Raw genomic sequence first — 230,686 nt, forward strand, 5'->3', positions numbered from 1 at the left:
TGGTGCCGCCCAGGCCCAGGCCCAGGTCTACGTCGGCTACGACGTCGGTGGTGGGGATGGTGGTGCCGGTGCCGTTGGTGCCGCCCAGGCCCAGGCCCAGGTCTACGTCGGCTACGACGTCGGTGGTGGGGATGGTGGTGCCGGTGCCGTTGGTGCCGCCCAGGCCCAGGCCGAGGTCTACGTCGGCTACGACGTCGGTGGTGGGGATGGTGGTGCCGGTGCCGTTGGTGCCGCCCAGGCCGAGGCCGAGGTCTACATCGGCTACGACATCGGCGGTCGGGACGAGGGTTCCAGCGCCATCCGTACCCGATTCGTTGCCGAGAACAAGCGCCGCGTCTGCGGCAACCGCAGCGTCAGCGAGGGCACCATCGGTGCCCGTCACGTTCCCCAGGCCAAGATTGACGTCAGCCGCGGCGGCCGCGTCGAGGACATTACCGGAAGTCCCGGTAGCCGTTTCATTGCCGAGAACAACTGCTGCGTCTGCGGCAACCGCAGCGTCAGCGAGGGCACCATCGGTGCCCGTCACGTTCCCCAGGCCAAGATTGACGTCAGCCGCGGCGGCCGCGTCAAGGAGATTACCGGAAGTCCCGGTAGCCGTTTCATTGCCGAGAACAACTGCTGCGTCTGCGGCAACCGCAGCGTCAGCGAGGGCACCATTGGTGCCCGTGACGTTGCCGAGAGCCAGGGCCGCATCTGCGGCAATGGCGGCGTCAGCCCCGGTGGCAGGACTGGCTGTGCCTGCATGGTTCCCGAGGCCGAGATTAAGGGCTACGTCGGCTGCTACAGCAGCGTCAGCGATGGTTCCGTTGCTGCTGCCAGTTTCGGTGAGGTGGCCCAGGCCGAGGTTTACGTCTGCGGCGACTGCGAGGCCGGTGTGCGTGGTTTCCGGGGCGCTGGGGGTATCTGCAGCGTTTGCCGCCGTGCAGCTAAGGGCAAGAAGCCCGCCGGCAAAGAGGGTGCCGAGCAACCCTCTGCGAAGGTTGGAATTCATGGTGGTGTCTCCTGAAGAAGTTGAGTTTGGGGCGCTGGATCAGCAACCCGGTGGCCGTGTTCTGCCACAGACGGGCAGAAGGGCCCTCAACTAGTCAGGAGAGGAACCGGGGTCAAAAGACACCGGTGAAGGAGCATGTTCGGAGTAATCACCCAGCGGGATGGTGCCCGTCAGGGGAAGCTGAAGACTAAAGGAATCCACCCAGGCCGCCGGACCGGGACCTGCCGCGGATGCTGAGCTGCCGCCACTGCCTGAGGCAGGGGGCGTAGGAGCCTGGGCCGGATAAGGGAGCCTGTCCGAAGGCAGGGAAAGATCACTGCTCAGCGGTTGCAAACCCGTGCCCGCAACGGCAGAAAGCGAAAAGTTAGATGCCCCGGAAGTGGGAGAAACCGCGCTGACAACGGACTTGTCTGTTTCCATTGCGTAGTCCGTGGCGTTGTCGGCAGATTCAACCTGCGCTGAGGCGTCCTCGATCGCGGCTGAAGTTAGGTCATCGGCACTGGCAGTACTGGCTTCTCCAGCTGTTTCGTCTACAGGTGCGATTGGAAGCTGCGGAAGCGCTTCAGGCAACTGAGCGTCACCTGCCACCAGGTCAGTGACGGGTTCAACGACGGGCTCCAGGACGGGAACAGCATCCACCAAGGGCGGAACGACAGTGCCGACTGCACCGGCGACCACGTCATCGGCAACCGCTGTGACCGGGGCCGTAACGACGGAAACGGTGCCAGCCGGCACCACATGGTTCACCAGGGGTATTGAAGTGATGAGGTCATCTACGGCCCCGGACACGGGCACCACTGCCGGCTGCAGCAGACCGTTGTGAGGAGCTGCGGGAGCAGGGTCGTGTTCTGCAATCCGCGATAGGGCAGGCAGGGTTTCGTTCAGCGTCCCCGTCAGTGAGGACGCCGAGGACGTCGCGCTGCCCAACAGCGAGGAAGAATCCGAAAGAGTGTCTGCACTGGCGGCTGGAGAGGAAAAGGTCAGCCACGTGAGCGTGGCGGCGCCTGCCAGGAGAACGGGCCGGAGGGCACGCCAGCCAGAACGAGCTCCAGTCATGTGCACCACCCCCCGGTAATGTCTGCGTAGACAACGGTCTCAGAATAAAACTAATCCCTTGATTATGTCCAACTTCTCCCGAGAACAATTTGTGAACGAACCGTTTTCGCCTTTTGGAAGTGGGGCTCGAACTGCCGGGACAGGTGAATTCCTGACGGCCACCCAGAGCAGTACCTACGGGAATACGAGGCCCCTCTGAGGTGATAAGGGCCTACGACGGGGGATTGACCCTGTTCACGGAGGGCTCCCGTTTCCGCCGCTGGCCCGGCTGCTGCCGCTCTTTTCGGGGTGGAGATTACAAATGAGCCCCCTACTACGTGGGATTAAACCGGCTCCTGCTTCCGCTGTCATCGGAAGGTGCTACCTGATCCCTCAAGCGCACTGACAGGCCATGCCCCACTTCATGCGCTGTCGTTTCGGTTGAATGACCGTGCGATAGCCTGCACGGGGTACGCGGTCAACCAGATAATCCCGGCACAAATTAGAAGGATTCCAGCCGCGGCCATATGCCCGAGAAACATTAGCAACGCCACGATCAACGTTCCGCCATAGGTGAGGGTAAAACTCAGCGTGTCGTGTCAAAGAGCATCAGTAGTCACCTGGTCCGGGGTGGGGGAGCGGGGTGGCAGATGCCGGTACAGCGTGGTGCGTTTGAGCCCGGTCTTGGCAGTATTCTCCTTCATGGAGAAGCCCTTGTCCCGCAGCAGGGCGGCGTGTTCGATTTTACCGGCGCCGATCACTGAAGGCCGTCCCGCGCGGCGCCCGTTGGCGGACGCCACCGCCCGGGCATGCGAGGCCCGCTCGGCGGCGTAGGTACGTTCCATCTCCGCGAAGAGAGCAAGCATGACAACCGCCAGCTGCGCCATCGAGCTGTCCGGGTTGGACGTGTCGATGGGCAGGGGATCAGCAAGCGTCCGGACACCCACACCGCGTTCCTTGAGCAAGTACACCAGGTTCAGTGTGTCCCGCACCGTCCGTCCCGGCCGGTCAAGCGTGGGAATACAAGCACGTCACCGGCTCTGGCATGACGCAAAGCGTCCTGGAACCCCCGCGCGGTCCCGGGTCGCCCCTAACTTCTTATCTGAAAAGACTGTCTCAATGCCGGCGTCCGTAAGGGCATCCAACTGCCGGGTAAGATCCTGCTCTACCGTTGATACACGCGCCTACCCAATGTCCACGCTAAAACCGTACCGAAAGTTGTCTCTGTGACGGGCCATTGTGGCGGGGGTTTTGGAACAACATACGGGACAGTTGGGTTACGCAGGACCTGGCTGATCGAGAGGCGTCCGGGAATGTCCCATCACAGGTGTCCCAGTTTTAAGGACGTGGGACGTGACGTTAGCGGCGGTTGGAGAGCTGGGCATACACGCTCACCGTTGATTGGTGGGAGATATTCTTCGCTTGGCCCGATGAGCGCCTAGCGGCAGTTGAGGTGTCAGCAGCAGACATGAGCGAACTCTTGAAAGTTCTGGTCCAGTTGTAGTTGTGTTTCTAAGGACTAAGCGGCAAAGGAGGATGTTGAATGTCTGAATTCCTCACATCACATGACCGTACCCGCATCGCCTATGAACGGTTGGGTGAGGGCCCGGTTGTGATCCTGGTTGCCGCAGCCATGCAATTCCGGGGTTTCGATCCCGCCACTGTGGAAATGGCACGGCTTCTTGCCGATGAGGGATTCACGATTGTGAATTACGACCGGCGTGGAAGGGGAGAGAGCGCCAACGCGACCTCGTTGACCCTTCGGAACGAGATCGAGGATCTTTCGGCGCTCACTGCAGCTAATGGCGGCCAAGCGGCGCTGTTTGGCAGTTCATCCGGTGGGGCAATCTGCCTTGCGGCCGCGGCCGCTGGACTTGCAGTGACAAAGCTAGCTCTGTGGGAAGTGCCGCTCGGAACGGAGAACGGAACGGACGGGGCTGAGTTTTTCGCTGGGCTCCGTGAGCGGATCGAGGCAGGCGACTGCACCGGCACGATCGAGTACTACATGAAGGACATGCCCCCGGAGTGGATTGAGGGCGCTCGGAACAGTCCCGCCTGGCCGGTGATGCTGGAGCTGGGCCCGAGCCTCTCAGCAGACGCCGAAGCACTGGCCTGGGCACAATCGGCCCCACGCGCCCAGCTTTGGTCAGCAATAAACCAGCCCACCGTCGCCCTTGTGGGCGAGCAGACTTTACCGGTCATGCACACGGCCGCCGACTCGATTGTGGATAACCGGGCCAACGCCCACAAGCGAGTCATTCGTGCTGCTAATCACGGCTGGGAACCCAAGGTGATGGCCGAAACACTTGCAGACTTTTTCCACAGCTCATTCGATACCGCACGCGGGATGACAGTTTTGTCGGCATCCGGCACAGTCACGCCCCCGGCTCAGGATCAGCGGCAGTGACGCGCCCGCGGGTGCCGTCAACAACGACTGGTTGGCCGTCGTACAGGGTACGGGTGCCCGCTGCTGTGCCCATGACTGCTGGGATGCCATATTCCCGGGCGACGATGGCGGCGTGGGAACCGATGCCACCGGCGTCCACGATGACGGCGGCGGCGCGCTGGAACAGGGGAGTCCAGGAGGGGTTGGTATAGGGGCATACAAGGATTTCTCCGCTGCGGAGCAACCCGAATTCGTGTGGTGCCCGGATGATTCTTACCCTTCCGGTGGCCTGCCCGCGACTGGCCGGAACACCGGAAACCAGGGCGTCCTGGCTGCGAGGGTTTGGTGGGAACAGTGTGGCCGTATCCAGCAACGGTATAGATTCTAGATCGCGGCGCTTCGCGGCCCTGGCCGATACCAGGCGGCGGTATCGTTCCCGCTCTGCTGCGGGAAGCGCGGCGCCGTCGTCCATTCCGGCCAGCTCTTCAAAGCGCAGATGATGCACGTCGGCTGGATCATCAAGCACCCCGGCCTCGCACAGTCGCCTGCCCAGTTCCGATAGTGCGCGGCGGAGCGGCGGCAGCACCATGGTGGCGTAGAAGTGGCTGTCTTCGCGGAAGCCGACCCCGGTCTTCGCGGCGTTGACCGCGGGCAGTAGCTGCTGGCGGACGGCCGGGATCTTGAGGGCGGGATGCCGCTTGAGTTCGGCAAGTGCCTGGCCGGTTTGGTCCGCGGCCGGGGGTCGCTCGCCCAACATGGATGTGATCAGGCTAAGGACCACTTCGGGGGCATCAGACCAGGTCGGTGAGCTGCTCAGCACTATGCTGACGGTTTCGCGGTGCCCGTACTCGGTGAGGAAAGCCTGGAAACCTGCGTGGAATTCTTCATATTCCGGGTCGTGCTCCAGTCGGGGGAGCAGGTCAGCTGGTGCCAGTTCCGTGAAGGCCTTGGCCAGCCCGGCGCAGGACCGGACCTGATCGGCCAGTTCCTCCAGGGCCCGGTTGGCTTGGCTGGTGCGTGTTTCCGCGCCGGCGATGAGTGCAGGGCCAAGGCCCTTCTTGCCCAAGAAGATGAGCATCAGGCGCATCTTCAACTGGGGAACGAAGGCGCCTGGCAGGTAGGAGATTCGAAGCTCGGTGATCCCGTGCATCGTGGTGAAGGCGTCCTCCGCGAGCCCAACGACCTCCTGCCATGACAGGGGTCGCGGGTCCTGTCCCGCGAGGTGCCGGATGTTTTCCCGGAATGTCGTGAACCTGATGTCCTCGGTCCAGTGGGCAGGGTTGTATCGGCGGGCGCGCCGTGCCACGGAAACCGGGCCGGCGAAGGTGCGCAGAGTGGGGCGAGGCACGGGCGGAACCAGCCGGATCACCACCCCATCTTCCTCAGGTAACAGGTCGTTGACCGATGGGAAGATGACTCCGACGCTTCCTGCCATCCCATGGAGCATGGGCAGGATTCCGCGCCGTATCCAGCCGGAGACATCCAGCGGATAGGGGCGGACCTGGAACAACTCCAGAAAGACCGGACCTGTGAGGCGTTGGAACCTGTTCAGGAGTAAGGGGCCAGGCGGCAGACCTGTCATCGGGCGTGCCTGAAGCAAGTACACGCGGCCCCCAGCTACTGCCCATTCAATGTCCTGCGGGTGGCCGAACAGGTCCTGTGCCCGCAGAGCCAGCCGCGCGAGTTCCGCCAATTGCTCTTTACTCAGGGTCGGGCGCGGGTCGCTTGTGCCTGCGATTTCCTGGGTTCCCCCGGCTGAATGTGGGCTGATGATGACTTCGTGCCCGCCCGGGGTAAAGGATCGCGTCCGGCCGGTTCTGTCCAGAACGTAATGCTCCGGCGTGACGCGTCCGGAAACCACGGCCTCACCCAGCCCGGGGCTGGCATCAACCACGATTTCACCCCGTTGTCCTGTCACAGGGTTCGCGCTGAACAACACACCGGCAGTATCGGCGGGGACCATGTCCTGCACAACGACGGCGATCGAGACCTGATGCGGGTCGATGCCCTGGCGCTGCCGGTAAGCGATGGCCCGGTCCGTCCACAACGAGGTCCAACATTCCACTACTGCATGGATCACGGCCTGCTCACCAACAACGTTCAGGAACGTGTCCTGCTGCCCGGCAAACGCGGCACCTGGCAGATCCTCGGCGGTGGCACTGGAACGCACAGCCACCAGCCCGGCGCCCAAAGCTGCGTAGGCAGCAGCGATGTCCTCAGAGACCCTCCGCGGAACGCGCGCTTCAGTAAACAATGCCCGGATCCGCGCCCCGCCGTCCTCAGCATCTATCCACCTCTCCAGTTCGGCACGCAACCCGGATTCCGCCAACAGCGCCGTGTAAGCGGAGGTGGTGATGACAAACCCAGAAGGAACAGGGAAACTGTTGCGCACGAGTTCGCCGAGGTTCGCGCCCTTCCCTCCAGCAACCGCCAGATCCCCGGCGCCGAAGTCTGAAAGAGCACCCGTGAATTTTTCAGTCATCACGCTCCCTGATGTCGAGGTTTGGATCGGCCCGACCATTCCCTGAGCAACCCCCGCTCCTTGATGTCCACGCACCTCCAGAGGGGACTTTCCCCGGACACGGTCACGAGCGGCTCACTGCCGCTCGCTATTCCCGGATGGGTTACGTGTCGGCCCAGGTCGCGGCAGCTACCCCGTACTCCGGCCTGCCGGCGGGCCGGTACTTCTGGATGACGAGGCCGCGGGACGTAGCGTACGACTGGACCAGCTCGAGCCTGTAGTCCGGGCCGGAATCAGGGAACAGCCGATTGCCCTGCCCGATCACCACCGGGTAGACAACCAGGTCGAGTTGGTCCACTAGATCGTTGGCAAGCAACCAGCGGACCAGTGAGAGGCTGCCGGGCACAACGAGGTCGCCCTCGCCTTCCTCCTTCAACTTTCTAATTTGCGATGCAATGTCTCCGGTCAGGACGGTGGTCGGTTCCCATTGCGGGTCTGAGAGCTTGGTGGACACCACGTACTTCTGGCGGTCGTTCAGCGCCCCAGCGACGGGATCTTCCGTCGGGTCACCCATCCCCGAACCCCACGATCGGGCGAACACCTCATACGTCCACCTGCCGAACAGGAACGCCGCGGCGTTGCCGTATACCTCGTTGAGGTAGCCGCGGGACTCGGGGTCCAGCAGCGGACCGGCCCAACCACCGCGTTCGAAACCGCCCCGACGATCCTCATCGGGCCCGCCAAGGCCCTGCATAACGCCATCAACGGTGACGTTCATGGTGACTTTCAAGTCCATGTTCTGCTCACTTTCTCTGGCCATAGGTTTCAAGCGTGGGATGTAGACCACCCAGTTCCTGGGGCGTCGGCCCGCCCTGGTGCCTTGACTTGATCAGCTCGGGTCGAACGTGACTGCGCGGACCTTCCGGGATTGGGACGGCAGCAGCGGCCGCCAGGGCAGCCCGTTACTGGCGCTTTTCGTCTTTTTTGGCCCGGGTTTCGTACACCAGCTCGACCAGTCCCTGGTCATACGGTGTTGCGCTTTGAAGGTTCAGCACGTTCGGGTCCTGCCCGGGAGGAAAAACGCCCCGGCCGGCGCCTACGGCAATCGGCATCACCACCAGCCTCACCCAGTCCACGACACCCGCGGCCAAGAACGTCCCTGTGAGGGTAAGGCTGCCCCAGACAATAATGTCGCCGCCGGTCTCGTTTTTGATCCGCCTGATCGCTTCGACGGGGTCGCCGGATTCGATGGCCGCCTCGGGCATGTCTCCCCAGGGGGCTTTGGTTAGGCTGCGGGAGAAAACGATGCGGCGGAGCCCGTTCAGCGTTGGCGCGATGATTTCATCTTTGGATGCAGGTGTCGGCCAGTACTCGGCGAACATACGATAGGTGTTTGCCCCGAGGACCATGGTGTCCACTGTTTTCAGCCATTCCAGCTGGCTGCGGTCAAATTGGGCCGTGCCCCCGTCCAGATGCTCATAGAAGGTGAACTCGTTGTTGGCATCGGCCGCGAAACCGTCGGCGCTGACAAAGTCCTGAACGATCAGTTGCCCCATAACCTGCTCCTGCCTCCCGTGTCGTCGTGGACTCTACGCCGGGGCATCTGCGCCATCAAGCCCTAGACCGGAGAAGGCCGCGTAAGGAGCTGATACCTTTCCAGGGAAGTGCGACCGTTCCCGGAGCCTGCACCAGGAATGAAGGAGTTCAATAGGGGGACGACTCGGGGTAGCCTCTGAGAAGCGTGCACCCGCGGCAATGAAGAGGTTGATCACCACTTTGACCTATAGGACTGCAGGCGCCACCGCATGTCGATTTTTTGTGGGCCATAGCGCGCTGACCTGCGGCTTTACGTGAGCGGGTCCGATCACGAGAACATTGTCGCTGCGTTGACTGGGAGTTCATGTCTGCAGGAGGATTTGCGTGACGGGTGTTCGTCGACCTTTGGTGCGAGGCTGGCGAATGGGGGGAACACACGTCCGGGTAGCTGGCTTCCGGTTCAAACCGCTGGGAGTCAGCTTCCTGTCCCCCGGTGTGTCCGGATGTGGTGGAGTGGCACTGTTCTTCTTGTGCCCTGGGACGTACTCTTAGCGGGATTCCACGCTCCGGTTGCGGGCTCTTGGGGAAACGGGAAAGGGTGAAGGACGAGATGGCACTCAAAGACGAGTGGGACCGACTGGATTCAGAGACGCGTCAGTGGCTCTTGGATAATCCGGGATGTGTGGTGGTGCCGCGCACTGTCGCCGCCCTGATTCAGCAGAATTCCGCGGGGCACGTCGAAGTCGACGGGCACGGCCAGATCCTCCTTTCCCGTGAGGATCTGGATTTTATCCGTGAAAAGGGAACGGGCGTGGGCGCGAATGAAGCCAGCGGGGCCTTGCAGTTCTTCGATGCAACGCAGCCCGGAAAGCACGCCTAAGCCCTGGGGTTTGCTGCGAGGGTGTGGGCTTCGAAACCGCTGACAGAATCCGTCGCTCCTTTCGACGTGCGCTCAGGACCAGCCTGAGCGCACGATACGCGGATGGCGCTCACTTCGACCTTCTCATGCGTTGACCGGACCGTTCATGCGAGCCGGTCAACCGGTTCCAGTGGTCCACTAGCTCTGGTCGTGGTTCCTGGGAGAGCAGCATGTCCGCTTCCGTTCTCGTCTTCAAGAGGGCATGGGCCCATTCCCGCCGAATTTCCCTGTCCCGGTTAGCCTCTACCGCTGCCCAGTGAGTGGATCGAATGTCGGCGGCGATACTTCCCGCGGGCGTGCTGGCTATGGGCTGCCGCAGTTGCAGGTAGGCATCCAGCAGTTTCCGGGCCCTGTCAACGGAACCATAAACTTCCGCGGGAACGATAATTCCTGTCGAGCAAGTGGCACCGTGCGCCAGCGCCAGCGGAAGAGTGTCGTCATCCCAGCGCCGTTTCGAGGGGAGCCAGGACAACCGGGCGAGATCCAACCCCATGTCTACAGCCTCCAAGCACAACGCTGCGGCAAGGTCGATCCAAAGGGTCACCTTTTTTGGGCAGACGAGATACGTCATGGGCCGCGCCTTCCTCTAACCGCTATCAAGGTAAAACCTTCATGCTTTTTCAGCCAGCAACCGGCAAGCACCGCCTTTTACGCCGATATAACCCGCTAAGGTTATTGCCGACTGTTCCAACCGGCGTCGGCTGGTTCCGCCTTCTTCCTTCAGTCGTTACTGCCTTTGCCTTTACCTTTGCCCTCGTTGCTTTTCTCGTCTCTGGGTGCTGGTTCTTGCTCCGGCACGGGAGCTGGCTCCACAGGCAAAGCACCTTCCTGCGGGACTGTCACTGCCGGTTCCGCAGGCACGGGCGCTGTCGGTTGTTCAACGGCGGCCGCATCTGCTTCGGCCTTATCTGCCGCTTCTACAGCTGCTGCATCTTCGGCTGCTTTCGCCGCGGCCGCGGCCTCGGCGGCTTCAATCTCCACAGTCAACGCGGCCCGGACTGCAGTGATGATGGTCATGATGTTGCGGCGCCGTTCGTCAGTTACGTGGCCGTTGCCGGCGGCGGAGGAAAGCTCCGCTTCAAGGTTGTCCAAAGCCTCCAGAGCCCCGGCATGATCGCTGGTAGCCGCCGCCTCGCTTACGCTTAGCACCCGCGCCTGAAGCTGCCGATTCAGGACTTTCATCTCTGCCAAAGAGCACTGTCGCCAGGCACTAATCATGGATAAATTTCCACACACGCTACTCCGGCGCACTGCTTCCAGAAAGGAACCCTGATGTCGAAGAACAACGAGCCCGATCCCCGGGAACGTCACATCAGCACGCCGAATCCTGCTGTGGAAGGTGATAGCGGACAATACGTAACCGGTGACTACGGAGACGCCGGGTCGGTAGACGCCCGCGCTGACGCGCAGGGAAGTGGTGAATACGCCGAGGGTGACTATGGAGATGCCGGATTGGTAGACGCTGGCCCTGACGCGCGGGCAAGCGGTAAATACGCCGAGGGTAAGTATGGAGATGCCGGATCGGTAGACGCCGACGCTGACCTGCAGGAAAGTGGTGAATACGCCGAGGGGGACTACGGAGCTGCCGGAACAGCCCACCAGCGCGGCACCGCAGCCGACCAAGCCAATGGTTCCCCTAGGGACCAAGATGTCGTTCCGGCCCGCCCCGATGACGATTCGGAAAATGGAGCCCGCGACCAATAACCTGGCGCTCCACCACCGATCGTCCCATTACTCTTACTTTCTGAGTGGTTGCTTGTGGGCAAGTATCCGAAAGACGATGCCGCCAGGTCCGCCGCGCTGAACTTCGGTAATGGTGAAGCCCGCGCCCGTCAGGTACGGCACAGGATCACGGGTGATATGTTCGGCGCTGACGCGGATGCTTAGTGGTTCGATTGCCCTCATAATGCTGCGAGCCAGGGCGCGGGTGGAGCGCCCGTGTTCGGTCAGGACGAATACCCCGCCCGGACGGAGTACACGGTAGGCCTCACGGCTGGCGGCCAGGGGATCGGGGATGGTGCAGAACGTGAACGTGGAAATGAAGGTATCTGCGCTTTCCGAGGGCAGGTCCAGGGTCTGCGCGTCACCTTGATGTAACTCCACGCGGTTGATTCGCTTTTCCACTACGCGTCTGCACGCAAGGGCGAGCATCTTTTCGGAGAGGTCAAACCCGGTCACATGCTCCACCCCCGGGCCGTACAGCGGGAGGTTCAGGCCCGAACCCACCCCTATTTCGACTACCTCCCCGTGAGCCATCGACACGGCCCAGTCCCGGGCCCCATCGGCGATATAGCGCTCGAAGAAGTTCATCCACCGGTCATAAAAGCGGGCATTCTTGTTGAAGGCTCTCGTGATGTCCTCGTTGCTGGTTTGGGGCATATCAACCTCCCGGAGAAGCCAGGTTCTTCCGCTGCCGGCCCCGTTCCGAAGTCGCCCTTGTGACGGGGGATTAGGGGGCGAGATTTGAAAACACTACGAGACAGCAAGATTACGCGCCATTCACGGAGATCCGGCGCCCATTCCAAATACGTCTGCGCGGAACACCAGGAGTGTCCCAGTTCCAAGAAAGTGGGACACGGCCATTGGTTTGCCTGGGTGTGCGCGCTAGTAAAAAGTTGCATGACGCGGGTAAGCGCACGCAACAGAAATGAGTACTCACTACTGCTTTTTTCTCCCCCTGCAGGCACTAGTCTGCGGGGTACGGCAAAGTTATGGCTGCTGAGTTGCTGGGCCAGCGACCTGACCATATCCGTAGGAGCGCTGGTGTGGCGCTCCGGAGGGATGGAGTGTTTACTGGCCAATTTGATATCCATGCAATGAAGCAAATGGTGAGGCAGTTGTGTATCTTTATCCAGCTCCCAAGTTCGATGCCGGCCTGGCACTGATAAGCGCCCCCCGCTACTTGCCCCCCTGGGCCGGGTTCTTGCTTCATAACTACTGTGTGATGGCCAGGGGGTTAGCCCGTGCGCCCAGCGGCTAAAGTACTCTCTCTGGGCGGCAACACGATCTGGTTAACCGCAGCCCGTGTCGTGCCCATGGTCACGGGCCTTCTATTTTGGGCCCTGGCTGCAATTCATTTGGCCCCGGCTGAGCTCGGCTTAGCTTCCGCGGTCGTCGCGGCGGCGCTGCTGACAGTTCAAATAGGGATGCTTGGTGTTGGCCCGGCCATACTGACCCTCCTGCCCGCGGAAACCGAAGAGCGTCGGTTGATAACCACAAGCCTGCTCACTGTAGGGCTCTCATCCCTCATAGTCGCGACTGCGCTGCTCACAATAACTGGTGCCCTCGGTCCTGGGGTCGGCCAGGCCTGGGCTGATCCAACAGCAGCGGCGGCGTTTCTGGCTGCCGCTTTTTTCGCTACCACGGCTTACCAGCTTGACCATATCCATGCTGCTCAATGCCAAGCCCACTTGGCGTTGATGCGCAGCTTGCTCCAGAGTCTCGTCCAGTTGGCCGTTCTGGCTACTTGCCTGGCCGGCGGATACCGCAGCCTCATCACCGTCGTCGGCGCGGTCGCCGCTGGAGCCGCAGCCAGCGTACTTCTTGGACTGCTACAGGTATACCGTGCTGGCATTGGTCCCGGGGCCAAAAACGCCCTACGGCTTCGGGAAATCCTGAATTTACTCCGTCCCGCACTCCGGAACTATCCCCTCATGCTCGCTGACCGAGCGCCCGGCTACGTGTTGCCTCTCATCATCGCCGCTACACTCAGCACCTCAGCCACTGCGGCCTGGTACGTCGTCTGGATGCTGGCAACAGCAGTCTTTTTCGTTCCACAGTCCGCCGGCTTTTCCCTGCAGACTAAGCTCGCGGCCCCCGGCCATCATCCGGGCCTGGTTGTACGGGCGCTTCGAATCAGCCTCCTCCTCACCCTTGCAGCAGGAGGGGTCCTGCTTGGAGCAAGCCCCTTTATCCTGCAAATGCTCGGCTCTCAGTACGCCCCGCACTGGGTCTTACTTCCGTTACTGGTCCCGGCACTGGTCCTGAATTGTGTGACGCAGATTTACTATGGCGTTTGCCGGGCCGGAGAGCATCAGGCGGAAGCAACCGCTGTTGCAGTCCTGGCAGCAGCTATCGCAGTAGTGCCCGCCGCAGCCGCTGCCCAGCTCTACGCGCTACCAGGGGTGTCGGTGCTGTGGCTATCGGCCCAGTTCGCAGCAGCACTCGTTGCTGCTTGGCGCCTGGGGAATATTCATGCCCGTACCGGAAGTCCCAAACCAGACCACATCCCTGCGCATAAATCCAGCAACCCGGACGTATTGGACGCGCTCTGATGTCAAACGCCATGCCCATTCAGTTTCGGTACTTACGGTCAGTACAGTTGCTAGAAGCCTTCATGCAGGGGCCCGTGCTGACTCAATCTGCGCCGCTGCGGCAAGTGCGGATCTGGCCCTTCCGTGAGGCCGTCAACCGCTTCCAGTGTTCCACCAGGTCCGGTTGTGGTTCCCGAGCCAGCAACACGTCAGCCTCTGTTCTGGCCCTCGAAAGGGCGTCAGCCCAATCAAGTTGGATCCTTCTATCCAGGCTCCCCTCTACTGCTATCCACTGCGTGGAACGGATGTCGATTGCAGTCGTGGCCATAACTGGGCTGACCAGAGCCTGTCGCAGCTGCAGGTACGAGCCCTGCAGCTTTTTTACCCTATCGACGGAACCATGCACTTCAGCGGAAACGACGATCCCTGCCGAGCAAGCGGCCCCGTGCCCCAGCGCCAAGGGAAGAGTGTTTTTATCCCAGTGGCGCCTGGACGGCCGCCAAGACAAAGCCGCGAGGTCCAACCCCATCTCCACGGCCTCGAAGCACACAGCTGCCGGTAGGTCGATCCACCGGAGCACCATCTCAGGGCAGATCAGGTACATCATCGGCTGGGCCTTCCTCTAACCGCTATCAGCGTAAAACCTTGTGTGCTCATTGGCATAGCAATTCCGACAACGCTGAACTGGAGGGAGGCGCCCCCGTCCTCGACGTGTTCCTGAACCTGAAACCCGTCGTTTCAGAAGCCGCGGACTTGGCGTATTAGGACTCGACGTCATCGCGGGTATGTGTGTATTCCGTTGGACCCCATTGCCTCATGGCGCAATAGCGGGTGGGCCATATGTAGCGGCACATTGCTTTCACGGGCTGGATGGGCAGCAGGCAAGGTGCCTCCGCGGAGAGGTGTCCCCCCAAGGAAGGGGGACACTGCGGCGACGAAGAATCGGGAAACCTTCCGCCGGCCCGGTGCTCGGCCTTTGGGCAGGTACCTCGGATTTACGAAACGCGTACCAATTACTCGAGCGCATCCCAAGGTAAGGGCCGTATGGTGATGACCGGAGCCGGCGGCGTCGGCGTTCGCCTGAGACCACGAACGCCTCCCCCAGCCGTCGCCGGCTCCGCATCCGGTGGGTGATTGCCGGAAAGATCCCCGCGGCGGAGTGAAGCTCAAGATCGAGGCAATAAATCCCGAAGATCGACGTACGCGCTTCCGCCTAGTCCTCTGACTTCCTAGGGTTGGCTCTACAGGGCAGCAGAAACAACTACGTCAAGGGGGACGTATGGGTATGAATATTCAGCTCGCGGCAAAGGAAGCGCGGTCGGTGGAGCCGCCAACGGTCGCTCCTGTTCCCGCTCCACCTAAGAGCCGCTGGATAAAACCCCGCGCAGCGCAACAAACCCCGCGCTATAAGGGCCGGGAACATGAGGTCCAGCGGCTGATCCGCGACCTCGCCGCACTTGCAGCCAAACATCGTCCGTCAGTTTCCTAGGAAGATCCGCTATCCCAACCGGCGGGAGTCGTGCCGCATGGTCAGCGCGGCTGCCGCGAGGGCCGGGTAGTCTCATCGCGAACAGTTCATGTCTGCCATTTTCGGCCACCAGATCGTGCAGCCGATTGAAGGCATTCATGGTGTGAAATGGTTTCGGTACAGCCTATTCCTCTGGTGCTGCCCACCCTAAGCTATGGGCATCCACCGCAAACAGGAGGCACCCATGCGCACGACAGAACCAATGACTGAAACCGAACAGGTCCATCATCTCTTGGAGAACCTCACAGCCCGTCTGGCCAGGGGCAGGGAATGGGCCACACCCGGCGTGCAGGCTGCCCTGCAAAGAGCGGTAGCCGGGCTGGATACCGGCATCGAAACCGCCTCCCCGCGCCTGCAAACGGTTTTGCGCCGGCTCGCGGACGAGCTTGCGGGCGGTGTCGAGACACTGACGCCGCGGGTTCAGGAACAGTTGAAGCGGGTTGGGCCGAAAGCAGCTGCTGAAGTCACGGCTCCCGCGCCGGACGGAGCGGGGCGGTCGGCGGCCAGGAGATGGTGGTGGATCGGCGGGCTGCTGCTCACCGTGGCGGCCGGCGCGGGCGCGTGGCGCTCCTTGCAGGCATCCAGGGAAGAAACCTCGCCCTCGCTGGCCGAGCAGGAGACCGGCAGCAAGACTCGTGATGATGACCCGGACCTTGCCGCGGGCCGGATGTAAGGGCTACGTGCTGGGGATACACCAGGAAGGCTCCGGCGCCGCAAAGCCGGAACAGCAGGCGATGACCGATGCGCAACTCTTGAAGGTTCTTGGTGATCCAAGGGGGCCGGAGAAGGCCACGGCCGCCATGTCGCAGGAGGATCTAGCAGGACTCCTGGACGCCCTTTACCGGAACCTTGATACTCCTGCGCCGGAACCGTCTGCCATCTGTTGGTACGAAATTGCCGTCGATGAGAGCCGCCGCAGGGACCGCTGAGGAATATGCGGGCAGGCCAAGGGCCCGGGTAGTACCCGGGCCCTTGTTAGGAGTCTGGTTTAGCGGCGGTTGTCGTCGAGTCCGTCGGTCTCGATGTTTTCCTTGCGGACTTCCTCGTTGACGGTGACGTTCTCGGTCACGGTGTCCTTGTCCAGGCGGACCCGTTCGACCGGGACAGTTTCCTTCTCCACCACGGGGCGTTCTTCATGGAGGACGACTTCGTGTTCTTCTTCGCTGATCGCGGGGCCGTCCATGGCTGCACCGCGGTTCGCGTCGGTGATGGGTTCGCGTTCGATCCGGACCTCTTCGCGCTGCACGGGAACTGTCTTGGTGACGTTCTCGGTGGTGACGTACTTACGAAGCCGGGCCCGGCCGGCGGCCTGCTTTTCGGTCCCGACGTGGAGCTGCTCTTCAGAGCGGGTCATCGCATCATCGGTCGTGGGGCCTGATGTGTCGTGTCCGACTGTGCCGGCCCGTTCGCGGGTGTCGGCTGTGCGGGTTCCCGCCGTGGTGCCGGTGTATGAGGTGCCTCCGCCGAGGTTGTAGTGGGCGTACAGTCGGTCTTCCTCGCCCGGTTCGAGGTGGCCGTCTTCAGCGACGCGGGGCGCGTCCTTGACCTGGTCCTTGCTGTAGGGCACAACGATGTCGTTGCCCTCGGTGCGTGCTCCCTCAAGCGGGACGAACGATTCGGACGAGCCGAACAGCCCGGTTTTCACGGTGACGAAGGTGGGCTGACCGGTCTCATCATCTGCGTAGACCTGGCCGATGGAACCGATCTTGTCCCCATCACCGCTGAGGACGTTTCCGCCGGCGTTGAGCAGGGCGTCAATGTTTTCCTTGGCGAACATACCGTGTCTCCTTGGATTGGTGTTGAGGCTATTGCTTCCCCCTGCATCAATACTAAGCACACTTACTATTGGGCTGGCAAGCGCAGCGCCGAACCCGGGGAATCGTTTGATGCCGGGCCGTTCCTTGTGCCAGCAGGTTGCCGGGGTTGATCAGGCAGAATGGCCTCATGTGCGGCAGATACGTAATGGCCAAGGCCACCGGCGACCTTCTGAGTCACTTTGAGGCCAAAGAAGTGGAGGTCAACCCACCGCCGCCGAGCTGGAACGTGGCACCAACCCAGAACGTGCCGATCGTTGCCGAACGTCTGGATGCGGGTACGATTGACCGGCACCTGCTCATCGCCCGTTGGGGCCTGGTCCCGTCCTGGGCCAAAGACGTCAAAATCGGCTCCAAGCTCATTAACGCCCGCAGCGAATCGATCCTTGAAAAGCCGTCATTCCGGAAGGCCGCTGTGAAACGCCGTGCCATCGTCCCAGCCGAGGGCTATTACGAGTGGCAGAAGACCGAGGACGGGAAGAAGATCCCGAACTATCTGTACTCAGAGAAGGAGCCGTTGCTGGGCTTCGCTGGCCTGTACGAATGGTGGGCAGACCCATCTCTGCCTGAGGACGACCCGGAACGGTGGCTGCTCAGCTGCACGGTGCTCACTACGACGACGCAGGACGCGCTGGGGCACGTCCATGACCGTTCCCCGGTCATCATCCCGCGGGACCGGTTCGCTGAATGGTTGGACCCGGACCTGACCGACAAGGACGGCATCCAGCACCTGCTGGACTCTTTGCCGGAACCGACCCTGACACCTCGGATTGTCAGCCCTCGGGTCAACAGTGTGCGCAACAACGGACCGGAGCTCATCGAGCCCGCTGAGCCTGCAGCGAAATAGACTCGTGCAGTGATACTCACCGGCACCATTACCAACCCGGACGGCAGCCACAACCACATTGAGGCCGAGGGCGACACCTATGAGGATGCACGGGAAAACCTGTACGCGCTTCTGGAAGAGGGCCAAAACCTCATAGCCATCCGCAAGGACTAACCTGAGTCGAGACGGTCCGGGAGGACGACGTCGGCCGGGGTTAGCTCCGGCCTGGCCCGGAGTATCCGTAGGGGGTGCCGGAAGGACCTTCCGGAACATGCAGTGCCGGCGGAAACTTCAACAACCACGGGTTCCACGAGTGTCAGGGCCACGGGCTCCTTGTCCCTGTTGAACCTGTCCAGGGCCGTACCTTTCACTGTTGCCGGCCAAGGGTGCTCACCCTTTGGCGGGCGAAGCCATCGTGCCAGTTCCCGGCTTTCCCTTGTCTTTAGTGGTGTGGAGCGTCCGACGATGCGCAGTTCGCCGTCCAGGATGAGGCCGGCGACGACTTCTGAGGGTTGGGTGATCGGCCCGATCACTGCGCCGCAGATGATGTCCAGGGTCTCCCTGTGCTTGAGCTTCAACCAGGAACGGACGCCCGGCGTGTATGGCTGGTCAGTCCCCTTGATGACCAGCCCTTCGATCCCGGTATGCGGGAGCTCTTCGAGCCACTGCTCGGCAACACTCCGGTCCGTGGTGGTGGGGGAGAGGGACAGCGGCGGTTCCCAGCTGCTGGTGAGTTCTTCCAGGAGCGCCCGGCGGCCGCTCAGAGGCAGGTCCCTTGCGTCATGCCCTGCCACGGCCAGGACATCAAAAGCCGCGTAGCTGGCCGGCGTTGCGGAGATCAGCCCGGGGAGAGTCTTTGGCCCTGCGCCCAGGCGCTGCTGCAGGGCGTCGAAGTTCAGCCGTCCTTGGCTCCAAATTACGGCTTCGCCGTCGATCACGCATCCCGGCGGGACGGCCGCAGCGACCGCTGAGCAGAGTTCAGGGAAGTATCCAGAAAGTTCCTTTCCCTGACGGGACCATAGCGTGGCGCCGTGGTCGTCCCGAATGCAGATGCAGCGGTAGCCGTCCCACTTGGGTTCGTAGGAGAGGTTGCCGGGCAATGCGTCACCGCGTGGCATTTCTGGGATGGCTCGCGCCAAGGCGACTTTCACCGGCGGGGCGAGTCCGGCCGGTAGCCCGGCTACGTGGTCCATGGCCCTACGCTACGCATGGCCGGGCTTAGTTGTCAGTGATGGCTTCCAGCAGCCACTGCTCCGAGAGGGGATTGCGGCGCAGTTCAAAGGTCCGCAGCGGTGAGTCGGACCCTTGGCGGACCTGAACGCGCCAGTGTTCGATGTCTACGACGTTCCCGACGCCTACCGGGACGCTTCGGCGGGTCTCCCACCATGAGTCCCTGGCGAACCAGTGGACAGGTTCTTCGGTCACAGCCCAGATGCGTCCGTCGTAGCGGACGGCCAGGGGAGTGCCGGCAGTGGTGAACCGGACGTCCACCGAGGTATTGAGGGTAGGGGCTTCGTGGGTGATGGTCATGTGCTTGTTGTCTTTCTGGGTGGTGCAGAGAGCAGCCGTTAGGCGGCTTTGACGAGGGGGAGTTCGTCCCAGTGGGTGGTGTATCTGGGGGAGAGCATGTCGCGTTTCATGGTCCAGTCCGGCCCGCCCCGGATCCCGCCGTGACCCAGGCCGATGGACCCTCGGCCGTACCTACGGGTGACGTCTTCGAGCAGGGTTCCGATGTGGCGTTCCTCGTGTGGGTTCTCGAAGAGGGACAGCGGAGCTTGGTTGCCGGTGGGGCGCAGGTCGGTGACCATGATCCCTGCCCGTGCGTACCGGATGCCTTCGACGATCCGGGGCAGGAGGGCGTGGCCGGCTTTGGTCAGGATCACCGGGTCGGCGGTGGGCATCGGCAACGGCACGCACACGGAGGGGTAGGAGGTTTCGTTGGGGTTGAAGTGCGAGGTTCCGGCGAAAGCGGTGAGGACCTTGGCCTGCAGCCCGTGTTTGGCCAGCCTGGCTGAGGCCTGCTGCCCGTACACGCTCATGACCTGCCGGATCCCCGTGGCCGTGGTGATGGGTTTGGCGAAGGAGCGGGAGAAGATCAGCTGGTCCCGACCGATCCGTTCCTCCTCCATCGGGATGCAGGGGGTTCCCTGCAGTTCCAGGACGGTACGCATCATGACCACGTTGAACTTGTCCCGGATAGCGACCGGGTCGGCCCGGACCAGGTCGGCGATGGTGAAGATGCCCATCACGTTCAGCCGCCTGGTCAGCCGCCCGGCGATGCCCCACACTTCCTCCACGGACAGCCGCCCCAGCAAGGCCTCCCGCTCCGCGGCGGGGACGGAGTCCCAGTGGCACACCCCGGCGAAGGCCTTGTTGTTCTTCGCCCACTTGTTGGACAGCTTCGCCAGCGTCTTCGTCGGTGCGATCCCGACACAGACCGGCACTCCAACATTCCGCCGGACCGCTGCTTTCATGGACCGGCCCATCGCGGCCAGCTCGGCGGGGGTGCCTTTGACGCCGAGGAAGGCCTCGTCGATGCTGTAGACCTCCAGCCAGGCCGAGTACCGGCCCAGCAGCTCCATCACGCGGGCGCTGATGTCCCCGTACAGCTCGTAGTTGCTGGACAGTGCGACCAGGCCCCATTCCTTCGCCCGCGGGGCGAGCTTGAACCAGGGATCGCCCATGCCGATGCCGAGGGCTTTGGCCTCGGGGGAGCGGGTGACAGCGCAGCCGTCATTGTTTGACAGCACGATCACGGGCCTGCCCTCCAGGGAAGGGTCGAACGCCCGCTCCGCGGAGGCGTAGAAGCAGTTCACGTCCACGTGCGCGATCTGCGGCATGTGCCGCATTAGCGCCGGCTTAGACATGATGCAAACACCGGATAGCGGTGCCCCAAATGGTCAGGTCCGACAGTGCCGGGACCTGGATGTCAGGGTAGGCCGGGTTTTCCGCCTGCAGCACCACCCCTGTCGGGGTGATCCGCAGCCGCTTGATCGTCAGCTCCCCGTCCAGGACCGCGACGACCACTGCCCCGTCGCGCGGCTCCAGCGCTCGGTTCACGATTAGCTCATCGCCGTCACTGATCCCGGCACCTTCCATGGATTCCCCGGACACCCGCACCACATAGGTGCTTGTGATGTCCTTGATCAGGTGCGCGTTCAGATCGATCCGGCCATCGAAGTAGTCCTGGGCCGGCGACGGGAACCCCGCCGCGACCGGCACCGGGGACACCAGCACCGACAACAAGGAAACACCCGCGTCTATCACACGGGGACCGACAATAACGCGCACAACACACCTTTATTCGAATATATGTTCGAGTTAATCAGTGTACGCGCCAGGGCTGACAACGGGTGTTCTCCATCATGTTGCACTGGCCGCAGGATGCGCACGCGCGATGCCGCGGGCGGGCCGCTGCCCACAACCGGGGACAATTCTTTTCCGGGTTATCCACCGCTACGGCGGCCGAAGGGGAGCTGCCCCACTGGCTCCCCAGAATGCTGAACCGTGGATAACCCGAATTGCCCCCGATCATGGACAGCGGCCAGGGCAACTCGTGTGCGGGGCAGCGGGGGAGCCGACAGCTTAGGAACGGGCGGTGCAAACAACCGCAGAAGCGGGTGGACCAGCCACGCGCAGGGGATTCTGGACCTGCCTGGGGCAGGAGTGTGTGACAGGCACCATCACGGTGCTTCCCTTGTCTGTCGGCGGGCGCCGGTAGCGTGAATCTTCCCCGACCCACGCCTAGGGACCATGAAGATCACCCGCACTGCCGCCAAGACGCTGACTGCCCTGACCGCCCTGCTGCTGGCAGGATCCCTGGTTGGCTGCGACCCTGCAGCCCGTGCGCTTGAGGCCCTCGATTCCGCGCCCGGCACTGCGGCCGGGTCTCCGGCCCCGGGTGCTGCCGGTGACGTCGAAAACGCCATCGCTGTGCTGGGCAGTATCCCGGTCAAGGGTAGGGCGGCGAAGACCGGCTACAGTCGTGACGAGTTCGGGCCGGCCTGGTCCGACACGGACCACAACGGCTGTGACACCCGCAATGACATCCTCGCCCGGGATCTCACCAACGAGACCTTCAAGCCCGGCACCAACAACTGCGTCGTCGCCACCGGCACGCTGGCCGACAAGTACACCGGCACGACAATCGACTTCGTTCGCGGACAGGACACCAGCTCAGCGGTGCAAATTGACCACGTCGTTCCTCTGAGCGACGCCTGGCAAAAGGGCGCCCAGCAAATCAGCGACGATCAGCGCAAAGAACTCGCCAACGACCCCCTGAACCTGATGGCAGCTGACGGTGCGACGAACAGCGCCAAGGGGGATAAGGGTGCCGCCACATGGCTGCCCCCGAATAAGACGTTCCGCTGCGAATACGTCTCAAAACAAGTGGCCGTCAAGGCCAAGTACAGCCTCTGGTCACTCAAGCCGAGCACAATGCGATCGCGGGCATCCTGGCCACGTGCACGTGAGCACGCCCCGGTACTGAATGAAGCCGCCCCCGGGCAGCCCTGGTCTGGCGGCAGAATCAGGACACGCGCCGGAAGTGGCCCGGCTTCACCTGCACCAGGATCGGCAGTGCCAGCTGGACCGGGACGACGCCGACGGGCTCCTCGAGCAGCTCATTGATCGACGTCTGCCCTTTCAGCTCCCCTGATCCGTCCCTGTCCATGCCTCGACCCTAGACATCCGCGGGGACAGACGTTTCCTAGACACGCTGGGGGAGCAGCGGAGTGTCCGCGTTCAAAACGCGGACCCTCCCGGTGTAAACATCTGCTGCTTACGCCTTCGAGCATGTAACAGGCTGGACTGGCGTGGAAGTTTCAGGCCCTACCGCCACCGGCCGACTGGGGGGAGAGGCCGGTGACGGAGGACGCTCTCAGTTTACGCTCCCAACGACTGGTTTCCGCTGCGCTGCAACCAGTTGATGGGCGTCCGCTTCGCGGCCGGCTGTTGGGTCCAGGGGGTGCCGTCGCAGAGCTCCGGACCCCCTGAACCTGGTCTTGTCTACGACGTTTTTTGGCTGCTGTCCTTCGGATCGTACGTGCCCGCTCCACCCCCTCTAGCCCCTGTCGTCCCTCCCGGGGCCTGCGGCCCGGAAATTCTTCTTCGGCGCTCCTGCGTCGCTTATTTCCTTCGAAGATTTTCCGTGCCTTGCCCTGCCGGGTAGACGGGCCTCCGTCGGGCACAGCTCCGCAAGCTCCGCCAGCAGCCAAAAAACAACGGGGGAGGAGGGGAGCTGGCCGGTCAGCACGAGCCGCCCCACCCACCCCAACTTCTCGGCAAGAAGGAGCAACACCATGAACGCAGTAACCACCAAGAGCGTGACCCTCGCTGACAGTGGGGAAACCATTGACGGCGTGACCGTGCTGGGCGATTACCACATGAACGGCGGCTACGACTGGATGGAACTGATCGAACAGCACGGCTGGGCCGTGCTCTCCAGCTGGGGCTGTGATGGCTGGGACCTGGGCCAGTGGCCCTACGTCATGGTCGCCGTTACCCGCACCGCTGACAGCATCGGCAACCTGTTCGGCATCGCCACCTACTGCGAGGGTGACGTGACATGCACCTACTACCGGACGAAAGCCCGCCTGTGGGACGCCATCACGGAACAAGCGTTCTTCCACTGGAAGAACGGGCAGGCCCAAGGCCCGGCAGACCTGCCGGAGGCCGCCGCCGAACTTCCCAGCCGGTACCGGATGCCCTACGCCGTGCGGGATGCCGCCTAACCAGCACTACCAGCCGCTGTACTGCCCGGCGACGGGCCGGGCAGTACAGCACCCAAATGACTTCAAAGGAGACAATGCATGAGCAACGACACCACCGCCCCCAAGGGCATCACCGCCCTGATCTACCGCGACGCCCTGGGCACAGACTTCTCCAACCGGGGCATCTCCGCCCGCGTCATGGAAGTCACAGTTATCGGCGAAGGCATCGACCCGGTTTTCGAGGCCACCGAGGAACGGCCCGCCGTCCGCCTCGTCAAAAACGAGCACTTCCACCGTGAGTCCGTGGTCCACGCCGAGCCGCTCGCCCCGGCCGGTGCACCCGCCCCCTGGTACATGTTCGGCGGAACGTTCATCTTCAGCAGTGACGCCCGGTTCCGGCGTGCAGCCGGACATTACGGAGCCGTCCCGCTCCACGACCGCCACGAATAGGGGCGGAGGGTGGCCGGTCTTTCGGGGCCGGTCACCGCGGGCGGTCCGCCGCAGGTGGCCGGCTTGGGCTGGTGGTTACCGGCGGCGGACCGCCAAGTCCGCAGTAGCCAGGTGCGCGGCGGCGGCCGCCGGCGGCAGGCCTCGGGCTGTCCGCGTCGTCGGTTGTCCGTGGCCCGGGGGAAAGGGGGGTTCGCCAGGGCTCACACCCCATAAGGGCGTCCGCTGGCGCGGCCGGCTGTTGGGGCCAGGGGGTGCCGTCGCAGAGCTCCGGACCCCCTGAACCTGGTGTGTCTACGACGTTTTTTGGCTGCTGTCCTACGGATCGTACGTGCCCGCTCCACCCCCTCTAGCCCCTCCTCCGTCGGGGCCTGCAGGCCAGGAAATATCCTTCCGGCGCTCGTTCCTCACTTATTTCCTCCAGGAATTTCCCGTCCTTTGCCCTTACGGGTAGACGGGCCTGCGTCGGGCACAGCTCCGCAAGCTCCGCCAGCAGCCAAAAAACAACGGGGAGAGAGGGGAAGCTGGCCGGTCACCACGAGTCGCCCCACCCACCCCATTCCTCTGCAAAAGGAGCAACACCATGACTGAAAAACTGAACCTCAACGGTCCCGCTGACCTGCTCGCCACCGTCCCGCACCTGCTGGGAGTCAAGCCCGTGGAATCATTCGTCGTCCTCACCGCCCGGGCCGGGTCGCTGGGTGCAACGCTGCGGATGGACGCACCGGAACACGTCGAGCCGGGCAATTACGCAGAGACGATGACAAGCCACGCGGCCAACGATGAACTGGCCACCGCCTCCTACGTGATCGTCTACACCGACGAACACCTCAAGTACGGCTACCCCTACGCCGTGCACGTCGCGGCGCTGGTGAACGAGCTGGCTACCGCCAGGATGCCCGTGCGCAACGTCTGGCTGGTCACCTCCGGCTACTGGGCAGAGTTCGGCACCGACGAGAAGAACCCGCTGGCGCAGATCATCGACAGCCAGGCCAACGCAACCCTGACCTACTTCGGTTCCGCCACGGACGTCGATGTCTACAACCCGGCCCTGCTGGGCACCTGGGCACTGCGGGTCCAAGCGCCGGAAGGCAACGAAGAAGACATCGAGACGGCATGCGCGGCCTGGGCGGCCGTACTGGATGCCACCGAAAACCCCGACCAGGAGACGGCCCGGGAGATCGCGGCCGCTTTCCAGCACAAAATGGTCCGGGACTTCCTGTTCCGCGAGACCATCACCACCCACAACGGCAACTTCGCTGACGTGATGCTGGGCAAGTTCACCGCCCGGCCGGACTGGGACCGCGTGGACCGGGCCGAAGCCCTCGCGTTCGAGCTGATGAAAGTCGTCCCCGCCGGTCAGCGCGCACCAATGCTGACCCTGATGGGATGGCTGGAATGGCTCAAAGGCAACGGCACCCAGGCCGACCGATACCTCAAGCACGCGGCCGCGGACGTCCCCGGTTTCCGGCTGGCCGTCCTGCTGGGGGAACTGATCAGCCGCGGATCCATCGCCGAGGTCGCCCGGAACGCCGAAACCTCCTACAAGCGCCGCATCCTCTAACCGAAGGGGCCGGGTCGGGATCACCAAGAGATCCGGTCCGGCCCTTTTCGCGGTGGTGGGGCGGCCTCCTCCGCTTCGCTCCTCCGGCCGCCGTGACGCTGACGCGGGCGCAGCCACCAAACCCAGCGAACGCGCAGAAACCACGGTTACAGTGAAAGCCACGAACACTGCCATCGACCAGGGAGCGCGAGCATGGGAACCGAATACATCCTGACCGAGGACGACAAGCCCGGCCCCGACGCCAGCCTGGCCGAAGACATCATTGAGCTGAGCCTGCTTACCGCCGGCAAACAGAGCGCCCCCGTAGACATCGAATGGGCGCAGGAACACCACAACTTCTAAACACCACGCGGCGACGACGCCGCACAGATTTCCTTTGCAGAGGGAAAACAACGGAGGGGCCGGGCCACGTGCGAAGCGCACATGCCGGCCCTTCCTCACGCCCGCGCTTGCTCAGACAACCGGCGCCACAACACCACGGCAACAACGCTGTTCAGCACGGCGATGAAAACATCGCCCGCTGCGGGCCGGCCAACGATCAGGTCCACGGCCACCAGCACCAGCGATCCCACTGCGGCAACCGTGAACACGACAGCCAGGATCCGCAGCACGCGGGCAGGGTAGCCGGGACGCGGGGCCGGATCACTCATGCCCCCACCCTACCCAGGGACAAGTGCATGCTCGCTGGGCTCGCACTGGTTGCCGCTCCGCTGCAACCAGATGGCGGACGTCCGCTGGCGCGGCCAGCTGTTGGGTCCAGGGGGTGCCGTCGCAGAGCTCCGGACCCCCTGAACCTGGTGTGTCTAGGACGTTTTTTGGCTGCTGTCCTTCGGATCGTACGTGCCCGCTCCACCCCCTCTAGCCCCTCCTCCGTCGGGGCCTGCAGGCCAGGAAATATCCTTCCGGCGCTCGTTCCTCACTTATTTCCGCCAGGAATTTCCCGCCCTTTGCCCTTACGGGTAGACGGGCCTGCGTCGGGCACAGCTCCGCAAGCTCCGCCAGCAGCCAAAAAACAACGGGGGGAGAAGGGGAGCTGGCCGGTCAGCACGAGTCGCCCCACCCACCCCATTCCTCTGCAAAAGGAGCAACACCATGAACGACGAAAACCGCACCGCACGCGCCGCCCTTACCCGCCTCTTTGAACCCGGCGACCTTGTGGGCCGGGCCCTTGTGGCCAAACACGGCGCACACGCCGCGCTGCGAATCGCCATCGGCGCCCGACCCGCATTCCCGTTCTGGGATGTCACGGCGGACGAGCTGGCCGAAGGCCTGAGCCGGTGGGCACCACGCATCCACGACCTGGACCCGGAAAAAGACCTTGCCACCATCAACCGCCTCGGCGGCGGCTTCCTGGTCCCGGGCGACGAGCATTGGCCAACCGGCCTGGATGACCTTCCGGATGCCCCTTGGGGCCTCTGGTACCGGGGCAACCTCGGGAACGGGATCCCGGCACCGGCCCGGTGCGCGGCGCTGACCGGCTCCCGGGACAGCACCAGCTACGGCGCGGCAGTCACCGGCGACATCGCATATGGGCTGGCCCAGCGCGGAATCTGTGTCATCTCCGGCCTTGCCTACGGCATCGACGCCCACGCCCACCGCGCCGCGCTGGCCGGAAGCCAGGGAAACGGACCGGCGACCATCGCAGTGCTGGCCGGAGGCCTTGACCGGGACTACCCGTCCGGGAACGCGGACCTCGCGGCCGCGATCCGCGCCAACGGACTGACGCTCTCCGAGCTGCCCCCGGGAACCGCGCCGACCAGGCACAGGTTCCTGCAAAGGAACCGCATCATCGCCGCCCTGGCAGGGGTGACCTGTGTTGTGGAAGCCCGGTGGCGGTCCGGTGCGTTGAACACCGCCCACCACGCTGAGACCATCGCCCGGCACGTCGCGGCCGTCCCGGGCAGTGTCCACAGCGCCAATTCGGCAGGATGCCACCGGCTCCTGAAAGAAGGCGGCGCGGTGCTGGTGACCGACGCGGCCGAACTGACAGAACTGCTCGCCAGCTAGCCCAATAGGTGGCCGGCCTTCAACTGGCCGGTCACCGCTGGCGGTCCGCCGCAGGTGGCTGGCTCGGGTTGTGGTTGCCGGCGGCGGACCGCCGTTGGCGCCCAGGACGCGCACGGATCGCCTGCTGCTGGCGGCCCACCTGTCAGACGGGGCCGGGCCGGGCGGATCCGAGGAACTGGAGGAGGTGCATGCTCGCTGGGCTCGCACTGGTTTTCGCTTCGCTTCAACCAGTTGTTGGGCGTCCGCTGGCGCGGCCGGCTGTTGGTTCAGGGGGTGCCGTCGCAGAGCTCCGGACCCCCTGAACCTGTCTTGTCTACGACGTTTTTTGGCTGCTGTCCTTCGGATCGTACGTGCCCGCTCCACCCCCTCTAGCCCCTCCTTCGTCGGGGCCTGCGGCCCGCAAAATTCTTCTCCGGCGCTCCTGCGTCGCTGATTTCCTCCGAAAATTTTCCGTGCCTTGCCCTGACGGGTAGACGGGCCTGCGTCGGGCACAGCTCCGCAAGCTCCGCCAGCAGCCAAAAAACAACGGGGGAGAAGGGAAGCTGGCCGGTCACCACGAGCCGCCCCACCCACCCCAACTTCTCGGCAAGAAGGAGCAACACCATGAACGAAACACCCACGCTTGAAATGCTCGACCCGGCAACCCTGACCGTTGACATCAACGTCCGCAAGGACGCCGCCCTGACCGCTGACTTCATCGCCAGCATCAAGGAACACGGCGTGATGGAACCGGTGATCGCCCACCGCAAGGATGATGGCACCGTGCACGTCCTGATGGGCCAGCGCCGCACCCGCGCGGCTGTCGAAGCCGAACGGCCGCTCATCCCGGTCCTGATCATCGACTCACCCGAGGAAGCCGAGCGCATCGTGACGCAGGTCGTGGAGAACATCCAGCGCGCCGAACTGACCGAGGCCGACGAGGCCGATGCCTACCACCAGCTGTCCCTGATCGGTGTCTCGGCGGCCGCGATCGCGAAGAAGACCGGCCGGACCAGGGACAAGGTCGAAAACGCGCTCAAAGCCAAGGCCTCCACCACCGGGACCAAGGCCCTCGAGAGCGGCTACACCCTCGACATGGCCCTCGTGATGGCCGAGTTCGAAGGGGACCAGGACGCCATCGATGAACTCGAATCAGTCATCCGGGACGAACCGCAGTACTTTGACCACATCGCCCAGAAGATCCGGGACGACCGTGAATCCAAGGCCCAGCTCGCCGCACTGATCGAAGAACTCAGCGCCCAAGGCAAAGCCATCGTCGAAGACGCCGGACACTACGCCGACGAGGAGAACCTCTACGTCTCAGCGGCCAAGCGAGCCGACGGGGAACCGGCCACCGACGAGGACGCCAACGCCTACATCATCAGCACCAACTACCGCGGTGAACACAGGGCCGAGCCCGTCATCTGCGACTGGAAGGAACTAGGCTTCACCCCAAAGTACGAACGCTACAACGGGAGCGGGACCCAGGCACCGAAGGGCCCGATGACCGAGGAGCAGAAGGCCGAGCGGAAAACCCTGATCGCCAACAACAAGGCCATGGAATCAGCGACCAAGGTCCGCCGGGAGTTCGTCAAAACCCTGCTGGCCAGGAAGCAGGCACCGAAGGGCTGGCAGTACTTCACCGTTCACGCCATCACCCACCACTCCGAAACCGCCGGCGGCTACGACGGGAAGGTCGCGGCAGAAATGGTCGGTGCCAAGGTCGAAGAGACCAACCGGTGGGGATGGAACCCGCTCCGTGACCACGTCGCCAAAACCGAAGCGCGGCCCGAGTTCTCCCTGATCGCACTGGTGTGTGCAGGGTATGAAAAAACCATCGCCAAAGACTCGTGGCGGTCACCGAGCCAGACCCACCGGAACTACCTGAACCAGCTGGTCACGTGGGGATACACCCCCAGCGAGGTCGAGAACATCATCCTAGACGGCCAGAAGCCAGCCGAGGACGACGCCGCCTAAACTGGTACCGCCTTGCCGGGCGTCATCTGTCGCAACCGCCCGGCAAGGCCCCCGGCCACTCACCACGCAAAGGCCAGGAACCTTCCAGAAGTCGGGCGGTCCGCCGCCCAGGGCGAACCACAATGCCCACTCACCAGCGGCGGACCGCCATCAGCGCACCCATCAACCGCAGCACCCAGGTGCCGCGCTACCTGGGACAACGACGCTCGCTAGGCAGCTGCACCACCGACAACATTCAGCTAGGCTGAATCCGTAGATTTCCTTTGCCGAGGAGAACACCGAAGGGCCGGCCTAACAGCCGGCCCTTCGCTTGTTTCACCCGCCCTCAAAGCCGGTCCTTCTGATGCGACGCCTGCTCGCCGCTTCAGCTGTCAATTGGGGCTTTGGCGTAAGTTCGCCAAGCAGTAAGCCAGGGCCTCTTGAAACCCCTCTACTTCAATCAGCCTCGACCGGCCGCTCGGCCCGTGGGGGACGGATGCGACCGCAAAGATCTCGGGGGTGTCCGTAGCCATGATGAAGCCGACCTGCGACCCATTGCTGCGGTAAACGAGCCATTCGCCTTCACCCCTGGCGCTTCGCGTAGCCGGGGAACTTGGGGTTCGTTGACCATATCGATTCTTCTGGGCTTTCGTTCATATCTTCATGGTGATGCTGGCCGGCCCAACTTCTGTGAATGCAACACGCCGAGGTCACGGACCCGACAAAGGGCCGGCCTTTAAAGCCGGCCCTCCGCATTTGGGCTTAGCCCGGAACATTCCGAGGATCGTTGCCGTAACTGTTCTTGGAACCGATCTGGCCGTCCTGGTTCTTGATGACATGCTCGACCTTGTCGGACTGGGCCGCTTCCCGGCCTGCAGTTTCTGCTTCGTCCTTGGTGCTGTAGCCGGCACCGAACGCGCGGTCAGTGCCCTCGCGCTTGTTCTTCCACTGGCCGTCTTCGTAGTACGTCTCGATGTCGCCCTGAGCCACTGCACACTCCCTCTGCCGTTCCGATTCCTGCATTTGCTGCCCACATGTGGATAGCGAAAAAGCCCCGCAGCACGAGTCGTAAAGCGGGGCCTCCCTGGCAACCACTCCGCCTGATGGGGGACAGGCGGAGAAGCTGACACCAAACCTAATAGCAAGCATGCTTACCTTTCAAGTTGGCGCGCCGCTGGCCACCGTAGACTGTGCCCGGAAGGCAGGAATTTATTGGGGGAGAGCATGGCGCAGACGGTAGACGCTGCCAGAAGCAACAGTTGGCCGACTGGAACAAACGATGCGGGAAACTTTGGCTCAAGTACTTCGCCATAGTGCTCGTGCCACTGTTTATCCTGATGTTCCCGTTCATGCAGATGCTCTTCTACTTCCTGGACGTAACCGCCCGCTAGTTTCCGGGGAACTGGCCTACGGCCAGGCCGGATACTACGAGTACCAGGCCGCAAAGGATCAATCCCTGATCATCCTGACCGTCCTCCTTGTCCTCATCGTCGCCGTCTTCTACCTCAGTAACCGCTGGTACAAGAAAGCAATCCGCACCCTCGGCCCGCCGCCGGTCGGAGACACCAGCAGGTGGAACCGCTGGGTGCTCGGCAAGACGCAGGACTCCTAGAAACGCACGCGCGGGCACGTTCCCCATGGTCCAGATCATGCGCTGCCGGCGAACCGTCTGCTGTGGTTGATGTTCCTTCAGCAGGGACGACACCTATTCAGCAATGCCACTCCAGGCAGGTGCGCACATCACCCCGCCGGCCGGGGACTTCTCATGCACATGGGGGCTGAGGCTTCGGCGAACCTGCGGGGATGACCACAGTATCCGGCGGCGGGACACACCATCCGTAGCCGTGGTTCAGAACGCAGGAATCACACTCTTCTGAGGGAAATTGCGCGCCAAAAAAACGCTAGAATAAGCGGTAAAACTTCTATTCATTCAGTTGAATGACTGTTAGAATTGAAGTAGCAAGTCAGCCAGACGAACGAAACTCATTTGATACGAAACCAGGTGCTGAAAATGACTGCTTCACCCACCGCTTACACGGTCTACACCAAGCCTGACTGCCCCAACTGCGACAAGACGAAGGACTACTTCGACTCCAAGGGCATCACCTACACGGCCGTGGACATCACCGAAGTGCCGGCAGCGCTGGAGTACATCACCGCCGAACTCGGCTACTCCCAGGCGCCCGTCGTCGTGAACAACACCGATGACCAGGACCGCTGGTCCGGCCTGCGCCGCGACAAGCTCGTCCAGGCGGCCATGACTCACAAGGCAGCGTGAGGACCGTGGCCACCCCGCGCCCGGTCGTCGGGTTCAAGCTCAGCCCACGAATCCCGTTGGAGGTGGACCTCTTCCGGCAGGTCAACCCCAGCGGCAGGATTCCGCACAACGCTGCGGACCCCTACGTTGTGGAACCCGCCATTGTGGAACCCCTCGTTGAGGACCTGTACGACGGCTACCCCGTCCCAGATGAGGGAGGGGATGACCGGTACCTTGAGGCAATCAACCGCGCCCCGCTCGGGGAGGGCGGGCTCTGGGACGCACACACGGCGAACCAGTACCAACCCAACGACCTCACCCACGACGAACCGGGTGGGACCGAACCTCAGAACGAACCCACAACACACGCCGAAAACATCACCAGCACACGAGGAAAAGGAACCATCATGGCCGGCGAAACCACGCTTACTGTCATTGGAAACCTGACATCAGATCCAGAGCTGCGCTTCACTCCGAGCGGGTCGGCCGTCGCGAACTTCACCATCGCTTCAACGCCCAGGACCTTCGACCGTCAGTCCAACGAGTGGAAGGACGGGGAGACGCTTTTCCTCCGGGCCAGTGTGTGGCGGGAAGCGGCAGAAAACGTGGCCGAGTCCCTGACCAAGGGCATGCGCGTCATCGTTACGGGACGGCTGAAGTCCCGCTCCTACGAAACCAAAGAAGGCGAAAAGCGCACCGTCATCGAACTCGAAGTCGACGAGATCGGCCCCTCGCTGCGGTACGCGAACGCCAAGGTCAACCGCAGCCAGCGCAGCAACCAGGGCGGACAGGCCGGCGGTGGCTTCGGCGGCCAGGGGAGCAGCAATCAGAGCTCGCAGTCAGCCCCGCGGGATGACCCTTGGGGCATCCCCGCAACGAGCAACGCCGGCGGCGGCTGGGGCAACGGACCCGACTCCGAACCCCCGTTCTAAGCAGTACAACTGTCGGGGTCAGCAGATACGCTGGCCCCGGCGGGCACGGAAAGCAGGAACCTTGAAAAGGAACAATATGGCGGGGAGTAAGACCCGGAATGAGATCTGGTACTACTCCATTTTCGGGGCGGTTGTCCTGGTTGGAACCGTTGCGCTCATGCTGTTTGGCAAAAACTCCCGGGTGTCCGATGACATCGGCCCTCTGCTTGCCGGGCTGGTTCTGAGCACCTATGTGTTCCGCTTCGGCCTGCCTTGGAGGTGGCTGAACTTCGTGTTCCTCGCATCGTTCCTTGTCGTGGGCATGGTGCTGGGGCAGCCAGGGCTTATGTGGATGGGCGGATATATCGCAGGCGCTCAATTCGGTGTGGCTTGGCGGCTAGCGGTCGCTAAGTCCGAAGTGAAGTTCAAATGGGCTGTAAACGGTCAGGGCATGGACACCCTGACCAAGGCCCGTGAGGCAGCCAAGGAAGCCCTGCACTCACTGGACGGCAATAAGCATGGACGTGTCGTAGTGGAGCACGGCATGGCACGCTTTGAAGTCGCCGGGGCGCTGCCATCGAAATTGGTATGCCATCTGAATCCCGATGCCGACAGCGACTTTTCCTGGGCAGTCCTGTCCCAAGCCGGACATGGTTCCGATGAGTCAGTGGACGTTCCAATGGGTCGGATAAATGGCTTTATCCCTTCGCAGTACGTTCACAACCTTGATCCCGTCGAGGCGGCGCTGGAGGACTTCCTGCAGAATCCGAAATTTGATCCCCGCGGGCCGGAGTGGAACGCGGAGTCAATCGCTTTTGACCTGCGTCTCCACTCCTAGAGCCAACCAACCAGGAGGGGGTAGAACGTTGTTCAGACCACGAGCACGAGCAAAGGAAACACAGCCATGACGCACACAGATGACCTCCGCGCCTGGGCCAAAGGCATGTACACAATCGAGGCGGCCACAGAGTTGCTGATACGGGGCTTTGGTGGGAAGTTTGCCGGCCCCGGTAACCCATGGGTGCACACCAGCTCCGGGCCGCAAGGACCCGGCCAGATGAGTGCGTGGATCGACTTCGCAGCCATCGCGGAGGAGACGGGTGTCCTCTCCGGTGGGGAGCGTCGGTTCCTGCTCCTGGCGGCATCGTTGGCCGAGGATGTGCCGGTGGTTCTGGGTGACGTTGTGCCAGGCCTTGACCGGGAGAACCTTGACCTTGTCCTGGCCGCTATCGCCCATGCCGGCGGAAGCCACCAGCACTCAGACATCCGCACCAGTGCGGACGGTTCGATGACGCTGCACCCGGGCTACCTGGACAGTCTCCACCCGTGGCCGCAGGTGCTGCGTGCGGTCAAGTAGGCCAGAGGTGTGGTGATGGCGAAGCCCAAAAAGATTGCTGCGTTCACGCCCTATTACACTCAGGAGCAGGCCGAGGAGGTCCGTGCCGCTTTCGTGAATGCCGGCAAGACCGAAGAGGGTGACGCGAGCGTTTCGGACTTCATTGTCCGGGCCAGCATGCGTGAGGCGAAGCGACTGCAGCGCAAGTACAACGGCGGCAAGCCGTGGCCTCCGGTGCAGGCCGGCGAGCTGCGGCGAGGGCAGAGAACGATGGATGAAATGCAGCACCGAAGCGAGGAAACGTAGAGATGGGTCAGTGGACCGAAGACATGAACAAGACCGGCGCCCGGACGTCTCAGCCGTTCCCCAAGATGCTGACGATGGACGACGTCCAGGAAATTCTGAATCTCGGTAAACCAATGGTGTACGCACTGTTGAGAAGCGGCGAAATTAGGGCGGCGCAATTCGGGCCCAGGGGCATTTGGAGGGTTCGGGAGGATGACCTGGCCGCGTACATTAATGCCGCCTACGAGAAGACGGCAGAACGGATTGCTTCGGGCCAGGTCCCCGAGGGCGAGGCCCCCGCGGACGAGTAACTCGTGCCCGTATGAGACAAGTGAAGGCCGACACCCGCAATGGGGTGCCGGCCTTCACTTGTTGCTATGGCCAGCTTTTACGTGAACTCGCTAACCGCAGTGCCACTTTTTCGATATGGCGCCCGGCGGCCGCGGCGTCACCCCGGCGGGCAGTGTGGGGCTAGGCCCAGGACTGGTCCCGGTCGAGGCATGCCCCGCCGTTGTAAGCTACGTGGATTGAGCTGACCCTGTTTTTCATCGCGCCCAGGTTGAGACGTTCCCCCGGTTGGATGTACCAGGCGTAGCCTACGCAGCCGGGGCTGTCGTAGATCGTGATGTACGCGTACGTGTTGTTGATCAGGGATGCTGCGTTGTTGTTGACCTGGACGCCCCATCCGTTCCGTCCGACGGGGCCGTCGGTGAAGAGCTCGTTGCCCATGGTGGCGTCGCTGTTGGCGTAGTCGGCGCGTGCGCCCTGGAAGTCGGAGTTGAAGTAGAAGCACACCCGTGATGTCGGGCACGCGGTTCCTGTTCCTGACGCGTTGGCAGCGGGTGCGCCCGCCAAAATTGCGCTGGCGCTCAGAGCGAAGACGGCTCCGGCAGTAGCTGTTTTGTGCATCGCGAGTTTCATGATGTTCCCCAGTCATTTTTCACGGTATCCGGGCGTCCAAGACAGACGCCTTCCCTATTCTGTACCCTTCCCTGGCCGGGCAGCCATGGGGATATCTGCCCTAATGCTGGGTGGCTCGTTTGGGAAACGGTCTCGCTGCGGCTGGTGCCATTGTTCGAATCACGCGGGCCTGGGTGAGTTAGTGGTGACTAAGCGCCGTCCTGCAGCACGTGGTTGTCGCCGCCCGTTACCTTCCGGAAAGCCCCCCTGTGTCTTAGAACGCAAGCTCCCTGGAACGGTTCCGTTCTAACTCAAGGCCGCCACACTGTGTTGTCCCTGCTGGACAAAACCCAAGTAGCTCTTTAGGTGCCACGGCAGCGCTGGTCTTGGACCATGGGAGAGGCTGCCGCTGGTGCGTAGTTGCGGTCTAGGCTGTGCACATTCGCCGGTCCCGGCGGTGAGGTTCATGCGAGTAGTGAGCTGACGACTGTGTGCAGCCGGTCAGGTGGGTCCCGTCGTGCACATGGGTGCGGGAAAAGCCCGAAGGATTAAGCTTTTGCCGTGCCCATGTGGACGAGGGGCAAGCCTACTCAGCCCCGGTATCCCCACCGGCGGAGGATGGGGCGGCCTCGTCTGCGGTCCGGGAAGTGGCCGGCTTCCGGCGCCGCGTGGCGGCCCCGGACTCCAGGCCGAGCTTCTTTAGCTCCTCGGGGCTCCACCCGTCCTTTGTGGCGCGGACGTAGGCGCGTTTGTCTTCACGCTCGGCGTCGGCGAGCTGTTCGCGCAGGTCGGTAATGCGCTGCCTGGTCTTGACCAGGTTGGTGACGGACTCGATGCGCGAATCCAGCAGGGCGCGGGCCTGATTGCGGGTCTGTTCAATATCGATGGTTGGCATGCCCCCACCGTAACCACAGCGGAGTCCGGTTGTGTTGGAGCGACGCGCAGCGGCGGTCCAATTCGCAACCACGATCCCAGCCGGAGGCCTGAAAAGGCAGGTGAGCCGCTTCGACGGAGCAAGCTATACATTTCCACGGGTGTAAATGGCGTGTCGCTCACAGCCCTGTGGTTGTTCCCTTGGCACACTGGCTTGTGTGGTCCCCGGTTTCGGGGTCGCTGCGCTGGGCCGTTTGAGGGATTGGGGGAGTGCTTGTCTGACGAGAATGAAAAGCCACGTTCCCCGCTGTCCAGGCGGCGCCGTGCGAATGCTCCGGCGGGGACGAAGAAGCGCCGCGATGTGTGGGTGACGGCGGAGGAGGAAGCGGCCCTGATCGCGAAGGCTGCCCGGCAGAAGGTCACGGTCCCGAACCTGATGCTGAGCGCTGCGTTGTCGGAAGGCGCGGAGACGCCGACCGAGCGCAGGGCGGCGATGGCTGAACTGATGGCGATCCATACGTTGCTGGCGCGGGTGTCGAACAATGTGAACCAGATCGCCCGGCACGCGAACGCCGGCGATGAGTTCCCCCAGGACGCCAAGGCTGCACTGGCGTATGTGCGCGAGGTGGCGATGCGGATTGACAGGACGATTGAGGGGTTGATGTAGGGAATGATTCCTAACATCACCCGCGGCTCCCGGATGTCCGGGCTCATGCTGTACCTGGCCTCGACCGATGCTGATAAGACGAAGAACGCGCACTCCGATCCGCACCTGGTGGCCGGGGACGCGGCGATCATGGCCTGGTACGACGACGGCGTCCTGGACAAGGACGACGCGATTGCCGTCGCGAAGCATTTGGACCAGCCCCGCAAGGCCTTCGGCGTCGAGGTCTTGCAGAAGGATTTCCGCTGGGACCCGGTCAAGAAAGAACGCGTACCGAACGGGCACAAGCAGGCCGATGTGTGGCACTGTTCCCTGAGCCTTCGCGCCGAAGAAGGAGCGCTGACGGATCAGCAGTGGGGCGACATCGCGAACGACTTCGTCGACGCCATGGGGTTCACCGAGGCCAGCGGAAAAGCCCAGTGCCGGTGGGTAGCGATCAACCACGGCACGTCTGAGAACGGCAACCACCACATCCACATCGCGGTGTCCCTCGTCCGCGAAGACGGCACCAAAGCCTCCACCCACGGCGACTACAAACGCGCCCAGCAGACCTGCCGCGAACTTGAAACCAAGTACGGGCTCGAAGAACTCTCCAGTGTGCACGCCACCCGCGGCTACGACCGGGCCGAGAAGGCCACCGCCGTCAGGGACGAACGCGAAATGCACCGTGCCTCCCTGGCCCGGAAGGTGCGCGCCAGCGCCAGCGCGTCAGCAACCGAAGCGGAGTTCGTCCGCCGCGCCCGTGACACCGGACTGTTGCTCCGTCCGCGCTACGCGAAGAACACCACCGACGTCATCGTTGGCTACTCCGTCGCGGAGCGGCCAAGGCCGGGAGAGCGGCCTATTTGGTTCGGCGGCGGCACGCTCGCGTCGGACCTGAAGCTCGGTGCATTGCGTGAGGAATGGATGGACTCCCCGCACCTCGCTACCGAGGCCGCCGCGGAATGGAACGCGGCCGCGCGCAACAAACGCAAGGTCTCCAGGACCGGTCCCGAGAACGCCACCCCTTCAGCAGATGTGTGGGTGGAATACACCCGCAACGCCACAGCACTGGCCGACCAGCTGCGCACCATTCCGCGTGACGATCACGCAACCTGGGCGAAAGCAGCACGTGAAGTATCCGGTGCCTTCGCGGCATGGTCATACCGGCTCGAGGCTACGCCAGGGCCGCTGGCTGCCACAGCTGCCGAACTGTCCCGCACAGCCCAACTTCGGGCACCCCGGCAGCACGGCAAACCCGTCGCGCTGCCCTCCATTGCCGGCACGGCCATGTTGTTCATGGCAGCGTCGAGCAAGAACAAGACCGCTGCTCAAACGGCGCTCATGGTGCAGCTAATCAACACCGCCTTCGCAGTGTACGAAATGCACGCCCAGTCCGGCCGTGCCCGCGAAGCCCAACGCATCCGATCAGTGGTCGAAAACCAGCTCGCCCCATTCACCGCGACGATGCCCAAGGCCGCCCTTGTAGGAGCAGAACAACAGCCGGCCGAAGCGGCTGCAGTGCCGCCGAGGGCAGTCGATATTGCCCGCCGCGGCATGGCCCCGATCCGTCCCGGTTCGGTGGTTCCCACGACACCTACACCCGCAACACCAGCAAAGACCTATCAGCCCAGCCGCGACAACGGGCCGGGACTCGACCGATAAGAATCACACCACCAGTGCAAGGGGAACACCATGAGTGAATCAGACGGCATCGACGACTTTCTCGACAACGGAATGCGGCAATCCTTGATGATCGCCGCACGCATCGCAGAGACGCTGGCCCGCCGCCGACAGGAAGCCCAGCGACAGCAGGAACACCAGGACTACCAAGCGGCACAGGAAGCCCAGGCGCGCCTTAGAGCTGAACGCAGCTCAGCCCTCGCCGTCCTCGCACCCGTACAGAAGGATGAGTGGTGGGACAAGGCACAGCCGGCCGACATCGCCACGGCCCACGCCGTCGCGGAAGGTTGGAAAGATCACGACCCCGCCGCCCTTGAAGCCTCCGCGAAGATCCGCGGAGAAGTCCTCGCCCGCTACGGGATCGACACACACGACGTCGGCACGGACACGGCCTACCTTGAATCAGGAATCGCGACTATCGCCACAGAGAAGACCCGGCTGGACGAGCTGGCACGCAGCCAGGAAGAAGCACGGAAAGCCGCTGCCGAACACGAGAAAGCAATGCAGCTGATCGCCGCTGCGCAGGCAGAAGAACTTCGAGCCCAGGCGACAAAGCTGGCACCCGAAATGGAGCGCCACCAAGTACCCGTCGAGTACCTGGCAAACCCCGGACTGGCACAGGCCCTCCAACGCGCCCACAACGCGAAAACGCCCAAAGCTGCTGCGGCGGCAGACGCTGAGATCAAAGAGCGCCTGTTCCTCATCGGCAGGGACGGTATCAACGGCCCCGACATTGAGCAGCTACGCAAAGAAACCACTGCGACCATCAACGGTGCCGGCGACACACACTTCAAGGATCCCGCGTTCGTGAAAGCCGCCAAGGAGATGTACGAAGCCAAGCTCCTGGCCGAGGGCGGCTTCACAGGCTCTCAAGTGGCATCAATTGAGCAGCGGTATGAACGGGCCGAGAAGGAACTCTTCGCCCGCCTTGAAGGCGTTGGCCGAGAGATCGAAGACCGCGTCACAGGCAACGACAGCAACCGCTTCAGCGACCAAGGGCTAAAAGCGGAGAGCGAATCAGCTGCCGGCTACGGCTCAGCCGAACACCACGCAAAATTCGCGGAATCCCTCGAGAGCACCGGGGCCAACGAAGCTCAGATCCGCGGGCGGCTCACTGCGGCACGCAGCGAAGGCACCCACCCCAGCGCAGCAGTCACCATGGGCAAAGGCGCGGCCAAGGCCAGGAAGAGCCGTGCGGGGGCAGCCGTGGGAGCCGAAAGGTCCAAGGGCGGACCCAGCCGATAAAAACAGGAAGGCAATCAGGCGGAGGCGGGGCCGCAGCGCCTCCGTTTCGCATAATCTACCTGTCGCGAGGGCTTTGCAGTGTTCGTCGCGGTCGGCGGCCACGTGGCCGGCCCTCGCGCCATCCCGGCAGGACCTCATTCAGCAGAGACTCCTTCTCTGAAGACAGCTTTCCTTGGTTGTAGTTAATCCGCTGGGCGTGCAACCACACGCCCAGGACGCGTTCGTCCGCATCCGGGGTCTTCTGATGACGCGGCCACTCGCCGCCAGCATCCCGGATGTCCTTCACCTGCTGCAAGCGCTTCTGCCACCTGGCCTCGTCCTCGACCTTCCGCTTCGACGCCAGGTCCCAACCGGGAATCACATCCAGCCCGTCCCGGACAGCCGGGGAGAGGGTGCCCGCCTGCGCTTCCCTGCGCCGGAGGTAAAGCCACCTGCCCAGCGTCGCCTCCCGTGGTGACTTCGCATGGGCCGATGGCAGCCGGCCGCAGGTGCCGTAAAAGTCGACAACGTCTTGCAACATCGTCAGAAATGCAGTGGACGGCCCCTCAGACCTCGGCAGCGCAGCCGCATGCTCGGCTTCGAGCTCCGGTTCGAGCCTCTTCGCGACCTGCAGGTGATAGCGCACGGTGCTGGCGGGAGCTGCGTCCAGCACCGCGATCCTCGAGGGAGGGATACCCCTCCGGTACATGTCCACCCACTCAGCGTGAGGAGCAGCCCGTCGACTGTCCCTCATGCCTTATGAAACCCAGCCACGGTCATCCCCTAATCTTCTCCTTCGAAACAATCTATAGGGGGATCCCGCGCAGGCCTCTCAACAATGCTGGAAAGGCAACAAACACGGGCCATCTTGCGACAGACCAGCGGACCGTTACTGGAGAACGCCGGCTCAATCAACCACAGATCCGCGGCTGCCTCGCCGCGCCCCCAAGTGAGGGAGCACGCAAGTATGGCCCCCGGGTATAGACGCCGGTAGGGGCAGAACGGGGAGCAACCCGCCATGTCCGTGGCGATCGATAGGATCGAAACCATGACAGATTCCCGTGACCTTGCCATGCCCAACGGCTACGCAGACCTCCTCGGCGAGCTCAAGAACCGCGTCCGCGCAGCCCGCATACAGGCACTGCGCACCGTGAATACTCAGCTCATCGAGCTGTACTGGTCCATCGGGAAAACCATTTTGGAACGCCAGGAGGCCGAACAGTGGGGGAGCGGGGTCATGGGCCGGCTGGCCGATGACCTTCGGGCGGAATTCCCTGATATGAAGGGCCTTTCCCGCCGCAACCTCTTTTACATGCGCGGATTCGCCGCCGCCTGGCCCGAACCAATTGTGCAACAAGCTGTTGCACAATTGCCCTGGGGTCACATCACCGTGCTGCTCGACAAAGCAGAAACCGCGGACCAACGGACATGGTACGCCTCAGCCGCCGCAGAATACGGATGGTCCCGAAACGTCCTCCTGAACATGATGATGAACAGGTCAATGGAACGCACCGGCGCCGCGCCCTCGAACTTTGTCCAACGGCTTGTTGGACCAGATTCCGAACTCGCCCAACAGGTCGCCAAGGACCCCTACAACTTCGAATTCCTCGGCCTCTCAGGCGAAGTAGCCGAACGCGACCTCGAAAACGCCCTCACCAGCAGAATCACGGAAACCCTCCGCGAACTGGGCCCTGGCTTCTCCTTCGTTGGACGCCAAGTGCACTTCGATGTGGACGGAGATGACTTCTACGTCGATCTCCTGTTTTTCCACATCGAGCAGCTCCGGTACGTCGTTATCGAACTTAAGACAGGTAAGTTCCAGCCAGAATACGCCGGGAAGCTCAACTTCTACGTCGCCCTCGTGGACGATGTGCTACGGCGCGAACACCACAACGAGACCATCGGCATTCTCATCTGTGGTACCAAAAACGACCGCAGTGTCCGATACAGCCTCGGTCGTTCTACATCGCCCATGGCCGTGGCCGCCTACACCTACGACAAATTGCCCGCAGCGGAACAGAAAGCACTTCCCGACGAGGGACACCTCGTCGCCGCCTTGGAATGGGCCGAACCGGACTCCGAAGTAACCGAAAGTGCCGAGTAAAGCGCCTACCTGATCGGTCCTGCCCAACTTCTGGCTAACGACTTCGAAATCGACCCGTGCGGGAAGCAAGCCTGAATTGTCCAGAGAACTTTGGACAATTCAGCTGTTATGCGCATCGGGCCGGCAGAGTTGTCGTCGACATCATTGCTTTGTGCAGACACTGCCTGCACAGTGCAGCATCCAGGATCAGGCATCCCGTGAGCAAGAGTGGCGGGCAGCACGAACGTCCGGTTGAAATCTAAGACCTGATCAGTGGAGGGTGGCGAAAGGCTACTTCGGACTCTATTCTGACGCTCTTATCCTTGCTTCCTGACGTCAGGTTAGGGTGTGCCCAACCTGGACGTTCAGTGCAGGCATCGTGACGCAGTCAGCGTTGTGACCTTGATAGGGGATTCTGCTCATCTCCGTGAGGAGCGTCGACCGGAAGGAAAGAGCCCTCGTGGGGGAGTAGATGCGTACGGCCCGAGTAGTGCCAAACTCCAGTGTTCGGGAATCTTGGCCCCGAGAGACAGAGGACGGGACAGGTATTCCTGTCCCGTCCTTTGTTTGTTGTGGGCTATTCCCGAGGCGCCGCATGCCGAGGTGTGTTGCTGAAGCGGCCGGGGCGGTTGGTTATGGCATGTGGATAAACTGGCCCGGTCCTGGTGGGATATTGCCGAAGTAGAAGATTGCTAGTACGCCGATCCAGACAAGGCCGAAGACTGGCACGAACGGCATCACCCGTGCAATGAGGGTGCCCAACTTGAAGTCGGGGACGTACCCCTTGGCCATGGCGAGAATTACGTAGAGGAAGATGTGCATCGGTGAGATGCCTTGGGTGATTGAGTCTCCGATGCGGTGGGCTGCCTGCGTGATGGCGGGGGAGAGGCCGAGGATCATGAAGGCCGGCACCATGACTGTAGATTCCAGCGACCAAAGTCCGCTTCCAGAGGTTATGACAAGGTTGAGCGTCGCCGAGATCAGGACGAGCAGCAGCAGTACCCAGAATCCGCTCAAACCGAGGCTCTGGGCTCCGCTTGCCATCCCGACAGCCATCCATGTGCCGAGATTTGAGTAGGAGACCACGGCCAGTGTCTGGGCGATGATGAAAATGAGGACAATGAAGCCGGACATCTCAGCGATAGCGTTCTGCATGTGTTTGCCCACGTCGCGCTGTTCCTTAGATGCCGGGAGGGCCTTTGCGTATACCAGTCCGAAGACAATGAACGACAAGCAGATGATCACAGGGAGGATGTCGAGCATCGGGGATGGAATCAGGGTGCCGTCCTTGCCCTGCAATGGTGAGCCGGGGAACAACCAGGCGGCAACCAAGAGGGCGACGAAGGCGATGGTGGCGAAGACCGCGATTAGAACGGCTCGCTTCTGTGCAGTTGTGACGCCCGCGCCCGGTGTCTCGTGGTGCGGCGCGTCCGGGTTGGGCTTGTAAACTCCGAGCTTTGGTTCCAGGACTTTGTCGATGATGAATCCGCCGGCCGCCGCGAGCAACAGCCCTGCAGCGGCGCCGAAGTAGTAGTTCATCGCGATGTTGCCGTGGAACGCTTGGCCCATTGGCAGGAATTCAGCGGCTTTTTGGGTGATGCCGGCAAGTGAGGCGTCCAATGCGCCCATCAGGATGCCGCCTCCGTAGCCTGTAGCAATGCAAGCATAGGAGCCGATAAGGCCCGCCAGGGGATGACGCCCAACGGCGAGGAACACGAGCGCGGCAAGCGGCGGGATCACGATGAAGGCACCGTCTGACATGACGTGGCCTTGGCAGGCTACGAGGGCAACGACGTAGGGAACGAGCCACTTAGGTACCCTGGCGAACATAAGCCGCACGGCTGATTCAAGTGCACCGGTCCCTTGGGCAACTCCGACCCCCAGGACGACAACTAGCGCCGGGCCTAGCGCGGGAAAGGTTACGAAGGCCTTTACGACGCCGTTGGCGAGTTCCACAAGCGCGGCAGGGTCGAGGGCAGACCGGACGGGAAGGGGTTTTTCCGCCCCCGGGACATTGATGGTAACTCCGAATGCCGCCACGATGGCCGACGTGACGGCAACGACGACGAGAATTCCGACGAAAAGGATGAACGGGCTGGGGAGTTTGTTTCCTATCCGCTCCACGGCACCCAGGAATCCGCCCAGTCGGGGCTCGGGAGAATCTTCTTTTATTTGTATTGGTTGTCCAACTGACATGTCATTCCTCGGGGGGATGTTCTATCGCAACGTTGCGGAAGAAGTACTAAATAATTTTCATCTGACGGATGAGTGGTTTTCAAAACCTCTGTGAAAACCATGATCCAAGTCACATCGGATGTCAAGTGTCCTGATCCCTGCCATTCCCAGCTTTCAGTACCACTTAAGAGGCATAACTGCCTAAAACGGATGGGGTCACCGGTTTTGAGATCTGGAGTGGAAAGTGGACCGGTTCTCGTGTCGATCCGGCGGAAATTTTGGACTCAGTAGGGGACCACGGGACTCGGTGAAATATTTCAGGTAGTCGGTCTTAAAAGGTGCCCTTGCCTGCAAGCGGTAACCCGAACTAACAGGGTGGTCGAGCACTATCCGACCCAGCTGCTGTGATTCTGGTCCGGGTCTGGGTTCCACTGCTCGTGACGGCGCTGGCACGTTTACCTGCCAGGACTTACGCCTCCGTGATCAGCGCTGCCTCTTTGGTTGCCGCTTGGAAGATGTGGGCGAGCAGGTCGTCAATCTCCTGCTGGGTAAGCAGCCCCTTGGAGAGGACTAGCTCCGAGACGCCCTGCCCGGTCATCAAAGCTTCTTTTGCGATGGTGGTGGCGTTTTCGTAGCCGATCCTGGGGCTTAGTGCTGTGACAAGCCCGATGGACTCCGCTACACGTGCGCGCAAGAGCTCGCGGTTGGCTGTTATTCCGGCTACGCATTTGTCCGCCAGTATTCTGCTCGCGGCAGTGAGGTGATCCAGGCTGGCAAAGAGGGCGCGTGCGATTATCGGCTCGAAGGCGTTCAGCTGTAGCTGGCCTCCTTCTGCGGCCAGGGTAATGGTTACGTCGTTGCCGATCACTTCGAAAGCGACCTGGTTCACGGCTTCAGGGATCACGGGGTTGACCTTGCCGGGCATGATGCTGGAGCCGGCCTGCCGGGGTGGCAGGTTGATTTCGTTGAATCCGGCGCGCGGTCCGGAGGACAGGAGTCGAAGGTCATTGCACGTTTTCGAAAGTTTGACGGCGACGCGTTTTAGAATGCCTGAAAGCTGGACGAAGACGCCAACATCAGAGGTCGCTTCCACGAGGTTTGTGGCAGAGACGAGGGTCTCGACTCCTGTAATCTCCCTCAGCGTTTCCATTGCCCGTGCCCGGTAGGCCGGGTGGGCGTTGAGTTCAGTACCGATAGCTGTTCCTCCGAGGTTGAGCTCATGGAGCAGGAGCCGTCCTTCGCGCAGGCGTGCCTCATCTTCTTCGAGGGTTGCCGCGAAGGCTGCGAATTCCTGTCCCAGGGTCATGGGCACAGCGTCCTGAAGTTGGGTGCGTCCCATTTTGATGACGTCGGAGAATTCGGTGGCTTTTGATTCCAGGGTGCGCCGAAGGTGGGCGAGTCCGTTCAGAAGGTGGAGGATGTGTCCGTCCAGCGCTATCTTGAGCGCGGTTGGGAAGACGTCGTTTGTACTTTGGCCAAGATTGACGTCTTGAAGGGGGTGGAGATGCTGGTACTGGCCGCGTTCGTAGCCGAGGTATTCAAGTCCCCTGTTGGCGATGACCTCATTGGTGTTCATGTTCGTCGAGGTACCTGCCCCGCCTTGGATCATATCGACGATGAATTGGTCGTGGAGTTGACCGGATCGGAGGTCTTGGCAGGCTTTGATGATTGCGTCCGCTTTATCAGGGCTGAGAAGTCCCAGATCCCGGTTGGCTACTGCTGCGGCCTGTTTCACGGCTGCCAATGCTGAAATGAAGATCGGCTGGGATGTCAGTACCTGCCCGCTGATGGGAAAGTTGTCAGCGGCGCGGGCTGCGTGGACTCCGTAGTAGGCGTTGCCTGGTACTTCAAAGTCTCCGAGGAGGTCGTGTTCGGTTCGGTGCGTGGGTGTGGTGGTCTGTTCGGTCATGGGTTGCTCGCTGTGTCGTTGAGTGTGTGGATGAGTCGTCCTTCCAGAGAGGTCGCGACGATTCTGTGGCGGAATTCCGTTCCCCGGAAAGGGTTGTTGGTTGATTTGGAGTACCGGTTGGTACTTGTCACGGTCCACTGGGTGTTGTCGATAAGTGTGAATGTGGCCGGTTCGCCTGCCGTCAGGGGTCTTCCTGCGAATTCGCTGATTCCACCAATTTGTGCCGGAGTGATCGACATCAGCTCCGCGACCCGCTTCCAGTTCAGCGACTGTGCCTCGTCCAGCACTTTAGCCACCACGGGCAGTGCGGTCTCCAGCCCCGTCATGCCGAAGGGAGCATCGCACCAGGTACGGGCCTTGGATTCGTCGGTGTGCGGGGCGTGGTCGGTGGCGACAATATCTATGGTTCCGTCCAGAAGTGCGGCTCTGAGTGCCTGGACGTCGTCTGCGGAGCGCAGTGGCGGATTGACCTTGTATCGCGTGTCCGTCAGTGCTGCCAGTTCATCTGAGAGCAGGAGATGGTGTGGCGTGACCTCCGCGGTGACCGGCCATCCTTGGGACTTTGCCCAGCGTATGATTTCAGCCGAGCGCCGTGTGGAGATGTGGCATACGTGCAGACGGGCTCCTGTTTCCGCGGCCAAAACGGCATCCCTTGCGATGATGGTTTCTTCTGCCACACCTAGCCAGGGCGGAAGAGCGGAGGTTTCCGCTGCGTGACCGGCATTGATCTGCCCTTCTCCGGCCAAGTCGCTGCTTTGAGCATGCTGAGCCACTACGCGATCCAGTCGCGCAGCGGCCAAGAGAGCTTCACGGGTAAGAGCGGCATTGTTGACGCATTTGCCGTCATCGGAGAACATTTTTGCTCCGGCCGCCGCCATCTCCTCGTACGGTGCGGACTGGAGTCCCTTAAGTCCGGTGGTAATCGCTCCGACCGGGTGGACCCGGCAGATGGCATGCATGCCAGCCAGCTTCAGCAGATGCCGCACCTTATCCGCGGTGTCGGTCACGGGGTCGGTGTTGGCCATGGCGAAGACGTCCGTGTAGCCCCCGGCGGCGGCGGATCGGGTTCCGGTCTGGATGGTCTCGGACGTTTCACCTCCGGGCTCCCGGAGGTGCGTGTGCAGGTCCACAAAGCCTGGCAGCATTATCAGCCCGGTGCCGTTGAGCACCTTGGCATCGGCTAAGGTGCGATGTCCTGCTGGCAGGAAGGACACAAACCGCCCGTTCTGTATGAGAACGTCAGCAGCCGCGCCGCCGTACGGCAGGACCCCGGAGACGATGACCTGATCCAGGGAATCGCCGGTTTTCCATTGCAAGGATTCGATGATCATGGCACGCATGACTGGCTGGGGACGGGCTCCCATGAGAATACGGGCCCGTCCTTACAGATGAGCGGGCTTTCGTTTCCTTCGCTCCGGGCGCCTGAGGCGCACCCGTGGCAGTACCCCAGGCCGCAGGCCATATGCGCCTCGACGGAGACCTGCACCTGGGATCCCCAACGCTCGGCAAGGTCTTCGCAAAGCCTAGTGAGTCGATCCGAACCGCAGGTCATGATGACTTCCGGCGGGTTGGCGTCCAGATCGGCGGTGAGCCTGGCGAACAGCGCTGCAGGCGTGCTGGAGCCCTCCTGGTCTGTGACTTCGTAAACTTTTGCGCCGTGACGGCGGTAGTAGTCAGCGCCAATAAGTGCCGAGGGCTCCCTGGCACTCGTGACAGCGATGGTTTGTATCCCGTTCTTGAAGTTGGCTTGGGCAACGGTCGTGAGGGAACAGGTTCCTATTCCGCGGCCGACGAGCAATACGCTGCGGGTTCCATGCTCGATTTCGAAGCTGCGTCCCAAGGGTCCAACCACGAACATTTCTTCCGAGACCTCAAAGGACTGGAGCCGTTTCGTACCCGATCCGACGACTCCGTAGAGAACTTCGACGGTTCCGGCTTCAGGGTCCGTTGAATAAATAGCCATGGGGCGCGGCAGTGCAGGGGTTTTCTCCCCGCGCCGGGCTGCTGTGAGCATGAGGAACTGGCCCGGCTGGGCCACACCGGCAATGCCCGGGGCGTCGAGTAACAGTGCCATATACCGGTCGCCGAGCGGTCGGTGGTCCAAGATGCGGTACTGGCCAGCCGTGGCTTTAGGCCGTTTTCTGTCCGGGAGCTTGGCCAGCTCCCAGTTGCCCAGGCTGTCATCCCCACGAAGGGTTACGGTAGGGGCATCGGAGGGGGTGGACATCGCGGTTCTCCTAGTGGTGGCTGGCAGGGAGGGACGAATCGAGTTGCCGAAGACTGGCTGTGAGCAGCTCAACGCCTGCCGCCAGGTCGTTGAAATCGGATAGTTCGTCCGGTGAGTGGCTGACCCCGTGGTTTTGGCTCGGAATGAAGATCATTCCTCCGGGACACACGTGATTGATCATTTGTGTGTCATGGCTGGCGCCGGAGGGCATCACCCGGTACGCGAGGCCCAGACGAGCGGCCGAAGAAGTGATGGCGTTGCGTATCTTCAGTGGCAGCACCACGGGGGAGGCGTCGGCCAGGACGTTCACGGAGATGCCGACTTCCCGTGCTGCCGCGATGTCATATGCCCGCGCGATGAGTTCCGTTGTCGAAAGCCGTTGCCGATCGGCGTCGGTATCTCTGACATCGATGTGTAGCTTGCAGTGTCCCGGGATGGTGGTGATCGAGCCGGGATGCACGTCCAGTTTGCCGACGGTGATGCGTGTGCCGTGGTGCCGGGAGTCGTTGGCGAGTTCTTCGGCGGCCAGAACGATCTGGGCGGACGCCGCCAGGGCGTCTGCCCGGAGATGCATCGGTGTTCCGCCCGTGTGTGACGCGCGCCCGGTAATGTCGATGCGGACGCGCGTACTGCCGGAGATGAGGTCGACTACGCCCACTGGGAGGTCGGCGTCGGTCAACACGCTGCCCTGTTCGATGTGTAGTTCGATGAAGCCTGCCCAGTCCTCCGGGTTCCAGATGGCATCGGAGACCCGTTGAGGATCGATATTGATGGCTGTCATTGCCTCGGCGACGCTGACCCCGTCTTTGTCCACAAGTTCGGACAGGTCCGTGGAGCGTGTCAGGCCCGCGATGATGCGGCTGCCGGTGCATGCCTGACCGAACCTTGCCCCTTCTTCAGCAGCGAAGGCCACGAACCGGACCGTGCGGCGAAGCGCCGACGTGCTGGTGGTAAGTGTCCGGGCAGCCTCCATAGCCGCGACGACACCAGCAATTCCGTCGAACGCTCCGCCGTTGGGGACGCTGTCCAAGTGGGACCCGGTCCCCAGGGCGGGCAGCCCGGGTTCTGACCCAGGAAGTTCGGCGATGGTGTTACCTGCGGCGTCCGTGTAGACACTCAAGCCGAGGTCTTCCATGTAAGCCTTGAATTCCCGGTGGGCTTCCCGTTCCAAAACGCTGTATCCCAGACGGGTGACGCCGGGACCGCTGTCTGGCTCGGAAAGGGCTGCAAATCGTTCGATCAGTGCGCGGACGTGGTCTGCGCGGCTGACAGGCAGCGTAGCGGCGGACTCAGCCGTTGTCGATGACATCGTGTTCCTTCTGTGTTTCCGGTTTGTCTGGGTACCCATCGGTGAGGGTGTGGGTTTCGATACCAAGGCGTGCCTCCGGCGCAGGTGCTGGGACGACGGAACCGATGCCAGTCACGACTGCGCCCTGGGATTGCGCGAAGCGGACGAGGGCGTCCAGCCCGTGCAGCTCCGTCCAGTCGTAGCTGACGACGACCGTCCGGGATCCGCTGGCGAGTGCGCCGGAGAGCCCGAGGGAACCTTCGACCGAGAAGGCGTACACGAGGTCGGCGCCCAATTCCCTGGCCACTACATGACCGAGGACGGCGGACTCGACCTGGTCCCAGACGACAACCGTGTCAGGTTCTGCAGCGGTCATGGTCTGGGCGAGTTCCCTACCCAGAAGTTCGGCGACAGCCGGTGTCTGCAGGGATGTAATCTGTTGCGACGCGCCGGCTTCTGCGGCTTGGCGGGCGACGTCCAGAATGCGGCGAGTGTTGTCAGACATGGTGATTCTCCTTTGTATGGATGGAGAGTTCAGCGAATCCGAACAGTGCATGCCGCGTCAAGGATGCATCCCCGCCGTGGACATCCGCCCCCAGGACGGACAGCGCCAGTGCTGGCCGTGCTCCGGCGAGTGTCAGGATGTCAAACACCGCCTCATCGTTCTCGGTCTCCTGCTCGTAGCTGAGGAACACGGTCCGCTCTGAAGAGTGAAGTTCCCCGGTCACGGTGCCGGCAGGGAGGTTGATGAGGGCGAAGGGGAGGCCGCTATGCAGTGCAACTGCGGTGGCAAGAGCGCTCTCGGGGCCGGAGCGTGCAATCAGCCGGTCTGTTCCTGCTGGAATGCCGGGAGCCAGAGCATCGGCGATCCTGCGCAGGATGGCTGGGCGGTGGAGGACCGCGGCCGCGTCGGGGTGGCCGCCGTCATGGGATGCCAGGGCTTTCAGATCTGCAGCCAGATCCTGGCGCTGTTCGTCCGTGTTCTGGATGATGCTGGGCGGGGTGGTTGTAGAAAGCGTTGTCACGGTGATTCCTTCGGAGACGTTGGGTTAGTCGAGTTCAGCGCCCTTGCGCTCCGGCACGAGGAACATCGTGACGAAGGCAAGCAGGTAGATGGCTGGAAGTAGAGCCAAGGCGAATGCGAAGCCGTGTTGGGCCGCGATGACGGCGATGATGATGGGAGCGAAGCCGCCGATGCCGCGGCCGATGTTGAACAGGACGTTCTGGGCGGTGGCGCGGGCTTCTGTGGGGTAGAGCTCTGCCATGAGGGCGCCGTAACCGCCGAGCATTCCGTTGGCGAACGCACCCATGATGAACCCGCCGGCGAGGAGGATGGCCGGGTCAGTGATCTGGCTGTAGGCCAGGACGGAAGCGGCAGCGCCGATCTGGAAGATCCAGAAGGTTCTCCGGCGTCCGATCCTGTCCGCGAGTTGGCCGAAGACGATGATGCCGGTCATCATTCCGAGGACTGTTACCGCGGTCCAGATGGATGAGTTTGTCAGGTTGAGGTTGAACTGGGTGCTGAGGTAGCGGGGGAGCCAGCTCATAATGCCGAAGTATCCGAAGTTCTGCACGGACGTGAGGATGATCAGGGCAACCGTGATGCGGACGGCTTTCTTATTGCCAACGAGGAGCCGGAGTGAGTTGCCGCGTACCTTCGGGACGGAGCTGTCAGGGTTTTTGGCTTTTTCGAGGAACTTCGGGGACTCGTGCAGCCGCTTGCGGATGATGATCGCGACGATGGCGGGGAATGCTCCAACGACGAACAGGCCGCGCCACCCGAAGGCTGTGATAATCGGAGCGGACAGGAGCGCTGCGGCCAGGACTCCAAACTGGAAGCCGATTGCGACCCAGGATGTGGCGCGTGCGCGCATCTTGGCCGGGACTGCCTCAGCTGCAAGGGTCATGCCGATGCCGAATTCGCCGCCGATGCCGATGCCGGCGATAAACCGGTAGATGGCCAGATCGGTGTAGCCTGTGGCCAGTGCTGAGAGGCCGGTAAATACGGCAAAGAGAATGACGGAGTACGTCAACATCCGGACTCGGCCGAATTTGTCGGCAAGTATGCCGAAGACGATGCCGCCAAGGACAGCACCCAGGAGGGTCACAGTGTGGAGGGCGCCGGCCTCAACGTTGGTGAGTTGGAAGCTGGCGATGATGCCCGACAGTGCGAAGCTGAGGATCAGCAGGTCGAAACCGTCGAGCCCGTAGCCGATGGCTGAGGCGAACACAGCCTTGCGGCCATAATTGTCCCGGTCGGTTTCCTTTGGGGTGGGTCCGTGTTCCGTTTCCGTCGGGGACGGGATGTGACTATTGCTCATGAATGGCTCCGGAGAGGATCGGTGTGTCCAGTGTTCCGATCAGTTCGGAAACCTTTGACACATGGAGGCGATGACAAAGTGGTTCGAGATCGGCGATGATCTCGCTCATTGTGGTTGGACGTGTGAAGGTTGCGGTGCCAACTTGGACCGCAGTGGCTCCGGCGATCATGAATTCAGCGACGTCTCCTGCAGTGGTGATGCCGCCGCAGCCAATCACGGGGATATTGACTGCCTGTGCTGCATCTCGGACGAGTTTGAGGGCCAGTGGCTTCACGGCGGGGCCCGTGTAGCCACCGGCGCCGCTGCCCAAAACGCTCGCCCTTTTGTTTATGTCAACGGCAAGACCGGAAAAGCTGTTTGAGACGGTCACGGCCGTTGCTCCGGCATCCTCAGCAGCCTTTGCAATCTCGCCGATGGAACTCACCGTCGGCGTCAGTTTTACGAAGAGGGGACGGTCCGTGAAGCGCCGGATCCCCTGGACTACCTCGGCCACCCGCTTCGGCGAAGTGCCAATAGCCAAACCCCCATGTTCCAGATTGGGGCATGACACGTTGACCTCAAAGGCTGCAACGTCCTCGCTGCCCAGGTCTTCGGCGATGGTGTAGTACTCCTGCGTAAAGAGTCCACCAATACTCACCACTACGTGCGTTCCACTCGCCTGATACTGCCTGAGAAGCCCGTTCCGGAAACCTTCACTCCCGGGGCTGGGAATTCCCACGCTGTTCAGCATGCCGAAGGAGGTTTCGGTCAGACGATGTGCCGGGTTACCCGCCCGCTCGACTGCAAAGACCGTCTTAGTTACGACTGCTCCCAACTGCTCCAGGGGCAAAATGGCTGCAAGCTCCGGCCCAAAACAACCGGAGGCTGGCATTACCGGATTAGCCAAAGTAAGTTCGCCCAGAGCCACCGTCAGGTCGACGCGAGCCGAAACACTGTCTGACACTGTAAATTCGGGACCTTTATCAACGACCAGCCCATTTTCCATGACGCGAACATCCTTCATCCGTCTAGTGAATACACGGCTAGCATGAGCCACATCACAGGGCATGTCAACGCCTCCTTACGACCCTTCGGCAGGGTGCTCAACAGGCCCCGGAAGCGATTTTCGCGTAGGGAGAGCTTTGGCTCGAGGATTTCCGTAAGGCAAGTGCCGTAGCTCCAACCTCATCGCCTGCCGAAAGCGGCGTGCGCTGAGCCGAGCAAAAAATTTCGGGATGTTCTTCGTCATCTTCATTCGTAGAAATTTCCGCTACATGAAGCATTGCCATTCTCTGCACGGAAAAATAGACTCATGAATTCGGTGTCACCTCTATGCGGTGGCCTCTCACATCCCACAAGGAGTCCCATGCCAGCAAACCCAACAGTTCAAGCTCATATCAGCTCTGCTGACATCTTCGAGGCCCATCTGGGAGGAAAGCTCGCAGTCGAAAGTTCGGTCGCGTTAGATACGGCCAGGGATCTTTCGATTGCATACACACCCGGCGTCGCGGAGGTAAGCCGTGCCATTCATGCTGACACCTCTATCGCTGCAACCCACACCTGGGCTGCTCGCCTCGTGGCAGTTGTGAGTGACGGGACAGCTGTGCTTGGCCTGGGCAACATCGGACCAAGTGCGTCCTTGCCTGTCATGGAGGGAAAGTCGGCTTTGTTCAAGGCGTTTGGGGGCCTGAACTCCATTCCACTGGTACTGAACACGACTGATGTGGATGAGATCGTCGAGACGCTGAAACGTCTGCGCCCGAGCTATGGCGCGGTAAATCTAGAGGACGTGTCTGCTCCGCGCTGTTTCGAGTTGGAAGCCAAACTGATCGAAGCGCTCGATTGCCCGGTGATGCACGACGACCAGCATGGAACCGCTGTAGTGGTTCTTGCAGCTCTCAGCAACGCGGTGAGGCTCACTGGCCGTTCAATGGATTCGATCAAGATAGTCATCTCTGGTGCTGGTGCAGCGGGGGTTGCATGCGCCAACATCCTTTCCGAAACGGGAGTTCGAGACATCGTCATGATCGACTCGCGGGGGATCATCGGGCCGAAGCGAACTGATCTTGGTGCAATTAAGGAAGACCTCCTCAGGCGGACCAACCCGAGGCGGCTATCAGGCTCGGTAGCGGATGCAATGCTTGGCGCGGATGTGTTCATCGGCGTTTCCTCCGCAAGGCTTGAAGAGAGCACCCTTGAGCTGATGGCGGATGACCCGATTGTCTTTGCGCTATCGAATCCAACGCCGGAAATCGACCCTGAAGTTGCCGCCCGTTACGCGAAAGTAGTTGCGACAGGAAGGAGTGACTATCCCAATCAGATCAACAATGTGCTTGCCTTCCCGGGAATCTTCCGGGGAGCACTGGATGCCGGGGCTCACACCATTACAACCCAAATGAAGATGGCGGCAGCCAGAGCGATCGCCGATCTCGTGGGCGACGAGCTGGATGCAGAGTACATTGTTCCCAGTCCGCTGGATTCACGCGTTGCCCAGGCCGTCACTGCGGCCGTCATCGCAGCAGTTTAGGTGCTACCCACAAGCGGCGTGATTGGTGCGAACCGATTACAACACCACTCGACTGTCGGAAGCACGCGCAGGACAAGTAATTCCCAGGGAGTAGTTCTGGCTGCGCGTGGCGCTGGGGCCGGACTGGAACTAGGAGTCCGTCTCCACCCATCCAAGATCTGCGGCCATTTCATCTGCCGCAGCCCTCACAACCTTGACAGCCTCGTCTCGGTCGCTCCTGTCGACCATGCGTTGAGACGGTGCTGCCAGGGTAATGGACGCTACAACTTCTCCAATTGAAGATCGGACCGGAGCGGAAACGGCCCATACATTCTCATCCAGTTCGGACTCACAGACGTCGTAACCCTCCGAACGGATGTTGGCCAGGTGATCCATCACTGCATTTACCGTGCTCGGTGTCTCTGCCGTGAAGGCAGTCAACTCAGTATTGGCCAGCAGTTTCCGGATCCTATCCGGCGGTTGCCATGCCAGTAGCGTCCGTGCTGCTGCAGCGGCGTGCAAAGGCATTGTCTGACCAACACGCACGAACAACCTCAGGGGGAACTTGGACTCCGACAATGCCAGACAGACGACCTTGTCGCCAGCAAATTCAGATAGGAACACCGTCTCGCCAGTCCGCCTACTCGCGTCTGAAACTGCGTGGTGTGCCGTCACCAGAGGAGATTCCCGCGAATAATCCGACTGTACAAGTTCGCGTACCGCCGGCCCTAGAAAGTACCGGCGGTTGGAGCTGGACCTTGTGATGAACTTTTGTTCTTCGAGGACCGCAGCAGTTCTGTGGGCACTCGCCACGGGAAGATCCAGGCGCTCACTGATTTCGCCAAGAGTGAGTCCCTTCGGAGCTCTTGAAAGAACTTTCAGCACATCCAAGGCCCTGACTACAACCTGCATGACTACCCCTATATCGCGTCACGGAAAACCTTTTTTCAGCATACGACAACTTCTAGTAAAAGCAATCCACTAGGAGGCGCAGCTTAGGCGAGACAGTCCAAATGCTATGCGGTCCCTAGACCGCAACGCGTACGCATCCTGAACGGGCCGGCCTCATCCTGCCCGGACAGCCCCCTCGAAGACCTTGCCAACCCAGACGGTAGGCGGTCATCGACTTCCCCATCTCCTTTAGGACCACCATGACAACCAAGACCAAGCAGATAAAGCAGGACTGGAGAAGGCTTGAACCAGGTGACGAGGTACTCGTCACCGACTCCCACAACCCCGCGACACTAGGCATCGTCGACGCCAAGACCGCCAGCTCGGACGTCATCTGGATCGTGGACCACGAAGGCCGCGGCCGACGAGCCTTTGACGACAGGGAAGGCATCATAATCCTGCACACCTGACCTGCCGGTGCATGCCGCGATCTGGCCCTTGAAGACCGAATCATCGGTAGGGGCACCGCCTCCAGAGCCCTTTTTTGAGAAACATCATCGCCATACACGAAGGATGCAGCCCAATGCCTGACAACAGCCCCAAACGCTTCATCACTCTCAACATCAGCCGTCGTTCCGAACTGGAACACAGACTCGATCATGCCGTCACCGAACTGCTCGGGCCGGCTCGGCAGCTCAACCAGGGCATCCTGGTGACACGACTCAGTCCGGCATCGTTCACCATCCGTCTCAGCGAAGAAATCCCCTATGGGACAACGGTGGAAAACGTTACTTGGTAGAGCACTTGCAGGGCCTGCGATGCGCGCCGCCGGACGGGTCGAAACTCTTCGTGCAGTTTCCCGGGATTCCCTGCCCGGCCACGGAAAGAGCCGATAATGGATATTCCGTCAATCTGCCTCGTCTTGAAGAATGCCGCGCATTCGCTCCTTTACGGGGCTTGATTCACAACGTGGACCAGGATCGGATCATAAGGTCCGCGGGTGAGCTAGGGCTGGAGCGTCGCGACAGTACTCATCGCTGTAATGCAGTCCTACCCATGGAGAGGCTATTAATTCGGCGGGGTTGGGCCTTGGAGGGGAATCGGGGGTTTCTAGCCACCCTTCACGCTTCCACTCTTGGTGACTGATGGGGCTTCGTGCTGGCATCTTTGCCTCTTCTGCGTGGTGATTGGGTGTTACCTCCAGATCGGGCATGTGTTGAGATCTGCAGGAGTGCATATATGGCGTCCCTGTAGGACGTGCCACGACCTTGTTGGAATCAGAGCGCCATATTCGAGTCAGTAGGCTTGGAGACCAGCGGCACTGTAAGCGGACCTGGCAAGGGAACTGCCTAAGAAATTGAAAAGTGCAGTTGCCACGTATTCGTTGGCCGCCTTGCTGCATAGATACGTGGAGAACTCTGTGTACCTCTGGACGGCTGCTGGAAGTGGCCCGAGAAAGGTCACCTCGGGAACTAGCTTGAGTTCGCTTATTTGTTGGACAGCCAGAACGGCTCGTCCGTCAATCAAAGCGCTGGTTGTTGACCCTTCCTCGACGAAAGTGGCTCGGGAGTTCACTATGTCAGCTATCCCTAGGTCCTGGAGCATCCGGCCGAAATACGTTCCGCTTGGTCGCGTCCTCGAGTAGGCAACAGAGCGGCACCTTGTGAGTGCAAAGGCAAGCTCCTCTACGGTTGTGATACTTGGGGCATTGGCATCGGGCGCGGCGGCAACTCCGATCCCCGAACTAACGATGTGCCCTGCAGCATGGAAGGCGCCGCCTCGGGGCGGCTCTGTGCGCCCAAGGGAACCAGAAAGTCCGAGAAATATAGCCGGTTGGGCCCCCGCGTTGATCCTTTCCAGGAGCCTCGCCGTTGAATCGTAGACAACCTCTATGGGCTGTCCAGTCGCTCTAACAAATGCCGGCATGATTGTTTCCTCTACCGGTTTTCTTAGAGCGTTCGCACAGAAGAGAGACGTCCTTGTGGTTGCAGGATTCACTGTCGCCTCAGGGCTACATCAGCTCAGGTGCAGGAGCGAGCACGATATCGAATCGGGTGCGCGCCCATGACGTGCCGCGAAGCTCGCGCCCGTCAGGCGTTGGGCTTCCCGGGGGTTGCTGAACAAAGCGCTTTATGAGGGAACTTTTGACTCCGAAGACGGAGTCGCCGGCTTCAATAATGGGGTCGCCCTCGACAAAGATGTGTGTCACGAGGGTGCGGTGGTCGGCGGCAGTGACCATGAAGTGAAGATGGGAGGCCCGCATCGGGGATCGGCCGACCGCTTCAAGCATTTTTCCTACCGGGCCGTCATGCGGGATTGGATAGGGTGTCGGGGTGAGGGCCCAGAAGGCGTATTTTCCTTCGTGGTCCGTAAAGAGATGCGCTCGGCCAGCAACCCGGGGGTTCGTGTATTGAACATCGTAAAAGCCGTCCTCATCGGCTTCCCAAACTTCAATCCGGGCGCCTGGAAGTGGATTGCCGGCGGTGTCCGTGACGGTCCCTTCGACCCAGCAGGGCTGACCGTTTGCGCCGCCAGCGATGTCTCCGCCTATGGGAATTTCGGGGGCATTCTGGATGAAGAATGGTCCAAAAACTGTAGCTTCGGTCGCGTTCTTGTGAGTTTCATTGTTGATGGCGATGGTCTGCATTGAGAGGCCGAGCACGTCAGAAAGCAGGATGAACTCCTGACGCTTGTCGTCGGTGATGTGTCCGGCGTCGGTGAGGAATTCTATTCCGGCGTTCCATTCGTCCTCGGTGAGGCGAACCTCCCGTGCGAAGTTGTGCAGATGCCTCGTGAGGGCTTGCATGACTTGCTTCAGCCGGGGGTCTTGCGTTCCTTCAAAGGAGGAAACGACCGTTTCTACGAGTTGTTGTTCCACGGCTGCCTGCTCGGGTGAAATTGCTGTTGCTACTGGACGGGTGCTCACAAGGTCTCCTACGGTCTGGCGTTAGTGGTGGTGCGGTTGAAAGTTTGCGTTGTGGTTGGGGGGAAGGATGGCAGCCTATGGTGGAGCGTCCGGGTCATACTTGTCGCGGGGAGATGTCCAAAGTTTTGGATCAACCCGGGCGTCTGTCGAGGCTGGAAGCCCCAGCCCAGTGAAGCGTCAGTTGATAGCCTTCCGCTCGAGCGAACAGTCGGCGCCCCCAGCCCCCTGCGAGGTGGACCCATATGATCGCCCCATCAGGGGTGACATCGTCTACCCGTCCACGGAAATGGCCCTGGCCTTGCTTGTACAGGGAAACTTCGTGGCCGGGGGAGACCTCTTGCCAATCAGGTATTGCCACTTGGGATGAAGCTTCCTGTTGCCTTTGTCCGCTGCGGAACGAATACGCCAACAGCGAGCTCACCGGCTTCCCGTTTCACGTGAGGATCCGCTCAGAACATTTGGGGCGGCGAGCATTGACAGTTTGTCCGATGCTGTCAGCTGGGGTGTCAGGAGGTAAGTCCCATCGGGGTCCGCCAGCAACAGCCCCTCATTTCGAAGTTGCTGAAGAGCGTGATAAGCCGAGGAACGCTCAACCCCCAGTTCAAGGGCCATAGTGGCCGCAGTGATAGGTCCAGCAGCGTTGCCGGCGCGGGCAAGAATGGTCTTGCGGATCAACTCGTAGACAGACTCGTCCAAGGCCCGAGTGAAACTGCCGAACTGGCCTCTGAAATACCCCAAGGGATCTCCTGCTCCGGCTTCAGCTGTTTTCACCTCCGCCATAAACACTGCGTGCGTTGCGACATCGGTGCGGGAAACGATGGTGCATTCGATCTGCGCCAGCGCGTCAGAGATCAGCGGGACATCGAGTTCGCGGGTCATCAGTTCCACGTCCCTGAACTTGTCAGGATGCCGGGTAGCGAACTGTACCGCTAACTCGGCCTGCTTTTCCCCGAGGACGTTCACAGCGAAGACGCCGGCCTCGCTCAGGGCATCTGTTGTGGCGAGCTGGCGATTCAGGCACACCAACAACATGGGCGGGTCCATGGAGAGGGAGCTCACAGCGCTTGCGGTGACACCGAACCTGGTGCCGCCATACTGAGTGGTGATGACTGCGACCCCGCTAGTGAAATGGCTTATTACCTTCCGGAAGGCGACCGGATCGACGGACTCCCGAACCCTTGTGTCGGAGATACTCATGATGGTTCCTTTCTTGCGGTAAGTGTGATGCAGTTCATGATTCAGCATCATGTGTGGCCGTTAACGAGGTCGAAACGGGCTGCCTGCGTCACCCTCCGCTCGGGCTATTCTGTGTTTTATGTCACGTATCAAAGGGCCTCCGGCGGGTTTGATTATCCGCAGCAAACTCGCGGTGCCGCCACTGGCGGAACGGCTAGTTGAGAGGCCCCGTCTGAACCAGCTGTTCAGCAAGTTGATCAACCAGAACAGGGTGGTTTGGGTCGCGGCTACGGCAGGTTCCGGCAAAACCACGGCGGTTGTGCAGGCCGCTACTGCCTGGGGTGGGCCGATGGCATGGCTCACGTTGGATGGGACTGACGCTGCTCCCGGCCGGCTGCTCATCTATCTTGAGGCGGCAATAGCCGCCCATGTGCCCGATGCCGCCGGTCTGGCTAGCAGCGCGCTGACCGCGCGTATTCCTCATCCCGAAGTAGCTGGCTTGTTGGCCGAGTCCGTGGGCGATGAGGATCTACTTCTGGTGCTTGACGGGCTCGAGAATTTTGTTGGCTCATATGAAGCGCTTGAGGTCATCGGGGCGGTCGTCCGGTATGCGCCCGTTGGACTCAAGGTCGTGCTGCTTACCCGGGTTGACCTGCCGATCGACCTCAGTGCTCTGGCGGGCGTCGATCGCGTCGCAACCATAGGCGAGGAAGATCTGGCCTTCACTCCCGAAGAAGCTGCAGGGGCGCTCGTTGAGGCCGGAATAACGGACATCGACGCCTCCAGCGCAGTCGAGGCAACGGGAGGTTGGGTAACAGGGGTACTTTTTGAAGCGTGGCACTCTCGGCTGCACATTTCCGGAACCGGCGGCGAGGCTGACCCTCTGCACGGCTATCTTGCTTCGCAGATCCTGGCGAAGCTGGTTCCTGAAGAACGGGAGTTCCTCGTTGTTACATCTCTACTGGACGAAGTGACACCAACCCGGGCGGCAGCCCTGGGCCAATCCAACGCCGGTAGTTTGCTCGTGAGGCTGCGAAGCCACCACTTGCCTGTTTCCTGGATTTCCGGGACCTACCGCATGCGCTGCCACCCTCGCTTTCGTGAATACCTTGTCACCTGTTTGGAACGCAGAGCGCCCGCAGAGGTTCAAGCTATGCGCCGTGCCTATGGGGACCTCCTAGTCTCCGAGGGCCATCTTGAGGAAGCCGTCGAGCAGTTCTTGGCCGCGGAGGAGTTGGACCTGGCCGTGGATGCAGCGGAAGTGGTAGTGGGCGACGTACTCGACCGACTCGATTTCGTCGTTGCCGAAAAGTGGCTGGGTCGCCTCGCCCCGCCTGGCAGTTCCGGGTCCCGAAGGCTGGGGCCCGCCGCACTCATGCTGTCCATAGCACGTGAGGACTACCGAAAGGGCGTTTCTATCGCCGATGATCTCCAGGCCAACGGTGTCAGGGAGGACCTGGCCCGTTCATCCCCGCGGGGTGGTGCCATTATGGCATGGTGTTATTGGCATCTGGACCGGCTAGACGATATGCGGGCGGTGATCGACGTGGCGCCCAGCAGCCCAGAGGTCGATGCTGTCCGCTACCTGCTTTCACTTGCCAGTCGTCGGGGAGCAACCGGCGCTTACCCCGCTCCCGTCCTCAGTGGTGGGCCCCTGGATGCTTTGGTGATGCGCGTGCACTACGCCCACGGAAGACTGCGTGAAGTCAGCAAAATGCCAGACTCCCCGTGGGCTGCTGCAGTCTCTGCTCCTTGGCGAATCGGCGCTCTTAGAGCAACAGGCCGCTTAACAGAGGCTTTGGAGCTTTACCGCTCAGCTGATGCGGGCCACTGGGCGCCGGCCTGGATGCACGGCATTGTTGGCCCGGAACTGATGATCGATCTGGAGGACGCAGAAGAAACACAACGAGTACTTGCCAAGGGACAGGGACTAGTCAGGGCAAGTGGCTCTCTGGTGTTCGAGTGGCTGAGCCGCCTCATTGAAGCCAAATTTGAACTGCGTTTAAATCATGCCCCTGTTGCTGCGCTAGCTCTTCTGGAACAGGTAGAGAACGCTGGAGGGCGCCACTATGACTTCATTGGTGAGGCTTTGGATACCTGGAAGGGCCTCGCGCTCCTGCTTTCCCGATCAGACGGTGGCGACGCAGTCGTAGTGCTCAGGCGAGCTGTCAAGAGCATGACCGAGGCGAATCGCATCCTAGACCTGCCCGCAGCGGCGATCTACCTTGCCGAAGCCGAATGGAGGCAGGGTGACTTGGCGAAATCTGACGAGGCTGCCGACAAGGCGATGGCTGCGGCCAGGATCCAAGAGTCCAACCACCAGATTCTGCTGGCCCTTGCGGATTTTCAGGCAGTACTCAGTCGTCGTCTGGACTCTGAAGAATTCACGGACTCGCCGTGGCATGAACTGGGGCAGGCCCTGATGGCCCGCGGTGTGAAAGCAGATTTGCATGAGCATCCTGTCATTCTCTTATCGGAGTTCGGTCGGATCGTCATCTCAGCCGCTGGTCAGGAAGTAAAGCCGCGCATTGCCAAGAGCCTGAAGCTACTGGCCTATTTGGCCGCGGTGCCGGGCCACCATGCTTCTCGGGAAGATCTGCTTTCGGCGCTCTTCGATGGTCAATCAGACGAATCCGCGCGAGCTTACTTGCGCCAGGCTGCCCATCGGCTTAGGGAGGCTCTTCCTCCCGGGATCGGACCGATCTTCACCGGCAACACTCTGGCATTCACCACTCCCGTCATTCTGGACAGCGAGTCCACCAGGTTCGAGGCGTTCATCGCAAAGGCCGCAAGACTCCGCGGGCAGGGAAGGCTTGAAGCGCTTTTGAAGGCGCTTGCCATCGCTGACAGGGGGGAGTACCTGCCGGGGATGGATTCATCCTGGGCAACGCAGCGGCGGGAGCAATTAGAGGAGCAGGCAGCCCAAGCTCGGCTTCAGGCTGCCCAAATGGCTTTTACCACCCAGCAGTACCGCCGGGCCGAGCAACTTGCGGAGCAAGTCGTTGCCCAAGATCCGTATAAAGAAAGCGCTTGGCGGATTCTCATGCGGATAGCCAGCGCCACAGGAAATGAGGACGGCGTCGTAGCCTCCTACCGCCGATGCAAGGCAGCCCTCAATGAGCTGGGCATCACACCCTCAGACTCAACCCAACAGATGTTTCAGCGGCTGAGGCGTTAACTAAGGCCTATTTCGCAGCGGTTAACACCTGATGCCGGATCGTTGCACCCATGGAGAAAAACGCCAGCTTCGAAAGTCCGGGAACGATCTTCAAACGCCTGCATGAGGCGTACAACAGGCACGACCACGCCGAAGCGGCTGCCTTGTACGCCATCGACGGCGAGCATGAAGACATCGCACTAAGCCATGTTGCTAAGGGACGCGATGCAGTTGCGGCGGGGCTGGCTCATTTCTTCACGGCCTTCCCTGATGCGCACTGGCACGCGCTGGACGATCTCGAAACGACGGATCGCGCTATGGGCCGCTATGTCCTCACCGCGACTTTGCAACGGGACATGGGAAACCTTAAGGCCGCTGGTCAGCGCTTGGAGCTGCGAGGCGTGCACATTCTGGAAACGGCTCAAGGTCTGATCCAGCGGTCGGAGGACTTCTGGGACAGCAAAACGTTCCATAACCAAATGAACACCATGAATACAGGAGCTAAAGCATGAGGACAGGAAAAGAATACCTGGAGTCTCTTCGCGACGGACGCCAAGTCTATGTCGGCGGAGAGCTCATTGAGGATGTAACGACGCATCCCAAGACAAAGGGTTATGCCCAGGCAATCGCCGAATACTACGACCTGCATCTCAAGCCGGAAAACCAGGACCTCCTGACGTTCGTCGATGAGAACGGCAAACGCGAATCGATGCACTGGTTCTTGCCGCGCTCAAAGGAAGACGTCGTCAAGAGGCGCAACTACGCCGACTTTATCTTCCGGCACTTCCAGGGCGGCATCTTCACCCGACCCCCGGCAGGAATGAACGTTGTCATGTTCACCCAGGTGGACGACCAGGAGCCGTGGGCCGAAAACTCCAAATTCAAGAATGGGCACCGTGACCTCTCCGGCAACATTCAGCGGCACTGGGAAGAAGTCACCGCCAAGGACCTCGCGGTCTCACCGATGTTCGTCGACGTCCAGTACGACCGCGGCCGCGACGATGCTATGGCCGAAACCCCCATGCTCAGTATCGTTGAGGAAAACGATGAAGGTATCGTCGTACGAGGCTGGAAAGCCATCGGTACGTCAATCCCCTTCGTGAATAACTTGTTGATCGGTAACCTGTGGCGGCCAGGGCAGACAGCCGAACAAACCGTATACGCAATGGTGCCTCTGGCTACTCCAGGCGTAAGCGTCGTGGCCCGCGAATCCCGGGCGCAACCCGACGCGGATCCCTACGACCGCCCCTTGGCGACGCTGGGTGACGAACTCGACGGGATGGTGTACTTCGATAATGTGCTTATCCCGTGGGCCCAGGTCCAACACGTAGGGAACCCGGAACACGCGAAGTGGTACCCCCAGCGGCAGTTCGACTGGGTGCACCTTGAGACCCAGATCCGACAGACCGTGCACGCTGAGCTGATGGTCGGCTTGGGTCTGCTCATCACCCAGTCGCTCGGAACGAGCAAGAACCCGGTGGTTCAGTCCCAGCTGGCAGAACTCATCCGCTTCCGTGAGACGTGTCGTGCGTTCATGATCGCTGCCGAGGAGACAGGATTCCACACCCCCGGCGGGCTGTACAAGCCCAATAACATCTTCATCGATTTTGGCCGGGCACACTACCTCGAGCACCAGCACGAGATGGTAAACATGCTGATCGAATTCTGTGGACGCGGCATCGTCATTCAGCCCACCAAGCGCGAACTGGATCACCCGTACATCGGACCGAAGCTTCAGGAAGCACTTCGCGGCTCCGAAATCAGCGCCCGTGACCGCATCAAGATTTTCCGTCAGATCAGCGAACGCTTCCTGACGGAATTCGGTACCAGGCACGAGATGTTCGAAAAGTTCAACGGCACCCCGCCGTACTTGATCAATATCCTCACCATGCAGCGCACTGAGTACCAGGTTGACGGTCCGCTAACGCAGCTGGCACGCGACGTACTGGGCTTCGGCGACACCGCCGAGCTTGGCAAACGCGCAGAAGAGGCCGATAAAGCCTCGCACTACGCCAGCGTCAAGTTCCAGCCCGAATACGCACGCTCGCAGGACGTTCACGATGGCTACATCGATGACGCCGAACCGAGCGACACGGCAGTCACCACACCGGCCTAAGGTCCAAGGCAGGATCCGGGATGCCCCTTCCCGGGTCCTGCCTTGCCGCTGCGCCCCCTGATCAATCCGCCCATGAGCGGGCAGTCGTGAAACGAGAACTCCCCAATGACCGATCCTTTAGTGTTCGCACATCAAACCCTGGGACAACGTATTTTGTTCGGTTCCGGCCTGGCCGCGGTAAACGTGGCCGCGGAGGTAGACCGCTTAGGCGCGGGCGCTGTCATGGTGATCACTGGAGGACATGACGGAAATTTCGCATCCGGGGTCGCCCGCCAAATCAATGCAACCCTCACGTATGACGATGTGGCACCCCACGTTCCGATCGAGAAAGCCGAGAAAGCCAGGGCCGCCGCGCAAGAATTTGATGTCGATCTTGTTGTGTGCGTGGGAGGGGGCTCCGCTATCGGACTGGCTAAAGCGATTGCCCTAACATCAAAGCTGCCCATTATAGCTGTGCCCACTACCTACGCTGGCTCTGAGGCAACCAATGTGTGGGGCATAACTGAAGCGTCCCGCAAGACCACTGGCGTTGATGACGGCGTACTTCCCGTGTCTGTCATCTATGACGCCGAACTTACGCTTTCCCTGCCCGTCGAGCTGAGCGTAGCCTCAGGGCTGAACGCTTTGGCACACTGCGTTGATTCCTTATGGGCTCCTCGTGCTGACCCGATTAATACAGCCATGGCCTCGGAAGGTATTCGGGCCCTTTCTGCCGGTTTGTCGGCCCTGAACGCTGGTTCAGGAGACTTACGCGGTCGGGAGCAGACCCAGTACGGCGCTTACCTGTCCGCGGTAGCGTTTGCATCGGCCGGATCAGGCATGCACCACAAAATTTGCCATGTGCTCGGCGGTGCATATGATCTGCCGCATGCCCAGACCCATGCGACCGTCCTTCCGTATGTTCTTGCGTTCAATGCTCCGGCCGCCCCTGAAGCTGCCCGGCGAATCGCCGATGCACTTGGTTGCAGCGATGCTCTTGAGGGGCTTAACCAGCTCCGAAAGAGGCTCAAGGCCCCCGTTGCACTCCGGGACTACGGGCTGAAAGAGACAGACCTGTCAGAGGCAGCCGATTTAATCCTGAAAGTGATTCCGTCCTCCAATCCCCGCAAAGTGACCCGACAGGATCTGCTCATCCTCCTTCATGCGGCCTGGAACGGCACGGAATTCTGAGCTAAACCCCTTTATTCAAGGGCGCGCGCTTTCCGCCTCTAACGCCGTTTCGGACGAAAGTAATCCCGCGCCCCGGCGAAAAAGCACAATATGCTGACGACATGGCCCTGATCAAGGAGTAACGGTCCCCGCACCACCGTCTCTTCGCTGCGAGACCGTGGAGGTCAATGGAATCACCTTGTCCTATCTTGAGGCTGGGAGCCAGGAGGCGCCCCCGTTGGTGCTGCTGCATGGGACGTTCTGGAGCCGGGTATGGCAGCCGGCCCTTCCTGCGCTGGCTGGGCAGCTGCACGGTCTGGCGCTGGACTTTCCCGGCTTAGGGCACAGCAAGGGAGAACTGGAGCTGCTTCAAGTGGCACATCGAGATCATGGGGAACCAGGTCGGCCAGAGCTGCGTCAAAAAGCCCAACCTTGTTTCCGAAGTACTGATAGATGCGCTCTTTGTTGACTCCTGCGTTTCTTGCAATCCGATCTATACGGGCGCCCGCGAAACCCTTTTCGCTGAACTCCCGGGTCGCGGCGGCAAGGAGCAACAATTTGGTCCGCTCCGTGTTCCACGCCATGGGATGCCTTTCTTGCCATAGCCCGGATAGAGCGGGCGTGTAGTCCTCATGTCTTGGCTTACCCGCCTGTGAGGCCCTGGATTAGTGAATGAGGCTGGGGCAGTGACCGTTGGCTTGCAGTGACTGAACCGGACTTTGTCGCGAGGGCAGGACATCACGATGGGTGTATGTCAGCAGGGACGGGTTTCAGCCGAGTTTATTAGTCACACAGCGTAGGTGAAACTGCTACCGTCACGTCGATTTGCATAAACCTTCCCAGGGTTGAAGCCCGGTGTCCTGTTGACTTGGGCTCCAACCCTAATGAATGCCGCTACTCTACGAGTTTGCCCGCCGTCGATACCTCTTGCATCAGCTCGGCTATTTCGTTGGGGATGGGTGGGATTGCTTCGCGCTCCAAGCGCCCCGGTGACCAGACAAGGTTCACCTGAAGCGACTCGTCTTGTTCCGGGAAGTCAGACCTGTTGTGGCAGCCTCTGGATTCTCGGCGTTCCAATGCCGCTTCAAGGGTGGCGCGGGCAGCGAGCAGCGAGGACTTGAGATCAAAAGCGTGGGCGAGGTCCTGGTATCCGGCAATGTCGGGGTGGATTCCGAGATTCTCAAGTCGGTCCTCTATCGCGCTTAATTCAGTCAGGCCCGTAAGCAAACCTGCTTCGCTCCTTACGACGCCTGCGTGCTCTGTCATCGTGTCTCTGACGGCCCTTTGGAGGGCCCGAACGTTTTCCGGCCCCTGAAAGCTCAGAAGTGAGTCCACCTCGGACCTGGCTTCCGCGACTGCTGCGAGTGAACGGCTCTGCGTTTCAAGGTGGTTGGAGTAGTTGGCGGCTGCTTCACCCACAATCCTTCCGAACACCAGTAGTTCGATAAGGGAGTTACCCCCTAACCGGTTAGCGCCGTGGAGCCCGCTTGCTGCCTCACCGATTGCGTACAGGCCGTCAACGTCTGTTCCGTGGTCTTCTGGGCGAACCCATACCCCGCCCATCGAGTAGTGGGCGGTGGGGGCTATCTCTATTGGGTCTCTTGTGATGTCAAGCATTTGGACATCGAGCAGCGTCTGGTAAACCCTAGGAAGGCGCTCCATGATGACTTCGCGGGGGAGATGGGACACGTCCAGCCAGACACCGCCGTTAGGCGTTCCGCGGCCTTCCTTTATTTCTGTGTATGCCGCTAGCGCCACGCGGTCCCGGGTGGAAAGTTCCATCCGTTCGGCATCGTAGCGTTCCATGAACCGTTCTCCCAAGGCGTTACGGAGGATTCCACCTTCTCCGCGGGCGGCCTCGGAGACGAGGGTGCCGGCAGCGCTTTCTGGCTCGATGATTCCGGACGGGTGGAACTGAACGAGTTCCGGGTCCCGGATCCTTCCCCCGGCTTCGACGGCGAGGCGGAAGGCATCACCGGTGTTTTCGTCTCGGCGGGATGATGACCGGCGCCAGATCCGGTTGTGGCCACCTGCCGCCAGAATGACAGCGTCGGCGTGGATGACGTATCGGGTGCCGTCTTCCACATCAAACCCGTACGCCCCGAAGATGGTGTTCTCCCGGACAAGCAACCTGCTGATGTAGATGGTGTCCAGGATGGGGACACGCAATTGTTCGGCCCGCCGGATCAACGTCCGCTGAATTTCCAAGCCCGTGTAGTCCCCGGCGAAGGCGGTTCGCCGGAATTTGTGGGCCCCGAAAAACCGCTGAGAGATCGCACCATCTTCTTCTCGGGCGAAGTTCATGCCGTAGCGTTCCAGGTCGCTTATTCCGCGCTCTGCTCCTTCAGCGACGATTTGAACCGTTAACGGATTCGCCAGAAGGTAGCTCTCCCGGATCGTATCAGCGGCATGTTGCTGCCAGGTATCTTCCGGGTCCACCGTTGCCAAGGCAGCGTTGATTCCACCAGCGGCCAGCGACGTGTGCGCATCAGCCTTCGAGCGCTTGCCCACCGCAGTGACATCTACTCCTCGCTCGGCGAGTTCTATGGCGGCACGGAGCCCTGAGCCGCCAGTCCCGATAACAAGGACAGCGGTAGTAATTCTCTTCTCTTGGATATTCATGTTTCCTCCGGGGATGTGATGAACTGTTGGCCACTTAAGACCGCGGAGCCGCCTGCTAATTGGGTTGAGTTCGAGGGGTCCCCTGCACGCCGTGCTCTCCCGGGGATCCGCAGACGGCCAAAGGTGTGCGCCTAGGTATGAATCAATTCATGATTTGGGCTATCAGCTAGGCTGCGGGCAGCGGGATTCGCTGACCGCAGCTTCGCGCGTTCCAATCATCGACATGATTGCCGATGCTTTTGGTTGACCGTTGCTGTCTGGTGGTTGCCTTGTGGGTTACTCATCAGTGATCGTCGTGGGGCGGGGTTTTCCGTTGACGCAGCGGGAGTTCGGTGGTGCTAGGAGTTTGTGCTCTCCTGCAGCCACTGGTCGAGAGTTTTCTCACCGACGCGGGCTTCTCCGACCGGAACGATGCTCGTTTCCTCGATAGGAATACCGAAGTACCCGGCGTCAGGATCAACGGCCACAGTGCGGGGATCGCCTTTTGCGCTGAGGACCCGGCTGGCGAACTCGTGCATGGGGGCTCGTTCGGGACCGGCAATTTCAAGCACCCCGTTCAGGGCAGGGGAAAGCGCCGCATCAGCAACCAACCGCGCGACGTCCGCGGCAGCCATCGGCTGCATCAAGTGGTTGGTGAGGAAGACCTGGCCATCACGCGTTCCAACGTCAGCGATCATCGGGATGAACTCGAAGAACTGCGTTGCCCGGACCAAGGTATAAGGCACCCCGCCGTCCCGCACTGCGTTCTCCTGGGCGGTCTTCCCTGCGAAGTACCCGACCGGGCCAATCCGATCGGTACCAACAACGGAAAGGACCACATGGTGCTGCACTCCGGCCCGCTTCTCTGCAGCAAGGAGATTTGCCGTGGATTTGGTGAAGAACGGGACCACAACGTCTTCGTCGAAGTCCGTAGTGTTCGTCAGGTCAATGACGACATCAGCGCCGGCCATCGCTTCGTCCAAACCCGCACCGGTCACCGAGTCCACACCGCTGGAGGGCGATGCCGCGACTGCTTCGTGTCCCTGCCCGGTCAGAATTTCCATAACCTGCGTGCCGATTAGGCCTGTGCCACCTGCAACCAGAATCTTCATGTCTTGTCCTCACCTAGTACTCGGATAACTTTTATCCGAGATGAAGGTTACGGACATGAGGTGTCCGAGTCAACTACTATGGCGGTATGAAGTTATCCGGAGGTGTCGAATGGGCTATCCATTGCTGCGTGGTGCTCAGCAGGATGGAGGGGGCAGTTCCGGCCAATAAACTCGCCGGACTCCACGACGTCTCAAGCAGCTATTTGGCCAAGCAGATGCAGGCCCTTTCCCGCGGGGGACTTGTCCGTTCACTGCAGGGACACGCCGGGGGCTACGTGCTGACCCGGCCCGCCGAGCAAATCAGCATTCTCGATGTCGTACAGGCCGTGGAAGGCCAGCAACCACTGTTCGTCTGCACTGAGATCCGCCAGCGCGGACCCCTCGGCACCCCTCCAGAGAAATGCCTCACACCTTGCCCCATCGCCAAAGCGATGATGACAGCAGAAGCGGCCTGGCGTGAGGCCCTCAAGGAAATCACCATCGGGGACCTCGCCCACCAGGTAAACACCACGTCAGGACCGGAAACCTTCCAAACGATCCAACACTGGTTCGCCGGCGCTTAACTTCGGAACGGGAACCGTCTAAGCAACGAGCAATCCAGAGGGCACATCACGAACCTCCCAGGGTTAGCTTGATCTCTGTTTCGTGGCGCCAGCTTCTTTGGATCCAGTCACCGTCCCTATTAGGGGGAATCGGGATCCTTGCGCTGCTGCCTCGCCTTAGGCTCCGTGTACTGCTTCTCGGAAATGCTGAAGTCAGTTTCCAGAGTGCCGGCCGCCAGTCTGCCGCAGAAATCCTGATACGAGAGCTGACAGTAGTAGTCGTAGTAACGAGGCTCAGTAGTGTTGCGCATGACGAGTTCGTTCCTTCAGGAGGTTCGCTAACTGATACCAACAGCATCGTCTGCGCCCGTTAACCCTACAGAAATGTTTCAATTTGGCGGCTTAGAAGAAATGAACCGAGCTCTCGCACTGTCCTTTGTAGGGCGGCTGGTCATGGTCTCAGTAGTGCCGACTCGTGCTCCGCCTCCGTTTCGGCAGCGTTAACGACGGTCGGTAATGCTTGGGACAGGACTTAACCCGTACCCGCTCGGAGTAACATGTCACCTTTATGCAGGCACCTCATCGACTGTCCAGATCTCCGAGGAGTGGCCAAATTGCATGTGTGGCGACCTGCACGCTCACCGTCCCTGATCGTTTCTGACGTAAATGTCGCCGAAGGCCGGCTATTCCCGGAGAACCGTAACTCCAGTTCAGTCCCAAAGCGCGGGCATATCTGCCCCAAACTCCGGTCACAAGTGTCAAAATCAGAGTCCCCTCGATGTTTGCGGCCTCCAATCCAGACTTGTCAGCCCGCCCCAGTTCGGATTGCATGATGAAAATCTGGAACGCCTTGAATGACCTACCAAACGAACCCGGGCGAACGGTGATCAGCTTGGGCTGCTTCGACGGCGTTCACCGTGGACATCAGCTCCTTCTCGCACGGCTTGCGAAGGTCGCGGCAACGCAGGGGGTCAAGTCCGTCGTTGTAACCTTTGATCCCTTGCCCGCCCAGTTGCTTTACCCAGAAACGGCTCCTGTAGCCATCATGGCGCTGGAGGACAGGCTGTCCGCTCTTGAAGCCGAGGGCGTGGATGCTGTCTTGGTTATCAAATACACCAGAGACATCGCATCCCAACCAGCTGAAGGCTTTGTTGAGCAGGTTTTCGTGAAGTCATTGCACGCTGCAGCTGTCGTCGTCGGAGAGGATTGCCGGTTCGGTCAGGGGCGCGCCGGCAACATTGATACCTTGAGAGACGCTGGACTTAAATGGAACTTCAACGTATCAGTCATGAGTGACCGTACCGCGGGGGGAGCTGGCGGTCGGAGGTATTCATCAACCTGGGCGCGCGAAGCACTTTCATCTGGAGACGTCGGCATCGCTGAGCAGATTCTCGGGCGACCCCACAGAGTAAGGATGAGGGCGACCTGGGCTGCGGGGTCGTGGACAACGAAAGTCCGTTCCGTGCGAGGAATGCTGCCCACCTCCGGTAATTATGCTGGGTGGGCCCGAATAGGTTCCGGCGAGCGAAGCCCAGCAACCATTTGCATCCCCGGGCGGGCCCCGCTCGTCGCCGATACTGTTGTTGAGCTGCAGATGCCGGGAAACCAAGGCGATGGCATCTTATCCGGCGAATCTCAGCAGATCGCCTTTGACTTTTCGGCTACCTTTTGACCGCGCCCCCATCTTTTGCGGCGACCAGCGCCACTCCAGCACGGAGCGGAACCTGTAAGCGAAAGCTCAGGTGTGGCCGCGTAATAGGGCGCTTAGCTTGCACTTCACGGAGCGGGTCGTGCCCAAATTTCTGGCGACAACCAACCCCACCCGCAATCAGGCGCATGAGGGGGATCGCATCATAATTTGGTGCACTCTGCAGCTGCTGGGCCGGGAGTTCCGGAAGCTACTTCTACTCCCGTGCTTCAAACGCCGATATCGGATATTCGGGCAAGTAGTAGCTATCGGCCTATGTCCGAGGAGCAGAAAACCGTATGGGGTCCGCTACACGCGGCACCCGTCGAGGTTTCTCGGAGGTCGCCGCGCGGTAGAGCAGCGTTGGAAGGGGTGGCGGGCAGCGCGGGGCAACTTGCGGGCGCCGGTCTGCCGTCCTCATCTGGCACGCGAAAGTCAGTGCGACGATCTGCGTGGGCCGTCAGAATAGCGCGAGATTCCGTTTTGTTGACAGTGGCTCATGATGTTCTCAGATTTCACCCTGACAGTCGGATGGCAGGAAACCGACGTGCGGTAGCCCGAGAATCATCGAAATTTGCTAAAGAATCTGGACTCGATGAGACTCGCTTGCGGCAGGAGCGGACGGAGTTCCCTCTTGCGGCTCGACAGGTGTCTGAGAACAAGACCGAAGCCCCAGCGGCAGGTGAATCCTCCCTTGTGAGACCGCCTTTACGTCAGGCTGGGGTGTGTCTCACCTCATGAAGTTCATCGCCTCGACTGCCATCATTTTCGGATATCAGATCCGTGATTCACACGTCCCTGCTCGACCACCGAAAGAACTATGGGGGGGTAAGTACTTGCGTTTTCCCGCCCAAAGCAAAGCCAAATCGCGAGCAACAGCTTTTTGAGCCTCCGTACGCTTCACGTGGCCATCGCTCTTAATATTCCTTCCATGCTCCGGCGCGAGGTGAACCTCCTTACCGTTCCCGCTGGAAGACAGCGGGTCGTAGAAGACCACGTCCACGCTTTGCCGGCCTGTGACCAAACCAGGCGCTAGGGGCACCAAATCAAGGCAGGTGTTCGCTTCGACAAGCTGCGGGAGGACGCTTGGATACATCACGCCAAGGACAACCACAACACTTCCCGACTGGAAATGCTGAGGCGATCCAGGGTTGCTGCGTGCGGAGTGCTTGTATTCGTCAGCGCGCTGGCGTCTTTTAGTAAGGGGTTCCAGTGTTTGCTCCCTCTCCTCAATCGCTGGAAGCTCATCGCCGCTCTCACAAGCTGCAATGGACTTCTCGCCTCGAGTTCCTCAATGACGGCGGTTACCCATAAGGGTTACGTTCGTAAGGTTGGGGTGTGCTTCATCTTGGTAGGCCCGTGGAGCACCTGAAGCTCCAAGTACGGAATGTCGATCGTTACGGTTGAGTTCATGATTCCCAGCAGATGATACGAACCTGCCAGCCGTCCTCCCGGCGGAATGTTCGTCCACCTCTCCCATAGGAGAGCTTGAGCCGGACGATGCTTTGGTCCGCAGTCAGGTCTTCAATGACTCCTCGTGCGATGGCTAGGCAGTCATCCAGCACCTCAATCTCATCTCCGAGTCTGAGCCCGTTCCAGTCGAAGGTTTTGATAGGGGTTTTGCTATCCGAAGTTGATGGCGGTCGAGTGCTGGTGACCACCTGTGTTTTTTCTGACGAAAGCAAAGCCAGATCGCGGGCAACAGCTTTCTGGGCCTCTATGCGATTTAGGTAACCATCACCCTTGGAATCTCTTGGATACTTCAGGGCCTGGCGAACCTCGTCACAGGTCCTACTGGAAGACAGAGGGTCGTAGAAGACCAGGTCCGCGCTTTGCCGGCCAGTGTCCAAGCCTGGAGGTAGAGGTACCTGCTCAGGGTGGGTGTCAGCTTCGACAGGCCGTGGGAGGACAGTTGGATACATGACGCCAACCACAACAACAACACGGTCTGACTGGACGGGCTGCGGCGGTCCAGGGCTGGCGAGGGGGGCGCGCTTGTCTTCGTCAGCGCACTGCTGCCATCCAGGGAGGAGCTTCACTGTCCGGCACCTCCCGTCACTCGTCGAATTGAAACTCGTCGCCGACCTCCATGATGCTGACTCCTCAGAAAGGTTCCGTTTCGGCAGGTTGGGGTGTACGTCACTTACTCAGAGGGCTCGTCGCCGAGGGCGAGCACACCCCGGCGGCACCCGGCCGGAGCTTACGCCTGCTATCTGCTTTCCGAATCGCGCCCCATTGAGGTGGGGAGTAGAGCTGCACGCCCTTCAGGCGCCTTCTTACCGGCGAGGCGCTTCATCAAGTCCGGGCGAGGTGTTTGATGTCCTGATGAAAATCATGGACGACCGACTCGGTCACCGTGGCCCTTGTCTGACTGATGGCATCGAGGTACTTGTCTGTGGTGAGCATGGATCCGCCCCCTGCTGCCCCGTTTGTGGTGATGGCCTTCTCCAGCGCGTTTTGTGAAGCTTTCCTGGCCGCGAATTCAATGTCGGCAGGGGAGAACCGCTCAGTCGCCCGGGCCAGGGTTTCTAAGTCGATAGCCCCGGCTGCGTCTGGGATGTAGCGGGCCCAGATTGCCTTACGGGCCGCTGCATCGGGCGGACCGATCGGGATGACGTAGTCAAACCTTCCATGGCGCAGGAACGCTTTGTCCAAGGATCGGATGAAATTGGTGGCGCAAATCAGAATCCTTCCCTCCTGTTCCCGGAATGCAGGGATGATCTTCAACAATTCATTGGTGACGCCATGGAGTGCCGGTGGTGATTCACCAGCACGCTGGGAGGCGATCTCCTCCACCTCGTCGATGAAGACCACCGCGTGGTCAAGGTGCGCGATATCCAAGAAAGTCTGGCGCAGCGCGGCGGCAAGACCTCGGGGATCAGCGGCTAGCCGGGAGGGAAACAACTCAATGAAGGGCCAGTCCAGCCGGGAGGCAACGGCTTTGGCAAAGGTTGTCTTACCCGTCCCTGGGGGGCCGAAGAGTACTACCGCCCGCGGCGGGATAACACCGAGGGATTCGGCCAGATCACTTTGTGCGAGCGGTAGGATCATGCGCTGTTCTATCAGGTGCTTTTCTTCGTGCATCCCGGCCATTGCGTCCCAAAGTCCGCGGGGGAGCAGTCTGCCGCCTAGCTGAGTCAGCGGGCCGACTTCCTGCTGTTGTACCGGGATGAGGCGTTCAAAGTAGAGCAGCTCTTCTTCGACGTGGTACTTACTATTGCGAAAGGCTTTGACACGGGTTTGAGATGCGGGAAGGAGAGCCGAAATGCGGAACACTCCTCGGGCGGTTAGGCGTACCTCGAGGCGGGTGAGGAGCGCGCTCCCCAAACCTTGGTCCCGCCATTCGGGAGCTTGAGCCAGCATCATCACCCAGGCCCGGTCTCCTTGGACGCGGCATGCTGTAGCACCTACGATGCGGTCTCCGACCAAGGCGACGACAGCCAGGTCATCCGAACAAGCCGCAATAATGTCAGAGAGGGTGTAGACCGGATGAACGTCCTCCACTCTTGACTCCTGCCAGACGGAGACCAGCTGGTCGAGGTCGTCCGGGTGGTATTCTCGAACGCGCCATTTCTGCATAAGTTCTCCTTGTGGGACATTGCGTAGAGTTTTCTGCCGTGTTGCGCCGTGCGCATCACCAAGGCGGCGTCAAATTCCTTTCCTGCCACGGTGTGCTGAGGAGGGATGCAAAACGGTCAAAGGGCGAGGGCCTTTGCCACCGAAGTCGAGCCGTGCCATAAGTCGCGTTGAAGATCACATTTTCCATGGCGCCAGTGAGGGGAATCGGCAACCGCAGTACTGGTGCCACCGGTGGTGCTGCCTGTCCGTGGCGGCCGCTGATACTGGCATTGAATCCAGAACCAGCAGGCCACCACGATCAAGCCCGCATTCTCTGGATACCCTCAGCCCGTGGGCGAGCTAGCGGTTGTAGCGATTTATTCGCAGGGTTGCAGTGGCTTTGTGGGCCTCCATCCCTTCAAAATCAGAGATGCTTTCAACGTAGTTGGCAATCAGGGGTGTTGCTTCCTCGGAGACTCGCTGGAACGTGAGGGGTTTCAGGAATCTGGACACTGACAGCCCGGCGGAGGACCGTGCGCCGCCTCCGGTGGGAAGGACGTGGTTCGTTCCGGTAATGCCCTTGTCCGAGTATGCAACGGTAGACCACGGGCCAAGAAATATGGACCCATAATTAGTCAGGTTTTGATGGTAGTAATCGTCGTCAGCGGTGAGGATTTCCAAATGCTCGGGGGCCAAGGTGTCCATCAATTCCACCGCGGTTTCCCGGTCTTCAGCCAGGTATACGGTGCCGTAGTCGCGCCAGGCGGGACCGGCGATGTCCCTTGTTGAAAGGGACGCGAGCTGCTTTTCGACCTGATCGATGACGGCCAGTCCCAAGTCCCGTGACGTGGTCACCAGGGACGCCGGGGACTGTGGGCCGTGTTCTGCTTGTCCGAGGAGGTCCGCGGCGACCAACTCCGGGTCAGCTGTCTCATCGGCGATGACGGCCACTTCCGATGGTCCGGCGAGTAGATCAATACCGACCCTGCCAAAGAGCTGGCGTTTGGCCTCGGTTACGTAGGCGTTGCCAGCGCCAACAAGAATATCTGCTGGCTGTTCGCCAAGTAGCCCGAAGGCCATCGATGCCAGGGCCTGGACCCCACCGACAGCGAAGGCCCTGTCCACACCGGAAAGGTAGGCCGCGTGAAGTACAGCCGGGTGACCTGCAGTGGGTGAGGCCGGTGGCGAGCAAGCTATGACTGTCGGAACGCCCGCAGCCTTCGCCACACCCACGGTCATAAATGCGCTGGCGAGAATCGGGAAGCGCCCGGCGGGCAAGTACGCGCCAACGCGCGGGACCGGAATGTACTTGTGGCCGGTGACAACGCCAGGAACTATCTCTGCTTCAAAATCTGTCAGACGTTCGCGCTGCTCCACCGCGAACAGGCGGGTCCTCTCAGCCCCGGCTGCCAGCGCTTCACGCAGCGCCGGGGAGAGTTGGTCTCCGGTCCTGGCCAGCTCTGCCCTGCTGATCTCGATATCTTTGCCTTCCCAACCGTCAAGCTTTTGAGAATACCGAATGACCGCGTCAATGCCGTTTTTCTCAATATCGCTCAGCATGGCTGAAACGGTCTCGATCACGGCGGGCAGTCGTTGGGCGGGAATGCCTCCGATCTGGGGTTCCTTGAGGGTGCTGAAGTTGCCTTTGATGTAAGCCCTATCGGCTTTGTTGATCTGCATGCACACCAAAGTAGGAGCTTTCTGTCATAGGGACAAGCCCACATCGGCCGATAGAATTGATAACGTATCCCTATGACACTCATACAACTCAAAGCGTTCTTGGCCGCCTGTGACTTGGGTTCGTTCACAGCTGCGGCGAAACAACTGCAGACCAGCCAGGCGTCCGTTTCCGAACTGATAGCGCGCTTGGAGGAAGAGGTCGGCCTCAGCCTCTTCATCCGCGGATCGCGCCGGCTTGTGCCCACAACAGCAGCGACAGAGCTGCGGGTCCATGCCCAACAGGCACTTACCGCCGTGGACAACGGGCTGGATTCCCTGCGCTCCATGGCGTCCCTTCAGGGTGGCGTGTCCACGTTCGGAGTCCTGCGCAATGCCGGGTACTACGATCTCGCCGACCTCGTGCAGCGCTTCCACAAGCGGTACCCAAAAGTAAGAGTCCGCATGATTGGGCTTAACTCGGGCCTGGTCGCGGAATCAATCGCCGCCGGGGAAATTGAATGCGGGCTGGTAGTCCTTCCAGTGGCCGAGGAAGGCCTAACCATTAAGCCCCTCTTCAAAGACGAGGTCCTCTACATCTCCACCACGCGGGACTCCAGAAGCGGTCCGGTGTCCATCGAGGAAATGGCCTCTGCCAGCCTTGTGCTTTACGACGCCCATTCCGGGTGGAAAGACCCGACTCGCCGCCAGATTCAGGAACGCGCGCAATTGGCCGGCGTAAAGATTGATCCTTCGATCGAGGTCGAACACGTCGAGACTGCCATCAACCTCGTCGCCACCGGAGCCGGCGATTCCCTGGTCAGCAAAACCATCGTCCACAGTCCCGGCTTCCCCAAGAACATTCGCTCATTTCCTTTCGATGAACCGCTCTACGACACCATCGCGCTGGTGCAGCGCGATGGCGCCTATCTCTCCCCAGCCACGCGGAAATTCGCTCAACTCGCAGAAAGGATTCTGCTGGCCAAGGTAGGAGCAGACTCGGGCCGGGAGGCTCCTGATTCTAGGCAGTGAACGAGCCCGCTCCCCCGAATGGCCGCGCCCGTCGCTCCTTACACGACCACATGACCCATAGGGAAACCCTATTGAACTGAAAGGATGACAGAGGGTTGTCGGATGTGATTTGGATGACTATGTTTTCTTCATGCAGACCATCTGCACATCATCGGGCCCTCCCAGCGCTCTAGCCAAGGAACCTCTTTCCTTCACATCCCACGGTTTCAGAGCCCGCGAGGCAGCGGCGAGGATGTGCAAGAACGGATCGCACGGACAGCACCAGCGTCCATCGTGCACAAGCGAACGGACCGGCAAGGCCAAACTTGAGGAGACTTACCATGGCGACCATTGATGAGGACCAGAAACTCATTGAGTACGGTTACAAGCAAAAACTGAACCGGACAGTCGGAGGCCTGTCCTCCTTCCTATTGGGCTTCGCAGTCATCAGTGCGACGACCGCTGTCTATTCCGGTTTTGGCTACGGCCTGGGCATGGCGGGCCCGGCATTCGTATGGACGTTTCCGATTGCCGTAGCCATCTTCTTTTTGTGGGCCCTGATCGCCGCGGATCTGGTGGCTAAAATCCCACTTTCCGGATACGCATACCAATGGACCAGTAGGCTCGTCGGCCCCCATCTAGGATGGTTCACCGGTTACGCAGGACTGGCTGGATTTATCTGCGGCTTCACGGGAGTGGCTTACGTCATGGCAGGGTACATGGGGGGAATGCTGGGCCTGGACATGACCACACCCCTCCAGATACTCATCGCCATCATCATTGTGCTGGCCTGCGTGCTCATCAATGTGTACGGGGTGAAGCTCGCGACAGTGCTGAACAATATCGGCGTCGGACTCGAGCTGATCGTGACCATCGGCGTGACAGCCTTCATCGCCATCGTGGCGTTGTTCATCAGCAACGACCACCAGGACGTTTCGTTCCTCTTTACTGCCGGTGACGCACCCGCCTCCCCCTACGTCGTGGTCTGGCTTACATCCAGCCTTGGTTGCATATTCGGGCTGCTGGGTGTCGAAGCTTCCGCAGACATCGCCGAAGAGACGCGCGACGCGCGACGGACCATTCCGCGCACCATGTTCTATGCACTGGGCGTCTCCGCGATCGTCGAGTTCTTTATGTACGTCGTGTATCTCCTCGCGATCAAGGACCCCGCTGCTCTTACTGACAGCGCGTCCCCAATCGCCGACATCATCGCTCAGCAAACCTCACCGGTCTTCGCAAAAATTGTCGTGGCCTTTGCCCTGACCAACATCCTCGTCTGCGTTCTGGCCAACATGTTGGTCGCCACCCGGCTTGCCTATTCCATGGCCAGAGACAACATGCTGCCATTCTCGAATTCCCTCCGTCACGTCTCCGCAGAACACAAGACCCCCACTAGGGCCGTCTGGGCCACCGGAATTGTTTCTGTTGCCTTGCTGCTCACTGCTTTTGCCAGCGAAGAGGCGTTCTCCTACATCCTTGGCATGTCCGCCCTCGGCTATTTCACCGTGTATGTCCTCACCACCACCGGACTGATCATCGCGAACATGAAAGGCAACATTCCGGAATCCGAGCCCGGTACATTCACGTTGGGCAGCAAGCGCATGGTCATCTACGTCCTCGGTCTCATCGCGTTCGTCGCTGTGCTCCTCGCCTTGATGCTGTTGCCCGCGTTCGAAGCGAACAGAAACGTATTCCTCGCAACGATGATCCTCGCCGCAGTCTGGTACTTTGTCTCCCTCCGACGCAAAATTGCACTGGGCGACGCTGGCCCCGCCTTTGCTCTGAGGCACCGGGCTGCAGATGAGAATGCCCTGACCGAAAACTCGGCAAAACCCTAGCCAACGCCAGCCACCTTCAAATAATCAAAGGCAGTCAAAACCATGCTCGCAGTAGTATTTACCGATTCCCAGCACCCTGTGGAAGTCAAGGACCTAGAGTTGGCGACCCCCGGCCCAGGAGAAGTCCGTGTTGCCATTGCGGCGGCCGGAGTCTGCCACTCAGACCTGCACGTGCGCCGTGGTGACTGGGACCTTCCGGTTCCCCTTGTAATGGGCCATGAAGGAAGCGGCATCGTGACAGAACTCGGCCAAGGCGTTACGGGACTGGACATCGGAGACCACGTCGTCCTGTCTTGGGTCGCTCCTTGCGGTGCCTGCAGGAACTGCCTTCGCGGCCTGGAGGCCCGATGCGAGGTTTCAGCTAATACCGTGGCACTTGGCGGAGGTCTCAACGATGGAACCAGCCGACTAAGTGTGAACGGAGAAGAGGTATTCCATTACCTCGGAACCTCCACTTTCGCTCAGGAGGCGGTCGTTCCGGCCTCGGGTGCGATCAAGATCCGCAAGGACGCCCCTCTCGAAACAGTGTGCCTCGTCGGCTGCGCCATTGCCACCGGTGTCGGTGCCGTGAAGAACACCGCAGCAGTCCCTCCGGGCGCCACAGTTGCCGTGATCGGCTGTGGCGGCGTGGGCCTCTCCGTGGTCCAAGGTGCACGCCTGGCGGGCGCTAAGCGCATCGTAGCCGTCGATATCCGGCCGGAAAAGACAGCGCTGGCCCTCCAGCTGGGTGCGACAGATACCATCGATGCGCGTGACGGGGAGCCTGTGACTGCTTTGCGGCAGCTTTTGCCGGACGGCGTTGATTTCGCCTTTGACGCTATCGGCAAGAACACCACGACAGAGCAGTGCATTGAGATGCTGGACATCGGTGGTGCAGCCGTAATTGTAGGCATCCCGCCGGCTGGCACGCGGGCATCGTTCGAACCCCAGACTCTGGTCGATCGGGATCAGAGGATTCTTGGATCCAACTACGGCGGCATCCGGCCTTCTATCGACATCCCGTGGCTCGTAGACCAGTACATGGACGGACAGCTGATGATTGATGAACTCATCAGCGCTCGACGGCCCCTGAAAGAGGCAGAGGAAAGCCTTCAGGATCTCGAAAACGGCGAGGCACTCCGTCAACTACTCATTCCCTGACATCCGCCGCCAGCCCAACACCGGCATTCACTCTGCTCGACACCAACCACTGAAAGAGATAGGAGACATGGCCATGACCACCACTTCTGAAACCCGCTCAACCTCCCAGATCGGTTACCGGGTCCAGAACCCCGCCACTGGAGAGGTCGTAGAAAAGTTTCCTACAGCTACGGACACCCAGGTTCAGGAAACCATCGCTGCCGCGCACCAGGCTTTCCAGGGTTGGAAGGAGGTGCCGATCGAAGAGCGTGCCCGTATTGTTGCCCGCGTGGGCGAACTGTTCACTGAACGCGCCGAAGAGCTGGCTGCCATCATCACCGAAGAAATGGGCAAGCCGCTCTCGCAGTCCAAAGGCGAAGCGGAATTCTGCACGGACATCTTTAGCTACTTCGCCACCGAAGGACCGAAGCTGGCGGCGGACCAGCCAATCAAGTCCTTCTCCGGCGCCCGCGCTGTCATCCAGAAGCTACCCGTCGGCCCCTTGCTGGGCATAATGCCCTGGAACTATCCGTACTACCAGGTTGCTCGGTTCGCGGCCCCCAACCTTGTGCTGGGCAACACCATCATCCTCAAGCATGCAGAGACTTGCCCCCGCTCGGCTCTGGCAATCCAGCAAATCATGGACGACGCGGGAATACCCCAGGGTGCGTACGTGAACATCTTCGCCAGCCACGATCAAGTCGCGGACATTATTGCGGACCCTCGACTGCAGGGCGTCTCGCTGACGGGGTCCGAGCGTGCCGGTGCAAAGATCGCCGAGATCGCAGGCCGAAACCTGAAGAAAGCCGTACTAGAGCTCGGCGGCTCGGACCCGTACATCGTCCTAGATTCATCGGATGTCAAAGTTTCCGCTGCGCAAGCCTGGGAGGTACGCATGGAGAACACCGGGCAGGCCTGCAATTCCAACAAACGAATCATCGTCATGGAAGACATTTATGACGAGTTCGTTGAAGAACTGACCCGGCAGGCGTCCGGCCTAAAGCCCGGAAACCCGACCGAGGAAGCCGAGGGGACATTTGCTCCGCTCGCCTCACGGACTGCAGCCGAAGCCCTGGCCGCTCAAATCCAAGACGCGGTGGAAAAGGGTGCCACCCTGCACGCTGGCGGCACGCTGGTCAACGGCGACGGAGCCTACTTGGAACCGGCAGTGCTAACCGGCGTGACGAACGAGATGCGCGCCTACCACGAGGAGCTCTTCGGCCCCGTTGCCGTGGTTTATAAGGTCTCCAGCGATGAGGAAGCCCTGATCCAAGCCAACGACACTCCTTACGGCCTCGGCGGTGCCGTGTTCAGCACCAACGAGGAACGCGCCCGCAATGTCGCCCAGCGTCTCGAAACCGGTATGAGCAATGTCAACACGGCCGCCGGTGAAGGTGCGGAAATGCCCTTCGGCGGAGTCAAACGATCGGGGTTCGGCCGCGAGCTGGGCCCACTAGGAATGGACGAATTCGTCAATAAGCGATTGTTCTACGTAGCAGGCTGAAGGCTCATACTCGTGAGTTGCTGGTGCCGGGGCGGCAGACCGCCCCGGCACCACCTTCAGCCCGATCCCTGGGCGTCCGCCCGTTTTCGCTGCGCTGCCGTCCCCGCCACCCGCAAAGAAAGCCAACCTCATGCGTAGCCGGCTCAACCAAACACCAACTGAAGAAGCATCACCCCAGGTCCATGCGGTTGCTGAGACGGACACTGAACAGGTCGGTCCCTACGATTCGAGCTGCCCTGACCCTCGCTGTTTCTATTGCGCCGGGCCAGAAACGGACTAGCGTCCGTTCCATCAGCACCTTGTCCCAAACCGCAAGCGAAGAGAGCTGGCCTACTCTCGGACTGGAGCTTTCCGGTCTGCATTTCGATTGACTGCGTCGTTTGGTAGGTTCGTCCGCCCAGCTTATGCCACTAGTGGTGACCCTATGACAATCCCCTGCTGTGGCCGGGCGGACCGGACTTCTCGATCAAACGTAGATTCCCGGATGTTCCGAGGGCCAGGCAAGGAGCCGCGTGTCGGCTTTGGGTGTAGTCCACCTTGATAGGACCGGTTGCAACGGGCCCAAATTGTCGTCCGATGGTTCATACATCCAGGGGTAATGCAAGTGAGGGGGTCGTATTGGACTTTCGCCTCCCACACGTCTTCCCGTTTTCCTCATCACTGTTGACAGGAACTTGCTTGACGCCCTTCGTGATCACATGATTGAGTGAGTCACTCAATGAATTGCGGTACTCAACGACGAGGAGCGGCATGTCCCAGAATTTCGAGCTCGCGGCTGCGCGGGCACACACGCGGCGAGCGGTTGCTGCGAGCACTGTCGGCGCGATTATCGAGGGTTACGACCTGATCATTTTCGGCACCTACGCGGCGCTGATCTTTCCCACTCTCTTTTTTCCCGAGACTGACCCAGCCATGGCTATCCTGCTTTCCTTCGGCACGTACTTCGTCGGTTTCGTGGCGCGCCCACTTGGCGGCGTTGTGTTCGGTCATCTAGGCGATCGCTTTGGACGCAAGCCCATCATGATCATCACGCTCACGATGGTGGGCATCGGCACCTTCGGCGCAGGGCTGCTGCCCACCTACTCCCAGATTGGCGTCGCTTCTGCGGGCTTGCTGCTCGTATGCCGGGTCATTCAGGGCGTTGGCTTCGGGGGCGAATGGGGCGGTGGGACCCTGCTCGCTATGGAGTCGGGCTCCTCGCGCCGGGCCGCGCTGCTCGCCAGCTTCCCGCAGGCGGGCGCTCCGCTCGGATTGGCGCTGGCGAACATCGCAGTGCTCCTCGTGACGCTCTCGATGCCGCCCGCGGTGCTGTTCGACTGGGGCTGGCGCCTGCCACTGTTGATTACAGGCGTTCTGTTCTTCGTCGGTTTCTACCTGCGGACACGGGTGGAGGAGACACCCGTGTTCGAGCGGGTGCGCATCGCCGGCGAACTGGTGCGCCATCCGATCGTCGAGGTATTCGCGAAGCAAGGCCGCACGCTGATACTGACGGTGCTGGTGAAAGCCGGCTCCGGCATCTCCGTGTTCGTCTTCACCGCCTTCGTGCTGTCGTTCGGCGTGAGCCGCGGGTACACCTCGGGGTCGCTTATTCAGGGCATCGTGGTTGCCGGCGTCCTCTGCGCGATCCTCACCCCCGTGGCCGGGCTTCTGGCCGACCGGTTCGGGGCGAGCCGCATCTGGCAACTCGGTGCCGTGGCCACCATCGTGTTCGGATTCATTTTCTTTGCCGCTCTCGACTCCCGGCTGCCGGCGGTGCCGATGCTGCTGACACTGGCCCTCGTGCCCTACGCCTTCATGTTCGGTCCTGAGGCATCGATGATCTCTAAGAGCTTCTCGCCGCAATGGCGCTACAGCGGTAGTTCACTCGCCTTCAACCTCGGCGGCATTCTGGGCGGGGGGCTCGCTCCGTTGCTCTCTCAGGTCCTCGTTGTGCGGTTCGACAACGGCATCATCGTCGCCTACTACATAGCGGCGGGGTGCCTGCTCGGCGCCGTAGCTGCCCAGCTTCTCGCCGGCACTCTTCGCTCGGAGACCGAACGGATGGCCGTGCCGCACGACCCGGCAGGGGTCGGCCGATGAGCGCCCCCACCACTGCCCCCGGGCTCGCAGTCGTCGCCGGTTTCCTTGAGCAGGCGCGACGGGCGGTGCCCTCCGATGTCGACGTCGCGGAGTTCCGCCGTGCCTTGGAAGACCGCCGCGAGTCGTTCCTCTCCTCGTTGCCGATGGCCTCCGTCACGGAGCACGACGTTCCAGGCGGCCCCGGGATCCGCGTCTATGCACCCTTGGCACTTTCGGTCATTCATGCCGGCGCGCCGACCCGCCCGACTGACCACGCGGTGCTCTACTTCCACGGTGGCGCCTACATCCGCGGCAACCTCGACGTCTCCGACACGGTATGCCGGGAGATCGCCGCCCGCTCCGGATGCCGAGTGATCTCGGTCGACTACCGGCTCGCCCCCGAGCACCGCTTCCCGGCGGGAATCGACGACGGCGAGGCCGCGGCGCGCTGGGTGCTCGAGAACGCCGCCGAGCTCGGAGTTCGGGCGGACCGGGTGATCGTGGCCGGCGATAGCGCGGGTGCATCCATCGCGACGGTGCTGGGGCGGCGGATGCGCGAGAGTATCGTGTTGCAGGTTCTGCTGTGCGGGATGTACTCCTTCGACGAGCCGATCCGGCAGGTGGGGCGAGCCGCGAGTGTGGTCGACCGAGCCGCCGAGCAGGCGCGGCTCGACTGGGTGGCGGAGCACTACCTGCCACAGCCGCACGCTTCTCCGCACAAGGGAGCCCGTCCGCTCGACCTGCGCGAGGCCAGCCCCCTCGGCTACATCGACTTCAGTGGCCTGCCCGAAGCCGTGATCGTGACGTCCGAGCTCGATCCATTCGCTCAGCAGAGCCGCGACTACTCCGCCCTATTGAGTGCAGACGGTGTGGCGGTATCGTTTCTGGAACTGGCGGGGCTGCCGCACGCGTTCACCAACTTCCCGGGCGTGTTCACTGAGTCGACGCTTGTGTTCGATTTAGTGGCGGCCGCGGTCCGCCGGGTAGCATCGATGTAGCGGAGCGCCGCGGTCGTCGTCCGCTGCCCAGGCGGTGTCGCCGGTGCCCCTGGACAAAGGGAGGGAGACATGGTGCAGATCGAACGCGCACGAGCTTCCGACCAAATCTTCGAGGAGTTGCGCCGCCGGATTACTAAGCGCGAATGGTCGGACGGCGAGAAGCTGCCCACTGAGAAGGTGCTGTCGGTCGAGTTCGGGGTGAGCCCAAACACCATCCGGGAGGCGATCCGGGCGCTCGGCGCTGTGGGGCTTGTAGAGGTGCGGCACGGCAGCGGAAGCTTCGTCTCGCTGTCAGGCAACCGCATGCTTTCATCGTCGCTTGGCACCCTGATGCAGCTCGAGAACGTTTCGCTCGCCGATGTGCTCGGTCTCAGCCGGCACCTACACCAGCGCATCGTGCAGCTCGCCGTCGAGCGCGCCGGAGACGACGAACTCGATGCTCTCGCGGCGGCGGTGGAGGCCGAGAAGGATGCAGGGCCAATCGGTCACGCGCGCCGGGTTGGACGTTTCCTCGACGCGCTGGCCGCCGCTGCGCACGATCCGCTGTTGGCCGGCATGAGCTGGGCGCTTGACCGGGTGATCATCGACGTCGTCGACCACGCGTACGCGAGCGACCCCACCGCGATCCAACCCGAGCTGCGTGCGATCCTGCATCACCGGGCCGATCTCGTGAGCGCCCTCCAACGGCGCGATGTCGGCCGGGCTCAGGCCGCCGTGAGCGAGTACTTCGACGCCTCAGAACACCTCATTCAAGAACGCTCGGAGCTCAGCTCAGTTCGCCTCGTCAAATCGACCTGGGCTTCCATCCTTGGCGACCTTGCCGCCGGTTACTCCCGTGACAACGGTCCCTGAAGGGCAGAGCGCGACGTGCCCGCGCTGGGCTCGGGTGGGGGAGCCCACTTCTCTATGTTGGACGAATCCCGGCAAATTTTGTTCTCTTGGTAGAGGAGTCGTTGAACGCCATACTGCTTTTGAGCAGTCGGCGGGCGCTGTCAGGTTGGGGCGTAGCTCATACAGAGAAGGCAACCTCATACACATGGGGGTAAGTGGTGTTAAGGAATCTATTCAGACGGCAACCCGCATTCAGGACGGAAATTTGCCCTCAAGGCATTTTGAATGGCGCAGTCAGTCGTCCATGTCCCTGGTTCACCTTTGCACGATCCATTCGCGGAACTCCCGAGTTGTGCCGCATGGCACTTCTTGGTCGACACGAACGGTGTATTTGCCGTAATCGCGTTGTATGACCAGGATTCCCTGCCTGCGTTCGAGAGCGGCGGGTATGAGTCTGCTGATAGCACGGTTTAGCTTCTCGTCTCTGCTCTGGGGCTCATCTAAAGTGATGACTTCAAGGGAAAGAGGAAGCGCCGGGTTTGGGAACAGACCGCCGCTCGTTAGCGAGAAGGCAGCGCTGACTTCCGGTTCATGCAACTTGCAGGACACACGTCCTCCTTTACTAGGTCGACCGGCGTGTACGGTCGGAATTGCCGTTTATGTGGTTTCTGCCGGATCCACGACCTGCTTACAGTCGTCTCGTCTGGTAGAGCGGACGCTTCCACCCGACTGCATATGAGGTTTATTCCTGGCGCTCGTCTTGCAAGGAATTCAAGGGCCGGCCGAGGAGTGTGAGATTGGGGTGTGCCCTACGTTGCAGGAGTCTCTTTTTCGCGGTATGGGGTGGTACCTCTAGCTGTCTACAATGCATACCCATTTTGGGTGTTGGCAGATCCCTACGGCGGCGGAAGCTGTTACGATGGCAGGCCTCCAACGCCCTGAAACTGCAGGTAAGGAGTGGCGACCGTCACGGCTGGGCTCACGAGTCACGGGAGATAGTACGAGGTTGCCAGCCGTCCTCCCGGCGGTAAGTTCGTTCATTTCCCCCACAGGAAAGCCTGAGCCGTGGACTACGTTGATCCGCCAGATCTTCGATCACCCCACGTGCAATGACCAGGCCGTCATCGAGAACGTCAATCTGATTACCGGGCCTGAGCCCGTTCCAGTCGAAGATTTCGAAAGACATTGGCGTCATGGGCATTCCTTCATCCCTTCGGTGTGCGTGTTACTCAAGACGGGTATTGAGCAATGTCCAAAAGGACGGCAATCGAGAGCTGGTGACTACTCGCGTTTTCTCAACGAGAGCAGCGCCAAATCGCGGGCAACAGCTTTCTGGGCCTCCGCACGATCAACGTGGCCATCGCCTTCAGGCTTATTTCGATACCTCAGGGCTAGAGGCGCTTTGTCTCCTTCCCTACGGAAGGCCAGCGGGTCGTAAAAGACAGCGTCTAGGATTTGCCGTTCGGTGGACAAACTAGAAGGTAGAAGTCCCCGATCAAGGTAGGTGTTAGAAGCGACAACCTGTGGGAGGACACTTGGATACATCACGCCAAGGACAACCACAACGCTTTCCGACTGGAGTTGCTGAGCACATCCAGGTCTGGGGATGGGGGAACACCTGTCTCCGCCGCCGTACTGCTGACTCTCAGAAGAGGGTTTCATTATTTTTCTCATGAACCACGCTGTCCTAGGATCATCCGTTGGCACGCCAACCTCCCGCCATGGTGAGCGGCTCCCCGTCTCACTGGGCCATAAGGAAGCAGCCGCCCAGCTCTCCCCCCGCTCGCTGAGGAAGCTCGTCGCCCTTCTTTAGAGCTGCGGGGCAAGGACTTTCTCCGCTCAACTGCTGCTTCATGGTGGTAACTCATAAAGGTTCCGTTCGTCAGGGGGTGTGGCCCTATCTGACGACCTTGCCACTATGAATCCAAGTACTGTGGACATGATGAATCTGGCTACGCCAAGGGCTGTATTTGTCAAAGCTGATAGCAACAGAGCCGCTTTCCAAAGCATTGTGCGAAGGCACGAATACCTCGAAATCACGCGCACGCTGACCAGGAGCAATTCGTTTTAGTTCAGCGTTGACCTCAGAGGGACAAATCAGGGGCCTTGACCATCGACGTAGGAGCTAACTCCTACTGTTCTTGAGCAGGTGGTGACGTACTTGGTGAAGGCGTGGCAAGATCACGTAGATCACGATTGGAACTGTTACGGTAGCCAGCACGAAGGTGCGCAGGACTGGATGCAAATGAGCCAGCCAGTCTCCCAATACAACGTTCACTAATGTCAGAGTGGGGAACACTGCGAGCCAGATCATCAGCGCCAGCTGATGTTTTGTCGGCTGTGCGGGGTTGGCAGCGAGAATCGAGGGGTCAGACACAGGAGCTCCTGAATTGATCTGTGGTGGTGTTCGTCTGAGTATGTTGAATAACGAGTCGAATGCGTTAGAGAAGCTGATGCTGAAGGGCGCCAAAAGCAGAGCATATCGACCCCGAGGTAAGTCTCGACCCGCAATCATAGATCACGTGCCGATAAGCCTGTCACGAACCATTACCCATAAGCTGTGGCGAGGGCTGCACACTTAAGCGAACGCCTTTTGTGAAACACCCCTCCCTCCTAGCGGCTAAATCATCGGTAACCCACGCAGTTGGCAGGAGCGGATTAGGCATCAGCAAAAACGTCGTCGGGCTATCGCGGGGATTTACGAACCAACACCTCCCTATACCTTCACTGTTTTGCTTCTACCCAAGCGGACCACGAGGGAAAGGGTGAGGGGTGTTCTCCTCTGGCAGGCTTGTTGATACGTCAACACAGCCCCTGCGCCGTCGGCCTGCTCATTGCTACTTGTGGCCCCGTCCGATAAGTGACCCCGGGATCAGCTGCTCGGAACTTATCTTCAGCACGTAACCGCTGGCCTTGTCGACTAGCCACCGGCGGTCGTTCACATCAGCCGCAACCCAAGCGATGCGCGAATCTTCAGTCGCAGTCTCCACCACACCCGTTCGCAGCAGAGACCCTCCGGACCATACCTGCACCTCCACTCCTTGCAGGCTGTTCCAATCACCACACTCAAAGTACATGGGTACCCTCCCCTGCATAGGTGCCGGCCGTCAAACGGGCTACTCGAACGGCCCCACGCCCTGTCATTTCCGGTTTTCCGGGCGGTAGAAGAGACCAAGAAGTGCCATCCCAGCGACTGCTCCTCCGGCAGACAGCAGCAGTCCTGGCCACCCGTTGAATAGATTTGTGCCGAAAAGCAACCAATCGAGACTAAATTGTCCTGCACCGGCGGCCGCCGTTGCGGCAGCTGCCGTGGCCAGTACGAGATTGTACTCCCAGCCGCCGGCGACGATGAAGAAGCCCTTGCCGCGATGAACAGTCCTCGCTGCCACAAGCATGAGGGCCACAAACGCGGCCGAGGCAAATGGTGTCAGCAGTCCAACTGCAAAGGCCAAACCAGCAACTATTTCAGTTATGGCGGCAAGCCAGGCGTGGAAGGCACCTGGACGCATCCCAAGACTGCTGAACCACTTCGATGTCCCCTGAATACCGCCACCCATAAAAATCTTGCTATACCCATGGGCTGCCATGGTTAGACCTAAAACCACCCTGAGTAGCAAAAGCCCTGCATCCAGATCCGTCATTTCTTGCTTCCCTTTTGATAGGCAGCCTTGGTGGGCCGCTGGCAAGAACGTTGCCGGTCACAAGATCTGCCCTTACAGCCTCCCGCCTTCGCAGCTGCTGAATGGTCCGTGGTCAGATTGAAGCGAACGCTTGAATCACGAGCCTCCAGATCAATAGACATGCTTTACGTCCTTGTCCATTTGGTATTCGGCGCCTGCACGCCGTTACAGCAAGACTAGAAGCAACTTCAATTACGGTCAAGAACTGTAAACTAACTACCGCCCGATCGGATTAAGTCAGGGAGGGGCGACCGTTAGGTGGTGGTGGGGGGCTTTACTGCGATTCCCGGCCACAAAACCGCGACGACCTTCTCGGCGAGGGCAGCGCGATCAGCGTCTTCCCGCCAGTAGGCAGCGAAGTAACTACCGAAGCACATGGTGGAAATCGTCCGGACATCGATGCCCTCTCTGACCTCACCGCGCTCCTGGAGGTTAAGGAGAACTCTTTCGAGCAAGTTGACTCGGGGTTCGACGGCGCGTTCGCGCACGATGGCAAGCAGTTCGGGGGTGCGTATGGTTTCGCCCATAAAATTACCCATGAGAACCATGGCATCAGGATTGAAGTATGCCGGGTCAAGCCGCCGGACGGCTTCCGTCAACGCCTCAAGGGCCGGCAACTCCTCTAGTTTTAGGGCGGGGTAGGTGTCCTGTTGTGCGCGGAAGCCGTAATCGAGAGCCTCCACGACAAGTTCAAACTTACCGGGCCATCGCCTGTAGAGCGTCGGCCGCGTTACCCCCGCATCCGCCGCGATGTCGCCAAGGGTCATCTTCGAGTAGCCGTCCAGGACCAATCGGCGGCGCGTTGATTTTATGATCGCTTCATCAAGACCTGGATCTCGGGGGCGGCCACCCTTGGAAACCCCCGCCGCACCTGTCGCCTTGTCCACCCTGGCGACGGCCATTTCACTGGACATCTTCACCCCCTCCATGAGTTTCGTTACACAATCCGAATGTAACACAGGGTTCTACTGGTCGTCCCCGAAGCTTCATCTTTTGCACTTGCAACAACTCGGTTTAGTTACAGGTGTTGACTGTAACTGAACCAGCAGTTAGCGTTACTGCCGTCACACAAACGCATGTGAACCCCATCGAAGGAGAAGTAAAATGAGCGCGCAGGAACTGATTGAGCGGAGCATCCCGTTTCTTACCGAGGTAAAGAACCGGACGGCAGGAGGTGAACTCGAGACTTGGCTCAACGAAAACTATGGGCCCGGCACCGAGCTCTACGACGACCTCGCACGGATGATCACCGAAGGCGTTCGGGACGGTTGGGCGGCCAACATTGAAATCGATGGCCCAAACTACCGCCGAAGCCGGATCGCTGAGCCGAATGACGTCTTGAATTACTTCAGCATCACGGCTGTGTACATGAACAGCATCGAACCCTTCAGGGGACAGTATCACCAGCACCCCTACGGCGAATTAAACTTGGTTGTGCCGCTGGATCCGACGGCGCGCCTGATGGGCCCGAATGGCTGGTGTGCTGCCGGCTGGACCGCCCCCGGACCGGGCAGCCACCACTACCCCGAATCGAAGGGCGGTGCAGTCATCGCACTCTTCTTCCTGCCGGCTGGCCGGATCTCATACGACATCACCCCGACCGACTAGCCATCAGGAAAAGGCACGATATGTCATGCAAAACCTCGTGAGAACTCGCATTACGGCGCCGGTCCTGTTGCGTCGGAGACACAGCAGCAACATGAATGTGGAGGAAGCTCTGAACAGCCGACGAAGCGTCCGGGCGTTCCTCCCCACCCCTATCCCACGGACGGAAGTCGAGCGCATTCTGGCGCTTGCAGCTAAGTCCGCCAGCAACTCCAACTCACAACCTTGGCAGGTACATGTGCTTACCGGAAGGGCAAAGTCTTCTCTGACGGCGGCGTTGCTGCAGGCACATGACAATGAAGGTCGTGCAGCAGAGCTTGAGTACAGTTATCAGCCACACCCCGATGCGTGGGTGGAACCTTATAAGTCCCGGCGCCGTGAGTTTGGTGAACGTCTTTATGGGGACACCTTGGGTATCGCTGCGACCGACCTGACGGGGAGGCTAGCCCATCACCGGCGCAACTACGATTTTTTTGGCGCTCCCGTGGGTATGTTCCTCACTATCAGCCGCAGCTCGTTGGGTGGAGGCCTTATTGATGCCGGGCTCTTCCTCCAAGCGCTGATGTTGGCTGCCCGTGCGAGAGGCCTGGACACCTGTACTCAAGCATCGTTTATCGACTTCCACCCGATTCTTAGACGACACCTGAGCATCCCCGAAGACCAGATAATCGTCTGTGGAATGTCACTTGGATATGCAGATTCCAGCCACCGACTGAATCGCTTTTCAACGCCACGCGAAGAGGTAAAGGATTTCGCTATCTTCTACGAGGACGAAGAGACGTCCGTGTGATGCACTTGCACGATCGGACCGTGATCCTTCCCGACGATAAGTCTTCCGCTTCCTGAGGGTAGAGGTTGCACCCGGAAGCAACATGGGTCGACCGCGTGTATACCGTAGCGGGCTCAGATCAATCGATAGCATCATTCAGCAAGTTGGCACGAACTTCCTCGAAATGATGCTCCGGTTGGACTATGCGCCCTATTGCAGCAGCATCCTCGCCACCCCACTGAGAGCCTCCACCATGCGGACCCGGAGACCATTGAGCTGTACTCCCCGGCCTTCGGGCGCCAGGACGTGCACGCCCTGGAAACGGACCTGGCCATTCAGCACAACGGCGAGCCCCAGGGCGAGCGGATCATCGTGGCAGGCAAGGTGCTGGACGGTGGCCGCCGCCCGGTAGCGGGCCAGGTGGGGACCAGCACCCGGCTCCGATCGACCCCAACTTCACCGGCATCGGCCGCTGCATCACCGGCCCGGACGGCTCCTACCGGTTCACCACCATCAAGCCCGGCGCCTACCCGTGGAAGAACCACCTAAATGCTTAGCGTCCCGCGCACATCACCGAGCCCGAATGGGCGCTGGGCTACAACTGGGACATCGTCCTGACAGGTCCCAAGCGGACGTGGACCGAAAACAAAGCGTTTGGTACAGCAGGCGGCAGTGAAGAGGCAGGCGAGTAGAAAAACTGGTGCCCACCCCCGGGCAGACCGTGGGCCGTTCTACGGGTACGCCCTGCCGTTCGAACATCGTCCAGAAGACCTGCTCCCTGGTCCGTGACGGCTACACCTTCACCGGCTGGGACCGCGGCTCCGTAGGCTAGTCCGGCGTGTACACGTTCACCCCCGTGCACCCGGGCCAAGCGCGGTGGCGTTCATCCCCGTGGCCATCTTTGCCCGCGGCCTGACCAACCAGCTCTTCACCCGCATGTACCTGCCGGAAAACGAGGAAGCGCTGTACAAGGATCCGCTGCTCAGCTCACTGGACCCGGAGCGCCGGAAGACCTATCGCCCGGCGCGATTCCGGCGGCGGCCTGACCTCTGACATCCGCCCTCAGGGTGAGGGCGAAACAGTTTTCCTGGACTTCCAGTAATTGGCTCTAGGCATCACGTGCTGTGTGGCATATCCGGGAGGAATCCCGGCGGTGTGCATCGCAATTTGATAGCCTTGCTAATTGCCCGTTGGCGGCGCATCTGATGGACCTTGGCAGTCGTTTGGCCAAAGCCTTCACGCGTCGCAGTGTTGCCGGCCGCTGGTGCGGGACGCCGAATGATCTCATTGAGCACGACAAAGTCCTCAATGGTTCACGCGGTGACATAGTCCTCCCCATCGGCAATTTTGCGCTCGTTCTTACGCAAATTTTGGCTGAACTAGGTCTGGAAACGCTAGGCGACTGCCCCAGAAGTACGCACCCGATTATGAACAAGACATACAGCGTTCGTCGTCGTTTCGATGGCCGGTGTTTCCGGATCCTGAACGTCAGTTTGGTTCAAGATGCCCCCGTTGGGTAAAGCGCCGCCAGCAGCTGGATAATCCTTTATGGTGGAGGTGCTCCTGTATGTCAATGGGGGTTGCCAACGTAACTGCCGAGACCATGAATGGCTGTGATAAGCAGTCGCTAATGTGAGTACCGCAAGCCGTTCGAACCCTACACGGCTTTTATCGTCCTTTCGTCACGTCCTAATGGACAACTCCAGGGAGCCCTCTGGTCGGAATTTTGCCCTTGTGCGCGGACGGCAGTGGAGTCCCGCGCCAAACGGCTCGGGAGACTTCGCCAGGTGCACTGGGTCATGAGGCCCGCATCCCGCCCCGGGGCCCGCACCGCTCACCCAGCCGCCCGGCGCCGTTTTGGTACCGGGCCTGTTCGGCCAGTCCACTGCCGTCTCGTTGCCGGCTGAAGTTCCGGCTGAGGCCGCAGCCGCCTGGACCGGCAATGAGCCGGTCCAGGCGGGGATGATCGTCAGCTCTGGGCGGGGACCAGGAACGGGTAGTCGGTGTAGCCCTCGGCGCCGCTAGTGTAGATCAGCTCGGACCGGATGTCGTTCTCCGGGTGTTCGCCCCTCCAGCGCTCGACCAGGTCTGGGTTGGCAATCGCGGGGCGGCCGACGGCCACAGCGTCGGCATGCGCGGCGTCGATCAGGGCAACAGCCTCTTCGCGGGTGGTCGGGGCACCGAAGCCGTTGTTGATGACGAGCGGGCCACCGAAGCGACGGCGCAGCTCCTGTACCAAGTCCCCGGCCGGTTCGGTGTGCAGGATCGATAAGTAGGCAAGGCCCAGCGGACGCAGCTGGTCCAGCAGCAATCCGTAGGTTGCTTGGACGTCCTGCCGGTCGGTCTCGAGCGCGCCCTGTATGTTGACCTCGGGCGAGATGCGCAGGCCGACCTTGCCGGCACCGACTGCTTCGGCGACCGCCGCAACGACCTCGACGACGAAGCGTACTCGATTCTCCGGGCTGCCGCCGTGGAGGTCGTCGCGTTGGTTCGATGTCGGGGCCAGGAACTCGTGCAGCAGGTAACCGTTAGCTCCGTGCACCTCCACGCCGTCCAGGCCGGCCTCGATTGCGCGCTTCGAGGCGGCGACGAAGGCATCGCGCACCTCCGCGAGCTCCTCGATGGTCAGTGCGTGCGGCAGGGGGAATGGCTGCTTACCATTCTCGGTGTGCGCCTCGCCTTCAATGGCGATCGCGCTGGGCCCCTCGACCCGACGGCCGCCGTTGATGTCGGGGTGGGTCGCCCGGCCGCTGTGCTGCAGCTGTACGACAATCTTCCCGCCGCGGGCGTGCACAGCCTCGGCGACCCGGGCCCAGCCGGCGGCCTGCTCGGCGGTGACGATGCCGGGCTGGCCGACAAACGCCTGCCCCTCAAACCGGGCGTAGGTGGCCTCGCTGATGATTAGACCGAGGCCTGCGCGCTGCGCGTAGTGCTCGGCGATCAGATCATTCGGGACACCGGAGGCGCCGGCCCGCATCCGGGTCAACGGTGCCATCACGACGCGGTTGGCGAGCTTAATATCGCCCAGGATCACAGGTGTGTACAGGTTCATGGTCATTTATTCCTATCAGGGTCATGAGGCGGGGCGTCCGGGCGGCGATGCTTCGTTGGGACCTGCGCCAGCCGCTCCCTCGCGCATCGGGCCGGCGCAGAGGTCAGCTGCGCAGTCGGGCCAAAGCGAATACGCTGAGTCCCGCAGCGATGAGAACCACGGCCAAAACAAAAAACACTTCACGTGCGCCTATCCCGGCTCCCAATGCTGCTCCGACGAGCAACGGGCTGGCTATGCCGCCGAGACGCCCGATCCCCAATGCCCAGCCCACTCCGGTGGACCTCATTTTGGGTGGGTAAAGCACCGTCGCCAATGCGATAACGCTCATCTGACCACCTGTTACACACGTACCGCTGAGAAAGGCCATCGCCAGAAGAAGGACTGGTCCGTCCCCAACCACTAGGCCGAGAATCCCGACAAAGACGGCCCCCAGCACATAGACGGTTCCCAGCGTCCAGAACGGACTGATGCGATCCATGCATGGACCGATAACTGTAGCCGCCAGTATCCCGCCAATTGTGGTCAGAACCGTGGCACCAATAACCAATTCCGGAGGCTGGCCGAGCCGTACCAGGATCGTGGGTAGCCAGCTTTGGATCGCATAAAAAGCAGCCAGGTTGGCCGCGAAGGCCAGCCACAACAGGAGGGTTTTTGCTATCCAGTTGCGGCGGAAGAGTTCAACCACCAGAGATCGTGTCGTTTCGAGCACATGTTTGTCGTCATTGGCAACAATGCCCACCTCCGGAGACAGGCTAGGGTCTAGGCGTCGAAGCGTGGCAAGCGCACGGGCGGCACCGTTAGGGCGCCCCAAAAGGTACGTCGGAGACTCAGGAAGATAGCGAACAAGCAACACCAACAAGAGCAACGGCACCACTCCGCCAATGAGGAACAGCGTCCGCCACCCCAGAATAGGGATGACTACTCCTGAGACGAGACCCGCGGCCACGAACCCCAGAGCATAGAAGCAATAAATGAACATGACGAAACTGGAACGACGTCGCTTTGGCGCAAACTCACTGGTAAGCGACACCACGCTCGGGATCACTGCCCCCAATCCTGCGCCTGTTAGGAATCTGAGCAGGATCAGATGGGCCGGTTCCGCTGCCGCTGCAGTCACGAGGCTCAGTACACCGAAGGCAGCAGTACACCAAATGACCATCCGCCTATGCCCAATGCGGTTGGCCAGAGGTGCTAAGACAAGATATCCCACCATCAGTCCAACGATCGCCGCCGAAAGGATAGGGCCGAGGGCTACCACGGGAAGGTTCCATTCACGGGCAACGGCCGGTGCCGCAAAACTGATCGCTTGCGTGTCGAATCCGTCCAGGAACATCACGGCACCGGAGAGCATCAGGACCATGTAGTGAAAACGCCCTAGCGGGCGGGCATCGATGATTTTATCAAGGCGTTGCCCTACACCCGGGCTGGGCTGGTCAAGCGGAAGGGGAGACGAGGACATCACAAGTTCACTTTCGTTTGAGATAGGGACAGCGCAAGGTTCAAGGGCCATCCGTTACTAGTGGTCCTACGCACGAAGGCTGCTTTTGTAGAACGAGTAAGCAACAACATAATCGTGTTTTTAGTTACAGTCAATGGTTGTAACGTATCCATACTCCTGGGTCTGCGAAATGTGCGTAACGTCGCGGATCACCCCCAGCTGCAAGCAGGGTGGGACAGCCAGGCCGGTGGACCTCAGGCGGAAGTCAAGCGGCGCAGCCAGTTGGCTAGTGCGTTAACGCTTTCCAGCCCGTCGTCCCCGGGCCGGCGAACCAGGCCGATCTGGGCTTGGGCCGTCGGGCCGTTGACCGAGAGCTCGACGAGCGGGGCCATGATGGTGCCGCGGGCGTAGTGGGGAATGAAGGTGGTGACAACTCCCAGGCCGGCCTCAGCCGCCAGGACGCGGGCCTGCATGCCGTCCACCTCGATCACGGAATGTTCCCCGGTGATTCCGCTCTCCCGGAGGATCTGCCGGTGGTATATCGATTCGAGGCTGGTGTAGGAGCCGGTGATCAAGCCGGCCTTTGCGATCTCCTCGACGTCGACGGACTCCTGCAGGGCCAAGGGATGGGAGCGCGGGACCAGGAACCTCATGGGTGCCTTGTGCAGCGGCTCAAAGGACGCGTCGGGCGGCAACTGCCACTTGACCACGTAGGCAAGGTCCGCCTCCCTGCTCAGAACAGTTTGCGCTTGCCGGGCGCTGTGGCCGAACCGCAGGGAGAGCAGTGTGCCCGGGTGGGCCCGACAGAACGGGGCGATCACCTGGTCCAGGAAGTACCTCTGTTCGAAGGCGATGCTGGCTCCGAGGCGGACCCTGCCACGCCGGCCGTGCTTCAGGTCGTTCAGCGACTCCTGGAGTGACTCCTGCTCGCGAAGCATCAGCAACGCTGAACGATAGACTTCCCGGCCTGCGGGGGTAAGGTGTATCGCCCGCTGTTCGTATCGGAGGAGCTCAGAGCCCAGGGCCTTCTGCAGTTCCGCCACGTGGTGCGAAACGGTGGGCTGCCCTAGGTGGAGGTGACGGGCGGCGGCCGAGTAGCCGTTGCGCTCGACAACGGTGACGAAGACCCGCAGCCGGAAGAGGTCAAGCGCCAGAACGTTGAGGGATCCCATTGGGCAACCTTAGAACATGTGCTCGACAGGCGGATGCTGTGGGCCGACGCCCGACCGTCGCCCTATAGCGGCATCAGAGCAGGAAGTCGTTCTCGTAGCTGGTGGGCGCCGCCGATCTCCAGGTCGAGCAGATCCCAGCCCCTCATCCACCGGCTGGCCCATACATTTCCCCGGAGTACTACTGCAGGACAATCCGCTCATCGGACCGAAGCGACAGATGTCAGCCACGACGGCCAGCTCCTCGGGTATCTGCTTCAGCCAGCGCTTCTTATAGTGCTCCGTGGAGGACGTCGATGCCGCGTTGGGTCTTCCCAAGAGCGCGGAAGTACTTCGCGACATCCTCCATGTCGGCGGTCGGAGGAACATGGGCGCGCCGGACGGAGGTGGTCTACGTGCTTGCAGAATCCGAACTGCTCCATGAAATAGTACTGGGCCCCGAGGACATTAACGGCAGACCGCTGAGCGGGATTCAGGATCCGGACCCGGCCTCAGGTTGTCCCGAGAAGGACCGATCCCTGTACGGACACCGTTGCAGTGAGACGGAGTGGATCTAGGCCCGCGTGATTAGTTTCCGATCGAAGTGGGGATCAGGTCACGAATACGTGCGGTATGGGCTGCCAGACCGGCCACTGAGCTGGAGGGAAGATGAAGTACAGGGTGCCAACCTAGATCGTCGCACTCTGCGCTAATTGCGGTCGTTGCTCCGCGTGGCACCACGGCCTCAAATGCTAGATCGACATGCGTTCTGCATGTGCCGAACGCTGAGGAAACATCATGAATATTCGTGCCGAGGGGAAGCTCCGAGAACCACGCAGCAGCTGAAATGCCTGATTCTTCGCGAAATTCGCGCATGGCGCTTCACGGAGTGACAGGTCGTCCTCCTCGAGGTGCCCCCCAAGCTGCACCCAGAACTGACCCTTGCGGTGAAACGTCAGAAGCGTCTCTTCAAGGGTCCGGTCGAAGACAAAGCAGCTAGCAGTGAGGTGGATGGGACGGCCAGCTTTCGCTAGAGACGCGCCACCATGATCCGCGAGGTGGTCAGTTACTCGATCCAACTAAGCCCGCTGTGCACCATCGGTCGCCCCTGCTCTCGTGGCTTCCACTTCGGCAACTACCGCTGTCATCAGGTTCGCATTATCCGCCCAACCTATGCCACGTCCCGCGGCATGCAGGGGAGCCCGTAGTCCAAGTTGGCGTTCTACTGATATTGAGGATCAGGTTTTTGCAGCATCGGTGGCTCGGTAGCGGATCCCCTACCGGTCGTTCTTCCACCACCGCTTGGATCACTCCAGCGCAGGAGCAGTGCCGGTCACGAGAGTTTTGGTTGACTTGAGCCAAAACGTCGCCTAGTCTTCCCGTGTGGATGTCGCCTCTTCCAAACCTCGACACCAGTGCTGCCGCCGCGGTTACCGACGTTAGACCGCTTCCGGCGGCTCCGAAGGGGCGGGCTACGAGAGCTCGGGATGCACAACAACCGTCGCCGGAGCGGTCTCGGCAGCAGTTTCAGTTTTCTACCAAGGAGTGAATGCAATGAACATGACGCATGTGGATACCTATTGGAACGCCCTCAGCAGCAAGGACAAGTCGGGGATTGCCCCGCACCTGGCCGACGACATCGTCCTCCTGGGCCCGATCTTCGCGGAGCCCACCGAAGGGAAGGCAGCGGCCGTGGAAATCCTTTCCGGTTTCATCGACGTAATCGACTCGCTTGGAGTCAAACTGAAGTTCGCATCGGATCAGGACGTGGCCGTATTTTTCACCTTCACGAGCAACGGAATCACCGTCGAGGGGAATGAGCATCTCCACCTGAACGACGATGGTTTGATCGATCGCATCGAGGTCGCTTGGCGGCCGCTCCCATCGGCAGTGCTCGTTCAGGAGATTTTCGCCAACAAAGCGGGCTTTCAGCCGATGCGCCTCGTTCCGGCCTTAGCCGTCGCGCGGGAAGACGAGGGGCAGGGTCCTCTGTAAGGGAATCCCGTTTTAACCTCTGCAGATCGAGACGCAGGGGTCGGGGGGGAACCTCACCAACACGGCGACCGTGACCGGCACCACCCCCGACGGTGGCCCGCTGACCTCGGTTCCCTCGACGGTCACGGTTCCCGAGAGGTGACTCCGGTCACCCCGGGTGACCCAACGCCGACTCCGGCCCCGTCGGGCGACCCGACTCCGGCACCCTCGGGTAGCCCGGTACCGGTTGCCGTTGGCTCGAAGCCGGTTGTCTCGAACCCGCGTGGCGGGGACCTCGCCTTCACGGGTACCGACCTGGTCGTCCCCGGAGCAGCGCTCGCGCTGATCCTGATGGCACTCGGCGGCACCGTCCTGGTGAGCCGACTCCGCAAGCAGCTCCGCGGTGAGGACGACAACGCCTGACCGACTGAGCAGTAACTGACACGGCGAGGGCCGGCCCCAAACACTGGGTCGGCCCTCGCTTGTTGCGTGAGGCGGAGCTCAGGCGGGGACAACGCAACCCGAATGCGAATGCCCCGCCTGAATGCTGCATCCAGATCCAGCACAACCTCTAAACATCTGCTTGCCAGCACACCAGTTTGGGGTGTTGGCCGGGTCGACGCGAGCTGGTGGTCGTCGCGGAGCTCGGGACGCTGAACATTGCCGTCGGGCCGAGGCGCAGTAGATGCATGGCGGGCAGTGAGAGTGTAACGACGTCGAGGGAGAAGTAGCGTTCATCGAGCTGGCGTTCCGGGCACGGGGCCTGCAAGTTGACGCGGATGCGATCGAGCGGACTCGGCGGATCCTGCAGGGGATAGTCACGCTCGGGGTCCGTGACGCCAGCCGCGGCGGCGTCTTCGGGCGTGTCCGGGATCCACGGGTCGCGGCCGACGGAGGCGCCTCGGGCCTCCGCGGTTCGCTGCGCTCCCACTGCCTGCAGCGGCTTCACGACGCCCTCGGGGTCGCGGCTGCCTCCCTGACGACGCTGTCGTCCCTGGTTCACCGGGACGACCACACCCACGGCGGCGAAGCATGTGCGCCCCGCGGCTCGAGCGCGGGCCACTCGTTCGACGAGGTCGGACCAGAGGGGGTCGGGAGCTCGCTGTGCGAATGCTTCGGGGCAGCGCGAGTCACCTCGACTAGCTCCGATTCGGTCGCATGGTCGTGCTGTTATGAAGACATACGGCACCCTCGAACACCCCCTCAAGCAGAAGCTTCGGTGGAAGTACCTGGCCCGTCACCGGTGTGGGCTGATTCCTTCGCTCGGTTCACCGATGTCGGAGTCACCGGCCGGAGACCCACCCAGCTGATCGCGCTGCCGGCTGCGACCAGCGCAGCCATGACGAGCATGGTGCGGTGGAACCCGCCGACGTCCATCTCACCGCCGAGGACGACGCCCACCAGAGCGACCATCGCAAGATACGAGACACGGGCGATGGCGTTGTTCACAGCCGAGCCGATGCCCGCCTGCTCGGACGGCAGGAGCGCAGAACGGTCGTCGTCAAGGGAGCGACGAGCAGCGCCCATCCGAGCCCGAGGAGGACACTGCCGGGAACACTCCCGTCCAGTAGCCAGGCTGCGCATCCGTCAGCATCATCGCCATCCCGCCGACACCTGCCAGAAGTGAGCCACCGACGATGAAGGCACGGGGTCCAAACCGATCCGCCCATCGCCCGACCGCCGACGAGGCAACCAACACGAGGGTGTCGACGGCAGGGTCGCAAGACCCGCATCCAACTGCACTAGGCATGCAGGCCGTGATCACCGGGCCGACACGCCGTTCTAGATCCATCACTGCGCGTCGACGCGCAGTGTCTGGACATAGTCGAGCATCGTGTTAGTTGCGGTTCGGAGTGGCTCGGGGTCTCGGCGCACCTGCGCTAGGAGGGTGCCACCCTGCAGCGCCGCGAGGAAAGACGTGGCAAGCGCTTCCGGATCAGCCTCCGCGCGCAACTCACCCCGGTCGCGCATCCGCTGAAGGCCGTCCCGGATCGGCGTTCGCCACCGCTCCAAGCTCGAGACGAGATCAACCCGGAAGTCTTCGGCGACGTCGGAGAGCTCTGACGCGAGGGAGCCCACGGCGCAGCCGCCCTCGCAGTCGTTCCCCACCAGAAGCGCGACGTTCGCGTCACACCATGCCCTCAGAGCTTCAAAGCTGTCGAGGTGGTCGAGCCAGGGTTGCTGCGCATCCAGCACCGATGAGGTCTGGCGTTCGATCACCGATCGGATGAGTGACTGCTTGTCGCCGAAATAGTGAGACAACTGCGACGTCGACACCCGAGCTGCTCGCTTCACGTCGTCGAGAGTGGTCACCTGTGCGCCGTGCTCGAACATCAAGTCCGCGGCCACGTCGACGATCCGGGATCTCGTGGCTCGTCCCTTCGGGGTGGTCGGAAGCGGTTTACCGGCGATAACCGCGCTGGCAGCACCGGTGGTGAGGTTGGAAGACATGACGTCCATGTAAGGAGCCTAAGCAAGATTTTGGCTCAAGGCAACCAAAACGATCGTCCGCCTCCAATTGAGCTCGTTCGTATGAAGCGCTAGGAACGTTCGCTGACGCTACTGTCGGCCTGGGTGAGCAGCATAAAGCAGGTTGGGACGAACGACCTCCGCGGAACTACTTGCACCGTCACTTACAGTGTCTGGAAAAGGCCATTCGCCAGTGAAACTACCGATGACCGGACGCGACGCCGTCCCTACGTTGACAGGATGATGCAACCTCTCCGAGGAAGACGGTTCCGGCTCGGTCGCTCGGACAAGGAGCCGCGTCGTAGGGAGGCCGAAGTTCGACTCGTCCGCGACGAGGACGCGGCACTTAACGTGGGTCGAAGGACACCGCCCTATCTCTCGGGCGATCTGTCGAAAACCGCACCCGGCCAGGTGCAGGTCCGCTATTCGTAGTCGTTCCTCCAAACTCAAACACCGGCCCGAAGGTTCTGGTTTAGCGCGCGGGATAACGGGATACGACCGCCGGCTGCCTGCCGCCAACGGTGTCCAGTTCGTCGATTCACGCCTACAGCATCACAGGCCGCTGGCAGCGTCGATCGCTGGGCCATCAACACCCAGAACCGCGCCTCCTGATCGGGTCGTTCCTTCTTCTTCGACAACACGCACGACGCCTCACATCACTATGGGGTGTTGCAACGACCGACTGAACTAACCACACCTTTATGTTCTCTGGGGCTCGAGGAATTACTCGAGGCCCTGATGGCAGAGTAGCAGCTCCCAGTGTAACAGCCGACGGCCACGCGAATGCCAGAGAGCTCTTCGGGCGGACGTAGCTCGAATCGGCGGCGAGGAAGATCCTGGCCGGGACGCCGAGTAGGCCGTGGCCCGGCGGCCGCCGCCCAGCGGCAAGCTGATGAGATGTCCCAGGAACGCTCCTTTTGGAAGGTCCTCGAAGGCACCGTCCGAGACCTCCTTCCCCTGAATTGCGCCTTCTGGTCTTGAGGTCATCGACATCTTCCATGAGTCCATCGATGTCAGCCCATCGCGGGAGTGACGCACCGTACATAAGCTCGCTGACATTGACGCACTAAGGAGGCGCCGTGCAATTCTCAAGAAAAAGCCCCGGCCTCGGGGTACAGCTGCTGTGCTGGTCTTCAGTCGTCCTCGACGGATTTGACCTAGTTGCGCTGGCCGTCGTGTTTCCGATCCTCTTGAAGGGCAACGTATGGGGGCTCACGCCCGCAACAGCATCGGTCATAGCCATGATCGGTCTAGTCGGGATGGCGGTTGGAGCCATTGCCATCGGCAGCGTCGCCGAAAGAATCGGCCCGGCCAAGGCACTGATAGTTAGCGTGGTTTGCTTCTCTGTGTTCACCCTGCTGTCTGCGACATCAGACTCTGCCATCGTGTTCACGGTCCTGAGGTTCATCGCCGGTTTGGGGCTCGGTGGATGCCTACCTATCGCGGTCGCCATTGTCGCCGCGCACAGAGCTGGCCAGGGCAAGAGCAGTAGCGCTACCACCACGCTCATGACTGGCTACAACATAGGTGCGGTGCTTTGTGCGCTGCTGGGAATGTTCCTGGTCCCCCAGCTTGGGTGGCAGTCCATGTTCGTCGCCGGCGCGCTGCCAGCTCTGCTGCTCGTCCCTTTGATGATCCGCTACCTTCCAGGGCCTGACGCGCAGGGGGAGGACATCGCGATGGCAGCCGCTGGAAGCGGCCGTGCCGACCGCAAGACCATCAGTGGCCTGTTCCGGGGCGGCTTGTTGCGGGCGACGATAGCGTTCTGGGTCGCCTCATTCATGGGACTGTTGCTGATCTATGGTCTCAATACCTGGCTCCCCGAGATCATGCGTGCTGCAGGGTACTCGGTAGGCAACTCGCTGGGCTTTCTGTTGATCCTCAATCTCGGGGCCATGCTCGGACAGGTCTTCGGCGGGTGGTTGGCCGACCGCAGAGGAGTTCGCCGTGCAACCATCGGTTGGTTCACTGGAGCTGCGGTCTTCCTGGCAGTATTCGCGCTTCCGCTGCCACAGCCAATTCTCTACGCCGCTCTCTTCCTTGCCGGGTTCTTCGTATTCAGCTCACAGACATTGACCTATGCCTACACACAAATGGTCTACCCCAAACACCTCCGCGCTACGGGGGTCGGATGGGCAGCGGGGACTGGCCGTCTTGGCGCAATCTGTGGGCCTCTCATAGGAGGAGTCTTGTTGACGGCGGGAATCGCTTACCCGTGGGGCTTCTATGTCTTCGCAATCGTCGGTGTCCTCGGGGCAGTGGCCGCCTGGATTGTGCCCCAGCAGCTAAAGGCCACCGAAGATCTGCCCGTTGCCGTAGATCTGACCCCTAAAGGTGGCGGAAGTGTATGAGCCCGGCGCACCACCATCTCGTCACGCCCTATTTGTAGTAGTCAAACTTAATTACGCAACGTATTCGAGGAGAACCAACAATGGTAAATCACACAACTAGAGTCGCGGTCATAGGCGCGGGACTGGGAGGGCTTACTGCCGCGATCGCACTTACGAGGATTGCCGGGGTGCAGGTCACAGTGTTCGAGCAAGCGGGGAAGCTGGCCGAAGTGGGCGCAGGCGTGGGAATTGCCCCGAATGGCCAACGCGCACTCGACCGGTTGGGATTGCTTGATGAGGTCAAGCTGGCCGGGGGGGCCCCGGAGGGACCCGGAATCTACATGAATGCAGATGGCAGACCGGTAGCCGAAATACCTTGGTCGGACTCCGCCGGGCGGTACCAAACTTTTGGCGTACATAGGGCCGACTTCGTCGACATTCTGAACCGAGCAATACCCAGTGGCACGGTTCGTGTAGGACACAGATTGACATCCATTAATGCGTTGGATTCAAGTGTCCAGCTTGAATTCGAAAACGGTGTGAATGCTGAGTTTGATGCCGTGGTGGGTGCGGACGGCGTCCACTCGGTGGTGCGGGATTCAATGATGCAACCCTCGAATCCCGTCTATTCCGGATCCATCGCATATCGCGGGGTGCTTGACGCGAGTGCCCTTCCCGAATGCTGGCCGATGAAAAGCCAGGTCTGGATGGGCGGTGGAAAGCATTTCATGTGCTATCCACTGCGCCAGCGTAAGTTGTTCAACTATGTCGGGTTCGTCCCAAGTGACAGGCCCCTCAAGGAATCATGGTCATCCGCCGGGGATGTGAGCGAACTGGCCGCCGAGTTTGGGGGAGAGGAGTGGGACCCGAATCTCCGTGAGTTCATCAAACTTATCGAGAAGACCTTCTGGTGGGGGCTTTACGACCGTGAGCCTCTCGCCAATTGGTCACGAGGTCGAATCACATTACTCGGCGACGCAGCACATACAATGCTGCCTCACGTCGGCCAGGGGGTAAACCAGGCAATTGAAGACAGCCTGAGCCTTGCCATCTTCCTCCGGGAGGCTGACGGCCCTGACGGCATCGTCAATGCTTTAAAACGCTATACGACGGCTCGCATGCAGCGAACAGCTCTCTTGCAGGCCGGCTCGCGCAGGACTGGCTCACAGCTCGACTCGCAGGCCGAGTTCGAGGACATCAAGAGGCGCGACGCCGAGATACGCGCTGGGCGTGATTTTCGTAGAAGTTTCGTCTTTGACTACGACGCGGTAGCTGTTGCTGATAAGTCTCTAATCCGATCACGCTGATACAAGAAGGGCTTTCTCCACATGACATCGATTACCATAATCGGCACCGGCAAGATGGGTTCGGCAATCGCCGATATGTCTGCAAGAGCTGAAGCGAATATCCAAATAATCAAACGCAAAGCTGGTGCCAGCTCTACGGCCGAGCGTGTCGACGCAGAGTACGGAGTGATCGGCGATGAGCTCACAGGTGAGCTCGTGGTTCTCGCGGTTCCATACGAAGCAATCCCGGACGTACTTACGCATTACCGGGATCGACTCAGCGGAAAGGTTCTTGTCGATATCAGCAACCCAATTGACTTCACTACTTTCGATGAGTTGGTCGTCCCGCCAGATTCTTCGGCTGCAGCGGAAATAGCTAAGGAGATCCCGAATGCGGCAGTCGTCAAGGCGTTCAACATCAACTTCGCAGAAACACTGGCCAGCGGAACCAATGGTGCAACGCACACGACGGTTGTGCTTGCCGGGGACGATGCAGATGCGAAAATCGCAGTCATCGCCCTCGTCGAGGCAGCAGGACTCCGAGCCGTTGATGCTGGACCCCTTTCGCGTGCGCGGGAACTTGAGTCACTGGGCTTCCTGCAAATCACGTTGGCAGCACTCGCAAAGACCAGCTGGGAGTCCGGGTTCGCACTACAGTCGTGAACATTGCGGCGGTAACTTGGAGGGGGCGAAAGCGGCAGTTGAGCGGCTGAGATCAGAGTCTCTCTCGCCAAGCTCCGCAAAGCGCTTGTCGCCGTGATGGGTCTGCCACTGTCTTTGACCGAAGAGGCAGTGGCAGACCGCCCTCTCCCGAGGGGGTGCAGATGCTATCGTCACGAGTTTGCAATCTCCGTGGCGCTGGACCGGCGGGCGTAGGTGCCATCAACCTTCAGCGGGACATACTGTCAGGCGGCAAAGCCGTGGGGGTTGAAATGAGCAGCGGGGATCCGTGGTCAGGGATGCCCCACGGGCCGTGACCACCCGGCGCAGTGTGTTCCCGCTCGTGTAAGCACTAGATCATCTTCTCGGCCGCGCCGAAGATGCCGTCCCTCTGCTTATCGACCAGCTTCAATGTGGGCTGAAGGCACAGGTACTGCAGGTCATAGTCGTGCTCTTCCAGGATTTCGATAGATATTTTTTGCTTCGCCGTTCGGGTGCCACCACGCAGTATCTGACAGCGGGTGGTCGTAGTTCCTTGCCCTGATTGGCGGTGACGCCGAAAGGGTTAGGCCCGGGGAAGCCTAGGGAAGTAGGGTTCTCTCACTCACGGTGGTCGTCATCCCTACGGCTAGTTGAGTCCGGCTAACCCTAATTGGAGGGCCTCAGGGCGCGCGAAAACTATGCGACGACTTGATGGATGCCACGACGTCGGAGCTGAAGAGGGCCAACACCTCCGCAGCATGAGCCGCGCTGTTGGAAGATGTCGCGACTGCCCCCGCGAAGACCGTGCTGATCGCACAGTCGGCCGGGAGGACACCAAGGATGCGCACGGCGGGCTGCCCGATCAGCTCGCTGAGCTGCTGCAGGCCGAGATCGACCTCGCCCTCTGCGAGCAGGCGCGCCACGGGCACGCCTGGACGGGCCTTCACAAGCCGGTCGCCCACCTCATCCGTCATGCCCCAGTCGTCGATCATTCGCAAGAGTTCGGTGCCGCTCGGTCCAGTGGAATATCCGATGCGGGATGCAGCGCGCAGGGCGCTGCGAAACTCATCGGCGTTCGCAAAGGCCGTTCCTACGGGATATAAAGCTGGATCGGTGGCGCGTTCGGACACACCTACAGCGACCTCCGACAGCACGATCGGGGCGATAGATGCGGGATCGACGTGCCGTTCGGCAGCGAGACGTTGGAGAGCGTCCACTGCGAGGAACACAAGGTCGAACGGCTCGCCGGCGGTCACCCGCTGGGCGGCGTCCACTCCGCCGACGGATTCGAGCTTTAAAGGCGGTAGCCCCACCTTGGCAGCAGCATCAGCGAGGTCGGCGAGAACGTGGCGGGTGGCCATCGACGAGATCGCCCTCATGCAGCATCCTCGAGGCTCTCGGCGTCCACTTCGGCAGCGGCTGCCGGCCCATATCGCGCGCCAGAGACGGTAGCAGTGCCAATCACCTCGCCGGCCTGCGTCAGCAGCGCGCCGTCGACCATGATGTCGGACACCGCCATGTTCTCACGCAGGTGCCCGACGCTGGTTGTTCCCGGGATCGGCACAACGTGATCACCGCGGGAGAGCACCCAGGCCAGGGCGAGCTGAGCTGGAGTGCAACCGGCCTCCGCCGCCAGCTCACGCCAAAACGCCAGCAGCGCCGCATTCGCACCCCAGTGCTCGGGCTGGAAGCGCGGCATGCTGCGGCGGATGTCGTTTGGGGCCAGCTCACTGGGGTCCTTGACCGCATCGGCGAGGAAACCCCTTGCTAGCGGCGAAAACGCAACCAGAGTCACGCCGTCCTCGCGAGTGGCGTCGAGCATACCAAGCTCGGCATTGCGGCTCCAGAGGGAGTACTCGTTCTGCACGGCCGCGATAGGGGCGATTGCCTGCGCCTCGCGCAGTCGTGCGACAGATACCTCGGACAGGCCGATTGCGCCGATCTTGCCCGCGGCCACCATCTCGGCAAGCGCTCCGACGCTGTCGCCGATAGGCACCTTTTTGTCCCACCGGTGAAGGTAGTACAGGTCGATGTAGTCGACGCCAAGGCGGCTCAGCGAAGCATCGACCTGTGCGCGCAGCGTATCGGGGCGTCCATCGATAACTTTCTCCCCGTTGACGGATGCCATCCCGCACTTGCTCGCCAGGAAGACCTCGTCACGGCGCCCCGCGACCGCAGTACCTACAAGCTCTTCGTTGCGTCCGCCGCCATACAGTGTTGCCGTGTCAAGCATCCCGATGCCTTCATCGAGAGCTGCCCGCAGAACCGCCAGCCCTTCGTCACGCGACGGGGGGATGCCGTACGCGTGGCTCAGCGACATACAGCCCAGACCGGTGGGTGGCAGCTTCACGCCAGCTGCTTCTCAAGCGAGCCGAGCACTCGGTAGCAGTCGATGACCTGGCGAAGCGAAGAGTTCGGTTCGCGTCCCTCGCGGATAGCGGAGAGGAACTCACGATCCTGCAGCTCGATACCGTTCATGCTGACTGCGACATGCGACACGTCGATCGGCTCCTCACGGCCGTTGTAGAGATCGTCGTAGCGCGCGATGTAGGTCTCGGTATCCCCGATGTAGCGGAAGAACGTGCCGAACGGCCCGTTGTTGTTGAACGATAGTGAGAGCGTGCAAATCGCGCCCGACTCGCTCTTGAGCTGGATCGACATGTCCATCGCGATGCCGAGTTCGGGGTGGATCGGGCCTTGGATTGCGTTCGCCTGCACGATCTTGCCTGCCTGGTAGGCGAACAAGTCGACGGTGTGCGCGGCATGATGCCACAGCAGGTGGTCGGTCCAGGACCGGGTTTGGCCCTTCGCATTCGTGTTGGTTCGGCGGAAGAAGTAGGTCTGAACGTCCATTTGCTGCACGTGGAACTCGCCCGACGCGATCCGGCTATGTACCAACTGATGCGAGGGATTGAAGCGGCGGGTGTGGCCAACCATTGCCACACGCTTGGATGATTCGGCCGCCTCGAGCGCTGCCTCGGCGTCCACGAGCGAGTCAGCCAAGGGAATCTCGACCTGCACATGCTTGCCGGCGGCGAGCACCGCTTGGGTTTGAGACGCGTGGAGCCCGGTGGGCGTAGCAAGGATCACCGCGTCGACGTCGTCGCGCTCGAGCACAGCGTCTAGGCCGACGACGGCGTTCGCGACGCCGTATTTCTCGGCGACCGCCTGGGTCGGTTCGAGCCGCGTGCCGCTGACGACGGTCACCTCAGCATCGGGGATGTTGATCAGGCCGTCGAGATGTTTCATGCCGAAGGCGCCTGCGGCGCCGACGACGGCTACACGGATCTTGTCAGTCATGGGGTGGGTCCTCTTGTTTTGATACGGTCAGTCGGTCGGGTTCGTGAGAACGAGGTGGCCGACGGCGGTGTTCGACGCGGGCACGTGGTAAAAACGGTGGTTCACCTCGGGGCTATTACCTCCGAACTGATCATCCATAGCACCACGTGCAATAAGCCAGTCAACAAGCTCGATGCCCTCGGACCCGGCCTCATCGACATACTCCATGTGATGCCATTCCGTCAGGCCTACGGGGTCGGCGATGAGGTGGTCCAAGAAGGCGTTGTCCCACTCCGCGTTAATGAGGCCGGCACGCGGGCCTTGCAGCTGATGGCTCATGCCGCCGGTTCCCCAAATTTGCACGTTGAGCGGCTCACCGTCCCACTTGTCCAGGGCACGGCGGAGCGCACGCCCGAGTTCGTAGCAGCGACGTCCGGACGGTACCGGGTACTGCACTACGTTTACGGCGAGGGGGATGACCTTGACGGGCCATTCTTCGACGTCCCCATACACGAGCGACAGTGGCACTGTGAGGCCATGGTCTACGACCATCTCGTTGACGAGCGTGAGGTCGAAGTCGTCCTGGATCACGGACTGGGCGATATGTGCAGCCAGCTCGGGATAGCCTTTGACGTCAGGCACTGGGCGGGGGCCGTAGCCCTCGTCGGCGACCGGGTACTCCGCGCCGGTGCCGAGCACGAAGGTCGGGATGATCGAGGAGTCGAAGGCCGTGGCATGGTCGTTGTACACCAGGATGACAACGTCGGGCAGGTTCTCCTTGGCCCACTTTCGCGTCCACTCATACCCGGAGAACACCTTCTTCCAGTACGGCTCCTCGGTCTTGCCGAGGTCCATCGCCGCCCCGATCGCCGGCACGTGCGAAGTGAACAGTGCCGAGGTGAACTGCGCCGGAGCATCATGCCGCATCGTCTCGGCCTTCTCACCGGGCTCAGGGGGCGTCCATCCGTCGAGATCCTTAAGGCGGTTTCCCTCCGGGCGCAGACCACCGCCGATCATCATGTCTCGGTACGCGGCCTCAGACATGCCTGTCATCGACCCGGCCATCTGCTGGAAGCTCAGGCCGTGGGTGGCGCCGATCTTGGCCAGGAAGTAGATGTTCCCGCCCTCGGCGATGCATGTGTTGAGGTCGATATCGAGCACCGCCTGGCGCTGTACCGGGTTGAGGGGCCACTCGTCCAGGTACGCACCGCGGTCGGCCAGATACCGTTCGCGGTTCTCCGGTTTCATCAGCGACATGCAGAACTGGTTTAGGTGGTAGCCCTTTCGGGCCTGATCGGCATCAAAGATGGTGGTGCCAGGGACGTCTTTGTACGGTTTGTCGAGTGTCATGTCATACTCCTTCGGGCCAGTAGAGGCGGCGAGGATTGTCGACAAGCAGCTGCCGCTGCAGTGTCGACGTCGCCGCGATCTGCGGGATGTAGTCGACCAGAAGCCCGTCGTCGGGCATGTGGTCCTTGAGGTTGGGGTGCGGCCAATCGGTTCCCCAGAGGACGCGGGAGGGGAACTCCTCGACTATGCGGCGGGCGAAGGGGACGACGTCGCGGTAGGCGTGCTGTTCGCCTTCGAGAGCGCGGGGGCCGGTGACGGACAAACGCTCAGGGCAGGAGACCTTGGTCCACACGTTAGTGTTCTCACGCATGAATCGCAGGAACAGTTCGAACTCGGGACCGTCCGGGTCCTTTGTAACGTCGGGCCGTCCCATATGATCGATGACCAAGTCGGTCGGGATCGACGAAAAGAAGTCGTACAGCTCGGGCAGATCCTCGGCCTCGAAGTAGATCACAACGTGCCATCCAAGTGGCGCGATCTTGGCCACGATCTCCTCGAGCGAGCCGGTGGGCACGCGGTCGACCAGACGTTTCACGAAGTTGAACCGGACGCCCCTTACCCCGGCCTCATGCAACTCGGTGAGTTGCTCGTCGGTCACGTCACGGCGGACGGTCGCAACACCGCGGGCGCGACCTCCGCTGCGCTGCAATGCGTCGACCAGGGCTCGGTTGTCGGAACCGTGGCATGTCGCCTGTACGATGACGTTCCGGTCGAATCCCAGCTGGTCTCGCAAGGCAAACAGCTGGTCCGCCGAGGCGTCGCACGGAGTGTACTTGCGCTGAGGCGCGTAGGGGAACTGCCCGCCCGGCCCGAACACGTGGCAGTGGGCGTCTACAGAGCCCTCTGGCAACCGGAACGTCGGTGTGCTCGGTCCGTCGTACCAGTCGAGCCAGCCCTCAGACTTCTCGAAATCTCCGGTGGTATCGCCGTGTGTCATCATCAGTTCTCCACGTATTCCAAGCCAGCCTGGGCGAGAGGCCCGCGCATGCCGTAGACATCCAGGCCCAAGACGCCCTCGCGGAACTTCACGCGTTTGGCTTCCTCGTTATCCTCACGCTTCTGGCTGGCGTCTGCCACCGCTCCGACAAGCTCTCGGGGGACAACCACGACGCCGTCGACGTCGGCCACGACCACGTCGCCGGGGCTCACCACGGCGTTCGCGACCACTACGGGGATGTTCACCGATCCGAGAGTGGCCTTGACCGTGCCTTTGGCGTTGACAGCGCGGGAGAACACCGGGAAATCCATATTCTCCAGATCGGCGACGTCGCGGACACCACCGTCGATCACCAAGCCCTTGCAGCCGCGGGCGGTCAGCGAGGTGGCGAGCAGCTCACCGAAGAAGCCGTCCTCGCTTTCGGTGGTGCAGCCGGCGACGATCACATCACCTTCCTGCACCTGCTCCGCGGCGACGTGGAACATCCAGTTGTCACCAGGCTGGAGCAGGACAGTCACTGCCGGACCACAGAGCTTAGCGCCGGTGTAGGCAGGCCTGATGTAGGGGCGCAGGAGCCCGACCCGCCCCATCGCCTCATGGATGGTGGCGACGCCGAATTGCGAAAGCCGTTTTACGTCCGTGGGATCCGGACGTTCGATGTTGGTGCGGACGATGCCGAGGTTGTTCAGGCGCATTTTGATGGTCCTCTCAGAGTCCGCGCGCAGTAAGGGCGCGGTCAAGCCGTGGGTAGACACGGCGGGCGTTGTCTTCGAACACCTGCGCGCGCTGCGCGTCGTTCAGGTTCGTGGTGGCGTCGACGTACCGCTTGGTGTCGTCGAAGTAGTGTCCGCTCCGCGGGTCGACGTCGCGCACAGCGCCGATCATCTCGCTCGCGAAGAGGATGTTCTCGGTCGGGACGACCTTGGTGAGAAGGTCGATGCCCGGCTGGTGGTACACACAGGTGTCGAAGAACACGTTGTTCAGCAGGTGCTCCTCGATTACGGGCTTGCCAAGCGCCATTGCGAGCCCACGGAAGCGCCCCCAGTGGTAGGGAACGGCACCGCCGCCGTGAGGGATTACGAGCTTCAACTCCGGGAAGTCACGGAACAGGTCGCCCTGAAGCAGTTGCATGAACGCGGTGGTGTCGGCATTGAGGTAGTGCGCTCCGGTCGTGTGGAAGGCCGGGTTGCACGACGTGCTGACGTGCACCATCGCCGGGATCTCGTAGTCGACGAGTTTCTCGTATATCGGATACCACGAGCGATCGGTCAGCGGCGGGGACGTCCAGTTGCCGCCGGACGGGTCGGGGTTGAGGTTAACGGTGACGGCGCCGAGTTCCTCGACGGCGCGAGTAAGCTCGGCAACGCTCGTCGCGGGATCCGTATTGGGGGACTGGGGGAGCATCGCCCCCATTAGGAAGCGTTCCGGGTAGAGCTCGCTGACGCGGGCGCACAGATCATTGCAGATCCGGGCCCAGGTCTCGCTCACAGCGAGGTCCCCGATGTGGTGGGCCATGAACGAGGCGCGAGGGCTGAAGACGGTGACGTCGCTGCCGCGCTCGTTCATGAGTTTGAGCTGGTTGGCCTCGATGGTTTCACGGATGTCGTCATCACTGATGCGCAGGGTCGCAGGGTCAGGAGCGTCCGCGCGTCCTTCAGTAAATGCGATCTGCAGATCACGCCAAGCTCCAAGCTGTGGAGGAGCTGTGGTGTAGTGGCCGTGGATGTCGATAATCACGCGTGTCGTCCTTGTCACTGAGCGTAAGCGGTGCGAAAGCAGCTGCACTTCATCGGATAGGTCTTGCCCCAAAAATGACTCTAGGGGTGTTTGTCACAGTGGTCCAATAGATATGTAAAGGCGGAACCATAGATAAGATCGATGGCATGATGTTCCCTGACCTCAACCAGCTCCGGACCTTCGTCACGCTCTACGAGCTGCGCAGCGTCACGGGCGCATCCAAGCGACTGCACGTGACACAGCCGACGGTCAGTTATTCCCTACGGCGGCTTAGGGAGCGGTTCGGTGACGAGCTGTTCCGTCGCGAAGGGAACGACATGGTGCCGACCGCGAAGGCGACGCAACTGTTTGGGCCCCTACACAACGCCTTGGCACAAATAGACGCGACAGTCATGGGATCGGATGTGTTTGAACCGACCGGATTCAGCGGCGAGCTCGTCCTCGGACTCACCTCGATCGGCGAGCAAACGTTCCTCCCACCGATCATGACCGCTCTCGGGCGGGTCGGCGCCGATCCGCGAATTCAGGTAGAACGGCTCGACTCGGACGAGGTCGAGGGCGGGCTAATCCGCGGCACCATCGATCTGGCACTGACCGTGACGCGGATCGCCACACCGCGGCTGTGGAGGACGCACGTGCGTTCGGTCGAATACGTGGCTCTGTCGTCCGGGTCGCATCCACTGCCCGCGACCGGGCCCGACATGTTCGAGGGGAGGCGCTTTGTACGGGTTTCCGCCCGTGGCGGGCACGTCTATCCCGTGCAGGCGCTAACCGAGCATGACTTGATGTCGCAGGTCGTGCTAACCATGGAGGAGTACGGCACAGTGCCCGCCGTGCTCGAGGCGACGGATCTGGTCGTCCTGCTGCCTCGACATGTAGCGGGGGTATTCTGTGGCTGGTTCCCCCGCCTTCGCATCGCCGAGCTGCCGTGGCCCGGGCAGAGCACACCGGTGGAGTTGTACACGCGACGCGAGGCCAGCCTCTCGCAGGCGCAGCGATGGTTCCGCTCGCTGGTGCTTGATGCGGTTGCGGCGGATGAATACAAGTCGTAGCCATAAGCGTCTGAGGGCGTCTCAATAATTGGACAAGCCGGTGTGACCCGGCGTCGCCAGTCGACTACAAGATTATGGGGGCATCGTCGGCAGGGCCGAAGTGGAGCGCTAGCTGTACTAACCCGGTTGTTGGTGACATGGCTGACCGGTGAGGCGCCTTTGAGTGCGGGCCCGGACCTAACCGCGGTCCTGACGCCGGCCTTCACGGAGGTTCCGTGCCCGGGAGTTTGCCTCTCCCTGCGCCCGCCCGTGCACGCGGTGTCCGCCGCCCTCAGGGATACGGCCAAGCTTCGTGATTTGTGTTCGCTCCCGACAAGCACCACACAACACCCGGAGGTCTCTTATTGCGTCAAATTAATCCCCGTGTCACCGACCTGCCGGGACAATACAGCTAGCGTTTCGTCCTGTTCCAGCTGGCCTTGCCCGGAGCGAACGGGCTACGTACATGGATCGACCATGACGAGTGCGGGTGGATCGTCAGAATCGCGTGCTCCCACCAGGCGCGGGCTTCGTTTGAGAGCTCCGGTAAAACCGCGTCTTTGTCGGCGTCGTCCTCCGGACGGGGACGCAGCGCCTTCCAAACCAACTGCACCTCGGGCGCCCCGGTCGGAATGCCGTCGACGTCGATCACTGCACGATCCCACGGCAGCTGCAGTCGTGGATCTCGTCGGTAAACCCAGACGCGATCCGTGCCGTCCTCGACGTTGACCTGCAGTACCCATGCGCCCGTTGCATCATCATGGATACGGATCGGCTGCAGATCGGCATCCATATCAGCCTCTACCCAAGGGAGAACGCCGTCGCCTGACGGAGCCCACGCACTAAACGGCGCCGGCAAGTCTTGCACCAGTTGGGGCAGACCGGCGATCGTCGTGCTGACGTCGATATTGTCGTGCTTGCGAGTGTGAGTGCCGAGCCAGTGGTCGAGCGCCGCCCCTCCGGACACCCACCAACGCGCCGATGACGGCCCAAGCAGGTCCGCTACGACTCGGAGGGGCAGAGGTTCCCAGCGCGTGGCGAGGGTGGGTTTGGATGAGGCCATGGCTCTAGGCTACCCGTGGGCGGCGGTGGCTCACCGAAATGGCAAGGGATCTGATAGGGAGACCTGCGGGAGCAAGCGATCCACGGGCAAATGCATCTAACCTGGGGGACCCTCATGTCCAACAAAGCCCTACTGACGTGCGGCGTTGGGCTTTCTGCAGATCACATTGGCAGCACTCGCTCACCGGAGAACTCGCCGATCGCGTCGTCGCCGCGGCCTGGGCGGCCAGGGCGAGGATCGGCTGACTCAACGGAGGGTATAACTCTTCCCTATTTGCTTTACGCCTATTGACTGTAAACCTTCTAGGTTGCTAGGTTCCCGGTATCCGAGCTCCGCAACGTCGCCCGACGCTCATGCGGGGTGAACTCGGATCAAAGCGGAAAGCGAGCCCACATGACCACCTTCGACTACGAGGACCTATTTATCGGGGGCCAGTGGATCAAGCCCGCGACGAGCAACCGCATCACCGTGATTGGGGCCGCCAGCGGCGATGCCGTGGGTTCGATGCCCGAGGCGGCCGAGGCGGACATCGATCAGGCGGTGGTATCCGCACGCATAGCGTTTGACGCCTCGGACGGCTGGTCATCATGGACTCCCGCGGAGCGTGCTGAAAAGATGCTGGCGCTGGCAATCGGGCTCGAGTCACGCGCCGACCGCATGGCACACGCTGTGAGCATCCAAAACGGCATGCCGATCTCGCTGGCAGGACAGCTAGAGACCGGCATGCCAGTTTCTACGCTGCGCTACTTCGCGCAAATCGCGACACAGTCGTTGACCGATGAGATCCGGGATGGTTTCCACGGCGGATCGATGCATGTCCGACGTGTGCCAATTGGAGTCGTGGCGGCGGTCGTGCCTTGGAACTTTCCGCAGACGCTGGCATTCACCAAGATCGCCCCCGCTCTCGCCGCTGGCTGCACCGTCATCGTCAAGCCGTCGCCAGAGACTGTGCTCGACAGCGCTGTCCTCGCTGAGGCCGTCGAGGAGGCTGGCTTTCCGCCTGGGGTCATCAACATAGTCCCCGGCAGCTCCTCCGCCGGCGCGTACCTCGTCTCACACCCGGGCGTGGACAAGGTCGCCTTCACCGGCTCGACTGACACGGGGCGGTCGATCGCTGAGACGTGCGGCCGACTCCTTCGCCCGGTCAGTCTCGAGCTGGGAGGCAAGTCCGCGGCGATCGTCCTCGACGACGCCGACCTCCCGAGTAGCCTCTACGCCTTTTTCGGCGCCAGTCTGCTCAACAACGGCCAGACCTGTTACGCCACCACAAGGGTCTTGGCGCCCCGCTCCCGGTACGACGAAACGGTGGACACTCTCACCTCCTTCGCCGCCTCATTGACGGTGGGAAATCCGCTCGACTTGGCCACCCAAGTCGGGCCACTCACCTCTGCGCGTCAGCGTGAGAAGGTCGAGACGTACATCGACAAAGGCATCGCCGCGGGGGCACGGCTGACGGTCGGAGGAGATCGGCCGTCAGGGCTGGACAGCGGCTGGTTCCTCAACCCGACCGTCCTTGCCGACGTCGACAACGGCTCTATCTTGGGTCAGGAGGAGATCTTCGGTCCCGTCCTAACCATCACTTCCTACTCCACCGACGAGGAGGCCGTCGAGCTGGCGAATGCGTCGCGCTACGGTCTGGGCGGAACGGTCTGGACCTCGGACGCCGAACGTGGGCTTCGCATCGCACGACAGGTCCGGACCGGGACGATCGGCATTAACGGATACGTGCCCGACCCCGCAATCCCGTTTGGTGGGGTCAAGGACAGCGGCGGAAGCCGTGAGTTCGGGCCAGAGGGTCTCCACTCCTACACTCAGTACCAGTCGATCCATCTCGAGCAGAGCTGATCCGTCAGCCTCGCGGCGAGAACGTCCAGGGGTCGGCGGGTACTCGACACTTCATCACCCGGGTTGCCAAGATCATCCGGTCGCCCGTTCTGGCTGACCGCGTGCGTCGGATCTGTCACACCGCTCTCATCGGATGGAGCCGGGCGATACTCTACCGCCACCCAGAGGGCCACTAGTTCCGCTGGAGCCCAAGCATGTGTTCACCGTGCATGTCATCCCTCGTCTCCCGACCACGAAAGGTCCCCCAATGTCTTTAGATGCGTCAACACACTCCACCTGCTCTCCTGACTCCACCACAACGCGCCAGACGGATCAGGTCACGGCCCAATACGATCGCCGCAACGCGCGCGGCTACGATTACGTCATCGTCGGCGCAGGTACGGCAGGATGCGTACTGGCGAACCGACTCACGGAGGATCCTGCGGTGCACGTGCTGCTTGTGGAAGCAGGGTCGGCCACCTACCTTCCTTCAATGTCCTCGCCGGGCATGTGGCCGACCCTCCTTGGTACCGAAGCAAACTGGGGCGATACCACTGTCCCCCAGAACTTTTCCCGCACCGTCATCCCCGCGCCTCGGGGTCGCGCGCTCGGGGGGTCCTCCAGCATCAACGGCCTGACCTTTCTTCGCGGCCACCGATCAAGCTACGACGCATGGGTCGATCAGGGCGCAACCGGTTGGGGATACAACGACCTCCTGCCCTACTTCCGGCGCAGCGAGACAACCGAAGGACGCGACCCTGCCATCCGCGGTACCACCGGTCCGCTCCTAGTTGGACCGACTACGCATCCGAGTCCAGCAGTCCTCGGAGCCCTCGCGGCCGCAGCGGAGGCTGGTTTCGCCCTCGTCGACGACGTGAACAGCGGCCTCGAGATAGGGTTCGGCCTGTGTGATGCCAACGTCACCGACGGAATGCGCCAGAGCGCGGCCGATGCATACCTGCGCCCAGTGATGAACCGCCGTAACCTCAACATACTCACCGGGGCAGAGGTCCGGCGCCTCCTAATCGTAGACGGTCACTGTACAGGCATCGAGTACTCCGCAGACGGTCTCATCTCGACCGTCGAGGCCGGACGCGAAGTGATCCTCACGGCGGGTGCAATCGGCACGCCGCAGCTGCTGATGCTGTCAGGCATCGGCCCGGCTGAACACCTGTCCTCGGTAGGCATCGACGTTGTTCACGACCTCCCGGGTGTTGGAAGCAACCTCCACGACCACCCGATGTCAACTGTCGTCTACGAGGTCTCCACACCGCTGGCCTTCGACCGGCACAACATCTACGGCCAGGGAGTGGGACTGATCCAGACGGACCCATCCGCCGAGGGACCGGACCTTCAGATTCTCTTCATCAGCCAGCCCTACCGTGCAAACAGTATGTCCGGGCCTGATAACGGCTACGCTATCGGATTCTCGGCGATGACTCCCTCCAGTCGAGGCACCGTCCGCCTCGCCGATTCGGACCCTGCTAGCCGGCCTCTCATCGACCCCAACTATCTGAGCGACGGGAACGACGTCGCAGTCATGACCGAAGGATTGCGCATCGCGAGACTCATCGGCAGCCGTGACGCCCTCGCCCAAGTCAGAGGCCGGGAGGCACAGCCTGGAACCCTTGTCGCCGATGACGCCGAGGTTCGCCAATACCTGCGCGACAGCCTCCTCGTCTACTTCCACTACGCAGGCACCTGTCGGGTGGGCACTGACGGCCTATCGGTCGTCGACCCGGACCTCCGCGTCCACGGCATCTCGGGCCTCCGCGTCGCTGACGCCTCCATCATGCCGTCACCGGTCTCGGCCAACACGAACGCCACCGTCTACGCAATTGCCGAGAAGGCCGCCGCGCTCATAACGAATGAGCCGACTATCGCCTCGACGGCCGTGACAGGTTTGTGAGATCGTCGCCAAGAGCCAAGCCCTGACCATCCCCACGGACGGTACCGCGGGGAACCGTTCGGTGACGACGAACAGATGCCAAAAGAATACTGTCCCACTGGCTGTTCCGACATCGTCACAGCAAGAAGGAAGATGACCGAAACATGATCTCCTTATACAATGCAGACCAGCTTGCTGTCCTGACCGAGGCCCTGAACGGGTGGGCAGAAGGAATTCGCAGACACCAACCGGAACAGGTTGCCTCCTACTTCAGCCAGGACGCACTGTTCCAAGGCTTCGCCAACAAGCACACCACCGGCAGGCCGGGCATCGTAAGGTATTACGACAAACAGCCAAAAGGCCTCAATCCTGTGTTCCGTATTCTGGATCACCGCCAGCTCGCGAATGACGCCCTCATCTCCTACATTGCCGTGGACTTCATCCGCCCGGAGGGCGTCGTCGTTCCGGTACACCTAACAATGGTCCTGCAGCACATTGACGGGCGGTGGCTAATCAGCCACTACCATGTTTCGAAAATCGAATAGCGGCTCCTGACCCGACCCAAGAGACCCCGTAGGCAAGTCCCGACTCGGGTCTCGCAAGCTGCCTCAGCACCGCAGAGTCACCCTGGCGAGCTACGCCTTACTGATACCGCGGGCGGGATAACGACTGCAGTCATCACATCCACATCAGACAGAAGTGGACGCTGCCAGGAGTCCTTTTGATTGATCCCCCACGCATTTTCAAACGCCTGTGAGGATTGGGGTGGCTGGTCCGGGATTGGCTGCAGACCCGAGGAACAGACGTTTGAGGACATGCTGACCGGGTGGCGCAACCAGCAGCTCTCCAAGAACCTCCAGTTCGACACGATCGACAAGGGAATCGCGAGTATCCGCAGGTCCGTGACGCTTACATGCGTCGGACTGCACAGTGTCAGCGCGCTGCTTGGCAGTTCGGTCCTTGATCTTCATGTGAATCGCCTCACCTCTGCGTCAGGCATCGAGCGTACGGGAACCAGCATCTATATGGAGTTTTCTTGTTTGTGGGCCCGATTGGTGCGAGGCGTTCCGGTGGAGGGCCCATGCATGAGCGGAATAGTCCACCAGCACCCTCGGTTCGGACCTTTTGCACGCCCGGTAACGGAGCGGTTGTCTCGGCCAAACAGTGCCGAGCTAAAAAGAAAAGGAGTCATTATGCGCGCAGTGCGATTCAATGAATATGGCGGACCTGAGGTCTTGCACCTGACCGAGGTGGAGGAACCGCAGGCCGGGCCGGGTGAGTTGCGGGTGCGCGTCGAGGCTTTCTCGATCAACCCGCTTGAGTACAAGATCCGGTCGGGCTCCTGGTCCGGGGGCCACCCGCTCGCCGAGCCGCGGGGAACCGCCAGTGATGTGGCGGGGGTCGTTGACCAGGTGGGAGACGGCGTGACGGGCTTCGCTGTCGGCGACAAGGTGTACGGCAGCGCGCCGAACGCAGCGGCGGAATTCGCCGTCCTCGGCGCGTTCGCGCACATCCCCGACATATTGTCCTTCACCGATGCGGCCAGCCTGCCAATGTCGATCGAGACCGCCGCACGGTCACTCGCCCTGGTTCAGGCGGAACCGCCGGCATCGATTCTGATGGACGGCGCGGCAGGCGGCGTCGGCACTGCTGCAGTTCAGATTGCTGTCGCACGCGGGTACGACGTAATCGGCACCGCATCGGAGCCTAACCACGACTACCTCCGCACCCTCGGCGCCGTTGCCACTACCTACGGCCCAGGACTTGCCGACCGGGTCGCCGCGCTCACCGATCGCACGGTAGACGCCGCCCTCGACCTCCAGGGCAAGGACGTCCTCCCCACACTGATCTCAATTACCGGTGATCCTTCCCGCGTCATCACGATCGTCGAGTTCGACGCTGGACGCTTGGGCGTCCAGGTGACCGGCGGTCGTGGTCCGGTCGAGCACGCCTGGTACATCCTAGACGAGGTCGCTCAGCTGATCGAGGCGGGCAAGTTCCGCATTGGGGACGTGACTGTTCTTCCCTGGACCGAGATTGTCCGTGCACACGGGCTGCTCGAGGACGGACACACCCGAGGGAAGATCGTCCTGCAGGTCGCAGGCAACTAAGCTCCACGACCGACGCGGCATTGACTGCACAGCGGCGGGGCATCGGCAGACGTGCGCCTGTTCCGGCGCCCCGTCGTCTCCGCACCCTATACAGATGGCTCCACCTGGACCTTGGCCAGAGTCGCGGCGTCCCGCCGTCATGACTGACGGTGGTCTGCATGTCGCGTGACAAAACCCGCCTCCGGCCCGGGGGCAATATCAACATCAATTGAAAGGAACATTATGACAACTCCGAGCATCGTGCTGGTTCACGGCGCGTTCGCCGACGGGGCGAGCTGGGCCCCGGTCACCCGAAAGCTACTCGACCTGGGGCACACCGTGAAGGTGCCGCCCGTCTACAACCGCAGCCTCGCAGAGGACGCGGCCTCCATTCGCGCTCTCGTTGAACAGATAGACGGACCCGTCGTACTCGTCGGACATTCGTACGGCGGCGCGGTGATCGGCATTGCCGGAGCGGCGGAAAACGTGGTGGGCCTCGTGTTCGTCTCCGCGTATGTTCTCGATGAGGGTGAAAGTCTCGGCGCTCTGCAGGGTCGGTTCCCGGATTCGAAGCTCGCCTCGAACCTCGTCTACACGACTTACCCCATCGCCGGTTCGGAGGACGGCACCGACGTCTCTGTTGCGGTTGGTGCCTTCCCGGAAGTTTTCGCGGCGGGGGTAGACACCCGCATCACGGAGGTCCTAGCAGTTTCGCAGCGCCCCCTCAGCGGCGCGGCATTCGGTGAGCTCGCCTCCGTCGCCGCTTGGAAGTCGACCCCATCATGGGGCATCGTCTCGACTGGCGACCAGGCCATCAACCCCGATGTAGAGCGCTTCGGCTACGAGCGCGCGGCATCTCGGGGCATAACGGAGCTCGACGCACCGCACCTCGTCATGCACACGCACCCCATCGAAGTCGCGGAGGTCATCGACGCCGCGGTCGAGCAGGCCGCCACCGCTACTCGCTGACGTAGAGCACGGCGACCGGGCTGGATGCGACGGCGTTCCCGCCTGGCCGCTCGTCGTGAGGAGGTCATACGAGGCCGAGGACCCGCTAGTGGTCTCTCCTGTCACGGCAGCCGGGATTTAGGTTGGCCGGCGACGTCAAGATGGGCGTACCCGCAAGACTAGCCGGGACGGTGGCCGTGCTTGGCGCGGGGTTGGAGTTGCTGTCAGTGGTCATTAGTGTCTCGCTTGAAGGGTAGGGCTCGGGTCGTGCACTCATCCGATGCAGGAAGGGGTTCGTCTTTGTTGCCGGTGGGCTACCGGAGGATCGATCGTGCTGCCCGCGTGGGGTAGTCGGATGTGGTGGGTCGTCCGCTGAGAAACCAGACCAGTGGTCCTGGGACAGGAAAAATGATGGCTGCTGCAATCCAAAGACTTCGTGGTCCAGGGCGGAGAGTGTGCTCCGGCGAGAGGATACTGACGACCGCAGCAATCCATCCGCCTAACCAAAAGCCGAGAACGACGATCAGGATGATGAGGTGGCTGGTGTTCACGTGCTGGTCCTGCCTTGAAGCCGATGAGCGACGTGATGCATCTGTGAATGGCTCGGTACGGGACTCCGGGCGGAATGCGATGCGGGATCTGCCGGTGATTTGTGGAGGCACTCAGCGTGCGGTCGTGGCAGCAGGAGGGCCCCACCGCCACGACCGGGCGTGGCTCGTTATTCGGGCCAGGCGCTGTTCTGAATGACGTCGACGAAGCTGGTGCGCTGGAACCCGGGCACGAAGTGCTCGAGGACGTCGGCGTTGACCGTGCCGAACGTGCTGTCGGGCCTGTCCTTGAACCCGTCGTTGAATGCCGCGAGGATACGGGCCTTGAAGTCCGGGCGCGGGTGAGCTGCGGTAACTTCGGCGATGTGGTCCTGGTTCAGCAGGCCCAGACGCATGCCGAGTACGTCGGTCTCGACGCCGGCGGTCGTCGCCGCGATCTCGGGGCTCATCCGCCACGGCACCTCAGGGGTGGTGTGCAGGGCGATGGCCGTCCACACGGTGTTCGCGTCCCCTTCGGAGAGCCCGTTCCCGGTGAGGAAACTCCGGGCCTGGTCGGCACCGTCGAGTTCGAACCGCTGCGTATCTCCCCGGTAGGGTTCCACCAGACCGAGGTCGTGGAACAGCGCCGCGACGTACAGCAGTTCCGGGTCCGGGTTGATACCGGCCTGCTGTGCCTGCAACATCCCAAACAGGAACACCCGGCGGGAGTGGTTGTAGATCAGTTCCGGTGTGGTCGCCCGCACGAGCTGCGCGGCTTCGGTCGCCAGGGCGCTGTCGGGAATGCGGATCCCTGCGATGGTTTCAGTCACGATAAGTCCTTCCAGAAGAAACAGGTACCCTTCCAGTCTGGGAACCACGACACCGTTTCCCTGCAGCAATACACGCCATACATAACCCGTTTTAGGACACCGCTTCCAACCCCTATCCAACGAAGATACGGACGAAGAAGGAGCCACCATGAATGACCGAGCCGAAACCGGCGCAGTACGCCACATCGGGATCCTGGTCTTCGACGGCGCGAAGATGCTCGATGTCGCCGGCCCCGCTGAAGTGTTCGCCGAGGCCAACAAGGTCGGCGGGAGGTATGAGCTGAGCTACCTCTCCGTCACCGGGGGCCCGATCCGCACGTCGATCGGTATGAGCATTCCCACCGACGACGTGAACTCTCACCCGATCGGCTATGACACCGTCCTCGTCTCGGGAGGCGATCACCTTGCCACCTCCGCCATTGACGGGGACCTCATCGACGCGACTCGAGTGCTCAATGACCGGACACGACGAATGGCGTCCATCTGTACGGGTGCGTTCGTCCTCGCCCGTGCCGGTCTTCTCAACGACAAACAGGCCACCACGCATTGGAAATACGCCGCGCAGCTCGGGCGGATCTACCCGGCTATCACCGTGGACCGCGACGCCATCTTCGTCAAGGACGGACGTATCTACACCTCAGCCGGCGTCACAGCCGGCATCGACCTTGCCCTGGCACTCATTGAAGAAGACCTCGACGCAGCAGCAACACGCACCGTCGCCCAATCACTTGTCGTTTACATGCAACGTGCCGGCGGACAATCACAGTTCTCCGGGTACCTCCAAGGCCCCGCCCCCACCACCCATCTTCTGCGCACAGTCGTGGATCATGTGAAAGCCAACCCCACGGACACCTACACCGTTCAAACTTTGGCCCGAACAGCGAACATCAGCGCCAGGCACCTCACCCGACTCTTCCGCGAAGAACTCGACACGACACCCGCCAAGTATGTCGAATCCGTCCGATTCGACCTCGCTCGCGCCTCCCTCGATGCCGGTTCCACCATCACCCACGCAGCCCAACGGGCAGGGTTCACCAGCACTGACTCCTTCCGTCGCGCCTTCACAACACGCCTCGGCATTGCGCCCTCCACCTACCAACACCGCTTCCTGAACACCATCAGCACCGGCCTTCGCTAAAGCGGGAACCGCCTACCATCCGCATCCGCAGCTTGTGCCACTGCCACTGGCCAAGTGGCAGTAGAGGGCCCTCGCCGCGATGAGGAGTATCCCAACGCGGGACTGTCCGACAACGGTGTGTGGGTCCGGCCGGTTTTCATTATCGAGTGGTACTTTCAAACCGGCCCGCGAAGGTAATCGTGAACGCGTTTAGGGCAGGTTTCCACCTCGTCACCCAGCGTGCCCGACCGCCGCCTGGGGCTCCCGTTATTCAACACCTAATAGGGGAGCTTGCGGCAACCTGCGCGGGCTCTCGACCTTCTTACTGAAGAGCCCACCACTTCTATCCAATACCCGGCAAGAAGAGCCCATTTGGGGCCTCCCCCGCCTATTTTGGAACGCCGATAATGGAGATTCTGTAAAGCTGCTTATGACGTCATTGTTAGGGGTCGCTTGTCGGCGCGGAACGAGACGGCCTCGGATTTGGGCCGTTGTGCATCAGAAGGTTTAGTAGGGAACTTCCACGTGGATGTCTTCCGAGGCCTGTCCTGTCAGGCGCGCCGCTTCGGTTCGCACGGCGTCGGCTATGGCGTCGATGTTCCGCGCCGTGGCGCGGAGGGCTGGCAGTTCTTCTGTGCCGAGGAGTAGTTGTCCGTCCGCGGCGCTGATGATGTGGGCGGTGAGCTGCAAGGGGATCCTCTGTTTCGTCAGAAGTCTCTGTCGAGGGTGCCGGTTTCGGTTACGGGGGCGGTGGAGGACGGGTTTCCCTGGGCTGTGGTGACAGTGGATGTCGGTGTCCAGACCATGGCTGCGGCAGTGCTGGAAGTGCGCAGGCTGCTGCTGCCGCTGGCAGGGCTGCCGAGGGTGATGGTGACGACGGTGCTGGGTACGCCAGAGATGGTGGAGTTGGCGGCTGTCATTGTTGCGTTGAAGGTGATGGTTTTCCGGCTCCGTGCCAGGTTGTTCTTGGTGTTTACGGATCCGAGGTTGATGGTGCTGCCGGGGCGTTGGATATCGAGGGTGTCACCGCTGTTGCCCAGGCCCAGCAGGTTTCCGTCGCGAAGCCGTACGGTCACCGGCAGGGCATTGCCGGTCCAGCCCGGGGTGACGGTGGCCGGGTTCACGGCCTGGCTGTAGGTAAAGGTCATGGTGTCGCCCGTGCTGAGCCGGCCGGCGGTCCCGGAGCCGTTGGCGGCCTGGATATCGGTTCCGCGCAGGGGGCTGTTGTCCACTCGTCGGCCGGTCACGGTGGCGGAGGTGGTTTCCCTGCCTGCGGTGTCGGTGAGGACGGCGCGGATGTCGTACGTCCCGTCGGTGATGGTGCGGGTGTCCCAGGTGCAGGTGTACGGGGCGGCGTTAAGTGTGCAGCGGGTGGTCCAAGTGCTGGTGCCTGCCGGCGCCGTCTGGATCCTGACAGTGCCGATCCCGGCGCTCGAGTTGGCGGCAGCAGTCAACGACACGTTGCCTGTCAGGTAAGCGCCGGGGTCGTCGACGGAAACGGAGGCGATCGTGTTGTCCACGGTCCGGTTGCTGACCGCAGCGGAGGTGGTGGACGATCCTGCCTCATCTGTTGCGATGGCGCGGAAGCTGTACGTGCCGTTGGGCACGGTTGTCGTGTCGAACCGGCAGGAGTATGGAGCGGTGTCGGCCGTGCACAGGGTGGCCCAGGTTGTGGTTCCGGTGCGGGCGTATTGCAGCTGGACATGGGCGATCCCGGAATGGGCGTCACTGGCCTGGGCGGTGATACTGCGGACACCGCTGAGCGGGGTGCCCGGATCAGTCATGGTTACCGCTGGTGCCTGGTTATCGACCAGCACATCAGTGATGGTCTCGGAGTAGGTGACCGAGCTGCCGGACACGGCTGCCGAGCGGAGGTCGTAGGCCTGATTGGTGAAGGCCGTCGTGTTCCAGGTGCAGTTGTACGGAGCAGCAAGGTTGCTGCAGAGCGTGTTCCACCTGTTGCTGCCGGCCACGGAGTACTCGACCCTGACGGTGTAGTTGCCACCGGCGGGGTTGTTGATCGTCGTGGCCAGCGTGACGGTGCCGCGCTGGAATTCGCCCGGGTCGGTCAGGTCCACGCTGAAGGTGTTCGCCACCCGCGTTTCCATGGTCGCTGAGGTGCTGGTCAAGCCGGTGTTGTCTGTTGCCAGGGCCCGGAGGTCGTACCCGCCATCCGGTGTGGTGGCCGTGTTCCACGCACATGAGTAAGGGGGAGCAGCTACGGTGCAGAGCTGCGTCCAGGTGCTGCTGCCCGCGGGGGAGTACTGGATAGAGACTGTGCGGATGCCCGTTTCGGCGTCGGCGGCCTCGGCGGCCAGGGTGACGGTGCCCTGCACCGTGGCTCCGGGCGAGGTCAGGGAAACAGACGGCGGTGTCCAGTCCGGTGCGGCGCTGAAGGTGTTGACGGCGTTGGCAGTGGCCGCCGTGAACGCCGCCGAGGAAAACACTGCGGCCCCTGCGAAAACCATGACAGTGAGGGCCGCTACGATTGCGGCGGCGGCCCCCGCCCGCACCGACAGCCGCGGGATGTCATTGACAGGACCGGGAGTTCCGGCGCCATCTGGCCTTTCCGGACCGCCTGGCCCGGCGCCGGGCTTTTCCGATCCCGATTCTCCGGGCCCGGGGTCTTCCGGTCCTGGTTCATTGGCCGGGTAGCCGGCGAAGAGTGCGGCGGCCACGGCCAGCAGCGTAAGCACCGTCCAGAGCACCAGGGCAGGGAGATTGCCTTTGGCCAGCCAGAGACCCGGTAGCCCGATGGAGGGGATGAGCAGCCGTGCCTGCCCGGTGATTTGTTCGCGGACCAGCGGGGTGCTGTCCAGGTCGGCGTTGGCGTCACCGGCGGTGACGTAGGTCCCGTCCTGGTTTGCCGCGACGATCCTGTGCAGGCGGGTCTTTTCGACACCACCTGGTTCGGCCGTTGCGGGGCTGGTGAATTCCACGACCCCGCCCACCGGAACGGGTGCAGTGTTTTCGAGGGCGGATGCCAGGACGACATCTCCGGGGCTGATGTGCGGTTCCATGGATCCGCTCTGCACCACGGTGCCGTGCCAACCTGCCAGGGCGGGCAGGACAGCGATCAGGGCAAGGCTGAGCATCACGCCGAGGTACAGCCGGGAAGCCAGGCAGGCAAGGAAAAGCGCCCAGCCGTCCGCGGAAAACAACGCGCCCACTCCGGAGAAGACCGGGTGAGCGCCGGTCCTCTCCGGAGTCACAGGATGGTCAGCGCCGTCTGCGGGTTACGGGGTCGGCGCGTCGTCCGACTGCAGTTCCCAGACCAGGTCGATGCCAACCCGGGCGCCCTGCAGGGCGTTGATCGCGTCCTGGCTCATGCCGGTGGTGTCGAAACGCCAGGTGCCGCGGTAGCTCTGGGTCTCACCCGGGGTGCCGGTGGTCTGCCACGGCGCGCCGCCGGTGGCGAAGTCACGGTTCACCGAAGCCAGGGTCGACAACGGCAGTTCGGGGACCTGGTTGGCGGTCGGGGTGAAGCCGGTGCAGTCATTGAAGGACCCGCCGGTGCCCTGTTCCAGGTCAAAGAAGATCCTGTCTTCCATGCCGCGGGAGGTGATCAGGTTCTGGGTGTAAGCGCGGACTTCGCCGGCGACGTTGGACTGGGACGTGACCACGATGCATTTCTGGCCCGTCTGGCCGGGAACGATGTTTTCCACCGTGAACGCTGCAGCGCCCTGGTCATCGTCGGTGAGAACGACGTTCCCCGTGCTCCAGGAGTTGCCAGCGTTACGGGTGTTGGCGGTAAAGGCTGCCTGCGAACCTTGCCAGACCATGCCGCCCGCGACCAGGACGGCGAGGGGGCCGGCGGCGAACATCGCGAGTTTACGGGTGCGTGCAGAAGGAGTTTTCATAACTGAGACCTTGTCTTTGAACCGATGTGAAGTATTGGACTACTTGCCCTATCCGCCTGTCGGACCCTCCCCAGGTATCCGTCAGCCCCAAGCACTGACCAGCTTAGATTACGCCTACGACAAGCTACTTGACAGTATCTGTCATGACAGAGGCTTCGAGTCGCCCGCACCAAGATGAATGGAGAAGGCGCAGGTCACGAGAGGCTTAGAAAAATTGTCTGGGGTAACTCCGCGGGGGAGCGGCAATAGCAGCGGCAAGGGTTTCCTCCGGAGGTTGAGGGAAATTGCGTTGCTTGGGAGCTGTTGGGGTAACTTCCTGTGTGATGGGAGGGCAACGGGGACGGGGCCCTCCCTAAGTGCTAGTTCCTGGCGGCCAGAGCTGTGGCGAGAGCGTTGGCGGAGGTAGTGGAGCTGTTGATCCGCCAGTCGACTTCCTTGTTGTGGTGGAACCAGACGAAGCCGGTGACATCGGATTGTGCTGCCAGGTAGGAGACCAGGGCTGTGTTCCAGCTGGCCTTTGATCCTCCGGCTTCAGCTGAAGCAATCTCCGAGATGATGATCTTCTTGCCGGGTGCTAGGCTGCGCAGCGCTGCCAGGCCGTCGCCGAGCAGGGCGGAGGGTGAGGTCCAGGAGCTCCACGACTGTGACGTGCCCCAGTTGTAACCGTCCAGGGCTACAGTGTCGACGTATCCGGCACCGGGATAGAGCCCGGTCAGCGGGGTCGACCCCCAGTAGGGTACGTTCGGGCTCCAGACCCACTGCACGTTGGAAGCACCTGTTGCGGCCACAACGTCGTGGACGTGGCGCCAGGCAGCAACGTAGTCACCGGCACCGTTTCCGTTTGCCGCTTCGGCCCAGGGGTACCAGTTACCGTTCATTTCGTGGGCGAAGCGCAGCATGACCGGTTTGCCCCAGTTCCTCAGGGCAGTGCCCCACTGCTGAAGGTAGGTGTCGAAGTCTCCGGCCGTGATGCGGTCCAGTTCGTAGGCCGGCTGGTTGGCACCGTTTCCGCTCCACAACCAGGGCTCCCACGTGATGAGGCTCGTGGCGCCGCGGGCGTTTACGGCGTTCAGGTCCGCGATCGGGGCCGCCTGGCTGAAGTCCTTGTAGGACATGATGATGGACGGGTTTTCGTTGACCAGGGCGGCGACCGCGTCCAGCTCGCCCGTGGCCAGTGGGCCACCGGGTGTCGATACTCCGAAGCGCAGCGGGTCCGAACTTATCGGCGGGGCGACTGTTGTTGTCGTTTGGGTTTGCGCGGACATCGTCATCGGGGCTCGTGGGTCCGCTGTCGCGCTTGGGGAGCCGGCTCGCAGGGAGGCGGGGCTGTAAGTGACGGCGTAGGGAGCCGAGGCCGTCACCTTACGCGCCTTGGCCGTTACTGTGACCGAGGCTGAGCTCGTCTGCGGGATAGTCACTGCGGCCGTGAAGGTGCCGTTGGATGTGGTGGTGAATTCAACGATGGTCGAACCTGCCGTGATCGTCCCGGAGGCATGAGGACCGAAGCCAGCGCCATTGACTGTTACCGAGGCCCCTGTCGGCCCGGAAGTAGCACCAAGGGAAATTTCGGCCCGGCCTGCGGCCCCAGCAGGTACTGCAATGCTGAACAACACGGCCAGTGACAGGACAATGCCCGTAACGATTGATCGAAAAAGACGTTTCTTACCCACAGATACTCCCCAACATTTTTCTTAGAATTACTGCCCTGCATGGTGGCTTGGCTCAGCCCCCGCGATGCTTTGTCTATGGCGCCTGGCAATGTTCTGCCAAACCGACGAACCGGAAGCCCTTTTTCGCGCGCCCAAGTCTCAGAGGAGGCGTTGAAAAGGAGTCCCAGATAATTCTCTAGGCAGGAATCGGGAAGAGACACCGTTTCAACCTTTCCTCGGTGAACCCTGCGCAGATCCTGTGATTGTGTCCGGAAATCCTGCGTCAAGGTCTTGGCGCCACTGGTGAAACTCCGCAGCGAAGGTGACGGGGGCCGCTATGAGCCCGGCGGGAAAAACACCACGAACGATGGCAGGAACAGCCCCTTCTAAAGGCACTCCCCTGCCCGTTTTAAAAGGCCGATAACCGACGTTATGTAAAGCTGCGGCTGAAAGGGCTCCCCGTGACGGCTTCCTGCGCCCCCGTGACGGCCCCTCCAAAACTGCGTCAACCACGGCAATTCATCATTTGTTGGCGCGGGGCCTTATCCCTGCAGGGGCAATTGGCGAAGCTCCAGTCAAATAGCGGTTGGCCGGAGCTTCGGTCCATTATGTGCAGGTGAACCCGAAGTTTCCCTGTGAGGTTGTCAGAATCGATCTCGTCAGACGTTATGTAAGCTACGGCGCGGAAGTGGCGAAAGCTGCGGTACTCGTTTCAAGAGTGCAAGCGTCGCGTATATGTCCTGATTGAAGCTGAACCGGAACTGCACAGGGGGGGCCAAGCAGGACTCGGACGTTCCCACTCCCCCACTGCTTCTCTCCTTTGGAGGGGAGGAATGTCGGAAACTTCGCCGGAATTGGTGAGGCTCCGGTCAAATAGCGGTTCACCGGAGCTGGTCCATTATGTGCTCCTAAACCTGATGATCTGCGTTGGGTTTGGACCATGGTCAAGAGATGCTCAAAGGGCCTTCCGAGTGACTTTCTATGACCGTAGAGCGGCTTGCATCAGTTCTTCAACGAAAGCCGTCCCGAGTCGGTATCCATCGGCCTTCTCGGTAAGAAATTTCAACGTCGCTTCTCGCATACTGCTTGCCGTCCGTGCGGATTGCCAGTCCTGCCGTCCGACGAGCTCAGCGGCCAACTCAGAAAACTGCGACGAGAATATCTGTTCATACTCGTATGCAGTCCTTTTCGCTACCCTCCCAGCTTCACTTAGTGCCGTCCGGAAGCCCCAACTATCAACCAGATCCTCAGAAATAGTTCCAGCTATCGACTCGGCAATGGCGCGGCGCTTTTGAATAGAGGCGCCTCTAAATTCACGGGACGAGGCTAGCTTTGCTTCAAACTTTCTCAGCTGCTCGTTGTGAATCTTCTGTGCCTCTTCCAGCTCTTCGGCGGATGCCTGGGACGCTTCGGTCGTAGCCTCTGAGAGGTTGTTCCACAGTTCGTCGTGCCAGTCTGCCTCGGCGGTCCATTCGAAGATGAGACCCTGAGCTGGCCACCGTAGTGTCAGCACCTCAATTTCACCCTCGTGAGAAATAGCTTTGGTTATGATGCGTTCAACCCTGAGGGGAAGTTCATCGCTGTCCTCATCGGTCATGACGCTTCGAAGTAGTTCCGCATAAAACCTGGTCTCGCTGAGGGAGACGAAGGGAGCTTGAGCGGCAGCTGCGATCGCTAGTGCCGAATCAAGTGCAACTGTGGCACCGCTGAGCTCCACGTCGACTTCCCTATTGAATTCAGCATCGACTACGAACAGTAAGCCTCTATCTGCGGCCGCGACGGGAACGTGGTCGGCCAGCGCTGCCAGCTCGGCTGAAGAATAAGCGGTCATGATGAGGACTATATGGGACGCGTACGACCGGAAGTCTGCCGATACCTTTTCCCTCGGTACCTCTAGCGGAGGCTCTGCATACGTTCAGGGTTTTTACTCAGGCACAATCTGACCTTGACTTGCGGAGCGACAGGGAATCTGCGACACAAGCTGTGAAACGTTCGTGTTCCGTTGAAAGAACAACCCACGCTGCTGCAACAATGTCACTCATTGATTGGATTGCGATGCTGGCCTGGTGCCGGACGTGGGGGTAATGGTGGGATTTTACGTTCGCAAGAGTCTGAAGGCTGGCCCGTTTAGGTTCAACTTAAGTAAATCTGGGCTGGGCGTCAGTGCAGGTGTCCCTGGTTTCAGGGTTGGTTCCGGTCCTCGGGGCAATTATGTACGCATGGGGGCGGGGGGCGTCTACTACCAAACATCACTTAGTGCGGGGCCACGCCCTAATCAGTCCGGCCAATTACCTGGGCCACCGCTGTCTCCCTTGCCTGCATCATCGGACGTGGTTTTCGAAGACCACCGAGGGGCTAGCGTCCAGTCGCTCGCGCCGACGTCGTCCGACGACCTCGTACAGCAGCTCAATGTGGCAGCCGGCCGCCGACCGCTGACCCGATGGGTGGTCGTCGCTCTCGTTGTATTGGGCTTGATCACCATGCCTTTCGGCCTCTTCATCTGGCTTTTGGGCATTCCGGTGATTTGGTGGGTGGTTTTGCGCGACCGCGCAAGACGTTCGGTCGTTATCTTCTTCGACGTCAACGACGAGCACGCCCGCCATTTCCAATCCCTCGTTGATGCAGGGCATTCCTTGGCTCAGTCACAGAAACTTTGGCGGATAAACCAATCTGGGGTACTGCAAACGGGACACCAGCAGAAGGTCAACGCCGGCGCCGGCGCCCTGGTACGACGTTCCGTAGCTGGCGTCACACACGGCGGGCCGAGGGAACTGGTGACAAACATCGCGGTGCCGGGTGTCACTGCTGACGGCACTGCCATGTATTTCCTGCCCGACCGCGTTCTGCTCGCTACCAAAGGGGCGTTCACCGATATCGGATACGACTCGCTGCGAGTCCAGGATCGGCAAACCAACTTCATCGAATCCCCCGGCGTTCCACCTTCGGACGCCGTCCAGGTCGGATCGACCTGGCAATACGTGAACAAGAAGGGCGGCCCGGACCGCAGATTTAAGAACAACCCGATGCTGCCGATCATGAAGTACACCGAACTCGAGCTCGACAGCGCTAATGGCTTCCGATGGATTCTCCAGGTATCCAGTGCGCAGGCTGCCGCCCACTTCGCCGGAGAACTGCGTTCAGGAACCGCGCTCAGACAAGGATCTACGATTTCCGTCGCTCCCCCGGCCAGCCCGATGCCGGAACTTGCGCCTTCCCCGCCTGCGCTCCGGCCGACGCCCGTGCCGCTGGCTCTGCCGATCACGCCCGCCGCTACCCGAGTCAGCGATAGGGACGCCCGGTGGTATGGACCCGACGAATTACTGGATGTCGGGCAAGGTTTCCGCTTACCCGGCATGGTTTACATGGGCAAAGACCTGACGTCGCCTAAGGGAGGCAAAGAGCCTTCGTTGATCGACCCGACACTTCGTATCGATTCCCGGAACCCGGATTGGTCCGGTCAATGCCTTAGCTACTGGCCGTCTTACTCGGAGATCACTCCTGCGGGAAGGGCTGCTTATTTGACTTGGCTCGGGCAAGGTCGCCGGAGTCCGGACGTGCCGATCGGCTACGTTTTCCTCTTTATGTACGGACTTGAACGTCGTGTATTCCTGGAGATCGCAGAGCAGCCTGAGCTAACTCCCGAACTGGGCCAAATCAGGGCAGAGATGGTGGCCTTGCTTGAGCTCTACGGCGCTTCCGGCGGCTCTTTCCGCTCTTATGCATCGCAGTTTATTAGTGCCATCGACTTCATTTTGCTTCAGGCCATCGATGACACCCCCGCGCTCCCCGCCCTGACAGAAACACGATGGGAGGTTCCCCTGGCGCTGAAAGTTCATCTCGGTGCGTTTGCCGCTGACGGCAAGGCGATCCCCGGCGATTGGGCTTTGGCGTGGGCGTGGTTCCATCCTGAAGTCTCTGTCCGGACCCCGGCAACCCGCTGCGCGGAGGAATTCAGGCGCCTGTTCCGCCTCCGCTACGAGCAACGATTCGGGGACGGATTCACCGTCCGGCCCGGAGCAACCCGGTTGAAGCTCAGCTACACGGCTGCCAGCTCCCAAATCGGCACAGTAAACATGACAATCGGTGAACTACCGGACGTCTTTGACCAGCGGGCACCGCAAAAGAAGCTCGCTACCTTGTTCGACGAAGTCACAGCAGAACTTGACGCCTACAGCAGATGGCTCGGCCGCAACCCCGACAAAGCCGGAACTCTCGCTGCAGCCGCGCTCCTCCCTAGTGACCTGCTTGTTGATGCAGAGGGAGCCGTCGGCGATTTCCGTAGCTGGGTTCAGGAGAAACTCGGCGAAGCCAAGACCGTCGAGATCTCGGGACAGGAGCTCTTTGAGCATTGGCCCTCCAATGGCCCAGACAAACTGACGAAGCCTGAAACCGTCACTTTCGCAGGACTTCTGCACACTTTTGGCGTCGGCATCGAACCCGATGTTCGTTTCGGCGGAACAGCCATCACGTCCAGCACGCCGGTCGTACTCTTCCGATCCCAACCAAGGAGCCCTCACTCCGCAACACCGTCCTACAGCACAGCACTGACGATGACCCATCTTGCCGCAGCCGTGATCGCCGCCGACGGAGACGTCTCCTCAGCGGAACTCGACCACCTGACCGCTCACATGGAATCTTCTTTGCAACTAACCCAGCCAGAACGCGCCCGCCTTCATGCCCACCTTCAATGGCTGGCCGCATCCGCGGTAAAGCTCACGGGATTGACGAAGCGACTCAGCACCCTAACCGGTGCACAGAAGGCCTCCCTGGGGGACATGTTGGTCACAGTGGCAGCCGCCGACGGGCACATCGCACCGGCCGAGGTCAGTATCTTGCAAAAGATCTACAAACTCCTTGAGCTGGACGCCGGCCTCGTCACGAGCCGGCTTCACTCCGCCATCACAGGACCGAGCGCGGCTGCAGCAGGGCCCGTCACCGTTCGCCCGGCTGGAAACCCAGACCCGGGCTACGCCATACCCGCGCCCCCTGCCCAGACCACCGGGGACTTGGCTGCCAGCGGCCATGCACTTAACCCTTCGACAATTCAAGCAAAGATGGCCGAAACCGCCGAAGTCTCAGCTCTCTTGGGCGATATTTTCAGTGAAGACGCCACTTACGAAATCGAAGCGCCAGCACCCCGGCCCGCCCCACCGGGATTAACCACTGACGGACCGAACGATATACATGCAACCCCAGCTGTAGGTGACCTGGACCCGGCCCACTCCAACCTCGTCCGAGCATTGGCCGGACGAGAACACATGCCGTGGACGGACTTCGAAGACCTCTCCGCAGCGCACGGGTTGCTCCCGGAAGGTGCCAGAGACACGGTCAACGAAGCCGCGCTGGATGCCTCCGATGAGCCACTGCTCGAAGGCGATGAAACCCTCACCATCAATTCCTATGCCCTGCAGGAGCTTCTGGCATGACTACCGCACCTCAGACCGTCATCCGCCCCCGTGAACGAGACGCCCTGCTGCAGTCGCTACGAGCCGGCGTCGTTCCCCGGATCGGACAACAGCACGTCCAGGTAGGACGGGTCAACGAAGTTAGAGCCCTGCTGTCCGACATCAACAGGATCAACGACGGCGGGTCAGGCAGCCGCTTCATCATCGGAGACTACGGCTCGGGCAAGACCTTCTTCCTCCACGTTGTGCGTTCCATTGCTCTCCAACAGAAACTGGTCACGGTTCACGCCGACCTCTCCCCTGACCGGCGACTTCATGCCACCGGCGGACAGGCCCGCAGTCTCTACGCCGAACTCATGCGCAACATGTCCACCAGGGCGAAACCCGATGGCGGCGCGATGTCCAGCCTCGTCGAACGATTCGTGACTCAGGCTCTGACAGAGTCCCGTGAAACTGGTGAACCAGTCGAAGGCATCATCCGCCGGAATCTTAACCAACTATCGGAACTTACTGGCGGCTACGACTTCGCAGAAGTCATCGCCAAGTACTGGCAAGGACACGACACCGGCAACGAGCAGCTCAAATCCGATGCTGTTCGATGGCTACGGGGAGAATTCTCAACGCGAACAGATGCCCGCACTGCCCTGGGCGTCAGGACCATCATTGACGACTCCAACTTTTATGACCAACTCAAGCTTCTCGCCCACTTCGTGCGGTTGGCTGGTTTCGGTGGACTCCTGGTCTGCCTCGACGAGATGGTCAACCTCTACAAACTGGCCAACAGCCAAGCTCGGAACTCAAACTACGAACAAATCCTGCGGATCCTCAACGACTCCACCCAAGGCAGCGCAGCAGGCCTCGGATTCATCTTCGGCGGAACACCCGACTTTCTGCTGGACCCCCGCCGCGGCCTGTACTCGTACGCCGCCCTTCAGTCACGCCTGGAAGAGAACAGCTATGCCGTGGACGGGCTCGTTGACTACTCCGGACCAGTCCTGCGCCTGGCCAGCCTGACACCCGAGGACTTCTACGTCCTGCTCACCAAACTCCGGCATGTCCAAGCAGCAGGCGTCGAATCTGCCTACCTGATCAACGACGAAGGCATCGCTCAGTACATGAGCCACTGTGCCCAACGTATCGGCGACGCCTATTTCCGCACCCCCCGGAACACCATCAAAGGATTCCTGGACCTGCTCGCTGTGCTCGAACAGAACCCCGACCGCGTCTGGACGGACCTCATCACACGGGTCAACCTCGAACGGGAAACCAACCCCGACCTCGCACCCTTGGAAACCGACGTGGATCAACAACCAGTGCCAACGCCACGCCAATCAACACCGGCAACCCCTCCCACCCAAGCGCTGCCACCAACGAACGACATCGATGACGAGCTTTCAGCCTTCAAGCTCTAAGGCATCCTCAGCCCACTCCGCCTTTGAAGAACTCCACAAAAACGTGCAAGCCTGGATCTGGTCGCAAAAGTGGGAGCACCTGCGCCCCACCCAGGCGCAAGCCGTCGAACCAATCCTTAGAGGGGATCGGGACGTCATCATCAGTGCTGCGACCGCCTCCGGCAAAACCGAAGCAGCATGGCTGCCGATCCTGTCCGCGCTGGCACACGACCTTGACACGACAGGACGGTCAACGGGAGTCAAAGCACTCTACGTTTCACCACTCAAAGCTCTCATCAACGACCAATACGGCCGGTTGGAAAGTCTCGCGGGCAGCGTGCAAGTGCCAGTCCATCGTCGTCACGGAGACGTCACCGGCGGTGACCGCCGCGCCTTGATGGAAACACCCGACGGCCTGCTACTCATCACGCCCGAATCCCTGGAAGCCATGTTCGTTACCCAGGGATCCCGGGTTTCAACCCTGCTCAGCGGACTCCAATACGTCGTGGTCGATGAGCTGCACTCCTTCATCGGAACGGCGCGCGGTGCCCAGCTGCAATCCCTACTGCACCGCGTGGAACTAGCCATCCGGCGAAGTGTCCCCCGCATAGGTCTTTCCGCCACCCTTTCAGATCTATCCATCGCTGCAAACTTCCTCAGACCTGGCAACCCGGACGAGGTCCACTTGATCGGAGGGCATAGCGATGACACCGCCGAACTAAGGATGCAGCTGCGCGGATATGTCACCAACGGACCAGCCCTGGCCGTCTCCGATGATCCGGAGACGGCCGATGCTGACAAGGCGGCCATTGCAGGCCACCTCTTCCAGCATCTGAGAGGCCAAGACAATCTGGTTTTCGCTAACTCGCGTGCCAACGTGGAAGCCTACGCTGATCTCCTCAAAGGACTTAGCGACCGTTCCCACGTTGGGAATGAGTTCTTTCCCCATCACGGAAACCTGTCCAAGGAGTTTCGGGAAGATGTCGAGTCCCGGTTAAGGTCACCGGATACTCCAACGACAGCAGTCTGCACCTCAACTCTCGAGATGGGAATCGACATCGGATCCGCCGACACGATTGCCCAAATAGGCCCGCCCGGCAGCGTATCGGCTCTGCGACAGCGACTGGGCAGGTCCGGACGAAGGGGGAAACCTGCTACTTTGCGTCTGTACGTATCAGAGCAACCGGTTGATCACCGGACCCCTCCCGTCGACCAACTCCGAGCCGGACTTTTTGAAACCGTCGCAACCATAGAGCTGCTCCTCGAAAAATGGTACGAACCGCCCAACACCGAGGGACTCCACCTCTCAACCCTCATCCAACAGACCCTGTCCGTGATAGCCCAACACGGTGGTGCCACTGCTCCGGAACTCCACAGGGCGCTGTGCGAAGCAGGACCCTTCGGCCACGTTGACCAACCCATGTTCGTGCGGCTGCTCCGTAACCTCGGAACCAACGAAATCATCATGCAGTCCTCGGACGGAACTCTCCTGCCGGGCAGCAAAGGTGAGCGGCTAATCAACCACTACAGCTTCTACAGTGCCTTCCAAACGGCCGAAGAGTTCCGGCTCGTGTCCTCCGGACGAACACTGGGTTCCATTCCCATAGAGCATCCGGTCGTCCAAGGCGGGCTACTCATTTTTGCCGGCCGGCGTTGGCGGGTCTTGGACGTGGAAATCTCCAGCAAAGTCATCAACCTGGGGCCAGCGGGAGGCGGCCGGCCACCGACATTCTCCAGCAACGGGATCCAAATTGCCGATGGCATACGTCACCGAATGAGAAAGCTATACGAAGAGTCTCACGTACCCATCTACCTCGACTCAACAGCACAAGGCCTCTTGAAGGAAGGCAGGGCAGCGTACGAACGCCTTGGCCTGAAACGCCAACCAGTGATCGGCTGGGGTGATGACACCATTCTCATTCCCTGGGCCGGTGACAGAGTCATGAACACCCTCCACGTCGTACTCACGGCCGAGAACTTCGATTCGAGCCTGGACGGGGTCGGGCTGACCCTTCGAAAGACACCCCTGAACGCAGCCGCCACACTTCTCGAACGCCTGGCCGGCGTCGAACCGCCAGAGCCGCTACAGGTCGCCAGTACTGTTGCCGTGAAAGAACGCGACAAGCACGATGCATATCTGGACGAGGAACTACTTACCCAGTCCTACGCAGCCGCCGCCTTGGATATCGAGGGCGCATGGTCCGTGATCAAACAACTGGCTACATCCACGGCCGGGTTTGCAGAAAACCCGGACACTTCCCACACCAGGGCTGCTTGGAAATCGAATGAACAACCCGATCCGGAACTACTTGGCGGAGGACCTTATGCCGTCATCGACGTGGAAACGACCGGCTTCTCACAACAGCGAGACCGCATCGTCGAAATCGCTATTGTGCAAGTCAGCGCGCAAGGGACTGTGGACGATGTATGGTCCACACTCGTCAACCCAGACCAATCAACAGGGCCAAGCCACATACACGGGATAACCAACACCGACGTCCGCAACGCTCCCCGATTCAAGGACGTCCTCCCCGAAATCGACAGACAGTTGGCCGGGGCTACAGTCGTTGGCCACAACGTCGACTTCGACCTCGGCTTCCTTGCATCGGAGTTCAGACGCGCAGGAGCCATAAACCATGTTTGGCCCTCACTCTGCACCATGCAACTGACGAAGCGCTACTTCCCAGGAGAGAGCGCGTCGCTCTCAGGCATCTGCAAACGGCTCAACATCAAAACCGGAGAAGCCCACACCGCCACCGCCGATGCGCTGGCGGCAGCACGCCTTCTCTCGATCTACATCAATTGGAACAGAAACTCCGCGCCTTCTCGCTCACAATAACCAGTTGCCACGAAGGCCAGCCGGAGCCCGAATGTATTGACTTTGTTCTGGAACGGGCCTAGAACTCAACCTGACAGGACGAGGGTTGGAGGCGGCATGGCGGGACAGCGGATCGGGTACGTACGAGTAAGCACACTGGACCAGAACGAGAAACGCCAGCTTGAAGGCCAGGTTCTGGACCGGGTCTTCACGGACAAGGCCTCCGGCAGGGACACTGCCAGGCCAGAACTGACCGAGCTGTTGCGGTTCGCCCGCGACGGCGACACCGTGGTGGTGCACAGTATGGACCGGCTCGCTCGCAACCTTGATGACCTGCGCGCCCTCGTTCAGGGCCTCACCCGCAAGGGGGTGCGCGTGGAGTTCGTCAAGGAGAGCCTGATGTTCACGGGTGAGGACTCCCCCATGGCCAACCTGATGCTCTCGGTCATGGGTGCGTTTGCCGAATTCGAACGTTCCCTCATCAGGGAACGCCAGCGGGAAGGCATCGCTCTTGCCAAGCAGCGCGGCGCGTACAAAGGGCGGAAAAAGACCCTCACACCGGAACGTGCAGACGAGCTGGTCCAGCGGGCCGGCAACGGCGTTTCGAAAGTCGTCCTTGCCCGTGATTACGGGATCAGCAGGGAGACGGTCTACCAGTACCTGCGCCACGCCAAACTGGAGTAAACCGCTCCACCGCCGGCATGGCCGCCAAGCCGTCCATAGAGCTGTGATGGTGAACTATCGGCTCTTCAGAACCGACCAGGGAATGGAGTACACAGACTCAGAACGGCCCAAAGTTTTGGCACAGAACTAGTCGAGGAAATAGGCGTGAACCTTCTCCTCCGAGTCCAAAATTTCGTCTGTAGGCACGCCCATTACTCGTGCCAACTCGACCGACCCCATAAGAGCGATGTGCACGTCAGGCGAGAAGGCTCGTTCCAGCAATTCGAGATAGTCGGACATGCCCTGGTGCAACTTCTCTATGAGCGCCTGGTACTCGCCGGCGAGATGCTCGTCTAGCACGCGCTGCTCGCCGAGGTAACGCTCGATCAGCTCGGCTTCTCGCTTCGAAAGGGACGATGCGACCGCCTTGTACATTACGGTGCCGACCGTGTTGCCGATAACGGCGCCGAGGACTGGAACTGGGATGAGCGCCTGGCCGACAAAAGAAGACAGTGCGCTTACCGCGGCTTCCAGGGCGACGAGCTCGGAGTTCGCGATGAACTCCAGCTGGTCGATCTCGCCACAGCGGAGCTTGTTCGCCTGCTCTGCGATACCGAAGGCGGCGGTGACAATTGAGCTGGCGACGGCTGCTGACGTAGCTGTGAAATTCGTCAGCGCGTAGATGCTCAGGCCACGGACTCCGCCTTTGACGAAGCTGAAGCCGGTCTCGCCTGCGATGTCTAGCCAGTCCTGCTCGCTGAACTCTCTGAGCCGCTTGCCTTCGCGAATCTTGGCGACCACAGCCAGCACGAAAGCTGTCCCACCCTCGATCGCGGCGGCTGCAAGCGTGGCCGTCGCTCCTTCCCGCAGATTCGGCAGACTCTCCTGATAGGCATTGTCACGAAGGGACTGGTCTGTAGAACGGAGGGAGTTTTCCTCCGCCGCCATGGTCGCCTCGTAGGCGCCCCTCTGCACCTCCTGGTACTTGAGCGCCGATGGTTCGAGCGCATCAAAGCCGATCGACCCCTCTTGAAAGAACGCTTCGACCCGTAGCCAGTCCTTGAGGGAGGGGCCGTCGCCGCTACGCGACAGAAGCTTCCCTGCTTCCTCGGGCGTCATAGAGTTCAGCTTCTTGATCACGTCGAAGTGATCAGCGGGGATCTGGTACTTCCCGCCGTTCTGCACGTAGTCGGGATACCTCTGGAGGTGCTCAGTGAGCGCTCCTAGTGAAAAACCTGCCGCAACGAACTTCTGCTGGATCTCCACACCGCTGCGCAGCAGGTCCACGGGGCCGTTGTTGTTCACCCATTGGAGGACTGGCTCATGGCCGAGGATCTGTTGCCGGGCATTGCTGATACCCACCTCCGCGATTTCCGCGATGAAGCCGTGCATCCCGTCCTGTCCGCCGCGATTAGAGGTGACCACCTCAAGGTCAATCTTCCTGATAGCTTCATCGATGCTGGTGAGTGCGTTCAGGAGGTTCTCGTCCTGCTGGCTGAATGAGCTCAGTAGATCGTCAATACGGAGTTGATTGAGGTAGTTCACCCATGAAGCGACCGCCTGCTCTTGGTTGCTCCTGACGAACTTTGGTATGTCATTCATCAATTGCGTACCGCTCGATGCGCTTACTTAGCAGGGCTGCGCACGACTTCGTGTTGTTCACGAGGACTCCCAGCCTCTTTTGCTGGGAATCGGAGAGCGAACGGAAGTCGGCGCCAAAGTACGGCAGTGCTCCCCCGTAGCAGTTCGCCAGCTCTACGCGAAGCCTGGTTGTCTTCTGGAGGAGCTCGTCAATCTGTGCATCATCGGCTTTGACCGACGCGGAGTTTCGCTTAACGGCAGCAAGCGCCTCCTGCTTTGCCGCCAGATTGTCAAACTTTTTCTTGGCGAAAAGCGCGATTGACGCGAGGAGGGTGGCTCCTGCGACGGTCCATCCGATGGGGCCGGACAGCGCCAGTAATGCGCCGCCTGCAGCGGTGCCTCCACCTCCGGCCGCCAAGGCCCCGCCTCCAAGCCAGGCAAGAGCGGCGTTGCTGGCAGCGGCTCCGGAGAGAGCGGAAATAGCGGTACCCGTTGAGGCTGTGCCGAAGGTGGTGGCGACCCACATGGCGGCCGTCGGCGCCACGCTCGCGACTGCGGCTCCCGCGGCAAACCCAGCGCCGGCGCCGGCAGCAGATCGCTGCGCGGCTTCGAGATCCCTTCGGGCGAACTCCTCCGCATCCAGGAACTCCGATTTGTAAACGCCAATCTCACCCAAGGACGTCTCGAACGACTTTGGGGTGTTGGCAATACTGTTCACCAGCAGCTCGACGAACTCGATCAGGTCAGCTGACCGTTCGCGCTGGCGCAGGAGCGAAAGCCCCTTGTCGCTCATCGCGGCGAAGGCAGCGTTGTACTCCGCTATTGCCTCCTCGTAGGCGTCCGGCGCCTTCGTGGCCATTTTATCGACCGTGTCCTTGGCGGCTTCCTTGACGCTTTCAACCTGCTCGATGAGCTGCGTCGACGCACTTCGAAAAGCCTTGCCAATGCCCTCTATGGCCTTGTTCACGTCGACCTGTTCGGCCATCGTTATCCCCCCACTCGATTGCGGTTCGCTTCCGAGAAAAGATTATCGACTGCCGCTGACAAAGTGGGCGTTTGCTCAGTGGCCCCGTTATCGGCGTTGCGACTGAGTCGCAACTGGACGAGAGAATCGTGCAACAAACGATGTTGGACTGGTCAGGCGAAAGACATGCAACACCCGCTCACAGGAGGGCGAGGTGGGCCCCTGCCCTGCCTTTCCTTCCTTCTAAATGTCTTCCGTGTCGCCAGCCACCTGCCGGGCAAGCCTCAAATACGGGGAAGGCGTCGTGGAACGTGGACCGTATCTAGTGTCGCGACGAAGGGCCCGCGACAGAAGCAGAACTCGGCGAGCTCGAGTTACAGCGACGTAAAAGGTCCGTAGTTCACCTGCCTGATCACGGGCGGATTTGGCCCGAAAATCGGGTATCTGGCCTTCATTCATGCCCACTATAGCGACTGCCCGGAATTCTCGACCCTGTGACTTGTGAACGGTCAGCAGCTGCACTCCACTGGTGGCGGAGCCGCGCTGGCGTCGGGAGCAAAAAAGGCGGAAATCCAGCCAAGTTCGAGATCCTCTATCCACCGTGGCCTCATAGTCTCGCCAGGCTTTCTCAATTTCTTCCCTATCGGCGTTCCACGAGGCAAGCTCGGAAGTTCCGGCCTCGTGATTGCGGACGATCGTGCTCAGGCTCTCCATGAATGACGGCATGTCGGTCTCGAAAACCAGGTCTGAAAGGGCTGAGATGAGAGTGTCATCGTGCGAACGCAGGGCATTCGCGATCTGCTCGCGTGACTTCAGCATCTCTGGGTCTACATCTATCAGCCGGCCCAACTGCCACTGGGGCGAAACGTGTTTAGCCGCGGCATTGAATGCAACCAACTCCAGGACAACGTTTCCTACCAGTCCTTCTAACCAGTCCGCTGCGTCGCTGCTCGTGGAATAGGCAACGTTCCTTGCGTCAAGTGCGTCCGCCGTGGCCCTCAGGGCTGAAGCAGACCGTCCAAGAACTGCAATTTCCTCCGCTCTTACTTTTACTGATTCCCCTAGTGCGACCGCGGCGTCCGGAAGACCGTTGCGGAGAAGATTCTCAACCCAGTCGCTGATTTTGGCCGCCTCATCGATCTCATCCATTCCTGCGGCGAACTCAATGCGCCCCGGGGCTGCGTGTGGTTCTGTTGGCGACTGACCCTGTCCGAGCTGTTGGGCGATTAGGCCAGCAAGTCTGCTGATAATGGACGCTGATCTGAAGTTTTCTCGCAGCTCTATGACTTTAGCGCCGTACGAACGTGCAAAGTGTTTCACTAGGTCTGGCTCAGCCCCGGCAAAGCTAATTATTGACTGCTTGTCGTCACCAACGAGCATCATCGAGGGCCCGTCGCTTTGTTCCCCGAAAAGGGCCGTGAGCAAGAAATATTGGGACGGCGTCAGGTTCTGAGCCTCGTCCACGACGATATGGGTGTACGTACGCGCCAACTGCCGCCGAACTGACTTGAGTTCGAGCAATTCGAGCGCTGCGTCGAGAAGGGCAGCGTAGTCAAGTGCTTGAAGACTGTCCAAGGCCCGTCGCCAGTCCTCCACTTCCGGGCTTTCGACTTTGCGGGCTCGCTGCAAATCAATCTCGCTTAGAAATGCAGAAGCGTTTGTGGCGGGCGGAAGGCCTTGGCTGATGCGCCACTGATTCAGCAACTCGGCTCTATCCTCGTTCCGAGTCAGTATTTCTGGTTCGACGGGCAGACCAATCCTGGTGGAATGTTGACGAAGCAAGGCATGGGCGAAACCGTGGATCGTGTCGGTTGTCACACGTTCCGATTCCGCACCGACGCGTGCCTGTAATCGCTCGCCCAGTTCTTCGGCGGCCTTGTTCGTGTATGAGAGAGCGAGAATCCGACCAACTCCGGACTCTGACAGGAGGCGTTGTACGCGCCGAGCTACTACCTCAGTCTTTCCACTTCCGGCACCCGCCAAAACCACTATGGCTCGAGAGTCCGAATCTATAGCCTCCTGCTGAAGAGGGCTGAGGGTTACATCAGGGAGCTGGCCTTCAGATAGCGATGTCAATTTTTTGTATCAATTCTTTTAGGGGGGTCGGCCAACTCTGCCAGTCTGGGTGGCGGTCGATGAGTGCACGAGCTAAGAAAGTTCCCGAACTTCCCTTTAGATTCTTCATCTGTTTCATGGTGTCACCCGAAGACCCGGGGTGGAGGGACTGACAGGCAGCGCGGCACATCTGCTCATCAAACGTCATAAGCATGGACTCAATTGCGCCTGGTACCGGAGTGCCAGCCTCATCAGTCCCATTGATCCATACGATCTCAGGGGACCGCGCGGTATTCATGCTCTTGAGGGAGCCGACCGCCGTTAGTCCGTCATCGTCGCTATCAGCGAAAATAAAACAGGGGGTGTTCGTCATCTGGGAGAACTTAACGATGGCTGAAGCAAGTTCGTTGGAGAGACTCCCGGGATCCACGACTGTGATTCCGTGCGACTTTCCCCCTAGCGCATAGCGCAAAGCAACGGGGAGGAACGCTCGCTCGGTGGCGCCATCCCCAACTACTATGCAACTTGAGAATAAAAGCTCCCCGAAGGGTCGCTCCACGAGTCTACGGAGCTTCTCCATCTCCTGTTTATGAAGGCTCGGCCGAAAAGCACGATGCACGGCGGACACGTCACTTGATGCTGGCCCAAGATCGATGATTCTTGTCGAACCAGAAGCGGACTGGACAAGGCGGATCGATGCCGGATCAACTGAAGTCACCAAGTGCGCCGAATGCGTGCTGACAACTTTCTGACCGCGCATGCCAACCAGTAGCTCAGCCAGTTCCATGGCAGCTTGCGGGTGAAGATGCGCTTCAGGTTCCTCTACTAGAGTGATCGGTGTCGGCGGAACAGCGCTTCCGTCTCGGCCCAATCTTCGTTCGTACAGGACACCCTGTACTTGAAGGGAAGACAGGCTCCGCGATCCTGCGCCGTGAAAACGAATGGGAAGAGGGCCCCCTCCAGTGTCCAAGTCGATAGAAATGAGACGGCCCAACTCTTCAAGACTTGTAGGCAGAGGGTTTAGAGCCGGCGAACCCACACTGCCGACGAGGGAATGAAGTCTCGATAGCTCGTCGTCAACGGACTTGAGCGTCCTACTCTCGGCAAGTATGGAAGTACTCAAGCTCGCAAGTTGCATTTCCAAGGGCCCGCGCTGCCCCTCGGGAACCTCAAGATCCGAAAGTACTTTGCGTATGTTCGACCCTTGTCTTCCTAACTCGTCGCGCAAATCGCGGCCTGTATTGATTAGGTCTACAGCGAACGCTCTACGTTGCCTCATAGACAAAGCTGTCGGCGCGCTCAGTTGTTCCCATTTGTGGCTGACAGCGTTGAATACCAGGAAATATGACTCCGCTCTAGCTCCCCCACCTTCAGACGAGCGGGTTATCTTAGTTCGCCAGGCGATTCGCTCGCGGAGAGGGCTTTCACTAAGCGTCTGAATTCTACTTTCGAACAACTGCGTGAAGCTGTTTTCGAATTCTTCATCGGCGTCAGCCTTGTCCGGAAGACCCGGTGCGACAATAACATCGATCTCGGGGTTATTGTCCAGTCCAACAGAAAAATCATCAACGTCAGCGGCCCTCCCACCCAATGCGACCTGAAGGGCAGAAATTATCCTCGATTTTCCCGCGTTATTTCGTCCGGCTAGCACGGTCACGTGAGGCTCCAGTTCAACCTCGCATGAGAGTAAACCGCGGAAGTTCCTGACTACTAGGCGCTCGATGTAAGGCCCAGCACGGCGTTGTTCGGTGGAGGGCGGAGCTGACGTCTCGTTCATCCTTATAACTTAGCCGCGAACCACCGATGCAAAGACCAGCGACCCGACCGGTCTCCGGTGCCGGCCTCGAGTCGAAACCCACACTCAGTGGCAGCTACTTTGGGGAAAAATTGTGTTTCCACTTGAAAGAGCTGGCTACTCAATCGGTGCGTTCCGGGCGCTCACCAGTAGATCGTTCTCAACGGCTACTGGACGACGTAATCTTCATTATCACCGTTCGGTACTTGCCGTCGTCATTTGACGAGAGAATGCGGCTTGCATTTGCGCAAGCGGATGGTGAGGAGGTCATTCTTTGCAGGTTACTTCGGCGATTTCCTCAACCGCCTGCTGGAGTGCCGTCATTGAGAGTTGGCCACCGTGGGCTTCACTTTCGATGACGGTTAGCTGACTGGTGTCCAAGCTTCGAGAACATGCCACGCGGTGGCTAATGGCCCGTTGATGTGTCGCCAACCGTGAATGAGACGCCGTGGGATGCCGCCGAGTTCATGGATGCGCGGAAGGATCTCGTTGCCGTCGTCAAAGAACCAGCGTTTGCCCAGTAACGGGTAACAAGCAGCGCAAAGGTCATCCGCTGCGGTTTCGTCCTCGAAAGGGGTCCTGGACCCACGGGGAGGATCCAGCGAGGGACGGTTGGTTTCCCGGCGATCACGACAGCGCCGCTTGCTTGGCGTCTTCGCGGTCCTGCCCTGTTGGCCGACGGGAGCAAGCATCGATCACACGCTTGCCTGGTTGGGCCCTCCCCTAGGTTGGCCGAATCATAGTTATCAGCGTTTTGGGATCGCTTCGGGGGCGACCCGGGGTCGCGCGTTTGGTGACCAGGGCGTGCCGTAGGCGCTGCAGAAAATGTCACTGCATGACTGGATGATGGGGTGTATGGAAGAGCAAATTTGTGCCGCCCGAAGACCTCCAAAGCAGCAGTAGCAACACGCCACCCGTCATGTGGCCTGATTCACTTATTTGGTCGAGCGCACCTTCTCGCCTTGCTTACCTCGACCTCAACCACTGGATCAATTTGGCCAAATATCAGACTGGCCATAGCGATGGATCACGCCATAAGGCGCTTTTTGAAGCTTGTCACGCCGCGAGCTCGGAACAACGCGTTCTCTTCGCCCTAACGGACTCCCTCTTCGCGGAGATCTCCAACATCAAAGACCCGCGGCAGCGACGTGACATTGCACGAGTCATTGGGACGCTGACGCACTTCGATTACTTATTAGGTCGCCCCGACCTTATGCGGCACGAAATTCAATTTGCGTTGAACCGCCTCACAGGACAGAATCGAAGCCAATTCGTCCCCATCAGCTTGGTAAGGCGCGGAATCCTCCACGCCTTTGGCCGAGTCGGCGGGCTCAGGATCGAAGATCAGTCCGGCCAGGACATTTCTGAGCAACTTCGCCAAGAGCAGGGAGCGCCTCAATTTGATTCATGGCTGAGGGAACTAGAACTCACCGCAGAAGAAATGCTCCTAGCGGGTCCAGCAGATGAGGACATACCGGCTCTTGTTGCAGCCGGTTATGCACCTGAAGTGGCCAGAGCGACAACGGAACGACGGGCGGAGCAGGAGCGAGAGCAAGTCGGACGGCTGAACACATCGGAAAAGAACTGGCGTCGAGGCCGTCTGCGTGACGTTATCGCAGCGCGGGAGGCTAGCTTTGAATTGATCAACTTGTTCACTGAGGAATTCATTGCACGAGGTATCGACCTCGGACGGGCCACCGGAGGGACATTGCATGGTGTCCGTGCCCTAATGCTCGGAATGCCAAGCACGGCCGTATCCATAGAGCTGAAGACGCGGTATCACCAGGATGGCCAGAAGAAGTGGGCCGTAAACGACATCCACGACATAGATGCGCTTTCCGTCGCGGTACCTTACTGCGACATTGTCTTCACAGACGCAGCAGCCCGAAACGCTCTGGTGGCCGCCCATGTGAACCGCAGGATGAACACCGTGCTTCCGCGCACTTCTCAGGACATGGTTGAGGTCTTGGACTCACTTTGAGCCCTGGCTAAGAGTATGGGCGGCTGTATTCTCAGTGAGCAAGGCGGCACGGCAGCGTTGCCTAAGGCCGTGAGTTCCAGGTCCGGATGTTTTCAAAGGATTGCCGACGCGCCTACAAACGTGCCTGGTGCTCGCTCAGTAGGCTGAGCGCATCATGGCCGGTCAACTCTTGGGGGCACTCGTGTCGCTCGAAGCACTTATTCCCGATTATGAAGAGCGCGCTGCGTTCGTCAGAAAGTTCACCTTGGCTTGCGCAAAAGCAGTGCATGATCTGAGGGAAGAATCTCCCGCACCGTCAGAGAACCAAGTGGCTGACGAACTGGAGCGTCGAATACGAATCGAGATCGGCCCTGACTTCCCAATACCGCGACCCCAGTTGCTGCAGCTTGCCCAGGATGTGCTTGAGGACAGATAGCCACGGGTGAGGTCCGGCCTAACTTCTCCATTCCGACCTTGGCGCCGCCTAGCTTGACGAAATCTCCATTATCGGCATTTTGAAACAGGCACGTTATGGATCATGCGATGAACATACTCCTATCCCGCCCGTCGCAAAGCCAACCCCCGTAAAACGCGCCAATAAGGGCTTATATACGAGAAGTTGCAGCAACGACGGCTGGTCAGCGCGCGAGGAAAGGCCCCAGCTGAACTATGCGGATGAGCTTGCTAATACGACCAGCCCGTCGGCAACGAGCTTGCCGTTGTGGAGAACGGTGCGATTAGATCCGTTCTTCCGCTGGCGGCGGTGGGTGAAAACATGCAGGGAGCCGAAGTCCTGGATCAGTTACTGGTGGCTTCTGCGGAGCTAAGCAGTTGACCCAGTGGGCCGCCTTATTTGCGGCCCACTGGCGTTTCCCCGTATGTGAACTACCACCTGGAACAGGAACATGAAGAAACACACCCCCAAGCCCTCATGCGTAGTCCGGTCCTATGACTCCAGCGACCTTTCCACTGGTGACTTGGTCGAGGCACGGCAGGGCCAGGGCCTTCACCACCGCGGCCCGGTGGATGAGGCTCACCCCACCCTGGCAATGTTGTGGGTGCAGGACACCATCACGGGCACGCGGCGACTGGTCGATTTCGATTCATACGAGATCTTGGTTGAACGTTGATCGTGCCGGCGCTAGCCGCCATTGACCTAGAACCCCGGCACAAGCAACGGCAAAAACGGCGGAACACGGTGGTGCCGTGCTCCGGTGGCATCGTTGCTTTGTCCATCTCGGATGCTGGCGCTGCTGCCAAGTGTCGGTTGGCCTCCAGGAGACTTTCGAGCCCGCTTTCGGCCACGGGCGTATAGCGCAGTAGCTGGTGCCCGCTGGCCTCATCCCACTAGGCATAACTCCATCTTCCAAAGATGGAGAAGTTGTGTAAGGCTCCGGACTGCTGGGCTATCGCGAAAAAGGCTTTGGCAGCCCAGCAGTCAGCAAGGTAAGTGAGTGCCGTTTAGGGGCTGCAGGTCGGACGGGGCTGCCCGAGCTGCAACGGTTAGAATGTAACGGCTTTGGCAGCGTTGAGCGGGACGGGTACGAGTTCCTGCAGCTCCTCGAGGGTGCAGCCGAAGGTTTCGCGGACGGTGACGCCGTCGGGGCCGGTGAGGAAGACCGCTTTGTCGGTGTAGACGCGGGTGACGCAGCCGACGCCGGTGAGCGGGTAGGTGCAGGCTTCCACGATCTTGGAAGCGCCTTCGCGGGTGAGCAGGGTCATCATCACGAAGACGTCCTTCGCGCCGGTGGCCAAGTCCATGGCACCGCCGACGGCGGGAATGGCACCGGGTGCGCCGGTGTGCCAGTTGGCCAGGTCGCCGGTGGCCGAGACCTGGAACGCACCCAGGACACAGATGTCCAGGTGCCCGCCGCGCATGATCGCGAAGGAGTCCGCGTGGTGGAAATACGAGGCGCCCGGGAGTTCGGTGACGGGGATCTTCCCGGCGTTGATCAGGTCGCCGTCGATTTCCTCGCCCTTGGCCTCCGGTCCCATGCCGAGCATCCCGTTCTCCGTGTGGAGCGTGATGTTCTGCTCCTCCGTGAGGTAATTGGAGACCAGGGTGGGCTGGCCGATGCCCAGGTTCACAAAGGATCCGGGGGCGATGTCCCGGGCCACCAGGCGGGCAAGGTCATCGCGGCCCATGGCCGTCTCCGAGGTTTGGAGGGACGTTGCGGTGCTCATCTCAGGCCACCTTCTCTGCATTGCTGCCGGCTACGCGGACAATGCTGTTGACGTAAATTCCGGGGGTGACGACGTTCTCCGGGTCCAGGCTTCCGGTGGGGACCACCTCGGACACCTGGACGATGGTGTGCTTCGCCGCGGCGGCCATGATGGGCCCGAAGTTCCGGGCGGTCTTGCGGTAGACGAGGTTGCCCTTCCCGTCTGCTTTCAGTGCCTTGATCAGTGCGACGTCGGCGTGGATGGGGGTTTCGAACACCTGGCCGCGGCCGTCGATGATCCGGGTTTCCTTGCCCTCGGCCAGCATGGTCCCGTACCCGGTGGGGGTGAAGAATCCGCCGATCCCGGCTCCGGCGGCGCGGATCCGCTCTGCCAGGTTGCCCTGCGGCACGAGTTCCAGCTCGATCTCGCCGGCCTTGTACTTGGCATCGAAGTGCCAGGAGTCGGACTGCCGCGGGAAGGAACAGATCATCTTCCGCACCCGGCCCTCCTTGATCAGCAGCGCCAGGCCCTGGTCACCCTGGCCGGCGTTGTTGTTCACCACCGTCAGGTCCGTGGCGCCGCAGTCCATCAGCGCGTCAATCAGTTCGAACGGCTGCCCGGCGTTGCCGAACCCGCCGATCATCACCGTGGAACCGTCCTTGATCCCGGCCACGGCCTCCTGGACCGTATCGACAAAGTTCAGCATTCCCCTACGCCTTTCGAGCAGTTACGTTTTCCAGGACCACGGCGAGGCCCTGGCCCACGCCGATGCAGATCGCCGCGACGCCCCACCGCTCCCCCGAGGCCTGCAGGGACCGGGCAAGGGTGCCCAGGATCCGGGTTCCGGAGGCACCGAGCGGGTGGCCCATCGCGATGGCCCCGCCGTGCCGGTTCACAATGGCGGGGTCAATTCCCCAGGCGTTAATGCACGCCAGGGACTGCGCGGCAAACGCTTCGTTAAGTTCGACGGCGCCCACCTGGTCCCAGCCGATGCCCGCCTTCGCGAGGGCCTTGTTCGCCGCCTCCACCGGGGCGAACCCGAAGTACTGGGGGTCGTTGCCGTGCGCGCCGCGGCCCGCGATCCGGGCCAGCGGCTCCATCCCCAGCAGCCCGGCGGCGCTTTCGCTGCCGATCCATGCCGCGGAGGCGCCGTCGGACAACGGGGAAGCATTCCCGGCCGTGACCGTGCCGCCCACCTCGGCCCCCTCGGGCTCGTTGCGGAACACCGTCTTCAACGCCGCGAGCTTCTCGGCGGTGGAACCCGGGCGGATGCCCTCGTCCCGGACCAGGTCTGTGCCGGGGACCGGGGACCGGGGTTGTCGTAGAAGCCCTCGTCCCACGCGGAGGCGGACAGGTTATGCGAGGCCGCGGCGAATTCGTCCTGGTCCTGGCGGCTCACCTTGTACTTCTCCCGCAGCCGTTCGGTGGCCTCGCCCAGGGAAATGGTCCACTCCTTGGGCATCGCCTTGTTCACCAGACGCCAGCCCAGCGTGGTGGAGGCCATGGTGATGTCCCCGGCAGGGTAGGGTTTCTCCGTCTTGGGCAGCACCCAGGGGGCCCGGGACATCGACTCGGCACCGCCCACCAGCATCAGCTCGGCGTCGCCGGCGTTGATCTGGCGGGACGCGATAATCGCCGCATCCAGGGACGACCCGCAGAGCCGGTTCACCGTTGTGCCGGGAATGGACACCGGCAGTCCGGCCAGCAGGGTGCCCATCCGGGCGATGTTCCGGTTCTCCTCACCGGCGCCGTTGGCGTTGCCGAACACCACTTCATCAATCCGCTCCGGATCCAGCCCGGGCGCGCGCTTTACGGACTCCCTGATCACGTGCGCGGCGAGGTCGTCCGGCCGGACGGCGGCGAGGCCGGAGCCGAACTTGCCGAAGGGGGTGCGCACGGCGTCGTACACAAAAGCCTGGTTCATGGGGTTGTATCCATTTCTCGAAAGACCTGCTGGGCAGTCTTGAAGGCGGTGTTGGCGGAGGGGACTCCGCAGTAGATGGCGGTCTGTAGCAGGATTTCCTTGATCTCGTCCCTGCTGAGGCCGTTGGTGAGGGCAGCGCGGATGTGCATGGCCAGCTCTTCCCAGTGCCCGTGCGCCACCATGGCGGTGATGGTGACGGCGGAGCGCATCTGTCGGGTCAGGCCCGGGCGGGTCCAGATGCCACCCCAGGCGATCCGCGTAATCATGTCCTGGAAGTCTTCGGTGAAGTCGTCCTTGTTGGCGTTGGCCCGGTCCACGTGCGCGTCGCCCAGGACTTCGCGCCGGACCATCATGCCGCCGTCGTAAATATCCTGGCTGGTGGCGTCCGGCTGGACCACGCCATTTCTTTCAGTTCCGCTCATTTGGCTGCTCCCCGGGATTCGGCCCAGGAGAGAAGGCTGCGCATTAGTTCGGCAACATGGGCCGGTGCTTCGGCAGGAGCGAGGTGAGCCACACCCTCCAGGGTGACGGCCGTGGCGGTGCCTCCACCGGCCGTGATGCCTGCCGCCACTTCCAACGACGGCGGTGCGACGCCGTCCAGTGCTCCGGCGATCACCTGGGTGGGGACTCGGATGCTCCCCAGCTCCTCCCGGACGTCAAAGGCTGCCAGAGCTTCGCAGCAGTAGGCATAGCTGAATCGGTCGGCGTCGCGCAGGGCGTGCAGGAGACGGCTGCTCAATTCGGGCTCCCGGTCCATAAAACCGGGTGCGAACCAGCGCTGCGCGGAACCCTGGATCATCACCGGTGTGCCCTGGCTGCGGACAGTTCCGGCGCGTTCCAGCCACGCCTCGGGTGTGCCGAGCTTCGCAGCGCTGCACTGGACGGAGAGGCTCTTAAGGCGTTCGCCGTGCTTGATGCCCAGCTGCAGGCCGGTGGCACCGCCCAGGGAGACACCGGCGTAGTGGAAAGCTTCACCGGGGGCGATGGAGTCGACCAGGTCCACCACGGCCTCTGCCAGGTCCGAAACGTCGAACGCTTCGGTTGCGGCTGGTGAGACGCCGTGGCCGGGCAGGTCCCACGCCACCACATCGTAGTCGCTGCCCAGCAGGGATGCTGCCCGGTTCCAGAGGAGGGAGGACGTACCCAGGGAAGAACCGACCACAAGGAGGGGGTGGTCGCCAAGGGGCCGCTGGGGCGACAGCAGTGCGGCTTTCATGGCAAGTTTAGCCACGGCGGGCTCCTTCCTTTCTCGACGACATTCCACTTATGAGGACCGTAAACCTAGAGACTCGCATCCTGGCGGGGCCGAGTGTCTTAGCACTCCATCATTCGGCTCCGCCACTAGTCCTCGCAGCTCCCCTGATAACGGGAGAACCAACCTGCTCGGGCTGGGCTTCTCACGCTTGCGCACACCCTTGGCTTCCCTAGCCCAAACCAAGGGCCGTGCCCATTGTGTCATTTTCTTTTACTAATACTTGGCTTTATTGGTATTCTATGAATTAATCTTTGCTGATGCAAAACCGAACGGAGGGGTGAGTGGTGGATATCCGGCAGCTGAACTACTTCATAGCCGTGGCAGAGGAGCGCCACTTTGGTCGCGCGGCAAAGCGGCTGCACATGGCCCAGCCTCCGCTGTCGCAGCAGATCCGCCAGCTCGAGGAGCTTCTGGGCGTCAAACTGCTGAACCGCACCACGCGTCAGGTCGAGCTCACCGCCGCAGGGCAGGTGCTGCTGGACAGGGGCCGGCGGATTATCAACGAGCTGGAGACGCTCAAGGCTGACGTCCTCCAAGTCGGGCAAGGCGCCACTGGCGTCCTGCGTGTAGGATTCGCCGGCTCGGCGACCTACGGGGTCATGCCTCCGATCGTGCGCCGGGCCAAGCAGATCATGCCCAGACTGTCTCTGAGCCTCCACGGAGAGATGCTGACCCCCTCTATGGAGGAGGGGTTGCGGGAGGGTGCCCTTGATGCGGCATTACTCCGCCCACCGGTGGCGTCTCCAGAGATCGAATACCGCATTGTCGCCAGCGAACCGCTGGTGGTTGCTCTGCCGTCGTTCAGTCTCCTGGCAGAGGAGAGGCCAGTAGCAGTGTCCGAGCTGCAGGACCAGGACTTCATTGCCTATCCGCCCGATTCAGTGCTCCACCGCACCACTGCCGAGCTGTGCAGGCAGGCTGGGTTCCAGCCCCGGATCATCCAGGTCGCCGGGGAGACCTCAACGATGTTGTCATTCGTGGCCGCCGGGGGCGGAGTGGCGATCGTTCCCTCCAGTGTGCGGGCACTGCAACTGGAGGGCGTTGTCTACCGCAGCCTTGAGCACGCGCCGGAAGTTGACCTCGCTGTGGCTTGGCGGAGGGAAGACCGCTCCGCGTTACTGCACAACTTCCTCGACGTCGTCATCGCCGTGACCGAACCGGTCATCCCATAGTTCCTCTCACCGTTCCACAATCCCCGACGAAAGGCCCGACCCGCCCATGAAGATCGCAGCCGTCGAGGCGATCCCTTATTCGATCCCCTACACCCACCCCCTCCACTTCGCCTCTGGGGCAGTTCATGCAGCGGAACACGTGCTCGTTCGCGTCCGTACCGTTGATGGGATCGTTGGCACCGCCGATGCCCCGCCCCGGCCTTACACCTATGGCGAGACGCAAAAGTCGATCGTCGCCGTGATTGAAGACCTTTTCGCGCCCCAGCTGATTGGTTTGGACGTGTTCGACCGGGAGAAGGCGCAGGCCGTCATAGCCCGCACCGTTCACAACGAGGCCGCCAAGGGCGCGGTTGACATTGCGCTTTGGGACATCATCGGCCAAGCCCTGGACCAGCCAGTGACGAAGCTGCTGGGCGGGTACACGGACGCTCTGCGGGTATCGCACATGCTCGGGTTTAAGCCTGCCGCCGAACTGCTGGAGCTGGCCCTGCACTTCCGCGAAACCTACGGGATCACCACTTTCAAACTCAAAACGGGCCGGCGCCCCCTGTCTTTGGATGTGGAGGCCGCTAAAGTGCTGCGGGAGGGCCTGGGTGAGGAGGCCGAACTTTACCTGGACGCCAACCGTGGATGGTCGGCCAATGAAGCCGCCGAGGTCCTGCGCCGCACCAGTGATCTGGGCCTGCAATTTCTTGAGGAGCCTGATGATGCCCGCGAAGTGCTGGGCAGGCGGCGATTGGTGGCCAATTCCGCCATCCCGATTGCCGCGGATGAGTCCGCCCCCACCCTCGGGGAAGCCGCCAGGGAGATCCTGACCGGCGGGGCGAACCTGCTGGCTGTTAAGACGGCCCGCTCTGGCTTTACTGAGGCAGCGAAGATTGTCGGGATGGCAGAGGGCATGGGGGTGGACGTCTACATCGGTAACCAGATTGATACCCAGGTCGGTACTGTCGCCTCGGTGGTGTTCGGGGCGGCTTTCGCCCATACCGCGAAGCGGGCCGCGGAGTTGTCCAACTACCTCGACATGGCGGATGACCTCCTAGCCGATCCCCTGACCATCACCGACGGGCGCATCCATGTACGGCAGGTGCCCGGAGCCGGAACGATCATCGACGAGGACAAACTGACACGCTACCGCAGCGATCGCTAGACACCAATATCCCCAATGGAAGGACACAACGGTGAAGTATCTGGTTCACATGGACGTCAACCTGCCCCTCGACATGGCTCCTGAGGAGGCTGCAAAGATTAAGGCGACCGAGAAGGCCTATTCCCAGACATTGCAGCGCTCGGGAAAATGGCCGGAAATCTGGCGCGTCGTGGGCGAGTATGCCAACTACTCCGTTTTTGACGTCGACTCCCATGACGAGCTGCACGAGATCCTGCAGAACCTGCCGTTGTTCCCCTACATGGACATCTCCGTGGTGCCTTTGGCCAAGCATCCTTCCGATGTGAAGTAGCACCCGCCCCTGCTTTACTGGCAAAGGTGTCGAACAGGTTAGTCGGCTGTCTGGTAGCGGGCAGCAAGCTCGCTGCGGGAGCGGATGCCGAGCTTCGAGTAGATGCGGGTCAAGTGGTACTGAACCGTCTTCTCGGCTACGAACAGGGTGCGCGCTGCCTCTTTGTTGGTGGCCCCGGATGCCACGAGCTGGGCAACCGCCTGTTCCTGGGTCGTGAGGCTGACGCGGGTGCGATCTACGGCTACGAGCACCGGATCGGCGGGGTCGGGCAGGGTGCCAACGTCGAGACCAGTTGCCTTAAGTTCCCGGTCGCACCGGTCCACGTACGTGGCAGCACCGAGTGACTCGTAAAGGTCCCGGGCCGCCCTGAGCACCGAGGACGCCAGTCGCCGCTTGCCGGCCCGGCGCATGGACTGGCCGAATGCGAAGCTGATTCGTGCGCGCAGGTACGGGCGATGAAGTCCGCGCAGGTGCCCCAGGGCCGCCTCGAAGTGCTCCCGCGCCGTGTCGGGATCCCCTTGGGCGGCCAGGAGCCGGCCACGTGCCCAGGCCATTCGGGCCAGATCCGAGGGAATGTCCCGTTCCCGGCGAACTTGCTCAAAAGCGGTCAGGAAGGCCTCTGCTTCGTCGAGCCGGTCGGTCATGACGAGTGCGTTGACGTAAGTGTCCTGCCATGGCCAGAACGAGACCCGCTGGTCAGTCCAGGGGTCAAGGTCCGTGAGGGGCCGCATCGCCGCCAGGGCTCCGTCGTAGTCTGCCCGGGCCTCATGGAAGCGGGCGCGGGCCAGGCTGGCCGGAACTTGCATTGCCCGGTAGGTACCCGCCTGCACGGCCGCCTGGGAGACGTAGTGCCGTGCCCGGTCCCAGTCGCCCCGCATGGACCACAGTTCTGCCCCCGTCCAGTACAGGAGGGGCCGGATCAACGGCATCCGGGAGGTTTCGAGCCGCACAGAGGCGCGGGCAACTGTGGCTGCCGCCGAGTCCCAATCCCCCAGCACCAGCTGCGTACGGGCCAGCCAGGCCTCCGCCCAAAGGGAGATGCGCAAGGAACCTCCGCGGTACCCCGTGGGTGCTGCGGCCTCAAAATTGACCAAAGCCGTCTCAGCATTATCGGTGCGAAGGGCTAACCAGCCGGCCCCCATCTGCACACGCTGTTTCTGAGGGTTCTCCGCGGCGTGCTCAAAAGCCCTGCCGTAGGAAGCCTCCGCGGCCGCCAGCCGCCCCTGCGCGAACAACCCCAGGCCGTAGATGGCCTCGGATTCGATATGCGCGGGGGTGCCTGGCTCCGTCAAAGACATGGCCTGCTCCGCCCAGCCGGTGATGACCGGACCATCCCAGGAGGCCAACCCGTGAAGGGTGAACCGCTGAGCAATCCGCGCGGCACCGGCCGGGTCCTGGCGAGCGTTGCTAGTGCGCCATGCAGTTTCCAGCTGGGTCTGCGCGCTGTGGTTCTGCCCGGATACCGTGTTGAGGTAGCCGAGTACCGAAGAGCGCAGAGGCGAAAACGGCATGGCGTCTACGGAAGCCGTCCAGGTGTCCGCCTCTGCAATATTGCCCGACCCGACCAAGGCGTCCACAGCCCGCAGCAAACGCTCCTCACGGACTCGCCGGTCCGCAGCGAGGCGGGAAGCGGAGAATAGGGCCGTGGCGGCGTCGTGCCACGCCCCCGCTACGGCCTGCCGCCGGGCATAATCCTCCAACTCCATGGCGAGCTCCTCATCGGACCCGGGTGTGGCGGACACCCGATGCCCGAGACGATCACCCTCGGCCTGCACGGCGGCGGCCGCTCGCCGATGCAGCTCCATCCGCCGGCTGGGCACGATCTGCTCGTAGACGGTCTCCGCGGCACCGGCTTCGCAGAACTCCGCCACTGAACGCAGCCGGTCCACGGACAACCGGAGGAACCCGGCCCTGTGGGCCTCGTCCAGCGCGTCGATAAGCGGGTCTACACCGCTCACGGACGCGACCTCGGCGGTCCCGGCATTTTTCCCCAGTACTGCCACAGCTTCCGCCACGGCGGTCAGCCCTGGGGAAGCCGCACCGAGGACGCTGTTCACCCTGGCCCGGGCCCGCAAACTGGGGGGCAGGGAGGGAAACCAGGAATGCCATGTCTCCTCGGGCAGCTCGCCGAGCAGATCCACGACAAGCTGGGGCGACCCCTTGGTGTGCTGCACGAGTCCATGGGCCGCGGTTGCGCTCAGGTCGATGCCAAACGAACGCTTGGCCAGATCCAGGACCTGTTCGGGGGACAAGGGCTCCAGCTGAAAGCGGGAGACCTGGTGACCGGTCAGGAAATCCAGCACACCGGCGGGGACGTCCTGAGCCTGCGACAGGTCAGCGGTAAGCACGAACATCACGCGCTTGCCATGGAGTCTGCGTATCACGAAGATGAGGATGCGCAGGCTCTCCTCGTCCAGGTGCTGGACGTCATCGACGGCAACGAGCACGCAGTTGTGCGACTGCAGCCCTTCAAGGTGCGTGCTCAACGTGGAGGCGTAGTTGAGAAGCTGGGAAGGGGTAAGGTCGGCGGCAGGAACTGCGGACGCGGCGGGGCCGCCGTCGTGGCCCTTTGCCGAACGCAGCAGTGGCTCCTTCATGAGCTGCGAATACCCGGCAAGGGCGAACTGTTTCTCCCACGCGTCTCCTGTAGCCGAGAGCACGCGCACGCCGCGGGCAAGGGAGCGGCAATGCTCCAGGAAGTGTTCCAGTACCGCGGTCTTGCCGGATCCATTGGGACCAGTGAGCAGAACACTGCATACCTGCCCTTTGCGCACTGTTTCGAGAGTATGCAGCAGCTCCTCGAAGATCCCGGCCCGCCCAACGAGGGGCAGATGCTCGCCCGTCTCGCTGAGATGGGAGACCGTCGTCATGGCTGCAATTCTACCGGCGCGTGGGGTAGGGCCATGACGACGGACTACCAAGGGGGCCTGTTCAGCCGCGGTCGCCGCCAGCCACGGCGAGTACACTGCCTGTGACATAGGAAGCCTCGTCGGAGGCAAGAAACACGATGGGGGCGGCCTGCTCGTCCAAGGTGCCGTAGCGTTTCATGAACGTGGACTCGACGGTCTGGTCCACAATGACCTGATACCAGGCTTTTTCCTTGGAGGAGTCTGCCTCCGGACCCCGCTTGACCTTCCGGGGCGGGGCTTCCGTGCCTCCTGGGGCGGTAGCCACCACGCGGATGCCGCGGCCTGAAACCTCCATGGCCAGGGATTGGGTCAGGGCGTTGATCCCGCCCTTCGCGGCTGCATAGGGGACGCGGTGCAATCCCCGGGTGGCCACCGAGGAGACATTTACGATGGTGCCCGCGCCCCGCTCGAGCATGGCCGGCAGCACAGCCCGACACGACCAGAGGGTAGGAAAGAGCGAACGGCGGATCTCCTTCTCAATTTTTTCCTCGTCGTACTCCTCGTAGGGCCTGGCCCAGATGGTGCCGCCCACGTTGTTGATCAGCACATCCACGCGGCCGTGAGCGGCCAGAGCCGCGTCAACGGCCTCCTGAGCGCCGGTGAAGGTCTCAAGATCCGCGGTCACAGAGGTGGCGGACCCCGTGGAACCCGAGGTCTTGGCATTTTCGTTGATACTGCGGGCGACGTCGTGCACCAAGGTGGCGCGGTCCACGAGTATGACGGTGCCGCCCTCGGCGGCGATCCGCTCGGCCACCTTCTGCCCGATACCCTGAGCCGAGCCGGTTACAAGCGCGACTTTTTCAGCGAAGCGTCCGGGTGTGATGAATTGTCCTGCATACGGTGGTGTTCCCATCAGCTGCCGGCTACCTTGGCATCGATCGCGGTGGCCATGGTTTGCTTGGCGTCGCGGGCGTGAGCCATGATGACTTCGCGGGCGCGCTCCTTGTCACGGCGTTCGAAGGCGTCCACGATGTCAACGTGATCCTGGGCGACGCGGGCGAAGATTTCTGTGCCCTTCTCGAAGGTTGCCGCCATCTGGGCATGGACATTGAGCCGCCGGTAGGACTCCAGCAGCATGGGGTTGTCGGAGATCACGAAGAGATACTCGTGGAACTCCTCGTTCGTGCGCACGTATTCCTCGGGATTCTGGACCGTCCCGGCCCCGACGGAGTGTGTCGTCGCTTCGGCGAGGCGGCGGAACTGCTGCAGCTGTTCCTCGCTGAGGCGCCCTATCATCAACTCGGTGACTGCCAACTCGAGCCCCATACGCGCATCAAGGTGGGCGAAACTATCCTCCTTGCGGAACTCCAGTCGGCCGGTCTCCAAGGAGGAGATGGCCTCGACGCGGGTGATCTTGTCGCCCTCGGCCGCGACTTTTTCAGCCGGGGCGGGTGCGCCTGTTTCGGCATCGCCGCCAGTGCTCTCCTTCGGCGCGAATCGCTCGAAGTAGAAGTTTGCCGGCTGCACGCCCTCAGCATCCAGCCACTTGGTAACAGCATTGACCATGGGGGGCGGCCCGCACAGGTAAATGTCTACGTCCCCGTCGTTGAGGTGTTCGGGACTGATGATCTGGGTGACGTATCCGGTGTGGGGGGCCGAGGTGCCGGGTTCGGAGGCAATGTAGTCCCAAGTGAAGCGCGGCAGCTTTTCCTCGTAGGCGCGCAACCAGTCGAGGCCGACGATATCTGCCTCACGGGTCACGCCGTAGATCAGGTGCACCGGGGTGGCCGGGGGGTTACTGGCGAGCTTTTCCAGAATCGACAGCAGCGGGGCCAGGCCCGTTCCGCCAGCCAGCAGCAGCAGGGGCCGCTTGGGTTCGCGCAGGAAAAAGGAGCCGTAGGGGCCGGTGAACTCGATCTTGTCACCGACCTCCGCGCGATCTCGCAGGTACTCGGACATTGCACCCTGCGGGGTGATGCGCACCATGAATGAGGCATCCTCGACGACGGGTCCGCTGCTGAACGAGTAGGAGCGCTCCGCGTCGGTGCCGGGGACCTTGATGTTGACGTACTGGCCCGGCAGGAAAGCCATGGCATCCCGGCCTTCCACGCCGAGTGTGAAGGAGATCGTGGACTCGGAGTGCTTGTCAATCTGCTTGAGCGTCGAGGTGAACGCGGCTGCGGAGGTCTTTGCTGACTCGGACGTGGCAGGGATCTGGATGGTCATGTCTGACTCAGGGACCGCCTGGCAGGTGAGGAGGTAGCCCTTTTCGAGCTCATCATCTGTCATCGCGTCGTCGATGAAGTCCCCCGGATCGAATGATCCAGAGTCGCAGAAGGCCTTGCAGGTGCCGCAGGCCCCGTCGCGGCAGTCCGCGGGGATATTGATTCGTGCCTTGTACGCGGCGTCCATGACGGTCTCGTAGTTGCCGACTTTGACGACCTTTGTGACGCCGTCTTCGAAGCTGAGGGCTACCTGGTGGCCCATAATTGTCCCTCCTGGGGTTGGACGCACGTCGTGCGCCCGGGGAAGTGCTGTTTGAAGATGCTCGCTGGGAGCGGGGAAATGGTGGCGCCGCGGCGCGGCCTTGCCGTACCTGAGTCAGGTCTGTCGCCTCGCCGCGGCGGAAGTGGTTACACCATGTAGACGTCAACGACATGGTGGATGTAGTCGTTTTTAAGCACGACCTTCTTCCGAAGGATCCTGGGCTGCTCGCCTGAGAGGTCGATGATGTAGAAGCTGGTGCCGAAGTAGGTGTCGGTCGTCTGGTACCGGTAGTAGAGGGTAAACCAGTTGAAACGCACTTCCACCCGGTCGCCGGAGCGCTCGAGGACTTCGACGTTGGTGATGTTGTGCCCGGTGCGTGGGTCCGGCAGGGAGGTGGCAGAGGAGCGGTCGGTCTTTATTCTGAAAACCCGGTCCTCGAGGCCGCCGCGGTTGTCGTAGTAGATGAGTGAAATTTCGGACTGGGGATCCTCGGTCAACGTGTCGTTGTCATCCCAGGCCGGCATCCAGAATTCGGCATTCGGGTGGTAGCACTCGAGCCATTCGTCGAATTGGCGGTCGTCGAGCAGGCGCGCCTCGCGGTAGAGGAAGGAACACACTGTTTCCAGGGTCGCTATGTCCTCGGCGGTTTTGAACGCCGCCACGGGATTGAGCAGGTTGGTCATGATAGAAATTCCTTTGCAAGTTCCGGGCGGAGCCCGGACGAGGGGATGGTCAGGCGGTGACGGGGGCGGTCTCCTGTGCGGAGCGCTCCTCTTCAGCGAGGCCCTTTTCCATTACCTCTTTCCAGAAGGTGTGCTGGATCGGGTAGAGCCCCTCGTCCTCGGTTCGGACGCCGGAGGCGATAACCTGCGTCATGCCCAGTGCCATGGCTTGCTCGTCCGGACCCAGGATTTCGTGCGTGGATCCGCGGGTCATGTCGTTCCAGGGTGCAGTCCGGGCCCAGTAGGTCTTGTTGCAGGAGCGGAATTCCTCGAGGTCGTCCGGGGTGGCCATGCCGGTGGCGTTGAAGAAGTCCTCGTACTGGCGGATGCGCTTGGTACGGTTCTCCGCGGACTCACCCTTGGGGGCGATGCAGTAGATCGTAACCTCGGTCTGGTCTGCCGAGATGGGCCGGAAGTGGCGGATTTGGGAGGAGAACTGGTCCATGATGTAGACGTTCGGGTAGATGCAAAGGTTGCGCGAGATGTTGATCATGAAGTTCGCCATCTCTTCGCCGTATTTGCTGACGAGTTCGTCCCGCCGGTCCCACAGCGGGCGGTCCTGTGCATTGGACCATTCCTGCCACAGCAGCAGGTGGCCGTGCTTGTAAGAGTAGAACCCGCCCTTGACTTTGCCCCACTGGCCGGCGTCCATGGCCTTGGTTGTGTTGGCGGAGTCGCCGGCAGCGCGGCGGGCCGTGGTCGCGGCATAGTTCCAGTGCACGGATGTGACGTGGTAGCCGTCGGCCCCGTTTTCTGCCTGTACTTTCCAGTTGCCGTCATAGGTGTAGGTCGAAGCGCCGCGCAGCACTTCGAGTCCTTCTGGAGACTGATCGACGATGGAGTCAATTACCTTGGTGGCATCGCCCAGGTGCTCCTCGAGTGGCAGGACGTCCGGGTTCAGGGAGCCGAACAGGAAGCCGCGATAGGACTCGAAACGCGCAACCTTGGTCAGGTCATGGGAGCCGTTTTTGTTGAAAGTTTCCGGGTAGCCGCCGTTGCGGGCTTCCTTGACCTTAAGCAGCTCGCCGGAGTTCTTGAACGTCCAGCCGTGGAAAGGGCAAGTGAACGTGGTGCGGTTGTCCGTCTTGCGTCGGCACAGCATGGCACCGCGGTGGGAACAAGCGTTGACGATGCAGTTGAGCTTCTCTTCCTTGTCCCGGGTGATCACTACGGGTGTCCGGCCGATGTAGGTCGTGAAGTAATCGCCCACATTCGGGATCTGCGATTCGTGCGCCAAATAAACCCAGTTGCCCTCGAAAATGTACTTCATTTCCATCTCGAAGATCTGCTCGTCGGTGAAGATCTCCCGTTTGGCCCGGATGATGCCGCGTTCGCGGTCATCGATTACGGCGTCGGCTAGAACCTCGCGGACGTGGGTCAAACTTTCGGTCATGACGTGCTCCTTCTGCGGTGAAGTGCTGGGAACGGTTAGCGCGGCAGGCCTGGCGCGAGGGCCGCTCAGCCAAAAAGGTATATGCCAATTGTGGACCCCGGTGACACCGCTCACATCAGGCAAATACCTAGGTTTAGCCAAGGGGGTCGTTATGTAGCGTTTGAGACAAATAATCGCTCTAATCCATATTTGTATCGTCCTGATGTGGCGATTAGCCTGAATAGCGGCATCACGTGCCGGTTCTTGTCGGGGCCATTCCTGCGCCGGCGCGTTACACGGGGCAGGAGCGGTTCCTGCTACCGGATTCAACGAAGAATGTGGAGATCACTATGACCGATACCCAGGCGGACACCCGCCAAGAAAAAGAGGGCTCCGCGGTAGAGGCCGGCTCGAAAGCAACGGAGCGTTTCACCGCATCCGGCAAGACGACTTCCATTGCAGTTTCCCAGGAGCGAGTTAGCCTGCTGGCTGGAGAAGCCATCAAGTCAATCAATGATTTGGCGGTGAAGCATCAGGTCACTTACGACGAGTTCAACGCCCTTAAGGCATGGCTGATAAAGGTCGGCACTGACGGCGAGTGGCCGCTGTTCCTGGACGTGTGGCTGGAGCACACGATCGAGGACATTAACTCGCAAGACCGCCCAGGCACCAAGGGCACCATCGAGGGCCCCTACTACGTGCCGAACTCCCCCGTCCTGGAAACCCCCGCCACGGTAGAGATGCGTGAGAATGAGCAGGGCACCCCGCTGAGGTTTAGCGGCAATTTCACCGACACGGCCGGCAAACCTATACCTGGCGCCCAAATCGAGATCTGGCACGCCGACGCAGCCGGGTTCTACTCCCAGTACGCCCCCGGCCTGCCCGAATGGTTGTTCCGCGCCACCGTGAAGGCCGATGAGACCGGCTACTTCGAGATCCACACCGTCCGCCCGGCCCCCTACCAGATCCCCACGGACGGGGCTTGCGGACAGCTCATCGCCGCTGCAGGTTGGCACGCCTGGCGTCCGGCCCACATCCACATCAAGGTTTCTGCCCCCGGTTACCAGCCCGTCACCCAGCAGCTGTACTTTCCCGGGGACCCGCACAACGCCGACGACATCGCCTCGGCGGTCAAGGATGAGCTCATGCTCGACCCCAAGCCCCGCACCGACGGCGGCCAGGGTGAGGAAGCCGCTTATAACTACGTCCTGGCCAAGGAGGGCGAGCACAGGTAACAGCCTGTTTCCCTAAAACTGGCACAGGTCCGCAGCCTGCCGCAATGGTGCCCCGGAGCAGCCGCTTCGGGGCACCTCCGCGTTTGCGACCTCTCCGGTGACCGGCGGGAGAAATCGGCGGCACACTCAAGCCCACGATTGCCTGCACTCCGCAGGTGTTCAGCCGGTCCCGGCCAGATCCGACGGCGCTCACATCCGCCCCAGCCTGATCCCTCGCGGGCGGCGTATCAGTGCCAAGGCGACGACGGAAGTGTTCCCGTTCTCTGACGAAGTTGGTACAGGCCGCAGCGGCGGCCCAATCAGATTGAGACCGGTGCTAAAGCTCGGCGTGGTCCTGGCGCTCCAGCAAACGGGACACGGCGTAACCCATGACAACGCCCCAGAAGGCAGCGTGGATGTTGAAAAGATTCAGGCCCGAGATCGTGACAACGAAAGTCACCAGCGCTCCCAGGGTGCAGGACGAGGCAAAAGCAGTGACGAAAGCCTGTTGCAAAGCCCGCAGCATAGCGATGCCCCCTAGCGCCAGAATGAAAGCTTCCGGGGTCCCGAGCATAAGGCGGGTCAGTGTGGGGGCCAGCAGAGCGCAGACCAGAGACAGCAAACCATAGATTATTGCTGCGGTGTACTGTCGCTGTTTCTGTCCGGAACCCGTCAGCAGGGTGTTAGTGGGGCCGGTTACACACGCAGAGACAGCACCAAGGCTGGCATTTAGCAGTGAGAACACCCCCGAACTCATCGCAAAAACGTTGATCGGCGGGCGGTGGCCAGCGGCACGGAGCACTGCAGTCCCTTGGCCGTTCTGTACCACCAGTACCGTCAGAACCAGCGGAATGACCAGTTCCAGCTGAGCGGCCCAAGTAAACACAGGAGCGGTAGACACGGCAGTGGCGAAAACCGGTCCCCCCTCTTCCATAGTGAAGCGGCCAGTGAGCGCGACCGCGGCGACGCCTGCCATCAAAGCTCCAAGCACCGGAGGGAGATATTTGCCGAGGGAGGGCACGGCAGCAAGCACAAGGAACGCAACCACCATCGGTATCGCCACTGCCGGGTCGGCCTGGGAGGACGAGACGATGTCCGTTCCGAACCGAAGAAACACGGCCGCGACCATGGCCATGACGATGGGCAAGGGAATCGCGGCCGTAACCCTTCGGACTACCCCCGTGGCGCCAAGGACGAGGATCAGCACACCAGACGAGAAAAACGCCCCAACCACCTCAGAAAAGGACAAGTGCTGCAGGGACGGCCCCAACAGCACAGTCCCAGGAATGGACCAAGCGAAGCCCAACGGCTGGCGGTAGAGCATCGACATGAGCAGGGTCGCGGCGCCGGCCGAGAGGAAAATAGCGAAAACCCACGACGCGACCTGAGCCTGGGTCAAACCGCCGACGGATGCGACGGTAAGAGTGACCGCAATCGGGCCGGAGGCGGAAAAGACCAGTCCTACGATTCCATTAGAGACGTAGGACGGCCCGATGTCCCGCAGAACATCGCGCACCCTTGCCGGCCTGATCCCGGGCCGCTCGAACAGCGGCAACGCTCGGGGAGTCGTGCCGGATCCCGCCTTGACTGTTGCGGACGCGGGAGGATCGGAGTCAAACATAGTCGCTCCTGAGCGAATGTGTGTTGGGCAGGAGGAACCCCACCGTTTCTGAATTACACCGGCGCAGACCCATCATCCGTGCGGCCATCGTTCCTGGCGGAGGCCCAGTACTGGAGCCTCCAGCCACTCACCAAGGTGGTAACGTCGGCAACGAACCCTCAGCCTCGACACTGCGGGCGTCACCACGAGCCAACCAGCCGAGCATGCCCTCGCGGTCCGAGACCACGTGCAGGGTCCCGTCCCCGATTACCCACTCATCGCGTTCTTCTGTAACCAGCGTCATGCCCGGGGCGCCTTTGGCACGCATCGTACGCACTGCCGCCTCCAACGCGTCAAGCAGCGAGTCAGGGTCGGCCTCCTCGATGGTCCAAGTGGTGTTTAGGTCGTGGTGATGGACGACCACCTCGGCGACACGCAGCGCCACGATGCCGGTCGCCGGTATCCGTTTGTCGTGCAGTCGCACCTCCTCCACCACCACCTCACCGGACAACCGCTGGGACTGCTCTGCGAAGTACGCAGCAGAATCCCGTAGCTCGGCGAGCAAGTCTTCACGTGGCAAGGCAACGAGAGCGGCAATTTCCTGGGCGCGGGCCTCGGGCGACGCGTAGAGCTGCTGCTCCTGCCCAGTGGTGGCCCAGTCGATGAGCTTTACCAAAGCCCGGCCGTTGGAGGCGAGGTGGGCGATGACGTCGGCTCGGCTCCATTCCTTGCAGAGGGAGGGTGCCAAAAATTCCCCGTCGGACAGGGACTCCACAGTAGCCAAGAACATGTTGGTCTCACGGCCGAGGCGGGACAGATCCGAGTGCAGGCGCGCGGGATTGATCATGTTGCCATCGTAATCAGGGCATCAATCACGAATCACCCAATTCGGCCAGATCATCTATACCTAAATCACACGGACTCAGACGAAATACATATCCAGCTAGAACTTTCCTCGTGCCTGAAGAAGCCACGGCGGCGGAGGACTGGGCCGCCTCCGTCCGGCCTGGCAGCCACGTGCATGACCCCAAGGCGCGGACAACTTGCAGCACGAAACCTGGAAGCAATCCATTACCCGAGATTCGGTACCTACACGTGGCCGCAGCTACCCCGGACTTCTAGGGCGCCGTTCGGGGCCAAAAACCATCCCCCTAGTACCCGCTCACCGGTGCTGACCAACCTGATGGAGCAAGGCGCCGCCGTTCCCTTCGCCACGGCCGCCGACCTTGGCATCTGCCATTCGGCCCGATTCATACCGACGAAATCTAAAAGACCCCCCAGTACGAACCTTGGTACATACCTAGTATGACAGCCATCACAACACTGCCAGACTTGCAAGGCAGCTAGGGATACTTAACCAGTTCCCGGCTCCACACTCTTTCCATGCTCTGTTCAGAGAGGACCCGGGCATATGCTTCAGCAAAACCCCACCATTGCCGAGAATCCACGTAAGGAGGCTCGCACCGCAAAGTGGGTCGCTTTCGTCATTTGCACAGCACTGCTCTTTGACGGTTACGACCTTGTTATTTACGGGACCGTCCTGCCGGGACTGCTGGCGGACGCCGGCCAGATTGGCGCATTCGATGCCGCTATGGCAGGCCTGCTTGGTTCCTGGGCACTCATAGGAGTGCTCGTCGGGTCACTGATCTGCGGTGCGGTCGGCGACTTCTTTGGCCGGAGACGCCTCATGCTCCTGGGCATCGCATGGTTCTCCGTTGGCATGTTCATCACGGCGTTCACCACCACCGTCACTTCCTTTGGCGCGATGCGTTTCATCACCGGACTCGGCCTCGGCGTCGTCATTGCCACGGCCGGTGCAACCATGGCCGAGTTCGCACCGGCAGGTAAACGCCACGTGTACAACGCCGTCGTTTACTCGGGTATTCCTGCTGGGGGCGTGTTTGCATCCGTTATGGGCATCTTGTTTTTGGACGACATTGGCTGGCGCGGGCTGTTCATGATCGGGGCCCTGCCACTCGTGCTCCTCCTGCCGATCGCGTGGTTCAAGCTACCCGAGTCTCCGCGTTGGCTGCTTGCTCGCGGCCGTGAACAGGAGGCCCTGGCTGCAGCGCAGCGCACAGGTGTCCCGCTGGTCGAGGAGCGAATCATCCAGCAGATTGGCGCTGCCCCGCAAAAGACCGGTTTCGCCGCAGTGTTTTCCCGTCAGTTTGCCCTCGCATCAGTCCTGCTCGGCCTGATGTCATTCTCGGGTCTGTTGCTCACTTACGGCTTGAACACCTGGTTGCCCAAGATCATGGAGGGGTATGGCTATGGGCGCACCTACTCCCTGTTCTTCCCGCTGGCACTAAACCTCGGAGCCGTGGTAGGCGGTCTGCTCGCCTCCCGGGTAGCAGACAAAACCGGTCCACAGCGCGTTATCGCCGGCACCTTCGTGCTGGCCGCCATCACCTTGGTGCTGATGACCTTCGGCTTCCCGCTTCCCCTTCTGTTCACGTTCATCGCCCTGGCCGGCGTAGGTACACTCGGCACTCAAGTGTTGATCTATGGATTCCAATCCAACTACTTCACCACTAACGCCCGTGCAGCTGGCGTGGCATGGTGCGCAAGCTTGGGTCGCTTGGGCGGCATTTTTGGTCCAATCATCGGAGGGTGGCTGGCCGCAGCGGGTATCGGGGGATCAACAGCGTTCTACATCTACGGCGGTGTGGCGCTATTCGGCGCCATTGTGACCGTCCTTGTGCCCCGCCAACGCAAGCTGGAAGAGGCTGAACACAAGGTCCACGAGATAGTGGAGCATGGCGCGGAGGGTGAGCTCCCTATCGCCCCTTCCACCCGCAGTTGAACCACCGGCGAGCGTTCCAAGGACGCGCTCTCGTTACTGCTGCTTCACGCGCTACATTCCTGTTGCAGATAGCGGTAGGTTCGCTGAGCACAGATAGGTTGCGAGTTGCACTCGTCTTTCCATGATTCGCAAAGCTATTGTCCTTGGTCGGCGCCGCTGAGAGGCTCTATGTGGGGTAGCCATACGTCAAGCTGAACCACACCCAAAGCTGACACAGGGCTGCTGCCGGGGAATCGATCTACGTTTGGACGAGAAGTCGGGTTCGCCCGCCCACAGCCGGGGATAATTCTCATAGGTTATCCACCGCTACTGCTGCCAGGGAGCTATCTCAACGGCTCCCAATCCCAGCCGTGGAGAACCCGGAATTGACCCCAGCCATGGACGGATCAGAGTCGCGATCAGTTCCGGAGTGTGATCAACGAGCAAGGGTTTGCCCGGCCGAGGCAGGTTGACGGAATATCCGTTATCGGCGTTCAAAAACTAGTGGCGGAGTGGCGGAAAAGAGCTGCTCCTGCGCTCGGTGATGAGGCCAGTGGGAGCTACGTGCTCACACATAGGCCGTGTTCAGTGCCGTATGCAATAGAGTCGCACTCTTTCAGAGCAGATCGAGTTCCCGTGTGAAGCCGAACGGAATATCGGGGCTAAGTGCGAGCGTATACGTCGTGAAGTCCACCCTAGTGACGAGAAGGCCCCAGCTCGTGGCCTTCTCGCGCAGTACTGCACTGGCTTGCTCCAGTTCGCGGTCTAATGAAGCGGCGTCCTCGACTTTGACAACGATAAGCGACGTCTCTGCTGACATGGTGGTTCATCTGCCTTCGATTAGCTCGTGAGTTTTTTAGACCTTTGCGGGTTCATTCCGGCGTGTGGTGTGCGATGAGCTTTGTGGCCTCCACGGCTTGCTGTAGCCGCAGAGGAAGATTGCCAAAGCCAGCTTTACAAAAGGGCCATAATCGGCGTTTAGGCAACGGGAGTTCCCGTGCGTGAAGGAATTCAGCGTTAGCGGTAATGCCTCTACTATTAAGGGCTCAGCACAGGTGTACGTTGACGGCGAGACCGCCGGTGGCTGAGTCCTGTCCCTGCACCAGGGGCTGCCATCAACGCGCGGTGTTCAGCCCTTCTCCCAGCTGTACTCAATCCAGACTTCGTAGCCGCCTGCGCGTTCGATCATTTCCCTGGAGTAGGCCCCCTCAGCGGCCAGCCAGAGGATGGACCCGTCCTGGGTGACGCAGTCCACCACACCTGAGCGGACCGTCTGACCGTTGTTTCTGATCTCCACGTACTCGCCGATGATGGGAAACCAGTCGTGTTGACAGTGAAATGACATGTGCAGTGCTTCCTTGCCGTTCGCCTAACTGTGTCGGGCTAAGGAGCCCAAGATTGTTGCCCGGAGCTTGTCCGGCCGGTGCATCCGAAGTCCAATTGAGTGCCGCGTCAAAGGCGATGGTGTTCCTGCTGCTGCCCGGCGTCCTTCTCACGGGAAAGTCCTTCCGATCGAGAGTTAAGTCTTTTGCGGGGCTTCGGCAGAAGCGATTCGGTGCGGACATCGTTGCTATGCGGGATCGCGGGCGTCGTGTCGGGTAATCCCTGCGACCAATGTGCGCGTGACGCGGGCGGTCAAGAGGGCTGAGGTGCCGACGGTGAAGGGGTCGATATCGACCATAATTAGGTCGGCGTCGTAGCCCGCGCGAAGGCGTCCGCGTCGCGTGCCGTCTCCGACTGATGCAGCGGCATCGCGGGTGCCGTGTCCGATGGCACTGTCCAGCGTGAGCGCGTACTGCGGGTGCACGGCCGGGAACCGGTCGTCTAGTGCCGACGCTCTGGTGGCCGCGATGTACATATTGGGCAGGGGTTGATGTGGGGCCGTCGGCGCGTCGGTAGAGAACGCGAGAAGGGTTCCTGCGGCTTCATACTCGGGCCAGGCAAAGGCTCTGTCGACTCGGTCGTCTCCGAGTTGCTCCGCCCAATTAGCGAAAATTGCAGGATCCGCGTGCACTGGCTGCATGGACGCGGTGACGCCGAGTCTAGCCATGCGTTCGGCTGTGCCGGGCGCCGTGTACTCGAGGTGTTCGATGCGGTGGAGCCGCGGGCGTGGCCCGTTGGTCTCTATCGCGTGCTCTATCGCGTCGAGGGCAAGAGTGCTGGCACGGTCGCCGATGGCATGTGCGGCCACTTGAAGGCCGGCCGCGTCTGCGGCGAGCACTACCTGGTCGAGGAGGTCCGCGGGCCAGATAGGCTCCGCGTTCGTTCCGTCAGAGTATGGTGCGCTGAGAGCGGCGGTGCATGCGTCGATGACGCCGTCCAGGACGATCTTGATTCCCACGACTCGGAACCAGCCAGATCGGTTTGCACTGAATAATGTTTTGACGCGTTCAATCTGAGCCAGATTCTCCGCGCTGTCGCCGGTGTTGTTGACTAGCCAGTATGCGGCGATACGGACCGGGAGTTGGCCGCTGTGACGGGTGAGGGCGCGCTGGATAGCGGCCAGCCCGACCTCGTTGAGTCCCATGTCGACTGCTGCGGTGACTCCGGATTCAAGGTACGCGTCAAAGACGCGTTCGAGAGCCTGGTCGCGGTCCTCGTCGGTGGTGATGGAGTCGAGATAGGGCCAGGCGATCTGCTGTGCGGCCGTCTCAAACAACATCCCGTCTGGCTCTCCTGCCGTGTCTCGTCCGATTCGTCCGCCGGGCGGGTCCGGTGTCTCACGGGTGACTCCGAGCAGGGCTAGGGCGGCGGTATTGACCCAGCACGAGTGGTAGTCATTGGCGTCGAGGAGGACCGGGATGTCGGCGACGGCGGCGTCCAGCATGGCGGCGGTCGGTTTCCCACCGGGAATTGAATCGAACAGCCAGCCCCGGCCCCGGAGCACAGGTCGGCGACTGTCTCTTCGCGCGGTACGTAGCCGTTCCTGTATCTCCTCCAGGGTGCGGGCATCGGTGAGGGATACCTGGTGCAGGGCTTCACCGGTCCAGAGGAGGTGTGTGTGCGCATCGATGAAGCCGGGGAGTACGAGCTTCCCTTCGAGGTCGACGGCGGACGCGTCTGGGCCGGCTTGCATCGAGGCAGTTGGGATGTCGCCGACGAAGGAGATGAGCTCGTCCTCAAGCACGATTGCTTCGGCCCATTGTCGCGACGGGTCGGCCGTGAAGATACGACCGCCGGTGTACAGCGTCCGGGTCATGCTTTAGTCTCCTGCAGCGTGAGGGCCGCGGGTTCCTGACGTGCAGAGATCCGGGCGATGATGAACGAGGGAACAGTGAGGGCGAAGCTGGTGATCCCGAGGGTCAGCGTGAAGCCTGCGTAACCAAGGACCTCGATCATGCCGGCCCCGATGACGGGAGTTAGTGCGGATCCCACTACGTAAGCGGAAAGGAGAGGAGCGGACCAACGCCCGGTGGCGTCGAGGGCAGCCGAGGTCGCGACGAAATACATGAATGCAACCGCGTACACGGTGTTCCAGGCTACGAAGAGGACGATAAACGCCGCGTCGTTCGTGACGAGCCCAAGAGCGATCTTCAGGATTCCACCGATCACCAGAAGAACCACCAGCGGAACGGCCCGGCCGAGTTTATTTCCTACGATGAGAAGGCCGATGGTGCCTAGCAGCCCTCCGGCCGTAGCACAGCTGAGCGCGACTCCCAGGGCCTCAGGAGTCAAACCAGCCTGGTCTCCACCGACGACTCCTGCCATCGCATAGAGCGAGTCCTCACTCACTGCCCACAGGATGAACACGACGAGCAAGGTAAACCCGGCGATGGTCACCGTTCTAGGGCGATCAGTGCGAGAGGCGCCGGTCATGGCTTCGGTTTGCGGGATCTCCAACGGCACGGCTTCCCCGACTGCCGTGCCCGGGCCGCTGCTGCGCACCGGAGCAGCAGGCAGCATCCCGGTCAAGAGAAGGCCGAGCAGGCTGAAAAGTGCGAGTGCGCCGAATACCTCGAGTGGAGCGAGCCCGATGAGCGGAACCACCGCCAGGACCACCGTGATCACGGCCCTGTTCGCCACTCCATTCGTGGCGGCGACCCGGTCGGGATTACGGAATGCGGCCAGCGCCGCCCCGGAGACCGCGACAGCACCGCCTGCGCCAACTCCGCCGACCAGGATGCCCGGAATGATGAGAGCAGGAACTAAAGCGGCGGATAAGAATCCAACGAATCCAACGGTGGTTCCGATGCGGGCTACGACGCGTCGGTGCGCTCCGGCGCATAGGGGGGCCACGGCCAAGCCCGTGACAGCGGTGAGCAGGAGTGAAGCAGTGACGAGCCAACTCGCGGTGAGGACGTCGGTGTCCAACGAGGAGAGCACCGCCTCGATCATGTAGGGCGACAAGTTAACCGCCAGGTAGCCTGCGATGGCAAGCGCAAACGTGGCGGTGGCGGTGGGGATGCGAAGGGGGAGTCGGTCATTCGGTGACTGCAGCATGGAAGTGTTCTTTCGACTGGTGGGGAGATGCAGCAAATCAGCGGCGTGCGCGATGCTGGAGATAGTTGTCAATGATTTGGTGCATGCGGTCACCGCCGAAAGGGTCGCCGTGCCCGGGGTAGACGATCGACGGTGAGAGCTCTTTTAGAGCGCGCATGCTGGTGACGTAGGAGTCGATATCTGACTCGATCAGCTCATCGAGGAGGAGATCGTCGTAGATCACGTCCCCGCTGAAAAGGACTCCGGTCGCGTCCTCATAGAGGCAGATACTTCCGGGGGTGTGGCCCGGGAGGTGCAGCACTCGCAGTACACGATCGCCGAGGTCGATGGTGTCGCCGTGTTCAAGGGGTGTGGTCACAACGACGTCCGGCACCGTGTAGTCCTGAGGTCGGTAATCCTCATCCGGAAGGGCATCGACCAGCAGCTCCGGCAGCGGTGGAACGTCACCGTCCTCGTCGGCTGATTCGAAACCGAGCATTTTCATCAGCTCCTCGGAATAGAGGGATGCCTTGACCGCACCACGGCCGAGCTCGGAAATGTGCATTCTGCGATCCTCGAACTCATGCGCGGAACCAGCGTGATCGAGGTGCGCGTGTGTCACAACAAGAATCGGATCATTAACGAAGAGGGCGGGCAGGTGCCGTCGGAGAGATGCCACTCCGAGGCCTGCATCGACGACAAGGTCTCTCTCTGATCCTTGGAGGTGCCAGATATTGGCCTGCAGGAATTCATGTACATGCGGTTCATCAACGCGGCTTACGTGGTCGTTTATCACCCGTGTGCGGTACCACTCTCGCGCGGTGGGAAGTGTTGTGGCGCTGGTCTTCGTTGACATCGCGTCCTCTCGCCTATTGATCTGTAGACCAATAAGGCCCGTTCAAGAAGATTACGGCTAATTGTCCTCAAGGACAATAGCGATCGGAAACCTTTATGAAGAGAATGGAGCCGAACCTTTGGACCCCTTGATGGTGTCGAGTCTCGAAGTCCCGGGAGAGCGACCTACCGCAGTGGAGGAGTGCGACTGGCCTCTGGCTGGCAGTGCGTTAGCCGCCTGGCCACACGACTTAAGGGGTAGGCCGCAGCGCAGTTCTGCTCGTGGGAATCGTGAAGGCGGGTTCAACGCGGGGGACTGAAACCGCCCTGACAGGAGGGTGGGCAGCTGTTGATGAAAGTGCGAAAGTCTATTGCGTTGCCAAGGTGCCGGAAGGCAGGCCCAGTTCACGTTCGGCTGTCCCGATGAGAAGCTCCTCCACGGCTGGGTAGTTCAGGCTGGAGTGGGCAAGCGCGCCACGGATGGCACAAGATGCAGCCTGGCCGTCGAGGAGGGAGAGAATACGCATCGCCACGACTGACGCCGTGTCGCGGATCGTAAACTCACCTCTCGCCGAACCGGCTCGAATTATGGCTTCCATATGGGACAAGTCGAGTTCCATCTGCTGGATCACCGCATCGCGGAGTATCGCACGGCCTGCGGCCTGGCGCCACGCGTCAAGCCACAACAAGCCCATGGGGTCGCGAGTCGATGTCGTGTACGCAGCGATGGCGGTGCGCAATTGGTCGATCGCCGATGCCATGCTGCCGACGCGATCGGCGATCTGCCGCCGCTCACAACTTACAAGCTGCACGAACGCCGCAGTACTGAGCTCTTCGATGGCGGGAAAGTAATGGGTCACCAAACCGAACTGCACCCCGATGAGCCGCGCCACGCGTCGCGCCGTAATCCCGCTCAGCCCATCGGAGATGGCCAGCGTGCACGCCGCATCAATGATTTCCTGACGACGGTCCTCTCGGCCCTTCCGTCGGATGGCGCTCGTCGAAGTCTGCTGCGCACTCATGCGATTGAGTATAGGCACAGCCGCGCAGCGGCTGGTCTGGTCCTTTCTTTGCCAGCCGCAGTTTCAATGGTCAACGAGAACGTTGATACCGCTAAATCGAACCTGCTGAGACGTTGGTAAGAAACCGCCCAGAAGCAGCGACGATCCTGTGAGCTGCCGCAACAGGTGAGAACTTGGTCGGCAAGCTGCGCAGTGCATTCAGCCGGTGGCATGTGAGACCGTAGCCCTATGGTTGAGAAGGTAGGCTCGCGACGGCGGGTAACCAGTGCAGATTATAACTCCGCTATGAATCGGACCGCGACATATGGCCGGGCGGGCAGTGAGACGTTGATTCGGCCTCTGGCACCTCGCGCAACGGTCACTGTGGTCATTTGCCAGGTGTCGATGACGTCGACGGTATACGACCGTTTGGGATCGAGCACGAAAAGGTGGTGAGTCGGCTGGGTAACGCCGAGGTAGGAGACGTAGAACTCGTGTTCCACGCCAGCAGTGGGATACGCCCACGATCGGAGCGCAGGCTCCCAGCCTGCCTCGGGTCCCGCCTCCATGATGTCTTTCAGGTATGAAATGCGGGCAGAGCTTTCGCCGCGAAGGTCGCCTCCGGCGGACCACCAAATTTCATCGTCAGGATGAGCATAAGTCTCCCCGTGTCCTGCGTACCCGCCCCGCACTGCTGCCGCCCAGTGCCGGCGCGTCAGTTCGGCTGCGGTGAGATCCCCCCACGGATACTGCAGGTTTCCTTCATATCCGCACTCATCGATGAGGACCGGCTTTCCCCACCGTTCCCGCCATTCCATAGTGCGCTCGACATCCATGCTCTGGAGGGACGCGTGGGTGATCCAAGGGCGGCTGTGATCGTAGGGCTTAAGGCAGTGATGGATGGAGCGAAGATGTCCAGCCGGGTCTGATGCTTTGACTAGGGCTCCAAGTCGCTCCCAGTCGTCGTCAGTCTTCTTAACCATTACGTCGTGCTCATTGGCCAATGACCACCACACGTTGGAGTAGGAGGCCAGACGCGCGACGGCATATCGAACATAGCGGTCGTCGTTGTCTGCTCCCATGTCTTCGAACCCCCACCGGTCATAAGGGTGAAATAGAACCAGGTCCGCCTCCACCCCAAGCGCAGCGAGCTCGTCGATTCGGCGTTCGATCTCTTCCCAGAACTCAGGGTCCGGTTGATTGAAGTCGAAGGCGCCGTCGATATTTCTCCCGAAGGGTGCCAACGCTGGCTCGGTCTCGTTGTACGCGAACCATTTAGGAAAAAGGCACATGCGAAGCTTATTGAACCCTGAGTTGCGAAGTGCCTGTATTGTGCGGTCGCGCCGTTCCTGATCCTGGTGAAGCCACGCATAAGCAGTTGTACCCACTGGACGGTATGCTGCTCCATCGCTGTAGCGGAAGTGAAATCCATCGGCCCGAACAGGCCCGTGGATGCCTTCCGCGGGCGAACCAGCTATGAAGCTTCCTTCGTGACCGTGAAGGCTGGCAGCGTTGCTTGAAGTTGTGAATGTGTAGCTACCGGGGGTGAGGGGCATGTAACGCACCCGGTAGAGGCCTTCACCGTCGTAGAAGCCGGGTACGCACGCTTCGCCCGAGGGCCCGTCAACCGTTGCTGAGAAGTCCACGTCTGCATACGGCCTGCCGGCCTGCGGGCCGCTCACTACGAGTTCGAAGCGCCCGAATGTCGCCACCTCTTGGGTCCAGCGGGGACGAGTCCGCCCTCCTGCACGATCCACCACTGGTCTTGCCGTTGCCACTTCTTGCCTACGAAAACGTGTAGGATCGGTTGGCTCGGCTGCCGCCAGTTCTGCGAGGGCTGCCGCTTGCGCCTCTTTGTCTTTCATGAGTGCCGGGGCAGTACGCACTGCCAGCTCCAGTGGTATGGACGCAAGCTCATAACGCTCCGTCTCGTCACGAGGAACCGCGTTCCAGCGTTCGAGAATAGCGCGACCGACCGGGTGCATCAGGACCTGGTTATAGCCGACCTCTGGACCGAAGCCCTGCGAGTAATCAAGTGCGCTGATGGCATATCTCCTTTTTTCTGATGTGGGTGGCATGATCGTTGAGACGGACGCGTTCGCGGTTGGTCGACATGTCCTCACGCCCAAGACTGGACAGCGATGTTAGGTGCTGCCGCGGCCGCCGCTCAGCCAGTTTCCGCTGCGCTCCCAGCGGGAAAAAGCCACGTGTCCTCCCTCAACCAGAACAATCGACACCAATGCCGGCCGGCCCGAAGGTCGCGAAAGGGCAATTGCCATTGCTGCGGTTCCAGACGAACTTCTCGAAGTTGGAGAGCTCAATAACGGGCCTGGAATCAGCGGCGCACCTGTCGGCTCAATCAGCTGGACCACCTCGATTTCTGACCAGCGACGGCGGGCGCTCAGCGGCGGTTGCAAGCAATCCCGCCCGCCGCCGAAATATCCCGCCCTACTTCCAAACTTCCCACTGTTTGTGTAACGTTCTACACTACGGTAGCTGCCAGACGAGGGGGTAGCAAGAGCGCTGCTCAAGTGCACTAGGAAAGAAGAGTCCATGGGTAATCGTCTTATCGGCAAGTCTGCCCTCGTCACCGGCGCTGGCTCCGGAATTGGTTCGGCAACCGCCCAGCGCTTCATAGCGGAGGGCGCCACTGTCTACTTCGCCGATATTAACCTCGACGCTGCAAGGAAAGCAGCCGAGGAATCTGGTTCTGAACTAGCACGGCCCCTGCAGATGGACGTGTCCAATGAGGCAAGCGTGATTGTTGCTTTCGCGGCTGCAGCCCGCCCGGCCCCCCTGGACATCGTCGTGGCCAACGCTGGCGTCCAAGAGTTTGGCCACGACGCCAAGGTAGGCAATCTCGACCTCGAAGTTTGGGAAAGGACGGTTTCCGTCAACCAACGCGGCGCGTTCCTTACGCTCAAACACGCAGTACGAGCCATGGAAAAACGAGGAGGATCGATCATCTGCACTGGAAGCCCCACCGCTTTGGTAGCCTGCGGCCAAACTTTCACTGCCTATACCAGTTCCAAAGCCGGAGTACACGGCCTGGCAAGGGTGGTGGCCGCAGATTACGCGGGCGCTGGAATACGAGTCAACACCGTGGTCCCCGGCTACACCGAGACACCACTTGTGCAGACCATTGCTAACGACCCGGTTGGCCGAGCCAGTCTTGTAGACGCCACCATGCTGGGCCGTCCAGGAACCGCAGCGGACGTTGAGGGGATCATGGTTTACCTTGCTAGCGACGACTCGACTTATGCCACAGGCGGCGTTTTCACGGTCGATGGCGGACTAACCGCCCTTTAGAATCACGAGCGGTTCCCCCGCTCACACATAACGACTAACACCAAACCCTCATGGGTTCCCGGCGTGTTCTTCGATCTACCGACTGCGGGACTGGGGATGCTACCACCGTTAAAACAAAACCATTTCATGACAGTCCTGGCTTCTGAAGGGGTGGGTGCCAGTGGACCTTTTCGTATGGAGTGCTGTCGTGAACAAGGTGATGCTTGACCAATGGGGGTGCGGGTGGAGTTCGTCAAAGAGAGCTTGGTCTTCACTTGGGAGGACTCCCCCATGGCCAACCTGATGCTCACGGCGATGGGTGCGTTTGCCGAATTCGAACGTTCCCTTATCAGAGAACGCTAGCGGGAAGGCATCGCCCTGACCAAGCAGCGCGGCGCGTACAAAGGGCGGAAAAAGACCCTCACTCCGGAACGTGCAGACGAGCTTGTCCTGCGGGCCGGCAGCGGCCTTTCGAACGTCCTTCTTGCCCGTGATTGAGGGATCAGCCGGGAGACGGTCTACCAGTACCTGCGCCATGCCAGCCAGCGGGAACCCTGTCCTCCGCCGAGCCGCCCCTCGGGCCGTAGCTTGACGGAATTTCCATTATCGGCACTCCCCGAACTAATCAGGGGGCCGCACTAGAAGCTACCGATGCTCTCCCGGCCCAGACAGCAAATTACGGCGTTATCGGGGAATCAACCGCTGCTGAGTCATGCGAGCCGCGGAGCGATGAGATGGCTAGTATCTTCTCTCTCGGAAACAAGCGACCAGCCGTTCAGGGGCGACTCACGGTGGAGAACAAAGGGCTGGCCCATAAGCTTGGATTCCCAGTTCGCTTTTGCTGAACCATGAGGTGATGCTCGCCCGGTGCTTGCGGGTGGCAGTTAGCGCGCAATTGACCACCGTGATCCTCATACCTCCTGGCCAAGTAGGTAGAACGACATGTGAGACTGTATGCATATGGTTGAAAAGGTACGTGCAAGGCGGCGGGTTACCAGCGCTGATGTTGCGGCGGCAAGCGGTGTATCGAGGGCCACGGTCAGCTATGTGCTGAACGACGTAGCCGGCCAGAGCATATCGGAAGCCACAAAGATCCGCGTGGTCGAGGCGGCGGAAAGCCTTGGCTATGTGCGGAGTGCGGTGGGGGTGGCGCTTAGCCGGGGACGGTCAGAACTAGTTCTCCTGGATACGAGCGGTTTGCCAAGGGGCTTCAATGTCGGAGAGTACACGCGAAGTTTCGCCGAAGTTTTGCGAGGCGCGGGTGCAGTTGTTTTGGAGCATACGTCAGCAGGTGCAACTGGAGAGCTTGAAGCGGTAGTCTCCTCAGCCTCACCCTTTGCCGTTGTTTCAAGCAAGCCCGTTTCGAAACACGAAGAGGCTCGCCTTCGGGCCGCCGGGGTTGAACTTATCTCAGGAATTGATTTCGGAAAAAACCGTGATCTGAGGAAGCCGCTAGCGACTTCGGCTGGGAGGCTTCAGGCAGATTTTCTCTGCAGCCAAGGACGGTCGATTTTGAGCTACATAACTCCTTCCCCCAGCCAATCTGGTTCAGCGAATTATCGGATTGAAGGGTTTAGGGCGAGGTGCCACGAACTTGGCCTCAGGGACCCTGAGATCGTAGAGGGATCATCTGAGATCGAAACGATGGTGGTCGATCTTCGCAAACTCATTGATTCAGGCGTGACTGGCATCGCCACCTTCGATGATGAACTAGCCTTCGCCGTCCTGGCCGCGCTTGACCGGATGCGTGTAGCTGTTCCCGACGACGTCGCCGTGATGGGTGTGGATGACATCCCGTTAGCCAAGTACGCTATTCCCGCTCTGACAACCCTGAGGCTCGACACCAAGGCACTGGGAGCAAGTTTGGCGACTGAACTTCTTCGGGCGATGGGCCGGGAACTTCCTCTACCGAGCCCCGAAGAGGTCTCATACCAACTGGTGCAGCGCTCTACAACGTGACTCCCTCAGGCGCGCTGCAAGCAAACGATGACGTAGCCCTACAAACGCGCTATGGGTGACCCGTTCCCTCGCGGCTTGAGGCATGGTTCATTGAGCGGACCTTTCAGTCTCCTACAGGCTGCTTGACGTGGGTGTCGTTAGTGGAAATGCTCCCGTCGCCGCCAGCCATGTCCACAGCGATGTCGGCTTCAGCTTCCGCAAGTCTTTCTGTGCGGGTCTGCTTGTTCAGCGGTGCGTTGGGGAGCAGGAGTATAGCTACCACGGTGAGAAGGGCAAGTGGCGTGGAGATCAGGAAGACACTTGCCACAGCCCCTGCGTAGGCATCCGCTACCACGGCCCGCAGTGGCTCAGATAGAGAACCAATGGCTGGAAGGCGTTGCGTGTCTAATACCGACGGATCAATTCCTTGCGCTACAAGGCTCTCGAAGTTGTTGCGTATGGAGGTATTTGACTGTGTGGAAAGTGCTGCTCCCAGAACTGTTACGCCAATGGTCCCTCCCAAGCTTCGGAAAAATGACACTCCTGCACTGGCCACTCCAATCTGAGCCAGATTGGCCGAATTTTCCGCAACAAGAACCAGGTTTTGCATGACAATGCCGATACCCAGGCCGACCAGCGCCATATAGATCCAAAGGAGAGGCATGGGAGTGTCGACTCTTAGGGTCCCCAAACAAGCCAACCCCACGGTGAGCAGGCTGGATCCGAGAACCATCCAAGATTTCCACTTACCGGACCGGCTGATGAGGGCGCCAACGACAGTGGAGGCGATCACGACACAAATGACCTGAGGGAGGGCAAGAATGCCAGATTCGGTCGGGGTCGCCGCGCGGCTGAGCTGAAGATACTGACTAACGAAGACGGATGTCCCGTATACGGCGACGCCAACTGAGATGCTCGCCACGATGGTGAGAAAAAAGGAGCGGTTCTTGAACAAGGACAACGGGATGATCGGTTCTGCCACCTTGGCCTCTATGAAACCCGCGATGAGGAGCAGCAGGGCCGAGGATGCCAGCAAAAGGACGGACGCCAGAGACCACCACCCGAACTGTGAACCGGCTAAGGTCACCCAGACCAATAATGTCGACAGGCCTCCGGTGATAAAGAGTGCACCCCAATAGTCAATGGATACAGTACGGCGGCCACGGGGCAGATGCAGGGTGAGATGGATAAGCACCGCGGAGGCAAGGGCAAGCGGCACGGCTGCAAAAAAATTCCATCGCCAGCCGATCCAATCGGTGATGACTCCCCCGATCAGCGGTCCCCCGACGGTTCCGGCGGCCATAACCGCTCCGACGAACCCCATATATTTGCCGCGGTCCCTCGGACTGATGATGTCAGCCATGACAATCTGAACCAGAGTCATCAAGCCACCCGCGCCCAGCCCCTGTATCACTCGTCCTGCGATCAGGGTGCCGGGTTCCGGTGCAAATCCTGCAAGCAGCGCGCCCGAAATAAAAATTGCCAAAGCTGCCTGAACGAGAAGCTTTCTGTCGAGAAGGTCTGCTAATTTTCCCCATATCGGCGTGCTGACGGTTATGGCAAACAGGGTAGCGGTGACTATCCAAGTAAAAGTTGCCTGAGAACCCTGCAGGTCTGTCACAATCCGCGGAAGTGACGTTGACACAATGGAGCTCGCAAGGAGGGCAACTAGAAGCCCAGTAAGCAGGCCGGTGAGTGTCTTTGAGATGGACGTATGCGTGGGTGGCAACGCCGTCTTCTCAAGATCGAACTCGGGTCCTCCTGGCGATCCCTTGGGACTAGCGGACTTCAACGGGCTGTCCTGACTCTTCCAAATCCGCCAGCAGAGCACCGACCCTCGCTTTGGCGCGTACAAGCACGCCATGTCCGGGCGCAACGTGAACCTTGTTCTTTACTATGGCGGACAAGGCGGCCTCGGCTACTTCAAGGGGGGTGAGGATCCCCCCGGAAGCGGCGGCGATTTGGCGCATTGACATTCCGTTGCCTGGGGGGAGGCTAATGGCGCCGAGCGCTGCGGAGTTGGTCCCGAGAGGTGTATCGACCAGACCAGGACATAAGACCGTCGCACCCAGATTGGGCCCTTCCTGCCTCAGCTCGATGTCCAGCGTTTCCGTCAGGCCCACTACGGCATGCATCGTTGTGGTGTAGGGGGTTCGATGAGCCAGGGGAGCAAGGCCCCCGGAGGACGCCGTATTGAGGACATGTCCGTTGCCTTGTTCGATCATGAACGGAACGAAGGCTCGGACCCCATGGACAACGCCCATCACCTTGACGGCAATCATGCGTTCCCACGTGCGGGTCTCCTGCTCCCAAAGGGGACCACTTGGCGATACGAGGCCAGCATTGTTGCATAGCAGGTCTACCCGCCCAAACAGTTCCAACGTACGGTGAGCCAGTCGGTCCACTGAAGTGGGGTCGCTGACGTCGGTGGCCACAATCACAACTTCGGCGCCTTCCGCGCGCAGTTCGTCGGCAGCCTGCAAAAGTGCGTCTTCGCGGACATCGGCGAGGACCAGTCGGACGCCCCTTTTGGCTAAGGCTTCGGCTAACCCGAAGCCGATGCCACTGGCGCCTCCGGTAACGACTGCCACTTGGCCCGGTTCTATCTGCACAAACTGCTCCTTAATAAGAATCTAGCCGGGTGTTCTGCCGGCGAGACTATTGATGTAAAAGCCCGGCGAATCAGGACCCGCTGCCGGCCCTTCAACAGGGCACGGTAGCGTAAAGGTCAGCGGACGAAAGCGCCCGTAGCTTGACTGCGGTGCGGTGTATCCCTGGCTGCCAGTTCCATTTCGGCGGTTCCGGCGATGTCAGCTATCCCGGCGAGAGCGTCGGCTACGACCTGCGTGACGGGGGCGCCGATGTCGACGACGATTCCGGTTTCGTCGGCTTCGAGGGGTTCCAGCGTGGCGAGCTGGGACTCGAGGAGGGTGGTAGGCATAAAGTGCCCGGAGCGGCCCTCCAGCCGGGACCCGAGGACGTCCTTGGTGCCGTGCAGGTGCAGGAAAATGGTGTCCGGTGCCTGCTGCCGGATCGCGTCGCGGTAGCTGCGGCGCAGCGCGGAGCAGGCCAGGACCATGCCGCCGTCGCCCGCGTTGGCCAGCTCTGAACCCACGGTGGTGAGCCAGGGCCAGCGGTCCTCGTCCGTCAGGGGCGTCCCGGCGGCCATCTTGGCGACGTTCTCCACGGGGTGGAGGGAATCGCCGTCGAGGAAGGGGACGCCGAGTTCGCGGGCGACGAGGTCGCCGATGGTGGTCTTGCCGCAGCCGGACACGCCCATCACGATGATGCGGAGCTTGGGCTGGGCTGTAGTGGGTTGAGCAGTGTTCACCAGTCGTGGACCGTTCCGTCGATGAGGCGGTTGTAGGGCAGGTAGGCCTGCTGGTAGGGGTAGGCCGCGGCGGCTTCTTCGTTGAATTCGACGCCGATGCCGGGTTTGTCGCCCGGGTGCAGGTAGCCGTCCTTGAAGGTCATGGACTGCTGGAAGACCTCGTTGGTTTTGTCCGAGTGCTGCATGTATTCCTGGATGCCGTAGTTGTGGATGGCCAGGCCCACGTGCAGCTGCGCGGCGAACCCGACCGGGGAGATGTCGGTGGGGCCGTGGAAGCCGGACTTGATCTGGTACTGCGCGGCGAAGTCCATGACCTTCTTCAACGGGCTGATCCCGCCGAAGTGGGTGGACGCGGCCCGCACGTAGTCGATCAGCTGTTCCTTGATGAGGGTCTGGTAGTCCCACACCGTGTTGAAAATTTCCCCGATGGCCAACGGCGTGGTGGTGTGCTGGCGGACCAGGCGGAGGCCTTCCTGGTTTTCGGCCGGGGTGCAGTCCTCCAGCCAGAACAGGTCGTAGGGCTCCAGTGCTTTGCCGAGCTTGGCGGCCTGGATGGGGGTCATCCGGTGGTGGCCGTCGTGCAGCAGCGGGATTTCGGGGCCGAACTCGTTCCGGACCGCCTCGAACACGCTGGGCAGATGGCGGAGGTAGGCGCGGGTGTCCCAGTCTTCCTCCAGCGGGAAGGTGCCGCGGCCGGCAGGCTCGTAGTCGTAGCGTTCACCGGAGGCCTGCGCCTGCGCTGCCACACCGTAGACGGCCTTGATGCCGGGAACGGCGGTCTGGATACGGATCGACTTGTACCCGAGCTCCAGGTGTTCACGCACCGAATCAAACAGCGACGGCAGGTCCGCGCCCGAGGCGTGGCCGTACGCGCGGAGCCCGGTCCGGGACGCCCCGCCCAGCAACTGGTAGACCGGCATGCCGGCCATTTTGCCCTTGATGTCCCACAAGGCCATGTCCACCGCCGCGATCGCGGCCATGGTCACGGGCCCGCGGCGCCAGTACGAGGACCGGTAAAGGAACTGCCAGGTGTCCTCGATCCGGTGCGGGTCCTTGCCGATCAGCAGCTGCGCCACATGTTCCTTGAGGTACGCGGCGACGGCGAGCTCCCGGCCGTTGAGGGTGGCGTCGCCGATGCCGGTGACACCGTCCTCGGTGGTGATCCGGAGGGTCACGAAGTTCCGGGAGGGGCTGGTCACGAAGACGTCGGCGGCAATGATTTTCACAGCTGGTCCTTTCAAGGGCTGGGGCAAGGTCAGTAAGAGGTGGAGGCGGGACGGCGGAACTTGCCCTGCAGGCTCTCCACAAGCTGCACGGTCGCTTCGTCCTTGGCCAGTGCAGGATCAAGAACACGCAACAAGGCATGGATCCGCTTGGTTCCGGCCAGGAGATTCGCCGAATCTATTGCCTCAGCCTGGCCGTCCTGCAACGGTGTGGCAGTGGCTGTGTAATCAGTCCAGGCGGCGATCATGAGTGCGGCGGCGGCACCGGTCCTGCCGGCTGCACGTTCTGCCTGCAGGACCGGGACGGCGCGCATCCGCAGCTTGGTGCTGCCGTCCATAGCGATTTGGGAGAGGTTGTGGGCGATCCTGGCGTTGCCGAAGCGTGCAAGCAGCGCGGCCCGGTAGGACGGAATCTGCAGTTCCCCTGCAGGCAGGTTGGCCTCAGCTTCGTCCCAGAAAGCTTCCACGGCCTGAAGGCATACCGGGTCCGCCAAGGCCTCGGCCACGGTGGAATGGCCGCGAAGCTGCCCGGCGTAGGCGAGCAGTGTATGTGCGCCGTTGAGCAGCCACAGCTTGCGGTTTTCGTATGGCTCGATATCGTCCACAAAGAGGGCGCCGGCATCTTCCCAGCGGGGCCGCCCGGCAGGGAAGTCCCCGCTGAGCACCCAGCTGGAGAAGGGCTCCGCCACCACGGGCGACGTGTCACAGTACCCGCAGGCGTCCCGGACGTCAGCAAGGTCCTGGTCCGTGGTCCGCGGCGTAATACGGTCCACCGACGTGCTGACGAAGCTGACATTGGCATCAATCCAGGCAGCGAGCCCGGAATCCCAGGCGCCGGCGAACCCGGCAACAGCTTGCCGCGCAACTGCTCCGTTGTTGGACAGGTTGTCGCAGCAGACAACGGCAATCGGCCCGGAGCCTGCGTCCCTGCGGGCGGCAAGTGCCAGCGCGAGGCGCCCCAGCGGCGTGGCCGGACGCCCACTGCCGGAACCCAACAGCGCAAGGTCCGTGGCGACGTCCGGCGCAGTGACGTCCAACGTACCGTCGGCACCCAGCCCGTAAGCCGCTTCGGTGATTGTGAGGGTGACCATGGCAGTCCCGGGCGCGGCCACCAGCGCGGTGAGCCGCTGCAGGTCCGCCCCGTGCGCCGCCTCCACGATGCTCCCCACCACAGTGAACGAGTCGCCGGTGTCCGCGCGTTCCACCACCGTGTACAGCCCGTCCTGCTCCGCCAGGGCGGCGGCGGCGTCAGGGCGCCGGCCGGTGAAGGCGGCAATCCCCCACTGGGCCGCATCCCCGGCCTGCTGGGTGTACCAGGCCTGGTGCGAGCGGTGGAACGCGCCCAGGCCCAGGTGGACAATCCGGACCGGGGCCTTGGGCAACGGGCGCAAGGTACGGTTCAGCTGCGGAAGGTCCGTGGCCGGAACAACCGGAACATGCACTTCGGTGCTCACAGCTTGAATACCCGGCGCGGCGAGCCGTCCACAATGTCCACAATCAACTCGTGGGCGCGGTCCTCGCTGACCCGGTGCTCGGCCACCAGGCGGGCCAGGAACGAGGCCTCGATCCGGCGGGAGGCGTCGTGCCGGGCCGGGATGGAACAGAAGGCGCGGGTGTCGTCGATGAACCCGGAGGAACGGGAGAAGCCCGCCGTTTCGGTGACCGCGGAGCGGAACCGCAGCATCGCATCCGGGGCATCCAGGAACCACCACGGCGCGCCCAGGTACACGGAGGGGTAGAAACCGGCCAGCGGGGCCAGTTCGCGGGAGAACACGGTCTCGTCCAGGGTGAAGAGCACCAGGTGGAAGTCCTTGGCGGTGCCGAAGTCCTGCAGGACCGGCCGGATGGCCTCGGTGTAGTTGATGGCGAACGGGATGTCATGCCCGGTGTCCGCGCCGAAGGTATTGAAGGTGGGCTCGTGGTGGTTGCGGTACGAGCCCGGGTGGATGGTCATCACCAGGCCGTCTTCCACGGACATGCGCGCCATCTGGTACATCATGTGCGCTTCAAAATCGTCCCGGTCATGCGCCGTGGCCTTGCCCGAGCGGGCACGGTCAAACAGTTTCGCGGCATCGGTAGCGTCAAGCTTCAGCGTCGCGGGGGTGGAGACACCGTGGTCGGCCGAGACGGCACCGTGCTCCACGAAATAACGGCGCCTATTCTCCAGCGCAGTGAGGTAGGCACCATAGCCCGTGCCGCCGTCGCCCGCTGCCGCGATGAGTCGGTCCACGTTGTCTGCCCATGCGGGGTGGGCGATGTTGAGGTAGGCGTCGGGGCGGAAGGTGGGCAGGACACGCCCGTGGAAGCTGGGGTCCTGCGCCAGGGCCTTGTGGCTTTCCAGCGTGTCCAGGGGATCGTCAGTGGTGGCCAGGACCTCGATGTTGAAGTCCTTGAAAAGCTCCCGCGGACGGAACCCCGGCTCCTGGAGCTTGGCGGAGATTGCGTCGTAGCTGGCATCGGCTGATTCCGCGCTCAGCTCGCCCTGCAGTCCGAAGACGCTGGAGAACTGCGTGCGCAGCCAGTAGCCCGAGGCGGTGCCTTCAAACAGGGGCCAGGCCTTGCAGAACTCGCGCCATACGTCGCGGGAATCCGGCTGCGACGTGTTTGATTCCCGCAGCCGGTCCAGCGGAACGCCGCTGGCGTGGATCAGCCGGGTGACGTAGTGGTCGGGGCTGACCAGCAGCGCTGCCGGGTCCGGGAACGAGGTGTTTTGCTCGATGACTGCGGCGTCAACGTGCCCGTGCGGGGAGATGATGGGGAGGTCCTGGACGCGCTGCAGGAGTTCGCGTGCAATGGCGCGTGTTCCCGGATCAGCGGGCAGGAGCCGCTCTGGGTTCGCGGCAATCGATAGTGTCAAGGTCTGCTCCGTTCTTTTCGTACTCATAGGTCAGCCTGTTTGGATTCAGGTGACGGTCCGGGCTGTCGCTCAGTTGTTTCGGTGCCGAACACGGAGCGAGTGCCTGAATGTGCATGTATTTCAAGGAGGCATGAGTCGTCCGCTGGATCCCCGGACTACGAGTTCTGTCTCGACATGAACGGAAGAGGCGCCAGCGTCAGACGTTATGGCCTCAAGCATCAGTTCAGCGGCCTTTGTCCCGCAGTCGGACAGGGGCGAACGAACTGTGGTTAAAGGCGGTGTGGTGAAGTCTGCCCCGAAGATGTCGTCGAACCCCACGATGCTGATCTGATCCGGGATCAGCACGCCGGCAGCCTGGAGTTCCTGCATCAGGCCGATGGCAAGCAGATCGTTGTAGGTGAGCACCGCAGTGGCACCGCTGGCCAGCACTTCCCTGGCGAGTCTCCTGCCGCCGTCGACCGTCGGTTTCGTTGATGGCAAGTTCACGGCTTCTAGCCTTGACCACTCACAGGCAGAGCGGATGCTTTCCCAGCGTTGGCTGGACATCCACGACTGTGGCGGCCCCGATACATAGCCAAGTTTTTGGTGACCGTTGGCGGCAAGGTTACGGACAGCCTCTCCGATTCCGGTGCTGACGTCCGGTACCACCGACGTAACGCCGCGGACCTCCCTGTTGATGACAACTACTGGTTTAACTTTGGCTAGGGTCCGGATCTGCTCGTCATCCATGCGTGGGCTTCCCAATATGAGCCCGTCCACCGCAGCCAACATGCGCCTGGCGGTCGTTAGTTCCGTAGCTGGCGATTCAGCCGACTCGGCGAATGTGACGGTGTAATTGTTGGCTGCGGCGGCGGTTCCCGCGCCTCGGATGATGTCGAAGAACGTTGGATTGGTGATATCCGCGACAATCAGGCCGAAGGTGCCCGTTCTTCCTGTGGGGAGCGCCCGTGCAAAAGGATTGGCCTGATAGTCGAGATTTGCCGCTGTAGCCTCAACCAACTTTCGGGTTTTGGAACTAACCCGGTCGGGTTTGCTGAGGGCACGTGACACCGTGGACGCATTGACTCCGGCAAGCTTTGCGATGTCATAGATCGTTGGCTTGCCGTTCGTCCTGTTACGACCGTTGGGAAGATCGGCAAGGGGGTTGGGTTTTGCGGAAATTTCCGGGGCTTCACCGTTCCCAACAACGGAATTGATTCGTGCAACCCCAGAGCTCATAGATTCGTTCACTGGCCAATCCTGTCGTTGATGCCGTCACCCCGAAGTTCTCCGTGTTTAGCTGCGCTGGGCAAACTTCCCTTCGTCAGCAATCCGTTTATTGAGTTCTTCCAAGAATTCGTCCTCGTTGAAATCGAGCCCAACTTCTTTTCCGGTCCAGCTCGAAAGATGGATGGCGTTGGCCAGCCGGACGCCATTGATGCCGTCGGAACCTGGCGCAAGGAGGGGGGTGCCGTCGAGAATGTTGGCCGCGAAGTTTTCCAGAACGCCGGCATGCTGCACGCCCCAGGCCGAGGGAAATTCGATAACCTCTGTGGTGTACAGTTGCTCGGATTTCAGCTCCCCAACGAAAAGCCTCCGAACGTCGTCAGTGCCCATGGAATCGCTGATCTCACGCTCAGGTTTGGTGAGCCGTGTAACTGTGGCGGTTTTGGATTTTTCGACGACGATTTTTCCTTGGTCACCGAGAATCTCGAACCGGTCGGTTCCCGCGATGTCGTGGGTGGCGGTAATGAAGACGCCCGTAGCGCCGTCGCCGTAGTCCACGACTGCGGTGACCTCGTCCTCGACGGCGATGTCCCGGCGGAACCCGTACGAGACCTTCGCGTACACGGACTTCGGCACACCGCAGATCCACTGCCAAAGGTCCAGCTGGTGTGGTGCCTGGTTGACCAGGACGCCGCCGCCTTCGCCGCCCCATGTGGCCCGCCACTCGCTGGAGTTGTAGTAGCCCTGGGGGCGCCACCAAGTGGTGATGATCCAGTTGGTGCGAAGGATGTGTCCGATTTCGCCGTTCTCGACGATTTCCTTCAGCCGCTGGTACAGAGGGTTGTTGCGCTGGTTGAACATAATTCCGAACGTTAGTTCTGGCTTGCTCGCAGCGTAATCGTTCAGTTCCTTGACCTGCTTGGTGTAAACACCAGCCGGCTTTTCCACGAGCGCGTGGATGTCACGCTTCAGCGCTTCGATTCCCATCTCGGGATGGAGATAGTGCGGGACGCAGGTCACGACAGCGTCCACGTCACCGCTCTCGAGCATCGCTAGGTAGTCCTCGTGGAAGGGGACACCCGGATAGTCGTATTCGGCCAGTGCCCTCTTCAAAGGATCGATGTCACAGAAGGCACCTATCTCCATGTTGGGGACTTTCCCAGCCGCGATGAACTTGGCGTACATGCCGCCCTGCTGTCCCAGCCCGATGATGCCGAGGCGGATTTTCCTGCTCATGTTGTTTTGCTCCATGTCTTGTGCGAAATTCGAATGTTGGTGCTAGAAGAGGTCTGAGTGGCCCATGGCCACGAGGTTGTCGTACGAGGTCTGCAGTGCTTCCCAGACGGTGCGGCCGTAGAGTTCGTCCTGTTCAACGAGCAGGTACTCAGCACCCGCGGCCTGGGAGGCTGCGATAATGGAGGGGAAATCAAGGTTCCCTTCGCCTACTTCGGCGAACTCGACATTGCTGCGGAAGTCATTTCTGAAACCAGAGGCGTCGCCGGCAGCCAGCTTGGAAAAAGCGGATTCCGGGACTTCACCGATGCGGTAGTCCTTTAGGTGGATCATTGCAGTGCGGTTGGAATACTTGTTGATGGTCCGCACGGGGTCCAGGCCGCCTCGCTGCACCCAATGCACATCGAGTTCCAGGCCCATAGCCGGAGAGTTGTCCGCGATAATATCCAGCATGTATTTGCCGTCGAATTTTGCGAACTCGACGTGGTGGTTGTGATAGTAGAGCCCAATGCCATATTCCTGCAGCCTTTCGGCGTATCCGTTAGCCTGCTTGGCAAAGTCGACAACCGCTTCGATGGATTTCATTGCCGTGAACGGCAGAATACCGAACCGAAGAAACCTCGTATTAAGTCGTTTCGCGTCGTCTACGATCTTGGCGAAGTCGTTTTCCAGCGAATCACCGGGGCGGCCCTTCGGCACATTAAGGGCAACAGAGAGCGCCGCAATGTCCATCCCTAGTTCGGCACGGGACTTTTCCAGTTCGGCCACGTTGTCCGCCGTCATTGGAATCTGGGAAATCTCGACGGCGTTGTAGCCGATCGCGTTTACCTTGCGCAGCGTTTCGAATGCTCCAACTTCTGCGAAGCTTTGCGTCAACATCATCGCCTGCACACCTATTTTGGCCATTTCTGTCTCCTTTGTTGTTCCTGGGGTTGCATGGGGGCCGCTCTAGGCGAGGGCGCCAGCCTGTTCGTTCTGTGACCGCTGGATTTCCATTAGCCTGTGGCGGTCGGCGCGGCGCTTTTCCTGCCGGTCTGGGTCAGGCACGGGTGAGGCCAAGAGCAACCTCTGGGTGTAGGGGTGATCGGGATCCCGGGTTACTGTTTCGGCGGCCCCCTGTTCTACGATTTCACCGCGGTACATGACTGCCACGCGGTGGCTGATATGCCGCACGACGTCAAGGTCGTGGGAGACGAACAGGTAGGAGACACCGGTGTCCCGCTGGATTTGGAGGAACAGGTCCAGGACCACTGCCTGGGTGGAAAGATCGAGTGCGCTGACTGGTTCGTCGCAGACGATGAGTTTCGGTGAAAGCGCAAGGGCACGGGCGATTGCCACCCTTTGCCGTTGTCCGCCACTGAATTCACGGGGCAGGCGGTGTTCAGCGTCGGAGGGCAGCCCCACCTGATCCAGGAGTTCGCGGACCCGTGTCTTCGCCTCGGAGGGAGATTTGCCTTGGACACGGAGGGGCTCGGCGAGGATATCGCCGACCTCCAATGCTGGGTTGAGCGACGTGTAGGGGTCTTGGAAGACTACTTGGAGGTCCCGACTCAGGGAACGGCGCTGCTGCCTGGTGGCTCCGCTGATGTCGTTTCCTTCAAAGATGATCTTGCCGTGGGAGACCGGTGCCAGGCCAAGGACTGCGCGGCCAAGTGTTGTCTTGCCTGAACCTGACTCCCCCACCAGTCCCAGCGTTTCACCTTGGCTGATGCTGATGTTGATATCCGTCAGGGCACGGAAGGACTTGGCCCGAAAGCCCTTCCCTTTGTATTCCACCGCAAGGTTGTGCACTTGCAGGAGTTCCTGACTGTTTGGCGCGTTATCCTCACCGCCGGGGTGGGTATAGGCAGTCATGACGCTGCCGCCTTTGAGCTTGCTGAAACGAGCATTTTCATGGGTTCCTTGCCTTCGAGCATCGAGGCCAGCAATGTTTGGGTGTAGTGCTCCTTCGGGTTGCGGAGGATGTCCCGGACTGGCCCTTCCTCTACAAGCCGGCCGTTCTGCATCACGGCTACGCGGTCGCAAATGTCTGCAACGACGCCGAAGTTGTGGGTGACCAGGATGACTCCAACGCCGAGGCGGCGCTGAAGATCGCGGATGAGGTCCAGGACGTCGGCTTGGACGGTCACGTCCAGTGCCGTGGTGGGCTCGTCGGCAATAACCAAGTCCGGTTTGCAACTGATCGCTCCCGCAATGAGGACGCGCTGTGCCATTCCTCCGGAGACCTCATGGGGGTACGCGTTGAATGTACGGTCCGGGTTTGCAATGCCGACGTCTGAGAGCAGCTTCTTGGCCCTGGTGGTGGCTTCGGCTTTGGAAATGCCCAGCACGCGCACCATAGGTGTGACCAGTTGGTATCCAATGGTGAACGCGGGGTCCAGATTGCTCATCGGTTCCTGCGGGATGTAGGAGATCCGTTTGCCGCGAAGCTTGGAAAGCCGTCCCTGGTTGACCTTTTCGTCGCCCGGGGCGACGGTGTATTCACCGTCGAATTGGATGGACCCGGCCACAACCCGGGCGTTGTCCGGAAGCAGTCCCAGGATGGAGAATGCTGTCTGGGATTTGCCGGACCCCGACTCGCCGACGATTCCCAGAATTTCTCCGCGGTCCACATGGAATGAAACGTCGTCCACAACCTTCTTGATGGACCCATCGGCCTGCGGGTAGCCAACACCAAGGTTGGAGACTTTGACGAGGTGATGTTCAGTACCTGCTTCAACTACAGCGGTCTTTTTTCCATCAATCCGGTCGGTCCTTAATGCGGCCTTCGAAGCACCAGTGGCTGTCGGAGTGGATTTCATGCGCGATTTAGTGAGGTCGCCGTCTTCAAGCGCATCACGGAGTGCGTTTCCCAGGAGTACCAGGCCACCGATGGTCAGCGAGACGGCGAGGGCGGGCCAGAAGAGCAGAGAGGGTGCGAGGTACACGTTTTTAAAGCCTTCGCCCATCATGACGCCCCACGTGGCCTTGGTCGGATCTCCTAGGCCGAGAAATTCCAGTCCCGACTGGATGGAGATGGCCACCCCCGCAATGGCGGCAGTTTGGATGATAATCGGAGCACGCACGACGGAGAAGACGTGCCGGGAGATGATGCTGAAGTCCGAGAGGCCCGAAACCCTGGCCGCGTCGACGTACAGTTCGTTCCGGACGGATTGAACGGCGGTGCGTGTAAGCCGAAAGTAGGAGGGGCTGATAAGGACACCGAATATGATCATGGTCAGCCATACGGATGGGCCGAATGCCGCCCGGATCGCCAACAGGACGATCAAGCCTGGCAAACTCATGAGGATGCTGACGGTCCAGTTGGATACTGCCTCAAATTTGCCCGCGTAGTAACCCGCGACGAGTCCGGCTGGAAGGCCGATGGCGATCGCCACTGCGGCGCACAGGAGCGCGGAGAGGAGTGTCAGGCGTGCTCCGACCAGCAACCTGCTCCATATGTCTCGTCCCGCACTGTCCGTGCCCAGGATGTTGACGCTGTCCGGCGGGGCCAGCGTTTTTCCGATGTTCGCGAAGTCCTCCGCGAAGGGAGCCAGGACATCGGCCAAGACGGCGAGCAGGGACATTGCCACCAGGATGACTATGGCCAGGATACCGAGGGGGTTCTTAAGCAGTCGCTTCAGCACCGTTGACCGCACTACTGTTCCGGCCTGGCCGGTAGGAAGTCCTGATTCCGGGGTTGGGGTTAGGGCTGTGGATTCTACGGACTCGGTCACGAGGCACGCACCTTCGGGTTTAGCCAGCCGTTGACGAGGTCTACAAGAAGGTTGACAACGATCACGACGACAACTGTGTAAATTACGACGCCCATGACTACGGGCAGATCGGTCTGGGTGGTTGCTAGAACCGCCAGGGGTCCGATCCCTGGGAGGGCGAAGATCTGTTCGATAATGAGGACTCCGCCGAGCATGCCAATGAGTTGAAGGCTCAAGACGGTCAGCCCTGCCGGCGCTGCGCTGCGAAGAACGTGCTTGAAAAGGATCTCCTTCTCACCGATCCCGCGGCTGCGCAGTGTCCGAACATAGTCGCGTTCGAGTTGTTTGATCACGGCGCTGCGGATCTGTTGGGCGCCGCCTGTTACTCCATTGACGAGGAGTGCGAGGACGGGCAACGTGAGAGATTTGATCCAGGCATCCACTCCTGCGTCGGGTGCGATGGTACTGGTCGCGGGAAACATTCTGAGCTGGATGGCCAGAACCGTGACCAGGAATATGGCAAGCACAAAGCCGGGGATCGAGTCACCGATGATGGCCCCGACCTGAACCGTACGGTCGACCCAACCTCGCCGAACCGCCGCGGCTACGCCAATCAGGGTCGCGATAATGGAGATCAGGATCATGGCCGCAATGACCATTGTCATGGTGACGGGAATACGTGTTGCCAGGGAGGCTGAGACTGGTTCAGAGGTGAACCAGGAGGTTCCAAGATCGCCCTGCAGGGCGTTGACGATCCAGCTGCCGTAACGGGCGAGGATGGGCTGGTCCAGCCCTAGTTCTGCCTCTTTCATCGCCAATTGTTCCGGCGTGGCTTGATCGCCGAGGATGTTCCGGGCAATGCTTCCGCTGCCGGTGTAAAGAAGGAAAAAAGTTAACGCCGATACGACGATCAAGACCACTAGTCCGCTGCCGAGGCGTTTGAGGATGAATCTGGTCATTGCTTGCTCCGATGAAATCATGGTGGGCCGCCTGCCTGGGTCTGCTCGATACGCGGACCCAGGCAAAAGCCCGTGCTCGGTGTTTAACCCGTCGCCTTAGGAGGCCGGCGAGTAGTTGTAGATTGACGGGACGGCCTGCTGGATCTGGGGCTTCACGTTGACCTTGTTGTTATGGAAATACATCTGCTGCACGCGGTAGAGGGGGGCAAACCAGGCCTGTTCGACGACGTATTTGTTCACTTCCTGTGACAGCTTTTTTGCGTCTTCGCCGCCCTCTTGGACTGCCGTGATTTTGGCCTGTAGTTCAGGAGTCGTGTTCTTGAAAGGGTTGTATAAGGCGCGGGTGGAGATGAGCTGATTAATGGCAACCCACGGTTCACCTTGGAAGAGGTTGGCGTACAGGATGGTGAATTTCCCGGCAGCGATATCGCTGGTGTATGTGGTGGTCGGAACACCACCGAGGTTCAGGGTGATGCCTACATCCGCCAGTTGTTGCTTGACCATGGAGAGCTGTGTTTCGGAACCTGTGATGACGGGCATCTCCAACACCACACCTGTTTCGTAGCCGGCTTCCTTCAGAAGTGCCTTGGCCTTCGCCGGATCGTACGGGTACCTGTTTTCCAGCTCCTCCAGCCAGGCTCCGCTGTCTTTGCCAAACGGCTGCGACGTAGTTTCGCCCTCGCCCAGGAGCACCTGCTCCAGGATGGTCTTGCGGTCAAACGCATAATTGATCGCCTGACGGACCCTGACGTCCTTGAGCGCGGGGACCTTTGTGCCGTCCCGGTCAAGGAGCAGCAGTCCCTGCCAGTCCACCTGGGACTGGACCAAGGTCATTTGAGCGCCGGCTGCCTGCTTGCCAGCCTTGGGGTCGAGCAGTGCGGCATCCACCTGACCCGATACCAGCGCGTTCGTACGGGCTGTCAGGTCCTGGAGGATTTTGAAAGTAACCTTCGAGTACTTCTGCAGGTCCTTGTTCCAGTAGTCCTCGCGGGCATTGAATACCGACTGGCCATCTTTGACGGTGGCCGCTTTGTCCATGACGTAAGGACCGGTGCCCACCGGCTCAGTCTTGATCGCTTCAGTTCCCAGTGCCGTGGGACTGCCCATCAGACCGGCTGCCTGGCTTAGGTAGAACTCCAGGGCGGGGTCCGGGGAGGCGAGATTGATGTCGATTGTGTCGTCATCGACGACCTTGACCTCTGACACAGCGATGAGCTGGGCCATTTGGGGCCCGTTGCCCTTTTTGAAGTGGTCGAGGTTGGCCTTCGCTGCTGCTGCGTCGAATTTGGCCCCGTCACTGAATGTGACGCCTGAGCGAAGGTCTACCGTCAGGACGGTGTTGGTGTCGTTGTACTTCCACTCGGTAGCGAGCATGGGGCTGAGTTTGCCGTCTGGTTCACGGAGTATCAGCGAGTCGTATGCAGCTTGGTAGGGCTGAAGGGTGTGCCCCACATGCGCCTGGGCTGGATCCCAGGAACGCACGTCTGCGGTTGCCCCCAGGGTCAGGGTGGTCGCTTTGGGGCCGCCGGCGGCTGCTGGGCCGGTGGTCCCGCCCCCGCATCCTGTTAGGACGAGCGCGGCAGTGGTGCTGATGGCGACAACGGCCGCCATGGGACCTAACTTCATCGTTGGCTCCTGTTTCTATGCATTCTTATGAGGGACGTACTTATGAGGGACGTAGCGGACTCGAGATCTGTTGATGGCTCGAGCCCAAGGTGTTTTCGTGCAGGGAAGGATAGGCAGCAGGTGAGTCCTGATTGGCGCGCGAAAGGTGATGATGTCGGCCTATGCGACCGTTTCCGACTTGAGTGGGTAGCTTTGGCGGTACAGCTCTTTGATGATCCGGAGTGACTTCATGGCCTCCTCCGGATTAATCCAGAAGGAATCTGCCTTGGTGAGGCGATCGTAGAAGTCGGCAATGAGCAATTCGTGGGACACACCCCAGTAGGCGCGTTGCCCGGACGAGCCGCGTCTTTCGGGTATGACCTCAACCCGGCCATCCGCGTAAGTTATGGTCAGATCTCCGCGCAGGCTGAGAGTGGCTCCCTCAGTAACAATGTCCAAGGTGATGGGTGCATTCACTGCGTTGGCGAGAGTTGCATAGAAAGCGCTCCGCGCCCCGTTTTCATGTACCGCGACAAATTCGGCCGTGTCCTCGACTTCGATCGAGTCGCCCAGGAATCTTGTGGATGAATGGCCGGAAAGGCTGACGACGTCGCCAACCAGCCATTGCAGGAGGTCGACTGTATGGATGGCCTGATTCATCATGAGGCCTCCCCCGGCGCTTTCCCACTTACCGCGCCATGGCCGGTTGCGATAGTAGTTGGCATCGCGTTGCCAAAAGACCGTTGCCGATGCGCCCTTTATAGTGCCAACTTCTCCGGAGTCCAGAGTTGCCCGCATGGCCTGAACCGCTGCGTTGTACCTGTTCTGAAAACAAACAGCAATCTTGGCAGTGCTGACACGGGCAGCTTCGACAAGTCGCTGCCCTTCTTCAAGCGTGTGCGCCAGGGGCTTTTCCAAGACCACGTTGATACCTCGTTCTAAGCAATCGATGGCGATGGTTGAATGCGACGAATGAGGAGTGGTGATGTGAACGATGTCCGGTTTTACGGAGTCGAGGAGACTGATATGGTCTGCGTGCCCGGGGACGTCGTGGGCGGAGGTCGCCACAGCGAGTCGTTTGTCATCCGGATCGCAGAAACCGACAAGTTCCACGTGGTCCATTTTCGTGATGGCGGCCGTGTGAACTGCTGAGATGTCGCCGCACCCGATGACCGCGGCGGTCAGTCTGCTCATACGAGTTCCACCCCATTCTTAGCAGCCAGAGCAGCGAAGCTGCGGGCCGCGAGCCCGAAGGCTGCAGGGCCTGAAAACCCACCCAGTTCGTGTGCGGACGCCAAGTGCGGTTCCAGGGATGCAAAACCGGCGTAGCCGTCCTCTTTTAAAGCGCTAATCGTGGCGTCCAATTCACCGTCACCCCTGCCTGCAGGTACTACCTCGCCTGTGACAAGCACTGCATCCTTTACTTGGAAATATTCGAGATAGGGTCGGAGCAGGGAATAACCATCGGTGTAGGGCTTCACTCCAACCTGGACGAAGTTTGCGTTGTCCCATGCGACGCGCAGCGCCGGGGAGTCAACCGCCTTCATGATGTCCAGGACACGCTGGGGCGTATCACCGTAGATGCCTTTCTCGTTTTCGTGCAAGAGGACTACCCCCGCGCTTTCGGCCTCAGCTGCAAGCGCGGTCATACGGATGATGACCTGCTCACGGACGTCATCATGAGAGAGGTGCTCGCCACGGTAGAACGAGAAAACCCGTACATACTTCGTGTTGAGCCCGCGCGCTACTGACACGAGCTGCCGAAGTCTCTGAACCTCGTGCTCGACAGGAAGACTTACATCAACCTTGCCAATGGGGCTGGCGATCGCCGATACCTGTAGGCGTTTAGCGTCCAAGAGCTGCCTAAGTCGAGCCACGTGCTCGCCTGTGAACTCCGACACATTGATCCCCCACGCACTACGAACCTCGATATGGCGTGCCCCTAGGGCCAGTAGGACAGCAGCTTGCAACTCCGGGTCGGGGTCGATCTCATCGCCGAAGCCTGACAGGTGCCAGGCCGTTTTTTCTTCAGTCATCTGATCTCCTAAGTGCGCAGGCAACAATGGCTGCAGTAAGGGGGTGATGGGGTTCACATTTGGGATTGAATCGAGTCTAGTTACTTACGCGCGTAAGTACAACCGCTTGCCGGATTGTTGTCGAATTTATTTTGGAGCGGCCGGAGGCCGGAGGAAGGATTCATAACCTCTTGGGCAGCCCTCGCGCTGGCGCCAAGGACAGCAGCTCTGCCCCTGGGCACCAGCGATTGCGCGTCTATGATCCAAAGGCAAGTGAGAGCCAACGCCGGACGTGTTCCTCGCCTTCCATGCGTGGTCACATCATCGAAGACATCGCCGTCGGCCGTCCGCACCGGCGTTGGTCGTTTGGGGTGCAGGGCCCAGGCTGCAGGAATATCAGCGGAATACCTTTCCCTGAACGAACTAAGCAGTGATCCCTACGAATTGAAACCTAAAAAGGAAACTAGACATTCCAGTGAGGACCTGACTTCCGGTACAGCGGGAAGACGGTTCAGATGGCCGTGGAGCATCCCTCGGGCCAGATAAGTTTGGACCTTGACCCCCTCCTCGGTCGCCTGCTTAGCGTAAGACTCGCCTGAGGGGCGCAAGTCATCGTACTCGGACAGGATCACTAAGGAAGGAGGGAAACTGCGCAGACTGCTGTCTTCAAGGGACACGTAGGGTGCATCCTTGGTGCCGTTGAGATATGCGCCGTACATATCATCGACGGCGGTCTGGGTGAAACGGAATAGGGCAGGTACTTCGGTCATCAACGTTTCGAGCTCCGGCCCGACCTCCAAATGTTGATGCAGGAACGGGTAGGCAAGGACAAGGCCCGCCGGCAGAGGTTCACCCCTGTCACGAAATTCCAGCGTTGCCGCAACCGCGAGGTTTCCACCCGCGGACGCGCCGCCGAGAAAGACCCGGTCCCCGTGAACCCCCAGGTTCGTGTTGTTATTCCTTGTCCAGCGCACTGCGGACATGACCTGCCGGTGAAGGGTGGGATATGAGGCGGTCCCGTCAGCCAGGTGATAGTTGACGGAGACTACAGCGACGTCTGCGCGGGAGCAGAGTTCACGGCTCATGAGATCACTTTCCGGCATGTCCAGGTCTCCGCCGATAAATCCACCTCCGTGAACCCATACCAGCGCTGTCCGTGGTGAGGCGGGCAAAGTCGGTGGTGTGTAGACACGGACGCGGAAGGTGCCCGTGGGTCCATTCACTAAGTGCTCTTTACTCTGTGTTTCCGGAGTATCGTACGGTAGGTCCTCCTCCATGAACCGTTCAACCTGGTGCAGCAGTTCAGGGTTTCCAACCATTTCAGAGTAGGAACTGATACCGTCCACGAGGTGGAAGCGACGTTTCAGGGTCTTATCGACGGGCATTTATGATCCTCTTTCTCTGACTAGTGCGGCGCGACAGCGAACGGACCAGTGAATGAGGGTCAGCAGGGGCTACGGGAAATTGTCAGAGGACGTGATGAGCGTGTTCGGGGACGGCGGGGGGGCAGACCTAGCTGCCCTCCGGCGGGCACGCCAGCGGGACATTTCCCATGACACAGCTGTCAGGAGGGCTAGAAGCATTCCGAGCGCTGCGAAGTGTGGCAACAGTTTTGTCCCCAGGGGTTCGGTCTCCGCAGATGCGATGACGAGCCCGCCCAAGAAGGCTCCTCCTCCGATTCCTACGTTGAAGGCAGTGGTTTGCAGGGCAGCTGCCATGTTGCGCGCAGCCGGCGACGCAGACTGCATCATGCGGGTCTGCAGGATTGTTGGAAGTGCACCGAATGCTGTTCCCATCGCGACGATAAGGGCCAGGACGCCGCCGAATGACCCGGCCGCGGCGACTGATGGAAGTACGAATAGCAGCATTACCAACGTTGACAGTGCGCCAAGAAAAATCTGGAGTGGGAATCGTGTGTAGAACGCCCCAACAAGCCCGATGCCGACGGCGCTTGATATCCCCATGGCGAAGAGGATGAGGGGCACGGCCTCCATTGAGAAGTCCGCAACGTCGACCAGCCACACGACCATGTACGTTCCGTAGCTGTTCTGCGCAGCGACTATCAGGAGGATGAGAAAGCAGACCGTCAGTATGGGGGCCAGGGTGCTGCCATGGCGGTCAGCGGAGGTCCGGGCCTGCGCCCCAGTGCCTCCTGCTGGCACTTTGACGGGCGGCAGGAGCCGTGCTAGGAGGACGGTGACTATCACTGCCAGGCATGCGAGGGCTCCGAAGGCCCAACGCCATCCCATTGCTTGCCCGAGTGCGTTACCCAGCGGTATGCCTGCGACTCCGGCAAGGGAGCCGCCGGCCGCAGTGACCGCCATCGCGCGTGCCAGCTTGCTGGATCGCACCAAGTGGGCAGGATATGCGGCAACTACCGACCAGAACAAGCCGTGGGCGAGTCCTCCCAGGACCCGGGCGCCGAGCAGGAACTCGAACGACGGGGCGGATGCGGTAAATACGTTAGCCAGGCCGATGAGGCCGAAAGCGATCAAGACTATTGTCTTGCGATCGACGCCGCGGGTGAGGACGGCAAGCGGAGTTGCAGTCAGGATCACCGTCAACGCGAAGAGGGTGATGAGGTGCCCGACCTCGGCGGAGGACCGGTCGAACGTGGCAGAGATTAGTGGGATCAGTCCCCCTGGCAGGAACTCCGTTGCCATGGAAGTGAAGATTGCCGTCGATAAGACCAGGAGTCCCGCCAGAGGAAACTTGTCGGAAGGGACCGTTGCCATGGGTGGACTCAGGGAGGTGGTGGCGTCCGGTGAGGCTGGTTGCTGGGACCGGAAACGGATGATCAACCTTTTGCGCATGGTCGACGGACTCCGTTGTTTGGGCCAGGGGGCGGCATTGAGCTCATGCTTTCCTGTTCTGCTTCTGTTCGCCCGTCCCAAAGACGGTCTCGAGGTGTGCCGTTTCTAGAAAACTCTCGTGCCCCCGGACAGTTGCTGGCGGAGAGGGTAAGCCCTACATGGCGGTCTCACTGCACCCCCGCCTCCGTCGAAACTGGCCGTGGCGGGGGCACCGGCTTTCCCCCCGTTAGTCCTGGGGAGGGTGGCTGCCGGTCGGGAAGTTTATCCCGTCATCACTTGCTCAGGGCTGGGCCCGGTGTTAGTGGTTGTCACCACGATTTCGAGGTGTACATCGTCGATTTCCGGCGTGGATACAGTCAGGTGGATGGTGCCGGGGCTTGTCGGTCGGATGATAGCCAGGGCCCTGCCGTCAAAGGTTGTGCACCGGCTGGTGTTGAAACTTTCCGTGCTGACGGGACGTGCGCTTCCAAGTCCTTGCAGGATTCCGGGGCCGGTGACCTCTACGGAAATTTCCCGGTCGGCGCTGGTGGCGAGATTACCCGTGGGATCGCGGAGTTCCAGCGCGACGAAGGCCAGATCCGTCTCATTGGCGGTTAGCTGGTCCCGGTCGATTGTCACTGCCAACTTGGGTTCGGTTGCAGTTGCCAATGCAGTGCGGCTTCGTTCCGCTCCGTTGTCATACGCAATGGCGGTGAGGGTCCCCGGCTGATAAGGAACAGTGAATAGGGCGCGGTAGTGGTTTGCTGGCCCGGTTTGTGCTCGTCCGACTGATACCCCGTCGAGGAGGAGCTCGACCTCGTCGGCGTCGCTGTAGACTTCCACTTCCATTGGCGTTCCTGGCGGCACGGCCCAGGTCCAGCTCGAGATGGTGTCAGTCCATGCCCACTGCATCTCCAGACGGCGCTTGCTGCGGTGTTCGGGACGGAAGACGGCGAGGTACGGTTCTTTGCGGAGCCCGTACACGATTTCGCGGTAGTACGAGGCGGGGCGACGGTATCCTGTGATGTCAATATCGCCGCACCAGGCGAGCAGCCATGGGTAGTCGGGGTCGCCGCCGCCGGCTGACCCCTCCTTGTCTGTGTAGTCCGTCCTTCCCAGACCGACCTCGCCGAGGTAGTCCCAGCCAGTCCAGGTGAAATCTCCAATGACATAGGGGAGCTCTTCAACGAGGCCCCAGATGATGTCGGTCTGGCGAGGGTTGGTTTCTGTGCCCAGCATGATCCGGTTGGGGAACAGGGCGCCGTCGGTTTTGTAGCGCTGCTCGGCGTAATTGAGTCCTGCTATGTCGACGGCAGCGTGTGATTCGGCCGTCCGTTGTGTGACGAGGTCCGAGGTCGTGATGCGATCGAAGATGTCGGTCATCGCGTTCATCACGTCGTTGACGCCCCGGGCTTCCAGGGATGACACTTCCGCGACGAATTCTTCGAGAATCTCTCCGCTGACGGCCCAGAAGCTGCTGACAGCATTTGTTGTGTAGCGGGTGTCATCCAGGGAGCGGATTTTATCGGTGATCCGGCGCCCCCAGAGGGCACCGTTGCCGGACCCGGCTTCGGGGACTTCGTTCGCGATGGAGTACATGATGACGCTGGGGTGGTTGAAGGCCTTTGTTACCATCGCTTCAATGTCCCGCTCCCACCATTCGGGGAAATCGAGCGAGTAGTCAAAGGCTTTCATGCCCTCGAACCACATGTCGAAAGCTTCGTCCACGACCAGCATCCCGAGTCGGTCGCAGGCCTCAAGCATGGTGGAACTGGCTGTGTTGTGTGAGCTGCGGATCGCGTTGAAGCCTGCGGACTTCAGGATTTCTATCCGCCGCTCTTCAGCCCGTCCGATAGCAGCTGCGCCGAGTAGTCCGTTGTCGTGGTGAATGCAGGCACCGCGGAGCTTTACCGTTTTCCCGTTGATGCGCAGGCCGTGATGCGGATCGAGCTGAAGCTTGCGGATGCCGAACGCGACGGTAGTTTCATCCTGCTCCTCGTTGATGCCGCTCAAAGTTAATCGCGCCCGGTACAGGTGAGGGTGGTCAGTATTCCATAGCTGCGGTTTCGCGACGTAGAGACGCTGCCGGACCGTTGTTGATGCCTGCGGGGCGATGGAGACGATGTTCTCCTCGTGGTTCACGATCTGCCCGTGCTCGTCGCAGACTTCCGTCCGTAGCGTCACTTCACGGGTGCGGCGGTCATCGCTGCGAATAGAGGTGGAGATGCTGATTAGGGCCCCGTCGTCGTCGATATCCGGTGTCGTGATGCGTACTCCGTCGACGGGGACATGCACCAAGGGGCTGACGATGAGAGTGACGTCCCGGTGAATGCCGAGGCCGGAGTACCACCTCGAGTCCTGGTGGGCGCGGGCTTCAACCCGGATGGTGTTCGGTTCCCCATGGCGCAGATGAGCGTCGAGGGAAAGAATGAAGGGTGTGTACCCGTTGCGGTGTTGACCGGCAAATGAACCATTAACGAAGACCATGGCGTCCCGGTACACGGCTTGGAATTCAATCGAGACGCATTTGTTTCGCCACTCTTCGGGTACATCGAAGGTTTTGGTGTATTCGACGACGCCACCGGGGAAGTAGGCCGTTGATGCTCCCTCGCTGTCCGTTGCTGATCGTGGAAACTCGATCATCGCATCGTGGGGAAGCGTGACCGGTTTGCCGGAGTTTCGGCTGCCGACAACGTCCGTGAAGCTGCTGACCTTCGGCTTCACTGACCAGTCGGTGTTGAAGGGGATCTTCACCAGGAATTCCTTGTCTTTTATGGGTTTGTCGTGGTTGGTGAGGAACGGGTAGGTGCGTTCTGGGAACGCCGGAATTCGGAACGCCCGGAGTCTAGTCCGGATGCCCCTGGTAGGACACGGAGTGGATGACTGCCGGATGTGAGTTTGCGGCGATGGCGAGCACCCTGCCAGTGAATCCCGAAGCTACTTCCGTGGACAGGTACCGTCCATCAAGACGGGCAAGTTCACGGGCTATGCCGCCGTCGATGAGCGAGAGGATCACTTCGTCGGGGCCGGCATCGCCGACGGGTACGGGAGCGGAGGACGGTGGGACCACGTCGATACGGAAGGTGACGGTGTTCGTCGTGGCGGGTATCTCGGCGAGGTCCTGCTGCACTCCCCCGATCCTGGCCTGTGCCCTTATCCGTCCTGCCTCCAGGGAGAGTCCGTACCAGTGCCGGTCATCGAGGCGGAGGAGGAATCGCCCCGTTCCGGTAATGACGGCTTCGGCAGTCCATTGCAGGTCCCGCACCCTGGCACACAACAGCCCTCCGCCACCGGATGCAGAGGGAAGGATCGTTATCCCCCCGCCTTCCGCCAGCTGAGTGGTGGTGGCCGGTTCACCTCCAGGGACGGTCCACCGCATATCCAGTTCCGAGGATGTGAAATCGTCAAAGAAGTCGGTGGACGTGACCGGAACGTCGAAGCGGTCCTCGACGAAAACGGGCCACCCATCATCCCATTCGATTCCGGCGAGGAATGTTTCACGCCCCAGGACGTGGAACCCTGGAGTGGATCCGCGGGGACGGACACCGAGATATACAGCGGCCCATTCCCCTTGTGGGGTGAGGACCAGGTCAGCGTGCCCCACGTTCTGCACGGGGTGGACCGTGCTGCGGCGGCTGAAGACCGGGTTGGACGGGCACGATTCGAAGGGACCCTGGGGCGAGGTGCTTCTTGCCATGGTGATGCAGTGGCCGCGTTCTGTGCCGCCCTCAGCCAGGCTGAGATACCAGTAGTCACCTATCTGGTAGAGGTGCGGACCTTCCGCTGCGGGGAGCCCGCTGCCTTGCCACAACGGGTAATCGGGGGCGGCGAAACGCCCCGTGGCCAGGTCCAGCGGTGCTTGCCGGATGCTTTGTTCACCCGTGGTGAAGTCCAGGGCATGCCAGGTGAGGTAGCACTGGCCCGTATCGTCCCAGCAAAGGTCAGGGTCAATTCCGATTGCTTCCGGAACGTGGATCGGGTCGCTCCACTCACCGGCAGGGTCGGAGGTATGAACAATGAGCTGTCCCGCGTCGTAGTCACTGACATTCGTCGTGATGAACCAGAACCGGTCCTCCCGGTGCCGCAGAGTTGACCCGTAGATGCCGGCAGAAGGCTTTCCGTCACCCCGGCGGAACTGATTGCGCCGCGTCAGGATGTTGCCGATTTGCGTCCACTCCACGAGGTCCTTGCTGTGAAAGATCGGCGCGCCCGGGAAGTACTCGAAACTCGAGTGCGCCAGATAATAATCGCCGCCCACACGGCAGATCGTGGGATCCGGGTAGAACCCGGAAACAATGGGATGCACCGATCCGCTTCGAGACAACGCACTGGAGGATCGCTGTGCTGGGTTGGTGGCTGGCTGTGTCATGGTCTTTGGGCGTGCGTGAGCGCGGTGTCGGGGGCGTGGGACAGTAACGTGCGGTCAGGGCGGAAGGCATAAGTCAGTCGCCGGGTACGGTAATCATCGTTGCGCAGGCTCATGATCCTTAGTTTCTTCCTGTTGTGGGGTCGCCGGAGTCCGGAGACTGTGTGGCGTTCCAATCGAGGAGATCTTTGAGCCCTTTGCGGAACAGTTCGATGCCGTTTTGACGCTCATCAGGAGTGAGGGCTTGGCCGGTGAAGATGGCAGGTGCATCGAGGTAGGGAGTGAGTTGTTGTGCCAGTTGCACATCATCAGTGGCGATCCCGGTCTCGACGGCAAGATCACCCAGGAGCTTCCACACTGTCGAATCATCAAGAACATCGCGGATCGTCTCGAGGCGCGACGGCTCCTTGGGCCACGTTCCAAGGTCAGGTGTTGACCATCGGTGATCGCCATGGCCGACGGTGATCGCATCGGACGTGAAGGGCAGGTACACCCGGGCAGATGCTCCTACAGGTACCCGTAGGTCAACGTCGATTTGGCCGTCACGCCGCTCCCACCGGATGTTTGCCGGACCATATGGCGTCACATGGCTGGCGGACGCCCAGTCAAGATTTGCCGGGGGCAGCGGGCGCACCTCGATGTCCCGGTAGCCCGGAGACAGTGGAGCCAGGCCTGCGACTGAACGGTGCAGGAAGTCAGCGATGGCACCCAAAGCGTAGTGGTTGAAGGAGGTCATCTCGCCGGGATTGATGGTTCCGTCGGGCCGCATGCTGTCCCATCGTTCCCAGATGGTTGTAGCTCCCATGGTCACCGGGTAAAGCCATGACGGGCATTCAGTTTGCAGCAGGAGGCGATGGGCGACGTCGTGATGGCCGGCTGAGGCGAGTGCGTCGCAAATGAGCGGGGTGCCGACGAAGCCGGTACTGATGCGGAAACCTGAGCCTCGGACAAGGTCGGCCAGCCGTTCACCGGCCGTCTTCCGTTGACGCTCTGTCGGTAGGAGACCCCATTCCAGAGCCAGTGCGTACGCGGTGGCCGAGTCCGAGATCACCAGACCGGCAGCTGTGACGAAACGGGACGCGAAGGCGGCACGGACGCTGTCCGCCAGAAGGGTGTATTTTTCGGCATCGTCATCTCGGTCGAGGAGCCGTGCAGTTGTTGCGATGATTTTCGCCGAGCGGGCGAAGTGGGCTGTCGCGACCAGGTCAGGGTCTGTTTGTCCGCGTCCTGGTGCTTCAGGTGGTGCTGTGGGATCAAGCCAGTCGCCGTATTGGAACCCACCCGCCCATACGAAATCTGGTCCGGCAGCGTCGGCAACCTTGTTCACCCAGGCTTTCATGCTGGCATACTGTCGCTCAAGGACCTCGATATCGCCGGTGCGCTGGTAGAGCGTCCACGGTACGAAAGTGGCGGCGTCGCCCCATGCCGCGGCCGGCAGCCAGGACAACGCGGTTTCCACCACCGGCACTACGTGCGGGACAGCCCCGTCAGCCCGTTGCTCGCAGGCCAGGTCGGCAAGCCATGATGACAGCAACCCTGCGGTGTCAAAGAGGAAGGACGCTGTCGGAGCGAAAATTTGGATATCTCCAGTCCACCCCAGCCGCTCGTCCCGCTGCGGGCAGTCGATGGGAACGTCAATGAAGTTCCCGCGCATGCTCCAAACGACATTCTGGTGCAGCCGGTCCACGAGTTCATGGGAGGTGCTGAATGTTCCCGTCGGGGCAAGATCGGATCCAATAACGACGAGTTGGACATCCTCAGCCTGCAGGTCTTGTACTCCCTGTATTTCCGCGTAGCGGAAGCCGTGGAACGTGAACTCGGGCTCGAGCAGTTGCTCCGCTCCGCCGGCGACCCGGTAGGTGTCCGTGGCGGCGGCCGTGCGGAGCGGCCGAAGCGCCAGTCCTTCGCCCTCCAGCACCTCAGCGTGGCGGATCACTACGTCCGCACCTGCTTCCAGATTCCGTACCTTTAGCCGGACCCAGCCAACGGCGTTTTGGCCGAAGTCGACCATCGCATGTCCGCTGGGCGCTGACCAAACGCGCACTGCCGGCAGTACTTCTGTCTGGCGGACAGGTGGTCCGTCCGGGGCCACGAGGCGGGCGAGGTCTTCTTCGAGGACTTCAACCGGGTAACTGGTTGAAGTTGTGCCGATACGACGCAGATCGGTGTGTTGCCCGTCGTAAAGGTCGTCCGCGAGGATTTCGCTCTCGCGTGCTGTCCATGAGCCGTCGGTGCCGAGGACCAGTGTTGTGCCGTCAGCTGTCGTCACCTCGAGCTGGGCCAGGAGCGCGAGCCGGTCGCCGTAGATCGCGCGTTCGCCTTCGTAGCCGAGCCGTCCGCGGTACCATCCATTGCCGAGTTTGACGTCAAGGGTGTTCGTGCCGGACGTGATGTGGCCGGAGACGTCGTAGACCTGGTACCGGAGGCGGTGGCTGTAGGATGTCCACCCCGGTGTGAGGAGCTCGTCGCCCACGCGCTTTCCGTTAAGCGTCGCTGTGTAGAGCCCGTGCGCCGTGATGTACAGGCGCGCGGAGATGACCGGCTCGGGCACGTCGAGTGAGCCGGTAAGGATGGGCGCGGGCGTGCCCTTCCCGCCAATGGTTGTCGGGCTGATGAAACGTCCCTGCCAGTCGGACGGCTGAAACAGCCCGGCTTCCACGGTCCGGGTTTCGCTCCAGTCGCTCCAGTAATCACCGTTGGCCACTCTGACGCGGACCGTTGCCGATTCCCTGGATAGCAGGGGGTGGCCCGGCCACTGAACAAGGGTCTGGTCTGCTCCGGGAAGGGTGTAGGTGGAGGCGAGTCCCCCGTGGTCCGTTATTTCCACCTGGGCTGCAGTTTGCTCATAGCCTGGCGCGGCGTGTGGGACGTACCAGGAAATTCGTGGGGTTGCCGTCCCGATGCCCAGCACGGTTCCTGCATCAGTGCGGTGTTCGAAGCGAGGCGCGGTTGGCGTTTTAGCCCATGTCATAGGTACTCCAGAGGTGTTGACCCGGGCAGGTAGGTGTCACCGGGGGTGGGGCGCAGCGACGGCGCCCTTGGTTGTTACTGGCCAGGAACAGTCAGACGGTGGATGCCGCGGGTGTCCCGAGCTCAAGGGTGGGGTGTTCAGCCAGGTACTTCACGCGCGCTTGCCTGCGTTCACGTTGCTTGATGGGGTCCGCGACGGGAGCTGCCATCTGCAGCCGCCGGGTGTAGTCGTGCCGCGGTTCCATGGTGACCTGTTCGGCCTCGCCGAGTTCGACGATGCGGCCTTGGTAGAGGACAGCGATCCGGTCGCTGACGTGGCGGACGACGCCGAGGTCGTGACTGATGAACAGGTACGCCACACCCGTTTCCTGCTGGATATCTTCCAGGAGCGTCAACACTCGTGCCTGGGTTGTTACGTCCAGGGCGCTGGTGGGCTCATCGCAGACAATGACGGATGGTTCCAACGCCAGAGCTCTTGCGATGGCGATCCTCTGTCGTTGGCCACCCGAGAATTCTCTGGGGTATCGTTGGCCGGCGTCAGCGGGCAGGCCGACGCTGTCCAGGAGTCCTTTGACCTTGTCCTTTCCGCCGGAGACGCCGGCAGCGGCCATCGGTTCAACAATGATGTCCTCAACCGTCATGGACGGATTGAGTGAGGAGTAGGGGTCTTGAAAGATCACCTGAACGTTGCGGGCGAGCTTGCGTCGGCGGCTTCGTGAGACGTTGCTGATGGTCTCGCCGCGGAACGTGATTTCCCCACTGCTGACCGGAGCCAGACCGAGGATGGCCCGTCCAATGGTCGTCTTGCCCGAACCTGACTCACCGACGAGGCTGAGGGTCTCCCCGGCGTGCAGGTCGAAGGAAACACCGTCAATGACGGTGGTTTGCAGTCCGCGGCGGCCCGAGAAGCGCACGACGAGGTTTTGCACCTGCAGGAGTGCTTCCGACATGGTTAGGCCTCCATCAATTCGACGCGACGTGATGACGCGAGCAGTTCTTGGGTGTAGGGCTCCCGCGGTGAAGCGAACAAGCCCTCGGCGTCGTTGCGTTCCACGATCTGCCCGGATTTCATGACGCTGACGGTGTCGCAGAGGTCGGCGACGACTCCGAGATTGTGGGTGACCAGAATCATGGCCAGTCCGCGCTCGGAGCTGAGCTCGCGCAGAAGCTCCAGCACGTCGGCCTGGACCGTGACATCGAGTGCTGTTGTGGGTTCGTCTGCGACGATGATGTCGGGATCGGAGGCGATGGCACCGCAGATAAGGACCCGCTGGGCCATCCCGCCGGATATCTCGTGGGGGTAGAGGCGCATTACGCGTTCGGGGTCCTTGATTCCCACCCTCTTGAGCAGGGACAGCAACTTCTCCTGCGCTTCCTTTGCTGGCATTGGGCGGGCTGCCCGCAGCCCGTACGTCAGTTGGGCCCCGATCGTGAATGATGGGTCCAGGTTGGACATCGGTTCCTGTGGCACGTAGGCGATACGGCGTCCGCGGACTCCGCGCATTTGCTTTTTGTCAGCGAGGAGGTTCTCGCCGTCCAGGAGGATGCTGCCGCCAAGAATGAGTGCTTCACGGGGCAGGATGCCGAGGGTGGCGAAGGCCATCTGTGATTTTCCTGAGCCCGACTCTCCCACGAGGCCGTGGATCTCGCCCCGGCGGACATCGAGGTCAACTCCGTGCACCACTTCAACGACGGTGTTGCCGTCGTTACTGGGGTAACCGACGCGCAGCCCTCTGATCGACAGCACTACATCGTCTGAACTGCCGATATCCATTGATTCGACGGGTGGGCCTGCCTGGGTATCTGCCGCAGCGGCGGCGATCAGCGCGCGGCGTTTCTTGGGTGAGGGGGCTTTGCTGCGTGAGGTTTCCTGCAGGACATCGCGCAGAGCGTTTCCCAGCAGGATGAGCGCGAGGATCGTCAGGGTGAGGATGGCTGCTGGAAAGAGGACAGCTGCAGGTGAACTGTAAATGTTGTCAAAGGTCTGTTGCAGGATGCGGCCCCAGGACGGTTGGGCAGGGTCGCCGAGACCCAGGAAGTCCACGCCGCCTTGAATACCGATGCCGGCAGCAAGCACGAAGGAGCTCTGAATGACCACAGGTGCCCGCACGGCCCACAGGACGTGCCGGCCAACAATTCGGGCATCCGAGAGCCCGACAACCTTGGCCGCGTCGACGTAAAGCTCCGAGCGGACAGCGACGACGACCGAACGCACGAGGCGGAAGTAGCTGGGCGCGATCAAAGCACCGGTTACTGCCATCGCGAGGTTGATGTTGGGACCTGTCAGGGCGTAGAGGGCTATCAGCAATACGATGCCCGGCAGGGACATGAGGACATCGGACACGAAGTTGAGAACGGCTTCGATCCGCCCCCGGTAGAAGCCGCCGACCAGGCCGGTGGGCAGACCAAGGAGGAGTGAAACAGCCAGCACGATGAGAGCCGCGACCAGTGTGCCCTGGGTACCCCACATCAGCCGGGAGAAAATATCTCTACCGGCCTGGTCGGCACCTAGGAGGTGGCCGGGGGTCCCTGGGTTACTGTTGGCCGCCAGGAGGTCCGTTTCAGTGGGACCCCACGGTGCCAGCCACGGAGCGCTCAGGCCGAAAAGAACCACCAGGAGCAAGAATCCTAGGCTGAACGCTCCGATGGGATTTGACAGGAGTCGCCGCCAGGCTGACCGACGGCCCGACGCGCTACGTGGATCGACAGGGATAGGGGCAGCCGCGCTGAGCTCCTTTTCGACGACGTCGCTCATCGGATCCTAGCTTTCGGGTTGAGGGCAGCGCCGACCAGGTCGGCGATGAAATTTACGATGAGAATTAGGACAATGGTGACAAGAATCGCCCCCATCACCATCGGCACGTCCCCCTGTTGTGCGGAGTTCGTAGCGAGCTGGCCAAGCCCTGGCAGGGCGAAGATCTGCTCAACGAAGATCGCTCCTCCGAAGAGGCCGATCACACCAAGGCTGAGCGCGATCAGCCCGGGGCCGCTGGCGCTGCGCAGAACATGCCGGAACACGATCTGGTGTTCCGGTATGCCGCGGGCACGCAGAGTACGAACAAAATCCTGGTGCAACGTGTCGTTTACCGCGCTGCGGAACTGGGATGCTGCGTTTGCGACAGAACCAATCAGCAGAGCTATGACCGGAAGGGTGATCGAACCGATCCACGGACCGATTCCCTTTGCGGGACTGACGTAGCCGGTAGCAGGAAATATTCTCCATACGACGGCGAAAGCGAAGACAAGGACGATGCCCACGACGTAAGGCTGAAGTGCCGCGCCGCCGACGGAGACCAACTGCACGGTCCGGTCCAGCCATCCGCCGTAGAGGGCGGAGGCCACTCCGAGAAGGACGCTGAGCAGGATCATCAGCACCAGGGTGAAGGACACCAGGGACAACGTCACCGGTACCCGCGTGGAGAGTGCATTGGTGACGGGTTCGCTCGTGAAGAATGAATTACCGAGATCACCTGTCACCGCTCCCTGCAGCCATGACCAGTACTGAACGAGGAGGGGCTGGTCGAGGCCCAGTCTGATGACTTCCTGCCGAACCTGCTCCTCGCTTGCATTGATTCCGAGGACGCCGCGGGCAATGCCGGGTCCGTTTCCGTACATCAGGGCGAACGTTGCGAACGTGACGGCAAGCAGGACCCCGACCGATCGCAGGAGATTCTTGAGTAAAGACAGTGTCATTTCCGGGCCTCGACCTTCCGGCTACTTCTGGAAGTCGCGCAGCAGGGGGTGCAGCTGCGAGAAGTCCGAAACCTGCGCGATGCGGACATCGCCGGTGTGTGCGTAGTAGCCGTCCGGGTAGGCCATGGGGACAAACCACGCCTGGTCGATGACGTACTGGTTGATGTCCTTCTGCGCCTGCTTGGACTCTTCCTCAGATCCGGTCAGCACTTTCTCCCACATGCCGGCAATTGTTGTGTCTTCCTGGTGGGACACGTTCCAGATGCCGGTAGGAAGGATGTAGTCGACGATGTCCTGCTTGGAATCACCGTAGTTTCCCAGCTGCCAGAGCGGCACGGGGTAGGTGCCACTAAGGATGTTGGAGATGGCGTCCGGGCCGGTCTGCGGTACTTCCTTGACCTTGATGTTGATCTTTCCCAGGGCTTCAGCGATGTACGCAATCAGGGTTTCGTGGTTCTGCCCCTTCATTGTCGGGATTTGGAGTTCAAATCCGTCTGCGTAGCCAGCATCCTGCATGAGCTGCTTCGCCTTTTCGACATCAAACGGGTAGGGGTCCTTGAGTCCGTCGAGGTACGCATCCGTTCCTTCGCGGAAGATCTGGTAGGCGGGGTCAGCTTTCCCGCGGTAGAGCTGCTTCGCGATGGCATCCCGGTCGAAGACCATGTTCATTGCCTGGCGGACTTTGACGTCGCCGAGGGCGGGGATCGTTTCGCCCTTGTGGTCAGTGATGAGCAACCGGGTGGTCGTACCGCGCATCTTCTGGGCCTGGAGGTTTGATGCCGTCACCTCGTCCACGGTGGCAGAGGAGGCCAGTACACCGTCAATTTGGCCCGTCTTGAGAGCATTGATGCCTGCAGTTTCGCTCTCGAGGACCTTGAACACCACGTTCTCGTACGGGTACGTGCCTGCATCCCAGTAGTCAGCGCGCTTGGTCACGGCGTAGGTCGAACCACGCGTCGTCTCCCCGGCATTCAATACATAGGGCCCGGAACCAATGGGTTCCTTGTCAAGAGTTCCGGCCTTGACCGCCTCGGAAGGGACCACCTGCAACTCACAGAGGCGTGAAATCATCACTGCCTGCGCCGTCGGCCAAGTCAACGTGATGTTCTGGGGGTCCGCAATCTCGTACTTGATGCCCTCGAACCGGGCATTCGTCTTAGCAAAGTTTTCCCCGGATGCCTGAATGTCAGCGGCATCGACGGCGCTGCCATCAGAGAATGTGATGCCCTCACGGATGTGCAGGGTCGCTGATTTCCGGTCCTCGCTGAATTCCCACTTATCTGCCACCTGGCCGGAAGGGGTGTTCGTCGCATCGCAGTTCAGCACCGTGTCGAAAATAGCATCTGCCATCCAGCCCTGGTAAGACGGCTGAAGTGCAGGGTTATAACCTTCAATATCGGCTGTCTGGCCTAGGGTGAGAGTTGTCTTCTCGGCACTGGCCTCCCCACCTGGGGTTGACCCGGTGCAGGCAGTGAGGGCAAGGGCGAGAACCGTAACGGGGGCTGCAAGAGCCAGGGATGTACGTCGTATGCGTCGCAAGGGTTACTCCTTCGTAAGATGACGCCGACTCAGAAAGCATGAGCTTCAGAGCGAAGAACGCCATTGATTCGGTATGACTTAGCTCACTACCGTGTGCAACGTTCTACACCGAGAATAGATATGTGACGCCGAGTACGTCAAGCCTCAGTGCCCGGATTTAGGGATTTGCGAACGAAATTTGCCTTGTTTCGGACGACTACTCGTGCAACGTTCTTCAAACCGCTATGGTTTCTTATGTGACGACAAGGAAGCCGAGACCGACAGGCATGACAGCTGCAACCTCTCCTGCGCCCCCGTTGGGAAATCAGCCGCGGCGTGCCACGATGCGCGACGTTGCGCAGGAGGCGGGGGTTTCTGTCTCTGCCGTTTCCAAGATCCTCCGTGGAGCCTATGGCAGCAGCCCGGAAATGCGGACCAAGGTGCTCGGCGCGATCGAGAAGTTGGGCTACCGCCCGAACGCAGGCGCGCGGGCCATGAGGGGACGCTCCTACACGATCGGTGTCATGCTCGTTGAGCTGTCCTCACCCTTCCAGCCCGAAGTTGTCCAAGGCATCAGCGAGGAGTTTGAAGGCACTCCGTATCAGGAAATCTTTATCGCCGCCGGCCTGTCGCCGGAACGGCAGAAACGGTCCATCGAGGCCTTGTTGGACCGCCAGGTCGACGGTGTCATCCTCATTGCTCCATGGATGGAAGCAAGCTGGATTGAAGAGTTGGGATCCAGAATCCCTACGGTCACTGTCGCTTTGCATGGCGTTGCCACAAACTTCGATACGGTCGTGGACGACGACTATGAGGGCTCACGCCTGGTCGTCGAACACCTCGTCAGCCTCGGGCACAGCCGCATACTTCACACCAGCATGCCCCCCAGTGCCGCGACTGCGCCGTTCGCGCTCTCACACACCGCCCGCCGGGACGGCTACGTTCGCGCCATGCACCAGCACGGCCTCGAACCCGACATCATCTCAACGCACTACTCAGAAGAAGGCGGTTATCGAGCCGCAATGGAAGCCTTCGCCAGGCAAGAGCGCCCTACAGCGATATTCGCCGGAGCGGACATCGCAGCGCTCGGCGTTCTCCGGGCTGCCGAACACCACAACCTCCGCGTGCCAGAGGATTTATCAGTCGTCGGTTATGACAACATTTACATCTCCACCGTCAACCGGATCGCGCTCACCACTGTGGACCAGTCCGGCCGCATGACCGGGTCTAAAGCTGCCCGCCTGCTACTTGATCGCCTTGACGGTCGAACCAGCGCCGCTCAGTACGTGATCGCACCGCGCCTCGTTGCCCGGTCAACCAGCGGCCTGGCGCCGGTGGAAGCCAGTGAACAAAAAGCAGCGCAGAGCCTCCAGGCTTAGCCTTAGCATCGGCCCACTCATTCCGTTGTCCCTTACAACCCGAACTCTTAGGGAGAAGTTCAGCCATGAGCAGCGGAGACAATTCTTGTGACACGTCGGCTGACATCCTGGGCGCGGGTAGGGGCGGAGCCAGACCGGTGACGACAATGCGGGACGTCGCCGCTGTCGCAGGTGTCTCAGTCGCCACAGTTTCAAATGTCCTCAACAATCCCCACCTGGTGACAGCCAGAACCAGAACCCGGGTCGAGAAGGCCGTCCACGAGCTGAACTTTCAGCCAGATCCGCTCGCACGGGAGCTACGCGGCCGAAGCCGCCTTGGTGCCGACGCGAAGAACCCAGGAAGGCACCTCGACGGCGACCCTTCAACCCGCGAGCCGGAAGACGCAGCGGACCGCGGTGCCGTACCTGAACGTGGCCAAGAAACTCCCCGTGGAGCACTCGAAGTCAGATCCGGCGAACACGTCACCGTGCAAGTGGGATCCGAAATTCTTTCCGGCACGGTGGATGCCGTCATGCCGGATAACTCATATTTCTGGATCTGGGCAGACAGCGGAATGGGCCGGCGCTTGATAGAGGCTGCGGCCGTGTCCACCGACAACGGTCCGACAGGAGGTCCAGCTATCGGCTCAGGTGCAAGTGCGGAATCTGCACGATAGGTGCACTCGACGCTCTATTGGATGCCCTGTTCGGGCGTGGCGGCTTCCCGCTCAGGTAAGACGAGCAGTCGTGCCGCGGACCACCAAATGTGGCTCGAGCACGTCATGGCGAGCCCCTGTCCTGCCCTCAATGCGCTCAACAATCAGGTGGCCGACCCGCTTGCCCATCTCCATACCGGCCTGATCGACCGTTGTAAGCCGGATGGGACCCAGAGACGAGGTGCGCGAGTTATCGTATCCCACCAGGGAGTATGCCTCCGGCACTGACCGGCCACCCTCCCACAACTCGCTCATCATGCCCAGCGCGACGATGTCTGCTCCGGCGTGCACCGCCGTCGGCGGGGCGTTCAGGGCCGCGATCTGCCTGGCGGCTTCCTTTCCGCCGTCAAGATTCCAACGGGAGTCGATGACGGTTGCCTCACGATCGAGCCCATGTCGGCTCATCGCACGCTCGAAACCCTGAAGACGGTGGCACTCCGGCCGGCTGGCGTCACCGCGACCGTCCGCGTGCATGACGAACGCGATGCGCCGATGCCCCAGCTCGACAAAGTGGTCGACGACGAGTTGTGCGCCCAGTTTGTCGTCGGCAGCGACAGTGTCGAAAGCGTGGCTCCGGCTGTGGTGGCCCACGACCACGAGCGGGATGTTCATGGCTATATTCTCAAGGTCCGTGGCGGTCATCAGCGGGGCCACCATGACGAGACCGTCCATCTGATGGTCAATCATCGCCTCAACGACGGCCTTCTGTGGCAACGCTTCGAAACCGCCTGGCGACACGAACAGCTCATAGGACAGGGGGCGGATGACGCTGGAAATGCCGTCAGTGATGAGACTGAGAAACGGGTTCTCGATGTCGGAGACGACAACGCCGATGGTGAACGTCCGGCCCCGCATGCCCCGCGCCGGCCCGTAGGGGCGGTAGCCGAGCTCCTTCATGGCCTCTTGGACGCGGGCACGCATGGACTCGCTCGCACCGTAGGCGTTGCGCAGAACTTTTGAGGCGGAGGCCGTGGACACTCCAGCGTGCTTGGCCACGTCCACGATGGTGATGCGGCGACGACGCTGGCCGCTGGTCTCGCTCATCGGATCCCCTCTGCTTCGAACCCAAGAGTACTAGCAGACGTGCCGCTGCCCGAAAAGGGTGGACGGGCCTGAGCCCCCCGCGGTTGCTGCGGGGGGCTCAGGTAGCGGCCTTGTTCGAAGGGTCTTAGCCGGCGGGCGTGACGACGATTTTAACCCGGTCGAGGTTTTGCGCCAGCGCGAACCTGGCCGTCGGGTCGCCGTTGCGCTCTGAAGAGATGCGAAGCGCGGCCAGGTATGTCCCCGGTTTGTCGAAGGTGGCGGTGGTCTGAAGCGTGATCACGTTCCCGCTCCGGGTGAACGGTGCGTCCGTGTAGACCCCGTCGCCGTCGAGGTCCCATTCCGCTTTGACGATTTCACCGGCGCCCGGGGGCACCTGCGCCTTGGCCTTGAGGGAGACTGCCTGGCCCACCTTTGTTGTTGCGGTTTCCTTGCCTTGGATGGTGAGGTCGACCGTGGGTTGAATCCCCCGGCGGGCGGCAGCGTTGTCAGGCACGACGATCTGCGCATCGGCGACCTGATAGTTGGTGGAGGCGCGGGGCTCTACGCCCCTTTCTGCCCACGCGCTGACGTCCCGGAGTGCCTGCTCGGCCATGCCGTACCAGTTCACCAGGTGCTTGGCCCGCTCCCCCGTGACAGGTGCGTCCTGATGGTCGGCGTGGTCATTAAAGTAGACCCGATAGTTGTCGGCTGCGGCGTTGCCCAGGCTTGCCTCGACGCGATGGCGATACCAGTCGGTGTGCCACGGCAGGGCATCGGTGTCATAGAGGTTGGACACCGCGATGACCTTCCCATTGATGGAGCCGTCGAAAGCTGCGTTGCCGGATACAGCGCCACCAAAGCCCGGGGCCTTCACTGACCGCTGCGGATAGAGCGGAGTGCCATCGGGTCCTCGGAACTGGTCGAGCCCTACCCAGCCTTCGCTCGCAGGGGGGATTTGGTAACGGTAGTAGAAGCGATTGGCGATGTTCCATCGATTCGCGACAGTGTCGCCCGCCTCGGCCAGCTCTGCCCGTACACGCTCCCCCAATGGGGAGTTCTCCGTGCCAAGGTAACCGTCCGCGTTCCAGAAGTCGTTGGCGTAGGTCGGATCATACGAAAGCGGGGCGCTGGAGACGAGACTGTTGGGGTGCTGCTCCGAGCGGCCAAACAGGTAATCGGGGTACTCCCAGCCCTTCCAGGGAATGCCAAGAGCGTGCACCTCTTTCAGCATGGCCTGCTCCGCCTCGTCCAGGCCCGCAAACGGGTCACCGCTGCCTCCCGGCAGCAACGCGGTTCGGATCTGATCAGCCTTGTCACCGAGGATGAGCTCAGCTGCGGACCGGCCAAGGAAATTGTAGGACGTCGGGGCGGGCACGGCCTGAACCAGCGGAACGAATCCCTGCCACACTCCGGTGGTGTTTTCGGCGGCCCCGACCGTCTGGAACGAACCCCCGCTGGGCCCGTAGAGGTAACCGGAAATTTCACGATCACTGCTGTAGTACTTTGCGGCCACCGTCTCGGCGAACTTCGCGGCAGCGGCCGCGTGCCGATATCCCAACGACACAGACGTGTTTCCGGCCTGCACCGCGTATCCCCCACTGGAGAGCGCAAATCCGATGGCGCGATCGTCCGCCCGTGAGGTGTCCGGCACGCCAGGAAAGACAATGGGGTAGGTGAACTGGAAGAACCGACCCTCCCACTGCGCCTTGTTCTCCCCCGTGTGGAGGTAAATGGTGAACTGGATGTTCGTGTCCTTGAAATGACCCCTGATCCGGTGGTGCGGCAGGGGCGCTGTTTCATCGGTCTCGCTGTCGATAACAGGCGTGGCATACGTGGGGTCAAGGCAGCCCTCAGTCACTTGCATGGCGCCTCCGACGGTCGCGCATCCGGGTGGTGCGGCAAGCCCGGGGCTCGCAGTGCCGAGTCCGGCACTGACTAGCAAGGTCGCCGCAAGGGCGCCAATTCCTCCGCGGCGGGCAAGGGTGGAGTGGATCTTCATCGGTCCTCCTTAATAGGAAATCTCCAGCGCCGCCCAGCGAGATTGGGGGATAAACGGCGGTGCAATGGAGAACGTTCTCCATGGAACGTTTCAACGGAGAGTACACGGGGTGGCAAGCAGGGTCAACCAGTGTGCGTAATGCTGCCACCGTTAACCCTGCAGCCCAAGGTTCAGCTATCAGCCCCGTGGGAGAAGCTGCGATTCGAAGGGGTTGTGCCCCTATGAGCAATAAAATTCCGTGCGTGAACTGGTCAGACGCTTTCCCTATTGCCACCGCGATGTTGTGACCATTAGTCTTGCGTAGAACGTTGCACGCGAAGCGGCAACCCTCATGAAGTCCGGTGCTCATCGTCCGGCGCGGCTGGGAAAACCCGCCGACCGGTTCGGGCCAGCTGAGCCTGCCTCAACCGGCCCAACGACTGGTAGAACGAGGATCAACATGAGTGCCCGTGTGAAAGACCCGTGGATGGACGAGCGACTGGCTTCTGACGAACGGGCCACCCTGCTATTGGAAAAGCTGAGCCTCGACGAGAAGATGGCTCAAATCTCCTGCTATTTCCCCGCCGACATCACGCAAACCGGCGATTTCGGTGAACGTTTCCCGCATGGCATCGGAGAGGTGTCGTGCCTCGAAGCGCGTTCTGCGCTAACGCTGGATCAGGTCACCGCCTTCCAACGTAGGGTGCAGACGCAGGCCATGGAGGGTTCCGGGCACAGGATTCCCGCAATATTTCACATGGAAGGGCTCTGCGGCGCATACCTACCAGGAGCGACGAGCTTCCCTTCCGGACTGGGACGGGCGGCCAGCTGGGACATCGGCCTGGAACGCGAAGTGGGCCATATCGTGGGCAGGCAGCAACGTGCTGTTGGCATCACGCACGCGTTGGCGCCTGTTCTGGATGTTTCCCGCGACCCGCGGATGGGACGGCAAGGTGAGACGTACGGTGAGGACCCAAGCCTCGCGGCTGCGCTCGGCGTCGCCTACACGATGGGGATCCAGGGCGAAGATGCGTCCGGCCGCCGCACTGAGGCGGTGGCGAAGCACTTTGTCGGCTCGCACCACACTGAAGGCGGCATCCACGGGGCCCACTGCAACGTCCCGGACCGCCTACTGATCGAGGTCTACGGCAAGCCATTCCAGGCCGCAATTACCCTCGCCGCACTGCGGGGCGTGATGCCTTCATACAACTCAGTGGGCGGGGAGCCCGTATCGGCTTCTGTCCGGCTGCTCAAAACGTTGCTGCGGGAACAGATGGGGTTCGACGGGCTGGTTGTCTCCGATTACGGGGCAGTCGGCAACCTTCACACTGTCCAGCGCGTCGCCCAAAGCCCTGCACTCGCCGGCCTGGCCGCGCTGGACGCGGGGATGGATGTTGAGCTCCACGTCCCCCAGGGTTTCGGCCCTGAACTGCGGGATTGGTTTGCCACGGGGCGCGCCGACGTTGCGCTCCTCGATCGGGCGGTTCACCAAGTGCTGACCGCCAAATTTCGCATGGGTCTGTTCGAGCACCCCTTCGCTCCGGATCCCACCGACCGGGAAACCTCGTACCAATCGTCGACCGACAGAGCAGTGGCGGTGCAATCTGCCCGCGAGTCGCTTGTCCTGTTGCGCAACGACGGAGCACTGCCGTTCCGGACAGACATACGTACGCTCGCCGTCATCGGCTGCCACGCGGCGACGGCGAGGTACTCATTCGGCGGCTACACACACTACTCCATGGCGGAAGGAAAACTTGCCGTCAATTCCTCTATGGCTGGCCTCACCACCGGCAGCAATGACCTTCAGGCCGTCACCAACACAGTTCCGGGCACCACGATCGAGGCATCAGATGGGCCTGTCTTCGAGGAGCTACTCCAACAGCAACAACCCGGCATCCGCAGCCTTCTAGAAGAGCTCCGGGCCCGAATGCCCGAAACGGAGGTGGACTGGGCATACGGCTACCCAATTGCCGGCGACGACGAATCCGGACACGACGAAGCCATCGCCCTCGCCGAGAGGGCCGACGTCGTGCTCCTGACACTAGGAGGTAAACACGGCACGGCCTCCATCGCCTCGATGGGAGAGGGAATTGATGCAACAAACATCAACCTGCCCTCCTGCCAGGACAAGCTCATCGCCAAGCTCGCCAAGCTGGGCAAGCCGATGATTGGCGTCCATCTGGATGGCCGGCCGGTGTCCAGCGACGCCGCGGACACGCACTTGACGGCGCTCCTTGAGGCTTGGAGTCCCGCCGAGGGCGGAGCCGAAGCTATCGTCGACGTCCTCACCGGCGCCTACAATCCGAGCGGGCGGCTACCGGTCAGCATCGCACGCAACGCCGGTCAGGTCCCGGTCTACTACAACCACCCCCACGGATCGGCCTGGCACCAAGGCGAGAGCGTCGGGTTCCCCGAATATGTCGATGCGCCGCACACACCACGGTACTTCTTCGGCCACGGGCTGTCTTACACCACGTTCGACTACTCGGATCTAACACTCTCTGGGCGCCAGGTCGAGGCGGGCGACACAGTCACCATCTCACTCACCGTGAGGAATACCGGCGCCCGGCCCGGAACCGAGACCGTCCAGCTCTACGTCAGCGACAGGTTCTCCTCGGTCTCAAGACCTGTTCTGGAGCTCGCGGGATTCCGTCGGGTCACCCTGGATCCGGGGCAGTCGGACCAGGTTGACTTCCATCTCGATGTCAGTCAGTTGGCCTTTCTCGATGCCAACATGCGCTGGCGGGTCGAAGCAGGGGAAGTGGATATCCTGATCGGCGCTTCCTCGCACGACCTGCGGCTGACTGACAGAGTGTCCATCGTTTCGGACGCCCTGATTGACGGCAGAACCCGAGGCTTTTACGCCGGGTAGGACGAAGCCAGGGCTTGCTCGGACAATGACCTGCAGGCACAGCGGTATGAGCAGACCAACTGGCCCCAAAAAATGAAAGCGCTGCAACGCAGCGAGGACAAAGAGAACTGTATGGCTGACCTCATTCGCCCCAAGAGTTCATGACCACCGGTGCCATTTGACGATCTTCGCATTTTTCAGGCCTCTCTAGGCGAAGGTCCATGCTGAGCGGTAGGTCGTCCCCGACAGCTCGGACATACCCAAAGCGGCTGGGGTTGCGCTGGCTCCGGTATCCGGCTTGAAGACGTCCTGCCGAGGTCGCGAGGGGTCGTCTAAGGCTTCTCTGCTGAGCAAAGTCGACTCCAGAAATAGCTGTACTCCTGCAGATCGGAGGTGTTTCACCTGGCTAATGCCATCAGAGCGCGGTCAGCCCGCCGTCAACGGTGAAGAGGCCGCCCGTTGCATAGGATGCCTCGTCGCTTGCCAGATACACCATGATGCCCTCTACATCGGCGGCAGTTCCGGGCCGACCGAGCATAGTCGAATCGACCAGGCCGGCACGGCTCACGGGATCGTTGGCGATCGCGCGCACCAGCGGCGTTTCCGTGTAGCCCGGCACTACGGTGTTCACGCGGATGCCGGCGTGTGCGTAATCTGCTGCCACGACACGGGCCAGCCCGTGCACACCTGCTTTGGAGCTGGTGTAGGCAGTGAACGTCTGCCCGCACGCCACCACCGCTGTGGGGCTCCCTGTGCAGATGATTGAGCCTCCGGTTGCTTCCATGGCCCGGACGGCGTGCTTGAGCGTCAGGAACGCCCCGCGCTGGTTGATACTCACGGTTTTCTCCCAGACGGCCAAGTCCAAGTCGCCGACTCTGGCATCCTGGCCAAACAGCTGCACGCCGGCGTTCGCCACGACGATCTCCAGGTGGCTCTTGGCCGCTATGGCAGCGTAGGCGGCGACTACGCTCTCCTCGTCGGAGATGTCCATGTGTAGGGCAATGGCGGTATCGGCGCCGGTTGCTGCTGCAGCCTTCTCCGCTGCCATGATGTTGATGTCGGCAAAGAAGACTGTGGCGCCTTCGCTCACGAACCGTCGTGCCACCGCAAGGCCGATCCCTGAGCCGGCTCCGGTCACGAGTGCTGTTTTTCTTTCAAGTCGCAGACCCATAGGAGGTCTCCTTTCGATATGGATGGGACCGGCTTGAACAGCCGGAACAGACGTGATCCCGTTAGCTGGTGAATGGCAGGCGTAAAACGCCGTCCGTAAAGGGTTCAAGAATGATTGGTGGGGCAGCAGGCGTTGTCAGGTCGGCCGTATTGCCTATGGCCAGTTCTATTGTCGACACAGTGAGATTGGCCGTGAAGACGATCAGCCCCTCAGGTCCGATGACCGGGTACACCTCCACCGGAAGGTTCATCAGCATTTCGGCGCCCAGCACCGTGCTGCTGCGGAGCCGCGCGAGTTTGTTGATTACTTGGCCGGCAGGGTTGAGGTTTCCAGCGACGGCGGGATGGTGCACCAGTCGTGGTCCCGCACGACTGCCTTCACCGGGCGGAGCACCGGTTGCTGGGCATAGCTTATGTGGGCGAGCTCATCGCCGACGAGGCGTGCAGACCATGGTCCTGCTTGCATCAGCTTGACCGGCGGCGCTAGGCGCGCCCGGATTGATTTCGGTAAGTCCATACTTTGTGTTTGTGCTGGAAAGGGCAATGTTCTGCCTTTCAGGGTCCGGGGCGCCTGGTTCCGTTCGAAAGACGCCGGCGGGCTGGTGGTTGAGGAGTCTAGGCTTCCGGCGAGACCGGGGAGACTACGCGCATGCGCAGGGCCATGTAGGGGCGGGCCGGCATTTCCACGGTCTGCCGGCCACTGAGTTTCTCAGGGAGAGTCTCCACGGTCATCGCCCAGGTGTCGATGATGTCAATCTCCGCTGTGCACCCGTCAGGTATGTCGACAGTGCGGAACTTGTGCTGGCTGTAGCCGTTGTAGTGGATCTCGTATTGCCCCTTAACTCCACTGATGGGTGTGGGTGACATGGAGAAGATAGGTTCCAGCCGGCCTGTGGGTGACTCACTGCTGAGCCCGTCCAGGAAGGCGATCCGGTCCGCGCTTTGGCCGACCATGCGGCCGCCCTTCGCCCACCACAGCTGGTCGTTGTCCTCGTAGTAGGTTTCTCCGTGGGTGTAATAGCCGCCCCTCAGCGTGGTTTCCCACGCTCGCCGGACGACTTCAGGAGCACTAAGGCTTCCCCATTCGTATTCGAGGTCCCCTTCGTAACCGATCTCGTCCATCACGACCGGTTTGTCCCATCTCTCGCGCATGTCCTGCACGAGTTCGGCAGTTTTGTAGTAATCCACTTTTTGGAGGCTGCAGTGGGTGACCCACTCGGCGGAGTAATCGTAGAGCCGTGTGCCGTTGTGGATGGAGAGCAGGTGGCCGGCGTGGTCCTCCTCAACGACGATGCGGCCAAACCGGTCCCAGTCTTCCCGGCGTTTAGTTGTCACGAAGTCATACTCGTTGGCCAAAGACCACCACACGTTGGGAAGGGCAGCAAGGCGGCGGATGAGGTACCGGATGTACCGCTCGTCGGCAGCCCTTCCGAGGTCCTGGAACCCCCACCGGTCATAGGGATGGAACAGGATGATGTCAGCTTCGATGCCTAGTTCGCCCAGGTCGCGAACGCGGTTCTCCAGATGCTGGAAAAAGACAGGGTTGAATTTTTCGGTGTCCCAGGCGTCGCCGTTCCTCTCGAATGGGTACAGGTCCGGTTCGTTGTCATTGAAGATGAAGGCCTTGGGGAACACGCACATCCGAACCTTGGTGAAGGGGCTCGACTTGAGGGTCGCCAGTGTTTCCTGCTGTAGCTCCCGGCTCTGGTGCGTCCAGGCGTAGAGGGTGGTTCCAACGGGCCGGTAGACGTCGCCGTTCACGTGCGAGAAGTGGAACCTGTCAGCCACCTTGACGCGACCCCGCGCCCGCGACGCGTTCACCGTGAGCTCGCCGCTGTGGCCGTCGAGGGATCGGGCCTTGGAGCGCGTGTGGAACCGCCATGTGCCGGTCTTCTCGGGGAGGAATCGGATGACGTAGCGGCCGTTCCCGTCGTAGAAGCCTCCAACCCGACGTTCTTCTCCGTCGAGGGTGAACGTGGCGTGCAACTCGACGTCGATGAAGGGGTTCCCGTGCGACGGCCCCTCGAACGTGAGTTCCAGCGGAGTATTGACCGTGGCCGACTCAGGGAGCACCATGGTGGCTGAAGCGCAGGGGACGTCAGAGGCTTCGTAGTCCGGGTTCGGTGCCACAGGTTCCGGCTCTACGCGGTCGGGTACAGCTATCTCCGAGAGGCTTTCCCAAAGTTCGTTTTGAACGCTATCCTTCACCCGGAACAGCGTCATGAGGGCGCCGATGGGGAGGTCCAACGCCCCGCCCATTTTTTCGGCATTCTCGACGACGTCCGGGAGGGCTTTGCCGAGGGCCGCGCATCCTGACGCGTTCTCCAGGATGTCTCGTGTTTGTGTCTGGTCGTCCATGCAGGTCATGATCCGTTACCTTTTTTCTTGAGCTAGCAGCTTCGGGTTTGCCATCGCATCGGCGTATGAATTGATGCCGTCCACAAGGTGGAAGCGCGCTTTAGAGGGCTATCAATGGGCATTTGCAATCCTCGTTCTGGCTGGCCTGGCTGGTGCCGCAACCCCCAATGTATGGTCAGCAGGGCCTAGGGGAAGTTTGTAGTGGGCGACTAAAAGGATGTCCCCGGATGCCGGCAGCGGACCTGACCTACCTTCCCATGACCCTGCTGTCAGTAGGGCAAGAAGCATTCCGAAGGCTGCGAGATGTGGCAGCAATTGTGTGCCCAGTGGTTCCGTACGTGGCTGGCGAAAACGGTCAAGATCGGTTTTAGGCTCAGTTTTGAGGAGCAAGCTGCCCACAACCGAGGACAATTCTCATAGGTTATTCACCGCTACTGCTGTGAGGGAGCTACCCCAACGGCTCCAGTTCCCAGCCGTGGATAACCCCAATTGACCCCAGCCGTGGACTGCTCTCCTGGGGCGCTGTTTCGTCGGTCCCGGCCCTTGAATAGCGAAGATGCTCCAATCAGCCTTGTGTCTGGCGCGGGTCCAGACGGATAAGATCAACGCCACAGTTAAACGCGTCGGGGGCACGTCATTGGTTCCACTGCAAGGCCCACTCTGTTGGGCGACGGAGGCTCTTTATCGCCGGTGTAAATCTGAAGCCACCAGCACTTCCTGTCCCACCCCATGCCGACACCAGAGCCTCCCAAATCTCGGACCAGCGGGCTGGCGCGCCCGTCCTGGAGAGTGATGTCGGTGAATGCGTGGTCCATCTTTACGGCCCCTATCGTTGAGGGCTCCCGCAATCGAACGGGGGCCTTCCACCATTTGTTAGCGCTAACAGCGACCCACCGAGAATACTTTACTACGGCAGCAACGTCTAGAGGCCGAAGTGCGACCCCTCAGCCATCCGCACGGGCGCCGTTATCAGATGCGTTGTTGGCTGCCGCGGCGATCCAATGGTGGCGGTGGTCCGGTGGGCTCGGCCACGGATAAAGCCCTCCCGTTGCAATAACCGCCCCTTCCGATGCTTCCTTGGAGACGGCGGATGTAGATCTGCCAAATTGGCGGCCGATCTCCAGGCCGGTTCTGGCCTTCAGGTTGTGACTGAGCCGCTGAAAGCCCATGCGGAATTGACGGGTCGGCACTTCTCATCCTGAGAGTTGGCCGATGCCGCGGTGTGCACTGCTGCGGTATGTGTTGACGCCGTCTGTGAAGGTGAGGCACACCCCAACCTGACGTCAACGCGCCTGATAAGGGCAAATGTCGCTATGCGTTGGAGCTCGGGCTTGTTCTCCGGAGTTATCAAGTCACAGCACGCGATATCACCACCGCGCGCCCGAATCGGATGTCAATGAGTCCAGATTCCCTGGATTATTTCGACGTTTCTCGGGACACCTCCCGCGGTTTCCTTCCCCTCCGACTGTCAGAGTGGGATCTGAGAACCGCATAAGCAGGTGTCAATAATGCGGAAACTAACATCATTCTGACGCCGCGAAATAGAAGCTCGAATGCTAGGCATGCTTTGACGCGTAAATTGGATGACGAGGGGCGGTCTAAGCACAGAGGAGGAGACCCCGCGGTATTGCTAGACGGCACAGTTCATCAGCTGCGCAGCTGGCGGCTGACTGGCATCCGCTCCCTCTGTGGTAGGGGCCGGCAATCGGCTGTTGCCGCCCCATCGGTGCAACAGGTGGTTCTACGCTTCGAAGGGGTATTCGCTTGGTCCTGCCGGGGTTCCGTTCGTTAGGCGTCCGCGAGACGGACCAGAAGTTCAGCGTCATGGACCAGGACGTACTTGAGCCCCTCGTCGATAATTTGACGCCTAGATACTTTCTCACTTCCGGGGCAAAGATCGTTGTCCTTGCGGTGCTCTTTGCCGGGCTGTTGCCGTGAGTGATCCGGGCCTTGTGGTGCCGGATCAGGACTCTTCGTGGCCATACCCCATGGTAGGTCAGCTTTTCTGCTGACTATGGGTTCGCTTGGGCGTAGCCTGTCCTCGTGGCCAGCATCGTTACCCGCGCCCGTTGGGATGGGACTACCGCCGTCTCGGTGCGGTGGCGGGACTACAGGACCGGTCATCAACACCGTCTGACCCTAAGGTCAGAGCAGGAAGCCCTCACCCTTCTGCCGTACCTCAATGACAACGGGCAGATGCCTGAGTTGTCTCAGCCTGCCGGCCATCCCGGGAAGCAGGGCGTTCCCACCCTCGCGGAAGTAGTCCAGGAACACATCGACCTGCAGGTTCGGCCCTCCCCCGGGACCATCGGCACGTACCAGCGGATGCTCGACCGGCAAATTAGAAACACCATCGGTCACATACCAGTTGACGAGTTCGGGTACCGGGACGTCATGCGCTGGATTAAGGGCCTCTCCGTCCACGGTCTGGCACCTAAAAGCATTCACAATCTGCACGGGCTGCTGTCGGCTGCAATGAAGACCGCCGAGTTGCTCGGGTACATCTCCCGCAACCCCTGCCGCGGCGTCCCGCTCCCCACGGTTGAAAGCGCAGAGGACGACGCCCTGTTCCTCACTCATGCCGAGTTCAGCTTGCTCAGTGAAGGCCTGCACGCGCAGTACAAGACTTTGGCGCAATTCCTGGTCATGACAGGGGCCAGGTTCGGCGAGGCAACCGCCCTCAAGGTCGCCGATATCGATCTGCTCTCCAAACCACCCACTGCACGAATCAGCAAAGCGTGGAAACGTGACGGGCAATCCCAGTACTACATCGGGCCGACCAAAACCAGGGCAGGAAAGCGCACCATCGGGCTCAATCCCGCCCTGGTAGACCTGCTCATCCCGCTAGTCGCAAGGCGGCCCGGTAGCGAACTGCTGTTCACAACGCCCGACGGCCAGCGCCTCGCTCACAAGCCCTTCTGGCAGTACCACTGGGTGCCAGCTGTCCTTGCCGCACAAGCGCAGGGCCTAACAAAGACACCACGAATCCACGACCTGCGGCACACACATGCCTCCTGGCTCATCCAAGACGGTGGGATTTCCCTCTTCGCGTTATCACGACGTTTGGGCCATGCATCCGTTCGGACTACCGAGCAGGTGTACGGACACCTCATGCCCCAAGCGCTGCAGGATGGCGCCGACGCGACCGAACGGTCTGTCAGAGGCCTCATGGTATAGCCTGGGTCCCATTTCCAGTCTTCTTTAGTGGAGCCCGGCACTGTTCACTGTCTCAGGCGACTCCGCGAGGCGACCCCCACACGGCGGCCAGCGAAGCCTGCTCCAGCCTCGGGTACCCCGGGTGGGAGTTCCTCGGAGATCGCCCCCCGCCGTCGGGCCCCGATTTTCCTCGTGCCGAAGACGCTGTTGGCGCGCGTGGACTACCTGAAGCCCAATTACCACTCGCACACTATGATGGATATATCCGACATGGAAGTGTGATTGCCGTGAATAAAATCCAGGACGCGCGGGAACTGGGCGAGCAGGTGAAAAGCCACCGGCTCCATGCTGGCCTGTCCCAGGAGGCACTTGCCCGTTCAACCGGTATCAGCCGTTCAACCCTCATCGATCTGGAGCAGGGCAGGAACGTCTCCATCAGCACCGCCCTGAAGGTTCTTTCCCGGCTGGGCACCGGGCTGGCCATCGAAGGGACCCCTCGGGAACCGGAACTCTACTGGACCGCGGAAATGGCAGCCCGTGAGATTAAGCGGGAGCTGCGCAATGGCGATCCGGATTTCGCCATGCGCGTGCTTTCCATGGCCGCCCGTTATTTCGACGATCTCGATCCAGCTGGCCGCCGACGATTCCTCCGCGCTCGGCCCGCGTCGACTGGACGGAAGCGCTGGGACGCCCTGCTGGCCAGAACCTTCGCCTACAAATGCCATCAGCACGGACTTAAAGAGCCGGACTGGACGAGCACTCCCCCGCTGGAATCGAAATGGTATGCCACCCCCCGCAAACATGTCTCGCCTGCCTGGAAACAACGAATGGCAGAACGAACGCCCGTTGAATTCGCCGAAGCGAACATCGTCTTCGATGCAGGGAACCTGGCCGCAGCATGAGAACTGGACGCCGCGCCTCTTACGGATCGGATGACATACGGGACCTTCTCGTAGAGTTGTCCCGCCGGCTTCATGCCAGAGGTGCCGGCGCAGATATCTATCTCGTCGGCGGAGCGGCGATCGCCATCGAGTT

The 230,686-nt window shown here is 61.2% G+C and carries 188 protein-coding genes and 9 pseudogenes (1 of these 197 cut by a window edge); 81 read left to right on the top strand and 116 right to left on the bottom strand.

What is annotated here, in order from left to right; genetic code table 11:
* From AC5RUQ_RS16735 to AC5RUQ_RS16745, 3 genes and pseudogenes are all read right to left on the bottom strand, one after another.
* A pseudogene (locus AC5RUQ_RS16735) lies at positions 1-991 on the bottom strand (hypothetical protein); the annotation flags it as partial.
* A gap of 90 nt (positions 992-1,081) precedes the next feature.
* Positions 1,082-2,047: a hypothetical protein gene (locus tag AC5RUQ_RS16740; RefSeq protein WP_493948453.1), complete on the bottom strand. Its 966-nt coding sequence runs from the start codon at positions 2,045-2,047 to the stop codon at positions 1,082-1,084.
* A 578-nt stretch (positions 2,048-2,625) separates the two neighbouring features.
* Positions 2,626-3,198: pseudogene (locus AC5RUQ_RS16745) on the bottom strand (recombinase family protein); the annotation flags it as partial.
* Between the two features lie 371 nt (positions 3,199-3,569).
* Between AC5RUQ_RS16745 and AC5RUQ_RS16750 the strand changes: the two are divergent.
* Positions 3,570-4,433: an alpha/beta fold hydrolase gene (locus AC5RUQ_RS16750; RefSeq protein ID WP_493948454.1), complete on the top strand. Its 864-nt coding sequence runs from the start codon at positions 3,570-3,572 to the stop codon at positions 4,431-4,433.
* Here AC5RUQ_RS16750 and AC5RUQ_RS16755 read toward each other — a convergent pair.
* The 3 genes from AC5RUQ_RS16755 to AC5RUQ_RS16765 form a co-directional block, all read right to left on the bottom strand.
* Positions 4,402-6,894: a PEP/pyruvate-binding domain-containing protein gene (locus AC5RUQ_RS16755; protein WP_493948455.1), complete on the bottom strand. Its 2,493-nt coding sequence runs from the start codon at positions 6,892-6,894 to the stop codon at positions 4,402-4,404. The genes AC5RUQ_RS16750 and AC5RUQ_RS16755 overlap by 32 nt on opposite strands.
* Positions 6,895-7,036: 142 nt before the next feature.
* On the bottom strand, positions 7,037-7,669 hold the full coding sequence (locus AC5RUQ_RS16760; RefSeq protein WP_493948456.1) for a dihydrofolate reductase family protein: 633 nt from the start codon (positions 7,667-7,669) through the stop codon (positions 7,037-7,039).
* Positions 7,670-7,835: 166 nt separating this feature from the next.
* On the bottom strand, positions 7,836-8,429 hold the full coding sequence (locus AC5RUQ_RS16765) for a dihydrofolate reductase family protein (RefSeq protein WP_493948457.1): 594 nt from the start codon (positions 8,427-8,429) through the stop codon (positions 7,836-7,838).
* A gap of 590 nt (positions 8,430-9,019) precedes the next feature.
* On the opposite strand from AC5RUQ_RS16765, the gene AC5RUQ_RS16770 reads away from it, so the two are divergent.
* Positions 9,020-9,289 carry a hypothetical protein gene (locus tag AC5RUQ_RS16770; protein WP_493948458.1) on the top strand — a complete coding sequence of 90 codons (270 nt, stop codon included), beginning with the start codon at positions 9,020-9,022 and terminating at the stop codon, positions 9,287-9,289.
* A gap of 109 nt (positions 9,290-9,398) precedes the next feature.
* Here the strand turns inward: AC5RUQ_RS16770 and AC5RUQ_RS16775 are convergent, their stop codons facing one another.
* Together AC5RUQ_RS16775 and AC5RUQ_RS16780 are read right to left on the bottom strand one after the other, a co-directional pair.
* The gene (locus tag AC5RUQ_RS16775) at positions 9,399-9,899 is read right to left on the bottom strand and encodes a hypothetical protein (RefSeq protein ID WP_493948459.1); all 501 of its coding nucleotides are present in this window, start codon (positions 9,897-9,899) and stop codon (positions 9,399-9,401) included.
* 149 nt (positions 9,900-10,048) lie between these two features.
* Positions 10,049-10,510 (bottom strand): hypothetical protein, encoded by a 462-nt coding sequence (locus AC5RUQ_RS16780; protein WP_493948460.1) that lies wholly within the window; start codon positions 10,508-10,510, stop codon positions 10,049-10,051.
* Positions 10,511-10,600: 90 nt separating this feature from the next.
* Between AC5RUQ_RS16780 and AC5RUQ_RS16785 the strand changes: the two genes are divergently transcribed.
* Positions 10,601-11,032, top strand: a complete 432-nt coding sequence (locus AC5RUQ_RS16785; protein WP_493948461.1) for a hypothetical protein — start codon at positions 10,601-10,603, stop codon at positions 11,030-11,032.
* A gap of 33 nt (positions 11,033-11,065) precedes the next feature.
* Here AC5RUQ_RS16785 and AC5RUQ_RS16790 read toward each other — a convergent pair whose 3' ends face one another.
* On the bottom strand, positions 11,066-11,707 hold the full coding sequence (locus AC5RUQ_RS16790; RefSeq protein WP_493948462.1) for a class I SAM-dependent methyltransferase: 642 nt from the start codon (positions 11,705-11,707) through the stop codon (positions 11,066-11,068).
* A gap of 1,274 nt (positions 11,708-12,981) precedes the next feature.
* On the opposite strand from AC5RUQ_RS16790, the gene AC5RUQ_RS16795 reads away from it, so the two are divergent.
* From AC5RUQ_RS16795 to AC5RUQ_RS16810, 4 genes are all read left to right on the top strand, one after another.
* Positions 12,982-13,602, top strand: coding sequence for a hypothetical protein (locus AC5RUQ_RS16795; RefSeq protein WP_493948463.1), 621 nt, complete (start codon positions 12,982-12,984; stop codon positions 13,600-13,602).
* A gap of 1,258 nt (positions 13,603-14,860) precedes the next feature.
* Positions 14,861-15,070 (top strand): hypothetical protein, encoded by a 210-nt coding sequence (locus AC5RUQ_RS16800; RefSeq protein WP_493948464.1) that lies wholly within the window; start codon positions 14,861-14,863, stop codon positions 15,068-15,070.
* Positions 15,071-15,311: 241 nt separating this feature from the next.
* Positions 15,312-15,782, top strand: a complete 471-nt coding sequence (locus AC5RUQ_RS16805; RefSeq protein ID WP_493948465.1) for a hypothetical protein — start codon at positions 15,312-15,314, stop codon at positions 15,780-15,782.
* The gene (locus tag AC5RUQ_RS16810; RefSeq protein WP_493948466.1) at positions 15,751-16,038 is read left to right on the top strand and encodes a hypothetical protein; all 288 of its coding nucleotides are present in this window, start codon (positions 15,751-15,753) and stop codon (positions 16,036-16,038) included. The genes AC5RUQ_RS16805 and AC5RUQ_RS16810 overlap by 32 nt, the downstream gene beginning before the upstream one ends.
* Before the next feature lie 59 nt (positions 16,039-16,097).
* Here the strand turns inward: AC5RUQ_RS16810 and AC5RUQ_RS16815 are convergent, their stop codons facing one another.
* Complete coding sequence (locus AC5RUQ_RS16815) at positions 16,098-16,886, bottom strand: DUF2382 domain-containing protein (protein WP_493948467.1); 789 nt, start codon at positions 16,884-16,886, stop codon at positions 16,098-16,100.
* A gap of 167 nt (positions 16,887-17,053) precedes the next feature.
* Between AC5RUQ_RS16815 and AC5RUQ_RS16820 the strand changes: the two genes are divergently transcribed.
* Complete coding sequence (locus tag AC5RUQ_RS16820; RefSeq protein WP_493948468.1) at positions 17,054-17,770, top strand: SOS response-associated peptidase; 717 nt, start codon at positions 17,054-17,056, stop codon at positions 17,768-17,770.
* A 9-nt stretch (positions 17,771-17,779) separates the two neighbouring features.
* Positions 17,780-17,923, top strand: coding sequence for a hypothetical protein (locus tag AC5RUQ_RS16825; protein WP_493948469.1), 144 nt, complete (start codon positions 17,780-17,782; stop codon positions 17,921-17,923).
* Here the strand turns inward: AC5RUQ_RS16825 and AC5RUQ_RS16830 are convergent.
* From AC5RUQ_RS16830 to AC5RUQ_RS16845, 4 genes are read right to left on the bottom strand one after another with little or no spacing between them, the layout of a single operon-like run.
* Positions 17,920-18,942 carry an ATP-dependent DNA ligase gene (locus tag AC5RUQ_RS16830; RefSeq protein ID WP_493948470.1) on the bottom strand — a complete coding sequence of 341 codons (1,023 nt, stop codon included), beginning with the start codon at positions 18,940-18,942 and terminating at the stop codon, positions 17,920-17,922. The two genes, AC5RUQ_RS16825 and AC5RUQ_RS16830, sit on opposite strands and share 4 nt — an antisense overlap.
* A 25-nt stretch (positions 18,943-18,967) precedes the next feature.
* On the bottom strand, positions 18,968-19,279 hold the full coding sequence (locus tag AC5RUQ_RS16835; protein ID WP_493948471.1) for a hypothetical protein: 312 nt from the start codon (positions 19,277-19,279) through the stop codon (positions 18,968-18,970).
* A 38-nt stretch (positions 19,280-19,317) separates the two neighbouring features.
* A complete protein-coding gene (locus AC5RUQ_RS16840) occupies positions 19,318-20,598 on the bottom strand; it encodes a Y-family DNA polymerase (protein WP_493948472.1) in 1,281 nt (426 codons plus the stop codon).
* A gap of 10 nt (positions 20,599-20,608) precedes the next feature.
* Positions 20,609-21,040 (bottom strand): LexA family protein, encoded by a 432-nt coding sequence (locus tag AC5RUQ_RS16845; RefSeq protein ID WP_493948473.1) that lies wholly within the window; start codon positions 21,038-21,040, stop codon positions 20,609-20,611.
* Between the two features lie 462 nt (positions 21,041-21,502).
* Here AC5RUQ_RS16845 and AC5RUQ_RS16850 point away from each other — a divergent pair, with 462 nt between their 5' ends.
* From AC5RUQ_RS16850 to AC5RUQ_RS16870, 5 genes are all read left to right on the top strand, one after another.
* A complete protein-coding gene (locus AC5RUQ_RS16850; RefSeq protein WP_493948474.1) occupies positions 21,503-22,378 on the top strand; it encodes an HNH endonuclease family protein in 876 nt (291 codons plus the stop codon).
* Positions 22,379-23,049: 671 nt separating this feature from the next.
* Positions 23,050-23,481 carry a hypothetical protein gene (locus AC5RUQ_RS16855; RefSeq protein ID WP_493948475.1) on the top strand — a complete coding sequence of 144 codons (432 nt, stop codon included), beginning with the start codon at positions 23,050-23,052 and terminating at the stop codon, positions 23,479-23,481.
* Positions 23,482-23,559: 78 nt separating this feature from the next.
* A complete protein-coding gene (locus AC5RUQ_RS16860; protein ID WP_493948476.1) occupies positions 23,560-23,910 on the top strand; it encodes a hypothetical protein in 351 nt (116 codons plus the stop codon).
* 580 nt (positions 23,911-24,490) lie between these two features.
* Complete coding sequence (locus tag AC5RUQ_RS16865; protein WP_493948477.1) at positions 24,491-25,471, top strand: DUF4192 family protein; 981 nt, start codon at positions 24,491-24,493, stop codon at positions 25,469-25,471.
* A gap of 192 nt (positions 25,472-25,663) precedes the next feature.
* Positions 25,664-25,813, top strand: coding sequence for a hypothetical protein (locus AC5RUQ_RS16870; RefSeq protein WP_476975823.1), 150 nt, complete (start codon positions 25,664-25,666; stop codon positions 25,811-25,813).
* Positions 25,814-25,908: 95 nt separating this feature from the next.
* Here AC5RUQ_RS16870 and AC5RUQ_RS16875 read toward each other — a convergent pair whose 3' ends face one another.
* A complete protein-coding gene (locus AC5RUQ_RS16875) occupies positions 25,909-26,121 on the bottom strand; it encodes a hypothetical protein (RefSeq protein WP_493948478.1) in 213 nt (70 codons plus the stop codon).
* 442 nt (positions 26,122-26,563) lie between these two features.
* On the opposite strand from AC5RUQ_RS16875, the gene dprA reads away from it, so the two are divergent.
* Together dprA and AC5RUQ_RS16885 are read left to right on the top strand one after the other, a co-directional pair.
* Positions 26,564-27,478 carry a DNA-processing protein DprA gene (gene dprA / locus AC5RUQ_RS16880; RefSeq protein WP_493948479.1) on the top strand — a complete coding sequence of 305 codons (915 nt, stop codon included), beginning with the start codon at positions 26,564-26,566 and terminating at the stop codon, positions 27,476-27,478.
* 603 nt (positions 27,479-28,081) lie between these two features.
* Positions 28,082-29,434 carry a ParB/RepB/Spo0J family partition protein gene (locus tag AC5RUQ_RS16885; RefSeq protein WP_493948480.1) on the top strand — a complete coding sequence of 451 codons (1,353 nt, stop codon included), beginning with the start codon at positions 28,082-28,084 and terminating at the stop codon, positions 29,432-29,434.
* A 741-nt stretch (positions 29,435-30,175) separates the two neighbouring features.
* On the opposite strand, the gene AC5RUQ_RS16890 is transcribed toward AC5RUQ_RS16885, so the two are convergent.
* A complete protein-coding gene (locus AC5RUQ_RS16890) occupies positions 30,176-30,403 on the bottom strand; it encodes a DUF2188 domain-containing protein (RefSeq protein ID WP_493948481.1) in 228 nt (75 codons plus the stop codon).
* A 289-nt stretch (positions 30,404-30,692) separates the two neighbouring features.
* Here AC5RUQ_RS16890 and AC5RUQ_RS16895 point away from each other — a divergent pair, with 289 nt between their 5' ends.
* The 7 genes from AC5RUQ_RS16895 to AC5RUQ_RS16925 all read left to right on the top strand — a co-directional run bounded on the left by AC5RUQ_RS16895 (position 30,693) and on the right by AC5RUQ_RS16925 (position 34,513).
* Positions 30,693-31,025, top strand: a complete 333-nt coding sequence (locus AC5RUQ_RS16895) for a hypothetical protein (protein WP_493948482.1) — start codon at positions 30,693-30,695, stop codon at positions 31,023-31,025.
* A 399-nt stretch (positions 31,026-31,424) separates the two neighbouring features.
* The gene (locus AC5RUQ_RS16900) at positions 31,425-31,691 is read left to right on the top strand and encodes a glutaredoxin family protein (protein WP_493948483.1); all 267 of its coding nucleotides are present in this window, start codon (positions 31,425-31,427) and stop codon (positions 31,689-31,691) included.
* A 5-nt stretch (positions 31,692-31,696) separates the two neighbouring features.
* Positions 31,697-32,602: a single-stranded DNA-binding protein gene (locus tag AC5RUQ_RS16905; RefSeq protein WP_493948484.1), complete on the top strand. Its 906-nt coding sequence runs from the start codon at positions 31,697-31,699 to the stop codon at positions 32,600-32,602.
* A gap of 157 nt (positions 32,603-32,759) precedes the next feature.
* The gene (locus AC5RUQ_RS16910; protein ID WP_493948485.1) at positions 32,760-33,419 is read left to right on the top strand and encodes a hypothetical protein; all 660 of its coding nucleotides are present in this window, start codon (positions 32,760-32,762) and stop codon (positions 33,417-33,419) included.
* 66 nt (positions 33,420-33,485) lie between these two features.
* The gene (locus AC5RUQ_RS16915; protein WP_493948486.1) at positions 33,486-33,938 is read left to right on the top strand and encodes an ATP-binding cassette domain-containing protein; all 453 of its coding nucleotides are present in this window, start codon (positions 33,486-33,488) and stop codon (positions 33,936-33,938) included.
* 15 nt (positions 33,939-33,953) lie between these two features.
* Complete coding sequence (locus AC5RUQ_RS16920; protein ID WP_493948487.1) at positions 33,954-34,223, top strand: ParB family protein; 270 nt, start codon at positions 33,954-33,956, stop codon at positions 34,221-34,223.
* Positions 34,224-34,225: 2 nt separating this feature from the next.
* Positions 34,226-34,513 carry a helix-turn-helix domain-containing protein gene (locus AC5RUQ_RS16925; RefSeq protein WP_493948488.1) on the top strand — a complete coding sequence of 96 codons (288 nt, stop codon included), beginning with the start codon at positions 34,226-34,228 and terminating at the stop codon, positions 34,511-34,513.
* 160 nt (positions 34,514-34,673) lie between these two features.
* On the opposite strand, the gene AC5RUQ_RS16930 is transcribed toward AC5RUQ_RS16925, so the two are convergent.
* Both AC5RUQ_RS16930 and AC5RUQ_RS16935 read right to left on the bottom strand, forming a co-directional pair.
* Positions 34,674-35,123 carry a peptidase inhibitor family I36 protein gene (locus tag AC5RUQ_RS16930; RefSeq protein ID WP_493948489.1) on the bottom strand — a complete coding sequence of 150 codons (450 nt, stop codon included), beginning with the start codon at positions 35,121-35,123 and terminating at the stop codon, positions 34,674-34,676.
* Positions 35,124-35,688: 565 nt separating this feature from the next.
* Positions 35,689-35,997, bottom strand: a complete 309-nt coding sequence (locus AC5RUQ_RS16935) for a hypothetical protein (protein WP_493948490.1) — start codon at positions 35,995-35,997, stop codon at positions 35,689-35,691.
* 252 nt (positions 35,998-36,249) lie between these two features.
* Here AC5RUQ_RS16935 and AC5RUQ_RS16940 point away from each other — a divergent pair, with 252 nt between their 5' ends.
* Genes AC5RUQ_RS16940 through AC5RUQ_RS16950 form a run of 3 tightly spaced genes read left to right on the top strand, consistent with a single transcriptional unit; the run spans position 36,250 to position 39,546 of the window.
* Positions 36,250-36,642 (top strand): MobC family plasmid mobilization relaxosome protein, encoded by a 393-nt coding sequence (locus AC5RUQ_RS16940; RefSeq protein ID WP_493948491.1) that lies wholly within the window; start codon positions 36,250-36,252, stop codon positions 36,640-36,642.
* A gap of 3 nt (positions 36,643-36,645) precedes the next feature.
* A complete protein-coding gene (locus tag AC5RUQ_RS16945; protein WP_493948492.1) occupies positions 36,646-38,283 on the top strand; it encodes a relaxase/mobilization nuclease domain-containing protein in 1,638 nt (545 codons plus the stop codon).
* Between the two features lie 30 nt (positions 38,284-38,313).
* Positions 38,314-39,546 carry a hypothetical protein gene (locus tag AC5RUQ_RS16950; RefSeq protein ID WP_493948493.1) on the top strand — a complete coding sequence of 411 codons (1,233 nt, stop codon included), beginning with the start codon at positions 38,314-38,316 and terminating at the stop codon, positions 39,544-39,546.
* A 55-nt stretch (positions 39,547-39,601) separates the two neighbouring features.
* On the opposite strand, the gene AC5RUQ_RS16955 is transcribed toward AC5RUQ_RS16950, so the two are convergent.
* Positions 39,602-40,198 carry a helicase associated domain-containing protein gene (locus AC5RUQ_RS16955; RefSeq protein WP_493948494.1) on the bottom strand — a complete coding sequence of 199 codons (597 nt, stop codon included), beginning with the start codon at positions 40,196-40,198 and terminating at the stop codon, positions 39,602-39,604.
* Positions 40,199-40,573: 375 nt separating this feature from the next.
* Here AC5RUQ_RS16955 and AC5RUQ_RS16960 point away from each other — a divergent pair, with 375 nt between their 5' ends.
* Positions 40,574-41,629, top strand: coding sequence for a PDDEXK nuclease domain-containing protein (locus AC5RUQ_RS16960; RefSeq protein ID WP_493948495.1), 1,056 nt, complete (start codon positions 40,574-40,576; stop codon positions 41,627-41,629).
* A gap of 612 nt (positions 41,630-42,241) precedes the next feature.
* On the opposite strand, the gene AC5RUQ_RS16965 is transcribed toward AC5RUQ_RS16960, so the two are convergent.
* The 9 genes from AC5RUQ_RS16965 to AC5RUQ_RS17005 all read right to left on the bottom strand — a co-directional run bounded on the left by AC5RUQ_RS16965 (position 42,242) and on the right by AC5RUQ_RS17005 (position 52,513).
* A complete protein-coding gene (locus AC5RUQ_RS16965) occupies positions 42,242-43,804 on the bottom strand; it encodes an AbgT family transporter (protein WP_493948496.1) in 1,563 nt (520 codons plus the stop codon).
* 448 nt (positions 43,805-44,252) lie between these two features.
* Positions 44,253-45,692 carry an aspartate ammonia-lyase gene (locus AC5RUQ_RS16970; RefSeq protein ID WP_493948497.1) on the bottom strand — a complete coding sequence of 480 codons (1,440 nt, stop codon included), beginning with the start codon at positions 45,690-45,692 and terminating at the stop codon, positions 44,253-44,255.
* A complete protein-coding gene (locus AC5RUQ_RS16975; protein WP_493948498.1) occupies positions 45,689-47,023 on the bottom strand; it encodes a dihydroorotase in 1,335 nt (444 codons plus the stop codon). Before AC5RUQ_RS16975 ends, AC5RUQ_RS16970 begins: the two co-directional genes overlap by 4 nt.
* Positions 47,020-47,919 carry an iron-sulfur cluster-binding protein gene (locus AC5RUQ_RS16980; RefSeq protein ID WP_493948499.1) on the bottom strand — a complete coding sequence of 300 codons (900 nt, stop codon included), beginning with the start codon at positions 47,917-47,919 and terminating at the stop codon, positions 47,020-47,022. Before AC5RUQ_RS16980 ends, AC5RUQ_RS16975 begins: the two co-directional genes overlap by 4 nt.
* 10 nt (positions 47,920-47,929) lie before the next feature.
* Positions 47,930-49,228 carry a Zn-dependent hydrolase gene (locus AC5RUQ_RS16985; RefSeq protein WP_493948500.1) on the bottom strand — a complete coding sequence of 433 codons (1,299 nt, stop codon included), beginning with the start codon at positions 49,226-49,228 and terminating at the stop codon, positions 47,930-47,932.
* Entirely contained in the window at positions 49,209-49,712 is a 504-nt protein-coding gene (locus AC5RUQ_RS16990) for a hypothetical protein (RefSeq protein WP_493948501.1), read from the bottom strand. Before AC5RUQ_RS16990 ends, AC5RUQ_RS16985 begins: the two co-directional genes overlap by 20 nt.
* On the bottom strand, positions 49,705-50,232 hold the full coding sequence (locus tag AC5RUQ_RS16995) for a hypothetical protein (RefSeq protein WP_493948502.1): 528 nt from the start codon (positions 50,230-50,232) through the stop codon (positions 49,705-49,707). The genes AC5RUQ_RS16990 and AC5RUQ_RS16995 overlap by 8 nt, the downstream gene beginning before the upstream one ends.
* 24 nt (positions 50,233-50,256) lie before the next feature.
* Positions 50,257-51,528, bottom strand: coding sequence for an MFS transporter (locus tag AC5RUQ_RS17000; protein WP_493948503.1), 1,272 nt, complete (start codon positions 51,526-51,528; stop codon positions 50,257-50,259).
* Positions 51,518-52,513 carry a dihydroorotate dehydrogenase gene (locus AC5RUQ_RS17005; RefSeq protein WP_493948504.1) on the bottom strand — a complete coding sequence of 332 codons (996 nt, stop codon included), beginning with the start codon at positions 52,511-52,513 and terminating at the stop codon, positions 51,518-51,520. The genes AC5RUQ_RS17000 and AC5RUQ_RS17005 overlap by 11 nt, the downstream gene beginning before the upstream one ends.
* A 360-nt stretch (positions 52,514-52,873) precedes the next feature.
* On the opposite strand from AC5RUQ_RS17005, the gene AC5RUQ_RS17010 reads away from it, so the two are divergent.
* The gene (locus AC5RUQ_RS17010; protein ID WP_493948505.1) at positions 52,874-54,034 is read left to right on the top strand and encodes an NAD(P)-dependent malic enzyme; all 1,161 of its coding nucleotides are present in this window, start codon (positions 52,874-52,876) and stop codon (positions 54,032-54,034) included.
* 129 nt (positions 54,035-54,163) lie between these two features.
* Here AC5RUQ_RS17010 and AC5RUQ_RS17015 read toward each other — a convergent pair whose 3' ends face one another.
* Entirely contained in the window at positions 54,164-54,925 is a 762-nt protein-coding gene (locus AC5RUQ_RS17015; RefSeq protein ID WP_493948506.1) for an IclR family transcriptional regulator, read from the bottom strand.
* Positions 54,926-55,164: 239 nt separating this feature from the next.
* Here AC5RUQ_RS17015 and AC5RUQ_RS17020 point away from each other — a divergent pair, with 239 nt between their 5' ends.
* Complete coding sequence (locus AC5RUQ_RS17020) at positions 55,165-55,374, top strand: hypothetical protein (RefSeq protein ID WP_493948507.1); 210 nt, start codon at positions 55,165-55,167, stop codon at positions 55,372-55,374.
* A gap of 113 nt (positions 55,375-55,487) precedes the next feature.
* Complete coding sequence (locus AC5RUQ_RS17025; protein ID WP_493948508.1) at positions 55,488-55,703, top strand: hypothetical protein; 216 nt, start codon at positions 55,488-55,490, stop codon at positions 55,701-55,703.
* A gap of 497 nt (positions 55,704-56,200) precedes the next feature.
* Here AC5RUQ_RS17025 and AC5RUQ_RS17030 read toward each other — a convergent pair whose 3' ends face one another.
* From AC5RUQ_RS17030 to AC5RUQ_RS17040, 3 genes are all read right to left on the bottom strand, one after another.
* Complete coding sequence (locus AC5RUQ_RS17030) at positions 56,201-56,902, bottom strand: substrate-binding domain-containing protein (protein WP_493948509.1); 702 nt, start codon at positions 56,900-56,902, stop codon at positions 56,201-56,203.
* A 13-nt stretch (positions 56,903-56,915) separates the two neighbouring features.
* The gene (locus tag AC5RUQ_RS17035; RefSeq protein ID WP_493948510.1) at positions 56,916-57,830 is read right to left on the bottom strand and encodes an intradiol ring-cleavage dioxygenase; all 915 of its coding nucleotides are present in this window, start codon (positions 57,828-57,830) and stop codon (positions 56,916-56,918) included.
* A 417-nt stretch (positions 57,831-58,247) separates the two neighbouring features.
* Positions 58,248-59,027, bottom strand: a complete 780-nt coding sequence (locus AC5RUQ_RS17040; RefSeq protein WP_493948511.1) for a flavin reductase — start codon at positions 59,025-59,027, stop codon at positions 58,248-58,250.
* Positions 59,028-59,145: 118 nt separating this feature from the next.
* Here AC5RUQ_RS17040 and AC5RUQ_RS17045 point away from each other — a divergent pair, with 118 nt between their 5' ends.
* The 4 genes from AC5RUQ_RS17045 to AC5RUQ_RS17060 all read left to right on the top strand — a co-directional run bounded on the left by AC5RUQ_RS17045 (position 59,146) and on the right by AC5RUQ_RS17060 (position 65,449).
* Entirely contained in the window at positions 59,146-62,184 is a 3,039-nt protein-coding gene (locus tag AC5RUQ_RS17045) for an AfsR/SARP family transcriptional regulator (protein ID WP_493948512.1), read from the top strand.
* 50 nt (positions 62,185-62,234) lie between these two features.
* Positions 62,235-62,675, top strand: coding sequence for a nuclear transport factor 2 family protein (locus AC5RUQ_RS17050; RefSeq protein WP_493948513.1), 441 nt, complete (start codon positions 62,235-62,237; stop codon positions 62,673-62,675).
* Positions 62,672-64,279: a 4-hydroxyphenylacetate 3-hydroxylase family protein gene (locus AC5RUQ_RS17055; protein ID WP_493948514.1), complete on the top strand. Its 1,608-nt coding sequence runs from the start codon at positions 62,672-62,674 to the stop codon at positions 64,277-64,279. Before AC5RUQ_RS17050 ends, AC5RUQ_RS17055 begins: the two co-directional genes overlap by 4 nt.
* 105 nt (positions 64,280-64,384) lie before the next feature.
* Complete coding sequence (locus AC5RUQ_RS17060; RefSeq protein WP_493948515.1) at positions 64,385-65,449, top strand: maleylacetate reductase; 1,065 nt, start codon at positions 64,385-64,387, stop codon at positions 65,447-65,449.
* Positions 65,450-65,796: 347 nt separating this feature from the next.
* Here the strand turns inward: AC5RUQ_RS17060 and AC5RUQ_RS17065 are convergent.
* From AC5RUQ_RS17065 to AC5RUQ_RS17075, 3 genes and pseudogenes are all read right to left on the bottom strand, one after another.
* A pseudogene (locus AC5RUQ_RS17065) lies at positions 65,797-66,012 on the bottom strand (TetR/AcrR family transcriptional regulator); the annotation flags it as partial.
* A gap of 310 nt (positions 66,013-66,322) precedes the next feature.
* Complete coding sequence (locus AC5RUQ_RS17070) at positions 66,323-68,050, bottom strand: FAD-binding protein (protein WP_493948516.1); 1,728 nt, start codon at positions 68,048-68,050, stop codon at positions 66,323-66,325.
* A gap of 338 nt (positions 68,051-68,388) precedes the next feature.
* On the bottom strand, positions 68,389-69,141 hold the full coding sequence (locus AC5RUQ_RS17075; RefSeq protein ID WP_493948517.1) for an SDR family oxidoreductase: 753 nt from the start codon (positions 69,139-69,141) through the stop codon (positions 68,389-68,391).
* Positions 69,142-69,227: 86 nt separating this feature from the next.
* On the opposite strand from AC5RUQ_RS17075, the gene AC5RUQ_RS17080 reads away from it, so the two are divergent.
* The gene (locus AC5RUQ_RS17080; protein ID WP_493948518.1) at positions 69,228-69,704 is read left to right on the top strand and encodes an RrF2 family transcriptional regulator; all 477 of its coding nucleotides are present in this window, start codon (positions 69,228-69,230) and stop codon (positions 69,702-69,704) included.
* A 119-nt stretch (positions 69,705-69,823) separates the two neighbouring features.
* Here the strand turns inward: AC5RUQ_RS17080 and AC5RUQ_RS17085 are convergent, their stop codons facing one another.
* The gene (locus AC5RUQ_RS17085) at positions 69,824-69,994 is read right to left on the bottom strand and encodes a hypothetical protein (protein WP_493948519.1); all 171 of its coding nucleotides are present in this window, start codon (positions 69,992-69,994) and stop codon (positions 69,824-69,826) included.
* A 467-nt stretch (positions 69,995-70,461) separates the two neighbouring features.
* Here AC5RUQ_RS17085 and AC5RUQ_RS17090 point away from each other — a divergent pair, with 467 nt between their 5' ends.
* Entirely contained in the window at positions 70,462-71,355 is an 894-nt protein-coding gene (locus AC5RUQ_RS17090) for an FMN adenylyltransferase (RefSeq protein ID WP_493948520.1), read from the top strand.
* Between the two features lie 2,310 nt (positions 71,356-73,665).
* On the opposite strand, the gene AC5RUQ_RS17095 is transcribed toward AC5RUQ_RS17090, so the two are convergent.
* The gene (locus AC5RUQ_RS17095) at positions 73,666-74,949 is read right to left on the bottom strand and encodes an ATP-binding protein (protein ID WP_493948521.1); all 1,284 of its coding nucleotides are present in this window, start codon (positions 74,947-74,949) and stop codon (positions 73,666-73,668) included.
* 339 nt (positions 74,950-75,288) lie between these two features.
* Positions 75,289-76,608: a histidinol dehydrogenase gene (gene hisD, locus AC5RUQ_RS17100; protein WP_493948522.1), complete on the bottom strand. Its 1,320-nt coding sequence runs from the start codon at positions 76,606-76,608 to the stop codon at positions 75,289-75,291.
* Positions 76,609-76,680: 72 nt separating this feature from the next.
* On the opposite strand from hisD, the gene AC5RUQ_RS17105 reads away from it, so the two are divergent.
* The 7 genes from AC5RUQ_RS17105 to AC5RUQ_RS17135 all read left to right on the top strand — a co-directional run bounded on the left by AC5RUQ_RS17105 (position 76,681) and on the right by AC5RUQ_RS17135 (position 85,964).
* Positions 76,681-77,616: a LysR family transcriptional regulator gene (locus AC5RUQ_RS17105; protein ID WP_493948523.1), complete on the top strand. Its 936-nt coding sequence runs from the start codon at positions 76,681-76,683 to the stop codon at positions 77,614-77,616.
* A gap of 320 nt (positions 77,617-77,936) precedes the next feature.
* Positions 77,937-79,433: an APC family permease gene (locus tag AC5RUQ_RS17110; RefSeq protein ID WP_493948524.1), complete on the top strand. Its 1,497-nt coding sequence runs from the start codon at positions 77,937-77,939 to the stop codon at positions 79,431-79,433.
* Between the two features lie 42 nt (positions 79,434-79,475).
* The gene (locus AC5RUQ_RS17115; protein WP_493948525.1) at positions 79,476-80,573 is read left to right on the top strand and encodes a zinc-binding dehydrogenase; all 1,098 of its coding nucleotides are present in this window, start codon (positions 79,476-79,478) and stop codon (positions 80,571-80,573) included.
* A gap of 73 nt (positions 80,574-80,646) precedes the next feature.
* Entirely contained in the window at positions 80,647-82,056 is a 1,410-nt protein-coding gene (locus tag AC5RUQ_RS17120; protein WP_493948526.1) for an NAD-dependent succinate-semialdehyde dehydrogenase, read from the top strand.
* A gap of 750 nt (positions 82,057-82,806) precedes the next feature.
* Positions 82,807-84,135 carry an MFS transporter gene (locus tag AC5RUQ_RS17125; RefSeq protein WP_493948527.1) on the top strand — a complete coding sequence of 443 codons (1,329 nt, stop codon included), beginning with the start codon at positions 82,807-82,809 and terminating at the stop codon, positions 84,133-84,135.
* Positions 84,132-85,112 (top strand): alpha/beta hydrolase, encoded by a 981-nt coding sequence (locus tag AC5RUQ_RS17130; RefSeq protein ID WP_493948528.1) that lies wholly within the window; start codon positions 84,132-84,134, stop codon positions 85,110-85,112. Before AC5RUQ_RS17125 ends, AC5RUQ_RS17130 begins: the two co-directional genes overlap by 4 nt.
* A 69-nt stretch (positions 85,113-85,181) precedes the next feature.
* The gene (locus AC5RUQ_RS17135) at positions 85,182-85,964 is read left to right on the top strand and encodes a FadR/GntR family transcriptional regulator (RefSeq protein WP_493948529.1); all 783 of its coding nucleotides are present in this window, start codon (positions 85,182-85,184) and stop codon (positions 85,962-85,964) included.
* Positions 85,965-88,068: 2,104 nt separating this feature from the next.
* Here the strand turns inward: AC5RUQ_RS17135 and AC5RUQ_RS17140 are convergent.
* From AC5RUQ_RS17140 to AC5RUQ_RS17150, 3 genes are all read right to left on the bottom strand, one after another.
* Positions 88,069-88,320: a hypothetical protein gene (locus tag AC5RUQ_RS17140; protein ID WP_493948530.1), complete on the bottom strand. Its 252-nt coding sequence runs from the start codon at positions 88,318-88,320 to the stop codon at positions 88,069-88,071.
* Between the two features lie 763 nt (positions 88,321-89,083).
* Positions 89,084-89,584, bottom strand: coding sequence for a DoxX family protein (locus AC5RUQ_RS17145; RefSeq protein WP_493948531.1), 501 nt, complete (start codon positions 89,582-89,584; stop codon positions 89,084-89,086).
* Positions 89,585-89,877: 293 nt separating this feature from the next.
* Positions 89,878-90,537: a TetR/AcrR family transcriptional regulator gene (locus AC5RUQ_RS17150; RefSeq protein WP_493948532.1), complete on the bottom strand. Its 660-nt coding sequence runs from the start codon at positions 90,535-90,537 to the stop codon at positions 89,878-89,880.
* Between the two features lie 190 nt (positions 90,538-90,727).
* Here AC5RUQ_RS17150 and AC5RUQ_RS17155 point away from each other — a divergent pair, with 190 nt between their 5' ends.
* The 4 genes and pseudogenes from AC5RUQ_RS17155 to AC5RUQ_RS17170 all read left to right on the top strand — a co-directional run bounded on the left by AC5RUQ_RS17155 (position 90,728) and on the right by AC5RUQ_RS17170 (position 93,099).
* On the top strand, positions 90,728-91,231 hold the full coding sequence (locus AC5RUQ_RS17155; RefSeq protein ID WP_493948533.1) for a DUF4863 family protein: 504 nt from the start codon (positions 90,728-90,730) through the stop codon (positions 91,229-91,231).
* A 91-nt stretch (positions 91,232-91,322) separates the two neighbouring features.
* Positions 91,323-92,018 (top strand): nitroreductase, encoded by a 696-nt coding sequence (locus AC5RUQ_RS17160; protein WP_493948534.1) that lies wholly within the window; start codon positions 91,323-91,325, stop codon positions 92,016-92,018.
* Between the two features lie 160 nt (positions 92,019-92,178).
* A pseudogene (locus AC5RUQ_RS17165) lies at positions 92,179-92,689 on the top strand (dioxygenase family protein); the annotation flags it as partial.
* Between the two features lie 5 nt (positions 92,690-92,694).
* Positions 92,695-93,099: pseudogene (locus tag AC5RUQ_RS17170) on the top strand (peptidase associated/transthyretin-like domain-containing protein).
* A gap of 867 nt (positions 93,100-93,966) precedes the next feature.
* Here AC5RUQ_RS17170 and AC5RUQ_RS17175 read toward each other — a convergent pair.
* The 3 genes from AC5RUQ_RS17175 to AC5RUQ_RS17185 all read right to left on the bottom strand — a co-directional run bounded on the left by AC5RUQ_RS17175 (position 93,967) and on the right by AC5RUQ_RS17185 (position 97,659).
* Positions 93,967-95,049 carry an alkene reductase gene (locus AC5RUQ_RS17175; RefSeq protein WP_493948681.1) on the bottom strand — a complete coding sequence of 361 codons (1,083 nt, stop codon included), beginning with the start codon at positions 95,047-95,049 and terminating at the stop codon, positions 93,967-93,969.
* A gap of 103 nt (positions 95,050-95,152) precedes the next feature.
* Complete coding sequence (locus AC5RUQ_RS17180) at positions 95,153-96,559, bottom strand: MFS transporter (protein WP_493948535.1); 1,407 nt, start codon at positions 96,557-96,559, stop codon at positions 95,153-95,155.
* A gap of 182 nt (positions 96,560-96,741) precedes the next feature.
* Positions 96,742-97,659, bottom strand: coding sequence for a LysR family transcriptional regulator (locus AC5RUQ_RS17185; RefSeq protein WP_493948536.1), 918 nt, complete (start codon positions 97,657-97,659; stop codon positions 96,742-96,744).
* 1,530 nt (positions 97,660-99,189) lie between these two features.
* On the opposite strand from AC5RUQ_RS17185, the gene AC5RUQ_RS17190 reads away from it, so the two are divergent.
* Both AC5RUQ_RS17190 and AC5RUQ_RS17195 read left to right on the top strand, forming a co-directional pair.
* Positions 99,190-99,630 (top strand): nuclear transport factor 2 family protein, encoded by a 441-nt coding sequence (locus AC5RUQ_RS17190; RefSeq protein WP_493948537.1) that lies wholly within the window; start codon positions 99,190-99,192, stop codon positions 99,628-99,630.
* Positions 99,631-99,768: 138 nt separating this feature from the next.
* On the top strand, positions 99,769-100,032 hold the full coding sequence (locus AC5RUQ_RS17195; RefSeq protein ID WP_493948538.1) for a hypothetical protein: 264 nt from the start codon (positions 99,769-99,771) through the stop codon (positions 100,030-100,032).
* Positions 100,033-100,812: 780 nt separating this feature from the next.
* On the opposite strand, the gene AC5RUQ_RS17200 is transcribed toward AC5RUQ_RS17195, so the two are convergent.
* The 3 genes and pseudogenes from AC5RUQ_RS17200 to AC5RUQ_RS17210 form a co-directional block, all read right to left on the bottom strand.
* Positions 100,813-101,136: a hypothetical protein gene (locus AC5RUQ_RS17200; RefSeq protein ID WP_493948539.1), complete on the bottom strand. Its 324-nt coding sequence runs from the start codon at positions 101,134-101,136 to the stop codon at positions 100,813-100,815.
* A gap of 264 nt (positions 101,137-101,400) precedes the next feature.
* Positions 101,401-102,069, bottom strand: coding sequence for a TetR/AcrR family transcriptional regulator (locus AC5RUQ_RS17205; protein WP_493948540.1), 669 nt, complete (start codon positions 102,067-102,069; stop codon positions 101,401-101,403).
* Positions 102,070-102,432: 363 nt separating this feature from the next.
* A pseudogene (locus AC5RUQ_RS17210) lies at positions 102,433-102,665 on the bottom strand (helix-turn-helix domain-containing protein); the annotation flags it as partial.
* Positions 102,666-103,157: 492 nt separating this feature from the next.
* On the opposite strand from AC5RUQ_RS17210, the gene AC5RUQ_RS17215 reads away from it, so the two are divergent.
* The 3 genes from AC5RUQ_RS17215 (at position 103,158) to AC5RUQ_RS17225 (ending at position 106,357) form a co-directional block, all read left to right on the top strand.
* Complete coding sequence (locus AC5RUQ_RS17215) at positions 103,158-104,429, top strand: MFS transporter (protein WP_493948541.1); 1,272 nt, start codon at positions 103,158-103,160, stop codon at positions 104,427-104,429.
* Between the two features lie 80 nt (positions 104,430-104,509).
* The gene (locus tag AC5RUQ_RS17220; RefSeq protein WP_493948542.1) at positions 104,510-105,715 is read left to right on the top strand and encodes an FAD-dependent monooxygenase; all 1,206 of its coding nucleotides are present in this window, start codon (positions 104,510-104,512) and stop codon (positions 105,713-105,715) included.
* A gap of 21 nt (positions 105,716-105,736) precedes the next feature.
* Positions 105,737-106,357 carry an NADPH-dependent F420 reductase gene (locus AC5RUQ_RS17225; RefSeq protein WP_493948543.1) on the top strand — a complete coding sequence of 207 codons (621 nt, stop codon included), beginning with the start codon at positions 105,737-105,739 and terminating at the stop codon, positions 106,355-106,357.
* A gap of 659 nt (positions 106,358-107,016) precedes the next feature.
* On the opposite strand, the gene AC5RUQ_RS17230 is transcribed toward AC5RUQ_RS17225, so the two are convergent.
* From AC5RUQ_RS17230 to AC5RUQ_RS17260, 7 genes are read right to left on the bottom strand one after another with little or no spacing between them, the layout of a single operon-like run.
* Positions 107,017-107,715, bottom strand: coding sequence for a substrate-binding domain-containing protein (locus AC5RUQ_RS17230; protein WP_493948544.1), 699 nt, complete (start codon positions 107,713-107,715; stop codon positions 107,017-107,019).
* Complete coding sequence (locus tag AC5RUQ_RS17235; RefSeq protein WP_493948545.1) at positions 107,712-108,686, bottom strand: aldo/keto reductase; 975 nt, start codon at positions 108,684-108,686, stop codon at positions 107,712-107,714. Before AC5RUQ_RS17235 ends, AC5RUQ_RS17230 begins: the two co-directional genes overlap by 4 nt.
* Positions 108,683-109,636 (bottom strand): Gfo/Idh/MocA family oxidoreductase, encoded by a 954-nt coding sequence (locus tag AC5RUQ_RS17240; protein ID WP_493948546.1) that lies wholly within the window; start codon positions 109,634-109,636, stop codon positions 108,683-108,685. Before AC5RUQ_RS17240 ends, AC5RUQ_RS17235 begins: the two co-directional genes overlap by 4 nt.
* Before the next feature lie 27 nt (positions 109,637-109,663).
* Entirely contained in the window at positions 109,664-110,965 is a 1,302-nt protein-coding gene (locus tag AC5RUQ_RS17245) for a protocatechuate 4,5-dioxygenase subunit alpha/beta (protein WP_493948547.1), read from the bottom strand.
* A 1-nt stretch (position 110,966) separates the two neighbouring features.
* A complete protein-coding gene (locus AC5RUQ_RS17250; RefSeq protein WP_493948548.1) occupies positions 110,967-111,905 on the bottom strand; it encodes an amidohydrolase family protein in 939 nt (312 codons plus the stop codon).
* Positions 111,905-112,597 carry a 4-carboxy-4-hydroxy-2-oxoadipate aldolase/oxaloacetate decarboxylase gene (gene ligK, locus AC5RUQ_RS17255; protein ID WP_493948549.1) on the bottom strand — a complete coding sequence of 231 codons (693 nt, stop codon included), beginning with the start codon at positions 112,595-112,597 and terminating at the stop codon, positions 111,905-111,907. Before ligK ends, AC5RUQ_RS17250 begins: the two co-directional genes overlap by 1 nt.
* Positions 112,598-112,610: 13 nt before the next feature.
* Positions 112,611-113,639, bottom strand: a complete 1,029-nt coding sequence (locus AC5RUQ_RS17260) for an amidohydrolase family protein (RefSeq protein WP_493948682.1) — start codon at positions 113,637-113,639, stop codon at positions 112,611-112,613.
* A gap of 146 nt (positions 113,640-113,785) precedes the next feature.
* Between AC5RUQ_RS17260 and AC5RUQ_RS17265 the strand changes: the two genes are divergently transcribed.
* Positions 113,786-114,691: a LysR family transcriptional regulator gene (locus tag AC5RUQ_RS17265; RefSeq protein WP_493948550.1), complete on the top strand. Its 906-nt coding sequence runs from the start codon at positions 113,786-113,788 to the stop codon at positions 114,689-114,691.
* 391 nt (positions 114,692-115,082) lie between these two features.
* Here AC5RUQ_RS17265 and AC5RUQ_RS17270 read toward each other — a convergent pair whose 3' ends face one another.
* Entirely contained in the window at positions 115,083-115,733 is a 651-nt protein-coding gene (locus AC5RUQ_RS17270; RefSeq protein WP_493948551.1) for a nucleotidyltransferase domain-containing protein, read from the bottom strand.
* Positions 115,734-116,126: 393 nt separating this feature from the next.
* Between AC5RUQ_RS17270 and AC5RUQ_RS17275 the strand changes: the two genes are divergently transcribed.
* The 5 genes from AC5RUQ_RS17275 (at position 116,127) to AC5RUQ_RS17295 (ending at position 122,504) form a co-directional block, all read left to right on the top strand.
* Positions 116,127-117,578: an aldehyde dehydrogenase gene (locus tag AC5RUQ_RS17275; RefSeq protein ID WP_493948552.1), complete on the top strand. Its 1,452-nt coding sequence runs from the start codon at positions 116,127-116,129 to the stop codon at positions 117,576-117,578.
* 247 nt (positions 117,579-117,825) lie between these two features.
* Positions 117,826-119,466: a GMC family oxidoreductase gene (locus AC5RUQ_RS17280; RefSeq protein WP_493948553.1), complete on the top strand. Its 1,641-nt coding sequence runs from the start codon at positions 117,826-117,828 to the stop codon at positions 119,464-119,466.
* Positions 119,467-119,609: 143 nt separating this feature from the next.
* Complete coding sequence (locus tag AC5RUQ_RS17285; protein WP_493948554.1) at positions 119,610-119,990, top strand: YybH family protein; 381 nt, start codon at positions 119,610-119,612, stop codon at positions 119,988-119,990.
* 648 nt (positions 119,991-120,638) lie between these two features.
* Entirely contained in the window at positions 120,639-121,556 is a 918-nt protein-coding gene (locus AC5RUQ_RS17290; protein WP_493948555.1) for an NADP-dependent oxidoreductase, read from the top strand.
* Positions 121,557-121,778: 222 nt separating this feature from the next.
* Positions 121,779-122,504 (top strand): alpha/beta hydrolase, encoded by a 726-nt coding sequence (locus AC5RUQ_RS17295; RefSeq protein ID WP_493948556.1) that lies wholly within the window; start codon positions 121,779-121,781, stop codon positions 122,502-122,504.
* Positions 122,505-122,797: 293 nt separating this feature from the next.
* Here AC5RUQ_RS17295 and AC5RUQ_RS17300 read toward each other — a convergent pair whose 3' ends face one another.
* Both AC5RUQ_RS17300 and AC5RUQ_RS17305 read right to left on the bottom strand, forming a co-directional pair.
* Complete coding sequence (locus AC5RUQ_RS17300) at positions 122,798-123,145, bottom strand: PLD nuclease N-terminal domain-containing protein (RefSeq protein WP_493948557.1); 348 nt, start codon at positions 123,143-123,145, stop codon at positions 122,798-122,800.
* 56 nt (positions 123,146-123,201) lie between these two features.
* Positions 123,202-123,840 carry an HD domain-containing protein gene (locus AC5RUQ_RS17305; RefSeq protein ID WP_493948558.1) on the bottom strand — a complete coding sequence of 213 codons (639 nt, stop codon included), beginning with the start codon at positions 123,838-123,840 and terminating at the stop codon, positions 123,202-123,204.
* A gap of 148 nt (positions 123,841-123,988) precedes the next feature.
* Between AC5RUQ_RS17305 and AC5RUQ_RS17310 the strand changes: the two genes are divergently transcribed.
* Positions 123,989-124,978 carry a GlxA family transcriptional regulator gene (locus AC5RUQ_RS17310; RefSeq protein WP_493948559.1) on the top strand — a complete coding sequence of 330 codons (990 nt, stop codon included), beginning with the start codon at positions 123,989-123,991 and terminating at the stop codon, positions 124,976-124,978.
* Between the two features lie 486 nt (positions 124,979-125,464).
* Here AC5RUQ_RS17310 and AC5RUQ_RS17315 read toward each other — a convergent pair whose 3' ends face one another.
* From AC5RUQ_RS17315 to AC5RUQ_RS17335, 5 genes are all read right to left on the bottom strand, one after another.
* On the bottom strand, positions 125,465-125,647 hold the full coding sequence (locus AC5RUQ_RS17315) for a hypothetical protein (RefSeq protein ID WP_493948560.1): 183 nt from the start codon (positions 125,645-125,647) through the stop codon (positions 125,465-125,467).
* Between the two features lie 17 nt (positions 125,648-125,664).
* Positions 125,665-128,169: an Ig-like domain-containing protein gene (locus tag AC5RUQ_RS17320; protein ID WP_493948561.1), complete on the bottom strand. Its 2,505-nt coding sequence runs from the start codon at positions 128,167-128,169 to the stop codon at positions 125,665-125,667.
* Positions 128,170-128,193: 24 nt separating this feature from the next.
* A complete protein-coding gene (locus AC5RUQ_RS17325) occupies positions 128,194-128,817 on the bottom strand; it encodes a hypothetical protein (protein ID WP_493948562.1) in 624 nt (207 codons plus the stop codon).
* A 359-nt stretch (positions 128,818-129,176) separates the two neighbouring features.
* The gene (locus AC5RUQ_RS17330) at positions 129,177-130,487 is read right to left on the bottom strand and encodes a glycoside hydrolase family 26 protein (RefSeq protein ID WP_493948563.1); all 1,311 of its coding nucleotides are present in this window, start codon (positions 130,485-130,487) and stop codon (positions 129,177-129,179) included.
* A 958-nt stretch (positions 130,488-131,445) separates the two neighbouring features.
* Positions 131,446-132,297 carry a hypothetical protein gene (locus tag AC5RUQ_RS17335; protein WP_493948564.1) on the bottom strand — a complete coding sequence of 284 codons (852 nt, stop codon included), beginning with the start codon at positions 132,295-132,297 and terminating at the stop codon, positions 131,446-131,448.
* A 253-nt stretch (positions 132,298-132,550) separates the two neighbouring features.
* Between AC5RUQ_RS17335 and AC5RUQ_RS17340 the strand changes: the two are divergent.
* From AC5RUQ_RS17340 to AC5RUQ_RS17360, 5 genes and pseudogenes are all read left to right on the top strand, one after another.
* Positions 132,551-132,697 (top strand): annotated as a pseudogene (locus AC5RUQ_RS17340) (DUF4236 domain-containing protein); the annotation flags it as partial.
* Between the two features lie 249 nt (positions 132,698-132,946).
* Positions 132,947-135,892: a tellurite resistance TerB family protein gene (locus tag AC5RUQ_RS17345; protein WP_493948683.1), complete on the top strand. Its 2,946-nt coding sequence runs from the start codon at positions 132,947-132,949 to the stop codon at positions 135,890-135,892.
* The gene (locus tag AC5RUQ_RS17350; RefSeq protein ID WP_493948565.1) at positions 135,889-137,283 is read left to right on the top strand and encodes an ATP-binding protein; all 1,395 of its coding nucleotides are present in this window, start codon (positions 135,889-135,891) and stop codon (positions 137,281-137,283) included. The genes AC5RUQ_RS17345 and AC5RUQ_RS17350 overlap by 4 nt, the downstream gene beginning before the upstream one ends.
* A complete protein-coding gene (locus AC5RUQ_RS17355) occupies positions 137,255-140,101 on the top strand; it encodes a DEAD/DEAH box helicase (protein ID WP_493948566.1) in 2,847 nt (948 codons plus the stop codon). The genes AC5RUQ_RS17350 and AC5RUQ_RS17355 overlap by 29 nt, the downstream gene beginning before the upstream one ends.
* Positions 140,102-140,197: 96 nt before the next feature.
* Complete coding sequence (locus tag AC5RUQ_RS17360; RefSeq protein WP_493948567.1) at positions 140,198-140,764, top strand: recombinase family protein; 567 nt, start codon at positions 140,198-140,200, stop codon at positions 140,762-140,764.
* A 126-nt stretch (positions 140,765-140,890) separates the two neighbouring features.
* Here AC5RUQ_RS17360 and AC5RUQ_RS17365 read toward each other — a convergent pair whose 3' ends face one another.
* The 4 genes from AC5RUQ_RS17365 to AC5RUQ_RS17380 all read right to left on the bottom strand — a co-directional run bounded on the left by AC5RUQ_RS17365 (position 140,891) and on the right by AC5RUQ_RS17380 (position 147,120).
* A complete protein-coding gene (locus AC5RUQ_RS17365; RefSeq protein ID WP_493948568.1) occupies positions 140,891-142,288 on the bottom strand; it encodes a hypothetical protein in 1,398 nt (465 codons plus the stop codon).
* Positions 142,289-142,337: 49 nt separating this feature from the next.
* On the bottom strand, positions 142,338-143,309 hold the full coding sequence (locus AC5RUQ_RS17370) for a hypothetical protein (RefSeq protein ID WP_493948569.1): 972 nt from the start codon (positions 143,307-143,309) through the stop codon (positions 142,338-142,340).
* Between the two features lie 222 nt (positions 143,310-143,531).
* Complete coding sequence (locus tag AC5RUQ_RS17375) at positions 143,532-145,364, bottom strand: ATP-dependent helicase (protein ID WP_493948570.1); 1,833 nt, start codon at positions 145,362-145,364, stop codon at positions 143,532-143,534.
* Entirely contained in the window at positions 145,348-147,120 is a 1,773-nt protein-coding gene (locus AC5RUQ_RS17380; RefSeq protein WP_493948571.1) for an ATP-dependent nuclease, read from the bottom strand. Before AC5RUQ_RS17380 ends, AC5RUQ_RS17375 begins: the two co-directional genes overlap by 17 nt.
* Before the next feature lie 889 nt (positions 147,121-148,009).
* Here AC5RUQ_RS17380 and AC5RUQ_RS17385 point away from each other — a divergent pair.
* The 3 genes from AC5RUQ_RS17385 (at position 148,010) to AC5RUQ_RS17395 (ending at position 150,228) form a co-directional block, all read left to right on the top strand.
* On the top strand, positions 148,010-149,119 hold the full coding sequence (locus AC5RUQ_RS17385) for a hypothetical protein (RefSeq protein WP_493948572.1): 1,110 nt from the start codon (positions 148,010-148,012) through the stop codon (positions 149,117-149,119).
* 181 nt (positions 149,120-149,300) lie between these two features.
* Entirely contained in the window at positions 149,301-149,534 is a 234-nt protein-coding gene (locus AC5RUQ_RS17390; protein ID WP_493948573.1) for a hypothetical protein, read from the top strand.
* A gap of 469 nt (positions 149,535-150,003) precedes the next feature.
* Entirely contained in the window at positions 150,004-150,228 is a 225-nt protein-coding gene (locus AC5RUQ_RS17395; RefSeq protein WP_493948574.1) for a hypothetical protein, read from the top strand.
* A 373-nt stretch (positions 150,229-150,601) separates the two neighbouring features.
* On the opposite strand, the gene AC5RUQ_RS17400 is transcribed toward AC5RUQ_RS17395, so the two are convergent.
* The 5 genes and pseudogenes from AC5RUQ_RS17400 to AC5RUQ_RS17420 form a co-directional block, all read right to left on the bottom strand.
* Positions 150,602-151,282, bottom strand: a complete 681-nt coding sequence (locus AC5RUQ_RS17400) for a 3-oxoacid CoA-transferase subunit B (protein ID WP_493948575.1) — start codon at positions 151,280-151,282, stop codon at positions 150,602-150,604.
* Between the two features lies 1 nt (position 151,283).
* The gene (locus tag AC5RUQ_RS17405) at positions 151,284-151,967 is read right to left on the bottom strand and encodes a 3-oxoacid CoA-transferase subunit A (RefSeq protein ID WP_493948576.1); all 684 of its coding nucleotides are present in this window, start codon (positions 151,965-151,967) and stop codon (positions 151,284-151,286) included.
* Between the two features lie 4 nt (positions 151,968-151,971).
* Positions 151,972-153,185, bottom strand: a pseudogene (locus AC5RUQ_RS17410) (thiolase family protein).
* On the bottom strand, positions 153,182-153,607 hold the full coding sequence (pcaC, locus tag AC5RUQ_RS17415; RefSeq protein WP_493948577.1) for a 4-carboxymuconolactone decarboxylase: 426 nt from the start codon (positions 153,605-153,607) through the stop codon (positions 153,182-153,184). Before pcaC ends, AC5RUQ_RS17410 begins: the two are co-directional and overlap by 4 nt.
* A complete protein-coding gene (locus AC5RUQ_RS17420; protein ID WP_493948578.1) occupies positions 153,604-154,416 on the bottom strand; it encodes an alpha/beta fold hydrolase in 813 nt (270 codons plus the stop codon). The genes pcaC and AC5RUQ_RS17420 overlap by 4 nt, the downstream gene beginning before the upstream one ends.
* A 305-nt stretch (positions 154,417-154,721) precedes the next feature.
* Between AC5RUQ_RS17420 and AC5RUQ_RS17425 the strand changes: the two genes are divergently transcribed.
* The 3 genes from AC5RUQ_RS17425 to catC are packed head-to-tail and all read left to right on the top strand — an operon-like array spanning position 154,722 to position 157,072.
* On the top strand, positions 154,722-155,612 hold the full coding sequence (locus AC5RUQ_RS17425) for a LysR substrate-binding domain-containing protein (RefSeq protein ID WP_493948579.1): 891 nt from the start codon (positions 154,722-154,724) through the stop codon (positions 155,610-155,612).
* A gap of 46 nt (positions 155,613-155,658) precedes the next feature.
* Positions 155,659-156,762: a mandelate racemase/muconate lactonizing enzyme family protein gene (locus tag AC5RUQ_RS17430; RefSeq protein ID WP_493948580.1), complete on the top strand. Its 1,104-nt coding sequence runs from the start codon at positions 155,659-155,661 to the stop codon at positions 156,760-156,762.
* 31 nt (positions 156,763-156,793) lie between these two features.
* Complete coding sequence (gene catC / locus AC5RUQ_RS17435; RefSeq protein ID WP_493948581.1) at positions 156,794-157,072, top strand: muconolactone Delta-isomerase; 279 nt, start codon at positions 156,794-156,796, stop codon at positions 157,070-157,072.
* 38 nt (positions 157,073-157,110) lie between these two features.
* Here catC and AC5RUQ_RS17440 read toward each other — a convergent pair whose 3' ends face one another.
* The 5 genes from AC5RUQ_RS17440 to benA all read right to left on the bottom strand — a co-directional run bounded on the left by AC5RUQ_RS17440 (position 157,111) and on the right by benA (position 164,523).
* Entirely contained in the window at positions 157,111-159,942 is a 2,832-nt protein-coding gene (locus tag AC5RUQ_RS17440; protein WP_493948582.1) for a helix-turn-helix transcriptional regulator, read from the bottom strand.
* 61 nt (positions 159,943-160,003) lie between these two features.
* On the bottom strand, positions 160,004-160,834 hold the full coding sequence (locus AC5RUQ_RS17445; RefSeq protein ID WP_493948583.1) for a 1,6-dihydroxycyclohexa-2,4-diene-1-carboxylate dehydrogenase: 831 nt from the start codon (positions 160,832-160,834) through the stop codon (positions 160,004-160,006).
* The gene (benC, locus tag AC5RUQ_RS17450; RefSeq protein ID WP_493948584.1) at positions 160,834-162,408 is read right to left on the bottom strand and encodes a benzoate 1,2-dioxygenase electron transfer component BenC; all 1,575 of its coding nucleotides are present in this window, start codon (positions 162,406-162,408) and stop codon (positions 160,834-160,836) included. The genes AC5RUQ_RS17445 and benC overlap by 1 nt, the downstream gene beginning before the upstream one ends.
* A gap of 146 nt (positions 162,409-162,554) precedes the next feature.
* Positions 162,555-163,091 carry a benzoate 1,2-dioxygenase small subunit gene (gene benB / locus AC5RUQ_RS17455; RefSeq protein ID WP_493948585.1) on the bottom strand — a complete coding sequence of 179 codons (537 nt, stop codon included), beginning with the start codon at positions 163,089-163,091 and terminating at the stop codon, positions 162,555-162,557.
* A gap of 49 nt (positions 163,092-163,140) precedes the next feature.
* A complete protein-coding gene (benA, locus tag AC5RUQ_RS17460; RefSeq protein ID WP_493948586.1) occupies positions 163,141-164,523 on the bottom strand; it encodes a benzoate 1,2-dioxygenase large subunit in 1,383 nt (460 codons plus the stop codon).
* 329 nt (positions 164,524-164,852) lie between these two features.
* Between benA and catA the strand changes: the two genes are divergently transcribed.
* Complete coding sequence (catA, locus tag AC5RUQ_RS17465; protein WP_493948587.1) at positions 164,853-165,737, top strand: catechol 1,2-dioxygenase; 885 nt, start codon at positions 164,853-164,855, stop codon at positions 165,735-165,737.
* 316 nt (positions 165,738-166,053) lie between these two features.
* Here the strand turns inward: catA and AC5RUQ_RS17470 are convergent, their stop codons facing one another.
* Positions 166,054-167,271, bottom strand: coding sequence for a benzoate/H(+) symporter BenE family transporter (locus AC5RUQ_RS17470; protein WP_493948588.1), 1,218 nt, complete (start codon positions 167,269-167,271; stop codon positions 166,054-166,056).
* Between the two features lie 193 nt (positions 167,272-167,464).
* Positions 167,465-168,163, bottom strand: a complete 699-nt coding sequence (locus AC5RUQ_RS17475; RefSeq protein WP_493948589.1) for a maleylpyruvate isomerase family mycothiol-dependent enzyme — start codon at positions 168,161-168,163, stop codon at positions 167,465-167,467.
* A 564-nt stretch (positions 168,164-168,727) separates the two neighbouring features.
* Here AC5RUQ_RS17475 and AC5RUQ_RS17480 point away from each other — a divergent pair.
* Complete coding sequence (locus AC5RUQ_RS17480) at positions 168,728-170,119, top strand: MFS transporter (protein WP_493948590.1); 1,392 nt, start codon at positions 168,728-168,730, stop codon at positions 170,117-170,119.
* A gap of 595 nt (positions 170,120-170,714) precedes the next feature.
* On the opposite strand, the gene AC5RUQ_RS17485 is transcribed toward AC5RUQ_RS17480, so the two are convergent.
* The 7 genes from AC5RUQ_RS17485 to AC5RUQ_RS17515 all read right to left on the bottom strand — a co-directional run bounded on the left by AC5RUQ_RS17485 (position 170,715) and on the right by AC5RUQ_RS17515 (position 178,430).
* The gene (locus AC5RUQ_RS17485; protein ID WP_493948591.1) at positions 170,715-170,918 is read right to left on the bottom strand and encodes a hypothetical protein; all 204 of its coding nucleotides are present in this window, start codon (positions 170,916-170,918) and stop codon (positions 170,715-170,717) included.
* 309 nt (positions 170,919-171,227) lie between these two features.
* Positions 171,228-171,443: a hypothetical protein gene (locus tag AC5RUQ_RS17490; protein WP_493948592.1), complete on the bottom strand. Its 216-nt coding sequence runs from the start codon at positions 171,441-171,443 to the stop codon at positions 171,228-171,230.
* 225 nt (positions 171,444-171,668) lie between these two features.
* Positions 171,669-173,297, bottom strand: coding sequence for an amidohydrolase (locus tag AC5RUQ_RS17495; protein WP_493948593.1), 1,629 nt, complete (start codon positions 173,295-173,297; stop codon positions 171,669-171,671).
* On the bottom strand, positions 173,294-174,538 hold the full coding sequence (locus AC5RUQ_RS17500; protein WP_493948594.1) for an MFS transporter: 1,245 nt from the start codon (positions 174,536-174,538) through the stop codon (positions 173,294-173,296). The genes AC5RUQ_RS17495 and AC5RUQ_RS17500 overlap by 4 nt, the downstream gene beginning before the upstream one ends.
* Positions 174,539-174,575: 37 nt before the next feature.
* The gene (locus tag AC5RUQ_RS17505; RefSeq protein ID WP_493948595.1) at positions 174,576-175,373 is read right to left on the bottom strand and encodes an MBL fold metallo-hydrolase; all 798 of its coding nucleotides are present in this window, start codon (positions 175,371-175,373) and stop codon (positions 174,576-174,578) included.
* A 346-nt stretch (positions 175,374-175,719) separates the two neighbouring features.
* Positions 175,720-176,373 (bottom strand): TetR family transcriptional regulator, encoded by a 654-nt coding sequence (locus tag AC5RUQ_RS17510; RefSeq protein ID WP_493948596.1) that lies wholly within the window; start codon positions 176,371-176,373, stop codon positions 175,720-175,722.
* Between the two features lie 272 nt (positions 176,374-176,645).
* Positions 176,646-178,430 carry a DUF5605 domain-containing protein gene (locus AC5RUQ_RS17515; protein ID WP_493948597.1) on the bottom strand — a complete coding sequence of 595 codons (1,785 nt, stop codon included), beginning with the start codon at positions 178,428-178,430 and terminating at the stop codon, positions 176,646-176,648.
* A 475-nt stretch (positions 178,431-178,905) separates the two neighbouring features.
* Between AC5RUQ_RS17515 and AC5RUQ_RS17520 the strand changes: the two genes are divergently transcribed.
* From AC5RUQ_RS17520 to AC5RUQ_RS17530, 3 genes and pseudogenes are all read left to right on the top strand, one after another.
* Positions 178,906-179,661 (top strand): SDR family NAD(P)-dependent oxidoreductase, encoded by a 756-nt coding sequence (locus AC5RUQ_RS17520; RefSeq protein ID WP_493948598.1) that lies wholly within the window; start codon positions 178,906-178,908, stop codon positions 179,659-179,661.
* Between the two features lie 213 nt (positions 179,662-179,874).
* Positions 179,875-180,138, top strand: a pseudogene (locus AC5RUQ_RS17525) (recombinase family protein); the annotation flags it as partial.
* Between the two features lie 462 nt (positions 180,139-180,600).
* Positions 180,601-181,599, top strand: coding sequence for a LacI family DNA-binding transcriptional regulator (locus tag AC5RUQ_RS17530; RefSeq protein WP_493948599.1), 999 nt, complete (start codon positions 180,601-180,603; stop codon positions 181,597-181,599).
* A gap of 103 nt (positions 181,600-181,702) precedes the next feature.
* On the opposite strand, the gene AC5RUQ_RS17535 is transcribed toward AC5RUQ_RS17530, so the two are convergent.
* The 24 genes from AC5RUQ_RS17535 to AC5RUQ_RS17650 form a co-directional block, all read right to left on the bottom strand.
* Entirely contained in the window at positions 181,703-183,442 is a 1,740-nt protein-coding gene (locus AC5RUQ_RS17535; RefSeq protein WP_493948684.1) for an MDR family MFS transporter, read from the bottom strand.
* On the bottom strand, positions 183,357-184,190 hold the full coding sequence (locus AC5RUQ_RS17540; protein WP_493948600.1) for an SDR family NAD(P)-dependent oxidoreductase: 834 nt from the start codon (positions 184,188-184,190) through the stop codon (positions 183,357-183,359). The genes AC5RUQ_RS17535 and AC5RUQ_RS17540 overlap by 86 nt, the downstream gene beginning before the upstream one ends.
* A 116-nt stretch (positions 184,191-184,306) precedes the next feature.
* Positions 184,307-184,909, bottom strand: coding sequence for a gluconokinase (locus AC5RUQ_RS17545; RefSeq protein WP_493948601.1), 603 nt, complete (start codon positions 184,907-184,909; stop codon positions 184,307-184,309).
* Positions 184,906-186,135, bottom strand: a complete 1,230-nt coding sequence (manD, locus tag AC5RUQ_RS17550) for a D-mannonate dehydratase ManD (RefSeq protein ID WP_493948602.1) — start codon at positions 186,133-186,135, stop codon at positions 184,906-184,908. The genes AC5RUQ_RS17545 and manD overlap by 4 nt, the downstream gene beginning before the upstream one ends.
* A gap of 29 nt (positions 186,136-186,164) precedes the next feature.
* Positions 186,165-187,586, bottom strand: a complete 1,422-nt coding sequence (locus tag AC5RUQ_RS17555; RefSeq protein WP_493948603.1) for a mannitol dehydrogenase family protein — start codon at positions 187,584-187,586, stop codon at positions 186,165-186,167.
* Positions 187,583-189,016 (bottom strand): glucuronate isomerase, encoded by a 1,434-nt coding sequence (uxaC, locus tag AC5RUQ_RS17560; protein ID WP_493948604.1) that lies wholly within the window; start codon positions 189,014-189,016, stop codon positions 187,583-187,585. Before uxaC ends, AC5RUQ_RS17555 begins: the two co-directional genes overlap by 4 nt.
* 93 nt (positions 189,017-189,109) lie before the next feature.
* Positions 189,110-190,219: a LacI family DNA-binding transcriptional regulator gene (locus AC5RUQ_RS17565; protein WP_493948605.1), complete on the bottom strand. Its 1,110-nt coding sequence runs from the start codon at positions 190,217-190,219 to the stop codon at positions 189,110-189,112.
* Positions 190,220-190,264: 45 nt separating this feature from the next.
* Complete coding sequence (locus tag AC5RUQ_RS17570) at positions 190,265-191,431, bottom strand: Gfo/Idh/MocA family protein (protein WP_493948606.1); 1,167 nt, start codon at positions 191,429-191,431, stop codon at positions 190,265-190,267.
* A gap of 42 nt (positions 191,432-191,473) precedes the next feature.
* A complete protein-coding gene (locus AC5RUQ_RS17575) occupies positions 191,474-192,334 on the bottom strand; it encodes a sugar phosphate isomerase/epimerase family protein (protein WP_493948607.1) in 861 nt (286 codons plus the stop codon).
* Between the two features lie 42 nt (positions 192,335-192,376).
* Complete coding sequence (locus AC5RUQ_RS17580) at positions 192,377-193,282, bottom strand: ATP-binding cassette domain-containing protein (protein ID WP_493948608.1); 906 nt, start codon at positions 193,280-193,282, stop codon at positions 192,377-192,379.
* Positions 193,279-195,144 carry a dipeptide/oligopeptide/nickel ABC transporter permease/ATP-binding protein gene (locus tag AC5RUQ_RS17585; RefSeq protein ID WP_493948609.1) on the bottom strand — a complete coding sequence of 622 codons (1,866 nt, stop codon included), beginning with the start codon at positions 195,142-195,144 and terminating at the stop codon, positions 193,279-193,281. The genes AC5RUQ_RS17580 and AC5RUQ_RS17585 overlap by 4 nt, the downstream gene beginning before the upstream one ends.
* Positions 195,141-196,103, bottom strand: a complete 963-nt coding sequence (locus tag AC5RUQ_RS17590) for an ABC transporter permease (protein ID WP_493948611.1) — start codon at positions 196,101-196,103, stop codon at positions 195,141-195,143. Before AC5RUQ_RS17590 ends, AC5RUQ_RS17585 begins: the two co-directional genes overlap by 4 nt.
* Positions 196,104-196,178: 75 nt before the next feature.
* Positions 196,179-197,708 carry an ABC transporter substrate-binding protein gene (locus AC5RUQ_RS17595; RefSeq protein WP_493948612.1) on the bottom strand — a complete coding sequence of 510 codons (1,530 nt, stop codon included), beginning with the start codon at positions 197,706-197,708 and terminating at the stop codon, positions 196,179-196,181.
* A 159-nt stretch (positions 197,709-197,867) separates the two neighbouring features.
* Positions 197,868-198,881: a Gfo/Idh/MocA family protein gene (locus AC5RUQ_RS17600; RefSeq protein WP_493948613.1), complete on the bottom strand. Its 1,014-nt coding sequence runs from the start codon at positions 198,879-198,881 to the stop codon at positions 197,868-197,870.
* Positions 198,878-199,723 (bottom strand): sugar phosphate isomerase/epimerase family protein, encoded by an 846-nt coding sequence (locus AC5RUQ_RS17605; protein WP_493948614.1) that lies wholly within the window; start codon positions 199,721-199,723, stop codon positions 198,878-198,880. The genes AC5RUQ_RS17600 and AC5RUQ_RS17605 overlap by 4 nt, the downstream gene beginning before the upstream one ends.
* A 416-nt stretch (positions 199,724-200,139) precedes the next feature.
* Positions 200,140-201,087: an alpha/beta hydrolase gene (locus AC5RUQ_RS17610; protein WP_493948615.1), complete on the bottom strand. Its 948-nt coding sequence runs from the start codon at positions 201,085-201,087 to the stop codon at positions 200,140-200,142.
* A 69-nt stretch (positions 201,088-201,156) separates the two neighbouring features.
* Positions 201,157-202,515 (bottom strand): MFS transporter, encoded by a 1,359-nt coding sequence (locus tag AC5RUQ_RS17615; protein ID WP_493948616.1) that lies wholly within the window; start codon positions 202,513-202,515, stop codon positions 201,157-201,159.
* Between the two features lie 261 nt (positions 202,516-202,776).
* Positions 202,777-205,248: a glycoside hydrolase family 2 TIM barrel-domain containing protein gene (locus tag AC5RUQ_RS17620; RefSeq protein ID WP_493948617.1), complete on the bottom strand. Its 2,472-nt coding sequence runs from the start codon at positions 205,246-205,248 to the stop codon at positions 202,777-202,779.
* A gap of 91 nt (positions 205,249-205,339) precedes the next feature.
* Positions 205,340-206,800: a glycoside hydrolase family 43 protein gene (locus AC5RUQ_RS17625; protein ID WP_493948619.1), complete on the bottom strand. Its 1,461-nt coding sequence runs from the start codon at positions 206,798-206,800 to the stop codon at positions 205,340-205,342.
* A 181-nt stretch (positions 206,801-206,981) separates the two neighbouring features.
* Complete coding sequence (locus AC5RUQ_RS17630; protein ID WP_493948620.1) at positions 206,982-209,831, bottom strand: family 78 glycoside hydrolase catalytic domain; 2,850 nt, start codon at positions 209,829-209,831, stop codon at positions 206,982-206,984.
* 91 nt (positions 209,832-209,922) lie between these two features.
* Positions 209,923-210,780, bottom strand: a complete 858-nt coding sequence (locus AC5RUQ_RS17635; RefSeq protein WP_493948621.1) for an ATP-binding cassette domain-containing protein — start codon at positions 210,778-210,780, stop codon at positions 209,923-209,925.
* 2 nt (positions 210,781-210,782) lie between these two features.
* The gene (locus AC5RUQ_RS17640; protein WP_493948622.1) at positions 210,783-212,585 is read right to left on the bottom strand and encodes a dipeptide/oligopeptide/nickel ABC transporter permease/ATP-binding protein; all 1,803 of its coding nucleotides are present in this window, start codon (positions 212,583-212,585) and stop codon (positions 210,783-210,785) included.
* A complete protein-coding gene (locus AC5RUQ_RS17645) occupies positions 212,582-213,523 on the bottom strand; it encodes an ABC transporter permease (protein WP_493948623.1) in 942 nt (313 codons plus the stop codon). The genes AC5RUQ_RS17640 and AC5RUQ_RS17645 overlap by 4 nt, the downstream gene beginning before the upstream one ends.
* 21 nt (positions 213,524-213,544) lie before the next feature.
* Complete coding sequence (locus AC5RUQ_RS17650) at positions 213,545-214,873, bottom strand: ABC transporter substrate-binding protein (RefSeq protein WP_493948624.1); 1,329 nt, start codon at positions 214,871-214,873, stop codon at positions 213,545-213,547.
* Between the two features lie 512 nt (positions 214,874-215,385).
* Here AC5RUQ_RS17650 and AC5RUQ_RS17655 point away from each other — a divergent pair.
* The gene (locus AC5RUQ_RS17655; RefSeq protein WP_493948625.1) at positions 215,386-216,420 is read left to right on the top strand and encodes a LacI family DNA-binding transcriptional regulator; all 1,035 of its coding nucleotides are present in this window, start codon (positions 215,386-215,388) and stop codon (positions 216,418-216,420) included.
* Positions 216,421-216,566: 146 nt separating this feature from the next.
* Positions 216,567-217,076: a helix-turn-helix domain-containing protein gene (locus tag AC5RUQ_RS17660; protein WP_493948685.1), complete on the top strand. Its 510-nt coding sequence runs from the start codon at positions 216,567-216,569 to the stop codon at positions 217,074-217,076.
* 51 nt (positions 217,077-217,127) lie between these two features.
* On the opposite strand, the gene AC5RUQ_RS17665 is transcribed toward AC5RUQ_RS17660, so the two are convergent.
* Together AC5RUQ_RS17665 and AC5RUQ_RS17670 are read right to left on the bottom strand one after the other, a co-directional pair.
* Entirely contained in the window at positions 217,128-218,159 is a 1,032-nt protein-coding gene (locus AC5RUQ_RS17665; protein ID WP_493948626.1) for a LacI family DNA-binding transcriptional regulator, read from the bottom strand.
* A 124-nt stretch (positions 218,160-218,283) separates the two neighbouring features.
* Positions 218,284-220,137 (bottom strand): hypothetical protein, encoded by a 1,854-nt coding sequence (locus AC5RUQ_RS17670; protein WP_493948627.1) that lies wholly within the window; start codon positions 220,135-220,137, stop codon positions 218,284-218,286.
* A gap of 439 nt (positions 220,138-220,576) precedes the next feature.
* Between AC5RUQ_RS17670 and AC5RUQ_RS17675 the strand changes: the two genes are divergently transcribed.
* On the top strand, positions 220,577-222,988 hold the full coding sequence (locus AC5RUQ_RS17675) for a glycoside hydrolase family 3 N-terminal domain-containing protein (RefSeq protein ID WP_493948628.1): 2,412 nt from the start codon (positions 220,577-220,579) through the stop codon (positions 222,986-222,988).
* A gap of 394 nt (positions 222,989-223,382) precedes the next feature.
* On the opposite strand, the gene AC5RUQ_RS17680 is transcribed toward AC5RUQ_RS17675, so the two are convergent.
* The 5 genes from AC5RUQ_RS17680 to AC5RUQ_RS17700 all read right to left on the bottom strand — a co-directional run bounded on the left by AC5RUQ_RS17680 (position 223,383) and on the right by AC5RUQ_RS17700 (position 228,478).
* Positions 223,383-224,138 (bottom strand): SDR family NAD(P)-dependent oxidoreductase, encoded by a 756-nt coding sequence (locus AC5RUQ_RS17680; protein WP_493948630.1) that lies wholly within the window; start codon positions 224,136-224,138, stop codon positions 223,383-223,385.
* A gap of 61 nt (positions 224,139-224,199) precedes the next feature.
* Complete coding sequence (locus AC5RUQ_RS17685) at positions 224,200-224,490, bottom strand: hypothetical protein (RefSeq protein WP_493948631.1); 291 nt, start codon at positions 224,488-224,490, stop codon at positions 224,200-224,202.
* On the bottom strand, positions 224,442-224,654 hold the full coding sequence (locus AC5RUQ_RS17690) for a D-apionate lactonase family protein (protein WP_493948632.1): 213 nt from the start codon (positions 224,652-224,654) through the stop codon (positions 224,442-224,444). Before AC5RUQ_RS17690 ends, AC5RUQ_RS17685 begins: the two co-directional genes overlap by 49 nt.
* 98 nt (positions 224,655-224,752) lie before the next feature.
* Complete coding sequence (locus AC5RUQ_RS17695) at positions 224,753-226,495, bottom strand: DUF5605 domain-containing protein (RefSeq protein ID WP_493948633.1); 1,743 nt, start codon at positions 226,493-226,495, stop codon at positions 224,753-224,755.
* 1,788 nt (positions 226,496-228,283) lie between these two features.
* Positions 228,284-228,478 (bottom strand): hypothetical protein, encoded by a 195-nt coding sequence (locus AC5RUQ_RS17700; protein WP_493948635.1) that lies wholly within the window; start codon positions 228,476-228,478, stop codon positions 228,284-228,286.
* Positions 228,479-228,538: 60 nt separating this feature from the next.
* Here AC5RUQ_RS17700 and AC5RUQ_RS17705 point away from each other — a divergent pair, with 60 nt between their 5' ends.
* The 3 genes from AC5RUQ_RS17705 to AC5RUQ_RS17715 form a co-directional block, all read left to right on the top strand.
* Complete coding sequence (locus AC5RUQ_RS17705; protein WP_493948636.1) at positions 228,539-229,672, top strand: tyrosine-type recombinase/integrase; 1,134 nt, start codon at positions 228,539-228,541, stop codon at positions 229,670-229,672.
* 257 nt (positions 229,673-229,929) lie between these two features.
* On the top strand, positions 229,930-230,553 hold the full coding sequence (locus tag AC5RUQ_RS17710; protein WP_493948637.1) for a helix-turn-helix transcriptional regulator: 624 nt from the start codon (positions 229,930-229,932) through the stop codon (positions 230,551-230,553).
* Positions 230,550-230,686, top strand: the beginning of a protein-coding gene (locus AC5RUQ_RS17715) for a DUF6036 family nucleotidyltransferase (RefSeq protein WP_493948638.1). The gene runs 415 nt beyond the window's last position; 137 of the gene's 552 nt are visible here — the first part of the coding sequence; it begins with the start codon at positions 230,550-230,552; its stop codon lies beyond the right edge, outside the window. The genes AC5RUQ_RS17710 and AC5RUQ_RS17715 overlap by 4 nt, the downstream gene beginning before the upstream one ends.

It is taken from the genome of Arthrobacter sp. MDT2-3, from assembly GCF_059090465.1.

Coding starts and splice junctions, on each gene's coding strand:
- AC5RUQ_RS16740 (WP_493948453.1), bottom strand. CDS start 2,047: ATGACTGGAGCTCGTTCTGGCTGGCGTGCCCTCCGGCCCGTTCTCCTG.
- AC5RUQ_RS16750 (WP_493948454.1), top strand. CDS start 3,570: ATGTCTGAATTCCTCACATCACATGACCGTACCCGCATCGCCTATGAA.
- AC5RUQ_RS16755 (WP_493948455.1), bottom strand. CDS start 6,894: ATGACTGAAAAATTCACGGGTGCTCTTTCAGACTTCGGCGCCGGGGAT.
- AC5RUQ_RS16760 (WP_493948456.1), bottom strand. CDS start 7,669: ATGGACTTGAAAGTCACCATGAACGTCACCGTTGATGGCGTTATGCAG.
- AC5RUQ_RS16765 (WP_493948457.1), bottom strand. CDS start 8,429: ATGGGGCAACTGATCGTTCAGGACTTTGTCAGCGCCGACGGTTTCGCG.
- AC5RUQ_RS16770 (WP_493948458.1), top strand. CDS start 9,020: ATGGCACTCAAAGACGAGTGGGACCGACTGGATTCAGAGACGCGTCAG.
- AC5RUQ_RS16775 (WP_493948459.1), bottom strand. CDS start 9,899: ATGACGTATCTCGTCTGCCCAAAAAAGGTGACCCTTTGGATCGACCTT.
- AC5RUQ_RS16780 (WP_493948460.1), bottom strand. CDS start 10,510: ATGAAAGTCCTGAATCGGCAGCTTCAGGCGCGGGTGCTAAGCGTAAGC.
- AC5RUQ_RS16785 (WP_493948461.1), top strand. CDS start 10,601: ATGTCGAAGAACAACGAGCCCGATCCCCGGGAACGTCACATCAGCACG.
- AC5RUQ_RS16790 (WP_493948462.1), bottom strand. CDS start 11,707: ATGCCCCAAACCAGCAACGAGGACATCACGAGAGCCTTCAACAAGAAT.
- AC5RUQ_RS16795 (WP_493948463.1), top strand. CDS start 12,982: ATGCTCGCTGACCGAGCGCCCGGCTACGTGTTGCCTCTCATCATCGCC.
- AC5RUQ_RS16800 (WP_493948464.1), top strand. CDS start 14,861: ATGGGTATGAATATTCAGCTCGCGGCAAAGGAAGCGCGGTCGGTGGAG.
- AC5RUQ_RS16805 (WP_493948465.1), top strand. CDS start 15,312: ATGACTGAAACCGAACAGGTCCATCATCTCTTGGAGAACCTCACAGCC.
- AC5RUQ_RS16810 (WP_493948466.1), top strand. CDS start 15,751: ATGACCCGGACCTTGCCGCGGGCCGGATGTAAGGGCTACGTGCTGGGG.
- AC5RUQ_RS16815 (WP_493948467.1), bottom strand. CDS start 16,886: ATGTTCGCCAAGGAAAACATTGACGCCCTGCTCAACGCCGGCGGAAAC.
- AC5RUQ_RS16820 (WP_493948468.1), top strand. CDS start 17,054: ATGTGCGGCAGATACGTAATGGCCAAGGCCACCGGCGACCTTCTGAGT.
- AC5RUQ_RS16830 (WP_493948470.1), bottom strand. CDS start 18,942: ATGGACCACGTAGCCGGGCTACCGGCCGGACTCGCCCCGCCGGTGAAA.
- AC5RUQ_RS16835 (WP_493948471.1), bottom strand. CDS start 19,279: ATGACCATCACCCACGAAGCCCCTACCCTCAATACCTCGGTGGACGTC.
- AC5RUQ_RS16840 (WP_493948472.1), bottom strand. CDS start 20,598: ATGCGGCACATGCCGCAGATCGCGCACGTGGACGTGAACTGCTTCTAC.
- AC5RUQ_RS16850 (WP_493948474.1), top strand. CDS start 21,503: ATGAAGATCACCCGCACTGCCGCCAAGACGCTGACTGCCCTGACCGCC.
- AC5RUQ_RS16855 (WP_493948475.1), top strand. CDS start 23,050: ATGAACGCAGTAACCACCAAGAGCGTGACCCTCGCTGACAGTGGGGAA.
- AC5RUQ_RS16860 (WP_493948476.1), top strand. CDS start 23,560: ATGAGCAACGACACCACCGCCCCCAAGGGCATCACCGCCCTGATCTAC.
- AC5RUQ_RS16865 (WP_493948477.1), top strand. CDS start 24,491: ATGACTGAAAAACTGAACCTCAACGGTCCCGCTGACCTGCTCGCCACC.
- AC5RUQ_RS16870 (WP_476975823.1), top strand. CDS start 25,664: ATGGGAACCGAATACATCCTGACCGAGGACGACAAGCCCGGCCCCGAC.
- AC5RUQ_RS16875 (WP_493948478.1), bottom strand. CDS start 26,121: ATGAGTGATCCGGCCCCGCGTCCCGGCTACCCTGCCCGCGTGCTGCGG.
- dprA (WP_493948479.1), top strand. CDS start 26,564: ATGAACGACGAAAACCGCACCGCACGCGCCGCCCTTACCCGCCTCTTT.
- AC5RUQ_RS16885 (WP_493948480.1), top strand. CDS start 28,082: ATGAACGAAACACCCACGCTTGAAATGCTCGACCCGGCAACCCTGACC.
- AC5RUQ_RS16895 (WP_493948482.1), top strand. CDS start 30,693: ATGCGGGAAACTTTGGCTCAAGTACTTCGCCATAGTGCTCGTGCCACT.
- AC5RUQ_RS16900 (WP_493948483.1), top strand. CDS start 31,425: ATGACTGCTTCACCCACCGCTTACACGGTCTACACCAAGCCTGACTGC.
- AC5RUQ_RS16910 (WP_493948485.1), top strand. CDS start 32,760: ATGCTGTTTGGCAAAAACTCCCGGGTGTCCGATGACATCGGCCCTCTG.
- AC5RUQ_RS16915 (WP_493948486.1), top strand. CDS start 33,486: ATGACGCACACAGATGACCTCCGCGCCTGGGCCAAAGGCATGTACACA.
- AC5RUQ_RS16920 (WP_493948487.1), top strand. CDS start 33,954: ATGGCGAAGCCCAAAAAGATTGCTGCGTTCACGCCCTATTACACTCAG.
- AC5RUQ_RS16925 (WP_493948488.1), top strand. CDS start 34,226: ATGGGTCAGTGGACCGAAGACATGAACAAGACCGGCGCCCGGACGTCT.
- AC5RUQ_RS16930 (WP_493948489.1), bottom strand. CDS start 35,123: ATGAAACTCGCGATGCACAAAACAGCTACTGCCGGAGCCGTCTTCGCT.
- AC5RUQ_RS16935 (WP_493948490.1), bottom strand. CDS start 35,997: ATGCCAACCATCGATATTGAACAGACCCGCAATCAGGCCCGCGCCCTG.
- AC5RUQ_RS16945 (WP_493948492.1), top strand. CDS start 36,646: ATGATTCCTAACATCACCCGCGGCTCCCGGATGTCCGGGCTCATGCTG.
- AC5RUQ_RS16950 (WP_493948493.1), top strand. CDS start 38,314: ATGAGTGAATCAGACGGCATCGACGACTTTCTCGACAACGGAATGCGG.
- AC5RUQ_RS16960 (WP_493948495.1), top strand. CDS start 40,574: ATGACAGATTCCCGTGACCTTGCCATGCCCAACGGCTACGCAGACCTC.
- AC5RUQ_RS16965 (WP_493948496.1), bottom strand. CDS start 43,804: ATGTCAGTTGGACAACCAATACAAATAAAAGAAGATTCTCCCGAGCCC.
- AC5RUQ_RS16970 (WP_493948497.1), bottom strand. CDS start 45,692: ATGACCGAACAGACCACCACACCCACGCACCGAACCGAACACGACCTC.
- AC5RUQ_RS16975 (WP_493948498.1), bottom strand. CDS start 47,023: ATGATCATCGAATCCTTGCAATGGAAAACCGGCGATTCCCTGGATCAG.
- AC5RUQ_RS16980 (WP_493948499.1), bottom strand. CDS start 47,919: ATGTCCACCCCCTCCGATGCCCCTACCGTAACCCTTCGTGGGGATGAC.
- AC5RUQ_RS16985 (WP_493948500.1), bottom strand. CDS start 49,228: ATGTCATCGACAACGGCTGAGTCCGCCGCTACGCTGCCTGTCAGCCGC.
- AC5RUQ_RS16990 (WP_493948501.1), bottom strand. CDS start 49,712: ATGTCTGACAACACTCGCCGCATTCTGGACGTCGCCCGCCAAGCCGCA.
- AC5RUQ_RS17000 (WP_493948503.1), bottom strand. CDS start 51,528: ATGAGCAATAGTCACATCCCGTCCCCGACGGAAACGGAACACGGACCC.
- AC5RUQ_RS17005 (WP_493948504.1), bottom strand. CDS start 52,513: ATGGAAAATGGGCTGGTCGTTGATAAAGGTCCCGAATTTACAGTGTCA.
- AC5RUQ_RS17010 (WP_493948505.1), top strand. CDS start 52,874: ATGCCAGCAAACCCAACAGTTCAAGCTCATATCAGCTCTGCTGACATC.
- AC5RUQ_RS17015 (WP_493948506.1), bottom strand. CDS start 54,925: ATGCAGGTTGTAGTCAGGGCCTTGGATGTGCTGAAAGTTCTTTCAAGA.
- AC5RUQ_RS17020 (WP_493948507.1), top strand. CDS start 55,165: ATGACAACCAAGACCAAGCAGATAAAGCAGGACTGGAGAAGGCTTGAA.
- AC5RUQ_RS17025 (WP_493948508.1), top strand. CDS start 55,488: ATGCCTGACAACAGCCCCAAACGCTTCATCACTCTCAACATCAGCCGT.
- AC5RUQ_RS17040 (WP_493948511.1), bottom strand. CDS start 59,027: ATGAGTATCTCCGACACAAGGGTTCGGGAGTCCGTCGATCCGGTCGCC.
- AC5RUQ_RS17045 (WP_493948512.1), top strand. CDS start 59,146: ATGTCACGTATCAAAGGGCCTCCGGCGGGTTTGATTATCCGCAGCAAA.
- AC5RUQ_RS17050 (WP_493948513.1), top strand. CDS start 62,235: ATGGAGAAAAACGCCAGCTTCGAAAGTCCGGGAACGATCTTCAAACGC.
- AC5RUQ_RS17055 (WP_493948514.1), top strand. CDS start 62,672: ATGAGGACAGGAAAAGAATACCTGGAGTCTCTTCGCGACGGACGCCAA.
- AC5RUQ_RS17060 (WP_493948515.1), top strand. CDS start 64,385: ATGACCGATCCTTTAGTGTTCGCACATCAAACCCTGGGACAACGTATT.
- AC5RUQ_RS17070 (WP_493948516.1), bottom strand. CDS start 68,050: ATGAATATCCAAGAGAAGAGAATTACTACCGCTGTCCTTGTTATCGGG.
- AC5RUQ_RS17075 (WP_493948517.1), bottom strand. CDS start 69,141: ATGAAGATTCTGGTTGCAGGTGGCACAGGCCTAATCGGCACGCAGGTT.
- AC5RUQ_RS17080 (WP_493948518.1), top strand. CDS start 69,228: ATGAAGTTATCCGGAGGTGTCGAATGGGCTATCCATTGCTGCGTGGTG.
- AC5RUQ_RS17085 (WP_493948519.1), bottom strand. CDS start 69,994: ATGCGCAACACTACTGAGCCTCGTTACTACGACTACTACTGTCAGCTC.
- AC5RUQ_RS17090 (WP_493948520.1), top strand. CDS start 70,462: ATGTTTGCGGCCTCCAATCCAGACTTGTCAGCCCGCCCCAGTTCGGAT.
- AC5RUQ_RS17095 (WP_493948521.1), bottom strand. CDS start 74,949: ATGCAGAAATGGCGCGTTCGAGAATACCACCCGGACGACCTCGACCAG.
- hisD (WP_493948522.1), bottom strand. CDS start 76,608: ATGCAGATCAACAAAGCCGATAGGGCTTACATCAAAGGCAACTTCAGC.
- AC5RUQ_RS17105 (WP_493948523.1), top strand. CDS start 76,681: ATGACACTCATACAACTCAAAGCGTTCTTGGCCGCCTGTGACTTGGGT.
- AC5RUQ_RS17110 (WP_493948524.1), top strand. CDS start 77,937: ATGGCGACCATTGATGAGGACCAGAAACTCATTGAGTACGGTTACAAG.
- AC5RUQ_RS17115 (WP_493948525.1), top strand. CDS start 79,476: ATGCTCGCAGTAGTATTTACCGATTCCCAGCACCCTGTGGAAGTCAAG.
- AC5RUQ_RS17120 (WP_493948526.1), top strand. CDS start 80,647: ATGACCACCACTTCTGAAACCCGCTCAACCTCCCAGATCGGTTACCGG.
- AC5RUQ_RS17125 (WP_493948527.1), top strand. CDS start 82,807: ATGTCCCAGAATTTCGAGCTCGCGGCTGCGCGGGCACACACGCGGCGA.
- AC5RUQ_RS17130 (WP_493948528.1), top strand. CDS start 84,132: ATGAGCGCCCCCACCACTGCCCCCGGGCTCGCAGTCGTCGCCGGTTTC.
- AC5RUQ_RS17135 (WP_493948529.1), top strand. CDS start 85,182: ATGGTGCAGATCGAACGCGCACGAGCTTCCGACCAAATCTTCGAGGAG.
- AC5RUQ_RS17145 (WP_493948531.1), bottom strand. CDS start 89,584: ATGACGGATCTGGATGCAGGGCTTTTGCTACTCAGGGTGGTTTTAGGT.
- AC5RUQ_RS17150 (WP_493948532.1), bottom strand. CDS start 90,537: ATGTCCAGTGAAATGGCCGTCGCCAGGGTGGACAAGGCGACAGGTGCG.
- AC5RUQ_RS17155 (WP_493948533.1), top strand. CDS start 90,728: ATGAGCGCGCAGGAACTGATTGAGCGGAGCATCCCGTTTCTTACCGAG.
- AC5RUQ_RS17160 (WP_493948534.1), top strand. CDS start 91,323: ATGAATGTGGAGGAAGCTCTGAACAGCCGACGAAGCGTCCGGGCGTTC.
- AC5RUQ_RS17175 (WP_493948681.1), bottom strand. CDS start 95,049: ATGAACCTGTACACACCTGTGATCCTGGGCGATATTAAGCTCGCCAAC.
- AC5RUQ_RS17180 (WP_493948535.1), bottom strand. CDS start 96,559: ATGGCCCTTGAACCTTGCGCTGTCCCTATCTCAAACGAAAGTGAACTT.
- AC5RUQ_RS17185 (WP_493948536.1), bottom strand. CDS start 97,659: ATGGGATCCCTCAACGTTCTGGCGCTTGACCTCTTCCGGCTGCGGGTC.
- AC5RUQ_RS17190 (WP_493948537.1), top strand. CDS start 99,190: ATGAACATGACGCATGTGGATACCTATTGGAACGCCCTCAGCAGCAAG.
- AC5RUQ_RS17200 (WP_493948539.1), bottom strand. CDS start 101,136: ATGGGCGCTGCTCGTCGCTCCCTTGACGACGACCGTTCTGCGCTCCTG.
- AC5RUQ_RS17205 (WP_493948540.1), bottom strand. CDS start 102,069: ATGGACGTCATGTCTTCCAACCTCACCACCGGTGCTGCCAGCGCGGTT.
- AC5RUQ_RS17220 (WP_493948542.1), top strand. CDS start 104,510: ATGGTAAATCACACAACTAGAGTCGCGGTCATAGGCGCGGGACTGGGA.
- AC5RUQ_RS17225 (WP_493948543.1), top strand. CDS start 105,737: ATGACATCGATTACCATAATCGGCACCGGCAAGATGGGTTCGGCAATC.
- AC5RUQ_RS17230 (WP_493948544.1), bottom strand. CDS start 107,715: ATGAGGGCGATCTCGTCGATGGCCACCCGCCACGTTCTCGCCGACCTC.
- AC5RUQ_RS17240 (WP_493948546.1), bottom strand. CDS start 109,636: ATGACTGACAAGATCCGTGTAGCCGTCGTCGGCGCCGCAGGCGCCTTC.
- AC5RUQ_RS17245 (WP_493948547.1), bottom strand. CDS start 110,965: ATGACACTCGACAAACCGTACAAAGACGTCCCTGGCACCACCATCTTT.
- AC5RUQ_RS17250 (WP_493948548.1), bottom strand. CDS start 111,905: ATGATGACACACGGCGATACCACCGGAGATTTCGAGAAGTCTGAGGGC.
- ligK (WP_493948549.1), bottom strand. CDS start 112,597: ATGCGCCTGAACAACCTCGGCATCGTCCGCACCAACATCGAACGTCCG.
- AC5RUQ_RS17265 (WP_493948550.1), top strand. CDS start 113,786: ATGATGTTCCCTGACCTCAACCAGCTCCGGACCTTCGTCACGCTCTAC.
- AC5RUQ_RS17270 (WP_493948551.1), bottom strand. CDS start 115,733: ATGGCCTCATCCAAACCCACCCTCGCCACGCGCTGGGAACCTCTGCCC.
- AC5RUQ_RS17275 (WP_493948552.1), top strand. CDS start 116,127: ATGACCACCTTCGACTACGAGGACCTATTTATCGGGGGCCAGTGGATC.
- AC5RUQ_RS17280 (WP_493948553.1), top strand. CDS start 117,826: ATGTCTTTAGATGCGTCAACACACTCCACCTGCTCTCCTGACTCCACC.
- AC5RUQ_RS17285 (WP_493948554.1), top strand. CDS start 119,610: ATGATCTCCTTATACAATGCAGACCAGCTTGCTGTCCTGACCGAGGCC.
- AC5RUQ_RS17290 (WP_493948555.1), top strand. CDS start 120,639: ATGCGCGCAGTGCGATTCAATGAATATGGCGGACCTGAGGTCTTGCAC.
- AC5RUQ_RS17295 (WP_493948556.1), top strand. CDS start 121,779: ATGACAACTCCGAGCATCGTGCTGGTTCACGGCGCGTTCGCCGACGGG.
- AC5RUQ_RS17310 (WP_493948559.1), top strand. CDS start 123,989: ATGAATGACCGAGCCGAAACCGGCGCAGTACGCCACATCGGGATCCTG.
- AC5RUQ_RS17325 (WP_493948562.1), bottom strand. CDS start 128,817: ATGAAAACTCCTTCTGCACGCACCCGTAAACTCGCGATGTTCGCCGCC.
- AC5RUQ_RS17335 (WP_493948564.1), bottom strand. CDS start 132,297: ATGACCGCTTATTCTTCAGCCGAGCTGGCAGCGCTGGCCGACCACGTT.
- AC5RUQ_RS17345 (WP_493948683.1), top strand. CDS start 132,947: ATGCCTTTCGGCCTCTTCATCTGGCTTTTGGGCATTCCGGTGATTTGG.
- AC5RUQ_RS17350 (WP_493948565.1), top strand. CDS start 135,889: ATGACTACCGCACCTCAGACCGTCATCCGCCCCCGTGAACGAGACGCC.
- AC5RUQ_RS17355 (WP_493948566.1), top strand. CDS start 137,255: ATGACGAGCTTTCAGCCTTCAAGCTCTAAGGCATCCTCAGCCCACTCC.
- AC5RUQ_RS17360 (WP_493948567.1), top strand. CDS start 140,198: ATGGCGGGACAGCGGATCGGGTACGTACGAGTAAGCACACTGGACCAG.
- AC5RUQ_RS17370 (WP_493948569.1), bottom strand. CDS start 143,309: ATGGCCGAACAGGTCGACGTGAACAAGGCCATAGAGGGCATTGGCAAG.
- AC5RUQ_RS17380 (WP_493948571.1), bottom strand. CDS start 147,120: ATGAACGAGACGTCAGCTCCGCCCTCCACCGAACAACGCCGTGCTGGG.
- AC5RUQ_RS17395 (WP_493948574.1), top strand. CDS start 150,004: ATGAAGAAACACACCCCCAAGCCCTCATGCGTAGTCCGGTCCTATGAC.
- AC5RUQ_RS17400 (WP_493948575.1), bottom strand. CDS start 151,282: ATGAGCACCGCAACGTCCCTCCAAACCTCGGAGACGGCCATGGGCCGC.
- AC5RUQ_RS17405 (WP_493948576.1), bottom strand. CDS start 151,967: ATGCTGAACTTTGTCGATACGGTCCAGGAGGCCGTGGCCGGGATCAAG.
- pcaC (WP_493948577.1), bottom strand. CDS start 153,607: ATGAGCGGAACTGAAAGAAATGGCGTGGTCCAGCCGGACGCCACCAGC.
- AC5RUQ_RS17430 (WP_493948580.1), top strand. CDS start 155,659: ATGAAGATCGCAGCCGTCGAGGCGATCCCTTATTCGATCCCCTACACC.
- AC5RUQ_RS17440 (WP_493948582.1), bottom strand. CDS start 159,942: ATGACGACGGTCTCCCATCTCAGCGAGACGGGCGAGCATCTGCCCCTC.
- AC5RUQ_RS17445 (WP_493948583.1), bottom strand. CDS start 160,834: ATGGGAACACCACCGTATGCAGGACAATTCATCACACCCGGACGCTTC.
- benC (WP_493948584.1), bottom strand. CDS start 162,408: ATGGGCCACCAGGTAGCCCTCAGCTTCGAAGACGGCGTCACAAAGGTC.
- benB (WP_493948585.1), bottom strand. CDS start 163,091: ATGACCAACCTGCTCAATCCCGTGGCGGCGTTCAAAACCGCCGAGGAC.
- benA (WP_493948586.1), bottom strand. CDS start 164,523: ATGACCGAAAGTTTGACCCACGTCCGCGAGGTTCTAGCCGACGCCGTA.
- catA (WP_493948587.1), top strand. CDS start 164,853: ATGACCGATACCCAGGCGGACACCCGCCAAGAAAAAGAGGGCTCCGCG.
- AC5RUQ_RS17475 (WP_493948589.1), bottom strand. CDS start 168,163: ATGATCAATCCCGCGCGCCTGCACTCGGATCTGTCCCGCCTCGGCCGT.
- AC5RUQ_RS17480 (WP_493948590.1), top strand. CDS start 168,728: ATGCTTCAGCAAAACCCCACCATTGCCGAGAATCCACGTAAGGAGGCT.
- AC5RUQ_RS17485 (WP_493948591.1), bottom strand. CDS start 170,918: ATGTCAGCAGAGACGTCGCTTATCGTTGTCAAAGTCGAGGACGCCGCT.
- AC5RUQ_RS17490 (WP_493948592.1), bottom strand. CDS start 171,443: ATGTCATTTCACTGTCAACACGACTGGTTTCCCATCATCGGCGAGTAC.
- AC5RUQ_RS17495 (WP_493948593.1), bottom strand. CDS start 173,297: ATGACCCGGACGCTGTACACCGGCGGTCGTATCTTCACGGCCGACCCG.
- AC5RUQ_RS17500 (WP_493948594.1), bottom strand. CDS start 174,538: ATGCTGCAGTCACCGAATGACCGACTCCCCCTTCGCATCCCCACCGCC.
- AC5RUQ_RS17505 (WP_493948595.1), bottom strand. CDS start 175,373: ATGTCAACGAAGACCAGCGCCACAACACTTCCCACCGCGCGAGAGTGG.
- AC5RUQ_RS17510 (WP_493948596.1), bottom strand. CDS start 176,373: ATGAGTGCGCAGCAGACTTCGACGAGCGCCATCCGACGGAAGGGCCGA.
- AC5RUQ_RS17515 (WP_493948597.1), bottom strand. CDS start 178,430: ATGCCACCCACATCAGAAAAAAGGAGATATGCCATCAGCGCACTTGAT.
- AC5RUQ_RS17520 (WP_493948598.1), top strand. CDS start 178,906: ATGGGTAATCGTCTTATCGGCAAGTCTGCCCTCGTCACCGGCGCTGGC.
- AC5RUQ_RS17530 (WP_493948599.1), top strand. CDS start 180,601: ATGGTTGAAAAGGTACGTGCAAGGCGGCGGGTTACCAGCGCTGATGTT.
- AC5RUQ_RS17535 (WP_493948684.1), bottom strand. CDS start 183,442: ATGGCGTGCTTGTACGCGCCAAAGCGAGGGTCGGTGCTCTGCTGGCGG.
- uxaC (WP_493948604.1), bottom strand. CDS start 189,016: ATGAGTACGAAAAGAACGGAGCAGACCTTGACACTATCGATTGCCGCG.
- AC5RUQ_RS17570 (WP_493948606.1), bottom strand. CDS start 191,431: ATGAGCAGGAAAATCCGCCTCGGCATCATCGGGCTGGGACAGCAGGGC.
- AC5RUQ_RS17575 (WP_493948607.1), bottom strand. CDS start 192,334: ATGGCCAAAATAGGTGTGCAGGCGATGATGTTGACGCAAAGCTTCGCA.
- AC5RUQ_RS17580 (WP_493948608.1), bottom strand. CDS start 193,282: ATGACTGCCTATACCCACCCCGGCGGTGAGGATAACGCGCCAAACAGT.
- AC5RUQ_RS17590 (WP_493948611.1), bottom strand. CDS start 196,103: ATGATTTCATCGGAGCAAGCAATGACCAGATTCATCCTCAAACGCCTC.
- AC5RUQ_RS17595 (WP_493948612.1), bottom strand. CDS start 197,708: ATGAAGTTAGGTCCCATGGCGGCCGTTGTCGCCATCAGCACCACTGCC.
- AC5RUQ_RS17600 (WP_493948613.1), bottom strand. CDS start 198,881: ATGAGCAGACTGACCGCCGCGGTCATCGGGTGCGGCGACATCTCAGCA.
- AC5RUQ_RS17605 (WP_493948614.1), bottom strand. CDS start 199,723: ATGACTGAAGAAAAAACGGCCTGGCACCTGTCAGGCTTCGGCGATGAG.
- AC5RUQ_RS17610 (WP_493948615.1), bottom strand. CDS start 201,087: ATGCCCGTCGATAAGACCCTGAAACGTCGCTTCCACCTCGTGGACGGT.
- AC5RUQ_RS17615 (WP_493948616.1), bottom strand. CDS start 202,515: ATGCGCAAAAGGTTGATCATCCGTTTCCGGTCCCAGCAACCAGCCTCA.
- AC5RUQ_RS17630 (WP_493948620.1), bottom strand. CDS start 209,831: ATGACATGGGCTAAAACGCCAACCGCGCCTCGCTTCGAACACCGCACT.
- AC5RUQ_RS17635 (WP_493948621.1), bottom strand. CDS start 210,780: ATGTCGGAAGCACTCCTGCAGGTGCAAAACCTCGTCGTGCGCTTCTCG.
- AC5RUQ_RS17640 (WP_493948622.1), bottom strand. CDS start 212,585: ATGAGCGACGTCGTCGAAAAGGAGCTCAGCGCGGCTGCCCCTATCCCT.
- AC5RUQ_RS17645 (WP_493948623.1), bottom strand. CDS start 213,523: ATGACACTGTCTTTACTCAAGAATCTCCTGCGATCGGTCGGGGTCCTG.
- AC5RUQ_RS17650 (WP_493948624.1), bottom strand. CDS start 214,873: ATGGCAGATGCTATTTTCGACACGGTGCTGAACTGCGATGCGACGAAC.
- AC5RUQ_RS17655 (WP_493948625.1), top strand. CDS start 215,386: ATGCGCGACGTTGCGCAGGAGGCGGGGGTTTCTGTCTCTGCCGTTTCC.
- AC5RUQ_RS17660 (WP_493948685.1), top strand. CDS start 216,567: ATGCGGGACGTCGCCGCTGTCGCAGGTGTCTCAGTCGCCACAGTTTCA.
- AC5RUQ_RS17665 (WP_493948626.1), bottom strand. CDS start 218,159: ATGAGCGAGACCAGCGGCCAGCGTCGTCGCCGCATCACCATCGTGGAC.
- AC5RUQ_RS17670 (WP_493948627.1), bottom strand. CDS start 220,137: ATGAAGATCCACTCCACCCTTGCCCGCCGCGGAGGAATTGGCGCCCTT.
- AC5RUQ_RS17675 (WP_493948628.1), top strand. CDS start 220,577: ATGAGTGCCCGTGTGAAAGACCCGTGGATGGACGAGCGACTGGCTTCT.
- AC5RUQ_RS17680 (WP_493948630.1), bottom strand. CDS start 224,138: ATGGGTCTGCGACTTGAAAGAAAAACAGCACTCGTGACCGGAGCCGGC.
- AC5RUQ_RS17690 (WP_493948632.1), bottom strand. CDS start 224,654: ATGGACTTACCGAAATCAATCCGGGCGCGCCTAGCGCCGCCGGTCAAG.
- AC5RUQ_RS17695 (WP_493948633.1), bottom strand. CDS start 226,495: ATGGACGACCAGACACAAACACGAGACATCCTGGAGAACGCGTCAGGA.
- AC5RUQ_RS17700 (WP_493948635.1), bottom strand. CDS start 228,478: ATGGCCACGAAGAGTCCTGATCCGGCACCACAAGGCCCGGATCACTCA.